Source organism: Pseudidiomarina aquimaris (assembly GCF_003987395.1).
GTDB lineage: Bacteria > Pseudomonadota > Gammaproteobacteria > Enterobacterales > Alteromonadaceae > Pseudidiomarina > Pseudidiomarina aquimaris.
The window spans coordinates 284,074-514,759 of the sequence record NZ_PIPT01000001.1 but is presented as its reverse complement, the minus strand read 5'-3'; the positions used below and the strand labels follow the sequence as shown (position 1 = coordinate 514,759).

Sequence of the window (230,686 nt, the reverse complement as noted above, 5' to 3'; positions counted from 1 at the left end):
GCGAGGTGACGGTCAGTATCGATGAGCAACCTGGTAAAGCGATGCCAGAGAAAATTCCTGGTTTACGTCCGGCTTTTGCCAAAGACGGCACCATTACTGCAGCCAACTCTAGTTCAATTTCAGATGGTGCGGCGGCACTTGTGTTGATGCGTGAAAGTGATGCTAAAGCGCGTGGCCTTCAGCCGTTAGCACGAGTACTTGGCCATGCGACCCATTCGCAAGCGCCGGCCGAGTTTACTGTGGCGCCTATCGGCGCGATGACCAAGTTGTTGGAGCGTGTCGGTTGGCAGAAAGACGATGTCGACTTGTGGGAAATCAATGAAGCCTTTGCCATGGTGACCATGCTAGCCATCCAAGAGATGCAACTTGATCACGCTAAGGTGAATGTACACGGCGGCGCTTGCGCTTTAGGGCATCCGATTGGTGCTAGTGGTGCGCGTTTGTTGGTAACTTTGCTGCATGCCCTGAAACGTCAAGGCAAACAGCGTGGTGTCACGTCATTGTGTATCGGTGGTGGTGAAGCCGTCGCCGTTGCAGTGGAGATGCTTTAAGTCGCTGGCCGACGCGAGGCGAGATAGACGGAGCCGGCTAGGATAGCGGCTCCGAGTACAAGGCGCAGCCAATTGACGTCTTGCCCCCAGAAAGCGAAGTTGACCAGTAGCCCGGCGGGGATCAGCATGTTGTTCATGGTCGCGAGTTGTGCGGTATTAACTCGTTTGGCACCAAGGTTCCAAGCAAGGTAGCCAACACCTGACGCGACCAGGCCGAGCCAGAGCAGAATTGTCCATTGCAGTGGCGTGCTGGGTTGCAAATCGAAGTTGGCGAAGCTGAGCATTGCGGCGCCGGTAACGATGGTGGCGCCGATGAAAAATAGGGCGAAAACATGCATCTGATTGCGTGCGTTGCCAAGCGGTAAGCGCTTGTAGCAGACCTGCCCAGCGGCAAAGCACAGGTTCGCTCCTTGAATAAGGAGAAAGCCAATAAGATAGTCGTCGCTTAGTGTGTTGAAGCGGATCACCGCAGCACCGAGTACGGCTAATCCGGCGGCGAGCCACCAACGTAAGGGTAAGTGTTTACGTTGAAACAGGACATCGTCGATAAGGGTTACGTACAGCGGTGTGAAAATCGTGAATAGCAACACTTCGGCGACGCTCAGATACAAGAACGCGTGGTACAGCAATAAATACATGACGCCAATTTGTACGGCACCAATAGCGGCAAGCGACGCTTGTTTGGTGACTGGCAAACGGCGTGGGCGCCACAAGGGTAGAAACAGCAATAGTGCTAAGGCCATTCGGATAAATACAGCGATATAACCGTCAACATTGCCGGCTAAAAACTCGCCGATGAGAGAAAAACTGGCGGCCCAGAGTAAAGTGACGGCCCAAAGTATCCACATGGCTAGCTGCTCCTAAGGTTGCGACTGATGAAGTTGCGAATGAGGGGAATGTGGTTGATGACTATCGCGATAGTCACTCGGGGCGACGCCCATGACTTTTTTGAATAGGCGCGAAAAGTAATACGGGTCATCGAAGCCAAGGTTTTGCGCAATAGCTCGCACGGTTGCGGTACTGGTGTCTAACTGCCGACAGGCGAGTTTGATTTTAAGTTCATTGAAGTAGCGCATCGGCGAAGTGCCTGTAACAGTTTTAAATTTTTTTGCGAAATGGTAGCGCGATAAGCCGGCGACGGCAGCAAGGTCCTGCAAATCAAGGTCGCGGTGGCTATTGTCTTGCATGAACCGTTCGAGCGCAAGTAGGTCAAAACCATGATGCTGCTGCGCTTGTTCCGCGAGTTGCGGTAACTGCGCGAGGAGTTGTTGCAGAAGGGTAGCGGCTATCACGGCATTATGTCGTTGCCAGCGTTGATGCTGTAAATTAAGCAGCGTGGTGACAATTGGCAAAAGACTTTGCCAGGCCTGCAACGTAAGTACAAAACGGGGGGCTTCGGTGCTCGCCGAAAGACCAAGGAAGTCCATGCTGCTTGCCGCTGAACTGCCGCTGTAGTGCGCCCAATAAATGCTCCAAGGATCGGTAGCACTGGCCTGATAACTATGCGGAAAACCGGCGGGTAAGAGTAATAATTGACCCGCTTCAAGCGTGCCTGTAACAGGACCTTGAGGCGTCAAAATGCGGTAATGTCCGCGCCCTTGATGGCAAAAAATCAGCAAATGATCGGTATGGTGCTGGCGCTCGACTTGATGCCCCTGGGCAGCAAGATAATGGCCATAAGCGAGCGGGTAAAGATGCCGAGTAAGCGGGTGTTGCGCTAGCAACTCGATGAGTTCAAGGGGCATGACCACCCGCGAACTTCCCGAGGGTAAAGGCCACGCTGAAGGTTGGCTCATAAGCTTTAGGCCCACGATTAGGTTAAAAACACGACAAATAACAATTTTGTCCATTATAGGGGCAAAATCGTCAATGTTAAAGCGACCCGTTCAGTGCTTAAATACGGGTCATTAAAAACAGAACATGAGGTTATTTCCATGACGCAACAGGTCCCCCTTTATATCGATGGCGAATTCGTGCAATCGAAAACTGACAAATGGATTGATGTCACTAATCCAGCAACCCAAGAAGTTATTGCTAAAGCACCTTGTGCAACGACCGAAGAAATGGCGGCTGCGGTTGCGAGTGCGAAGAAGGCTTTCCTGACTTGGAAAGAGACGCCGGTGTCCGAGCGTGCGCGCGTGATGATGCGCTATCAAGCTTTGCTGAAAGAGCATCACGACGAGATCGCTGAAATCCTCGCCAGTGAAACCGGCAAGACTTTTGACGACGCCAAGGGCGATGTTTGGCGTGGTATCGAGGTGGTTGAGCACGCGGCGAACATTCCGTCGTTGGTGATGGGCGAAACCGTTGAAAACGTTGCTCGCGGTATCGATACCTACAGCTACACGCAGCCGCTTGGTGTGTGTGCAGGTATCACCCCGTTTAACTTCCCAGCGATGATTCCACTATGGATGTTCCCACTTGCGATTGCTTGCGGTAACACCTTCATCTTGAAGCCATCTGAGCAAGATCCGCTGACGCCGACCCGTTTGGTTGAGTTGTTCGAACAAGCAGGCGCACCAAAAGGCGTCTTGCAGGTGATTCATGGCGCTAAAGATCAGGTTGATTTTATTCTTGATGAGCCAGCGATTCGGGCGATTTCATTTGTTGGATCAGTGCCAGTAGGTCAGTATATCTATCGCCGTGGTACGGAAAACATGAAGCGCGTACAAGCCTTTGCTGGCGCGAAAAACCACTGTGTCATCATGCCTGATGCCAACAAGAGCCAAGTGATTAGCAATTTGGTCGGCGCTTCTGTCGGTGCAGCCGGTCAGCGTTGTATGGCGATTTCAGTTGCCGTATTCGTTGGTGCTGCAAAAGACTGGATCCCTGAAGTAGCGGAAGAACTCAAGAAAGTGCGCCCAGGCGCGTGGAATGATAAAGAGGCCGCATACGGTCCGTTGATCAGCCCACAAGCGAAGCAGCGCGTCGAAAACTATATCAAGCAAGGTCAAGCTGAAGGCGCGAGCCTGCTCGTTGATGGTCGTGATTGTCAGGTTGATGGTTTCCCGAACGGCAACTGGGTCGGCCCAACCATGTTCAGTGACGTCACCACCGACATGGAAATCTATAAAAATGAGATCTTTGGGCCGGTGTTGTGCGCGACCAGCACAGATACGCTTGAAGAGGCTATTGAGTTGGTCAATGCCAACCCATACGGCAACGGTACCTCAATTTTTACTGCTAGTGGCGCAGCTGGACGTAAATATCAGCACGAAGTCGAAGTGGGCCAAGTTGGTATCAACATTCCAATTCCGGTGCCACTACCATTCTTCTCATTCACTGGTTGGAAAGGCTCGTTCTTCGGCGACCTGCATGCCTATGGTAAACAAGCAGTGCGCTTCTACAGCGAAACTAAAACCATTACAGCACGTTGGTTCGAGAGCGATATCGCCGATGCCAGCGGCCCTAATATGACCATCCACTTGAAGTAAGAGGTGAGGCATGGATTTTAATTTAACTGACGACCAACAAGCGTTTGTCGATACCGCCAAGGCATTTGCGGAAAAAGAATTAGCTCCTTTCGCAGCTGAGTGGGATGAAACCTCACATTTCCCGCTAGAAGTGTTCAAAAAAGCGGGTGAAATGGGCTTTATGGGCATGTATACCCCAGAAGAAGCGGGCGGTTTTGGTATGAGCCGTCTTGATTCCGCGCTTATTTTTGAACAGTTAGCGATGGGCTGTACCGCCACCACGGCAATGATGACCATTCACAACATGGTGAGCTGGATGATCGGCTCGTTTGCTAAGCCAGAAGTCATTGAACAGTGGGTTCCGGAACTGGTCACTGGCGAAAAACTTGGTTCGTACTGCTTAACTGAGCCTGGTTCAGGTTCAGATGCGGCCAGTTTGCGCACCACGGCGAAAAAAGACGGTGATGAGTACGTTTTGAACGGCTCAAAAATGTTTATTTCAGGTGCCGGTAGCACTGATGTCTTAGTGGTTATGGCACGCACCGGCGAAGCTGGACCGAAAGGTATTTCTGCCTTTGTTGTCCCAGCTGACGCAGCGGGCATTAGCTACGGTAAGAAAGAAGCGAAGATGGGTTGGAACGCACAACCGACGCGCTTGGTTACCTTTGAAGATGTTCGTATTCCAGCGGCAAACCTACTTGGTGAAGAAGGCGAAGGCTTTAAATTCGCCATGATGGGCCTCGACGGCGGACGTATTAATATTGCTGTCTGTTCAGTCGGTACCGCGCAGGCGGCACTGGAGACTGCGCGTAACTACATGTTAGAGCGTACTCAATTTGGCAAGGCCATCGGTCAATTCCAAGCGTTGGAGTTTAAGCTTGCCGATATGGCCACCGAACTCGTTGCGGCGCGCCAAATGGTTCGTTTAGCAGCCTTTAAAGTCGATAACAACGACGCGGATAAAACCACCTACTGTGCGATGGCGAAGCGTTTTGCCACCGACGTTGGTTTCCAAGTGTGTAACGAAGCACTGCAAATTCATGGCGGTTACGGTTATATCAAAGAGTACCCGCTCGAGCGTCATGTGCGTGATGTACGTGTGCATCAGATTTTGGAAGGCACCAACGAAATTATGCGGGTTATCATTGGTCGTCGCTTATTAGCTGACATCGACCGCGCCATTTTATAAGCAAGTCAACTAGCGAAGGAGTACGCATGAGCGTAGTGCAATTTGAAGAACGTGCAACCGATTGCGGAAAACGCATCGGTATCGCCCGACTGAACTCAGAGAAGTCACTGAACGCCTTGAGTCTCGATATGATCCAACTGCTGCAACCGCAGTTGGACGCTTGGGCGGGGGATGACGATATCGCTTGCGTTTGGCTCGAAGGTGCTGGCGAAAAAGCTTTTTGTGCCGGTGGCGATATCGTTGCCATGTACAAAGCAATGAAGGAACAGCCAGGTGAGTTGGTTGACGAAGTCGCTGACTTTTTCGGTCAGGAATACCGTCTCGATTACACTATTCATAGTTTCCCAAAGCCTTTCATCGTATGGGCAGACGGTATTGTAATGGGCGGTGGCATGGGGCTCATGAACGGTGCGAGCCACCGGGTTGTGACGGAAACCTCATTGCTGGCGATGCCAGAAATTACGATCGGTTTGTATCCTGATGTTGGCGCGACGCACTTTCTGAATACCATGCCCGAAGGCTGTGGTTTGTTCCTTGGCTTAACCGGCGCGCATATGAATGCCAGCGATGCTTTGTTTTTGAAGTTAGCCGATCATTTTGTTGGTCGGGAGCATAAAGACCAAGTGTTAGATGCTCTTGCGGCGATTCAGTGGGGCGAAACGCAAAGTTTGAATCAGCAAAAGGTCACTGATGTACTTAGCCAAGTGGGTGAACAGGACAGTAAATTACGTCCGGCAGCACAGGTTGAACCGCATCACGATTTAATCAAGAAGTTGACCTCTGGTGCTGATATTGAAGCGGTCGTCGATGCGATTACCACTATTGAAAACGATGACAAATGGTTGAGCCGTGCGGCGAAAACCCTTGCTCATGGCTGCCCGATGACAGCACACATTGTTTGGAACCAGTTGCATTTTGGCAAAGACCTGCAATTGGCCGATTGCTTCCGTCTCGAACTGACCTTATCAGTGAAGTGTGCCACGCGTGGTGACTTTGCCGAGGGAATTCGGGCATTGTTAATCGACAAAGACAAGCAGCCGCAATGGCAACATGCCAATGTCGGCGAGGTTGGCGCAGAAGAGGTGGATGCTTTCTTCACATCGCCTTGGGAACAACAAGAACACCCATTAGCTGACCTTGGTAGCTAAAGCAAAAGGGGAATCATAATGGCAAAAGTAGGTTTTATTGGTCTTGGCAATATGGGCGGTCCGATGGCCGCTAATTTGGTCAAGGCAGGTCATGATGTCACGGTTTTTGACTTATCTGACGCGGCATTAGCGCAAGCACGTGAAGCAGGTTGTGCAACCGCCAGCGCGTTGGTTGAAGTTACCGAAGGCGCAGACTTTGTCGTCTCGATGTTGCCAGCAGATCATCATGTCGAAGGTGTGTACTTAGGTGAGCAAGGGTTGCAGCACAAGCTAAGCAAAGACACCTTAGTGATTGACTGCAGTACCATTAGTGCCGAAACAGCGCGGAAGCTAAGCGCTGAGCTTGCTGGCCACGGTATTCGTTTCATTGATGCGCCGGTTTCCGGCGGTGTTGGTGGTGCGAAAGCCGGTACCTTAACTTTCATCTGTGGCGGCGACGAAAGTGCGGTTGATAAAGCTCGTGACGTCTTGAACGCCATGGGTAAAAATGTCTTCCGTGCCGGCGATGCAGGCGCTGGGCAAGTAGCCAAGATATGCAACAATATGCTGCTGTCTGTGTTGATGGCTGGCACTTCAGAAGCACTTCAATTGGGTATTGCCCATGGCCTTGATCCAAAAGTCCTGTCAGAAATTATGCTGCAAAGTTCAGGCCGCAACTGGACCTTAGAAGTCTATAATCCGTGTCCGGACGTTATGGAAGGTGTGCCATCGAGCAATAATTATCAAGGCGGTTTCTTAGTCGACCTGATGGCGAAAGACTTAGGTTTGGCCCAACAGGCAGCGCTGCGTTGTGGCGCAAGCACGCCGATGGGGTCGCTGACACTGAACTTGTATCGCAGTTGGTCGCAACTGGGTCATGGTCGAGAAGACTTCTCGAGCATTTTCAAGTATGTTACGCCACAAACCAAGAAGTAGGAGCAGGCAATGGAAGTAGCAAATAGCACAATCGTCATTACGGGTGGCGCGCAAGGCTTAGGCCGCGCAATGGCTGAACACTTTGCCGCTGCGGGCGCAGCGTTGGCCTTGATCGATATGAATCAAGAAACTTTGAGCGAAGCCGAGCAAGTTTGTCAGGCGAAAGGTGCCAAGCAAGTGAAAGGCTATGTTGCCAATGTCACCGATGAAGCTGCTGTTGAAGCAGTTTTTAATAGCATTGCCGACGATTTCGGTGCCATCAACGTGTTGATCAACAATGCCGGTATCTTGCGCGATGGTATGTTGATCAAATGCAAAGATGGCGAAATCACACATAAAATGCCGTTGCAGCAGTTCCAATCAGTATTGGATGTGAACCTGACCGGCAGCTTCTTGTGTGGTCGCGAAGCGTCGGCACATATGGCCAAAGCCGGTAACGGCGGCGTTATTATTAATATTTCGAGCGTGGCGCGCGCAGGTAACATTGGTCAAACTAACTACGCAGCGACCAAAGCTGGCGTGGTTGCGATGACGGTGACGTGGGCCCGCGAGCTGGGTCGTTTTGGTATTCGTTGCGGCGCGATTGCGCCTGGCTTTATCGAAACGCCGATGACTGCAGCTATGAAACCTGAAGCGATCGAGCGTGCCTTGAGTATGGTGCCGTTGCGTCGTTGGGGGCAACCTGATGAGATTGCTCACAGTGCGCGTTACATCATTGAAAATGACTTTTTCAGTGGTCGTGTGATAGAAATAGACGGAGGCGTCCGACTCTAACCGGAAAATAATGAGAAAATTACCCCCACTGAATGCACTTAAGGCCTTTGAAGCTGCGGCGCGGCATCTGAGTTTTACCCGCGCTGCAGATGAACTTTTTGTCACGCAAGCAGCAGTGAGCCATCAGGTGAAGGCGCTTGAGGAGTTTTTGGGGGTAAAACTTTTTATCCGGCGGAATCGTTCGCTACTGCTGACCCCCGAAGGTCAGACCTACTACCTCGAATTGAAAGAGATTTTTGACCACTTGGTACAAGCGACCGAGCGTCTGAAAAGCGCCTCAGAGCGCGGCTCTCTTACTATCAGTTTACCCCCAAGCTTTGCCATTTTATGGTTCGTACCAAGGCTCAGCCGTTTCCGCGAAGCCTATCCGGAAATCGATGTGCGCATCCGCGCAGTAGATGAAGTTGATGGTTCATTAACGGACGACGTGGATGTTGCAATCTACTATGGCGCAGGCAAATGGCCCGGGCTCAAGGCTTACAAACTGCATAATGAATATCTATTACCGGTTTGCTCGCCCTTGCTACTCAATGGTACAAAGCCATTGCGGGAGCCCAAAGATCTGCTGAACCACACGTTGTTGCACGATGAAACGCGTAACGCGTGGAAGGACTGGTTCAAACTCGTGGGAATTGATAAAAATAAAGGCGATAACGGTCCGGTTTTCAGTCATTCTAACTTGGCACTCAAAGCCGCAGTGCACGGGCAGGGCATTGCCTTGGCTAATAACGTACTGGTGAAACCCGAAATCGATGCCGGGCATTTGATTCAACTTTTCCCTGAAGTGTTGCCTCGAGAAAAATCTTTTTATCTGGTTTGTCGTGACTCTCAGTCAGAAATCGGTAAAATCGCCACCTTTCGCAACTGGCTGTTGCAAGTCGTCGAAGAGGAAGAGGACGCCTATGAGTGATGCACAACGGGTGGCGGTTCATCGCGATAACCCCGATGGACACGTGCGGATCTTGTTTGCCCATGGCGCGGGCGCGGGCTTACAGAGTGACTTCATGCAATATTTTGCCTTGGGCTTGGCTTTGCATGACATTGACGTTGTACGCTTTAATTTTCCTTATTGGCAAAAGTTTATGGACACTGGCGTAAGGCGTCCGCCGAATCCAATGGCGCAGTTAGAACACTGCATGCAGACGGTAGCAGCCCAATTTGATGATAGTAAGCCGCTGTTTGTCATGGGGAAGTCCATGGGCGCGCGGGTGGCCTTCCGGATCGCTGATCAGGTGCAAGCGCAGGCTGCCATTGGTTTAGGCTACCCGTTTCACCCGTTAGGTAAGCCCGACAAATTGCGCGTGGATGACTTAGCAAACCAATGTACGCATAATCTTATTTTACAAGGCGAGCGTGATGGCTTCGGTAAGCCTGCTGAAGTCGCGACGTACAGTTTGCCGAAAAATGTTGAAGTACAGTGGTTGGCTCATGGTGATCACAGCTTTGAGCCGACCAAGCGCAGCGGCTTGGAACGCCGTGAAGTTTGGCAAACAGCGATTGACCGGGTCTGTACTTTTATCGAAAAAGTGAATGCAAAAACGCGTGCGTAGAGCAGCTAAATAGCAAGCAAAGGACGAACAACTTGATGACTGGAATTATTGCTTATTGCCGTCCTGGCTTTGAAAGTGACTGTGCGGCGGAAATCCAAGATAAAGCCGCCCACCTAGGAAGCTATGGTTATTGTCAGACCAAGCAGCAGCAAGGTTATGTGGTCTACCGCTGTGCGGCCGAAGAAGCAGAGCATTTAGCCAAAAAATTACTCCTGCAGGAGCTGATTTTTACCCGCCAATTTATTGCCATTCTAGCGGAAGTTAAAGACTTGCCAAGTCAAGATCGCGTGTCCGCGTTGCAACTTGGGTTGTTGGATTTAGCGATAGAAGAAAACTTTGCTGGCATTAAACCGGCCGGCTCCTTACGCGTCGAAACCCCAGATACGAATGTCGGTAAGGAACTTTCCAAATTCTGTCGTAAGTTCACGGTACCGTTGCGTCAAGGCTTGCGACAAATTGGCTGGATGACCGCAAAAGAAAGCGATCGCCGTCCCACCTTGCACGCCTTTTTTATAAGCAATAGTGAAGTGGTGATTGGCTTTTCTTACAGTTTTAACCAGTCGCCGTGGCTGATGGGGATTCCGCGTTTGCGTATGCCAAGTGATGCGCCAAGTCGCTCGACCCTAAAACTGGATGAAGCCTTCCAAGTGTTTGTGCCAGCGCATGAGCGCGAAGAACGGATCTCATCCGGCATGAACGCAGTTGATCTCGGTGCTGCGCCCGGCGGTTGGACCTACCAACTTGTCCGCCGTGGCATGATGGTACAGGCCGTCGATAATGGCCCAATGGCGGAAGCTTTAATGGACACCGGTCAGGTGAAGCACATAAAAGAGGACGGTTTTAAATATCGGCCGAAGAAGAAAAATGTGACGTGGTTGGTCTGTGACATGGTCGAAAAGCCTGCGCGTGTCGGCGAGCTAATGACTGACTGGCTGTTACAAGAAGACTGTAAAGAAGCGATTTTTAATCTGAAGTTGCCAATGAAACGTCGCTACGCTGCCGTGGCAGAGTATTTACAGCACATCAAAGAAACCTTGCAAGAGCATGGCCGCGGTAAGTTTGAGTTACAGGCCAAACAGCTTTATCACGATCGTGAAGAAATCACCGTGCATATTCGCTGGCTTTAACTCTAGAGCCTAAGCTATTAAAAGTCTTGATAGTCCTCGTACGCATCCGCACCCCAAGCGATGAGTGAGCCGTTTTTGAATAACAGCGGTGTACATTCGTCGCGGGTGGTGATGCCGTCAGACTTAACGTGGTGCGTGCGATAGAACAAGATCAGCAGTTCTTCACCACTGTTGATGGCTTTGGCTTCGCTGATGTCGGGTGAGCCGAGTAAGCGAATGACTTCTTCTTTTGGAATACCAAGGTCAAGGCGGCCAATCTGTTTTAAATTGAAAGTCTCACGTTCCTGCCAACTCATGTTGTCAGGATCCGCTTGGTAAACAGCGAGAATAAGCGCAGTTATTCCAAGGTAAATAACAAACCCGATTAAAATGATTTTCATCATTTTTGACATAACTGCGCCTCGCTTACTTTTAGTCGGTAATCACTCGATAACAAGGATGATAGACCGAACCAGGCAGTTTCATCCGCCCTTGTTCGACGAATGCCTGCAACAATACGTCGAGCTTCCGCATCATCTCTTTTTCACCATGAATTTCAAATACACCTTTGGCGCGAATGGCGCGGATACCTTCGTCTTTTACGTTACCCGCAACAATCGCTGAGAACGCACGACGTAGGTCGGCGGCAAGCAACTGCGGTTCTTGTTCGCGATGTAAATTCAACGCTGCAACATTGTCATGGGTCGGCGCAAACGGACGTTGGAACGGCTCATCGATGTGCAAGGTCCAGTTGAAGCAGTAGGAGTCACCGGTTTCACGGCGATATTCCTTCACTTCATGGGTGCCTTTACACATGTGGCGAGCGACCGCTACCGGATCATCAATAATGATGGTGTAGAGCTCACGGGCTTCTTCACCTAAGGTCGCTACGATGAAGTCGTCAATCGCTTCAAAATAGCCTTTACTGCTCGCTGGGCCAGTTAGTACCAACGGGTACACTTGTTTTTCATTGGCTGGGTGCATCAGGATGCCGAGAATATAAAGCAACTCTTCGGCAGTACCTGCACCACCTGGGAAAATCACAATACCGTGCGCACAACGTACGAAGGCCTCGAGACGTTTCTCGATATCCGGCATGATGACCAGTTCGTTAACGATAGGGTTCGGCGGCTCGGCAGCGATGATACCCGGCTCGGTAAAGCCTAAATAACGACCGTCGGCAATACGTTGCTTTGCGTGGCCGATGGTAGCGCCTTTCATGGGACCTTTCATGGCACCAGGACCGCAACCGGTACAAATATTTAAAGCACGTAAACCTAGGTGATAGCCGACTTCTTTGGTGTATTTATACTCAATTTCGTTAATCGAGTGGCCGCCCCAACAGACAATCATGTTCGGCTCTAAATTCGGCTGCACCACCTGCGCGTTACGCAAAATATCGAAGACCACGTGGGTGAGGGTGTGCGTATCCGCACTATCAAGCGTTTGTGCGTTGTAGCGTTCGCCGGTGAACAAAATGTCACGTAGTACAGCTTCAACCAGCTCTTGCATACCGGCAATCAGTTTGCCGTCGACAAAGGCTTCCTCTGGAGGATTGACAAGCTCGAGTTGTACCCCTCGTTCGCACTTAATGACGTTAACGTCGAAATCTTCGTATTTATTAAATATCTCTTCACTACTGTCAGTGTTACTGCCGGCGTTTAATACCGCTAAGCAGCAATTGCGGAAAAGTCGATACAGTTGTTCGTCGCTTGATTGTTGGAGTCGGTCAATTTCTAATTGTGACAGCAGACTCATGCTGCCCCGTGGAGAAATAGTAATTCTCATTCGTTTATCGTTCCTTCTTTTTCTTATCTTGCTTACTGACGACTCAATCTATTCATGTTCGGAGCCGCCTCAAAGTTTGAGCGGAAAGGATTAATGTCCAATCCGCCCCGGCGCGTATAGCGCGCGTAGACGCTAAGCTTTTCCAAAGCGAAGCGTTGGCTTAGATCCATGAAAATACGTTCAACGCACTGTTCATGGAACTCATTATGGTTGCGAAACGAAACAATATAGCGCAGCAAACTGGCGTGGTCGATGGCTTGTCCCTGATAATGGACAAAAAGCGATCCCCAATCCGGTTGATTGGTGATCAAACAGTTTGATTTCAGGAGGTCAGTGTAAAGTGTCTCTGTGACGGTTTCATGACCTGCTGCTTGGAGAAGCTCTGGGTTGTAATCATAACTGTCGATAGCGACTGAAGCGTCGTCTATTGAGGTGGCTTGCCAGTCTGCAATTTGATGCTGCGGTGCTCGCAGCGGCATCAATTTCACTTGTACCGGTGCGCCGGCACAGCGTGATAAATCGCGCGCGATAGCTTGCTCGACGTCTGTCCAGCTCGGCCAATGACTGGCATTGAAGCTATTCAGATAGAGCTTGAAAGATTTCGACTCAATCAAATGCGGACTGTCTGCTGGCACCTCAAAATAGCCAATCGCAACTTGTGGTAGGCCATTCTCTTGTAACCACGAGAGCTCGTATCCAGTCCAATAATCCGTGCCGTGAAACGGCAGTTCCTGGCCCTCATCGATACCGATCGGAGTGCGATTAAGTTGCCGCGGTACTGGCTGTAAAAGACCGGCGTTGTACTGCTCTGGATAAGTGGTGGCTTGACCCAAATTAAGATGGGCAAGAGGGTGTTCAGCAGAACTGTGCTTCATTGCTATCGTATACCTTGTTAAACTGCGTGTTTCGTTTCCGACTTAAACTTAAGCCAGTCGGCCATTGTACCGCCAGCACACAACAGATGCTAGTTTGTGTGCTGACTCTTTACGTGAGAGCTATTCATGACGATCACCGCAGCTTTAGATGACCTCATCCAGCGCTATCAACAAGCTTATCAAGATGCCAACACCGCCCTTATTACCGAAGCCAATGACGAATGGCAGGCGCCGATATACTTGGGTGCTGTACGCAGCGACGACACCGTACGTTGGCAACCGGTGCGCCAAGCAGAAGCAGTGGACTTCACTGACTTGATGAATGCCCTCGAAGAGCCGTTTCATGAGGACTTTAAAGCTTATTTTTCGCGCTGGTATAGCGCCGATCTCGCGGTGTTATGGCAGCAACATCCGCTGTGGTTATTGCACATGCATTGCCATGAAGATGCCGAGCGTATGCTGGCCAATCAGGCCGGTCATGTGCTCATGAAGCGCCGTCTGAAACAGCCGATTACACTGTTCTTGGGCTTAGCTGAAGAGTCGGAAGACCTACTTATTACCCTTGATAACGCAACCGGTGCGGTGGGCTTGGAATTTGTGGGCAAGCCGCAACACGAAACCTTGGCAGCAAGTTTGGCAGAGTTTTTAGCAGAATCTACGCCAAGAGTGGTAGAAAACCCAGCAGCAATAGGCTAATTTGTAAGCACACTATATTGAATACGACTTGGATTTAGGGTGCAAACAATGACAACAACAACGGCTACCGACGTAAAACTCCAAGGTGAACTGCGCTACCTCGTTGCAGAAGACCTCAAATATGCCGCATCGCTATTGTTTCAAGCTTATCACGATGACGCATTGCTGATGTCGCTGTTTCAGGCGGACAAAACCGACTATGAGAAGCGTTTGCGGGCGGCGATTAGGGAAGAATTACATGCCTTTTGGGAGGCTGAACAACCGATGATCGGCCTGTTCGATGGTGACAGTCTGCTCGGTGTGGTTTGCTTAACCGAGCCAGGCAAGAGTTTTGGTCCGGGGCGTTATTGGCACTGGCGGTTAAAAATGTTGCTGACCGCAGGCTATGTAAGCACCAAACAGTTGGTCGAAAAGGAAGAAATCATTCAAGCGGCTATCAGTAAAGAGTTAGGTCTGGGCAATTACCATATGCTGGCCTTTATTGCCGTGAATCCGCGTTATCAACAGCAAGGCTGGGGCGATATGTTAGTCCGTGCTGCGCAACAAGCGTTGGAAGATGCCCCGCAGTCGGAGGGAATTGCAGTACTGATCACGCAGCCGCAGCATAAGAGCCTTTTTGCCACCCACGGTTTTCGCTCGGTGACACACTTACAAATCGGTGACATCGGCGGCGAGTTGTTTTTTGCGCCGGCATCCGCGGCGGAGGTGGTCAATGGCTAAGCGTTTCAATTCGTTCCGCGAATTTTATCCGTACTATTTGGCCGAGCACAGCGATCCGCGCTGTCGTGCCACACACTATGTCGGCAGCACTCTAGTGCTGCTGATCATTGCGGCTGCAGTGGTTTTCCAGCAATGGCTCTGGCTCTTATGGGTTCCGGTTGCGGGTTATGGTTTTGCTTGGATCGGTCACTTTTTCTTTGAGCATAATAAACCTGCGACCTTTAAGCATCCTTGGTATTCATTACTCGGTGATTGGGTCATGTACGGTGAATTTTGGGCGCGTGTCGTTGGCGCCGGTAAATCTCAATCCTCCGGCAAACGATAAACCGGCGTATCAACCTTTTGCAAACGCAAATTGAGCATCGTTATTTCGCCCTCGTAACGATGCTCACGATCACTGCTAAAAGCGAATTGATAGCGACTTAACCAACCAAAATGGCGTCCTGCTTTACTTAACTTTCCGCCTTGCCAAGCAATATCGAGAAACTGCAACTGATACTGCTGACAGTAGCGCTGTGCATGCACGCGCGCCAATTCAGCTTGCCGCCGCCCTTGCCAAAAGAGCAGGCCAATGAAAGCGACGGCGATAAGTAAAAGGGCATCACTTAGCATGCGCGGCTCCACTGACGAACGTTTGCCAAGCTTGGCGGATCGGCTGAGGGAGATCGTCGCGTTGCAAGGTGACCAAAATATGCGGCCGTAACATCGGCATTCGCAACACGTCGGTGATTAACGCCGCAAAAATCTTGGGATCTTGCTGAGCAATTGCGAGCAAGAGCTGCTCAAGTTGCACGTGGGGTGTACACAGAGGATCGAATACTTGCCAAAGACGGGCGCAACAAATCACACACTCATCTACGCTTGGCTCTTTCAGCACATATCGCACCGCTGTGGCGACCGCTTCGCTCGTAACGCTACCGGCAAGGCTACGCAGCAGATCGGCCCTTACTTCACCGGCATTTAGCTGGAGGATCTGGGCCGCTAGGGCATCACTGAGCTGGGTGGGCAATGACTGATGCTCGAGTGCGATGGCGGTCGCTTGACGCAGGGGGGCAGGGTAGTCGGCAAGTTGCTCTGCTAACACCTGTTGGGTCTCCGGCAAGTCATCCAAACGCGCCGCAACATCGTGTAAACCTTGGACACCCACATGTTGCCAATGCTCAGGTTTGGCGAGGGCGGTTTGCGCAAATTCAAAATGAACTGACGGCTGCCGTTGCCAAAGAAGGCCCAATTGCGCATGCAATGCAGCACGCTTTTCCTCGGCGGGGGTAAACAGGTACGGGCTCTGTTGCAGTTGTTGCTCCTGCTCTTCGCTTAACGCATGCGTTACCTGTTGACCGAGCAGGGTGATCACTGAGGTTAGGAATTCTTGCACGGCCGCTTGTTCCAATAAGCCCCGTTCATCTAACGGGAACTTAAGAAACCACAAAAAGGGTTCCCGTTCGCTGCGACTCAGTTGTGGCCAAAATACCATAGCAAAACAGGCATGCCCTTGAACCGGATAGGGGTAGGGTGCTTGTTGTTGCTCTATGGCGTTGAATTCTGTGGTATTGATAGCTTGCACACGGCGGCCAAGGTCATAACATAGGTAGTCGCTTTGGCTTTCGCGCAACAATTGCGAGAGGATAGAAATGCTCATTAGACTTGCATCACAGGACATTTTGCTGAAAGATGTGCGCCATTATAACGATTAAATGGTCGTGGAGGTAGTGATGGACCAACGACAACGTGCCGCGCGTTTACTTGAGCGCCTTGAAGCAGAGTTGAATTGTTTAGGCTTATGGCAGGCAGATTGCCCAGCTGCGCACGAATTACAAAGTAGCGAGCCGTTTGCGGTAGATAAACTCGACTTTCATCAGTGGTTACAGTTTATTATGTTGCCGCGTATGTGGGATATGATTGATGGCGAACATCCACTGCCACAAAATATTGCAGTGAGCCCAATGGCGGCCCATGTGTACCGCCATGAGCTGGAAAATCATGAAGGACTGATCAGTATTTTACGTGAATTTGATGTCTTGTTGAGTGGTGCGGACCCTCTCGCGGAAGATGTCTGATCTCACTATCGTCTATGAAGACGATTGTCTAATAGCCATAGATAAGCCGAGTGGCTTATTGGTACATCGCAGTTGGTTGGCCAAAGATGCGCATGAATTTGCCCTGCAGAAATTGCGCGATCAAATTGGTCAGCATGTGTTCCCTGCACATCGACTCGATCGTCCTACCTCAGGCTTACTGCTGTTCGCCAAAGACGCCGACACTGCTCGCGCGCTAACCACAGAATTTACTGAACGTCGTGTGGCTAAACGTTATCATGCGGTGGTGCGTGGTTATCTCGGTGATGGTGTGTTGGATTATCCGTTACGCGAAGAACTCGACAAAATCGCTGACAAATTTGCCGATCAAGACAAAGCGCCACAGCCGGCGGTGACCGGCTACCGCTGTTTGCAGCAAGTCGAGCTGCCTTATGCGGTGAGTAAGAAGCACGCCACGACGCGCTATACCTTGTTGGAACTGTCACCACAGACCGGGCGCAAACATCAATTGCGTCGCCACATGGCGCATCTACGCCATCCTATTGTCGGTGATACGCACCACGGCGATGGGCGCCACAACGCTTTCTTTCGCGCGCAATTTGACTGTCACCGTTTATTGTTAGCAGCAACTGGATTGCGTTTTCAGCATCCGCATACAAAACAGGCAGTCGCCTTGCAACTGCCTGTGCCTGAGATATTCCTTGCAGCGTTTAATAGCGCGGAAGCCTTAGAGAGACGTTTAGTCAGCGGCGCGTAACAAGGCATTAATACCGACTTTTGCGCGCGTTTTTTCATCCACTTTTTTCACGATGATTGCCGCATAAAGGCTGTATTTACCATCTTCACTTGGTAGTGAGCCAGGCACGACAACCGCACCCGCAGGCACGCGGCCATAATGAATCTCGCCGGTTTCACGATCATAGATACGAGTGCTTTGTCCGATATAAACACCCATTGAAATAACGGCACCGCGTTCAACGATAACGCCTTCGACGATTTCTGAGCGGGCGCCGATAAAGCAGTTATCTTCGATAATCGTTGGGTTTGCCTGCAGAGGCTCGAGTACGCCACCAATCCCAACACCACCCGACAAATGCACGTTCTTACCAATCTGTGCGCAGGAGCCTACCGTTGCCCACGTATCCACCATGGTCCCCTCGTCGACGAAAGCGCCGATATTGACATACGACGGCATGAGCACGACATTGCGGCCGATGAACGCACCTTTACGTACCATCGCCGGGGGCACAACGCGCATGCCTTCGGCGCGGAAACGTGCGTCGTCATAACCAATGAATTTACTGTCGACCTTGTCAAAAAAGCGCGTCTCGCCACCGTTCATTAGGTGGTTATCGTTGATGCGAAATGATAAGAGTACTGCTTTCTTGACCCATTCATTGACCACCCACTGGCCGTCTTTGGGTTCAGCGACACGCAGTTCACCGCGGTCAATCCCCTCAATCACCAACTCTAAGTCTTTGCGTAGTTGAGCCGGTACTTGCTTCGGTGAAAGTTCATTGCGATTCTCAAAGGCGCTTTCGATACGGGCCTTTACTTCATTCATGCGAATTCCTCAATATTGATCTAGGGTGGCAATAATTTGTTCACGCAGCTCTGCGCGTTGCTGCTCATCCAGCGCTGTGTTGCTCTCGGTAGCGACAATGAATAAATCCTCAGCTTGTTCACCAACTGTGGTTATTTTCGCCGCCAAAATGTTGAGGTCGAGCGCTTGCAGAACCTTTGCGACTTGTGCAACCAAGCCGGGACGATCCAATGCGGTGAGCTCGAAGGCGGTACGCCGGGAGTTTTTAGCAGGCACAAAATCCACTTTCGTTTGCACGTGGAAACTGCGCAAACGACGAGGTAAGCGCCGTTGCGTATTAGGTGCCGGTGTACGACCCCGTAGCACGTCATGCAGTTCTTGCTTCAACGCCTCGATACGCCGCGCATCGGTCAATGGCTCGCCGTCTTCTTGCAAAACCACAAAGGTATCCATAACGAAACCATCGCGAGTCGCCAAGATTTGCGCATCGTGAATACTTAAATTCTGATGATCCAGCACCGCTGCCACTTCGGCAAATAAGTGCTCGTGCTCAAGGTGGTAGATAAACAGCTCAGTGGTCCCTTGGCGGTTTTCATCGCCAACCAAGATAAGCGGTAACAGATCATCGTCGGTGACATTAATAATATATTGCGAATGCCAAGCGATTTGTTCGGGTTGGTGGCGCAAAAAATAATCGGCGGTAAAACGCGACCATAGCTCTTGGATTGCTTGTACTTCGAAGCCCGCGCTTAATAATAACGCCATTGCGTGCTGTTGATGCTGATGAATGCGTTGGCGCATCTCACGTTGAGGTGAGGGTTGTTGCTGTTCTAAGTAGCGTTGTGTGGCTAAATACAGGTTCTCTAGCAGCGTCGCCTTCCAGTTGTTCCATAAACTGCTATTGGTGGCGCGAATGTCAGCAACGGTCAAACAGTAAAGGTAGTCTAGACGTTGTTGCGTCCCCATTTGCGTGGCAAATTCTTCAATCACCTCGGGGTCGTGAATATCGCGTTTTTGGGCGGTGACCGACATGTAAAGGTGCTTGCGCACGAGCCAAGCAACGAGGTCGGTATCGTCGTCGTCCAAACCATGTTGCAAACCAAAGTTACGCGCATCATGTTCACCCAGTTCGGAATGATCTCCGCCGCGGCCTTTGGCGATGTCATGGAAGATACCCGCGAGATACAACAGTTCAGGTTTGTCCATGTCGCCGATAATTTTGGCGCAGAGCGGGAACTCTTCTTCTGCTTCCGGGCTGTTATAGCGATACAAGTTACGGACCAAGCGATAGGTATGCTCGTCGACCGTGTAGGCATGGAATAAGTCAAACTGCATTTGCCCGACAATTTGGGCCCATTGGGGGAGATAGTGCGCCAGTATTTTATGCTTGTGCATGAGTTTGAAAGCGAGTCCACATCCGCGCGGATGACGCAGTAACTGCATAAACAACTCACGACATTCAGGAATATCGTTTAACGGATGCGTCAAATCGCGGCGAGCATTCCGCAGCAGCCGAATGGTGTGTGCGCGAACGTAGCGGATTTCTGGGTGCTCGGCGATCGCCAAGAAAAAGTCGAGTAGGGCGCGTGGCTCGTGAAACACTTCATCGTGCTGGGCAGCGATGCTCTCGCCAAGGACTTTGAACTGATCGTTAATCGGGTAACGCTTTAAGTCTTTGGCATCACTCAAAATCGTCTGCGCAAAAAATTGCAGCAGCATATCGTTTAGCTCGCTGACACCGACCATGGCGTTGAAGAAATCCTTCATCATGGCTTCGACGGCGGCTTTACCGACTTCACGATAACCTAACCGCGCAGCCACAGCCGGCTGGTAATCAAATAGCAAGCGATCTTCTTTCTTGTCGGCTTCGAGATGCAAAGCAAAGCGAATACGCCACAGAAATTCTTGGTGCTCACGTAATTCGAGCAGTTCTGCGGCACTGATGAAATTGTACTGGACTAAGCTTTCATCGCTTTGCGTATGGAAGTGGCGCTTGGCGATCCAGCCAATGGTTTGAATGTCACGCAGGCCACCTGGGCTGCTTTTAATGTTGGGCTCAAGGTTGTAGCCGGTGCCATGATAGTGTTGATGACGTTCGTTTTGCTCGGCTAATTTGGCTTGATAAAACTGATCACTGCTCCACGGGAATTCAGTATGTAAGAACTGTCGTAATAACTGCTCTTGGTCGGCGTCACCGACAATAAAACGCTGTTCTAAGAGGCTTGTGGCAACGCTGGCATCTGCTTTCGCTTCACGCGCGCAGTCACTGATGGTGCGTACACTGTGCCCCACATCTAGGCGGAGATCCCAGAGGAGCTGGATATATTGGCGAATGCGGTCTTCAGTGTCTGGCTTCAGGGTGTCGGCAAAAAGAAACAGTAGGTCAATATCGGAGTGCGGATGCAAGGTACCGCGACCATAGCCACCCACAGCTATTAGCGCCATCCCATGTTGCGGTAACTCAAGCTGTTGCCAAAGTTGTCGCAGTAGGTCATCGATAAAGGCTGCGCGGTCGGTCAGTAAGCTTTCAATATCAGCAGTGACAAAAGCTTCCGCCGACCATTCTTGATAACGCGCGAGGCAGTCGCGCCCAGCGGCGATGGTAATCGGGCTGGGCCATGTAATCTCAGCGACTGAGCCGGTCATTAAGCGCCTGGGGCGTGTTCAATGACACGCGGCAAGTCTTCGTCGCTGCGCAGAGTCAGCACTTCGACGCCGGTCTCGGTCACCAGAAGGGTGTGCTCCCATTGCGCGCTGAGGCTGCGATCTTTGGTCAAAACAGTCCAGCCGTCACGCAATAGTTTGGTGTGACGTTTGCCTGCGTTCACCATGGGCTCAATGGTAAAACACATGCCTGCTTCAAGCACATCACCGGTACCAGGCGTACCATAATGCAATATTTGCGGCTCTTCGTGGAAAACCGCACCAATGCCATGCCCACAATATTCACGGACGATGGAGTAGCCATGCTGTTCGGCGTGTTGTTGGATGACCGCAGCAAAGTCACCGGTACGCAAACCAGGGCGCACCATTTTAATCGCTTTGTAGAGCGACTCTTGCGTGACCCGAATCAGACGCTCGGCAAGGATGCTTGGTTTACCGACCACGAACATCTTTGAGGTATCACCGTGATAGCCATCTAATTTGACCGTGACATCAAGGTTAAGAATATCGCCATCTTTAAGCGGCTTCTCATTTGGAATTCCGTGGCAAACCACGTGGTTGAGCGAAGTACACACAGACTTCGGAAAGCCATGATAGTTAAGCGGCGCTGGATAAGCATTGTGCGCAATGATGTAATCGTGGCAAATTTTATCAATTTCTTCGGTCGTGACACCGGCCTTGATATGCGGCTCGATCATTTCTAATACGCTGGCAGCTAATTTGCCGGCCGCACGCATTTTTTCGATTTCATCAGGCGTTTTAATGCTGATACTCATGCCTCTTCCTATTTTGACTTTGGTTTGAACTCTGAGAACCCAAGGTTCGTGGTCATTGAATGGCGCAAAGGATAGCATTTAGGCGCGCTGCGGGGAAGTCAAAAACCACCGTAAAAACTTGCGTGCGCGGCGCTTTTCGTGGTATAAAGCGCCCGCAATTTCGATTGTATTCGTTCCTAGAACGTTTTAATTAACTAAACCACACACATACATCGACACATAGGTCGGGGTGCTCGAAGCCAAAGGCTAAGGGTCGAACTATGGGATGTATGGAGGCATAACCCCTTAAAAAGGAAAGAGAATCATGGCAAACGTATCAATGCGTGATATGCTGAAAGCTGGTGTGCACTTCGGCCACCAAACCCGCTTCTGGAACCCGAAAATGAAGCCTTTTATTTTCGGCGCTCGTAACAAAATCCACATCATCAACTTGGAAAAAACCGTGCCAATGTTCAACGACGCGTTGAACTACTTACAGCACGTTGCTTCGAACAAAGGTAAAATCTTGTTTGTTGGTACCAAGCGTGCCGCTGCAGAATCAGTAAAAGAAGCTGCAGTAAGCTGTAACCAGTTTTATGTAAACCATCGTTGGTTGGGTGGTATGTTGACTAACTGGAAGACCGTTCGTCAGTCAATCAAGCGTTTGAAAGAGCTTGAGACGATGAGCCAAGACGGTACTTTCGAGAAGTTGACCAAGAAAGAAGCTCTGGTAAACACTCGCGAAATGGAAAAGCTCGAGAAGAGCCTTGGCGGTATCAAAGATATGGCTGGCTTGCCAGACGTTCTGTTTGTTATCGATGCTGACCACGAGCACATCGCGATTAAAGAAGCAAACAACCTTGGCATCCCTGTGATTTCAGTCGTTGATACTAACTCGAACCCTGATGGCGTTGACTATGTTATCCCTGGTAACGACGACGCAATCCGTGCGGTACAGTTGTATTTGAATGCCGCTGCAGCAGCAGTGAACGACGCACGTGGCGCAGTACCTGCTGAAGGTAACGCTGACGACTTCGTTGCAGCAGACGAAACTGAATAAGATACTCAAATAGAGGATACTGACACATGGCTATTACAGCAGCTCTGGTAAAAGAACTGCGCGAGCGCACTGGCGCTGGCATGATGGATTGCAAAAAAGCTTTGGAAGAAACCAACGGTGATATCGAAGCGGCAATCGAGAACATGCGTAAGAGCGGTCAAGCGAAAGCAGCTAAGAAAGCTGGTCGTGTAGCTGCCGAAGGCGTGATTTTGACGAAAACTGAAGGCAACGTAGGTACTTTGGTTGAGTTGAACTGTGAAACTGACTTCGTTGCACGTGACGAGAACTTCTTGTCATTCGGCGACAAAGTTATCAACGCAGCGTTCGCCAACAAAGAAACCGACGTTGAGAAGTTGAAAGCAACTGCTATCGACGGTGGAACTGTTGAAGAAGTACGTGAAACTTTGGTTGCTAAAATCGGTGAAAACATGAACGTGCGTCGTGTGATCACTGTTGAAGGCGGCGACTTGGTTGAAGCATACGTGCACGGCGGTCGTATCGGCGTTTTGGTTGCCATCACTGGTGGTGACGAAGAATTGGCGAAAGACTTGGCAATGCATGTTGCGGCAAGCGCTCCTCAGTTCGTTAAGCCTGAAGACGTTGACGCGGAAGTTGTTGACCGTGAGCGTCAAATCCAGCTTGATATCGCGATGCAAAGTGGTAAGCCACAAGAAATCGCTGAGAAGATGGTTGAAGGTCGTATGCGTAAATTCACTGGCGAGATCAGCTTAACTGGTCAAGCGTTCGTGAAAGACCCTTCAATCACAGTTGGTGATTTGCTGAAGCAGAAAAGTGCTGATGTACTGACTTTCGTACGTTTCGAAGTTGGTGAAGGTATCGAGAAGAAATCTGAAGATTTCGCTGCTGAAGTACAAGCACAAATGGCTGCTGCGAAAAAGGCTTAATGCCAATGTCGCGAACGACGACGTACAGTCAGAATTAAAAAACCGCATCCCACTCGGTTGGGATGCGGTTTTTTTTCGCGTAAAGTGAAACAAGTTAATTTTACCCTTCATGCTGCACATGATGCTAACAAAGGAGCACCCACAATGACCGCAATGACCAAGCCAGCCTATCGGCGCATTTTATTGAAATTAAGTGGTGAAGCATTAATGGGCGATGAGCCGTTTGGTATTGATGCCAAAGTGCTCGATCGCATGGCTCATGAAATTAAAGAATTGGTCGAATTGGGCGTGCAAGTTGGCCTCGTGATTGGTGGTGGCAACCTATTTCGTGGTGAAGGCCTTGCTAAAGCGGGTATGAATCGTGTCGTTGGCGATCATATGGGCATGCTGGCCACCGTGATGAATGGTCTCGCCATGCGCGATGCGTTACATCGTGCCTTCGTCAATGCACGTTTGATGTCGGCGATTGAGCTCAACGGCGTGTGTGACAGCTATAATTGGGCCGATGCGATCAGCTTGCTGAAATCGGGACGTGTTGTCATTTTCTGTGCCGGTACAGGTAATCCATTCTTTACCACAGATTCAGCCGCTTGCTTGCGTGGTATCGAGATTGAAGCAGAGCTCGTACTCAAGGGCACCAAAGTTGATGGCGTCTATTCAGCAGATCCAAACAAAGATCCAAATGCACAACTCTACTCGCAAATAAGTTATAATGACGTTCTGCAACAGCAACTCAAAGTGATGGACTTAGCCGCATTCACGCTGGCACGCGACCACAAATTACCAATTCGTGTGTTTAATATGAACAAGCCAGGCGCTTTGCGTTCGGTGATTATGGGCACTGAAGAAGGTACCTTAATTGCTAGCGAAGAAATGCTTGAGAAGCTTTAATTAAAGAATTTGATAAAGGGAAAGCACTGTGATCAACGAAATCAAACAAGATGCCAAGCAACGTATGGAAAAGTCAGTCGACGCGTTGCGCTCACAAATTTCTAAAGTACGCACAGGTCGTGCGCACCCAAGTCTGCTCGACAGTGTCATGGTCAATTATTACGGTGTCGACACGCCGCTAAAACAACTTGCCAATATTACCACTGAAGACTCACGCACCTTAGCGTTAACGGTGTTTGATAAATCTGCAAGCCAAGCGGTCGAAAAAGCGATTATGACTTCTGATTTGGGCTTGAATCCAGCCGCAGCAGGTACCGTCATTCGTATTCCATTGCCACCACTGACGGAAGAACGTCGTCGCGATCTGGTCAAGATTGTACGTGCGGAAGCCGAGCAGGGGCGTGTAGCGGTGCGGAATATTCGTCGTGACGCGAATAGCGATCTGAAAGAGCTATTGAAAGAAAAAGAAATCACTGAAGACGAAGAACGTCGCGCAGCTGAAGAAATCCAAAAGCTGACGGATACTTACGTTGCTAAGATTGACGAAGCCTTGGCTGAAAAAGAAAAAGACTTGATGGAAGTTTAAGCGGTTACGCTTGAGGTCATTGGTTCTAAGCGCCGTGTTCGGTTACACTCGCACGGCGTTTTTCATTTTACGGCAGCGTTCATGGATAGTATTTCGGTTGAACAATTAAAATTACCCAAACATGTCGCCATTATTATGGATGGTAATGGGCGTTGGGCACAGCTACGTGGCAAGCATCGCACCTTCGGTCACAAAGCTGGGGCCGAATCGGTGCGTCGTGCCGTGGCTTTCGCGCGCAAAAAAGGAATTCAATCGCTCACCTTGTTTGCCTTCAGTAGTGAAAATTGGAAACGTCCTGAAGAGGAGGTTTCGGTACTTATGGAACTTTTCTTCACGGTACTGAAGCGTGAAGTAAAAAAGCTCCATAAACATAATGTGAAATTAAAAATTATCGGTGACACTGAAGGCTTCTCGGCAAAGCTGCAGCAGCGCATTAAAGAAGCTGAAGCATTGACCGTGAACAACACTTCATTGACACTCAATATCGCGGCAAATTATGGCGGACGCTGGGATATTGCCCAAGCGGCGCAACAGTTGGCGAAAAGCGTTCAAGAAGGTAAGCTTAACCCTTCTGATATTAACGAGGAAAAGCTTGCTGCGCACTTAAACTTAGCTGATCAGCCGGTACCTGACCTATTGATCCGAACCGGTGGCGAGCATCGAATTAGCAACTTTTTGTTGTGGCAACTGGCTTACGCAGAGTTTTATTTTGCCGATGTTCTGTGGCCAGACTTTGATGATCAAGCTTTTGCTCAAGCGATTGCTGATTTTAGTTGCCGTGAGCGCCGCTATGGGCTCACCAGTGAACAAGTGCAACAAGCGATCCTCGATACTGACGTAACTTCTGGGGAGTAACGTGTTAAAACAACGTCTAATAACAGCACTTATTTTACTGCCCTTGGCGCTTTATTGCGTCTTTGCTTTGGCGCTGGAGTGGTTCGCCGCCGTGATCACTGTGGTCATGTTGGGTGCGGCCTGGGAATGGTCGCCTATAATGGGCTTACGTCGCGGTATTAGCCGGGCACTGTACACCGCCTCTGTAGGTGTGCTTCTTATTGGCTTGCAGTGGTACATTCCGGTGAGCGACATCTGGCAGCAGAAAGAGCTTCATCCTGTCTACTTTTGGCTACTACTCGCGGGGGCCGTCTGGTGGGTACTGGCCACACTTTTAGTCCTGAACTACCCGAATAGTCGGCGGCTATGGTCACGAACGCGCTCAATTGTTGGCGTCTTTGGCTATCTAACCTTGGTGCCAGCAGCAGCGGGAATGTTTGCGGTACGGTCACTCAATTATGCAACAGACCCGCTATTTGGTGGTTTTGTTTTGCTCTTTATCCTGCTTTTAGTTTGGGCTGCTGACGTTGGCGCATATTTTGCCGGCGTACGTTATGGCCGCAATAAGCTAATGCCGGCCGTGAGTCCAGGTAAGACCATGGAAGGCCTGATGGGCGGAATCGCCTTGGCGTTTGTGGTGATGATGGTCGTTGCGCAATGGGTACAAGTGCCTGCCGCGCAATACAGCGGCTTTTATTTTACCGGTTTATTGACGGTTGTGGTGTCGGTATTTGGCGACCTCACCGAGAGTATGTTTAAACGCTGTGCTGGCGTGAAAGATAGTGGTGCATTGTTGCCCGGGCATGGCGGTTTACTCGATCGCATTGATAGCTTAACCGCGGCACTCCCAGTCTTCACCTTAGCCTATGTGTGGTTGTTGCTATGACTCAGCAGCGCCTTTGTATTCTCGGTGCCACCGGTTCGATTGGATTAAACACTCTGGCGGTGGTGAGAGAACATCCACAACGCTTTTGTATTGACGTCCTAACTGCGTCTACCAACGTCGAGCAGATGTTGGCGCTTTGTACTGAGTTTCAACCGCGACAAGCGATCATGGTTGACGCTGCTGCAGCGCAGGCGCTACAGCAGCAGCTTAGCAAGCATAAGGCCGGCGCTGCGATTGAAGTACGAAGTGGCATGGCAGCGCTCAGTGATGCCGCCGGTAGCGCCAACAACACCACCGTAATGGCTGCGATTGTCGGCGGTGCAGGCCTGGCACCAACACTCGCAGCGGTCGAGGCGGGCAAACGCGTGCTGTTAGCTAATAAAGAAGCACTGGTCATGTCTGGGCAACTGTTTATGGATGCCGCGCAGGCAAGTGGGGCGCAGATTTTACCGGTCGACAGTGAACATAACGCCATTTTTCAATGCTTGCCCCATGAAGCTCAGCAGCTTGGTCGTTGTGACTTAGCTGCCGCCGGAATCAATAAAATTATTTTGACCGGATCGGGCGGGCCGTTTCGCGAGCTACCGCTTGCTGAATTGGCAGCGCAAACGCCAGCGGCGGCTTGTGCCCATCCGAACTGGGACATGGGACAAAAGATTTCTGTCGACTCGGCAACGATGATGAATAAAGGCCTCGAGTATATCGAGGCGCGTTGGTTATTTAACTGTAGTGCCGAGCAAATTGAAGTGGTCTTGCACCCGCAGAGCGTGATTCATTCGATGGTGAGTTATGCTGACGGTTCCGTCCTCGCGCAAATGGGGCGGCCGGATATGCGTACACCGATTGCCCATTGTTTGAGCTTTCCTGAGCGCATCGATAGTGGTGTAGCGCCGCTCGATTTTATGGCCTTGCAAAACCTCACTTTTGCTGCTGCTGAAGCTGAGCGCTACCCATGCCTTGAACTTGCCATCAAAGCGTGTTGGCAAGGCCAGTGGGCAACCACTGCGCTGAATGCGGCGAATGAAGTTGCGGTTGCGCATTTTCTCGATGGACGCATTGCATTCACAGCGATTGCGGAGGTGTGTGCAGCAGTGCTGAAACAGCTCGAAACAACTTATGCAACGCAAGATGTGAACTCTCTAGCTGCCGTTTTGTCTGTTGATGAGCAAGCGCGCGCAAGTGCATCAGAATTTATTGAGAAGAATTATTCATGCTAGACATTTTATGGTCCTTAGGCGCTTTTATCGTCACTTTGGGAGTGCTGGTTACCTTTCACGAGTTTGGCCATTTCTGGGTCGCTCGTAAATGTGGGGTAAAGGTCTTAACTTTCTCTGTCGGCTTCGGTAAGGCGATTTGGCAACGCCAAGGTAAAGATGGCACGTGCTATCAGGTCAGCCGAATCCCGCTAGGTGGCTACGTACGCATGCTCGATGAACGGGTCGACGAGGTAGCGCCAAACGAACGCCACTTGAGTTTCAATAGTAAGTCAGTCTGGCAGCGCTCGGCTATTGTCGCAGCTGGGCCAGTGGCAAACTTTCTGTTAGCGATTGTGGTGCTGTGGGGAATGTTCCTTATTGGTGTGCCGTCGGTAAAACCGGTGGTAGGGGCGGTCACGCCTAATTCAGTTGCAGCTCAGGTTGAACTGCCCACGCCCAGTGAAATTATCAGCGTCAACGGTCGCCGTACTGAGGACTGGCAACAGGTTAACCTGGGTTTTGCCGCCGCATTAGGTGATGACACGGCAACGCTTACGGTCCGAGATGAGCGCCAACGCGAGCGTACCTTCGAACTCGATATCAGCAACTGGCGTCTGGGCGATGAACAAATCCCAACTTTTAGTGCGCTCGGCTTCCAACCTTTTCAGCCAGCAATTTATACCGAATTGGCGTATGTGCAGGAAGATTCACCCGCAGCGCAGGCAGGTTTACAAGTCGGCGACAAAATTTTGGCGCTCGATGGAACTCTCTATGAAGAATGGTCTCAAATACGAGACGCTATCATGGCCGCGCCGGCCGAGCAGGTTTCTTTAACCATTTTGCGCAATGGCGCAGAGCTCGAGTTACCGGTGACCATGGGAGAGCGAGAGTTTGAGGGTAAGACTTATGGGTATCTCGGCGTAGAACCGGCACGAGATAGCTACCCAGAGGCCTATCGATTCGTCCAGCAATACGGTATAGTCGATAGCCTCGTTAAAGGTACAGAACGTACGTGGAACCTAATGGTTTTGAGCGTACAAATGATAGGTAAGCTGCTCACCGGCACGGTTTCGGTGACCAACCTTAGTGGGCCTGTAGCAATAGCTGAGGGCGCTGGGGTTTCAGCAAGCTATGGATTGGTTTACTTTTTAGGGTTTCTCGCGCTCATCAGTGTTAATCTCGGCATCATTAATCTGTTACCATTGCCCATGTTAGATGGTGGGCATTTGCTCTTTCTCAGTATCGAGGGAGTGCGCAAAAAAGCGGTATCAGAGCGTGTACAGGAGATTAGCTACCGGATAGGTGGAGCACTGATATTCGCACTGATGGCAATCGCAATTAGCAACGATCTATTGCGGCTGTTCAAGTGAGATTAAATTTACAATAAACAAATAAGTAGCACAGAATGACGTTGAAAAAGCTATTTTTAAGTGCCCTCATGGCGAGTGCAGCACTACCAGCCTACAGCGCTGAGACAGGTGCCGATGGTGCCGAAGAGTTTGTCGTTGAAGATATTCGCGTACGTGGCCTACAAAGGGTTGCACTGGGTGCCGCATTAACCTACATCCCGATCCGCGTAGGCGACTCGGTCGATAGCGAAAATATTCAAACTTCAATTCGCTCGCTGTACTCCTCTACGCACTTCAATAATATTGTCGTGCGCCGCGTTGGCGACACACTTATATTCGAAGTCACTGAACGGCCTACCATTAGTGAGATCGAGTTTGAAGGCAACAACGACATCAAAGATGAACAGTTGACGCAAAGCCTGACCGATCAAGGAATTATCGAGGGCGAACCACTCGATTTAACGACCATCTCAAGTATCGAAACTGGGCTTGAAGACTTCTATCACTCTATCGGTAAATATAACGCCGAAGTAGCGGTCAATATTATCCGCTTGCCACGTAATCGTGTGCGTCTCGAAATCGATTTCGAAGAGGGTGATTCAGCCGAAATCCAGCAAATTAATATTGTAGGCAACTCGGTATTCAGCGACGCTGAACTACTAGCTAACTTCGAACTGAAAGACAAGTTGCCGTGGTGGAACTTCCTTGGTGCGCGCACGTATCAGAAGCAGCAATTAAGCGGTGACTTAGAGACCTTAGAGTCATTCTATAAAGATCGTGGTTATTTAACTTTCGCAATTGAGTCAGTGCAGGTGAGTATGACACCTGACCGCTCTGGCGTTTACATTTCGATTCACATCAATGAAGGTGAAATCTTTACCGTAAACGAGACTCGCGTCATCGGTGACCTGCGTGGTCAACGTGAGGTGGTAGAGCGTTTGACCCGTATTGATGCTGGCAGACAGTACAGCGCTGCACAGGTTACCTATATTGAAGAGCTCGTTGCGAAGCTATACGGACGCTACGGCTACGCATATCCAGAAGTCCGCGCGATTCCAGAAATTGATGAAGAAAACAACCAAGTTGATTTGGTGTTCTCTATCAATCCGGGCAAGCGTGTTTATGTGAACCGCATTAAATTCCGTGGTAACACGGTCACTGAAGACGAAGTTTTACGCCGTGAAATGCGCCAATTTGAAGGCGCGCCGCTTAACGATGAATCGGTTGAGCAAGGTAAAATTCGTTTGGAACGACTTGGCTTCTTTGAAACCGTTGAGAACTCGACAACACGGGTCAACGGTCGCAACGATTTGGTCGATATTGAGTATTTGGTCAAAGAACAACCGTCTGGCTCATTCAACTTTATGTTGGGTTACGGCGACTACTCTAAGCTTCAGATCGGGGTGGGGGTATCGCAAGACAACTTCCTCGGTACGGGTAACCGTGCGGCGATTAATATCAATACCAACCGTTTCAATCGTACTTTGAGCTTGTCTTACATGGATCGCTACTTTACTACGGATGGCGTAAACCTTTCCGGACAAGTATTCCTCAGCGAGTTCGATGCTGGTCAGCAAGAAAACTTAATCCGCTACAACACTAAGCGTGTTGGCGTGGGCTCGAGCATCAGCTTCCCGATTAGTGAAGTGAGTAGCTTTAACTTCGGTGCAATGTTACGACGCGAAGAGGTGACCAATGTTGAAGGCTATGAGCAGGTGAAACGCTTTTATCAGCCTTACATTGACAGCCAAGATCCGAACTCAGGGGTCGCCTTCGATATGCTATCTCTGGAAGCCGGTTGGACACGGGTAACCCTTAACCGTGGTACCTTCCCTACAGCGGGTACCATGAATCGTGTCAATGCAGAAATCACGGTTCCGGGAAGTGATGTTCGTTACTTCCGGGTCAACTATGACTTTAAACATTACTGGCCAATTACCGACGACCATAGCTTCGTGCTCTTGACCCGCTTAAATGTAGGTTATGGTAACGGTTATGGTAACGACGACAACGGCAACGACTATATCTTCCCGTTCTACGAGAACTTCCGTATCGGCGGGAATGATGACCTGCGTGGTTTTGAACCGAATACCATTGGTCCACGTGCGGTGTATCGCTATCCTGATAGCATCCTCGGTCCTCCGGGCTTTGGTGGCGTACCAACGGACTTACCGGTTGGGCCAGGTGCTGATACGGTTGCTGTAAGCCAGTACTCCGTCGGTGGTAACGCCATGTATGCCGCTGGTATCGAGTTGATCGTACCGACGCCACTAATCAAAGAAGAAAACAAAAACACAGTTCGTACCAGCATTTACTTAGATATAGGTAGTGTATGGGATACTGAGTTCCAGTATGACGAATACCGTCAACTGCAGCAGGTGGGCAACCTAAACTATCGTTTGGAAGACTTCAGTTCACCTGACCTTTACCGCGCCTCGGCGGGTATCGCAGTGCAGTGGCTATCGCCTATGGGACCTCTGACATTTGCCTTTGGTCGTCCGATCAAGGATTATGAGGGTGATAGAGCGAAAACCTTTAGTTTCAACTTTGGTACGACATTCTAAAATCAATAGTCGTGCCCGAATTTATGAATAACAGGAGTAGTTACGTGAAAGCATTAATGAAAACCACAGTAGCAGCGGCAGTGCTTGCTACCTCAATGTTTGCGAATGCAGCTGAAGCTCAACAGAAAGTTGGTTTTGTGGACATGCAAACTGTCTTGCAACAGTTGCCACAGGTACAGGAACTTTCTAACCGTTTGCAAGAAGAGTTTTCTGGCCGCATCAGCGAATTAGAGAAAATGCGTAGCGATATGCAAGCGTTAAGCGAGAAAGCTGAGCGTGATGCGCAAATCATGTCTCCATCAGAGCGTCGTGATTTACAACGTGAAATGGAAATGTTGGAAACCCAATACCAGATGAAAGCGCGTGCCTTCCAAGAAGACAACGAGCGTCGTGGTAATGAAGAACGCAACAAACTAATGCGTGAAGTTTTCCAAATCGCACAACAAGTTGCGCAAGCTGAAGGCTTTGATCTCGTACTTAACAGCCAGTCAGTATTGTATGCAGGTGAAAGCCTGAACTTGACTGACGAAGTGGTTGCAAAAATGACAGGTGGAAACTAAGTCGAATGCAAACCATGACATTGCAACAACTGGCGTCAGTCATTGACGCCGAAGTTGTCGGTGATGGGCAACAACCTATTACTGGCGTTGCAACGCTTGCCTCGGCTCAGTCGGGGCAAATTGCGTTTTTAGCCAACGAAAAATATCGCGCCCAGTTGGATAGCACCCAAGCGAGTGCAGTGATTGTCGCGCCCAATGTGGAATTACCAGAAGGCTTGGCGGCGTTGGTTACGCCGAACCCGTATGCCGGTTTCGCTAAAGTTGCGCAGCAACTCGACACCACACCCGCAGCGGCAACTGAAATTGATGCATCAGCGAAAGTAGCATCGTCGGCACAGCTCGGCGAGAATGTCGCAATTGGTCCTTTGGCCGTAATAAGCGAAAATGTCGAGCTAGGTGATAACGTGCAAATTGGTGCAGGTTGTTACATTGGACCTGGCGTCCGCATTGGTGCAAATACGAAGGTATGGCAGCAGGTCGTGATCTATCATGACTGCGTTATTGGCGCGGATTGCTTGCTGCACAGCGGTGCGGTCATTGGCGCTGATGGCTTTGGTTGGGCCAATGAACAAGGCAAGTGGATTAAAATTCCACAATTAGGTCGTGTGGTCATACATGACCGGGTCGAGATCGGCGCCAATACGACCGTTGATCGAGGTGCCTTAGATGACACCGTCATTTCCAGTGGTTGTATCATCGATAATCAGTGTCAAATCGCACATAATGTTTTCATTGATGAAGATACTGCCATTGCCGGTTGTACTGTACTTGCGGGCAGTTGCCGTATCGGTAAACGCTGCCTCATCGGCGGCGCAACGGCCATTAACGGTCACATTGAAATCTGCGATGATGTGCAGATCAGTGGTTTCTCGATGGTGATTAAAGCGATCAGTGAGCCGGGCGTTTATGCGTCAGGGATTCCAGCGGCACCGCATCGAGAGTGGCGACGTAATGGAGCCCGTTACCGCCAGCTTGACGATCTCTTCCAACGAGTGAAGAAAATCGAGAAAAAACTTAGCGATTAAGCTTCTCAGCGGTCGTATTTGGCGACCGCATCAGCTACGGAGATGAAATTTTGTCAGCATCTGACTCCGCCTTTAACATTCATGAAATTATGCGTTTATTGCCCCATCGTTACCCGTTCTTATTGGTCGACAAAGTGGTGAGTTGTGACGCTGAAAAACACATTCATGCTGTTAAGAACATCAGTGTGAACGAAGACCTATTCAATGGGCACTTTCCAGGCAACCCAATTTTTCCAGGTGTTTTAATTCTTGAAGCGCTCGCTCAGGCTGCGGGTTTGCTAGGTTTTAAAATCACTGAAAGCAAGCCAGGCAGCAATGACCTATACTTGTTCGCAGGCATTGATAATGCGCGCTTTAAGCGGCAAGTTATACCAGGCGATCAACTTGACTTGCATGTTAGCTTTGAAAAAGAACGCCGCGGTATTTGGGTGTTTAAAGGGCGTGCTGAAGTCGCGGGTGAACTCGCCTGCAGTGCCGATATCATTTGCGCAAGAAGAGAAACTTAAGTGATTCATCCTACAGCGATCATTGATGATAAAGCAGTTATCGGTAACAACGTCGAGATTGGCCCCTACAGTATTGTAGGGCCTGATGTAGTGATTGGCGATGACTGTTGGATTGGCCCACATGTGGTACTTAAAGGCCCAACGGTCTTAGGCAAAGGCAATAAAATTTACCAATTCGCTTCGGTGGGTGAGGATTGCCAAGATAAGAAATACAATGGCGAGCCCACGCGGCTGGAGATTGGTGATAACAATATCATCCGTGAATGCGTGACGATTCATCGAGGCACTGTGCAAGATCAGGGGCTGACCAAGCTTGGCAGCAATAACCTGTTGATGGCCTACGTGCACGTGGCGCATGACTGCATGGTCGGCGATAACATCATTCTGGCGAACAATACCACTTTGGCTGGCCATGTGTATGTTGGCGACTGGGCCATTCTTGGTGGCTTTACCGGCGTGCATCAATTTTGTCATATTGGTGCCCACGCGTTCACCGCAGTGAATTCTGTGGTGGTGCAAGACATTCCTCCCTATATTATGGCGCAAGGGCATAACGCGGTGCCACGTACGATTAATAGTGAAGGTTTGAAGCGTCGCGGATTCAGTAAAGAAGCCATCATGCATATCAAACGCGCTTTCAAAACTCTGTACCGTAAAGGTTTGACCATAGATGAAGCTGTGGCGGAGATGGAAAGCTGGCAGGCGCCTGAGCTTAACGAACTGATCCACTTTGTGCAGAACAGCTCGCGCGGCATCATTCGCTAACTCCTGACTAAATAACGACGCACCGACTATGCATGCATCAAAGCCTTTGACTGTTGCTTTATTGGCAGGTGAACACTCCGGTGATCTGCTAGGCTCTGGTTTGATGCGTGCCTTGCGTGAGCAACACGGCGAGGTCGAGTTTATTGGCGTGGGCGGACCGCTGATGGCTGCTGAGGGGCTAACCAGTCTAGTGCCGATGGAAGATCTTGCGGTCATGGGTATTGCAGAAGTAGTAGGGCGCTTACCAACCTTACTGCGTCATCGAAAGCATATCATTACAACCCTTCTTGCCAAGCGTCCGGCGGTATTTATCGGGATTGACGCACCGGATTTCAATTTGCCGATTGCTAAGCGTCTCAAGGCTCAGGGTATTCCGACCATGCACTATGTCAGTCCTAGTGTGTGGGCGTGGCGTCAAGGACGAATTAAGGGCATCAAAGCCAGTGTCGATCACGTGCTCTGTTTGCTGCCTTTTGAGAAAAGTTTTTATGACCAGCACGGTTTGCCTGCAACGTTTGTCGGTCATCCACTTGCCGACACCATCCCGATGCAATGGCCTAAAGCCGACGCGCGCGCTGAGCTTGGGCTAGCGGACGACTTTACGGTGGCCCTACTGCCGGGGAGTCGCAGTGGCGAAATAGCAAGGCTTGGCCCGGTGTTCCTGGCTGCGGCGCAAGAATTTCATCAACGTCATCCGCAGGCAAAGTTTATCAGCCCGATGATTTCCACGGCACGGGCCGAGCAATTTCGTGCGTTACAGCGTGAGCTTGCACCAGAACTCCCCTTAACCTTGATAGACGGCAAGTCGCGTAGCGCAATGGCTGCGGCAGATGCATTATTATTAACTTCGGGGACTGTGACACTTGAAGCGATGTTAATCAAACGGCCGATGGTGGTCGCCTATCGCTTTAACTGGTTAAGTTACCAACTGATTAAGCGCATGTTTAAGGCGAAGTTTTTCAGTCTACCGAATTTACTCGCTGATACCGAACTGGTGCCGGAACTGGTGCAGCATGAAGTGACGCCAGAGGCTTTAGCAAATGCCTTGGAAAAGCAACTTGCTGCCGCCGATGATGGCCACTTAATTGAACGTTTTCGTAGCTTACATCATCGCCTTCAGCGGGATGCCGATGCCGTAAGCGCGAAGGTCGCGCTTGAGTTGGCGACGCGCTAACCATTCTAAAATATCGAAAAATAACTCCGTAAAAAAGCACTAATCATCCGATTTGATAACTCCTATACTTCACTCATCATTCACAATTTAGAGGTGAACATGGGTTTATTAGTTGATGGCAAGTGGCAGGACAAATGGTACGACACCGAGAAACATGGCGGGCGCTTTGAGCGCAGTGCTGCGCAGTTCCGCAATTGGTTAAGCAACGCGGCAGACGCCGAATTTCCCGCCGAGAGTGGGCGCTATCACTTGTATGTGTCCTATGCTTGCCCGTGGGCGCATCGGACGCTTATTTTTCGTAAACTGAAAGGGCTTGAGGAGCATATTAGCGTCTCTGCGGTTGAGCCGTTGATGTTGGAGAACGGCTGGGAATTTGCGGCGGATAAACAGCATGCGTTGCATGACCCGCTTTACGGCTTTGACTTTCTGTATCAGCTTTATTTAAAAGCAGATCCAAACTACAGTGGCCGCGTGACAGTGCCGGTGCTTTGGGACAAACAAAAACAGACGATTGTCAGCAATGAGTCAGCCGATATCATTCGGATGCTCAATAGCGCTTTCAATGATCTCACGGGAAATCACTTGGATTTTTATCCGAGCGACCTTCATGAAGTTATTGATAGCGTGAATGACGAAGTCTATGACAACGTCAACAATGGCGTTTATAAGTGCGGTTTTGCAACGCAACAAGACGCTTATGAAGAAGCCTTTACTGCGTTGTTTGGGACGCTCGATAAGCTTGAGGAGCGGCTGCAACAGCAACGTTTTCTTGCCGGCGACCGAGTAACAGAGGCGGACTGGCGTTTGTTCACCACCTTGGTGCGATTTGATGCGGTCTACCATAGCCACTTTAAAACGAATCAGCGCCGTATCGTTGATTACCCAGCTTTGTGGGACTACGTACGGGCTTTATATCAAGTGCCTGGCGTCGCAGATACCGTGGTAATGGATCATATTAAAAAGCACTATTATGGCAGCCACACCATGATTAATCCGACCCAGATTGTGCCAAAAGGACCGGCGCTTGACTTCACTGCGCCCCATCAGCGAGGAGAAGTGTTATGAAAGCTATTTTAACGCGACATCGTGGCATGCCGGCGCAAGACGGCGCTGGGGTAAAACTAACGCGGATTATTAATCAACCGAGCTTACGTTACCAAGATCCGTTTTTAATGTTGGATGAGTTTCGTTCTGACGATCCGAATGACTATATCGCGGGTTTTCCGCCGCATCCGCATCGTGGCTTTGTGACGTTAACTTATATGCTCGCGGGACGTATGGAACACAAGGATTCAGTGGGCAACACCGGCGTGGTGGAAAGTGGCGGCGCGCAATGGATGAAGGCTGCACGTGGCATTATTCACGCGGAAATGCCCAAACAAGAAGAAGGCCTCATGTGGGGCTTCCAATTGTGGTTGAATCTGCCCGCAAAAGATAAGATGAGCCCGGCAGAATGGGCCGATTATCCTGCTGATAAGATCCCTGAAGTTGCACTGGACGGCCTCACGCTACGGGTGGTTGCGGGGAGCTATCAAGGCCAACAAGGGCCGATTCAACAGCAAGAGCAACAGTTCGAAATGTACGATCTGCGTTTTAGCGAAGCCGCGGCATGGCAACAAGGTAAAGTTTCGCAACAAACGCGCTTGGCCTATGTTTATCAAGGTGAAGTTGAGCTCAATGATAGCTTATTACAGCGCGGTGAACTGGTGCGTCTGGCGCCCGCTGCAGAACTGACGTTGCGCTCGAAGGGTGAGGCTGGCATGCTGCTCTTGGCGGCCGAACCGATTGGCGAACCCATTGCCCAATATGGGCCCTTCGTGATGAATACTCAGGCCGAGATTGAACAGGCGATTAACGATTATCAACGTGGACGCCTGACGACGACAACTTAAGTGAGGTAAAAGACCAAGTATGAGTAAACGCACCGCAATAGGTTTCCGTGCCGCAGATGGACAGCCACAGCAAGTGAGCTTTGAATATGCAGTACCTGAGGCTGATGAGGTGGTGATTGCAATTTCGCACAGTGGTTTGAATCGTGCGGATCTTATGCAATTAGCAGGTCATTACCCGCCACCTCCGGGCGCATCTGAGATCCTAGGTTTGGAAGCGAGCGGGACGGTGATCGCGACAGGACCCGCAGTGAGTCGTTTGCAACCCGGTGACGAGGTGTGCGCGTTACTTGCCGCTGGCGGTTATGCGGATCATGTGGTGGTCAGTGAGCAGCAAGTGGCCAAGCTCCCGAGAGGTCTGTCACTCGCGCAAGGGGCGGCCATTTGCGAAGCCTTTGCCACGGCTTGGTTTAACCTCTATGAAGTCGCCGCCCTACAGCCGCACGAGCGTTTATTACTGCATGCTGGGGCCAGTAGCGTTGCCTTGGCAGCCTTGCAGTTGGCCAAGCACAATCAAAATCCGGTTTTTGTAACCGCCGGTAGTGATGACAAAATCGTCTTTTGTCAGAGACTCGGTGCTGAACGCGGGTGGAATCGACAGCACGGTAGTTTTGTCAACGCGGTCAAAGAGTGGGGCGGTGCGGACGTTATTATCGACCCTGTCGCCGGTGATTATCTGCCCCAAGATCAACAGGTCTTGAACCTCGATGGGCGCATTGTAGTGTTAGGCTTAATGGGCGGAAGAGAGGCAACCATTGACGCTGGGCGCCTGCTCATGAAGCGTCAGCGCATCCAAGGAAGTACCTTACGCAACCAGCCGTTGCCAGTGAAAGCACGGATCATGCGTGCGCTTGAACAACATCTGTGGCCATTATTGAGCAGTGGCAGTTGTCAGGTGATGGTCGAAAAGGTTTATCCGATCGCTGAAATGGACCAAGCATTGGCGCAAATGCGTCGTAATGAGACACGTGGAAAACTGGTGTTGGAGTGGTAATTTGCAGAAGAAAAATGGTGGAGGGGGCAGGATTCGAACCTGCGAAGGCTGAGCCGTCAGATTTACAGTCTGATCCCTTTGGCCACTCGGGAACCCCTCCACGAAGGCAGGCATAGTAGCAGATTGAGGCAGCCTGTAAACCCCGCTATGATAAAAGCTGTAGTTATTTCCGACCCTTTTGAACAGGTTGTCTATTTTGTCGACAAAGCATGCTGAAATTATCGCCACATTCCTCGATCGCTTGTGGCTAAAGCAAGGTGTAAGCCCGCATACCAGTGCTGCTTACGCCACGGATTTGAAAAAGTTCCTGCAGTTTTTGCTCGCACATCGCGGTGAGGGGGCTGAATTATTGGCTGCGCGCAGCACTGATATCGAGGACTACATGCTATGGCGCCGGCAGCAAGGACTATCGCCGCGCAGTACAGCACGAGCATTGAGTGCCCTGAAAAAGTTTTATACTTATGCGGTGCAAGAACGTCTATGCATGGACGATCCGACCGCGCGCTTACGGCAGCCGAAACAACCGCAAGCATTACCGCACAGCCTAGCGGAGAGCGAGGTCGAAGCTCTGTTAAATGCGCCGCAAGAAGACGACCCAGTCCAATTACGTGATCGCGCCATGCTCGAGGTCCTCTATGCCACGGGATTACGCGTCACCGAGTTGACACAACTTACCTATAGCCAAGTGTCACTGCAACAAGAGTTGGTGCGTGTGGTAGGTAAGGGTAACAAGGAACGATTGGTACCGCTTGGTGAAACGGCACTAGAATATTTACAGCGTTATAGTAAAGAGGCACGGCCGCAGCTCAGCAAAGTGCCAAGTGATTATGTTTTCATTACCCGCCGCGGCGGACCTCTTACCCGCCAAGCTTTTTGGCACCGGATCAAGTTCTATGCACAGCAAGCGGATATCCGCTCGCATTTATCGCCACATACCTTACGCCATGCGTTCGCTACGCATTTGTTGAACCATGGTGCCGACTTACGTGTCCTACAAATGTTGCTTGGCCATAGCGACCTCTCGACCACGCAAATCTATACCCATGTGGCGCGTGAACGCTTGCAACAGCTGCACGCAACGCATCATCCTCGAGCCTAGTAAAATGGCTGCGTTAACGGGCGATTAAGGGTACACTGGACAACATTACGCGCTAAACATTATTAACAACAACGAAGTATAAGAGAATTCTATGAAACAGTTACTTTTGGCCGCGAGTATTCTGGGCCTTTTAGCATGTTCGCCACAGCAAGAAGCGCAGGCAAACGCTAATACGACTCCCGAAAGTGGTGCAAGCTTTAATCAAAGCTACTTGCAACAAATGGGCTTCACCGTTGAATCAGCCCAAGAATCAAGTATCCCTGGGGTGTTTGAAGTGATCACCGATCAAGGTTTGATCTATGTTGCAGACGACGGCAAGAAGCTGATTGGTGGCCGTATTTACGACATCACGGGTGGAGAACCGGTGAATCTGAGTGAAAACGTGATCCGCAAGATGCGTCAAGATGACATTGCCGCGGTTGCCGACGAAACCATTACTTATAAAGCTGACAATGAGAAATACGTCGTAACAGTTTTTACAGACCCAACTTGTGGCTATTGCCGCCAGTTACATAACAACCTTGAAAGCTACCTTGAGCGAGGCATCACTATTCGCTATCTCGCATGGCCACGTAGTGGTTTGCAAGGCAGTGCCTACCAGCAACTGAAAACAATTTGGTGTTCTGCGGATCAAAAAGCGGCGCTGGATGCGGCGAAAAATGATAAGCGCCTACCTGCCGCAAGTTGTGATGATCCCATCGATGAGCACTTCGCTTTAGGTAATAAATTTGGCGTGCGTGGTACGCCGTCAATGATCCTGCCATCGGGTGAGATGATCCCTGGTTTAGTTGACGCACGACGCTTAGCCGCTCAACTCGAACAGGATTAAGCGATGACGGATGCGCTGACGCTGCAGCGCCGGCCCGAAGTTGATGTAAGTGATCTACCGGCAGAAATGCCGTGGATCTTGCGTCAACTCCTGGCGCGTCGCGGGATAACCACAGCTGAACAACTTGATCTGCGTCTACAACGTTTACCGCACTTCGCGCAATTACATGACGCTGAGCGTGCCGCAAAACGCCTATGGTTAGCCATTGAACGTCAGGAACATATTTGTATTTGTGGTGACTTTGATGCCGACGGTGCAACCTCTACGGCGTTGATGGTTTCTGTACTGCGCGCCATGGGAGCGCAGCAGGTAAGCTATTGCGTGCCCAATCGCTTTACCGATGGTTACGGTTTGTCACCCAATGTTGTGAGCTACGCGCAACAGCAGGGCGCGCAATTGCTGCTGACTGTTGATAGCGGTATTTCCTGTCATGCAGGAGTCGATGCCGCAAACGCCGCGGGCCTCGATGTGATCATTACTGACCATCACCTCGCTGGAGCAGAATTACCCAAGGCTTATGCCATCGTTAACCCCAATCAACCGGCTTGTGGCTTTCCGAGTAAGTCGATCGCTGGGGTCGGCGTCGCTTTCTATGTGTTGCTTGCCTTGCGCGCCCAAGCTCGCGAAAGGCAACACCATGCGGCGCAATTAAACCTTGCTGAATGGCTTGACCTCGTTGCGCTTGGGACCGTTGCCGATGTGGTGAAGTTAGATGGGACCAATCGGGTACTGGTACAACAGGGCCTGCAGCGTATTCGTGCCGGCCATTGTCGACCGGGGATTCAGGCTTTATTGCAAGTAACGCAGCGTGAACCCGAGCGTTTACAGGCGACTGATCTAGGTTTTGCTCTAGCGCCACGCATTAACGCGGCAGGGCGTTTAGATGATATGGCGATTGGCATTGAATGCCTGCTAAGCGAAGATATTAACACTGCAACTGAACTCGCAGCGCAGCTCAATGACCTTAACGCCGAGCGACGCTCGATTGAAAGTGAAATGCGCGAAAGTGCGGCGAGTTATGTGGCCGATCTGCAACTTACCGAAGCTCAGTTACCGCCTTTGTTAGTGCTCCATGAAGCGGGATGGCATCAAGGCGTTGTCGGAATCGTCGCAGGGCGGGTAAAAGAACAGTTTCACCGCCCGACCATCACTTTTGCGGCAGGTGATGACGGTCTGCTTAAAGGCTCCGCACGATCGATTCCAGGACTGCACATGCGTGATTTACTTGAACGTGTGCATACCTTGCAGCCAAACCTCATTGAGCGTTTTGGTGGGCACGCTATGGCGGCCGGTTTATCGCTTGCTCCAGAAAACCTAGAAGCTTTCAAGCAAGCGGCAGTGGCGGTGGCTGAAGAGTGGCTTGAAGCAGAGGCCCTCGAGCGTACGATTGTCACTGATGGCAGCCTGGATGCCTCCTGTTTTACCCAAGGTTTTGTCGAACAATTGCAACGGCTTGGCCCATGGGGACAGGGGTTTCCGGAGCCACTTTTTGATGACACCTTTGAGCTGGTACAGCAAAGAATCGTCGGCAAAAACCACTTAAAAATGGTGGTACGCAGCAGCGATGGCATCATTCTTGATGCTATTGCATTTAATGTCGATACCAATGTGTGGCCTGATCTAGCGCTGCGCGAAGCACAGCTGGTTTACAAATTGCAGTTGAATCATTTTCGTGGACGAACGAATGTGCAACTGCTGGTGGAGCATTTGCTGCCTTTACGGTAAAATGCCGTCCCTTTTGAAATCAACCTTGGATGAAAGCACGTTTTATGTTCGAGACCAATGCCACCTACGTAGCTATAAAAGAAATGCGCGAGCGCAGCGAAGCGCTTCGGGGGTATCTTTGACTATGCTCAAAAAGTTGAGCGTTTAGAAGAAGTTACACGCGAACTTGAAGATCCAACTGTATGGGATGATCAAGAGCGCGCACAAGCATTGGGAAAAGAGCGAGCGAGTCTCGAACAAGTAGTGGAAACGCTGCAAACGCTAGCACAAGGCCTTGAAGACGTTGAAGGTTTGGTCGACTTAGCTGTCGAAGCAGAAGACGAAGACACCTACAACGAAGCCGTTGCTGAGCTCGATGAGCTAGAACAGCAGCTCGCAACATTAGAATTCCGTCGGATGTTCTCAGGACCACAAGATGGTTCTGATTGCTACTTGGATATTCAAGCTGGCTCTGGTGGCACTGAGGCGCAAGATTGGTCGAATATGTTATTGCGCATGTATTTGCGTTGGGCGGAAAGCCACGACTTTAAGGCTGAAATTACTGAATTGTCTGAGGGTGAAGTCGCGGGCATTAAGTCGGCGACGGTGCGCATTCAAGGCGAGTATGCTTACGGTTGGTTACGCACCGAGACCGGGGTGCACCGTTTAGTACGAAAGTCGCCGTTTGACTCTGGAAATCGTCGACATACATCGTTTGCGTCGGTGTTTGTCTACCCAGAAATTGATGATTCAATTGAAATTGAGATCAATCCGGCGGATCTTCGCGTTGATACCTACCGTGCCTCAGGTGCCGGTGGTCAGCACGTTAACCGTACTGACTCAGCGATTCGTATCACCCACGAGCCAAGCGGTATCGTGGTGCAGTGTCAAAGTGACCGTTCGCAGCATAAAAACCGTGACGCAGCGATGAAACAGTTACGCGCCAAGCTCTACGAAATGGAATTGCAGAAGCAATTAGCAGAAAAACAAGCACTGGAAGACAGCAAGTCGGATATTGGTTGGGGCAGCCAAATTCGTTCTTATGTGCTTGATGATGCCCGCATTAAAGATTTACGCACCGGCGTCGAGAACCGTAATACCCAAGCGGTGCTGGACGGCGCGTTAGACCCGTTTATTGAAGCAAGTTTGAAATCTGGACTGTAAATAGGAACCAACCATGGCAGAAAACACGCAAAACACCGAAGTCGTTGATGTAAATGAACAAATTGCACAACGAAAGGCGAAATTAAAGGCCTTGCGTGAGCGCGGTGTGGCGTTCCCAAATGACTTTCGTCGGGAAGATTTAGCGGCTGACTTGCATGCTGAGTATGACGACGTTGAAAAAGAAGCATTGGCTGAAAAGGGCATTCGTGTCTCAGTAGCGGGGCGTATGATGACGCGCCGCATTATGGGTAAAGCAAGCTTTGCGACGATTAAAGACATGAGCGGAAGCATCCAGCTTTATGTCGCCCGGGATAATTTGCCAGAAGGTTTCTACAACCAAGAGTTCAAGAAATGGGATCTAGGTGACATCGTTGGTGCTACCGGTACGTTGTTTATTACCGGCACAGGCGAATTGAGCGTCCAGGTGGACGATGTGCGCTTGTTGACCAAAGCATTGCGTCCGTTACCGGATAAATTTCATGGTTTGGCTGATCAGGAGACTCGCTACCGTCAGCGTTATCTCGACCTGATTACCAACGATGACTCACGTCGTACCTTTATCGTTCGCTCTAAAGTCGTCGACTATATTCGTCGCTACCTTGCCGCGAAGCAATTCCTTGAAGTCGAGACGCCGATGATGCAAACCATTCCAGGCGGTGCTGCGGCGCGTCCGTTTGTCACCCATCACAATGCACTGGATATGGAATTGTACCTACGAATCGCTCCAGAGCTTTACCTCAAGCGTCTTGTTGTCGGCGGCTTTGAGAAAGTATTCGAGATTAACCGTAACTTCCGTAACGAAGGTCTTTCCACCCGGCACAATCCAGAGTTCACTATGCTTGAGTTCTATTGGGCCTATGCGGATTACCGTGACTTGATGGATTTGACCGAAGACATGTTGCGCGGTATGACTGAAGAAATTCTGGGCTCTAGCACTTTCGTAAGCGAAGGCGTTGATTACGACTTTAGCCAGCCGTTTGCGCGTATGACCGTAAATGAAGCGATTTTGCAGCACCTTCCTGACGCTACTGAAGAACAGTTGAGTACCCTTGAAGCAGCAACCAAATTGGCAGAAAGTATTGGCATTCAAGTCAAACCAAATTGGGGTTTAGGCAAGGTACAAATCGAAATTTTTGAAGAAGTTGCTGAGCATAAACTTATTCAGCCAACCTTTATTACTGCTTATCCGGCAGAAGTATCACCGTTGGCGCGTCGCAACGACGAAGATCCGCACGTTACCGATCGCTTTGAATTTTTCGTCGGCGGCCGTGAACTCGCCAATGGCTTCTCTGAGTTAAATGATGCCGAAGACCAAGCGGAACGTTTCCAACATCAAGTACAGCAAAAAGAAGCTGGCGATGACGAAGCAATGTTCTTTGACGAAGATTACATCACCGCACTCGAGCATGGCTTGCCACCAACAGCTGGTGAAGGTATAGGTATCGACCGTCTGGTAATGTTACTGACCGACTCGCCATCGATTCGTGATGTACTGCTGTTCCCGCACATGCGTCCTCGGAAGGACTAAATCGCGCATTAAAAAAAGCCCTGCAACTATACGGTTGCGGGGCTTTTTTATGAGCTAGCTCGCGATTACGGCAATGCTCGTAAAAAGTCGTCGAGTAACTCTTGCTGGTCTTCAATTCCGCACGACATCCGTAATAAATCGTCAGGGCAAGGCGTGCCTTCACCTTCAATGCTCGCTCGATGTTCAATTAAGCTTTCGACGCCCCCGAGCGAAGTCGCGCGTTTCCACAGTTTGGTATGAGCAGCAACATGGATCGCTGCTGCTGCGCCGCCCTTGAGGCGTACCGAAAGCATACCGCCAAAACCACCCGTCATTTGTCGCTTAGCGATTTCATGACCAGCAAAACTTGGCAGGCCAGGGTAGAGCACTTCGGCGACTGCCGGATGTTGTTCAAGCTGCTCAGCAATAAACTGCGCGTTACGGCATGCTTCGCGCACGCGCAAATGCATGGTGCGCATGCCACGTAACAGCTGCGCAGCGTCGTGTGGACTTGGCACTGCGCCATTCTGCGCCCGCACAGCACGAATGCGTTGCCAATAGGTATCGTCACGGGCGCCAATCAAAGCGCCGGCAATGACATCGGAGTGACCATTAAGGTATTTGGTTGCTGAGTGCATCACAATGTCGGCGCCCAATTGCAAAGGCTGGGTCAAAAGCGGAGTAGCGCAGGTAGAATCTACTGCCACTTGCGCACCCGCCGCGTGCGCGTGTCGAGTAATGGCAGCGATGTCAGAGATATTCCATAAGGGATTCCCTGGCGTCTCTAGCCACACCAGTTTGGTCTTACCCGGCTGCAGCTGTTTTGCCACCTGCTCGACGTCTGTCATATCGATAAACTCGATCACCAGCCCCCAGTCTGTGGCAAAATTGAGCAGCCAATTGCGCAGGGCCCAATACATGACGCGTGGCGCGAGTACGTGATCGCCAGGGCGTAGGCCTTGAAACACCGCAGTCGCAGCGGCCATTCCAGAGCCAAAAAGAAGGGCTTCATGACCAGCTTCTAACTGACATAACAGCGCTTCTACTGGCTTATAGGTAGGATTATCGGCGCGCGAATAAACATTGCCGGTTGGGTAACTATTGTCCTTGCCACGCAAGTAAGTGGTGGCGACGTGAATAGGCGGCACGACCGCTTGGGTTTCCTGATCAATGGCACCGAGCGATTGCGCCAGTGCGGTGGCAGATGAGTAGGGGTAAGGATTGTTCGGTTTGGACATAACCAGCTGGTTCTCTCGCGGCAATTTTATCGGCCTAGAGTAAAGCTTTCGCGGCTATTTGCAAAGCATAAAAAAACGCACCCGAAGGTGCGCTTTTGCTACTTCAAAGCAAGTTCACAAGCACGACTTATTCGTGGTTGTGATTGCCATCAGCGTGCACGTGGCCGTGGTCCAATTCGCTTGGATCCGCGTCACGAACTTCAACAACTTCAACGTCAAAGTTAAGTGCAACACCCGCAAGTGGGTGGTTGCCATCAACTGTTACTTGGTCATCGTTGACTTCAACGATAACCACTGACTGTTCACCGTGGTCAGTGCTGGCACGAAATTGCATGCCTGGCTCAACTGGGTTGTCACCAAACAAGTTGCGTGGCACGCTCTGAATAAGACCGTCGTGGCGTTCGCCATAGGCATTTTCTGGGTCGATGTCGGCAGTAAACTTGTCGCCTTCTGCTTTACCAGATAACGCGTCTTCAAGGCCTTTGATTAACATGCCGCGACCAAAGATAAACTGCAAAGGCTGACCTTCTTTTGATTGGTCGAGCACTTGGCCTTCGGCGGTTTTCACAGTGTAGTGAATACCGACAACTTTGTCTTGGCTAATGGTTTGAGTCATGATTCATCCAATTTATAGGGCAGTGGGTAAATTTCCAAGAGACTCGCGTCATCATCTTTGATGCGCAGTTTGGTGTCACTATCGAGATCACTCGGTAACACCGCTAACACGTCAAGATGCTGGTCGGCACGGCTCACTGCATTAATTACCGTACCTGCACGCCGCCAATTTTCACCAAGCTGCTGCTCAACAGTTGCACCTGCTGAGACTGGCTTTCCGTGACCACTTAAGCGGAAAAGTGCACGCTTTTGTTTACCCAAATATTTCATTCGGGCGACCGTCTCTTGGCCGATATAACACCCCTTACTAAAGCTGATGCCATCTAAGGCTTGTAGGTTCAGCATTTGGGGTACGAACTCTTGTATTGTACCTGAAAATAGGGTCGGTCGGCCACGCTCGATTTCCAACGCTTGCCAGTAGGCTGGCTCAGAGTTGGTGGGGAGGGCCTCACCGCGTTGCAAGCACAAGTATTGATCGGGTTGCGTGCCAAGGCTTAGGACCAAGGCATGCTCGGTACGACTGACCGCCGGCATGTCAGCGCTTGCCAGCGAAGCATCGAGCAACTCTGCTAAACGCGCTGGAGCGGCCGTGCCAAACACACCATACAACTGAAAGTCGTCGCTAGCATCGCGGATTTCAACCTTATTAAAGACGCCAAACTTCTGTAATTGCGCCATGGTTGCTTCCATGGCAGGTTTTGACGTAATTAACAGTACGCCATCGCCTTCGCGCACAAGGAAGAAATTACTCAGGGTTTTACCTTTATTGTCGCAATGGGCTCCATAGATCCAGCGTTCGCTGTCGAGTTGCTTGAGGTCACAGGTAAACTGGCCTTGCAGGAAACTCTCAGTATCTGAGCCGGAAACTTGTAATACGCCATGATCAGTCAGGGAAACTGTTACGTATTCCGGTGGAGCTTTGGTAAACTCTGTTGTTAGCACAATCAACCTCGTTATCTTTCGTTGATGTCAAAACGTCTATGACAGATAGGTGGGGACAGTTTTTTATTATACAAGGGGCGAAGTCGGAACCTATGGAAAAATTACAACAGAACGCTGATTCATTACGTGACAAAAACCGTCTGCGTTGGGCATGCCGTCGGGGGATGCTTGAGCTTGATGTGCTGTTTATGCCGTTCGTTGAAGAAGCTTATGACGACTTGAATGCTGAGCAGCAAGAGGCGTTTCGGCGGCTATTGACATGTGATGACCCAGATCTTTTTGCTTGGTTTATGGGGCATCAGCAATGCGAAGATGCTGAGCTCAAAGGTATGGTCGACTACATCTTGAGTCGGGTAAAAGTCTGAGTGTGGCTCTGCTGTCAACAGCCGTGGCGCTGGTTGCGAATGCCCGCGCAGGTATGGGCAGTAGATGAGCGCACTAAAACTGTAAATTCACTTGGCCGGCATCGGTTGCTAACGTTATCTGAGCCGCGCTGGGTCTTTGTCACACCTTGGCTGGTCGCTTTTTATTTCACGCGTGTGCAGTTAGGGGAGCAACGTTTAGCCTCGCGTTGGTGGTTGTGCTGCGGCAGCTGGACGGATGCTGCCGCGTTTGCCCGGTGTCGGCGTTTAGCTTTGTTTTGGCGAGAGCACCGTTGGTGACGGTTCGCTGAGCAAATCGGGATAGTCGAGGGTGTAATGGAGGCCACGACTTTCTTTACGCTGCATCGCACAATGTACAATCAACTCAGCAACTTGTACCAAGTTACGTAGTTCCAGCAAGTTATTACTGACGCGGAAATTACTGTAGTACTCATGAATTTCTTGCTGCAGTAACTCGATACGTCGCAGCGCTCGTTCGAGGCGCTTGGTGGTACGCACAATGCCAACGTAGTCCCACATAAATAGCCTTAGTTCATGCCAGTTATGCTGGATAATCACTTCTTCGTCTGAGTTCGTAACTTTGCTCTCGTCCCAACGCGGTAATTCAGTTTGTAACTCGACCGCATCGAGATGCTGCAAAATATCGGCGGCAGCGGCTTGGGCAAACACCAGACATTCAAGTAACGAGTTACTGGCCATGCGATTTGCACCATGCAGCCCGGTATAGGCGACTTCGCCAATGGCATACAGGTGGGGGATGTCGGTTTGCGCTTGCAGATTGGTCATCACACCGCCACAAGTATAGTGAGCAGCGGGCACCACTGGCATCGCCTGCTTGGTAATATCGATGCCTAAAGTGAGGCATTTTTCATAAATCGTTGGAAAGTGTTCCTTTATGAATTCCGCAGGTTGATGCGAAATATCTAAGTACATGCAGTCAGCGCCGAGACGTTTCATTTCGTAATCGATGGCACGCGCCACAACATCACGCGGCGCCAATTCAGCATCATCGTGAAAATCAGGCATAAAGCGTGTACCATCAGGGCGCTTCAAAACGGCACCTTCGCCGCGCAATGCTTCAGTGAGCAAAAAGGAATGGGCGTTGGGATGGAACAAGCACGTTGGGTGGAATTGATTAAATTCCATATTGGCGACACGGCAGCCCGCACGCCACGCCATGGCGATCCCATCGCCACTGGCGACATCTGGGTTCGAGGTGTATTGGTAGACTTTACTTGCTCCACCGGTCGCAAGAGCAACGAATCGCGCAGCCACTGTCTCTACGCGTTCTGCGGCGCGGTTCCAGATATAGGCACCGTACACGCGCTGTTTTGTTTGCGCTTGAGCCTTGGTTGCGTGCTTAGCGGTGATGAGATCAACTGCATTGTAGCGTTCGAGAACCTGAATGTTAGGGTGCTCTTTGACTTGCTGCACGAGCGTGGTTTGCACCGCGCGCCCGGTGGCATCGGCGGCATGCAAGATGCGTCGATGACTGTGCCCACCTTCTTGATTGAGGTGAAACTTGCTTTCACCGTCAGCGCTGTCAACGCGATCAAAACCCACGCCCAGTTCAATAAGCCACTGCAAACTTTTCTTGGCGTTTTGCGTGGTGAAAGCCACCGCATCAGGGTCACAAAGGCCAGCGCCGGCAATTAACGTATCCTGAATGTGGCTTTCGATGCTATCATTCTCGTCAAACACTGCGGCGATACCGCCTTGGGCGTAATAGGTTGAACCTTCGGTTAGCGGTCCTTTCGAGAGCACGAGCACCTTGGCGTGGTCAGCAAGGTGTAAAGCAAGGGTTAAACCCGCAGCGCCGCTGCCGATAATCAGCACGTCGCATTGATAATCGATGACTTGTTCCATAGAGTAGGGATTTTGTAGAGCGCAATGCGCTTTATTGCCAACGGAATAGCAGCGATTTTACTCGTTTAGAAAATTTTTGCGAACTTTTTGGGAATAGCCCTGTCAGAACCACCAGCACGCATATATAGAGGTAGTTGGGCCTGGTTCGCAGTACAAAGATGTGGGTTAAGGAGAACAGGCTCAAATGAGCGAACAAGAAACTGATAAGGCGCTGGTGCTAAGAGTGCAGCAGGGCGACCAACAAGCGTTTAATTTGTTGGTGCAAAAATATCAGCACAAGGTAATGAGCCTGATTTCGCGTTATGTAAAACAGGCAGCCGATGTGCCTGATGTCGCACAAGAGGCTTTTGTTAAAGCCTACCGTGCCATAGGAAGTTTTCGCGGCGATAGCGCCTTTTATACTTGGCTTTATCGCATAGCAGTGAATACGGCAAAGAATTACTTGGTATCACAAGGGCGTAAGCCACCGGCAACGGATGTTGATGCCGAAGAAGCCGACTATTTAGAAAGCGCAGGGGCTCTGCGCGATGGTGCATCACCAGAGAGCTTGTTGTTGACGGACGAGATCCGCAACGTGGTGATGACAACCATAGAAAGTTTACCGGAGGACCTTCGCCGGGCAATCACATTGCGAGAAATTGAAGGGTTAGGGTACGAAGAAATTGCAATTGAGATGGACTGTCCTATCGGAACCGTAAGGTCACGAATTTTCCGAGCTCGAGAAGCAATCGATGCGCAGCTAAGACCCTTATTAGAGCGCTAACTAAGTTTTTGAGGAAAGCACATGACAGACCGTAGCTATGAACAACTATCAGCATTGCTTGACGATGCAGTGTTAGACGCTCGTGAGCGTGAACAGCACCTTGATAGTCTGTTGAGCGACACTGAAGCACAGCAAGCTTGGGGGCGCTATGCGTTGATGGGACGTATTATGAAAAATGATGCGACGACGTCGACGCCTATCGACATTAGTGCCTCGGTCGCAGCGCAAATTGCGCAGGAGCCGCAGCCGAGCAATGTGGTTCAAGGTCGCTTCGGTAAAGGCCGCGAAATGGTTCAACGTTGGTTACGTCCTGCTGGTAGCGTGGCGATTGCCGCGAGTGTAGCGCTAGTGGCTGTGCTAACCGTGCAACAAACGCAACCGGTGATGCCAGAAGAAAGTGTTGAGCCAGCGTTTGTCACCAACCCGCTTGGCGGTCGTAGCCCAGTTAGCTACAATACAGTTTTACAGAGCAATGAACCGACCCAAGCAGAAATTGCGCAACAGCGTCGCTTGTTACAGTTTTATCTGCTCGACCACAATAGCCAACGTCAGCTTTCTTTGCAGGCCCAGCAACTGAATGAACAAGCGCAACAACAAGCAACAGATTCCGAAACTGAAGCAACACAGGAACAGCGTCTGTCGAATGACAACTAATTTTTGGAGCAGCAGTCTGGTTGGACTGCTGCTTACTTTCGCAGCCCCACTTTACGCCCAACAACAAAGCCCTGCTAATCTTCCCGCAGCACCGACAAGCGTCTCGGCTGCAGAACAGCGTTTTAATGAAATGTCACAAGCTCTGCGTGAGCTGAATTTTGAAGCGACGTTAGTACGTGTTTCGGGTGATCGTTTAGAGCCGATGCAATGGTTACACGGTACCTTCGCCGATGGTTTGGAAGCAGAACTCATCGTCATGTTGAATGGGCCTGACCGCCGTATTGTGCGGTTGGGACAGGAAACCTCTTATTATTCGCAGTTAGTTGAGCAGTCTTACTCGCTTACCACGGATGTGACTTACGGCTTGTTGCCTGCAGCATTTTATCAAGACTTTGCGGCTCTTAAGCCGCACTACCAAGTCAGTGCGGCCGATCGCGGTGTGCGCGTAGTGGGGCGTGAAACCAAGTTTGTACGAGTGCTAAGTCGCGACAACGATCGCTATCACTATGGCCTTTGGATCGATAACGACTCGGGCATGCTGCTGAAAATGCAGATGACCACGCCGCAAGGCGAAATCCTTGAGCAACTGCAAGTGACGCATTTTTACGAAACCGAAACCGTACCTATTAGCTTAAGTGACGTGCGTGGTGTACAACGACCGCCACGACTCCTCGACAGTCGCAATCGCCAAGCGCCGCAATTTGGTGCTCAGCCGCAGTGGTTACCCGATGGCTTTACTTTGCAACGCTCCAACCATCGCTTGTTGGCGCAAACACGGCTCGCCACCGATCACTTTCTCTACAGTGACGGTTTGACTGAGTTTTCCTTATACGTGGCAGAAGGCGACGTACAATCGTTGCCTAACCTCGGTGTGCAAGGGCCTGAGTCGATTTATAATGTGCAATTGCAGGGGTTAGCTATCACTGCAGTGGGTAAGTTGCCGTTAAGCACCCTCCAGCGTATTGCTGATAGTGTTGTGTTGAGCACTGAATAACAGCGCTGAGTCGTAGGAGCGAAGATGATTCGGGAAGTCGCAGTAATCCAAGCTATCGAAGCGGACCATTTAGAAGTCTCGACCGACTTGAAAACCGGTTGTGGCGGCTGTGCGCAACAATCAACTTGCGGTGCAGGAATTATCTCTAAGGCGTTTTCTGATCGCCGTGCGACATTTCGTGTCGCACGACCCAAGGGTTCCTTTGCCGTGGGTGAAACAGTCGAGCTATTGATGCCGGAACAGGCGTTAACTCAAGCCTCACTGCTGATTTATGGCATCCCTTTAATCGCGCTATTGAGTGTGGCGATTATCGCCCAAACGCTGTTTGGTTTGAGTGAAGGGGTAAGCATTGTGGCGGCGCTGATTGGCTTTGCGGCGAGCTTCGTGGCACTTAAGCGTTGGTACCAGATGCGTGACTTACAGGTGACACAGTTACTTGAAGTCCGTCAATTGCACTGAAATCCTCCGAAAATCCTTTGTTCTGAGTCGTATTATCAGTATGATCAGCGGTTATTCACGTATTTCTTTTAGCAGTTGCGGGGGCATGAATGCCAGATAAGGCGTTTAAGCAAGCGAATATTCGAAACTTCTCGATTATCGCGCACATAGATCACGGTAAATCGACACTTTCAGACCGACTCATTCAGCATTGCGGCGGCTTGACCGATCGTGAGATGGCTGAGCAAGTTCTTGATTCAATGGATCTCGAGCGTGAGCGTGGCATCACCATCAAGGCACAGAGCGTCACACTGCATTACACCGCAGAAGACGGTGAAACCTACCAATTAAACTTCATCGATACACCAGGTCACGTCGATTTCTCTTATGAGGTATCGCGCAGCTTGGCAGGTTGCGAGGGGGCATTGCTGGTGGTTGACGCAGCACAAGGTGTTGAAGCGCAAACGCTGGCAAACTGTTACACCGCCATCGAAATGGACCTCGAAGTGGTACCAGTGCTTAACAAAATTGATTTGCCACAAGCAGATCCAATGCGTGTTGCCGAAGAAATCGAAGATATTGTCGGCATTGAAGCTATCGATGCCGTGCAATGTTCGGCGAAAACCGGCATTGGTATTGGTGAAGTGTTAGAGCGCATCGTTAAACAAATTCCAGCGCCACAAGGTGACCCAGAGGAACCTTTGCAGGCACTCATTATCGACTCGTGGTTCGATAACTACCAAGGTGTGGTGTCGTTGGTGCGAGTCAAAAACGGTACCTTGCGTGCTGGCGACAAGATGAAGGTTATGTCGACTGGGCAGACCCATCAAATCGATAAAGTTGGCTTCTTTTCTCCAAAACCAACTGAGACAGGAATTTTGCGCTGTGGCGAAGTAGGCTTTGTCATTGCCGGTATCAAAGATATTCTTGGGGCCCCAGTGGGCGATACGCTGACCTTAGCGAAAACACCGGCGGAGAAGCCTTTACCAGGCTTCAAGAAGGTGAAGCCGCAGGTTTATGCCGGTATGTTCCCGATTTCCTCAGACGATTATGAAAATTTCCGTGATGCGCTGGGCAAGTTATCGTTAAACGATGCTTCGTTATTCTATGAGCCTGAAAACTCAGCAGCGCTGGGATTCGGGTTCCGTTGTGGTTTCTTGGGCATGCTGCACATGGAAATCATTCAGGAGCGACTCGAGCGCGAATATGATATCGACCTAATTACTACAGCGCCGACGGTCGTTTATAAAGTCGTGAAGACCGACGGCACCGAAGTAAGTGTCGATAACCCATCTAACTTGCCGCCTATCAACGATATCGAGGAAATCTATGAACCGATCGTTGAGGCTAATATTTTGGTGCCGCAGGACTATCTAGGCAACGTCATTACGTTATGTGTCGACAAGCGTGGCGTGCAAACCAAGATGGCGTATCATGGTAAACAAGTTGCGGTTACTTACGAACTGCCGATGGCCGAAGTGGTGATGGACTTCTTTGACCGTTTGAAATCGACGTCACGTGGCTATGCCTCACTTGATTATTCATTCAAGCGTTTCCAAGAAGCTGACATGGTGCGTGTTGATGTCCTGATCAACGGCGATCGCGTCGACGCGTTAGCGATGATTACCCACCGCGATCACGCGCAGGGTCGAGGTCGTGAATTGGTTGACAAGATGCGTGAGCTGATCCCACGGCAAATGTTTGATATTGCAATACAAGCCACCATTGGCAACCATGTTATTGCGCGTTCGACGGTGAAGCAATTACGTAAAAACGTAACCGCCAAGTGTTATGGTGGTGACGTAAGCCGGAAGAAGAAACTGTTACAGAAGCAGAAAGAAGGTAAGAAGCGGATGAAGCAGTTGGGTAATGTTGAGGTACCGCAAGAGGCTTTCCTCGCGGTGCTCAAAGTAGGGAAATAACAACAAGGTAAACCATGGCAAACTTTTACTCAGTGCTGCTAACCGCAATTACCATTGTGGCGGGATTGATTTGGTTGTACGACGCAAAGGTACAAAAACCTAAACGTCGTGCCCGGGTCGAAGCGGAGGAAAAACGCTTACAACAAACGCTTTCCGATGAAGCGAAAGAACGTCTCGCACCGCAAGGCAGCATTGCTGAGTTTGCTCAGTCTGTCTTTCCGATCTTGTTCGTTATCCTGATACTGCGCTCCTTTGTTTACGAGCCTTTTCGGATACCTTCAGCATCGATGATGCCAACCCTATTGGAAGGTGACTTCATTTTGGTTGAGAAGTTTAGTTACAGCCTACGTGATCCTATTTGGCGCAAGAAGCTCGTCGAAATCGACACGCCAGAGCGCGGCGATGTTGCTGTATTTAAGTTTCCACCAGAACCCAGTCTCGACTTTATTAAACGCATTGTCGGCTTGCCCGGCGATCGGATTATCTATCGCAACAAGACCCTTTACATTCAGCCAGCGTGTGCCGAAAGCATGACGCAGTGCCCTGAGCTAGAGGTCATTGAGCGCAATTTAGAGCGTACCGATGGTATTTTCTTCAATGGGGCGACACCACTGCAGCAATTTCGTGAGCAGTTGGGCGCTGTGTCCCATGCGACCTTGGTTGACCCGAGCGTTGGCAATCGTTCGAAGTATTACTTCCAGCAAGCTGGAACTGCGCGCGATGAGTGGATTGTCCCAGAAGGGGCGTATTTCGCCATGGGTGATAACCGTGATAATTCGGAAGATAGCCGTTACTGGGGCTTTGTTCCTGAAGAAAACTTGGTTGGCCGTGCAGTCTTTATTTGGATGAGTTTCGAAATGGATCGTCAAGCATCAAGCGCCTTGCCACAGTGGATTCCGACTGGCATCCGTTGGCAACGTCTTGGAGGAGTGGAGTAATCGTGAGCTTACCAAAGCCACCCTTACGTGAACTAGAAAAAGTATTTGGTTATACCTTTCGCGATAGTGAGCGCGCAGAACAAGCGCTCACGCATCGTAGTGCCGCCGCGCAGCATAATGAGCGTCTGGAGTTCTTAGGCGATTCGGTACTCGGCATTATCGTCAGCGAAGCGTTATTTGAAAAATTTCCGCAAATCGATGAGGGCGATCTGAGTCGAATGCGTGCAACACTCGTGTGTGGGCGTAATTTGGCGAAGATAGCGCAGCGTTTTGAAGTTGGAAAATTTCTGGTCTTGGGGCCCGGTGAGATGAAAAGTGGCGGCCACCGCCGCGAGTCTATTCTTGCTGATGCGATGGAAGCCCTGCTCGGTGCAATGTATTTAGAAAGTGACCTCGATACTTGCCGCAAGGTGGTACTGAATTGGTTCGCAGAACAACTCAAAACCATACAGCCCGGCGCCGGACATAAAGATCCCAAGACCCGTTTGCAGGAATATCTGCAAGCACAGCAATTACAGTTACCCGTTTATGATGTGGTGACCATCCAAGGCCAAGCACACAATCAACGCTTCACCGTGAGCTGTACCGTCGAGCCGTTGCCTGAAGCCGTGTTAGGGTCGGGTACGAGTCGGCGTAAAGCGGAACAGCAAGCGGCAACGCAAACTTTAGCAATGTTGCAAGCGCAACAGGAGACGAAGAATGTCTGACAGGTTGCCAGAGCAGAATGAAGACATGACCTCGGCGTCGGCGTTTGTCGCCATTGTCGGCCGACCGAACGTTGGTAAATCGACGTTAATGAACCGAATTCTCGGACAGAAAATCAGTATCACTTCGAGTAAGCCACAAACCACTCGGCACCGCATTCTGGGAATTGAAACAGAGGGCGAGCGGCAAATCGTTTATGTGGACACGCCTGGGCTACACAAAGACGAAAAGAAAGCCATTAACCGCATGATGAATCGGGCAGCAACAAGCTCAATGAGCGGCGTTGAAGTGGTGTTATTTGTGGTCGAGGCTGAGCGTTGGACGCAGGAAGACGAGATGGTGTTAGCGAAACTGAAAAAGTCGCAACGTCCGGTCATTTTAGTGGTCAACAAAGTCGATCAAATCAAAGATAAGGCAGCATTGTTGCCACTGTTACAAGACTTCTCAGCGCGCCACGATTTTGCCGAAATCATCCCGCTATCGGCGAAAACAGGGGCGCAGGTTGATGCCCTGCGTGCACTGGTACATGCCTACGCAAAACCAGGTGTGCATCATTATCCTGAAGACTTTGTTACCGATCGTTCCCTGCGTTTCATGACTGCAGAGATCATTCGCGAAAAACTGATGCGCTTCACCGGTGATGAGCTGCCGTATAGCACCACCGTTGAAATCGAGCGTTTCCAAACCGCACCGACCGGTACCACGCACATTAATGCCCTCATCTTAGTTGAGCGTGAAGGGCAGAAGCGCATGGTCATTGGTGCCGGCGGAAGTAAGTTAAAAACAGTTGGTAGCGAAGCGCGTCGTGATATCGAACGCCTAATCGATGGCAAGGTGCATCTTGAATTGTGGGTGAAAGTGAAAAGCGGTTGGGCGGATGACGAGCGCGCCCTGCGAAGCCTCGGATATAACGAGGATTAAGCAGCGTGGAAGCGGCCTTTGTCCTGCATCGTTGGCCTTTCCAAGATTCGAGTTTATTGGTTGAGTTATTGACCAAAGAGCACGGCCGCTACCGTGTCGTTGCGAAAGGTGCGCGGCGACCGAAAAGCCAATGGCGGGCAATTCTACAGCCATTTACACCGCTTTATGTGGTCACACAGGGCCGCCACGAATTGCAAACCTTAAAACATGCAGAGGGCAGAGAAAGTGCCTACCCGCTGCAGGGCAACGCGCTCTACAGCGGTTTTTATGTGAATGAACTCATTCAACGCTTAACCTCTAACTACCAACCGGTCGAAGGACTGTTCGACGATTATCAAAGTGCCTTGACAGAGCTCGCGGCGCGTCGACCGATTGAGCCGGTATTACGAGAATTTGAATGGCGACTGTTGTGTCATTTGGGGCACGCCTTTGATTGGCTTGCTGACAGCGAAGGTGATCCGATCGCGGCTGACCAACACTATCGCTTTATAGCTGAACAAGGCTTTATGCCAATAGGTGACGCATTACCGGGTTGTTATTCAGGCAAGACATTAAAAGCTCTCGGTCAGTTTGAGCTGAATGATCCGCAGCTGCTAAACTCTATGAAACAGATCATGCGGCACGCTCTCGCGCCTTATTTGGGCGACAAACCACTGCGTAGCCGCGAACTCTTCGCACAATTAAAAAGGAAAGACTGATGCATCATGCGCCTTTAGGAAACTCCATCTTATTGGGGGTCAACATTGATCATGTCGCGACCGTTCGCAATGCGCGCGGTGTCAGTTATCCCGATCCGGTTGCTGCCGCAGCGATTGCCGAGCAGGCCGGCGCGGACGGTATCACGATTCATTTGCGGGAAGACCGTCGGCATATCACCGATCGCGATGTTGAGCTTTTGGCTCAGACCTTACAAACCCGCATGAATCTAGAAATGGCGGTGACCGAAGAAATGCTCAGTATCGCTTGCCGGATAAAACCTGCGTACGTGTGTTTGGTGCCAGAAAAGCGTGAAGAACTCACTACAGAAGGCGGCCTCGATGTTGCCGGCCAGCAAGATAAAATCAAAGCTGCGGTCGAACGTCTCGGTGAACAGGGTATTCAGACTTCTTTATTTATTGATGCTGATGAGAAACAAATCGATGCCGCAGCCGCGACTGGCGCTTGCATCATTGAGTTACACACGGGGCATTATGCGGAGCAGACCGAAGTCAGTGAACAACAGCGTAGCTTGTTGTTATTGCATGATGCGGCCAAATACGCGCAAGCAAAGGGGTTACAGGTCAATGCTGGCCATGGTTTGCATTACCACAATACAGCCGCCGTTGCAGCGCTGCCAGAATTGGTTGAATTGAACATTGGCCACGCGATTATTGCGCGTGCTGTGCTTGTTGGTCTCGATCAAGCTGTGCGTGATATGAAGAAGATCATGATGCAAGCACGTACGGCGGGACCGAACTAGCCACATGGCGCAATTCTATTCAACACGTAAGCCTCAGCAACGCAAAGCCTCGCGCCCAGCGTCACCACTAACACAGCAGACAGTCGTCGGCTTAGACCATCAAGGTCGGGGCGTGGTTCGTGGTAAGAGCGGCGTGCGTTTCGTGCATGGAGCGTTGCCGGGTGAGGTGATTGACCTTCAGCCACAGGGTAAATACGAAGCCAACTTACTCACCTTGCATCAAGCCGCTGAAGATCGTGTGAGCCCGCCGTGTCCCTATTACGACAAGTGTGGCGGCTGCGATCTGCAACATTTAGCCTTACCCGCACAACGTCGTCACAAACAACAAGTGGTCAGTGAACTGCTAATGAAGTTTGCGGGGATTACCGCGCAACACTGGTTGGAACCCTTGGTGGCCGAGGCGTGGGCGTATCGTCGTCGCTTACGTTTAGCGACCCATTGGGATGCAAAGCGGCGCCGCTTGCGGCTTGGCTTAAGGGCTAGAGCAAGTAAAGAGATTGTGGAAATGGACACATGTGCCATTGCGCAAGCTGAACTGAACCAACTCTTGCCGGCCTTGCGTGCGTTTTTACCAACATTGGCATTGGTCAATATGCTAGGCCACGTTGAGCTACTGCAAACCAATCAAGTCATGGTTATTTTGCGTCTGAAAAGCCAACCTTCCCAGGCTGATAAGGCCGCACTGAAACAATTTGCGCAGGAGCAAAAGGTCGCGGTGTGGTTGCATTGCGGAGATATGGCAGCAACGCCTGAAGCCCTCGTCAACAATTTACCGCCGCGCTACGAAAGCGTCGGTGCCGAACTCGATTTCCAACCCGGTGACTTTTTACAAGCCCACGCTGAATTGAATCAACTGATGGTCGCACAAGCATTGTCTTGGCTTGCTCCAGCGCCCGACGAGAAGATTTTGGAACTCTATGCAGGGAGTGGCAACTTTACCATTCCGATGGCTTTACAAGGCGCGCAGGTAACGGCTATTGAGGGCGTTCCTTCAATGGTACAAAGGCTGCAACAAAATGCGGCACGTTATGGGGTAACACTCGATGCAGCGCATGCGGACTTGGAGCAAGACTGGCAGGCCTATGCTTGGGCGCATCAAGGGTTTAACAAAGTATTACTTGACCCGGCGCGTGCAGGTGCGCCGCATGCAATTCATGAAGTCGCGCGGCGCCAACCACAACGCGTCATTTATATTTCGTGCGCGCCCGACACGTTAGCGCGCGACGCAAAGGTCCTAGCGGCGGCGGATTATCAGTTACGCCAAGCACAAATCATTGACATGTTCCCGCAAACCCATCACATTGAGTGTTTGATGTGGTTTGAACGGGAGGCATAGTCGTGGTGTATGTGCGCAGTACCCATGTTGATAAACCGGAACAACACGGTGACTGGTTACAGCATGTGACAGCTGAGGCAACGAAAAAGCAGCTGCAACAACACTTCCAGCAGTTGCAGGCTCACTTGCAAGCGAAAAAGCATCCAGAGTGGGTGCTCAAAGGGCAAGAGATGGTCGAAATCTTGGCTGCTCTTAACCTCGATCCTGATTCTCTAATCGCCGCGCTCTACAGTCCAGCGTATCAAGCTCAGGCGATTTCTCGCGAAACCATCGTCGCTGAACATGGCGAAGCTCTCGCAGCGCTGCTAGATGCTGTGCAGCAAATGCAGATGATCAGTGACTTGCAGCACTTTCAGCATGGCAAGCCTAATGCCGAACAGATTGATAATGTCCGACGCATGTTGCTTTCAATGGTGGCAGACGTCCGTGCGGTATTGATCAAGTTAGCCGAGCGGATTTGCGCCTTACGCGAAATTAAAAGTGCCGATGAAGAAACTCGGGTATTGGTCGCGAAAGAGTGCCAAGACATTTATGCTCCTTTAGCCAACCGACTTGGCATTGGTCAACTCAAGTGGGAGCTTGAAGACTTGGCCTTTCGCTATCTTCATCCAACCACCTACAAAGCGATTGCGAAGCAGTTGCTTGAGCGTCGCGTCGATCGTGAAAATTACATCACCGACTTTGTCGATAAGCTTCAGCAAGGCTTGCTTGCCGAAGGTGTACAAGCCGACGTCTACGGACGCCCGAAACATATTTATTCGATTTGGCGCAAGATGCAGAAAAAGCATCTCAGCTTTGAGCAGCTCTACGATATTCGTGCGGTACGCATTATCACGCACTCATTAAAAGACTGTTATGCGGCCTTAGGTGTGGTGCACAGTCAATGGCGCCATATACAGTCGGAGTTCGATGATTACATTGCGACGCCAAAAGCCAACGGCTATCAGTCCATCCACACCGTGGTGGTAGGCCCAGAAGAAAAGCACGTCGAAATTCAAATTCGCACTGCCGATATGCATGACGATGCTGAGCTTGGCGTCGCAGCACATTGGCTCTACAAAGAAGGTGTGGCCAGCAAACAGGGTGGTTTCGAAGAAAAGATTGCTTGGTTGCGTAAGCTACTGGCGTGGCATGAGGACATGGCAGAAAACGATGACTTGGTTGCGGAAATTCGCTCGCAAGTTTTCGAAGATCGCGTCTACGTGTTTACCCCGAAAGGCGAAGTTATCGACTTACCGCAAGGCGCAACGCCGCTCGATTTTGCCTACTACATCCACTCCCAAGTAGGGCACCGCTGTGTCGGGGCGAAAGTCGATGGTCACATTGTGCCGTTCACCTACACCCTTAAAAACGGTGAACGCGTTGAAATTCTCACGCAAAAAAATACCAAGCCGCGGCGTGACTGGCTGAATCCCGCTCTGGGCTATTTGCGCACGTCGCGCGCGCGGAGCAAAGTTGTCACCTATTTTAAGAAACTTGATCGCGACAAGAATTTGAAAGCTGGGCGGGAGCTTTTAGAAACCGAATTGCAAAAGCTTGAGATTCCCCTAAGCCAAGCGAACACCATTCTCGAGCGCTTCAACTTCAATCAGTTGGATGACTTGCTGGCGGCGATTGGTGCAGGTGACGTGCGCTTGAACCAAGTTGTGAATCAGCTCAAGCCTACGCCTGATGCCACAACCGAACGATTGGAGCGTTTGCAACGCAAAAACCAACGTAAGCCGGGTAAGCATAGTGATGTCAGTGTGCAGGGCATTGGTAACTTGATGGTGCAGTTTGCCAAATGTTGTCAGCCGCTCCCGGGGGAGCCGATTATGGGGTTTGTCACGCAAGGTCGTGGCGTGAGTGTGCATCACCGCGACTGCGAACAGCTTAAGCATTTGTTAGAAGTGCACCCGGAACGCGGGCTTCAGGTCCATTGGAGCCGCCAAGAGCAGGGGCGGTATCGCGCCGATTTGCGCATTGATGCCGATGACCGCAACGGCTTGTTGCATGACATTACTGCGATTTTGGCAAATGAAAAAACCAGTGTTGCGCAGTTGGATTCACAACTTGATACGCAAACCCAGCATGCGCGTATTTCCTTGGGTGTTTTCATCGAAGGTCAGGCAAGTTTACAGCGCATTATTGATCGATTATTACAGGTAAAGGGCATACACAAGGTAGAACGTAGTGGCAGTCACTAAAGCGAATGAACTCAAGATTAACTCGACGGATTTTCCTGGCGTTGCAGCTTTGCTGGAAGTTATGCGTCGCCTACGTGACCCTGAAACGGGTTGTCCGTGGGATTTAAAGCAAACCTTGACCAGTTTGATTCCGTACACCATCGAAGAAGCCTATGAAGTTGCCGCCGCGCTGACTGAAGGCGATATGCGCGCAATCAAAGATGAACTGGGCGATTTACTCTTTCAGGTGGTGTTTTACACCCAGCTCACCAATGAAGAGGGGCTGTTCAGTTTTGACGAAGTGGCTGCGCAGACTGCCGATAAACTCATTCGTCGGCACCCCCATGTTTTTGGTGATAATACCGCGCAAAGCGATGCTGAAATAAAAGCGCAATGGGAACTGATTAAGCAGCAAGAGCGCGCAGAGAAAGGTGAGACACATTCGGTTTTTCAAGGTATTCCAGGCAATTTGCCGGCCATTTTACAGGCACAGAAACTGCAAAAACGTGCTGCAAATGTGGGGTTTGATTGGGCTACGATCGGTCCGGTACTGGATAAAATTCAAGAAGAAATCACTGAGGTGAAAGCCGAACTTGCTGCGCAAACAATAGACCAAGAGGCGCTTGAAAGTGAAATTGGCGATGTGTTGTTTGCGGTGGTCAATTTAGCGCGACATGCGCAAGTAAACCCTGAACACGCCTTACGGCGTACCAATTTAAAATTTAAACAGCGTTTTCAAGCCATTGAAAAGCGTCTCGCTGAAGCGGGCAAAAGCGCAGAAGAATTGGGTTTAGAAGAACTTGAAGCCTATTGGCAAGAAGTAAAACGGGACAGCTTAGCGTAATTTTAAATTGTCGGAATTAAGTCGTTAAGGTATACTGTTTTCCCGTCTTGAAGCAATTCCCATTTAACCTGACGACTTAGGTTTCGCATGACAACTAATTATATTTTCGTCACCGGCGGTGTTGTATCTTCGCTGGGTAAAGGTATTGCTGCAGCTTCTTTGGCGGCAATTCTTGAAGCACGTGGCTTACAGGTCACTATCCTTAAACTGGATCCGTACATTAACGTCGATCCAGGCACTATGAGTCCGATTCAACACGGTGAAGTATTTGTCACTGAAGACGGGGCTGAAACCGATCTCGATTTAGGTCATTACGAGCGTTTTATTCGCACGCGTATGACTAAAAAGAACAACTTCACTGCCGGACGCGTCTACGAAGATATTATTCGTCGTGAACGACGTGGTGAGTTCCTCGGTGCAACGATTCAAGTCATTCCGCACATTACCAATGAAATTAAACGCCGCATCGTTGAAGGTGGCGAAGGCTACGATATTGCCATCATCGAAATTGGCGGTACCGTGGGTGATATTGAGTCTCAACCGTTCCTTGAGGCGATACGCCAGTTAGCGACGGAAGTAGGGCGTGACCATACCATGTTCATGCACCTGACTTTGGTGCCTTTCCTTGGCGCTGCGGGCGAAGTGAAAACCAAACCAACCCAGCACTCGGTGAAAGAACTTCGCTCGATTGGTATCCAACCTGATATCTTAGTTTGTCGCTCTGATCGAGCCTTGCCGGCGAATGAACGTGGCAAGATCGCGCTCTTCACTAATGTCGAAGAGCGAGCTGTTATTGGCCTGAAAGACGTCGATAGCATCTATAAGATCCCAGCGATCCTGAAATCACAAGGTCTTGATGAACTGGTAGTGAATCGTTTCCGCTTAGATCGTCCAGAAGCAGACCTGTCAGAATGGGAACAAGTTCTGTATCAGGAGTCGAATCCAAGCGGTGAAGTGACCGTCGGTTTTGTTGGCAAGTACATTGAGCTTCCTGATGCCTATAAATCGGTCAACGAAGCCTTGGCACATGCAGGCTTGAAAAATCGTTTGACCGTCAACATTCGCTACATCGATGCGCAAGATGTTGAAACCAAAGGTGTTGCGAAGTTAGCTGACGTCGATGCGATTATCGTCCCAGGTGGTTTTGGTGAACGCGGAATACAAGGCAAAATCATGGCTGCACAGTATGCCCGTGAGCAAAAAATTCCTTATTTGGGTATTTGCTTAGGTATGCAGATTGCGTTGATTGAATATGCCCGTCATGTGGCCGGCATGGAAGGCGCAAACAGCACTGAATTTGACGCAGATGCCAAACACCCAGTGGTAGGTTTGATTACCGAATGGATGGACGCACAAGGGCAAAAAGAATTACGCGACCAGCATTCTGACCTTGGCGGTACCATGCGTCTAGGTGCACAACCTTGTAACTTAGTCGCGGGAACGAAAGCACGTGACCTCTATGGCGAAGACGTTATTCAAGAGCGCCATCGTCATCGTTACGAAGTCAACGGTACCTATATCGAGAAACTTGAAGCTGCGGGCTTAAAAATTTCCGGTTGGTCGCATGACAATCGCTTGGTCGAGATTATCGAAATTCCAGAACATCCTTGGTTTGTTGCAGCGCAGTTCCACCCAGAGTTCACTTCGACTCCGCGTGATGGACATCCGCTGTTCCGTGGCTTCATTGAAGCTGCTGGCAAGTATCAAAAGCAACGTCGCGGCTAATGGTCGCCGAAACAGGAGAGAAGTTTTAGCATGGCAACGATTCAATCTATTGTCGCTCGCGAAATCATGGATTCGCGCGGTAATCCAACCATCGAAGTTGACGTTCACTTGAGCGATGGCCATTGGGGCCGCGCCGCAGCACCTAGCGGTGCTTCAACCGGTTCACGCGAAGCGCTTGAATTACGCGATGGTGACAAAAGTCGCTACTTAGGTAAGGGCGTATTACAAGCGGTAGCAAATGTGAATGAGCGTATTGCGCCGCAACTCCAAGGCGTTGCAGCTGCAGACCAAAGCAAAGTCGATAACATCATGCTCGAGCTGGATGCGACTGAGAATAAAGCGAGTTTGGGTGCGAATGCGATTTTGGCGGTTTCACTGGCGAACGCCAAAGCGGCCGCAGCGAGTGCTGGCGTACCATTGTACGCACACATTGCACAGTTGAATGGTACTGCTGGTCAATTTAGCATGCCACTGCCGATGATGAACATCTTGAACGGTGGTGAGCACGCCGATAATAACGTGGATATTCAAGAGTTTATGATTCAGCCAGTCGGTGCGCCTAATTTCCGTGAAGGCTTGCGCATGGGTGCGGAAGTATTCCACGCGTTGAAGAAAGTGCTGCAGGATCGTGGCCTGAGCACCGCCGTGGGTGATGAGGGTGGTTTTGCGCCCAACTTGAGCTCAAACGAAGAAGCTTTAGCAGTGATCGTTGAAGCGGTAGAGAAAGCGGGTTACCGGATGGGCGATGACATTACGCTTGCACTCGATTGTGCGGCGTCTGAGTTCTACCGCGACGGCAAATACCACTTGGCAGGTGAGGGCAAGTCATTCACCGCCGCTGAGTTTGCTGAATACCTCGCAGGTTTGTGTGAGCGCTATCCTATCATCTCGATCGAAGATGGCCTTGATGAAAGCGACTGGGAAGGTTGGAAAGTCTTGACCGATCGCTTAGGTGATAAGGTGCAGCTGGTCGGTGATGATTTGTTCGTAACCAATACCAAGATTTTGAAGCGTGGTATTGACGAAGGCATCGGCAATTCGATTTTGATCAAGTTCAATCAAATCGGCAGCCTGAGTGAGACCTTGGCGGCGATTCGTATGGCCAATGAAGCCGGTTTTACCGCTGTCATCTCACACCGTTCAGGTGAAACTGAAGATGCGACCATTGCTGACTTGGCTGTGGGTACAGCTGCTGGTCAAATTAAGACCGGGTCGCTCTGTCGCTCAGACCGTGTTGCCAAGTACAATCAGCTGTTGCGCATTGAGCAAGAGCTAGATGGCAACGCACCGTATCGTGGTCGTGCAGAAGTGCGGGCGGCTGAGTAAGCGATTGGTGCTGACACTGTGAGCGAACAACGCGATATATTCGAGGTTGTTGAACAGCGACCGGGCTATGATCCGGTCGCGTTCCCTGAGCTCTGCACGGCACTCTATGAACGTGAACTAGCCGTTTTGGCACAAATTCAGGTGCATTCCGCAAACGGTTTGCAACGGCGGTTACGAAGTTTAAGCTATTACGTCCGTACTGCCGGCCGGGCGATGCTCAGCTGTGGTTGTCCATGCGATTTAGATGTGCAAAATGCCAGTTGGCAATCACCGCAAAAAGCTAAGTTAAAAAGTACTGCAACGCGCGGCACGAAACTCGAGAAATGGTTGCAGGATAAAAACCTCCCCTTAGGTACAACGGTACCGATCCTTAATTTGAATCCTCATCTGCAACAAGTCCGACTTGATTCAATCGACCGTATCGATCGCGAGCAAGGTCGAGTGCATTGCAACGAGTTCGGTTGGTTCTTATTTACCGGCGAGAGTTGTGAGAGCGAAGGCGACCATTTACTCCTGGCAAAGCCGGAGCTTGCTTGGCTTAAACCTGCTGTGTGTGGACATCAGTGGTCGCATAAAGGCCGTACGGATCCGCGCACCTTATCACTGCGTGAGTTGCTGTTAGCGACGGCTATTGACTGGCAACGTTTGCGATAACCATCACTCCTGCGCCAATAACGAGAATCAACGTTAAACGGCGAAATGCTCGTTCTGAAAGCTTACCACTGAGTCGATGTCCGCCATAGGCACCGAGTAAAGCTCCTAGCGTCAATACCGCTAAAGCTATGGTATCGATAGTTGCATAGCGGCCTTGCAGACCGAAAGAAATCACATTGGTAAGGCCAAGCGCCAGAAAAAACACCGCCAAGGTTGCGCGAAATTCGCTCCGCCCCAAACGGTTAGCGGTCAAAAACAGCACGACCGGCGGTCCACCGAGCGTCAAAGCTCCGTTCGCAAAGCCGGAAAGCAGACCTACTCCAGTTTGTTGGGGGGCTCGTGCGGCTAGCTTGAGTTGTACGCCAAACCAAAACAACAGTCCGGCACTGATGACAAAGACCGCCATGCCGAGTTGCAGCGTGGTCAGTGGCAAATGAGCGAGGGCGTAGTTGCCCATTAATGTGCCTATTACACCTGCAGCAAAGAGGACACTCCAGCGTTTGACGGCTAAATAGTGGCGTAGCAACCATGCTAAATACACTGCCAAAGCGACATTAATAAGTGACAGCATTGGGGTTAACATCGTAATAGGCAGCAGTAAACTTAGCAGTGGTACGGCAATCAAGCCTGAGCCAAAACCGGTAATTCCTTGTAAAAAGGCTCCCGCAAACATAATCAATGCGATAAGGTAGTAGTCCATGATAGCCTGTAAATACTTGGTTCGACGCTAAAGAAAGGTATACTTAGCACAATCATACCATGTGAGGGTGGCGATGCGTCTGTTAAAAGTCTTTCTGTTAGTGCTACTGGTCGCACTGCAATACCGACTCTGGTTTGGCAAAAATAGCCTACCGGAGTACTGGCATTTGCAAGAAGATGTGGCGCGACAAGAGCAGACCAATCAGAAGCTACGCCAGCGTAATCAAGTTCTTATCGCTGATATCGAGGACTTGCGTGAGGGCGAAGTCGCGTTGGAAGAACGCGCCCGCAATGAATTGGGGCTGATTAAGCAAGACGAAACCTTTTTCCGATTGATTCCGAATAAACAATCCACAACTTATGAGCCAGAATAATAGCGTTGCAGCGGTTGTTCCTGCTGCCGGAGTAGGGCAACGCATGCAAAGTGCGCAACCGAAGCAGTATTTAAGGTTAGCGGGTACCACAGTGCTCGAACAGACCGTGAAAGCTTTACTCCAAGACCCACGCATCGCGCACATTTTTATTGCGACCAGTGCGACTGATCCCTATTTTCCACAACTCAGTTTTAGCAGCGAGCGCCCGATCACCCGGGTCGATGGCGGCGCTACGCGAGCAGCATCGGTGCAAAGCGGCGTTGCTGCTGCGCATGCTGCCGGCTTTGAATGGGTCGCTGTGCATGATGCGGCACGACCCTGTTTAACGGCACAAGAGCTAACGACGGTGCTTGATGAAGCCTTATTGGATGAAGTCGGCGCCTTACTTGCACTGCCGGTGGCAGATACGCTAAAGCGCGAGGGGGCGAATTCAAGAGTTCAGACTTCGGTCGCACGTGATCATTTATGGCAAGCGCTAACACCGCAAGTGTTCCGCAGTGAAGCGCTGTTAAAGGGCTTCGCTCAACTTGGCGTGGACAATCCACAGCTTACCGATGAAGCTTCAGTGCTTGAAGCTCTCGGGCAACAGCCAAAACTGGTGCAGGGTAGACGCAGTAATATCAAAATCACCTTACCTGGTGATGAACAACTTGCGCAGTTGTGGCTGACCGAAAATCATAGAAAGGAGTAAGAATGCGAATTGGGCATGGCTACGATGTACATAAATTTGGTAGTACAAAACCGTTATTGCTTGGCGCTGTCGAAGTGCCGTATGAGCAGGGACTGCTTGCCCACTCAGATGGCGATGTGGTGCTACATGCTATTACCGACGCAGTGCTCGGTGCCCTAGGAAAAGGTGATATTGGTCATCACTTCCCTGATACCGACGAGCGCTACGCGGGTGCCGATAGCGCCGAGCTGTTGGCGCACGTTGTGCAGATGGCCGCGCAAGAAGGGTACCGTCTTGGCAATCTTGATGTCACGGTCATTGCGCAAGCACCTAAACTCGCACCGTACATAAGTAGTATGCGAGAGCGTATAGCAACGGTGCTACGAGCCAATGTGAATCGTGTCAATGTCAAAGCCACGACCACAGAAAAGTTAGGTTTCGTTGGCCGCAAAGAGGGGATTGCTTGTCATGCGGTGGTGCTGATGCAGGAGATGCCTCTTGATTAAGCCGGATTTGGATGCCTTGAGTTACCTCCACGGTAGCCCACAGGTATCAGGTAGTTACAAGCAGCAGCCGAGTGACTTTCAAGTCACAGAATTACTCGAGGTAGAAGCCGACGAGCAGGGTGAACATCAGTGGCTGTGGGTGTATAAAAAAGGTGCGAATACCACCTTTGTGGCACGGCAGTTGGCTGACTTTGCGGGCGTGAGCGAACGCGACGTGAGTTATTCCGGGCTTAAAGATCGGCACGCAGAAACCTGGCAGTGGTTCTCCGTGCAACTGCCGGGAAAAGAGATGCTGGCGTGGCAACAGCTGGAGCATCCCGAGTTTCGAATCGAGCGCGCGATTCGGCGGGCGAAAAAACTGAAAATGGGCCTCCATAGCGGTAATGCTTTTCGTTTGCGCATACGCAACGTCGATGATGTCGAGGCTCTGGTGGAACGCTGGCAGCAGCTGGTTGAAGGCGGCGTGCCAAATTACTTTGGTGAGCAGCGCTTTGGTCGTGAAGGACAGAATCTAACGAAAGCCAGTGCTTGGTTAAGCGGCGAAATAAGTAATAAAAAAGCCAAAAAGTGGAGCCGCCAGCAACAAGGTATGTTGTTATCGAGCGTACGCTCCTACCTATTTAATGAATTACTCAGTCGACGGATTCGTGAGCAACGCTTGCAGCCTGAATTAGGTGATTTTATGTTGCTAAGTGGTAGTCGCTCGTTTTTCCAAGTTGAGGCGCTCGATGCTACACTGCTGGAGCGTTGGCAGAGCGGTGATATCAAGTTGTCCGGACCCTTAGCTGGCGGCTATCGCGAGCCTTGGCAGGAACATTTGAGCCCGTTTGAACATGAGGTACTGCAGGACTATGCGTCATTGCTTGATGGGTTGCGACAAAAGCGTGTTGACCTTGCACGCCGTGCGCTGCTGCTCGAGCTTGAAAACCCGCAGTTGGAACGTGTCGACGCAGCGACCGTTGATGTCACCTTTAGTCTGCCGAAAGGTAGCTTTGCTACCAGTGTGTTGCGCGAATTAATGCAAGATGTAACAGAGGAACCAGCCGAATGATGAAATTATTAGTGAGCAATGACGATGGTGTACACGCACCGGGTATTGCCGCGCTCTATGATGCTTTGAATGAAATTGCGCAAGTTCGCGTGATCGCACCGGATCGTAACTGCAGCGGGGCAAGTAACTCGTTAACCCTGCACAATCCGCTGCGCGTCCAGAAGCTAGATAATGGCTTTTTCTCACTTAATGGTACGCCGACAGACTGTGTTCATTTAGGTACTAACTCGCCACTAGCAGACGATGTCGATTTGGTGGTTTCCGGTATCAATGATGGCCCCAATATGGGCGATGATGTACTTTATTCAGGGACTGTAGCGGCGGCAATGGAAGGGCGCTACATGGGCTTGCCTTCGATTGCTGTATCGATGGGTGACCGCACGCATGACTATTACGAAACGGCAGCCCGCGTGGTTGCAGATATCGTTAGTAAAATGGCTGATAAGCCGCTGCGCTTGGACACTATTCTTAATATTAATGTACCAGCGGTGCCCTACGAAGAACTAAAAGGCATTAAAATAACGCGCCTCGGTCGTCGCCATCGAGCGGAAACTATGGTGGAGTCGAGCGATCCCTTTGGTCGTAAAATTTATTGGTATGGTCCAATCGGCGGACATCAAGATGACGGCGAAGATACTGATTTTTATGCGGTACGTGAAGGTTATGTATCGATCACGCCGATAAGCCTTGATATGACTGCAAGAGTTCATCAAGATACCCTTGCAAGTTGGCTGGAAGAAACGAAAGACTCATTATAACAACAAGAACTCACAACGATGATTCAAAATTTTCAGGGAATGGCAAAGCGTCTCGTGGCTTTGCTGCGCGAGCAGGGCATCAGTAACGAGCAGGTATTGCAGGTCATTGCCGACACCCCGCGTCATCTCTTTATGCCCGAATCCCTTGCGCATAAGGCCTACGAGAACACGGCATTGCCAATCGGTAAAGGGCAGACCATTTCCCAGCCGCTGATGGTCGCGTCAATGACACAACTTTTGATGCAGCACCATTGTCATAACGTGTTAGAGATCGGAACCGGTAGTGGCTATCAAACGGCGATCTTGGCGCAGCTGGTCGATAAAGTCTTCTCCGTTGAACGCATTGCTGAATTGCAATATCAAGCAAAACGCCGGTTGAAAAAGCTCGATTTGCATAATGTCAGTATGCGCCATGGTGATGGCTGGCAGGGTTGGCAAAGTAAAGCGCCTTTTGATGGCATTATCGTGACTGCCGCCGCGAGTGATATTCCGCATGCGCTAATGGAGCAATTAGCTGACGGTGGGGTCATGATTATCCCTGTCGGTGGTATTAAACAACGGTTAGTCGTGATTCGTCGATTTGGCGATGATTATGAACATAAGCAATTGGGTGACGTGAAGTTTGTACCGCTCGTACCAGGAAGTCTTGCATGAAGTTATTTAGCAGTCTTTATGACCGCGTGCTGCAATGGTCGCAGCATCGCCGCGCCCCGGCTATCCTTGCCGGTTTGAGTTTTTCTGAGTCGGTCATTTTCCCAATCCCACCGGATGTGATGCTAGCACCGATGGCCATGACGCAACCGCAACGGGCGTGGTTTTTTGCGTTTTTAACGACGCTGGCTTCAGTGCTAGGTGGTATTGCCGGCTATTGGTTAGGCTACTTCGCATTCGAACCATGGGTGCTACCGTTGATCGAGTGGGCTGGCTATCAAGATAAGTTAGCCACGGTTACCAACTGGTTCCAAGAATACGGTTTTTGGATTATTTTCATCGCTGGCTTTTCACCCTTGCCTTACAAACTTTTTACCGTGAGTGGCGGCATGTTGCAGGTGATGTTTATTCCATTTGTGTTAGGCTCGTTGATAAGTCGTGGTCTGCGCTTTTATTTAGTGGCGTGGCTTTTAAAAACAGGAGGCCCAACCATGGCCCTGAAGCTGAGAACCTACGTGGATAGGATTGGCTGGGCGATGGTGATTATTGCCGGAATTGCCTATGTATGGACGCGCTAGCTTAGTTCTCAGTCTGTTTTGTGTGTTGCTGATTGCCGGTTGTGCGCAGCGGCAACAGCCTGCGCCGGTGGAAAAAGTCTACCAGGGGCGCAGCATTTATGATTACGAAGCCAATAGCCTAGCCGGCAGTACCTATCAGGTTCAAAAAGGGGATACCCTTTATTCAATTGCCTTCCGTGCGAACATCGATGTGCGCGCGTTGGCACGGCTGAATGACTTAGGTGAACCCTACACAATTTACCCTGGTCAGCGACTCACCTTGCGTGCAGCCGCACGACCGACGCAAAAAACACAACCTACCACTACGTCAAAGCGAATAGATTCGCCACAAAGCGTTGATAAGACTCAAAAGAAAGAGTATGTTGAAGACAAAAGTAAAGAAAAGGTTACGAATTCGCCAGCTCAACCAAGGCCAACAATAAAGCGTGAAGTCTTTCCAAGTAGTAATGACATCGCGTGGCGTTGGCCGACAGGGAACTCGGTAATTAGAGAGTTCACCGCAGCAGTAACAGGCCCTAAGGGGATCGACTTTGCCGGTAAAAAAGGTGACATCGTAAGGGCCGCTGCAGCCGGAAAAGTGGTTTATGCTGGTAATGCGCTAAAAGGATATGGAAATTTAATTATCCTGAAACATAACGATGATTATATAACTGCGTACGCCCACAATGATAAGCTTTTAATAAAAGAACAACAGTGGGTCAGCGCAGGGGATGCCATTGCCGAAATGGGTAATTCTGACGCCGAACGGGTGAAGCTGCATTTTGAAGTTCGCTACCGAGGTAAGTCAGTCAATCCACGGCATTATTTACCACGGGGGTCACAATGAGTCGACGCAATGAGGTGGAAGACATCGAAGAACAAGAAGTGATGTCGGAAATGGAAAAGTCTGCGGCCACTGATAGTAATGACGATGACAGTGAATTTGAAGAAATCATTGCCAATCGTGCAACCTATCAGAAGAAAATGGATGCTACGCAACTTTACCTTGGCGAAATTGGCTTTTCGCCATTGCTGACTGCTGAGGAAGAAGTTCATTTTTCCCGTCTCGCCCGCAAAGGCGACAAGGCCGCTCGTTGTCGCATGATTGAGAGTAACTTGCGCTTAGTAGTAAAAATTGCGCGACGTTACACGAACCGTGGCTTACCCCTGTTAGACCTCGTCGAAGAAGGTAACCTTGGTCTCATTCGCGCGGTGGAAAAGTTTGACCCTGAACGCGGTTTTCGCTTTTCGACTTATGCAACTTGGTGGATTCGGCAAACCATCGAACGCGCCATCATGAATCAAACCCGAACCATACGCCTACCCATCCATGTGGTGAAAGAGCTGAACAGCTATTTGCGTGCTTCACGTGAGCTCGCTCACAAGCTTGATCATGAACCCACCGCTGAAGATATCGCCGAACAACTCGATGTTTCAGTGGCTGATGTAAGTCGTATGCTACGCCTGAATGAACGTATCGCTTCCGTCGACACGCCACTGGGGGGTGATAACGATAAAGCCTTAGTGGATTTGCTCACCGACGAAAATGATCATGGTCCTGAAGGAGTTATGCAAGACGATGATCTGAAAGAGCATATTGTTGAATGGTTGGCGAGTTTAAACACCAAACAACGCGAAGTTTTGGCGCGGCGTTTCGGTTTAATGGGCTATGAACCTGCAACTTTGGAAGATGTCGGGCGTGAGATTGGTCTCACCCGCGAACGCGTGAGACAAATCCAAGTTGAGGCCTTACGTCGCTTGCGCGATATGCTACGCCAACAGGGGCTTAGTCTCGACGCTTTGTTCCAGTACGACTAAGTTGTTGCTGCCAACGCGCGAGCCATTGCAACGCTTCAAGCGGCGTCATACCGTTTACCTCTAAGGTTTCCAATTCTTTTACCATCGGATGCTCCACCGGCGCCGGTGGTGCTGTTTGCGTCTCTAACGACAAAACCTGTTGCTTTGACTGAGCTTGTTCAGGTGCTTGTTCGAGTTCATACAAAACTTGTTTGGCGCGTTGCAATACCGGAAGTGGAAGCCCCGCAAGCTGCGCAACTTGCACGCCGAAACTACGATTTGCTGCCCCCTCACTTACGCGATGCTCGAAAACAATGGTGTCATCATGCTCGCTGGCTTCAACATGGACATTTTTGCATCCCGGTAATTGGGCAATACTCTGAGTGAGTTCAAAATAGTGCGTTGCAAAGAGCGTTAATGCGCGATTTTGCTGCAATAACGCTTCGGCACATGCCCATGCCAATGCTAAGCCGTCATAGGTTGACGTGCCGCGGCCAATTTCATCCATCAACACCAAACTTTGCGGGCTGGCATTGTGCAGAATGGTCGCTGCTTCGGTCATCTCAACCATAAAGGTTGAACGCCCTGAAGCGAGGTCATCAGAGGCACCGATGCGAGTGAAAATGCGGTCGATGGGGCCCAACTCGGCCGCAGCGGCAGGGACAAAACTGCCGCAATAAGCTAAGACAGCAATCAAAGCTGTTTGTCGCATATAGGTCGATTTACCGCCCATATTAGGTCCAGTGATGAGCAACATGAAATGTTGTTCGTCCAGCGCAACATCATTAGCAATGAAGGGCGCTTCGAGTTGCGCTTCAATCACTGGATGACGCGCTGCTTGTAAATGGAGACCGCGTGTGGTCGTGAGGCTTGGGCGGCAATAATTTTGCCGTAAGGCTTGCTTGGCGAAGCTGTGCAAGACATCTATTTCGGCCACGGCGCGGGCGTTGACTTGCAACGCCTGTAAATGCTCTGCGGCCTCGTTAAGTAAGGCATCGTAGAGCCACTTCTCGCGCGCCAAAGCACGCGATTGAGCTTGCAGTACCTTGTCTTCGTAGGTTTTAAGCTCAGGAATAATATAGCGTTCGGCGTTCTTCAATGTTTGCCGGCGCTGGTAATCCGCTGGGATTTGTGCAGCCGCCGCGCGGCTCGCTTCAAGGTAATAGCCATGAACCTTGTTGTAACCAACTTTCAGCGTCTGAATGCCAGTGCGCTCACGTTCACGGGTCTCAATTTGTTTTAAGAAATCTGTTGCACCCGCTGCGAGGGCCCTTTGTTCATCTAACTCTTCATCAAATCCGTCGGCGAGGACGCCACCATCGCGAATAAGTTGCGGAGGCGCTTCGACGAGTGCTGCCTCGAGGGTCTGTCGGAGTTCCGGGAGTTCAGCAAGCTGCTCGCGCCATAGTGTTAACGCTGCGAGGCTGCTTAGTTCTCGTTTTAAATCAGGAATGGCCTGCAGTGCGCTACGTAACCGTGTCAGATCTCGCGGCCGCGCGCTACGTAACGCGATGCGGGACAAAATACGCTCCAGATCGCCAATTTCGCGTAGGTGTTTCCGAATTGCGTCTAAATCGTGTTCCTGCAAGGCGGCGACGGCATCATAGCGACATTCTAGGGTTTGCGTGTTGCGGATAGGGCGTTGTAACCAGCGCCGTAACAGCCGCGCACCCATTGCCGTAGCAGTGCAATTAATGGTACTGAAAAGTGAGACTGTACCGCCGCTGAGCGCCCCGACAAGTTCTAAGTTGCGTTGGGTTGCGGCATCCATCTGTACGGCATCAGAGCTTTGTTCAGCGTGAATGGCTTGGATATGCGGTAGCGCGGCTCGCTGTGTTAGCTTCACATAATTAAGGAGCGCCCCAGCTGCGCCTAAAGCTGCCTTTAAATGGCTGACACCGAAACCATCTAAGTGTTGTACGTTGAACTGGCGGCACAGGAGTGCGTTTGCGCTATCACTGGCAAACTCCCAATCTGGTCGGGCGCGACGCGCTTCACAAGGATGCCATGCGGTTTGCCACGAAACAGTATCAGGATAAAGCAATTCGGCTGGGTTTAGGCGCTGCAATTCCGCCTGCAGACTGGCTTCATGGCTGACTTCGCTGACACTAAATCGACCACTGGCGAGATCAAGACTGGCGATGCCAAAAAGGCTTTGTTCAGTTGCTTGTTGCGGATAGACCGCCACCAGTAAATTTTCGCTACTTTCATTGAGCAGTGCTTCATCGGTGACGGTACCTGGGGTCAATACCCGCACAACTTTGCGTTCGACGGGTCCTTTACTGGTTGCTGGATCACCCACTTGTTCGCAAATGGCGACCGACTCACCTAATTGTAGTAAACGTGCTAGATAATTTTCCGCAGCATGATAGGGCACACCCGCCATTGGGATGGGCTTGCCGTTACTGGCACCACGTTGCGTGAGCGAGATATCGAGCAGCTCGGCCGCTTTTTGCGCATCTTGGTAGAACAATTCGTAAAAATCGCCCATGCGATAGAATAAAAGCGTGTCAGCGTGTTCCGCTTTGATCCGCAAGTATTGTTGCATCATGGGTGTATGCGCAGAAAAATCAGTGCTAGGAGTTGTCGCTTTCGGCATGCCTGTTATTATCCGTAGTAGCGTTATTTTATGAAGGTGCCAATGGCAAAATGGTAACACAATTACATTATGATCTGGCAGTAGAAATCGGTGCTTGGTTACAACAGCGCAACTGGCGTATTGCCACAGCAGAATCCTGCACCGCCGGCGGAATCGGTTATGCTTTAAGTGCCGTGGCCGGAAGTTCAGCGTGGCTTGAGGGAGGCTTTATTACCTACAGTAACGCGTTAAAGGAACAGGTGTTAGGCGTGCCAAGTGAGGTGCTTCGAGAACACGGTGCTGTCTCGGCGGCGACCGCAGAGGCGATGGCGGTTGGCGCCCGCAAACAAGCGGGTACTGAATTAGCCATCGCAGTTACCGGGGTCGCGGGACCTAGCGGTGGCACAGCGGAAAAACCGGTCGGGCTGGTCTGGTTTGGGCTTGCTTGGCCGCATGGTCAGCTTAGCTGGAAGTGTCACTTCCCTGGCGATCGAGCGGCGGTGAGAGAGGCTACAATCAGTGAAGCATTGCGGTGCTATGAAAAAATTTCTTGATACTGTATAAAAATACAGTATACTCAATTTTAACGCATTCAATAGAACGGACATTACCATGAGCAATGATAAACAGAAAGCACTTGACGCGGCACTTAGCCAAATCGAACGTCAATTCGGTAAAGGCTCAATTATGCGCTTGGGCGACAACCAAGCGATGGATATTGAGTCAGTTCCAACCGGCTCGTTAAGTCTCGATATCGCTTTAGGTATCGGCGGTTTGCCTTTCGGTCGCGTGGTTGAGATTTACGGACCTGAATCGAGTGGTAAAACAACGCTGACACTGCAAGTTATTGCTGAAGCACAAAAGATGGGTAAAACCTGTGCGTTCGTTGATGCTGAACACGCACTTGATCCTGTCTATGCTGAGAAGCTTGGTGTGAACGTCGATGAACTCCTCGTGTCACAGCCAGATACAGGTGAACAAGCACTCGAGATCTGTGACATGTTGGTACGCTCGGCGGCGGTAGATGTGGTGATTGTCGACTCCGTTGCGGCGCTTACACCGAAAGCTGAAATTGAAGGTGAGATGGGTGATAGCCACGTTGGACTCCAAGCGCGTTTGATGTCACAAGCTTTGCGTAAGCTAACTGCAAACATCAAGAAATCGAACAGCTTGTGTATCTTCATCAACCAAATCCGAATGAAAATTGGCGTAATGTTCGGTAACCCAGAAACGACCACAGGTGGTAATGCGCTGAAATTTTACTCGTCTGTGCGCTTGGATATCCGTCGCACCGGCGCGGTGAAAGAGGGTGATGAAGTGGTTGGTAATGAAACCCGTGTTAAAGTAGTGAAGAACAAAGTTGCTCCACCATTTAAGCAAGCTGAGTTCCAAATCATGTACGGTGCTGGTATCTCCAAAGAAGGCGAGCTTATCGACCTCGGCGTGAAGCAGAAGATTGTTGATAAAGCAGGCGCCTGGTACAGCTACAACGGTGATAAGATTGGCCAAGGTAAGGCTAATGCGATGAAGTTCTTAATGGAACATAAGGCTATCGCTGAAGACATCGAGAAACGCTTACGTGAACAGCTGCTAGCGAAGCCTGTTAAAGGCGGTGAAGCAGCGAAAGGCGATAGTAAAGATGCTGAATTAGCGGACGATGATTTAGTTTAATTAAAAGGAATGTTTTTGCGATGAGTTATGTGAAAGTTGCTCTCGCACTAGGCTCTGGTGCAGCACGTGGCTGGTCCCATATAGGCGTTATCAAAGCGCTGCAAGAAATGGGCATCGAGGTCAATATGGTTGCAGGAACATCAATCGGCTCCCTTGTGGGGGCCGGTTTTGCTTCTGGACGTATCGATGAACTCGAAGAGTGGGTGCGGGATATGGGCCGTTGGCAGGTCTTTAATCTACTGGATTTTGGCTTTAGTCACGGCGGTATTATTCAGGGCGAAAAAGTTTTCAGTCATGCACGAGAGCGTTTTGGTTCAGTCAACATTGAAGACCTCGACATTGTCTATGGAGCCGTAGCAACGGACCTTTACACGGGGCGTGAAGTCTGGTTACGTGAAGGCGATATTTATCACGCTGCTCGCTCTTCGTGCGCGATGCCGGGCTTACTAGCTCCGACGGCCCAAAATGGTCGCTGGTTGGTTGATGGTGGCTTAGTGAACCCGGTTCCCGTGTCGCTTTGCCGGGCACTCGGTGCCGACTTTGTCATTGCAGTCCATCTGAACTCACAACTCAATGCTGCTGCAATTGAAGCGCGAGGTAAACACAAGCCTCCGCGTCCTGAACCACAAGCCGATATTCACGGCGTTTCCACCAAAGCGCATACGACAGCGGTGGATACCGGCCAAGCCAGCGAAAAGTCAGATTTAGCTAAACAACAGGAAAATCAGGATGAAGAAGGCTTCTTCAAAAACTTCCTGACCGCCAGCGGGCAATACTGGGACAATGTCGTCGATAAGTTCAGTGGTCCTTCCCATAAGGCGCCTGGTATGTTTGGTGTGATGGCGGGCGCTATCGATATCATGCAAGAACGGATTACTAAGGCGCGTATTGCAGGCGATCCGCCAGATATCCTAGTTCAACCTAAGTTGGGTCACATTGGCCTGTTAGAGTTTGAGCGGGGTAATGAAGCAATTGATATTGGCTACGAGACGACCATGCGGATGAAGGATTATATTCTGAGTGAGTTAGAACTCTATGCTGAGCGCCGTGGTTGATAGCTAAGTAAGTTTTGCTGAGATAAAAAAAGCCGCATTAATCGAATGCGGCTTTTTAGTTTCTCAGGAGGTCAAATCAGAGCATTAGTTTTGCTCAAGTTGACGTTCCATTTCATCAAAGGTGTCTTCGAGTTCTTTTGCAGGCTTAGCCGTTGCCAAACTCACCACGATGATGGCAAGTGTGCAAAGAATAAAGCCTGGAATGATTTCATAAACATAGGTACTGAGTGCTTCACCGTCGACCACAGGCGCGTAAATCCAGAAGAGGACGGTTGCCGCGCCGACGACCATGCCCGCAAGGGCACCGTGACGGTTCATACGTTTCCAGAACAAGCTTAGAATAATCACTGGACCAAATGCGGCACCAAAGCCTGCCCATGCATTTGCAACGAGACCTAGGATAGTGTTCTCAGGGTTCCAAGCGAGCGCGATTGCCACTAGTGAGACGATTAACACTGAAATTCGTCCCACGAGCACCAATTCTTTATCGCTTGCGTCACGGCGCAAGAAAGCTTTATAAAAGTCTTCAGTCAGTGAACTAGAGGTCACTAACAGCTGCGATGAAATGGTACTCATGATCGCTGCCAAGATTGCCGCAAGAAGGAAGCCAGCAATAAGCGGATGGAACAAGAACTGCGAGAAGATAATGAAAATTGTCTCTGCATCGTTCAGGGTCATCTTGGTTTCGGCAACATAGGCAATACCGACAAAACCAGTCACCATTGCGCCGATAATCGAAACTGTCATCCATGAGATGCCGATACGACGCGCCGCTTTGATATCTTTCACCGAGCGAATCGCCATAAAACGCACGATAATATGCGGCTGCCCGAAATAGCCTAGACCCCATGCTAGTAGCGAGATAATTCCCAAGAACGATAATTGATTCATGGTTGAATCAGCAATAGAGCCGTCGCGGAAATAATCGAGGAAGTCTGGGTTAATGGAGCGAACCTGGTCGGTCACAGAAGCCATACCGCCAAGGTCAAAAATCGCCACAATGGGGACTAACACCAGTGCGACAAACATAATACAACCTTGCACGAAGTCGGTCATACTGACTGCCAAGAACCCACCGAAGAGGGTGTACGCACAGACGACACCAGCGGTGACCCAGAGCCCTAAGCTGTAATCTAGACCAAATGCCGAGCTGGCGAAGAGCTTGCCACCTGCGACCAAGCTGGCTGATGTATAGAGGGTAAAGAAGATAATGATAACCACCGACGAAAACACACGCAGAAGACGCGCTTTGTCGTCAAAACGGTTGGCAAAATAATCAGGGATGGTAATCGAGTCGTTTGCGACCTCTGTATACATCCGTAGGCGTGGCGCTACGATGATATAGTTGAGGTAGGCACCTACGACCAAACCCACTGCGATCCAAAGCTGGGATACACCAGAAACATAAATCGCACCGGGTAAGCCCATAAGCATCCAACCGCTCATGTCTGATGCGCCCGCAGATAGGGCTGTTACACCTGGGCCTAAGCGTCGGCCACCGAGCATGTAACCTGAAACATCATCGGTCGATTTTTTATACGCGTACAGACCAATCCCCAGCATTGCTATGAAATAGAGCGCTAATGATATAAGCGTACCTGTTTCCAAAGCTTTACTCCTTCGTTGTTGAATGTAATGGCACTTTATACTTATGTTCCGAATGTAGCAGCGTCTTCGTTAACTGCTCTTCCGGATGATTTATCAGTGCCTTAGTGGTTCCAAACTCGATCATTTTACCACGATGCATTATTAAGATCTTGTCTGAAACATGTTTCACGATCTCCGCCGAATGTGAGACGAAAATGAACGAAATTCCCATATCTTCCTGAAGATCTAGAATAAGGTTAATGATTTGAGCTCTAATCGATGGGTCAAGTGCCACAAAGGCTTCGTCGGCAACAACAATTTGTGGCTCCAGAACAATCGCGCGGGCAATGCAAACACGTTGTTGCTGACCACTTGCGAGCATGTGCGGATAAAAGTGAAAATGGTCAGGTAACAAACCGACTTTTCGTAGCACTTCGTGGACCCGTTGCTTTTGCTCTTCATGGTTGAGTTGGCTATTAAAAATCAGCGGCTCGCACAGTTGTTTACCGACGGTGATCTGCGGGTTTAATGAGCGCAAACTGTCTTGAAAAATCATCCGCACATGTCGGCAGCGTTGTTGGTCGCTCATACTCGACATGGCTTGGCCATTGAGAAAAATATCGCCGCCTGAGGGACGTTCAGCACCCGCGATAAGTTTTGCGATGGTTGATTTCCCAGACCCTGTCTCGCCCATGATTGCCAGTGTTTCGCCACGGTTTAGGCTGAAGCTCAAAGGCTCAAGTGCAACGACACGTTTCCCTGGCATCCAACCATCTTTATGGACGTAATACTTACAGATGTCTTTGACTTCGAGAAGTTTACTCATTGTCATCACCATTATGCAGCGGATAGTGACACGCGAATTGCACCTGTTGTTGTTTGCTTAAGGGCGGTTGTTGGATACATGCGCGTCTTGCATAGGGACAGCGTGGTCCAAGGCGGCACCCTATAGGCATATGTTGTAACGTTGGAATCGCGCCCGAGAGGGTCGGTAAACGCGTTCTGGGTGCAATGTTTTGGCCCGAGAGACTCATGCTCAACATGGCGTCGGTATACGGATGATAGGGCGCTTGCATAACTTCTTCGGTAGGGCCTGTTTCCATTAATTGGCCACAATAGATGAGACTAATACGCTGACTTTCGGGAATCACCGCGGTGAGATCTTGGGTGATCATCAGAATCGACATACCTTGACCGGCGCTTAACTTGGCCAGCAGTCGGTAGATTTGCCCTCGGGTACTCGGCTCCATAGCGGTGGTCGGCTCATCAGCAATTAACAGCTTAGGATTGTGGGCAATTGCCATAGCAATGCTAACTTTCTGTGCTAAGCCCTCGGACAGCTCGTGCGGGTAACGTTCCATCACATCGGCGGTATCTTTGATTCCCACTCGATGAAGCAAGCGTTCGGCGCGGGTTTGACGGTCGGCTCGGCGTTTCAAATAAACGCCACTAAGTTCACCGCTTGGGATACTCTCGCGCAACTGAGCACCGACTTTATCATTAGGGTCGAGATAACTACTCGGATCCTGAAAAATCATCGCCATGTCGCGCCCGGTGACAATCCGCCGTTGCGCAGCATTCAGCGCGAGTAAATCGTAGTGGCGCCACCACAGGCGATCGGCGGTGATTTTCCAACGTGGATTAATAAAGCCCAAAATAGCCTTTGCGAGGAGGCTTTTCCCTGAGCCAGACTCACCGACGAGGGTATGAATTTCGCCTTCAGCCAGCTGCAAATTAAAGCGATCGAGGACGCGCACCGGACCGTTATCCGTTTCGATTTCAATCGATAAATTGCGCACGTCTAAGATAGCACTCATGAGTTTCTCACTCGCTCAGCGATGGCTGCACGGATGCTATCGCCGAGCACGTTAATGGATAGTATGGTCAAGAATAGCGCAAGCCCAGGTAGTACCATCATCCACGGCGAAACGTAGACCTGGTCGAGGCTGCGCGCCAGCATGGTTCCCCACTCAGGCGCCGGCGCTTGTACCCCAAGCCCGAGAAAGCCCAAGGCGGCGATGTCCAAAATGGCGGTCGACAGGGCAAAGGAGGTTTGCATTACCAAAACACTGGTAATATTCGGAAAAATAACACGTGTCAGCATATACCAGCGCGTCACGCCATTCAGCCGCGAGGCCGTAACATATTCTTTATAGCGCTCATCGTAAATGGCGTTATGGACGACGTGAATAAATTGCGGAATTAGGACCAAAGTGATGGCAAACATGACATTGACTAACGAAGGCCCGAGCATGGCAATAATCACCAAGGCTAATAGCAAAGATGGAATCGAAAGAATCACGTCAAGTAGGTGATTCAAGGTCGATGACTGCACCCCGCGTGACATCCCCGCCCAAGCACCAATGCTGATGCCAATCACTGCCGCAACAAGTACCGCGATAAGCGGGTAACCTAGGCTGTAAACAGACCCGGCAATGATGCGTGAGAGGATATCACGGCCGAGATCATCGGTGCCAAATAGATAGCGGATTTCGCCGGCGTCATCCCAACTTGGTGGTTGCAAAATCGCATCGGCAAACTGCGCATCGGGGCTGTAGGGCGTTAGCCACGGTGAGAACAGCATCACCAATAAGGCGATGGCGAGAATATAAAACGCGGCAACGGCAAAAGGGTTGCTGTTTACGTGCAACCAAAGTTGGCGTAATGGTGAAGGTTCCCGCTGTTGGAAGTAAATATTAGCGTTCGGCATAAAGTTCCTTACGCACTTGCGGGTAGCGCCAAGCATGAAAGAGCTCGACGGCCACATTGACTAGCAAAATTAGCGCTGCAATGGTGAACAAACCGCCTTGCATGACTGGGTAATCTCGCTCGTAAATACTTTTCACCAGCCAACTACCGACACCTGGCCAATTAAATATCACTTCAGTCACGATGATGTTACTCATCAGAATACTAAACATGAGGCCCAACTGTCGCACTACCGGTTGCATCGCATTCGGAAGTGCGTGGCGTAACAAGATGCGTGTCTCAGTAAGGCCACGCGCGCGTGCTGCGCGGATGAAGTTTTGTTGTAATACTTCAAGCATGCTATTGCGCGTAATACGCATCAGCATCGTGGCTGGCATAATAGCTAGCACAATGACCGGCAGCCACAAATGTTGAATAGCGTCGGCCAGCGCAGCACCTTTATAAGGCGAATCACTGACTAAAATATCGAGTAGAATTGCACCGCTTTGCACTTCGATATTAAAAAGTGGATTCACTTGGCCCGAAATGGGTGTCCAGCCAAGTTTGACGGCAAAAAAGAGAATGAATAGCTGCGCTAGCCAAAACACCGGTATCGAGTAAGCACTGAGCGAAACTCCCATAACCACGCGATCCATGCTACCGCGTTGTTGCCCGGCAGCATACAAACCCAGTGGTGCACCTATAAGCATGGCGATTATCATTGCCAATATACTTAATTCTAGTGTTGCGCCTAGCAGCGGTAAAAGCTCTTGGAACACATCGCGTTGCGTGGATAGTGATTGCCCCCAATCACCACTAATAAAATGGCCGAGAAAGGCGATATACTGCGAAAAAAGTGATGCGTCGAAACCACGTTCGCTCAGCAATCGCTGGTACATCAGGGTGTCGCTCGCACGAACGCCGGTCATGTTGGTTAAGGCGTCGCCCGGAAAAAAATAATTAAGTGCGAATAAAAAGAGTGTTAGCAGCCACAAAGTGACAAAAAGCAGGACCAAACGCCGCAGGGTATAACGAATCATCGTTGCCCCCCGGTAGCGGTCTCGTGTTGTTGGCTTTGCCGATAGGCATGGCGGAAATTCAGACCGCCATAGGCAGGAACTTCAACACCGTGGATGTCACTTCGAAAGGCTTGAAAGCGCATCGAATTAGCAATCGGTACCAGGGGAACTTCGCGATAAACCCAATTTTCTGCCTCGTGATAAAGGCTTTTCCGTTCTTCAAGGCTGTCGACGGTAATTGCCCGCAGTAAGAGGTCATCAAATTTGGGGTCGCACCAATTGGCACGATTAGTGCCAACATTGAGCGCTGCGCAACTGAGTAATGGGCGGAAAAAGTTATCCGGGTCGGCATTATCGGCAATCCAACCAATTAAAACACTCTCATGTTCGTCGCGGGCAAGGCGCCGTCGAAAGGCATTCCACTCGTAGGAAACGATATTCGCTTGCACACCGACCTGGGCAAGGTCGGCTTGGATGAGCTCCGCCATTTTTTGTGCATTGGGGTTGTAGGCGCGTTGCACTGGCATCGCCCAGATATCAAAGCTAAAACCGTCGCTATAACCCGCTTCGATGAGTAACTCACGTGCGCGCTCGGGATTGTAGCCATAAGTCAAGTCGACGGGGCTATATGCCCAGGACGTTTCTGGCAAAACACCGGTGGCAAGGCGCGCGTTACCGTTATAGATGGTTTGAATAATCGCTTGGCGGTTGATGGCATGAGCGAGGGCACGCCGGACCTTTTCATTATCGAATGGCGGACGTTCAGTATTGAAAGCCCAGAAAGCGATATTCGGGTTCACCGTGCTAGTGATTTTAATTTCGTCACCGGTATCAAGAAGTGCAAGTTCTTCGACGAGTGGGTAGGGGATCACATCGCATTCTCCGGTGAGAAGTTTCAGCATGCGTTTATTTGCACTTTGCGTAATTGAGTACACCAATTGCTTGATCGCTGCGGGTTCACGCCAGTAGTCATCATGTCGCGTGTAACGAATGATCAAGTCTTTGCGAAAATCTTCAAAGACGAAAGGCCCGGTACCGATAGGGCGTTTGTCGAGCTGTTCTGGGGTTCCACGTGCTAAAAGTTCAGCACCATATTCTGCGGAAAGAACAATCGCAAAGTCAGTAGCGAGATTGGCTAGAAACGAGCTATCGCTGCGCGCTAGCGAAAATTCGACCGTGTGAGTGTCCACCGCGCGAATATCGGTAATAAGTTTATTGAGTCCGCTTGCGGTGAAAAATGGATAGTTACCGCCGTTGACTTCGTGATAAGGGTGTTCTTCATTTAGCCAACGGCGAAAGCTGAAGACAACATCTTCGGCGTTGAGGGTGCGGCTTGGTGTAAACCAGGGCGTATCGTGAAAGGCAACGTCTTTGCGTAAGGTGAAGCGGTAGCGCCTGCCGTTATCAAGGGCTTGCCAAGCGGTCGCCAGCGCCGGAACAAAAGTTTGTTGTTCGTCGTCGTAGTCGATAAGGCGATCGTAAAGTTGCGCCGAACTTGCATCAATGGTGGTACCTGAGGTGCCTAGCTGTGGGTTGAAGCTCTCCGGATTCCCTTCTGAACAGTACACAATCCCCTCCTGCAGGGGCGCCACCTCATGCGCAGCGGGGCTGCAGCCACTGAGTAAAGCAGATACTGTTGCCAGGGGGAGCACAATTCCAAGTTTAGCGAAGCGCATTTAGCTCGTTGACCCGTCCAATAATGAGTATTTTTTTAAGTAACCACGTAATTGATGATAGGTGAGCCCCAGCATTTCCGCAGTTTTCTTTTGATTGAATTGTGCATGGCTTAGCGCCTGTTGTAAAACTTCAGTTTCAAAGTTGGCCACTGCGTCTTTAAACTCAATTGGTCCTTTGCTGAAATCAACAGTTGTTGCGGCGCTATCCGTCGCATTCTCCGCCGCATTCTCCGCCGCATTATGGGACACTTCGCTTATTGAATCTCGTCCTGTATTGGCAGTTGTTTTACTGCGGTGCGTCGCAGCTTTTGGGCGCCATGGGCTAGCGAAAGGATCAATGATGATGTGGTCGAGCGGTACGGCACCGCTTCCGAGACGATACACCGAACGTTCAACTACGTTCTTTAACTCACGGATATTCCCCGGCCAATGGTAATCTAGAAGCGCTTTTTTCGCGCGTTCGGTGAAACCACTGAAGAGCTCGAATTGTAACTCGCGCGCCATTTGAATGGCGAAATGCTCGGCGAGCACCATGATATCTTCACGACGCTCACGTAGCGGTGGTAGGGTAATGACGTCGAAGGCGAGACGGTCAAGTAAATCGGCACGAAACTCACCGCGCTCAGCAAGGCTTGGCAAATCCTCATTGGTTGCGGCAATTAAACGCACGTCAGTACAGACGGTTTTACTACCGCCGACGCGCTCAAATTCACCGTATTCGATGACGCGAAGTATCTTTTCTTGCACCAGCGCTGAGGTATTAGCCAATTCATCGAGAAAAAGTGTGCCTTGGTCGGCGCGCTCGAAACGTCCTTCATGTCGTTTTTGTGCGCCGGTAAAGGCCCCGGCTTCATGGCCGAAGAGTTCGCTTTCTAGCAAGCTTTCACTGAGTGCCGCACAATTGAGCTTCACATAGCTTTGTTCCCAACGCTCGGAAAGAAAGTGCAGACGCGCAGCGATGAGCTCTTTACCCGTACCACGTTCACCGATAATTAAAACCGGCTTGGTGAGCGGTGCAATTTGCGATACTTGTTCTAAGACCGCGAGAAAGCTATTCGCCTCGCCGATAAGGTTATCCGCTTCTCTTGAGCGACGCATGAAGAGCCCCTTTATAGTTGTTGTGTGCTGGCAACTGCGTATGGTGGTTAAATTGACTAATTATTAGTGTATTTGATAACGCTGGTGGGTCAAACAAAAATTTGCTTTGTGCTGATAAATAGCTAAAAATCAGTCAATTAATGCGATTTGAAAAAGTTGGCACGCTATCTGCATTGTTATTAGCGACCGTAAAGTAACAGTTTCGAATCACAAGATGAGGACACGAACATGGGTATCTTTTCACGTTTTACTGATATCGTAAATTCGAACATCAACGCCATTTTGGACAAAGCAGAAGATCCAGAAAAAATGGTACGTTTGATTATTCAAGAAATGGAAGACACCTTGGTGGAAGTACGTTCTACTTCAGCGCGCTTAATCGCTGAAAAGAAAGACACTGAACGCCAAATGGCGCGCTTCCAAACTGAGCAAAGCGAGTGGGAAAAGAAAGCGGAACTTGCGTTAAGCAAAGACCGTGACGACCTAGCGCGCTTGGCTCTGGTAGAAAAGCGTAAAGCAAACGACGCTGTCACGAGCTTAGAAAGTGATATCGAGCGTATCAACGAGCACTTGAACAAGCTCAACGAAGAAGTTGGCCAGTTACAAGAGAAGCTCGCCGATGCTAAAGCACGTCAAAAAACCATTATCATGCGTCAGCGCGCTGCCAGCAGCCGTTTGGAAGTGAAAAAACGCATCGATAGCGGAAAAATTGATGATGCAATGCTACGTTTCGAACGCTACGAGTCTAAAATTGATGACTTAGAGTCGCAGGTTGAAGCCTATGATATGGGTAAAAAGAGCTTACGCGACGAGTTCGCAGAGCTTGAAGGCGAAGACCAAATTTCTGACGAGTTGGAAGCAATGAAAGCTCGTGTGAAAAAAGATAAAAAAGCTGAGTAATTGATTCGCAGGCATGGCATCACCCGCATTCAGCGGGTGTACGCCAGCAGCGAAGTGACCAGAAGTGAGTATAGGGAACCCTTATTATGGCCGATGTACTTGTACCGATGATTGCAGTGCCCCTGATTTTGTTCATGATTTTCGTGGCACCGATCTGGGTCATCATGCACTACCGCAGTAAGAAGAAAATTAGCCAGGGGCTATCGCAAGAAGAAATTCATGATTTGCAGCAATTAGCCCAAAAAGCAGAACAGATGCGTGAGCGCATCAAGACCCTTGAAGCTATTCTTGATGCCGACGCTCCAACTTGGAGAGAACGCAAATGAGTTATGACAACGACAAGAAACCGCGCAAGCAATTATTGCGCGACAAAGCAAATGCCAAAGTTGCCGGCGTCTGTGCCGGTATCGCGAACTACTTCAATATTGAAGCATGGTTAGTGCGGATAATTGTCGTAACAGCGGTGATTTTTGGTCACGGTTTTGTCGTCATACTTTATATTGCAGCGTGGATGATTTTAGATGAAGTGCAAGCCCCGCAAGCCAACAATGGACATAAGCCGGTAGGGGTGAAAACCAAAGTTTACCAAGCGGGCGAACCACCGCGCGCAGCGTTTCACGATATCGATGAAGAGTATCGTGAACTTGAAGGTCGCCTACAAGCGATGGAACGCTATATCACCTCAAACGCCTACAAGGTCGATCGCGAGCTTAAAAACCTCTAAGTTGATCCGGCGCAATACGCAAGTGGAAAATTTGCGTTACACCCGCAGCGCAACTTCGTCAGTCTGACAAGTTGCGTTGCGCATGGCCAGCATGCACTCTTTGTAATGTCGACAAAGTGCTCGACGCAAGGAGGAAAAACTGCCAATGCGCAATAACCATAACGACAAACCGCAATGGCAGCCAGCGACGATGACGATTCACGGTGGTAAACAGCGTGATGAACATGGCGCCTTGGTTGCACCGCTCTATCAGACTGCGACGTTTGCTTTTTCAAACACGGCGCAGGGCTCTGCACGTTTTGCTGGCGAGGAAGCTGGCTACATCTATTCACGCTTAGGTAATCCAACCACCGACGAGTTAGAAGCGCGTATAGCGCAGCTCGAGGGCTATCCAGCGGGTGCCGCTTGTGCAACGGGCATGGGTGCAGTATCAGCAGCGATGTTGGCATTTCTAGAACAAGGTGATCATGTAGTGGTGGCGGATGCCATCTATGGCTGTAGCTTTGCCTTATTCTCACATTTGTTTGCCAAGTTTGGCATTAGCGTCGACTTTGTTGACATGACTAATGCTGACAATGTAGCTGCTGCGATGCGTAGTAATACCAAAATGGTATTTATTGAAACGCCAGCGAATCCACATCTGAAAATTATTGATATTGCTGCGGTAAGTGAAATCGCGCACCGTCAGCAAGCACGGGTGATTGTCGACAATACCTTTATGACACCCCTATTGCAGCGTCCACGCGAGCAGGGTGCCGATATCGTGATTCACAGTGCGACAAAATATTTGAATGGGCATGGTGATGTTGTCGCAGGGCTCATTTGTGGCAGCGCTGAAGACATCGAATTGATTAAGATGACAACGCTGAAAGATATGGGGGCGACGATGAGCCCGCATGATGCGTGGTTGATCTTGCGTGGTCTAAAAACGCTTGATGTGCGTATGGAACGACATTGCAACAATGCCATGCGTGTGGCCGCTTATTTACAGCAGCATCAAATGGTGCGCAGTATCTACTATCCAGGGTTGGCGGAGCATCCAGCACAGCGTCTTATGGGCACGCAAATGCATGGCCCCGGCGCCGTTATAGCGTTTGAATTGGATGGTGATATCGCAACTGCGCGACAGGTACTCGATAGTTTAGAACTTATCACCATAGCGGTGAGTCTTGGTGATGCCGAGACTTTAATTCAGCATCCGGCTTCAATGACGCATTCGCCTTATACCCCAGAAGCCCGTGCCAAAGCGGGTATTAGCGACACCTTGGTGCGTATCTCAGTAGGTTTAGAGGCGGTCGAAGATATTATCGCAGATTTGGAACAAGCATTTACTAAAGCACAACAACTAAAAACGATAGAACAAACAGAACAAACAGAACAACAAGGGGAACCTTTGACTTATGGGTAAACAAAGCCAATACGTTTCGCGCCAGCCAGACGACACGGGTATTATCGACTGGAGTGACGAAGAGAACGCGGTATGGCGCGATTTGGTTGCTCGCCAGTTAAAACATATTCCAGGTAAGGCCTGTGATGAGTATATGCATGGCCTTGAGTTACTCGATTTGCCGCAAGATCGTATTCCGCAACTTCATGAAATAAATGAAGTTCTGGAAGCGAGTACGGGGTGGCAAGTGGCCCAAGTTCCGGCACTCATTCCATTCGACGAGTTCTTTCGACTCTTGGCGAACAAGCAGTTTCCGGTAGCAACTTTTATTCGTACCCGTGAAGAATTTGATTACTTACAAGAGCCAGATATCTTCCACGAAATCTTTGGTCACTGCCCGTTGCTGACGAACCCAGCGTTTGCCCACTTCACCCATCAATATGGCAAGCTCGGTCTTAATGCAACACCGAAAGAGCGTGTCTATTTGGCCCGTTTGTATTGGTTTACCGTCGAGTTCGGCTTGCTGAACACTGCGGATGGGCTGCGCATCTACGGTGGCGGTATTCTCTCCTCGCCAGGTGAAACAGAATACGCAATTCACAGCGACAAGCCGGAGCGCAAACCTTTAGTGCCACTTGATGCGCTGCGTACACCGTACCGCATCGATATCATGCAACCTATCTACTACACTCTCGAGTCTACAGAGCAATTGTTTGATATTGCTGACCTCGACATTATGGCGCTGGTTCACGAAGCGATGGAGCTCGGTTTGTTTGAGCCGAAGTTCCCACCCAAAGACGCCGCTTGAGTAAACTCTTTTCAGTAAAGACAATTTGGAGTCAGAAATGTCTGATTTAAAACAGCAAAAATGTGAAGCATGTAATGCAGAAGCCCCAAAAGTGAGCGACGAAGAGCTTGCGGAGTTGATGCGCGAGATACCTGATTGGACGCCGGTATCGCGCGATGGCGTGATGCAGCTTGAACGTGAGTTCAAGTTCAAGAATTTCAAAAAGGCATTGGCGTTCACTAATCGTGTAGGTGAAATAGCAGAAGATGAATTTCATCACCCGACTCTAGTTACCGAGTGGGGCAAAGTGACGGTTACGTGGTGGACGCATGCTATCAATGGCCTGCACAAAAACGATTTCATTATGGCAGCGCGCACCGACGCAGTACTAGACGCAGAATAAAGTGCATTAGCCGCAAAACGCGAATTAAAGAGCCTCTACCTAGTGACGGGTAGAGGCTTTTTTGTGTATACTATTGTTTACATTTTCCGTTTCATGAAGAAGTAGCGATGCGTCTCGAGATTACTTGTGATGACCGTTTGGGCTTATGCCAAGATGTTTTGCAGATTTTACGCGACCGTGAAATTGATCTTCGCGGTATCGAAGTGGATCCGAAAGGGAAAATCTTCCTCAATTTCCCTGAGTTAGAATTCAAAGACTTTCAGCATTTAATGCCGGAAATACGTCGTATTCCGAATGTAAAAGACGTCAAAACTGTCGCTTTTATGCCGTCCGAACGCGAGCATTTCGAGTTCAGCCTGCTGCTTAATAAGCTTCCTGATCCTGTCTTGTCAGTCGATGCCAAAGGCACCATAGATATTGCCAATGATGCTGCTGTGCTGTTGCTGTCTGATACCCGTCAACATTTGCCAGGCACAGCCATAGCCCAATGGTTAAGTGGCTTTAATGTGCAACGCTGGTTAGAGCGTGAGCCGACCGAACCGCATACCACGCAAGTCACCGTTAATGGTGCGAAATATTTCGCTGAGCTGATGCCAATTTGGGTCAAAGATGAGCATGAGGCCACCAGCTTTGCTGGAGCCGTTTTGACCTGTAAACCGCAACCTTTGAGTCAGCAGTGGCAGCGCACCGGTCAGCACGATGCGTTCCATCAACTGTTGGGTGAGCATGCCAGTATGCGCAAGCTGATCAAAGAAGCGCGTCGCATGGCTGAATTGAACGTGCCGTTGCTAATTCAAGGCGAAACAGGTGTCGGTAAGGAACTCTTAGCCCGCGCCTGTCACCAAGCGAGTCCGCGCGCTGAGCAGCCGTTTCTTGCAGTGAATTGCGCAGCCTTGCCGGATAACGTCGCCGAAAGTGAATTGTTCGGTCACGGCAAAGGCAGTTTAGGCCCGCATACCGAAGCCAAAAAGGGCATTTTTGAGCAAGCTAATGGCGGTACCGTGCTGCTTGATGCAGTCGGTGAGATGTCCAATGGTTTGCAGGCAAAGCTGTTACGTTTTATTCAAGATGGCAAGTTTCGCCGCATCGGTGAAGAGGCTGAGGTTACCGTTGATGTGCGGATTATTTGTTCTGCGCGGGATGACCTTTTGGAGCGCGTCGAAGCGGGCAACTTCCGCGAAGACCTTTATTATCGCTTGAATGTGCTGACGTTACTATTGCCGCCATTACGCGAACGCAAGAGCGATATTCCCTTGTTAGCAGACCATTTCACCTTGCAGGCGTGTCAGCGCTTAGGCCGTAGCTTGGTGTTGTTGACGGCCGATTGCCGCGAGCTACTACAACGCTATCAGTGGCCGGGTAATGTGCGTCAATTAGAAAACGTGCTGTTCCGCTCGGTATCGATGCTTGAGGGTGAACGCCTGAGCGCGGATGACTTGCACCTACCTGAGGCGGGGGCGCTGCAGGAAAATGTTGCGGTCGATCTCGAAGAAGGTAGTTTGGACGAAGCGGTGAAAAAGTTTGAAGCAACGATTTTGCGACGTTTGTACCCGAGCTACCCAAGTACCCGTCAATTAGCGAAAAAACTAGGGCTATCGCACACCGCTGTGGCAAATAAATTGCGTGATTATGGTATCGGCAAGCAGCGTCGGAAAACCACCAAAACTGCCAATAAGTAAAGATATCTTGACGACAAGGGTCGGCGAATGTAACTGTTTAGCTACAGTGTATTCGTCGATCTGCTCAAGCATTCTGCAAATTGATTGATCTGTATCAAAACCTTTACAAATAACTCATCATAGGGGTGCAGGACTATCTCCATCGTGTCACTGGCACTTCTCACAGTCCCATAGTAGAACTTAGGGTATTACAAACCCATTCGCTACCGCCATGGCGAATACTGGCGTAGCAAGAACGAGGACTACAGAATGACTGACATTAACTATAACCCACTACAAACCGATGGCTTTGAGTTTGTTGAATATACAGCGCCTAATGCTGAAGGTATCGCGGCGCTCAAAGATCTGTTCGACAAGTTGGGCTTCACCGAAGTAGCCAAGCACAAAACAAAAGAAGCTTGGTTATACAAGCAAAATGACATTAATTTCATCGTCAATGCTGAAACCGGCGGTCAGGCCGAAGCGTTTGCCAAAGACCATGGCCCGAGCGTGTGTGGTATGGCGTGGCGCGTAAAAGACGCAAAACATGCTTTTGCACATGCGGTCGAAAATGGCGCAAAGCCATTTCAACGTCAGCTAGGCGCCAACGAAGCTGATTTTCCAGCCGTTTATGGTATCGGTGAAAGCGTGCTTTACTTCATCGATAACTATGAAGGCCAAGGCGTTTACGCCGATGACTTCGACTTCTACGATAACTGGGAAGAAAAAATGCGTGAGCACGCTGCCGGTTTATATGAAGTTGATCACTTAACGCACAACGTTTTCCGCGGCAATATGGATACCTGGGCAGGCTTCTACGAGCGTATCGGTAATTTCCGTGAAATTCGTTACTTCGACATTGAAGGTAAGTTGACAGGCTTGTTGAGCCGCGCAATGACCGCGCCTTGTGGCAAGATTCGTATTCCAATCAACGAATCTCATGATGACAAGTCACAAATCGAAGAGTACCTGCGCGAGTACAAAGGTGAAGGGATCCAGCATATTGCCCTGACTTCAGACAACATCTATCAGACAGTTCGTGACTTACGCAAAATCGGTATGGATTTCATGCCAACGCCTGATACTTACTACGAGAAGATCGATGAGCGCGTGGAAGGCCACGAAGAGAACGTTGATGAACTTCGCGAGCTGCAGATCCTCATCGATGGTGCACCGATGAAAGACGGTATTTTATTACAGATCTTCACCCAAACGGTGATTGGTCCAGTATTCTTTGAGATTATTCAGCGTAAAGGCAACGAAGGCTTTGGTGAAGGTAATTTCAAGGCCTTGTTTGAATCAATTGAAGAAGATCAAATCCGTCGAGGAGTGCTAAGCGATGCGTAAATGGATCAGCTTTCCGAAGCAAGTCGGTGTGACGTCGAAACAGGCGCATGCGGACTTCCCGGAGCAGGCGATCTATGAACGTGAAGTTGGGCGTAGTGGTTTTTTTGGCCCAGCTACGCACTTTCATCATCGCCATGCCCCAACGGGTTGGAGCGAGTGGGAAGGGGATCTACGCCCGCGGAACTTCGACTTTAACAAACTTGATAATGTAGCCACGGCGTCACCGTGGCAAGTGCCTATGCTGCTGCATAATACGCAGTGTAAATTCCGTATTTGGCACTGCAGCGAAAAAATGGATTTTCTCGTCCGTAATGCCGATGGTGACGAGCTGTTGTTCATTCATGAAGGTCGTACTGAGCTGTTCTGTGATTACGGGCATATCACACTTGAAAAAGGTGATTATTTTAGTATTCCGCGCTCAACTTCATGGCGCTTAGAGCCTATTGAACCGTTACAAGTTGTGATGATTGAGGCGACTAATGGCGCCTACCAACTGCCCGAAAAAGGCCTCGTTGGTAACCATGCGATCTTTGATCCGGCGTGCCTCGATACGCCTGACATTGATGAAGCCTTTAAAGCACAATACAGCGAAGAAGAATGGCAGGTTGAAGTAAAGCGTCATGGTAAGGTTTCGCGGATCACCTATCCGTTTAATCCGTTAGACGCGGTGGGCTGGCATGGTGACTTAGCGCCGGTACGTATCAATTGGCGCGACATCCGTCCATTAATGAGCCATCGTTATCATCTTCCGCCTTCGGCCCATACAACTTTTGTAGCCGATGGCTTTGTGGTCTGCACTTTTGTACCGCGCCCGATCGAATCTGACCCGGGTGCTTTGAAAGTGCCGTTCTATCATAACAACGACGATTACGATGAAGTGCTGTTCTATCACGAAGGCGACTTTTTCAGCCGTGATAACATTGATAAAGGCATGGTAACCTTCCACCCGGCAGGCTTTACCCATGGCCCGCATCCAAAAGCATTCCAAGCTGGCCTAGAGTATCGCAAAAAGTTCACCGATGAAGTTGCGGTGATGCTCGATACCCGCAACCCACTTGAAATGGGTGAGGTTTGTGCCGGAGTAGAAAATCCGGACTATGTATACAGTTGGCAAGCAAAAGACGAAAAGGCTAAATAATTTATGAAATTTGCAACCTATCGAAATGGTACACGCGATGGTCAACTCATGTTGGTCAGTCGTGATCTTACGAAAGCTGTTGCGGTTCCAGCGTTGGCTGCGACCTTACAGGAAGTTCTTGATGACTGGGAAGGCCTCGCGCCAGAATTAGAAAAGGCTTACGCCGCACTCAACAGCGGCGAGCTTAGCGATGCTGTCACATTTGATGAGAGTCTGTGTGAATCACCTTTACCGCGTGCGTATCAATGGGCTGATGGTAGTGCTTACGTGAACCACGTTGAGCTCGTGCGCCGTGCGCGGAATGCTGAAATGCCACCGAGCTTCTGGACCGATCCACTTATGTATCAAGGTGGCTCGGACGATTTTCTTGGGCCGAAGGATGATATCGAAATGGCCGACACGTCATGGGGTATCGACTTCGAAGGCGAAGTTGCGGTCATCACTGATGACGTACCCATGGGCGTTAGCGCCGACGATGCAGGGCAATACATACGGCTCTTAATGTTGGTGAACGATGTGTCATTGCGTGGCTTGATTCCGAATGAATTGGGCAAAGGGTTTGGCTTTTTCCAATCGAAGCCATCCTCAGCGTTCTCGCCAGTTGCAGTGACGCCAGACGAGCTAGGCGATGCGTGGCGTGATAACAAAGTGCATTTACCGCTGCTGAGTGTTTATAACGGCAACGACTTCGGAAAACCTAATGCCGGCGAAGACATGACGTTTGATTTCGCACAATTGGTCGCTCATGCGGCGAAAACCCGTCACTTAAGTGCCGGCGCTATTATCGGCTCAGGAACGGTATCCAACAAGCAGGGCACCGATCACGGCAGTGCAATAAGCGAAGGCGGCGTTGGCTATAGCTGTATTGCCGAAGTGCGGATGATCGAGACGATCCGTGATGGTAAGCCAGCAACAGGATTTATGCAGTTTGGCGATACCATTAAAATGGAAATGAAAGACGCCGATGGAAAGAGTATTTTTGGCAGTATTGACCAAAAGGTCGTACAGTATAAGCCTGAATAACGTTTTTTAATTGGAGTCTGCACTATGGAACTCTATGGTTACTGGCGCTCAAGCGCCAGTTATCGCACACGTATTGCACTAAACTTTAAAGAGCTCGACTACAACTATTTGCCAGTTCATTTGCTTAAAGATGGCGGACAGCAGCACCAACGTGCTTATCGGCAATTGAACCCAAATGGCCTGGTTCCAACGTTAGTTGATGGGCAGGTGATTTTGCATCAGTCGTTGGCGATCATTGAGTATCTTGAAGACAAGCATCCGGAACCTAGCCTATTACCCGGTTCACCCCGTCAACGGGGCGCTATTCGAGCGCTCGCGCTCGATTTAGCAAGTGAGTTACAGCCACTTATTAATTTGCGTGTGCAGCAATACTTAAAACAAGAGCTCGAGGTAACAGACGCCCAGAAGCAAGCTTGGCTGGATCATTGGTTTGCCGAGAGTTTTAGCGCTTTCGAGAAAAACCTGGAAGAAGTTGCTGATACCTATTGCGTTGGCGATACGTTTAGTTTGGCTGATGTGTGTTTGGTCCCACAGGTCTTCAGCGCACAACGTTTCGGTATTAAGCTTGATGACTACCCCATCTTGATGGGGGTTTATGAACGTTTAGTAGAGTTACCCTTTGTGGCTGCTGCGCACCCCAGTAAGCAGCCTGATGCAGAAGCCTGATCGCAAGAAATTAGAACTTCATCGCATGCCGACAATGCCCAGCTCGTAAGTTGCTGGGCATTTTGCTTTAATGAGTCAGAATTAACTACAGGGAATCATCGAATGAAAACAAAATTTGCCGTTTCACTGCTAGCAGCGTTTGTTACAGCGTCCTGCGCAGCTACTCAGCCGACCGCGACCAGCGCTGCCGCACAACCAGCGCCAACGACACTTGAATTGCAGGCGCCAGCGACGCAAGCAGAAGCTGCTTCAGGCGAGCTGACAATTAAGCAAATCATGGCGGATCAGGACTGGGTTGCACGTTCGCCAAGTTCTGCCTACTGGATGGCTGACAGTAGCGGTGTGCTCTATCAGCAAAAACGCGCAGGCAGCGTGGTAAGCGATTGGTATCACTTACCCTTAGGTGGTGAGGAAGCGCATAAAGTACCACTCGAGAAACTGCACAATTACGCCTACAACGATGGCGTGTACAATGCCGACCGCAGCCTTTTAGCGTATACCTTTGAGGGCAATGTTTTTGTCCGCGATTTGGCCGCTGGCGAGACGCGCCAATTGACCCGTGATGATGCGCGACAATCGCAATTAGTCTTTTTAACCGACGGTCGTTTGGCCTACCGTGAAGGAAATGATTTCTTTGCTGTGGATGTTGGCACTGGTTTAACCGTTCAGCTCGCTACATTGGCGACCCGCAGCAAGCCGGAAGCGGTCAGTGAACCGAAGGATTTTATTGCTCAGGAACAAGTTGAACTGATTCAGTTCGTGCAAAAGGAACGTCGTGATCGTCAAGATCGCGCTGACCATGATGCTGAATTAGCCGCAGCGAATGATTCTTTAGCACCGCAACCGTTCTATTTAGGCGATAACAAACAAATCGTGGCAGCGAGCTTGTCACCGGCTGGCGATAAAATGATTGTGGCGATTACCACCCCACAAAGCTGGCGTGATGACGGCGACATTATGCCTAACTATGTGGCAGAAGACGGTCGCGTGAAAGCAGAGTCAGTGCGTCGTCGGGTCGCGGATGCGAAGCCAGTCGAGCATCAAGTGTTGTTGCTTGATCTGACAAGCGGTGAGCAGACACAGGTTACGTACAATACGTTGCCCGGTTGGAACGAAGATGTGTTAGCCGAGGTAAAAGCGGAAAACTACGCAGCTGAAGGAAAGACTTACGAAAGTAAGCAAGCTCCGCGCGCGATTACCATGATGCAAGACTGGGGCTGGAGTAGTGGCGCTATCCGTTGGTCGGCACAAGGCGAAAATGCTGTTGTGATGCTCGAAGCGTGGGATAACAAAGATCGCTGGATTGCTTCGGTGGACTTTGCTGGTAAGCAACTGGTGAGTCAGCATCGCTTGCACGATGATGCGTGGATCAACTATACCCATAACGAATTTGGCTTCGTACCGGGCAGCGCCGATACCATTTGGTTCCAGAGTGAAGAAGATGGTTATGCGCACCTTTACACGAAAAAGCTTGGCGGTGCACAAAAGCAATTGACCGCGGGCAAATTTGTCACCGAGAATCCAATTGCCGATCCGGTCACGAACAGTCTGTATTTTACAGCGAACCAAGAGCACCCAGGAATTTATGAACTCTACCGCGTAGGCTTCGCTGGCGGTGAGATGGAAACACTGACCGACCTAAATGGCATGGTTGAGTCGTTCGAGCTGAGCCCCAACCGTGAGCGCGTACTCTTCAATTATTCGAGTGCATTACAGCCAAGCGAGCTGTATAGCGTTACTTTAGGCGAAAATGCTACTGCCGAGCGCCTAACAGAAACGGTCACTGATACTTTCCAGAGTTATGCTTGGACCGTACCAGAGATCGTCCCGGTACCTTCAAGCCATGTTGACGAGCCTATTTATACCCGCGTTTACTATCCTGAGGGATACGATGCCGAGCGTGCGGAACAGTACCCAGCGGTCGTCTTCATTCACGGCGCTGGTTATCTGCAGAACGCGCATGCTGGCTGGTCAGGTTATCAGCGCGAATTCATGTTCCATACCTTCTTGAATCAACAGGGGTATGTGGTATTCGATTTGGATTATCGTGGCTCTAAAGGTTATGGCCGTGACTGGCGAACCGCTGTGTATCGCCAAATGGGTACGCCTGAAGTCGAAGACTTGGTTGATGTTGTGAAGTGGGCGGGTGAGAACACCAATGTGGACACGGATCGTATGGGGACTTATGGCGGGTCCTACGGCGGTTTCTTGACCTTTATGGCATTGTTCAAAGAACCTGGCTTATTTAAGGCCGGCGCGGCGTTACGTCCAGTGTCTGATTGGGCACATTACAACACGGGTTATACCTCGAATATTCTTAACTTACCGAGCGATGACCCTATTGCCTATCGTCGTAGTTCGCCGATCTACTTTACCGAGGGCTTAGAGGACGCGTTGCTTATCAACTCACCTATGGTCGATGACAACGTATTCTTCCAAGACAGTGTGCGTTTGGTACAGCGTTTGATTGAGCACGAAAAAGAAGATTTTGAAACGGCAATCTTCCCAGTCGAGCCACATGGTTTCCGTCAGCCATCAAGTTGGTTAGACGAATACCGTCGGATCTTTAAGTTGTTTGACGAAAACTTGAAGTAAGCAAGCAGCAAGAAATAAAAAAGCCGGGCAGTGGTGACACTGTCCGGCTTTTCTGTTCCCTGGGTTAAATGCTTACGCGTTTGGCGAGCATTTGGTCACCTCTGACTGTGCAGTTGCCCGTGCTTGGCTAAAGCTTGCAACCCATGAGGCTTTATGGAAGGTTGCACGCGCACTGTCGTCAGCGATAGCGAGCGGCGCATAAGCGTCGGTTCGCGCGACTGGCGATGCTTTCGCCATTGGCGCTGTAACTACTTTGCCTTTGGCTTTCGCACGCGGTTTGCTCTCAGCTTCTACGACTGGGTCTGCAGTCTCAGCTGTCGTATCAACATCAGCTTTAGTGGCTTTCGTTTCACTAGGCTTTTGCTCCTGTTCAGACGCAGAACTCTCAGTCTCAGCAACAGGAGCGTCCGCTTCAGGGCTCTCAACCTTGTCAGCTACGACTTCCTCGGCTTCGACTTCTTTAGTCTCAGCTTCTTTAGTCTCAACTTCTTTAGTCTCAACTTCTTTAGTTTCAGCTTCTTTAGTTTCAACTTCTTTAGCTTCAGCTTCGGTGACTTCGACTTTTTCGTCGCTCACAGCGTCGGCTTTTGACGTTTCCGCTGAGCTTGGCTCAGAGAGTGAAAGTTCAGTTTGTACCGCATCAGCGTTTTCTGCTTCTGCTGCTTTCTCTTCCTTGCGGCGTTGACCTGCAGCACGCTGATGACGTGGGCTGCGACGCGAGCGGTTACGGCTTTCACGTTTTTCTGAGTCAGCAGCTTTACTCGCATTTGCGTCGGTAGCATCAGCACTTGATGACTCGTCTAAGCTAATATCTGGAACTTGCTCTTCCGTTTGTTCCTTGACTTGCACCTCAGCTTTTACTGCTTGTTCAGCTTGCGCTGCAGCCTTTGGTTCAGCTTTAGCTTTGGCTTGGGTACTTGCTTTCGCTTCCGTATTAGCTTCAGTCTTGGCCTCTGTCTTCGCTTCAGCTTTTACTTCGGCTTGCTCCGACGTATTGGCATTCGACTTCGACGTTTGCGCATCCTTGCTCATGCGCACAGACTTCTCAAGCTTACGACGCTGGCGACGCGGTTTAGGTGCCGCTTCTTTCTCTGGAGCAGCATTACTGCTGTCGCTCTTGGTATCTTGCGTGTTCGCTGTTGCCGCTTGCTCCTGTTTATTCGCATTGGCATTCTGGCGGCCACGGCCACGACCTCGTCCACCACGGCGTTGACCGCCGCGCTCTTGCTTTTGCTCAGTCGCAGCGTCTTTGCCTGATGATTTTGCGTTTTCTGCTTTGTCAGCGGTTTTCTTGTCGTCGTCACGATTGCGTTGACGATTATTACCCCGACGACGATTGTTTCCGCGCTGGTTATTACGGCCGCCACGACGGTTATTCGGGCGTTGACGCGAAGAACCTTGCTGCTTTTTCTTTTCTTGTCCGTCATCTTCACTGCTAAACAGTGAACTGAGCCATTTGCCCAATCGTTGCAACAGCGAAGGACCTGAAGCTTTTTCGGTTGCCGCTGCAGCAGGCGTTGGCGCAGGTGCAGCAGGTGCTTGTAGGCCTTTCAAAGCCGGCTCTTCAAAGCTTGGCTTATCTTTATTCAACACAACTTCAGTTGCAGTGTCTTCCGGCTTCTCGATCAAGGTAAAGCTATTCGCTTCGTCAACTTCATCGTTGCGTAAACGCTTCACGTCGAAATGCGGCGTTTCCAAATGCGGGTTCGGGATCACCAAAACCGACACCGAGTGGCGTTTTTCGACTTCGTTAATTGCACTACGTTTTTCGTTGAGCAAGTAGGTTGCCACAGTCACTGGCACTTGTGCTTGCACTTGAATGGTGTTGTCTTTCAGCGCTTCTTCTTCGATCAAACGTAGAATCGACAGTGCCAGAGACTCCGCCGAGCGAATGGTGCCGTGGCCATTACAACGCGGGCACACGTGATTCGACGACTCACCTAACGACGGGCGCAAGCGTTGACGTGACATTTCTAACAAACCAAAGCGTGAGATACGTGCCACTTGGATACGAGCACGGTCTTGCTTCAAGCTATCCCGTAGGCGGTTTTCAACTTCGCGTTGATGCTTCACTGGGGTCATATCGATGAAGTCGATGACAACGAGGCCACCCACATCACGCAAGCGCAGTTGACGGGCTATCTCTTCAGCCGCTTCCAAATTGGTTTGGAAGGCGGTTTCTTCGATGTCGCCACCTTTGGTCGCCCGTGCAGAGTTAATATCGATTGAAGTTAATGCTTCGGTTGGGTCAATGACAATTGACCCACCTGAAGGTAAGCGTACTTCGCGTTGGAAGGCTGACTCAATCTGGCTTTCCACTTGATAGTGGTTAAACAGTGGCACATCACCTTGATAGGTTTTGACACGGTTAACGAAGTCTGGGCGGATCAAGGTAACGTGGTCACGCACTTGGGCGAATACTTTCGGATTGTCGATGAGCACTTCACCGATATCGCGACGCAAGTAATCACGGATTGCCCGGAACACCACGTTACTTTCTTGGTGAATCAAAAATGGAGCAGGGCGTTCGCCTGCGGCTTTTTCGATAGCGCTCCAATGATGCACTAAGACGTTAAGGTCCCATTCAAGCTCTTCAGCTGATTTGCCTACGCCTGCGGTGCGTACGATTAACCCCATACCATCCGGCAACTGCAGGTTTTTCATCGCTTCTTTGAGCTCGGTCCGCTCGTCGCCTTCAATGCGGCGCGAGATACCACCCGCACGCGGGTTGTTTGGCATTAATACCAAGTAGCTGCCCGCCAAAGAAATGAAAGTGGTCAGTGCTGCGCCTTTTTGGCCACGTTCTTCTTTATCGATTTGCACGATAACTTCTTGGCCTTCAGAGACCACGTCCTTGATGTTTGGCCGACCTGAAAACGTGTAGCCTTTCGGGAAGTAGGTTTTGGCAATTTCTTTGAGAGGTAAGAAGCCGTGACGCTCAGCGCCATAATCAACAAATGCAGCTTCAAGACTTGGTTCGATGCGGGTGATTTTACCCTTGTAGATATTTGCTTTTTTCTGTTCGTGGCCAGGGCTTTCGATGTCTAAATCATACAGTCGTTGCCCGTCCACCAAAGCAACACGTAGCTCTTCTTGCTGTGTTGCGTTGATCAACATTCTTTTCATGGTTGTGACTCTTATTTTCGTGCCACAACAGGGTACGAGGGCGCCTTCGCCATCGCTATTTCGAGATTGTTTTGTAGACTGCCATCGCGCTATCGCAGCGTAGAATGACACCTCCCGTGGTGCTCTTTAGCTCTCACGTGAGGTACGCAATTGGTCACCAAGCCGAAATACGCTTGTGTTCGTACCGTGTTGTCGCAAATATGCGTTAACATGACGTGGCTTGGTCTCGTTTAGTTCCATGCCATCAGGATCTCAAAGCAGTGTCTTGCACTCTTTGTATCGTGAAGTGGAGGTTGTGTCGCTATGAATAGCTTGGCGCCAAGCCACAACTAATTTTTGTTTGTTCTCTCGCGTACTAGGCTGTTATCAGCTCGCGAACCGCTTACAATTTACGCTAGACTCCGGTGCGGCTTTTGCCGGAAGCGTCATTATCCCACGAAACCCAACTACAGTACAAGCTAAATTAAAGTAAGCAAAAAGAGCAGTCAGGCGAAAATCAAAATGTTAATATAGCGCCTATGAAAGAGACCTCCGATAATACAATTCAACACAAAGTGCGTTTGGTGACGATCGAAGCCGATTATGCCGAGCAGCGCATTGATAACTTTTTGCTTGCGCAGTTAAAAGGTGTGCCTAAGTCATTGGTGTATCGGATTTTGCGCAAAGGCGAGGTACGCGTAAATAAAAAGCGGGCGAAGCCTGACTATCGTTTGCGTGCCGGTGATGAGGTGCGAATCCCACCCGTGCGTGTCGCCGAGCGCAATCCGCTGCCTTCCGCGAACCTCGAACAAGTGCAAGCCTTGAATCAACAAGTTCTGTACGAAGACGATTTACTGATGGTGCTAAACAAGCCCGCTGGTCTTGCCGTGCATGGTGGTTCAGGTTTGCAGTTTGGCCTCATTGAAAGTTTGCGGGCGCTACGTCCCGACGCCAAACACCTTGAGTTAGTGCATCGGCTTGACCGTGAAACCAGTGGTTGTATTTTAGTGTCAAAACGCCGTTCGGCGCTGCGCTCTTTGCATGAACAACTGCGCTTGAAGACCATGGATAAACGCTACTTGGCATTGGTACGTGGACAATGGCAGCCGCATGTAAAACTCATCGCAGCACCACTACAGAAGAACACCTTAAAGTCGGGTGAGCGGGTGGTGCGCGTGGATGCCGCGGGGAAGGCGTCCGAGACACGTTTTCGCGTGCTGCAGTCATTTGCGCAGTGTAGTTTGGTCGAGGCGTCACCGATAACCGGACGCACGCACCAAATCCGTGTCCATGCGCTGCACGCTGGGCATCCTATTGCCTGCGATGATAAATACGGTGACCGGGTGTTTGACAGTGTTATGCAAGAGCTTGGTTTGAACCGTTTGTTCCTGCATGCTCACCAGTTGCGTTTTCAACATCCGCAGACCGGCAAGACCATCACGGTTAATGCACCGATAGACGCGGTATTGCAAAAGACGTTGCACGCACTTGGTGGCGCAGAAAAAGCCCTAAGTAAACTCGGAGCCTAACGGTGACAAAACCCTATGAATTGCTGATCTTCGATTGGGACGGCACCCTGATGGATTCCATCGGGCGCATCGTTTCATCGATGCAAGCGACGGCAACAGCGTTACATCTACCTGTGCCGCAGGCCGCTGCGGTGCGCGATATCATTGGTCTTAGTTTAGAGCCGGCGATCGGTCGTCTGTTTGGCAAGCTACCAGCGCCCCAGTATGAGCTCTTTCTCGAGACCTATCGTGCGCAATATGTAGAGCTCGATACGACGCCGACACCGTTGTTTGCAGGGGTGCGCGAAATGCTCAATAAACTGTCTGCCCAGGGTTACCAACTCGCTGTTGCTACCGGTAAAGCGCGCCGAGGGCTCGACCGCGTATTGCAAGAGAGTGAGTTAACCGACCTCTTCACCATTACTCGTTGTGCCGATGAGAGTCGTTCTAAGCCTGATCCGCATATGTTGCATGAAATTATGACCCATACGGGCGTAGCACAAAGCGCAACGCTGATGATTGGTGATTCGATGCACGATTTAAGAATGGCGCAAGCTGCGGGTGTTGACGCACTCGGAGTTGACTTTGGTGCACATTCTGCTGAGCTATTATTAACTTGTGAGCCACGGGCTGTGCTCAGTGATTGGTCACAGTTGGACTCATTTTTACAGCAAGGTATTAAGAGTAAGACGAGCAAAGGAGCAGGGTTTGAGTAAACTCGTATTGGCGTCGACGTCGCCTTATCGACGCATGCTGCTTGAAAAAGTAATTCCAGATTTCATTTGTGCGGCACCGCACACCGACGAGACGGCACAAGCGAACGAAGCTGCTCCGGCACTGGTTGAGCGGTTAGCCATCGCCAAAGCAAAGGCGTTGGCAGCAGCCTATCCGGAACATTTCCTGATTGGCTCGGATCAAGTTGCAGTGGTTGACGGGGTGATTCTGGGTAAGCCGGGCACGACGGAGAATGCCGTTAAGCAACTGCAGGCAGCGCGCGGTAAAGTGGTAACCTTCTATACCGGCCTCGCCGTATTCGATAGTGAGCAACAACGCGTACAGAGCTGCGTGGAGCCCTTTGACGTACACTTTCGCGACTTAACCGATGAAGAGATCCAAGGTTATGTGGCGCTAGAGCAGCCGCTCAACTGTGCGGGAAGTTTTAAAAGTGAGGGGCTCGGCATTAGTTTGTTTGAACGCCTGTCGGGAGATGATCCGAATACGCTTATTGGCTTACCACTGATACGACTGCTAGAAATGCTGCGAAAATGGGGCGTGAATCCCTTGATAAAAAGCTGAAAACCACTTGTTTTCGGACGCTGAATCCTTTAACATTCGCGCCCTATGCAGAAGGTTCGTATTCCTATTTCGGTCGATCCGGTCAAAAGTGCCGGTAAACAATTGAGTTACGTGGGCTTAGTCCCAGGTAAGTCGATGACACGTTTACAAGAGCTTTTGGTAGAGCCCTGTGCAGATGTTGATGCGGAACTAGAGTTCGATCAAGATGCGCAAAACATCAAGCATATGAAAGGGCACGCTACGGTCTCAGTCACGGTCGCTTGCGAGCGCTGTGGGGAGCCGATGGACGTGACACTGGTAAGTAACTTTGTTTATGCGCCGGTGACCAAGCGCCAAACGGCCACCGATATGCCGAGTGATTACGAAGCCATTGAATTAGATGAGCTTGGTGAGATCCAACTGCATCGAATTATTGAAGATGAGCTGATATTGGCGATGCCTGTAGTGGTCAAACACGACGAGCGCGAATGTCGGGTAGATAGTAATGCAATGCAATGGGGCGAAATTGATGACGCTCCGAGTGACAAGGAAAATCCTTTCGCTGTATTGCAAGAATTAAAGCGTAAATAAACTTAGGAGATAGCGTAAATGGCTGTACAACAGAATCGGAAAAGTCGTTCGAAGCGCGACATGCGTCGTTCTCACGATGCACTGAGCGGCCCTACACTGTCGGTTGACTCTACCTCTGGTGAAACGCATCGTCGTCACCACGTAACAGCTGACGGTTTCTATAAAGGCCGTAAAGTCGTAAACAAGTAAGCCAGCAACGGTAGTGAGGCATGGCCGCACTGACACTGGTACTTGATGCAATGGGGGGCGATCATGGCCCCTCTATTGTTATTGACGCATTGCACGATGCGTTAAAACTATTCCCCCAACACCATTTTATTGTGGTCGGCGACGAAGCCGAGCTCAAACCTCTCTTACAAGCAAAAAACCTTCTTGAACACCAACGCGTCAGGCTGCAACATGCCAGTCAAACGGTCACGATGTCGGATAAGCCGGGTTATTCGCTGCGTGCAAAACCTGACTCTTCGATGCGCGTTGCGCTAGAACTGATTGCCGACGAACAAGCTGCCGCCTGCATCAGTGCCGGGAACACCGGTGCGTTGATGACCAAAGCGTATTTTTCCTTAAAAACTCTGCCTGGCGTATTGCGCCCAGCATTAATGTCCGCGATCCCGCAAGCCTCGGGGAAGAGTGCATTCTTACTCGACCTAGGCGCTAACCCGGTTTGCGATTCAGATACCTTGTTTCAATTCGGCATCATGGGTGCCGTTGCCGCTCGCGAGGTTTTAGGTATTGAAAACCCGCGCGTTGCACTTTTGAACATGGGTGAAGAAGACATTAAAGGCAATGATGTGGTGAAATCCACCGCACAACTGTTTCAGCAGTCGAGTTCGATCAATTATATCGGTTTTATTGAAGGGGATGACCTGTTCGCTGACAAAGCAGATGTGATCGTTTGTGACGGTTTTGTCGGTAACATTGCACTGAAAAGCTGTGAAGGACTTGCTGAACTCCTGCTCAACAATATTCGTGCCAATATCAACGCACATTGGCTTACTCGTTGGTTTGTAAAATTATTCTATCATCGTCTGCAACGTTCGTGGGACTGGTTGAAGCCCGACCACTACAATGGTGCAAGTTTGATAGGATTGCGAGGCGTTGTCATTAAAAGTCACGGTGACGCCAATGCTAAGGCATTTTTAAGTGCCATAACGCAAGCCGTGGAAGAGACGCAGCAGGACCTCCCGACACGTATTCGTGATCAGGTGGAAAAAGTTCTCTTAGAGCAAGAATAAGGTTCTTATGTTTGCAAGAATTGCAGGGACTGGCCATTACTTACCGGCGCAGTGTCTGACCAATGCTATGCTTGAGCAACGTGTCGAAACCAGTCATGAATGGATTGTCGAACGCACGGGTATTCATCAACGTCACATTGCGAGTGCCAGTGAAAATGCTGTCACCATGGGCGTGGTTGCTGCCCGTCGGGCACTCGAAGCCGCGAATCTAGCGATTGACGCAATTGACCTCATTGTGGTGGCGACCACGTCGAATGATCGCGCTTTCCCAAGTGTTGCCTGTGAAATACAAGCCGCACTTACCGAACAAAATATTCCCGCATTTGATGTTGCTGCAGCATGCTCAGGCTTTCTATTCGCCATGAGTGTGGCTGATCAGTACATCCGTAGCGGTACCTACAAAAACGTCTTGGTTATTGGTACCGATGTGCTCTCGCGCTTGTGTCGACCGGATGATCGCAATACCATTATTCTGTTTGGGGATGGAGCTGGAGCCGCGGTGCTGCAAGCCAGTCCGCAACCAGGTATCTTATCGACACACCTTTACAGTGCAGGTGAATTTGCTGATCTATTGGGTGTGAACCATGTCCAGCGCCATAGCGATGAAAGCGCCGAAGCGCTAAGTGAAGCGTGGATGTACATGAAGGGCAACGAAGTGTTTAAAGTTGCCGTGAGTAAGTTGAGCGAATTGGTGAGCGAGACCTTGGCGGCCAATGCTATGTCGGCTGAAGACCTTGATTGGTTGGTGCCTCACCAGGCGAATTTACGCATCATCAAGGCTACGGCGAAAAAATTGAAAATGCCAATGTCGCAGGTCATTACAACGCTCGAGGACACTGGCAATACGTCGGCGGCATCGGTCCCCATTGCACTTGATGTGGCGATTCGCGACGGGCGTATTAAACGCGGACAAAACTTATTATTGGAGGCCTTCGGCGGAGGATTTGCCTGGGGGTCTGCACTTATTAATTATTAGCAAGGATCGAATTATGCGCGCATTTATTTTCCCAGGGCAAGGCTCTCAAAGCGTGGGAATGTTGGCTGATTTAGCAGCTGAATATCCGTTAATTGAAGAGACGTTTGCGCAAGCGAGCGACGCCCTAGGTTATGACTTATGGCAACTCGTGCAAGAGGGGCCAGCAGAAAAGTTAAATGAGACGCAGCGCACCCAGCCAGCCTTGCTCGCTGCCAGTGTTGCGATTTATCGAGTGCTTGAAGCGCAAGGCGTAGCCGCGCCCGAATGGATGGCGGGACACAGTTTAGGTGAGTATTCGGCACTGGTGTGCAGTGGTGCAATGGATTTTGCGGATGCAATTCAGCTGGTTGCCAAGCGTGGTGAGTTGATGCAAGAAGCAGTGCCTGCCGGTGTAGGCGCCATGGCCGCGATTATTGGTTTAGATGATGCGCGGGTGGAAGAGGCATGTGCAGCCGCCGCCGGTGACCAAGTGGTAAGCGCTGTAAACTTCAATTCACCGGGGCAGGTGGTGATTGCTGGCCACGCTGAAGCGGTGGAGCGTGCCGGTGAAGCTTGTAAAGAAGCAGGCGCTAAGCGCGCGTTGCCGTTGCCGGTGAGTGTGCCGTCGCATTGTGCACTGATGCAACCGGCAGCGGAAAAATTAGCGGTTGAACTGGGTAAAATTACCCTGCGTACGCCAAATGTGCCCGTGGTGAACAACGTCGATGTGAAGGTCGAGCGTGAAGCGGATGCCATTCGCGATGCACTGGTGCGCCAGCTATACTCGCCCGTACGTTGGACTGAAACAGTACAGCAGCTCGCCGAGCAGGGCGTAACAGAACTTTATGAAATTGGTCCAGGCAAAGTGCTCAGTGGCCTCACGAAGCGCATCGATAAAGCTTTGCAGAGCGATGCGGTCAATACAGTTGAAAGTATTCAAAAGGTGCAAGAATGACAACGACAATGCAAGGACAAGTCGCACTTGTCACGGGTGCCAGCCGTGGCATTGGTAAAGCTATCGCCGAACAACTCGCGGCTCAAGGAGTCAAAGTAATCGGCACCGCCACGAGTGATTCAGGTGCAGCTGCAATTTCTGCCTATTTAGGCGAACATGGCGAAGGTCGGCAGCTCGACGTGACCGACGCTGATAGCGTTGCCGAAACACTGAAAGCCATCGATGAAAAATACGGTCAACTTGATATCTTGGTAAACAACGCCGGTATCACCAAAGATAATCTCTTAATGCGTTTGAAAGACGACGACTGGGATGCTGTATTGGACACCAATCTTAAGTCGGTCTATCGTCTGAGTAAGGCCGTCTTACGCGGTATGATGAAGCGTCGTTTTGGCCGTATTATTAATATTTCTTCGGTGGTGGGAACTACCGGTAACCCTGGGCAGACTAACTACTGTGCAGCAAAGGCTGGTTTAGTTGGTTTTAGTAAAGCTCTCGCACAGGAAGTTGCGGGGCGCGGCATCACCGTGAATTGTGTCGCACCTGGTTTTATCGATACGGATATGACCAAAGCCTTGACCGAAGACCAAAAACAGGCAATCTTTGCTAATATTCCAGCAGCCCGACTGGGGCAGCCAGAAGAAATTGCGGCAACCGTGGTTTTCCTGGCATCAGCTGGAGCAGCCTATATCACTGGCGAAACTATCCATGTGAACGGTGGTCTCGCCATGGTGTAAGTGAAGAGCGCGGCAAGGGGTATGACCTCTAGGCATTTGGGCATTTTTTCCTTTATTAATGCCGCCGCATTCACTACACTAAGCGCAAATTTGAACTCGATACCTAAATGAAGGGACATTGTAACAATGAGTACTATTGAAGAACGCGTAAAGAAAATCATCATTGAACAGTTGGGCGTAAAAGAAGAAGAAGTAAAACCTGAAGCTTCTTTTGAAAACGACCTTGGTGCAGATTCACTTGATACTGTTGAATTGGTGATGGCGCTGGAAGAAGAATTCGAAACTGAAATTCCAGACGAAGAAGCCGAGAAAATTAAAACCGTTCAAGCGGCTATCGATTACGTGACCAATCACGCAAACGACTAAGCTAACAGGTTGCAAAGGGCGGAATGAAAATTCCGCCTTTTTTGTATCTGGCTGCGATAAAACACTCCTCCCATGTGGTGCAACGGAAATAAACTTACCTCGACGCAACTTGATCGCGGTTTGCAATTTGGCGATGGTCACTTCACCACGTTAACACGTGAACAGGGCCAATTACGCTGGTGGTCAGCCCACTGGCAGCGACTCCAAGAAGCGAGCTACCGGTTGGCAATGCAGTTGCCAAACGAAAGTGAAGTCCTCGCATGTCTCGAACAAATAGAAGCACCCAATGCGGTTATAAAAATAATTATCACCCGTGGCGATAGTGCGCGTGGTTACGGTTTTTCCGATGCTATCAAAGCGAATTGGTATGTGACCGCTGCCGAACTTCCGGAACGTAAGCAAGAGCCACTTACCTGCGCTGTTGCTGAGTTTACCCTGGCGCGTTCTCCTTTCTTTGCTGGCTTGAAAACCTTGAACCGTTTAGAGCAGGTGATGTTAAGTCGCGAGCGCCAACAGCGTGCAGTAGATGAGTTGGTGGTCTGCGATAGTGCAGGAAACCTCATCGAGGCAACTTCAAGTAATCTATTTTTGCGCATTGACGGCGCGTGGCACACGCCTGGACTTGAACACGCAGGGGTCGCAGGTGTTGTGCGTCAGCAATTATTGGCGAGTCAGGCGCTTGGCAGTACGCAGGTCTCTCATCTGCCGTTATCATGTCTTACCAATATTGACCAAGCCTTCGTAACTAATAGTGTTTTGGGCTTGCGTCCACTAGCGCAAATCGGCGACCATAGGTTACCCGAGCAACAACTTCCTAAGGCGCTAACATCTTGGTGGGAAAGCTAAAACGATTCTTACTCATCGGCAGTGTAACCATGGTTATCCTGGCCACATTATTGGTGCTTATCGGCGCCTATTGGAGTCAGCGGCTCGTTGACACACCTTTGCAGGTGACCGAGCAACCGGTGCTGTTCGAAGTGATGAGTGGGATGCATGCGAAGAGCGTACTGCAAAAACTTCAGCAACAGGGCCTTTGGCATCATTCCAGTGATGTGAGTTATCTTGCCAGCCGCGTGTGGGCTAATCCACAACATCTGCAAGCTGGAGTATACCAATTACAGCCTGGACAAACGTTAACGCAGTTTTGGCAGCAGTTAGCGGCAGGGCGGCAACATCAATTTGCGGTAACCCTAGTTGAGGGACAGACCTTATCGCAATGGCTGAGCTTGCTACAGTCCCATGATTACCTTAAGCCTATCGATTTAGCGCCTGAAAACTTAGGCGAAGCCATTGCAGGCGCTTCCGCGGTTAAGAGTTTAGAGGGGCTGCTAGCACCTGATACCTATCATTTCTTTGCCGCTACGCCCGCACTTGAAATTCTACGTAAGGCCTACGCCACGCAGCAAGAGCGTTTACAAAGCGTTTGGCAGGATCGTGCACTGGACTTGCCCTATACAGAGCCCTATGAGTTGCTTATCATGGCGTCTATTATCGAAAAAGAGACGGGGCTGAGTGGTGAGCGCGACGTGGTAAGCTCGGTCTTTGTTAATCGTTTGCGTACTGGTATGCGGCTACAGTCAGACCCAACCACCATTTACGGGATTAAAGATTTCGACGGTAATTTGACCCGTGCACATTTGCGCGAAAGTACACCGTTTAACACCTATCGTATCGATGGCTTGCCGCCGACACCCATTGCTATGCCAAGCTTGGCAAGTCTTCGAGCAGCAGCACATCCGGCAACAACAGAGTATTTTTACTTTGTTGCCGACGGGTCGGGTGGACACGTTTTCTCGCGTACGCTCGAAGAACATAATAGAGCCGTAAATCGCTATCAACGAGGGATGAATTAACCCATGCAGGGCAAGTTTATTGTAGTGGAAGGCTTAGAAGGCGCTGGTAAAAGTTCCGCGATTGCGAGCCTGGTAAGCCATTTACAGGCAAAAAGTATACCGACCCTAACGGTACGAGAGCCAGGTGGTACTCCGTTGGCAGAAGCCTTGCGTGACTTAGTTAAAAAGCAATGGCAAGAAGAGGTCACTGCAGAAACAGAGCTATTGTTGATGTATGCAAGCCGCGCGCAACTGGTACACAACGTGATTCGCCCAGCGTTAGCTGCCGGCAAATGGGTGATTGCTGATCGTCATGATTTATCTTCACGGGCTTACCAAGGGGGAGGCCGGCAGCTTGGTGACGCCAAACTGCAAGCGTTGAAGCAGCTTGTCTTGGGTGATTTTTCACCGGATCTTACTTTGTTACTTGATCTTGACCCGGAAATTGGCCTCGAACGCGCGCGAGCGCGAGGCGAGTTGGACCGTATTGAACAAGAAGCAATGGCATTTTTCCAACGCACGCGGGCGCGCTATCTCGAAATCGCTGAACAAGAACGCGGCATTAAAGTCATTGCCGCCGACCAGCCGATGGCTGATGTGCATCAAGCGCTGATCAATGCGTTAGAAGCCGAATTATTTGCCTATGGAAGGGGATAGAGCGTGAGTCTGCCGTGGTTAAGGGAGAATTGGCAACAAGTTGTGCGCGAGCAACAACAAGGCAAACTAGCGCATGCCTATTGTGTGCCGTGGCAGCTCGACCTGGGCAGCGCAGCCTTTGTCGAGGAGTGGATCAAGTTATTACTCTGCACCCAGCCACAGAAGCGTGCGTGTGGTCAGTGCAAGAGTTGCTTGTTGCATAAAGCGGGCAATCACCCAGACTTTTATGCGGTCGGCAGCAATGAAGGACGGGCGATTAGTGTTGATCAAGTTCGTGAGCTGCTAGCTAAATTGCAACACACTCCCAATCAGGCCGGGGCCAAAGTAGTATGGCTGCAAGATGCCGAAAAGCTCAGCGTAACGGCGGCCAATGCGTTATTAAAAACACTCGAAGAGCCGACCCGCGATACCTATTTTATTGTCACACCAGAGCGCATTGAACGGCTGCTACCAACCTTGCGCAGTCGTATGCAGCTATTACGGATGAATATCCCGGCGGTTGCAGAAATCGAGCAATGGCTTGCACAAAAGCTTGGCCGTGTTCTCAGTGAAGCTGAGTTACGTGCCTGTCAACGCTATCGACAACGGCCTTTAGCGCTATTAGAGTGGGCCAAAAGTGGTGACTACCCGCGCGATTATGTCGCAGAGTTGAGTACGGCAGTGCTTACTGATGCGCCTTTGCCAAGTGTCAGCAAAACCGACTTTCAGGAGTGGTTACTAGCGACTGAACAATGGCTACAAGAGCTAATTCGGGTGCAGCAAGGCCTCGCCGATCAAGATTTACTGATGCCAGAGCAACGCCCAGCGCAGCAACAATTTTTACGTAATAAGAATTATAACGTGACAGATTTAAGTTCTTGGTTACAATTATGTTATGGTATCCGACAGCAAACCAATGAACAGAGCGGTCTAAATGGCCCACTATTATTACAAGAACTCTGGATGAGGTGGCTCTAGCCATGGCTGCAAAGCGAATTCATTTAAAATCAGAAGAACAACTGCGTCGCTTGTATATGCCCTTCATCAAAGGTGGGGCCATTTTTGTGGCTACCGATGAACCCTATGCTATTGGTGACGAGATGGCGTTGTTGGTACAATTGCCAGGTGATTCAGAGGAAACTCTGGTCAAAGGCAAAGTCGTTTGGTTAGCGCCGTTACGCCCGGGTCGCGCAGACCAACGCGGGGTCGGCGTGCAATTTACTGAAGATAAATCGCACTTGCGTAACCGTATTGAAACCCTGCTTGGGCATTTAGGGGAGTCGAGCGCACCAACGGCGACCATGTAAATCCAACACACCGTTAAGGAGTCGCTGTGTTTATAGATTCACACTGTCATCTCGATAAATTAAAACTCGATGAGTTCGACGGTTCCATAGAGCAGGTTTTAAGCAACGCGAAACAGGCTGGCGTGCAGCAAATGCTCTGTATCGGTGTGACGCTCGAAGATTTTCCAAGCATGCGTGAGCTCGTCGCGCGCTTTCCTCAAGTCGCCATTTCCTGTGGTGTGCATCCTCTATATATCGCCAAACATGCTTTGATCAAAGATCAGTTAGCTGCGTATGTCCGCGAAGAAGAGGTGGTTGCGGTCGGTGAGACCGGACTTGATTATTTTTACGATCCCGATAGTAAACAGGTTCAGCAAGAGAGCTTTGCTTATCACATTGAACTCGCAAACGCAGTCGATAAACCGCTTATTATTCATACCCGCGATGCACGTGACGACACCCTCGGACTGCTGCGCGATGGCCATGCAGAGCGATGTGGTGGAGTGTTGCATTGCTTTACTGAATCGTACGAAATGGCGCGCCAAGCCATTGATGATCTTGATTTCTTTATCTCAATTTCCGGTATTGCCAGTTTTCGCAATGCCAGTGAGTTACGCGACGTGGTTAAAAAACTACCGTTGGACAAGTTGTTGATTGAGACAGATAGTCCATGGTTAGCGCCAGTACCGCATCGTGGCAAACAAAACCAGCCCGCTTATGTTGCAGATGTAGCCAAATGTGTCGCCGATATCAAAGGTCTCACGTTGGCAGAAGTGGCGGCCCAAACAACGCAGAATTTCTTCGAACTCTTCAAGCGTGTCACGCCGCAGTCGATTTAATTACAAAAAAGTGTGCAAAGATCGCAAAAAAATTTAGCAAAGTTTTTTTTGTTGTCTACACTGAATCTTACCTTCGAATTTTATCGAGTTAGCGCACGGCTCAATCCCTTGAGCCATTCCCCTAGGCTCGGGACTCTTAATTGGTCCCGAGCGTTTTTTTATCTACCATGATATTTCGTAACGGAAAGAGCAGGAGGAACGCTATGGGATCCACTTTTGATCGAACCGATCGTCCTGATTATGATGCCGAAATTCAGGCTATCGCTGACTATGTATTATATGCTCAGATCGATAGCGAGACCGCTTGGCAAACCGCACGTCATTGCTTTATGGATACCCTAGGCTGCGGCTTGCTAGCCCTCCGTTATCCAGAATGTACGAAGCATCTGGGGCCGCTCGTGACAGGGACTCAGGTGCCACATGGGGCCCGTGTGCCAGGCACTTCGCATGTGCTTGATCCAGTCAAAGCGGCTTGGGATATTGGCTGTTGCGTGCGCTGGCTTGATTACAACGACACTTGGCTTGCGGCTGAATGGGGGCATCCTTCCGATAATTTAGGCGCTATTTTAGCCCTTTGCGACTTTATCTCGCAGCAGCGTGAGGCCGTTGGTAAGCCCGCCTTGCGGATGAAAACGGTCCTTGAAGCAATGATTAAGGCCCATGAAATACAGGGAATACTTGCCCTGGAGAATAGCTTTAATCGCGTGGGCCTTGACCATGTGGTTCTGGTGAAAGTGGCTTCGACCGCCGTGGCTACCTGGCTTATGGGCGGCACTCGTGAACAACTGTTAGCAGCCATTTCCCATGCGTGGGTGGACGGGCAGGCTTTGCGTACCTACCGCCATGCACCGAATGCCGGTTCGCGAAAATCGTGGGCGGCAGGGGATGCGACCAGTCGTGCGGTGCGCCTCGCCGATATTGCCATGCGTGACGAAATGGGGATCCCTAGTGCGTTATCAGCTCAGCAATGGGGATTCTATGAGGTTTCTTTCAATAAAACCAATAAGGACCAGCAATTAAAGCCCCAGGAAAAATGGCGCTTTAGTGTGCCGCAAGACTACAGTAGTTATGTCATGGAGAACATTCTCTTTAAGCTTTCTTTCCCTGCTGAATTTCATGCCCAAACCGCCTGTGAGGCTGCAATGACGCTCCATCCTGAGGTACAAGACCGTATCGATGCGATCGATAAAATTGTGATCACTACCCATGAGTCGGCAATTCGTATTATTTCGAAACAAGGGAAGCTGGCGAATCCGGCAGATCGCGACCATTGTTTGCAATACATGGTTGCGGTGCCATTGTTGTTTGGTGAGTTAACTGCCGACCATTACGAGGATAGTTTTCATCAGGCACATCCGGAAATTGATGCGCTGCGTGAACGCATGGAGGTGGTCGAAGATAGCTCTTACAGTGAAGATTATCTAAACCGTGATAAGCGTTCGATTGCCAATGCCCTGCAAGTGTTTTTTAAAGACGGCACACAGACCGAGCAAGTTGCCGTGCACTATCCGATTGGACATCGTCAACGTCGCAAAGAGGGGATCCCAGTTTTAGAGAAGAAGTTCAGTGCGAATTTAGCGACGCGCTTTCCGGCAGCGCGAGTGGCGCAAATAGAGGAGTTATGCGGCGATCACGAACGCTTTTGTAAAACGTCCGTGACCGAACTAATGCAATTATTAGTTATTTAGCCGCGCCAAATCACCAGTAAAATCAGTACTGGGCAAACGAACTTCACGTACCATGGCCAGATTTTCCAGAACCATGACTTCTGGATGTCTGGGGCGCCTTCTTGCAAGGCTTTTAGCAAATAGTTTTGGCGTAAGACCCAAGTCAGCATAACACCAAAGGTAAGACCCAAGAGCGGCTGCATGTAGACGGTCGTCACTGTAATTACGAGACCAAACAAAGTATTAAACTTCAGAATAATCAGCGCCGAAATGGCACCAATACTGAGGCCAACAAGCCAAGCCATTTGAGAACGTGGTTGACCGGTTTCTTCGCGTAAAGCGTTGACGGGGGCTTCAAGCATCGAAATCGATGAGGTAATCGCCGCAATGACCATTAAGGCGAAAAAGGCAAAGGCAACCCAAAGGCCAGCACTTCCCATCGAGTCAAACATTGCCGGAAGCACTGCGAAGACCAGCGTATCGGATGATAGTAAAGCGCCCGCGTCATCATAAATGACAACACCTAGTTCTTGTGCGGCGAACATCGCCGGTAGAATGAGTAAGCCCGCCAAAAAGGCAACCGAGGTATCAAGACCTGCTACCCAGCCTGCGGTACGAGGCAGGTTCTCTTGTTTAGACAGATAGGCGCCATAGGTCATCATGCAAGCAGCACCAATGGAAAGCGAGAAGAAAGCTTGGCCCATGGCACGAATAATCAAATTAGGGTCAAACACCCGCGAAAAGTCCGGTGTAAGATACATTTTTAAGCCGTCGGTCGCTCCTGGAAGGGTCAGGATATAAATCACCATTGCCACCAATAGAACGAACAGTAATGGCATAAGCCGGCTCGACCAACGCTCGATACCCTCGGTCACACCGGAGCGTACTACATGAATGGTGAGTAATAAAAACAGCGCCATCATGATGAGGTTGCGCTCGACACTAAAGGCGGTTAACCACTCAGCCGCAGCAGGAAAGCCGGCTAATTCAGCAGCAGGCGCAAACATAAAGGCTAATAGCCAGCCTGAGACGATAGCGTAAAAGCTCAAAATCAGCGACAGCACGATCAATGCAACGATACCGGTAAAGGCGCCAAAAAAGCGCCAACCGCGGCGCTCGCTCAGATTCCGCAAGGCTTCAATCGGATTCTGCTGACGTAAACGCCCAATAGTAAGTTCCGCCACCAGCATGGGGTAGGCTAGGGCGAGGATCATCACTAAATAGACGAGTAAAAAGGCACCACCGCCATTGCTTGCAGCTTGCGTAGGAAAGCCCCAAATATTGCCGACGCCAACGGCTGAACCTGCCGCCGCAAGAATGAAGCCGATACGTGAAGAGAATGCTGGAGAGGTTGCAGCCATAGTTTATTCTTATCGTTGTTGTTTTAAGTGTTAAGCAGATAGCATAACTGACTTACGCGGAAAGTTCACCGCGTAGATCAGTCTGCAAGCAGCGTTCAAGCTCTGCTTGTGGTAGATTTTGCGACAGCAAATAATGTAACTTAGTCAACGCCGCTTCAATGGTCATATCGTAACCGCTAATGACGCCGATCTCAGCCAAGGCGTTGCCCGTTGCATAGCCTTCCATGTTGACCTTACCTTTAAAGCATTGGGTACAGTTGAGCACGGTAACCCCAGCGTTCACACCACGTTCCAAACTGGCCAACAGTTCACGGTTTTGCGGTGCATTGCCAACGCCGTAGCTTTGCATAATCAAGGCTTTCACCGGTTGTTGCAGCAAGTGGTCAAATAGCACCGGTGATATTCCTGGATAAAGTGTGAGTACCCCGATGGCTTGCGGTGTCACGGGTGCTACTCGCAATGGAGTCGTATCGAGTGGTTTGACCGTGCCAGCTTTGACGCTGATTTGAATACCGGCTTCGAGGAGCGGACGGAAATTGGGTGACTCGAAGGCATTAAAGCCGTTGGCATCGGCTTTCGTGGCGCGATTGCCACGATACAAACGGTTGTTAAAGAACAATCCAACTTCGTGAATGGGATAATTTGCCGCGATATAGAGGGCATTCAACAAATTGGTTTGCCCATCGGAGCGAAGTTCTGCCAGCGGGATTTGTGAACCGGTAATAATCACCGGTTTGCCGAGGTTCTCAAACATAAAGGATAGTGCTGATGCAGTGTAGGCCATGGTGTCGGTACCATGGAGAATCACGAAGCCATCATAGTCGGCGTAGTTTGCCTGAATATCATCAGCAATGCGCTGCCAGTCCTCCGGCGACATATCAGACGAATCCATAAGCGGGTGATACTCATGGATATCAAATAGCGGCATTTCGGCACGGAAGAACTCTGGCATTTTGTTTACGCAGGCGGTTAAAAAGCCCGGCGCAGGAACATAGCCCTGCGCCGATTTTTGCATACCTATGGTACCGCCAGTGTAGGCGACATAAATGCGCTTACGTTGTTGTGTCATGTCTCATTCAAACCCAATTATGGCAAGTCTAAGGCAATGGGCAGAGCTCACATAACAAGTAGACGCCTTGCGGGTCATTAAACTTGGAGACCATCTGCACTTCACTCCACACACCTTGCAGCTGTTGTTTAATCGGGTCGATGGTACGTGGAGTCGTGGTGACAGGCAAGAAAACTTCGGCCTGACCAAAGAAGTCGCGCAAGAAGCGCTCACGTGCGCTTAATTCAGGTTCAACGCTGACCACCTGATAGTCGTCAAGGTTGGCGACCTGCGCAGCGGCATCGATGGCGGCATCGAGGTCACCAAGGTTATCAACCAAACCGAGCTCTTGGGCTTTCGTTCCGGTCCAAACGCGACCCTGAGCAACCTCATGGACTTGCTCATACGTCATGCCACGACTGTCGGCTACCATACTGACAAAGTCACGATAGAATTTCTCAATCGAGCTTTGTACGACCACTTTAGCCTCTTCAGGTAGTGGGCGGGTAATATCCATCACCGGCATTTCGGTGGTGTGATAACCATCGTTATAGACGCCAATGTGAGCAAGCGAGTCTTCAATGGTAAAGAACATACCAAAAACGCCGATAGAACCAGTGATGGTGGTTGGCGTTGCCCAAATTTGGTCGGCGCTTGCAGCGATCCAGTAACCACCCGAGGCGGCAACCGATGACATCGAGGCGATGACAGGAATACCAGCAGCTTGTAATTCGAGGACTTCCTGGCGAATCACTTCAGAGGCAAAACCACTACCACCAGGACTATCGATGCGCAGCACCACTGCCTTCGTATTGTCATTTAAACGGGCGCGGCGAAGTAACTCAGCGGTCGAATCGCCACCCACACCACCAGGCTTTTGGTATCCGTCAACAATGACGCCACGGGCAACAACCACCGCGATTTCGTTGGCACTTGCTTCTTGCTCTGTAGCCAGTTCAAGTTGCATCGCTTTGGCTTCGAGATAGTTTTCATGATTGATACGGCGCCAGCTTTTCTCGTCTTCATCTAGCCCAGTTAAATTGATCATCTGGCTACGGAAGGCCTCGCGCGTCAGCAACTCATCGACGAGACCGCCGTTGAGTGCAACTTGTGCCATGTCCTCGTTATTCTCAGCTAGCATCGCTTGGAAGTCATCAATGGTGCCACTGAGCAGACGAGGATCAATCGTGCGTTGCTGTTCTATACGGCCAACAAAGGTCTGCCACAATGCGTCATACAGCTCGGCGTTCGCTTCACGCGCTTGCTCAGACATATCGTTGCGGGTGTAGGGCTCGACGGCTGATTTGTAGGCGCCAACTTTGAATACATGAGTGCTGACTTTGAGTTTCTCGAGTAGATCTTTGAAGTACAAGCGGTAGCCGCCCATGCCTTCAAACATCATCGCTCCCAATGGATTAAGGTAAATACCATCGGCATGCGCAGCGAGGTAATACTGTGATTGCGTGTAATAATCCGCGTAGCTGTAGACAGGCTTACCTGATTCACGGAAGCGCAGTAAGGCTTCGGCAACTTGCTCCATCTTATTCAAACCGCCACCAGCGAAACGACTTAAGTCCAGGTAGATACCGCTAATACGCTGATCGTTTGCGGCACGGTCGATACTTTCGACCACTGAACTAAGCAGCGTTTCCGGTGGTGTACTTGGTGAACCTAAGGCATCGTTGAAGAAACGATCCATGGGGTCAACCCAGGTTTCCTCTTCGACCAAGGTACCGTTCAATTTGACTACGAGAACGCCGTTTTCGGGCACCATAATAGGTTCATCATCAGCAACGAGAATCGCTACGACGAAGAACAGAAGAAGGAAAAAGATGACATTTAAAAGAACCTTACGGATCCCATTGATCAGTCCGAGAAGCTTCTTAAAGACGTTTGCGATACCACTCATGTGTTCAGCACCTTTACTTGCACTTAATTTAGTTAATGATGAAGAATACTGAACATTAATGAAATAAACTAGCCTGACAATGTAACAGAGCATGATCCTTTGCTAAGCTACTGGCAGATTGATGCTTTGAGGAAGTGAATCCTATTTATGCAAGCTTTAGAACTCTTAACGACTCGCTCATCTATGCCGCGTCTGATCGAGCCAGGTCCGACAGCGGAACAATTTGCCGTGATGCAAAAAGCCGCGGGGCGCGCACCTGATCATATGGCGTTGATGCCGTATCGATTCGTGGTGTTTCAAGGCGAGCAGCGCCAGCGTTTAGGCAGCATCTTTCAAGCCGCCGCGCAAGCGAAGGGGCTGAGCGAGGAGGCTTGCATCCAAGCAAGTCAGATGCCTTTGCGGGCACCCATGGTCATCGCCTGTCTACTCGACTACCAAGCGCATGAAAAGGTGCCTCGCGACGAACAATTCGCAAGTGCCGCTTGTGCGACATTACTGCTGCAACAAGCTGCTTTTGCCCAAGGGTTGGGAGCAATATGGCGGACGGGTTGGTTTGCTGAGGATGCATCGGTGCAGGCGGCATTAGATGCCAAATCGGAAGATACGATTGTCGGCTTTTTATATGTTGGTACACCGGCTGTACCAACTCCCATCAAGCCGGAGAAAGCCATCGCTGACAAATTCAGCGATGGCTAATGGCCTGTTAAAATTCGAGGTTTTTCGGCGCCCGTGGGAACGGAATCACATCGCGAATATTGGTCATGCCGGTCACATAGGTTACTAAGCGTTCGAAGCCCAAACCAAATCCAGCATGCGGCACGGTACCGTAACGACGCAGGTCGCGGTACCAACCGTAGTGTTCAACCGGCAAGCCCATTTCTTCCATGCGCGTATCAAGTTTGTCTAAGCGCTCTTCACGCGCGCTGCCGCCGATGATTTCACCGATGCCAGGGGCGAGAATATCCATCGCTGCGACGGTTTTACCGTCATCGTTTTGCCGCATATAGAAAGCTTTGATGCCTTTCGGGTAGTTCTTCAGGACAATCGGCGCACCGACGTGTTCTTCGGCAAGATAGCGCTCATGCTCTGATTGCAAGTCCGTACCCCATTCGACAGGGTATTCAAACTTCTTCCCGCAGTTTTGCAGGATCTCCACGGCATCCGTGTAGTCCATATGGACGAACTTGTTGCTAACCACGTGGTTGAGGCGTTCCAGAACGTTTTTGTCAATCCGCTGCTGGAAGAACGCCATATCGTCAGCGCGTTCGGTTAACACGGCATTGATGCAATACTTGAGCATATCTTCGGCAAGATAGGCGATGTCATTTAAGTCAGCGAAGGCCAATTCCGGTTCAACCATCCAGAACTCAGCCAAGTGGCGACTGGTGTTCGAGTTCTCAGCGCGGAAAGTAGGGCCGAAGGTATAAACTTTGGAAAGTGCACACGCATAAGTCTCGACGTTCAACTGACCGGAAACGGTAAGAAAAGATTCTTTGCCAAAGAAGTCCTTACTGTAATCGATACTGCCTTGCTCATCACGTGGCAAGTTCATCATATCCAAGGTCGAAACGCGAAACATCTCGCCCGCGCCTTCAGCGTCTGAGGCGGTAAGGATCGGTGTGGCAACCCACATATAGCCGCGCTCGTGAAAGAAGCGATGTAACGCCTGCGAGAGACAGTTGCGCACACGCATCACCGCGCCGGTAACATTGGTACGCGGACGCAGGTGAGCATACTCGCGCAAATATTCCATTGAGTGTGGTTTAGGTGACATCGGGTAGGTGTCAGGGTCTTCAACGAAGCCGTAGACTTCTACCTTGGTTGCCTGCAGTTCAAAAGCTTGGCCTTTACCGGCGGATTCGGCCACAGTACCGGTAATCGCCACGCTGGCACCAGTGGTGAGTTTTAAGACTTCACTGTCATAATTGTCGAGTTCATTAGGCACCACGGCTTGAATAGGATCAAAGCATGAACCGTCATGAATATTGATGAACGAAATACCTGCTTTTGAGTCACGGCGGGTGCGTACCCAACCGCGGACTGTGGTTTGTTCACCAACAGCGATTTTACCCGCTAATACATCGACAACTGTTGCGAAGGACATACGTCTTAAACTCCGTGTAGACACCAATTAAAAAAAGAGCGTCTATGTTACCTTGCTTTGCCCAAGACTCAAGTGAAAATCACCGTTTCGCGGCCTGCTGAGCCAGATTACTAACGGCTTGGGTTAATTTTGTCAGTTGCTCAGGTTGGATAATGAATGGCGGCATTAAATAGACGAGCTTGCCAAAGGGACGAATCCATACGCCAGCCTCGACGAATGCTTGTTGAACAACGGCCACATCAACTGGCTGCTGCATTTCTACCACGCCAATGGCACCAAAACATCTCACATCAGCAACGCTCGTTAAGTCAGCTAAGGGGCGGAGTTCGCGTTCAAGTTGGGTATGAATGGCATTGACTTGCTGTTGCCAGTTCCCTTCTTCAAGCAATGACAGGCTTGCGTTAGCAACTGCGCAAGCGAGTGGATTGCCCATAAACGTCGGGCCATGCATAAAAGTACCGCCAGCTGGTCCTGCACTGATAGCGCTGCCAACTTGGGCGCTGGCGAGCACCGCGGCTTGCGTCATATAACCACCGGTAAGCGCTTTGCCGAGGCACATAATGTCGGGCTCTATCGCGGCGTGTTCACAAGCAAACCAACGACCGGTGCGACCGAATCCGGTGGCAATTTCATCGGCAATGAGGAGAAGCTCGTATTCTTCACATAAGGCCTTGGCGCCGCGCAAGAATTCGGGGTGATAGAAACGCATGCCGCCAGCACCTTGCACAATTGGCTCAATAATAAAGCCGGCGAGCTCGTGGTGGTGCCGCTCGAACAACTCCCGTAGTGGTTGCAGCGCCTCAGGTTGCCATGTTTGCGCTGGTGTAATGGTTGGTACCGGCGCAAAGAGTTGCTCGCGTAGACTGCCACGAAAGAGCGTGTGCATGCCGTTGACCGGATCGCAAACCGACATTGCGGCAAAGGTATCGCCGTGGTAACCACCACGCACGGTCGCCATACGATTTTTTGCTGGGCGACCTTTTGCAGCCCAGTATTGCACCGCCATTTTAATAGCGACTTCAACAGCGACCGAGCCAGAGTCCGCCAAAAAGACGTGTTGTAATGAGGCTGGCGCATGGTGTAACAGGCGTCGACAGAGCTCCACTGCAGGTTGATGCGTGAGTCCGCCAAACATCACGTGGCTCATTTGCGCGACTTGTTCGTTCAGCGCGGCATTCAGGCGCGGATGATTATAACCATGGATAGCCGCCCACCAGGAAGACATGCCATCGACGAGGCGTTTGCCATCAGTTAGTTGAATCTCACAACCGGAGGCGCTCGCAACTGGATAGACAGGGAGCGGCTCATGAAGTGACGTGTACGGGTGCCAGATATGCTTGCGGTCAAATTCGAGATCGGATAATTGCATAAATAATAATCAGTCGTTAATTTATCATCGCTTAATAAGTTGACAGTCTACCTCATCAAGGTATGCTCTTCGAGCAGAATTCATTTGCCGTAAAAGCTCGACTGAACAATTGGGATAGACCGATGACAACCGCTAATTTACGCCATGACTGGCAACGGGAAGAAATTGAAGCGCTGTTTGCGCTACCAATGAATGATTTGTTATTCAAAGCGCAACAAGTCCATCGACAACATTTTGACAGTAACAAAGTACAAGTCAGTACTTTGTTGTCTATCAAGACCGGTGCTTGTCCCGAAGATTGTAAATACTGTCCGCAAAGTGCGCATTATCACACTGGCGTCGATCGTGAACGCTTAATGGCCGTCGAGAAGGTATTGCGTGAAGCGGAAGCAGCAAAAGCCCAGGGCGCCAGTCGTTTTTGTATGGGTGCGGCCTGGCGTAACCCGAAAGATCGCGATATGCCTTACGTCATCGAAATGATCAAAGGCGTGAAAGAATTAGGCCTCGAAACCTGCATGACGTTAGGCATGTTATCAGCAGAGCAGGCACAGGCGTTGCAGCAAGCGGGCCTCGACTATTACAACCATAATCTTGATACCTCACCAGAGTTTTACGGCGAGATTATTAGTACGCGAACCTACCATGACCGTCTGCAGACCTTGAGCAATGTGCGAGATGCTGGGATGAAAGTTTGCGCTGGTGGTATTGTCGGTATGGGCGAAAGCCGCGCCGATCGCGCCGGACTGTTGCAGCAGCTAGCTAACTTGCCAAAACACCCTGAAAGTGTACCGGTGAATATGCTGGTAAAAGTAAAGGGAACGCCATTTGCCGAGCTCGATGACCTCGATCCCTTTGAATTCGTCCGCACCATCGCCGTCGCGCGGATCCTAATGCCAACCTCTTTTGTCCGTCTAAGCGCGGGCCGCGAAACAATGAGCGATGAGTTGCAGGCCATGTGTTTCTTTGCTGGCGCAAATTCGATTTTTTATGGCGAACGACTGCTTACCACACCTAATCCTGAGGCTGATAAGGATCAGTTGCTGTTTCAGCGTTTAGGTATCGAGCCGTTACAGCATGATGGCTACAGTGACGATGTACACGAAGCGGTTATTGAAGATGCGCTGCAAGAACAAGCGCAGCCAGTGCGTTATTACGAAGTAAATTAGCAGCGCAAGTCGATGCCGTTAGAGTCTGTGAGAAGGGCAATGGCACAGCAGCTCGAGCAACGGGCTGCGCAGCAGCGTAAGCGCAACTTACAAGTCGTTGTACCGCTCACGAGCCGAGAGATTGCCGTAGCTGGCAACCGCTATCTAAACTTTTCAAGTAACGATTATTTAGGCCTAAGCCAGCATCCTAAGGTGCTGGGGAGTTACGCCGCGTCGCGGTCAATAGGGGCGCGCGCGTCAACTTTGGTTACCGGCTACAGCGATGCACACGCCAACCTTTGTGGAGTACTCGCTGAGGTGCTTGAACGCCCGAGCGTACTGTTATTTAGTTCGGCGTTTGCCGCCAATGTAGGCGCGTTAGGAACGCTCGGCCCGCTGTATTCGGAACTCTATCTTGATCGTTTAGCGCATGCGTCTCTATTGCAAGGAGCGTTGCAAGGCGCGCGCCAAACCGGCTACCGTTGGCGCCGTTTTCAACATAACGACCTGCGTACTGCGCAAAAGTGGACCGCGGCTCATAACGACAGTTGTTTGGTGGTAAGTGAGTCCATTTTTAGTATGGATGGCGATGTGCTGCCGCAGGACGCGCTTGCTGGGCTCTTGAGTCATGTAAAAAATGCAGACGTTATGATCGATGATGCACACGGTTTTGGTGTTTGTGGCAGTGACGGTCGTGGGGTTGCTGAACAGTTCTCGGTTGCTGAGGTGGGCTTGCTAAGTTTGGCTTTTGGCAAGGCGTGCGGCGTGGCGGGTGGTGCCATCGCCACTGATGAATGGAGCGCTGATTACCTGATCAACTTTTGCCCTGAGCTGATCTATTCAACCGCGATGCCGCCCGCGCAGGCGGCAGCAATTCAGGCAGCAGTTGAGATCATTACTTCAGCTGAAGGTCAGCATTTACGCGAGAAACTTGCCGTAAATGTCGCTTATTTCCACGAACTTTGTCGCTCCGCACAGCTCCCAGTGTCGACTTCAGAACACGCGATTCAGACCCTGCAGGTGGGTGCGGACGCTAAGGCACTGCAATTGAGTGAAACTTTGCGTAATGCTGGTATTTGGTGCAGCGCTATTCGGCCTCCGACAGTACCAGAAAACACCGCACGTTTGCGCATCACACTAACGGCAGCGCATAACGATGACGACATACGTCAATTGGTCGCAGCGCTTGCAGCAGGCTTTGAGGACGTCAACTTGTGATTGATTACGAAAAACAGCTCTACGATAAACAAAGGGTTGCCCAGTATTTCGGTCGTGCGGCTGACTCGTACGTCAACAACGATCGGCTGCAACGCGGAATTGCCGAACACTTAATACGGCGCCTTCGGCCGCTGAGTGGGGCAACGCAATGCGTGCTGGATGTGGGTTGTGGTCCCGCACATCATCACAGCGCCCTAAAGCAGTTCGCTGACTACTACGTGGGTATCGATCTAGCGCCCGCAATGTTGCAAAAAGCAAAGTCAGAAGACGTACAGCCAAAAAGCCTTATTGTTGCTGATATGGAGAATTTACCGCTGGCCGCTGCCAGCGTTGACATCTTGTTTAGCAATTTGGCGATGCAATGGGGCAACGATTTAGCAGCGTTGCTTGCTGAGTGGGACCGCGTGCTGGCGCCTGCCGGGCAAATTGCTGCGTCAACCGTACTCGCAGGCTCATTGCAGCCGCTTGGCGACTGTTTTGCAGCGCTAGATGGCCGACCTCATACCAATCAATGGCCTGATTTTGCTCGTTTCGCGGCGCAAGTACAAACGTTGCCTTGGCAGGTTCAGTGCGAGCAACATCATATTGTGCAGGAGTTTCCTTCGGTCGAGGCGATGCTGCGGGAACTGAAAGGGGTCGGGGCAAACTATACCGCACGGGCCACTGTTGGCTTGCTCAGTCGAACGCGCTATAAAAAATTGCAGGAAGCCTTAGAAGAACACCGAAATAGCAAAGGGATGCTCGAACTTAATTGGGTGATCGGCACCATTCATGGCGTTAAGCCAATAGAGGAAAGTGAAATATGACTTGCGTATTTGTCACTGGAACTGATACCGATGCAGGTAAGACGTTGGTAAGCAGTGCACTACTGGAACGGCTTGGTGAGGGCGGTTTCCGTACCCTTGCAATGAAACCGGTCGCCGCTGGCGCGGTAAAGACGGAACTCGGCATGCGCAACAATGACGCCTTACAGCTGGAGTTGGCAATGAGTTGTCGAGGCGTTAGCTATGAGCAGGTCAACCCAGTTTGTTTAGCAGCCCCAGTGGCCCCCCATTTAGCTGCGGTCGATGAAGGTATATCGCTCACGGTTACTGGGCTACATAAGGCCTATCAACAGCTGAGTGAGCATGACCAAGACTTAATGTTGGTTGAGGGGGCGGGCGGTTGGCTAGTGCCGCTCAATGATCAGGAAACCCTCGCTGACTTGGCGTCAGAACTGCAAGCCCATGTGGTGTTAGTGGTGAACATGAAGCTGGGCTGCTTAAACCACGCCTTGTTGACCGCAGCGGATATTGAGCGCCGCGGCCTTAACTTAGTCGGCTGGGTAGCTAATCAAGCGCAAGCCGAGACGATGGCGCTGGCTGAAGAGAATCAAGTGTGGTTGGAACACTATTTTTCCGCCCATCACAAGGCTCCGTTATTGGCCAGCATTCCATTTCAACAGCAAGCGGATGCGAAGCGTGTGGCAGACTATTTCGCTGAAAGCCATGCACTGATGTCCGTATTACAGGGTAACGCCGACTTCTGACCCTTTTTGAAAACACAGCCATCGCTTGCTCCGAGCAGAGTCATGGTCTCGCCATCGACTTTCAATGCGGTACCTTCACGAATAGCGAGAATCGGCGTGTTCGGCTCAATCGCCATAAATTCAGCTAAGCGTTGGTCACGGGTTTCGCCATGAAAACCCGGTGGCTGATAATCGCTGTAATGCGGATTAAGCTGAAACGGAACGAGCGCGAGTGCATCGAATGATGGCGGTTGTACAATCGGCATATCATTGGTGGTTCGAATCGTTAGTCCGGCGATATTCGAGCCAGCACTCCAACCGATGTAGGGCACACCTGTAGCGACAGCAGCGCGGATAGGCTCGATTAAATCGAGTTGTTGCAGTTGTGCCAGCAAGTGGAAAGTGTTGCCACCACCGACCAAGATCGCCGCTGCGTTCGCGATAGCCGCTTGTGGGTCGGCTTCATTATGCAAACCTTTTACTTGATAACCATGTGGAACCAGTGCCTCAGCCACTTTCGCAGTGTAATCGTCGTAACTCATGCCCACGCCCGCATACGGCACAAACATAAGCGTACAGGGGTTCGGTAGGCGTTCTTGCAAATGTGGAATTACCGGTTCGAGATAAGCACTATCGCCAGCTTTGGAACTGGAACAAAGCAGTAATTGTCGAGACATTCTAAAACCTTTTAAGCAGGAACAAAGAGGCGGCAAGAATAGCAAAAATTCACCGCCCGTGCGATTGAACTGAGTTACAATAAGCACCATATAAAAGTTGTTATCACTGCTGTCAGGGGAAACCCCTAGAGGATATAAAAATGAAACGCATCGTTTTGTTCTTAGCTACGAATTTAGCGATTTTATTGGTACTTAGCGTGGTCATGAGCATTGTGCTGCCCGCGTTTGGTGTTGATCCGTCGAGCTACGCAGGTCTATTAGTGTTTGCCGCAATATTTGGTTTCGGTGGCGCGTTCATTTCGTTAGCAATGTCCAAATGGCTCGCCAAGCGCAGCGTCGGAGCCCAGACGATCACGCGTCCGCGCAATAACAGTGAACAATGGTTGTTACAAACCGTTGCTCGGCAAGCGCAACAGGCGGGTATTCCTATGCCGGAGGTGGCGATTTATAACTCACCAGAACCCAATGCTTTTGCTACCGGTGCGAGTAAGAAAAGCTCCTTGGTGGCAGTAAGCACTGGACTGCTGCAAAACATGAATCAAGATGAAGTTGAAGCGGTGCTGGCGCACGAAGTGAGCCACATTGCCAATGGCGATATGGTGACCTTGACGCTGATTCAGGGCGTGGTAAATACCTTTGTAATTTTCTTTGCGCGGGTCATTGCAGGGATCATCGATAATGCCACTCGAAGTAACTCCTCAGACGGTCGCGGTCTTGGTGGGCTCGCTTATTTTGGTATTGTCATTGTTTTAGAGGTTGTGTTTGGAATTCTCGCAAGTATTATCGTTATGTGGTTCTCGCGTCAGCGTGAATACAGAGCCGACTTCGGTTCAGCGCAGCTGGTTGGCAAACATAAAATGATTGCCGCACTTAAGCGCCTGCAAAATGCCCACGAGTCACAACTTGATGGCAGCATGGTTGCCTTTGGTATCCAAAGTAAGCGGAGTAAGAGTGAACTCTTTATGAGTCACCCGCCGTTAGCTAAACGCATCGCTGCGCTTGAGCAACTATCGCAACGTTAATTATTAAATGAAGTAGAAAGGATCATCATGACAAACTGGAGTGCGCGTAGTTGGCGCGATAGACCGATCCAACAACAGCCGAATTACCCAGACCCCGCGCAGCTAAGCAACGTTGAACAACAATTAAAAATGTTCCCGCCGTTGGTTTTTGCCGAAGAAATTCGTGCGCTGAGACGGCAGTTAGGCCAAGTGAGTCAAGGGCAGGGATTTTTGTTGCAAGGCGGCGACTGTGCCGAGTCTTTCGCCGATTTTAATGCACCGAAAATTCGTGACACTTTTAAAGTGATTCTGCAAATGGCGATTGTTTTAACTTTCGCTGGCTCGTGTCCGGTCACTAAAGTGGCGCGTATGGCAGGGCAGTATGCAAAACCACGATCAAGTGATCTTGAGACCATCGATGGTGTGTCCTTACCTAGTTATCGTGGGGATATCATCAACGGTCCTGAATTTACTGAAGCGGCGCGCGTGCCAGACGCGCAACGGATGCTGCAAGCCTATCACCACTCGGCGGCAACGTTGAACTTGCTGCGCGCGTTCGCGCAAGGTGGCCTGGCCGATTTGCATAAAGTGCACAAGTGGAATATGAGTTTTGTCGCCGCAAACCCGCTTAAAGACAAGTATTTACAGGTGGCTGAGCAGATTCAGTCAGCGCTAAAGTTCATGGAAGTTGTGGGTATTACTGCAGATACTAACGCGACGATTCATGAAACGCAGCTATTTACCTCTCACGAGGCTTTGTTGCTACCCTACGAAGAAGCACTAACACGCACTGACACGCTAACCGGGCTACCGTACGACTGTTCGGCGCATATGGTGTGGATAGGCGAACGGACGCGCCAGTTGGATCATGCGCATATTGAGTTCATGCGTGGCATTCATAACCCAATTGGTGTTAAAATAGGTCCGACCACTAAACCTGATGACGTTATTGCGCTGTTAGATGCGTTGAACCCAGAAAACGAACCAGGTCGTATGACCTTTATTACGCGTATGGGCGCCGATAATCTAGCCGCTGCTTTGCCAGCAATTGTGCGCAAAGTAAAAAGCGAAGGTCGTCACGTGGTCTGGTCTAGCGACCCGATGCATGGCAACACGGTAAAAGCCGAAAATGGCTTGAAAACCCGTAATTTTGACGCCATACATCAGGAGTTACGCCAGTTCTTCGCAGTTCATCAAGCGGAAGGCACTTACCCAGGTGGCGTGCATTTAGAGATGACGGGCGAAGACGTAACTGAGTGTACCGGTGGTGCATATCAGATTAGTGAACAAGATTTGACGCAACGCTATCGTACGCAGTGCGATCCGCGTTTGAATGCCGACCAAGTTTTAGAACTAGCATTCTTGGTGGCAGATTCTCTCCGTGAGGCACGTCAAGGCCGCGGTTAACTGACATTTTCGAGGTTTTAGTAGTATATGTCACAACAGGTTGAGCAGTTTTTCGAGAACCTTTGGAACGATTACATCAAACTTACGCCGTCAGCAGCAAAAGTGCATGAGGTCTTAGGGCAGGGACGTGACATCATTAACGATCACGTTGCCTTTCGTACCTTTAACCAAGCGCCAGTGCGCTTAGAGACGCTCGCTAAGCACTTTGAAGCGATGGGTTACAAAGCTTGCGGTGATTATCATTTTGAAGCGAAGCGCCTCGTCGCGAAGCATTACGAGCATGAAGATCCGACGTTGCCGAAGATTTTCATCAGTGAATTGCTGGTTGAGGAGTTTTCGCCAGAGTTACAGAGCATCGTCAAAGAGTTGGTTGCCCAAATTGACCCAGCAGCCGTTGAGAAGCCAGAGTTCTTGTATTCAGGCAAGTATTGGCAGATCAGTAGTAACGACTATGAGCGTTTGCTCGAAGAAAGCGAGTATGCGGCGTGGATGGCGGCCTTTGGTTTCCGTGCCAACCACTTTACCGTGAATGTAAATCACTTGCCGGACTTCGAGTCACTCGAGCAAGTGAATGCAACGCTGAAAACAGCTGGCTTCCGTTTAAATACATCGGGTGGCGAAATCAAAGGCTCACCAGAGGTGTACCTCGAGCAGTCGTCAACGATGGCGGACCACGCTCCAGTGCGCTTTAGCGACATGGAGAAGGTGATCCCTAGCTGTTTCTATGAGTTTGCCAAACGCTACGAAATAGCGCCAAACAAACTCTATACTGGCTTTGTTGCTGCTTCGGCAGACAAAATCTTTGAAAGCACTGACGCACGCGCCAGTGCCGAACAAGATAACTAAGTTACCCACTCGTAACTTTAGTAGTGATGCCGCTCAAGATTCGTCTCAGCGAGGATCTTGGCGGCAATTTCCTCAACCGAGAAGCGTGTAGAATCCAAAAATGGAATCGCTTCACGTCGGTACATCTTTTCCACTTCTTGTAATTCAAAACGACACTGCTGCATCGATGCATAACGCGAGCCCTCACGTCGTTTACTGCGAATTTCGTGCAAACGCTGAGGTTCGAGCGTTAGACCAAAGATCTTGTGGCGATGCAGTTTTAAGGCTTTTGGCAACTGCAAGTTTTCCATATCGTCATCTTCAGTCAGTGGGTAATTTGCTGCTTTGATACCGTAATGGAGCGCCAAATAAAGACTTGTGGGTGTCTTACCCGTACGCGAAACACCCAACAGAATTATGTCGGCTTGATCATAATCGGCGATGTTACTGCCATCATCGTTGGCTAACGAATAGTTGACCGCTTCAATCCTACTGTCATAGCTATCACGAATGGAACCATTGTCTTGAATGCCGTGGGTTCGGTTGGTTTTCGGCTGGGCACTGATATTTAACTCGCGACTCAGTGGCTCGACAAAGTAATCAAGAAAATCAAAACAACTTCCCGTTGACCCAGTAATGATGCGTTTCAAATCCAAACTTACAAAAGTATGAAAGATAATAGGGCGCTCGCCGCTGGCCTCATGGGCCGCACTGATTTTGGCTACAGCTTGTTCGGCTTTTGCTTCGGAGTCGATAAAAGCGAGCGTTTTGTGTTCCACTTTGAGCGGGAACATCGACAACATCGCGCGTCCGAACGCCTCTGCAGTCAGCGCGGTACCGTCGGAAATATAGAAAATAGTTCGCATGAATGGTTTCTCAGGGTAGAAATGCTTGATGAATCTTAACCTTTTCGGCGCATGTGTGTAAAATGGTGAGCCATGCTTAAGCCCCCCCAACGACGAGGAACTTGACGTGCAACAAACGGTAACCGACTACGTACTTTGGTATGATCACTTAGGGATGAATGATGTAGGGCGCGTGGGAGGAAAAAACGCGTCGCTTGGCGAAATGATAAGTAACCTCGCTGGTGTGGGAGTTGATGTTCCCAATGGTTTTGCAACCACCGCTGAAGCCTTTAACGAATTCCTCGAGCAATCGGGCGTCAACGAGCGCATCCACAGTCTGCTCGATGATTTAGATACCGATGATGTAAAAGCCTTGGCGCAAGCGGGACAGCAAATCCGGCAATGGATCATCGACACGCCTTTTCAACCGGCCCTCGATCAGGCTATCCGTGATGCCTATGAGCAATTGAGCGGTGGTAACGACGAGATCAGTTTTGCAGTACGTAGCTCTGCAACCGCTGAAGACATGCCAGACGCTTCGTTTGCCGGCCAACAAGAAACGTTTCTTAACGTGCGCGGAATCGATGCCATTATGGAAGCGATTAAACATGTCTTCGCTTCATTATTTAATGATCGCGCCATCTCTTACCGTGTGCATCAAGGTTACGACCATCGCGGTGTCGCGTTATCGGCGGGTATTCAACGCATGGTACGCAGCGACATTGCCGCCTCTGGCGTGATGTTCACCATTGACACTGAATCAGGCTTCAACGACGTGGTATTTATCACTTCGAGCTTTGGTTTGGGCGAAATGGTCGTGCAGGGCGCAGTGAACCCAGATGAATTTTACGTCCACAAACCAACGTTGAAAGCTGACAAGCCAGCAGTGTTGCGTCGTAATCTGGGTAGCAAGAAAATCCAGATGGTGTACTCAGATAGCCCTGAGCATGGCAAGCAAACCTCAATTATCGATATTCCAGCAGCACAAGGTGCAACCTTCTCCATCACCGACGCCGAGGTCGAAGCATTGGCGCGCCAAGCGGTGATTATTGAACAACATTATGGTCGTCCGATGGATATCGAATGGGCCAAAGACGGTATCGACGGTAAGCTCTATATCGTGCAAGCCCGCCCTGAAACCGTGCAGTCGAACAAAAATAGCCAATCGGTAGAGCGTTTTAGCCTTTCGCAAAAGAGTGAACTGGTCGCCAGCGGCCGCGCCATCGGTCAGCGCATCGGTGCTGGTGTTGCCCGCGTTCTGAATGATATTTCCGAAATGGACCAAGTGCAGCCCGGTGATGTGCTGGTTACCGACATGACCGATCCTGATTGGGAACCGATCATGAAACGTGCTGCCGCGATCGTTACCAACCGCGGTGGCCGTACCTGCCACGCGGCAATCATTGCGCGTGAATTGGGAATTCCTGCGGTGGTCGGTTGTGGTGATGCCACCGACCTGATCAAAAACGGTCAAGCCGTCACAGTTTCTTGTGCTGAAGGTGATACCGGTTATATCTATGACGGCGAGTTGGCCTTTGATGTCAGCCGTTCAGATATCGGCGATATGCCGAATTTGCCATTAAAAATTATGATGAACGTCGGTAACCCAGACCGCGCCTTTGATTTTGCCGGTCTGCCGCACGCGGGTGTCGGTTTAGCGCGACTCGAGTTCATTATCAACCGCATGATCGGTGTGCATCCAAAAGCCTTGTTGAACTTCGACCAACAAAGCGATGAGTTGAAGGAGCAAATTAACGCCTTCATCGCCGGTTATGAATCGCCGCGCGAGTACTACGTCACAAAACTTACCGAAGGTATCGCGACGCTGGGTGCGGCATTCTCTCCGGAGCGCGTTATTGTGCGGATGTCCGACTTCAAATCGAATGAATATGCCAACTTGCTCGGTGGCCGTCAGTACGAGCCGCACGAAGAGAACCCGATGCTTGGCTTCCGCGGCGCGTCACGCTACATCTCTGAAGAGTTCCGTGACTGTTTTGCAATGGAATGTGAAGCCATCAAGCGTGTCCGTAACGATATGGGCTTGACCAATGTCGAGATCATGATTCCATTCGTACGTACCCTTGAAGAAGGTCGTAAAGTCATTGAATTACTGGCGGAGCAGGGGCTGGTGCAGGGCGAAAATGGTCTGCGTGTCATCATGATGTGTGAATTACCATCGAATGCACTGCTGGCAGATCAATTCTTGGACATTTTCGATGGCTTCTCAATCGGCTCTAACGATCTGACCCAGTTAACCTTGGGTCTTGATCGTGACTCTGGGGTGATCGCACACCTGTTTGACGAACGTAATGAAGCTGTCAAAGCGATGCTCGCCATGGCAATTCAAGCAGCCAAGAAGAAGGGCAAGTATGTCGGTATCTGTGGGCAAGGCCCATCGGACCACGCAGACTTCGCCCAGTGGCTCGTAGAACAAGGTATCGACTCCGTCTCGTTGAATCCAGACACCGTCGTTGACACTTGGCTCTACCTCGCAAAACAAGGCTAGGCTTGGCTCGAACAGCAAACAACGAACAACGAAAGAGGTGATTCACTTGGCAAATCCTGAAGTAGGCGAATTGACGGCACTTGATAGTTATCCGGCCACCGAGCCTCTGTACCGTCGCTACGTATTTGCTTTAGAGCAAGCAGGATTTGCCGGTGACATCGACGATAGTTACGCCGGACGTTTGATTGCGGCAACCGATAACAGTGTTTATCAGCAACTGCCGCAGGTTGTTATCTATCCGCGTAACCGCAGCGACTTGCAGCTGGCATTGCAACTTGGCCAAGAAACCGATTATCAATCCCTAAGTTTTAGCCCTCGCGGCGGTGGCACAGGGACCAACGGTCAGAGCCTTAGCAATGGCATTATTGTCGACTTAAGTCGCTACTTCACCAATATCCATGAGAGCAGTGCGGAGCAGGGCTGGGTGCGTTGCCAAACGGGCGTGGTCAAGGACGCATTGAACGACGCCGTACGCGAGTATGGTTGGTTTTTCTCGCCCGATCTTTCGACCAGTAACCGTGCCACGATCGGTGGCATGATCAACACTGACGCTTCGGGTCAGGGCTCATTGGTTTACGGTAAAACCAGCGATCATTTACTGGAGCTTGAAGCGGTATTGATCAATGGCGAAGTGATCAAAACTCAGCCCGTAACGGTAACTGAAGCAGAAAGTATTGCTGCAGGCGAAAGTCTAGAGGCCGGACTTTATCGCCAGGCGTTAGCCAGCTGTGTTGGTAAACGTGCAGCCATTGAAGCGAAATTCCCACCGTTGAATCGATTTCTGACCGGCTATGACCTCAAGCATTGTTACGATCCCGAGCAGCAAACGATCGATTTATCGCGCTTGCTCGCTGGTTCGGAAGGAACGCTTGCTTTTATTACTGAAGCCAAACTCAATCTAACGCCAATTCCGCGCTGCAAGGTGCTCGTGAATATCTCCTATCGCGATTTTGATGCAGCGTTGCGGCATGCGCCGGTATTGGTCAAGGCCCAAGCGACCTCGGTGGAAACCATCGATAGCACGGTATTGGATCTTGCACGCAACGATATTATTTGGCATCAAGTTGCGGAATTCGTTGCCGAAGGTAAAGCCGGCGAAACGATGGCTGGGATCAACATGGTCGAGTATACCGCTGTTGAGGCTGCTGAATTAGAAGATAAACTCGCCGCACTGTTGGAGACACTTGATAACGAATTAGCCGGTGGTCCTGCAACACATGGGGTTGTGGGTTATAAGGTGTGCCGCGACAGCGCGAGCATTCAAACAGTCTATGCGATGCGTAAGAAGTCAGTGGGTTTACTTGGCGCCGTAAAAGGTGAACGTAAGCCAATCGCCTTTGCCGAGGATACCGCGGTACCACCGGACTCGCTCGCTGATTTTATTGTCGAATTTAGGCAATTACTGGATGCACACGACCTCCATTACGGAATGTTTGGGCATGTCGACGCTGGCGTTCTTCACGTACGCCCAGCGCTCGACATGAAACAGCCGGAAGATGAAACCTTATTACGCAAAATCAGCGACCAAGTTGCCGCTCTGACGGCTAAATACGGGGGCTTGATGTGGGGCGAGCACGGTAAAGGCTACCGTTCGGAATACGCCCCGCAGTTTTTCGGTGACGAGCTTTACCCAGAAATTCAAAAGGTCAAAGCCGCATTCGACCCAGACAATCGTCTCAATCCGGGTAAATTAGCGACACCTTATGGTCACCCAACGGCAACATTGGTCTCCGTCGATGCCCGTAAGCGTGGCTTTTTTGATCGGCAAATTCCGCTCAATGTGCGCGATGAATATGCAGCGGCGATGAACTGTAACGGCAATGGCTTGTGTTTCAACTATGCGCCTGAATCTCCCATGTGCCCTTCGTTCAAAGCGACCGGTGATCGCCGTATGTCGCCGAAAGGCCGGGCAACCCTGATCCGCGAGTGGCTGCGCTTAAACAGTGAGCAGGGGCTTGATATCAGCCAAAAGCCAGCATCACGCTGGGAACTATTCAAAGAGAAGAAACCACGCTACTCACGCGACTTTAACCATCAGGTGAAAGCTTCTATGGACGCTTGCCTAGCTTGTAAGGCTTGTGCGAGCCAATGCCCAGTGAAAGTTGATGTACCGTCGTTTAGGTCGAAATTCCTAGCCTGGTATTATCAATTGTATCGCCGTCCACAACGTGACTATTTGGTGGCAAGCATTGAACGCACCGCACCGCTGATGGCCAAACTTCCACGACTGTTTAATAGCCTAACGCACAATTCCGTGAGTCAATGGCTCATGACGAAGACGCTTGGCTATGTGGATACACCGAAGCTATCGGTGCCTAGTCTTCAGCAGCGTTGGCGCAGCCAAAAAAATTGGTTGAAGGGCGGTAGCGAGAAGCTTCTGGGTTTACCGAGCGAGGCACGCCAAAAGACAATTGTTATCGTGCAAGATCCGTTCACGAGCTTTTACCAAGCCGAAGTCGTTGAGGCGCTCGCTGAAGTTATCGAAAAGCTTGGCTATCAACCTTATTTGCTAGACTTTATCGGTAACGGCAAGGCGCAGCATGTGAAAGGCTTTTTAGAACAGTTCAAACGCACTGCAACGCGGGTAACGCACGAACTAAATAAGTTAGCACAAGCCGATTTTCAATTGGTTGGCGTTGATGCCTCAACTGTCCTTTGTCTGCGCGATGAATACCACGATTATGCAGAAGTACCTGTCAACTTCGAAGTAGAACTACCACAGGAGTGGTTGGCGAAGGTGATGCCTAAAGCTGAGTCTGAAGCGCATGGCGAGTCAGCTGAGTTGTTTTTACACTGTACAGAGCAAACGGCTGTTCCGCAGAGTGCAAAGCTATGGCAACAGGTGTTGCAGCGCGTTGGTGTAAAAGCTCAAGCCGTTGCCACTGGCTGCTGTGGTATGGCGGGGACCTATGGTCACGAAGCTGACCAGCAAACGTCGAGTCGAAAACTATTTGAGTTGAGTTGGCGTCAACCGCTTGCCGAAAGTCAGCAACCTCTACTCACAGGGTTTTCGTGCCGTTGTCAGGCGGGGCGCTTTAATCAACAAGCGGGTGCAGATACGAAAAAGCTGCAGCAGGTGCAACACCCACTACAGCTTTTGGCCGAGCGCTTAAATTAAATTTAAGCGCTTTGTTTGGCTGCTTTTGCCTTAGCAATCACTTCACGCGCCAGCTCGTCAGCAATTTCGCCAGTAGGGCGTTGTTCAGCTGTTGAACGGGTGAAGATGGTATCCAAGGTGTTATAGATGTCACGCACACGCTTGTCGGTTTCTTCACGGCTCATTTGTGCTGCTTCACTACAAACGTGAATTACGCCACCGGCATTGATCACATAGTCAGGGGCGTAAAGAATGCCCATGTCCATGACTTTCTTGTCATGAGCAGGTGTCGCGAGCTGATTATTGGCACTACCCGCAATAATCTTCGCTTTGATTTGTTGTAAGGTAGCATCGTTGACCGTTGCACCCAGTGCACATGGCGCGTAAACATCAACGTCAAGGCCATAGATATCATCAAGACCGACCACCGTTGCGCCAAGTTCTTGTTCCGCGCGCTGGCAGGCTTCTTCATTAATATCAGTGACCCAAAGTTGCGCGCCTTCTTTGGCACAATACGCAGCAAAGTCGTAGCCGACTGCCCCTAAACCTTGTACGGCAATTTTGATCCCGTTGAGGTCGTCAGAGCCAAACTTATGCTTCGCCGCTGCTTTTAAGCCTAAATAGGTGCCGAGGGCTGTGTGGGGTGATGGATCACCCGCTTTACCTTCAGTACCCGCTACGTGAGAGGTTTCTTCAGCAACGATAGCGATATCACTGGTGCGAATATTAACGTCTTCAGCAGTGATATAACGGCCGCTTAATGATTCAACGAAACGTCCATAGGCACGGAATAACTCTGGCGATTTGATGGTCTTGGCATCGCCGATGATGACTGCTTTACCGCCACCAAGAGGGAGGCCGGCGAGGGCGCTTTTATAGGTCATACCGCGTGATAAACGTAACACATCCGTCAGCGCTTCACTTGAATTAGCGTAGTTCCATAAACGGGTACCACCTAATGACGGACCCAAGGTCGTGTCGTGAATGGCAATAATGGCCTTAAGACCGGTTTCCTTATCATGACAAAACACGACTTGCTCGTGTTGGTCGAACTCTTGATGCTCAAATAGAGACATGAGTGATGTTTCCTCGTTCATCCCAAAATTGCGCGCACATTAGCATTTTCAATTTGTCTGCGCTAGTGAATCCGAGAAAATAATACGTTTACGTCAACGTAAACCATTGCAAGCTAAGTTTACAGTAATTCGCACTTTGCCAGCCTGCACTTTCGAGTTAGTATTGAGGCACTGTAATTAAGAAAGGAAGTAGTACACCAATGGCGGAACAACAACAGCCTCAAATGACCGATGAAGAAGCATCTACGTGGGTGCGCGAGCAATTTCAAGCGGCCAATAAGTATCTTGCCGAGAACGGTATTATCACCGATCGTGTGTTAACCAAAGAGTCACGTTACTTGGTTCCTTACGTAGCGGTGTGGAAATTCACCACGCAAGACAAAAAAGAACTATGGCTCGTAAATGGTGATGTGCCGACCGATGTCGTCGGGGCGAAAGCAGCGAAAGACGCGCGTGAAGCACTGCGTCATATCGCCTTGCAATGGCAACTCAAAGCACAGTCAATTATTGATGATCCGAAAGCGCAACAAGATGACGAGCAGATCAAATACGCACAGTATCTGATCAGTCGTGCCGAAGGTATTCATGATGCCGTGCAAACCGAGAGTTTGTGGCAGCAATAACTATTATTAGCAACGAGCTGGTCGACAGCTAACCATTAAAGTTAGCTGTCATTCTCTTCCGAAATCTCGCGTACTAAATACAACACACCTTGCTGAATTAAATCGACGAGGCATTCACACGCTTGGCTATCAGCCAGTAAATCCGATTGCGTTGCTAGCAATTGTTCACCGCGCAGTTCAAGCAATTGTTTTGCTGCGTCAGCTGATAAGGCGGGCAGAGCTTCACCGTTGGCATAAAGTTCACCGTTAGGGCTGCGGACAATTCGAGCGCCGGGTGTACGGCCGATCAGCATATCCGTAGCAGCGTAACTCAACAGTTCGGTCACGCTCAGGGTGTCTTCAGCTCCAGCTAGTGGGCGCTTCGATTGCGACATTACGCGCGCGATAGCATCGGCACCTTCTGGCGTTTGCAATTGTTGCACCAGTAGGTTGCGTACTTGCTCAAGCTCGGTTTCCTGCAGTTGATACGATGGAGTCTGAGCGTTTAACTGCGGATCTTGGTAGCGTGGAAAAGGCAGTTCTGAGGCGAGAAATTGATCGGCTATCTGTGCCATCCATTCAGCGCTGTTGGGTGCCCGAAAGCCAACTGAATAATTAATACTCGGCTCGAGAGCTATGCCATGGTGCGGGCATCCAGCTGGAATGTACAGCACATCGCCAGGCTCCAGCACCGCATCAATAACCGCATCGAATTGGCTATCTTTAAGTTGTTTGAGATCAGGATGTGGGCAATACTCCGCAAGGTTTGCACTGCGTTCACCCACGCGCCAGTGACGGCGTCCACCACCTTGGATGATAAACACATCGTATTGGTCGAGATGAGCGCCTACACCACCATTTTCAGTGGCAAAACTGACCATAATGTCATCGACACGCCAGTCCGGTAGAAAGCGAAACGCACTCAACAGCTCTTGGACTTCGGGAAACCATTCATTCACCGCTTGCACTAACAAGGTCCAATCGCTCTCACCAAAGCGCTCATAGTCCTCAAACGGACCATGTTCGACATCCCATTGTTCGCCAACTTGCCGGATAATTCGGGCATCGACCGCTTCTTCCATGGCTAAGCCTGCGAGTAACTCAGGTTCGATCAAGTCGGCAAACTGAGCAAAACCGTTACGAATAAGTAACGGTTTTTTCTGCCAATGATCGGCGAGGAAAGCGCTAGAGTTGAGTTGTAATTGCATCAGCTTAAGCTAGGTCATCGACAAATTGTACAGCGCGACCAATGTACGACGCTGGGGTCAATAGCTTCAATTCAGCTTTAACCGTTTCTGGTAGTTCTAAGCTATCGATGAAGTCAGCCATCGCCGCTTGATTAACCCGCTTACCGCGAGTGAGTTCTTTCAATTTCTCGTATGGTTTTTCAATACCGTAACGGCGCATCACCGTTTGAATTGGCTCGGCGAGCAACTCCCAGTTTTGGTCGAGTTCGCGCATCAAGTTATCGGCGTTGACTTCGAGTTTGCTGATACCTTTTAAAGTCGCTTGATAAGCGATGAGGGCATAAGCAAAACCAACACCAAGGTTACGTAGCACGGTTGAATCGGTCAGATCGCGCTGCCAACGGCTAATCGGGAGTTTACTGGCCAAATGTTGCATGATGGCATTAGCAATACCGAGGTTACCTTCAGAGTTTTCGAAGTCGATCGGGTTAACTTTGTGAGGCATGGTCGATGAACCTACCTCACCTTCGATGGTGCGCTGTTTGAAGTGATTCAAAGCGATATAGCCCCAAACATCACGGTTAAAGTCGATCACGATAGTGTTAAAACGAGCGACCGCATCATAAAGCTCGGCAATGTAATCGTGCGGTTCAATCTGCGTGGTGTAAGCATTCCAAGTCAGACCTAAAGAGGTAACAAATTCTTCCGCTACTTGATGCCAGTTCACGTTAGGGTAGGCTGCCAAATGTGCATTGTAGTTACCTACGGCGCCATTGATCTTACCTAGCAAAGGTACGGCGTTGATTTGCTCTAACTGGCGTTCAAGGCGCACATAAACGTTGGCCATCTCTTTACCAAGTGTGGTTGGCGTCGCCGGCTGACCGTGGGTGCGTGCCATCATTGGCACTGCTTTGTTGGCGATAGCGAGCTGTTTAATCGCAGCGCTGAGCTGTTGCATGGTTGGCAACATTACGTCTGTTAACGCTTCCCGCAGCATTAGCGCGTGCGAGAGGTTATTAATGTCTTCAGAAGTACAGGCAAAGTGAATAAACTCGGTCACTGCGTGCAACTCTGGTACCTCAGCAACACGCTCTTTAAGGAAATATTCGACTGCTTTGACGTCGTGATTGGTGGTTGCTTCAATTGCTTTGACGCGTTCGGCGTCCGCTTCGTTGAAGTTTGCAATCAGCGCTTCTAGAAATTCATTCGCTTGCGCTGAGAAAGCCGGAACTTCGCTGATCTCATTTACTTTTGCGAGTTGTTGCAACCAACGTACTTCGACGATGACACGCTGGCGGATCAGGCCATACTCACTAAACATCGGGCGCAGGGCGGCAGCTTTAGTGCCATAACGGCCATCAACGGGAGAAAGTGCTGTCAAAGCAGATAATTGGGTCATGTCGAAGACTCCGAGTTAGGTCGATTTGGATTATCAATACGAATGAGGTCAAGTGCGGTCGCCACCATGCGCCGCCGTGAAAAAATAAAATGTCGTCGTTTACCGCCCACTTGGCGCCATAAAATGGCACTGCGAATTGCTGCTAATAGCAAGGCACGAATTTGGTTTTGTACATTCTTCTGCTGCAGTAACGCAGGCTTGCCATGAATTTGCAGAGGTCGCCCCAAAGGCGAAATAAAGTCGCTGTAGGCTCCCGCCATGCCAGTAATGATCGTTTCTTGTTCAAATTGGAATTGCTGTTGTTGCCGCTGCAATTGTTGAATGCGTTGGCCAAGGTCGGCAACGGCTCTAGTGCTGCGTTCGAAACGACGGGCGAGGGCAAGTACACCGACCATATAACGGGTAATTTCGACGTCTTTATTTCGCGTGGCGCCGATTTGCGCGAGCAATACCTTGAGCCCAAAGTTTAAATTGCCCGCATCACCATAAATTGCCGCAAAGCTCTCGGGGTCTTGTTCTAGGACACTTTGTAGCAGTGCGTCGCGCTCGAATTCTTCCGTCAGTTGACCATGCCGCGCTAGCTGCTTTACCGCCGCACAGGCTTGCGCAATTGCGGCTAAAGCGAGCACGCGCTGTTGCCAATCGTTCACAGTAAAACCTCATGATCCGCAATACGCGACTCAATAATGCCGCCACCAAGGCAAACCTCGTCAAGATAGAAAACGGCGGATTGCCCGGGCGTTACTGCAGCAACCGGCTCAGCAAATTCGACTTGGACCTTACCGTCAGCGAGCACTTTCAACTCACATGGAATATCTTGTTGGCGATAGCGTGTTTTCACCACGCAGGAAAGCTTATCTTGCGGGCCTACACGGTCGACCCAGTGCAATTGTCCGGCGATCAACCCCTTCGAGAACAGACGTGGATGATGTTTACCTTGCGCCACCACCAGTACGTTGCGCTCAACATCTTTATCTACGACATACCACGGCTCGTCGCCAGCATTAGCCAGCCCACCGATGTGCAAGCCCTTGCGTTGCCCAAGGGTGTGGTACATCAAGCCTTCATGCTCACCTAAGACGTCGCCGTCGACGTTCTCGATGGCACCTGGGCGCGCGGGTAAGTAGGTTTGTAAAAAGTCTTTAAACTTGCGCTCGCCAATAAAACAAATCCCTGTAGAGTCCTTTTTATCTGCGGTGACGAGGCCTTGCTCTTCAGCGATTCTGCGCACTTCAGGCTTCTCTAGTTCGCCCACAGGGAAGAGTGTTTGTGCCACGTGCTCATGAGACAAAGTATAAAGAAAGTAGCTTTGGTCTTTATTGTTATCGAGACCGCGCAAGAGTTGGAACTTGCCGTTGTGTTCGCGGCGACGCACATAATGGCCGGTGGCAATATAGTCTGCACCTAAGGCCTCGGCTGCGAACTCAAGAAAGGCTTTAAATTTAATTTCTTTGTTGCACATGATATCGGGATTTGGCGTTCGCCCCGCCCGATATTCCTCAAGGAAGTACTCGAACACATTGTCCCAATACTCGGCGGCAAAGTTAACGGTATGTAGTTCGATACCTAATTTCTCGCACACAGCCTCGGCATCGGCAAGGTCAGTCGCAGCGGCGCAGTATTCGTCAGTATCGTCTTCTTCCCAGTTCTTCATGAACAGGCCTTCAACTTGGTAACCTTGCTGTAGCAATAGGTAGGCTGATACCGAAGAATCAACACCACCCGACATACCGACAATAACTTTTTTATCTGCGTTCGCCATAACTACCTTTACTCCAAAAAATTCGCGCGAATTCTACCACACTGGCGGTACTTCGCGCCACTGACCAGGCCGTAAACCTGCCAAGCGCCACGGGCCTATTGCCGCGCGAATTAAGCGCAAGGTAGGATGACCAATTGCTGCCGTCATTCGCCGAACTTGGCGGTTACGCCCTTCGCGAATGGTGAGGCATAACCATTGATCTGGTACGGATTTACGTTCCCGAATCGGCGGGTTACGTGGCCACAGGTTAGCGGGCTCATCCATGCGTATCACTTCGGCCGGCAAGGTCATACCATCGTTCAACTCAACACCATCGGCGAGTTGCTGCAGAACTTCATCGCTGGGGATACCTTCGACTTGCACCCAATAGGTTTTCGGAAGTTTATGTTTTGGATGACTAATTTTGTGCTGCAACGAACCATCATTGGTCAACAACAGCAGGCCCTCACTGTCTTTATCGAGTCTTCCTGCTGGGTAGACATCGTTAAATGGAATGTAAGGTTTTAATGTGGCTTCATCGTCCGACCCCGAAAATTGCGTCAAAACCCCGTAGGGTTTGTTGAACAAAACTAATTTAGGGTTCGCTGGCCGTGCCTGTCCTGACTGCACTGTGGCAGTACTACGGCGGCTTTTTCGACGAAAGGGGCGTGCCCCGGGAGTGCTTTTCTTTGGCATAGACTTATCAGTGTCGCTTAGAATAATGGTAGAATACGAATTAGGTCGCAAATGATAAGTATAAAGGAAAAAGTGCGCATGCAGGACTCTAAACCGAACGAACCGCAAAAACAGTCAACGCAAACCGACAATTTTGCTGCCGCATTACGCGGAGAAGTTCCTTTGGCTGTTGGTGATGTGATACAGCGTAGCTGGGATATAACTTTACGAGCGCTACCCATGATGCTGCTTGGCGTTGCGGTGTTGATCATCGTAAGTGGCGTTGTTTCCGGCATTGCCGAGTCCTTTTTTCCGGTGGATGCAGAGCAGCCTGACCCGCGCAACTTAATGTTACAGCAATTCTTGAGTGTCATCTTCGTGGCACCCTTTACCGCGATCGTAACGCTGATGGGTTTAAAGAACGCGCGCGATACCAAACCCGGACTGGAGTGCTTTGCGGAAGCTCTGCGCCATTTACCCCAAGTACTAGCCATCACATTTATTATGAGCTTCGCGGTCATGTTGTTGGCTGAACTGTTCTTTTTGATTTTTGGCGAGGGCGCTGTAGCCTCGGCATTGGTTTTGGTTACTGCGATTTATTTTCAGTTTGCTTTCTTACTGGCCATTCCATTGGTCCTAGAGCGTGGACTAAAAGTAACGCGGGCAATCCTAGCCTCGTTCTTGGTCATGAATAAGAAAATGTTCACCGTGCTAGGCATCTATGTGGTGCTTTTTGTGATTATCTTTATCAGTGCACTGCCACTCTTTTTAGGTTTGATTTTTACCTTTCCAATGAGCTTTAACGTGGTAGGGGTCATCTATAATCGTCTTATCGGCGTACCTAATGGCAGCATCGAAATTGAGAAACAGCCCGACGAGGCTCAGCTTTAGGAGACTAAATGTTACGCTTTGGATTATTTATGCTTGCATTATTAGCTGTTGCCGCAGCAGTTGTGGCACCGACAGCACTGCACCTTGCCAATCCGTATCGCCTGTATGACAACGTGGTTCCGGCGCGAGATATTGCGGTGGAAGCTCCGCGTATCACCGCATTGCCGGATTTTTCGCAGTATCAACAAACCGCAGACAAAAAGCAGGCTTTTTTTGGCTTTTTAGCGCCGTTAGTAACAGCGGAAAATGCCCGTATTGAAGAACAACGAAAAGGTTTACAAGCATTACATACAAAGTGGCGTTTTAATCCGAATTCACTGACCCGCGAGCAACACAGCTGGCTTGAATATCTTGCTAAGCAGTACCGTGTGGATTTCAGCTTAGCAAACGTAAAAGAAGCACAAGAGACCTTTGCGTTACTCAAGCGCCGCGTCGATGTGGTGCCCGAAACGCTCGTTTTGGTACAGGCCGCTAATGAGTCTGCATGGGGAACCTCGCGGTTTGCGCTGGATGCCTTAAATTTATTTGGCCAATGGTGCTTCACTGAAGGCTGTGGTCTAGTACCCGAAGCGCGGGGCGCTGAGGCCTCCCATGAAGTACGGAAATTCGCTTCGGTGAATGAGTCGATTGCAAGCTACATGCGGAACTTGAATACCCATCCTGCTTATTTTGAGTTACGTAGTTTGCGTAGTGAGCAGCGGCGGCAGGGGCGTGATATTCGCGCACTTGACCTCACCCCTGGCTTGCTAAGCTACTCGGAGCGCGGCGAGGCTTATGTGGAAGAGTTGAATGCGATGATTCGCGTCAATCGTCCGTTGATCTTAACCGCCCTTGCTGATCCGATGAATGAAGAGGGGCCCGTTGCCGAGCCCGGCTTTAGTGGTGACAGCGAAGAGCAAGCTACGCGTTCAAATTCCGCACCTGAATAACACCGAGGCGGTCGTTCTGTGCCGCTTCGTCGTCCTCTTCGTCACGGTAATTTAGAAAATCACTCGGTACACTGTGGTCAAAAGCAGTGTCGCCGAGTTCATTGGTGACGCCATCAGCGGCAATGGTTTTGAAGTCAAACAATTGATTGTCAGCAAGGTGCGAGGGCACAACGTTTTGCATTGCGGTGAACATGCTCTCAATGCGCCCCGGATATTGTCGATCCCATTGACGCAACATCTCTTTAATGACTTTACGTTGTAAGTTTTCTTGCGAACCACAAAGGTTACACGGAATGATAGGGAATTGTTGGTACTCTGCGTAACGCTCGATATCCTTCTCACGCACATAGGCGAGCGGTCGAATGACGACGTGCTCGCCATTATCGCTTACCAGCTTGGCTGGCATCGATTTCATTTTGCCCCCGTAGAACATATTCAGCATCAAGGTCTCAACCATATCGTCACGATGATGTCCTAAGGCGATTTTAGTTGCACCAAGTTCTTTCGCCACACGATAAAGAATACCGCGGCGCAAACGCGAACAGAGCGAGCAGGTGGTTTTACCTGCAGGGATCTTTTCTTTGACGATACTATAGGTGTCTTCTTCAATGATGCGGTAGTCGACACCTTCTTGCTCGAGGTAAGCTGGAAGAATATGTTCTGGGAAGCCGGGCTGCTTCTGGTCAAGATTCACCGCCACGATAGAAAATTGAATTGGGGCAATTTTCTGCAGGAAACGCAAAATCGCGAGCAGGGTATAGCTATCTTTGCCGCCAGATAAGCACACCATGACTTTGTCACCATCTTCAATCATGTTGAAGTCTTCGATTGCCCGCCCGACATGGCGGCGCAAGCGTTTTTCAAGCTTGTTGAAGTTGTAACGTTGTTTTTTGTCGCTGTCGCTTAAAGCTGCAGAACTCATAAACCTTCCCACTTAATCGAACAAATAATGCGCGATGCGCGCTAAAAAGTGGGCGGATTATACCTTAACTGGCGTCTCAAATCCCGCAGGTTTTACTGCTAATAGATCACAGTTTATCTGTTCAATGACGTGTTCGGCGGTGTTGCCTAACAGCGCCGCGCTGAAGCCAGTCCGGCCAATGGTGCCGAGCACCACTAGTTCCGCGTCAAGCTCTTCGGCAAGTTCGGGTATCACTTGTTCGGGCAGGCCCTCACGCACATGTTGTTGAGTCGCTTCAATATCGAATTTCTTGGCGTGTTCGGCAAGCGCATGTTGATGGTTCTCAGCAATGACTTCGCGGTAATTTGCCGTATCGAACTCGGGAATTTCTGCGGCAATGGTCACGGGGGCGCCTGGGTAGGCGTTCACGAGGTGAACTTCGCTATGCAAGCATTTCGCAAAGCCTTTGGCAGCTTCGGTGATACGCACATTCAAGCTGTCGTGATGCTCACTTTCCCCAGTTGTGTGGATAGCAGCGAGTACCTTGCCATGTTCGGGCCATTCATGTTCTTTGACCAGCAACACAAGACTCGGGGCCTTACGTAAAAGGTGCCAGTCCGTTGGGGTAAAGATAATGTGAGCCAAGCCCTCGTGAGGATGCGTCGCTTTGACGATAATATCGTGCTCACCCTTTATTGCGGTTTCGATAATGGCTTCGTAAGGCCGATTGTGCCAGAGCACTTTGATATCAATTTGCAAGTCACGGGTGTTGTAGTCTTCCAGCAGATCGGTGATCCAAACTTTACGATCATTGATGAGGCTGTCGCGCATGGTGTTGCGCTCTTCGGCCGCCAGCATGGTGGTCATTTCATACGAGAAGTCATAGATCGAAAGCATCAAGGTAACGCGAGCCTGACTGATACGGGCCAAGTGCAAGGCGCGGTTGAGCGCTTTTTGTTGCTGCTTGTCGGGGTCGAGCACGACGAGAATATTTTTGACGCAAGACATATCACACCTCAATTAAATCACACTGATAATGTCAGTTTAGTCAGAAAATCGAGGGTAAGCCAACTAGTTGAATACTAAGGTTTGACGCAACGCAATAACCGCTACCCACAAGCCATAAACAATCATTAGAACGCCCATCGCTTGGCGAAAGCCTTGAGCTTTTAGAATACTTTGTAGGGCGCCACTGAACCAGCCCATCGCCAGCATTGCCGGTAACGTGCCGAGGCCGAACGCCAGCATATAGAGCGCGCCAGTGGCAGGGGAGCCACTGAGGGCAGCCCAGCTCAGCGCACTGTAAACTAAACCACATGGCAACCAACCCCATAGCGTACCGGCCAAGTAACGGGTAAGCAGTCCGTTGCCTTGGCGTAATTTCGCTGCGCTTGGGGCAAGACGTTGCCATAGGGGCCGGCCGAGGCGTTCAAGTTTCTGCAAGCCAAACCACCAGCCTCCGAAATAGCAGCCCAGGGCAATAAGGAAAAAGGCTGCAACAAAGCGCAGAATAAGAAGCCCCGGGCCAATACCACTGAGTATTGCTTGGCTTAGTAGGCCTACTAAAGTGCCGGCGAGGGCATAAGAACTTATCCGGCCCGCGTTGTAACTCACTAATGCGGCAATACTGGGTGCCGTGTCGCCGGGTCGATTGAGCGCACCGGCGAGGCCGCCGCACATCATCAAACAATGCCCAGCACCGGCAAGCCCCATAAGTAATGCTGCTAGCAGATCAAGCGTCATTTTTTTGCTGCTGCTCGGCTTGTGGTTTTTTGTCAGCTTTTGGATCGTCGTCGTCAAGCAACACATTCATGCCTTGACGCTCAAGATCTTCAAATTGATCACTGCGTACCGCCCAGAAGAAAATGACCACGGCAATAATGACAAAGAGGATGGCGATAGGAATTAAGATATAAAGGCTTTCCAAAATTACCTCGCGTCTTTTGGCGCTCGATACAGTCTTAGTGAGTTAGCTAAAACCAATAACGAACTGATCGACATACCGATAGCGGCGATATAGGGGGTAACCAAGCCCAAGACCGCAATCGGGATAATGCCTAGATTATACACTAATGCCCAGCTGATATTTTGTCGCAAAATACGCCGACTTTGCGCAGTGTGTGTGATGAGTTGAGCAACGGCGGCAAACTCATTACGCATCGCTACGACATCTGCGGCTTGGCGGGCAAGATCAGCAGCTTGGCCAAAGGTCATGGACACATCAGCCTGGGCCAAGACGGGACCGTCGTTAATACCGTCGCCGATCATTAACACAGGTCCGTCTTTTTGTTGGCCCTGAACATAAGCCAGCTTGTCTGCCGGCAGGCATTCTGCCTTGAAAGTAGAAATGTTTAACTGGTCGGCAACGCGTTTAGCGTTAGCGTATTTATCGCCGGTTAGCATGATCAATTCAAAGCCTTGTTCACGCAGCTGGTTGAGGGTGCTAAGGGCATCATCACGAATGTGATCTTCGACTTTGTAAAAGGCGAACACTTCGGACTCAGTGGCCAACACCACGTTCGCTTCCGATTGTTCAGTCACTTCTGGATGCCATTCGCCGATAAATCGTGGTGCTCCGATACGCACTTTAACGGGATCTGCCGATGGCGAAGCATACCAAGTCGCGCTGATTCCGGCCCCTAAATGCACCTCAACATCATCCAGTTGAAGCTTAGCGGAATCGAGGTCGAGTGCCTTAAACGGCTCTGCTAGCGGGTGCTCAGAATAGCTTTCAAGTGCCTTAGCAAGGCTATCAGCGCGTTCTGCGTTTCCGTTCGGGTACTGGCGTTCAGACAGCGCAAATTGCCCCGAGGTTAAGGTTCCCGTCTTGTCGAGTACGACGGTTTTTACCTCGCGGAGGGTTTCGATGACATCGGTATTGCGCAGGATAATGCCATAACGATTGAGGCGATGGATGACGCCGGTGACAGCCGTCGGTGCCGCCAAAGCTAAGGCGCAAGGGCAGGTTGCAACGAGCACCGCAAGGGTAACCCAAAACGCTTCAGCTGGATCAATAAAACTCCAAACCAAAAAGGTTAATGCCGCAAGTATTAAAAGTTGTTTAACGAATTGGTTCGCTAAACGTTCGGCACGTTCCGCAAGTCGTGGCTTATTGGCGAGTGCCTGATCCTGCAGTGCTGCAATTTTTGCCATCACGGTGCTTTGTTGCGTGGCGAATACCCGTACTCGAATGGGCTGGGTTTGGTTTAAGGTGCCTGCCAACACTTGGCTGCCTTGTTGATGCAGTACAGGAACACTCTCACCGGTGAGCATGCTCTCGTTAATTTCTGTTTCGTGACTCAGTAGTTCACCGTCAGCGGGCAAGGTTTGCCCGGCCAGTACCTGCACTACGTCACCCACATTGAGCTTACTTACTGCCACCGATTCAAATTGCCCTGGGGCAACTTCGCGCTGTGCTGTTGCCGGCAGTAGCTTGACTAAGTTTGCGGCAGTCGCGATGGCGCGTTGCTTGGCAAGTAACTCGAGGTAACGACCGACCAATAGCAGAAAGGTAAACATGCTGACCGACTCAAAATAAACTTCGCCAGCATTGATGACAGTCGCGTAGGCACTCGCCCCATAAGCACTTAGCAACGCGAGGCTGACAGGAACGTCCATATTGAGCTGTCTGGCTTGAATACTGCGCAGTGCGGAAAGATAAAAAGGCTGTGCGCTATAAAGCAGTACAGGCGTGGCAAAAAGCAGACTGATCCACCAAAAGAACTGACGCAAATTGTCGTCAAGTTCATCAACCATGCCGAAGTAGAGCGCCACGGCAATCATCATAACTTGCATCGTGGCTAAACCGGCGATGCCGATACGTCGCACAAAGTAACGGCGACGGCGTTTAAAATCTTGTTCCTGAGTGGCTGCTTGAAACGGTAAGGCGCGATAGCCAAGACCTGCGATTTCTTGCAATAAGCTGCTTAATTTGACTTGCTGCTCGTCCCAACGAATGCTGACCCGTTCGGTGGTCGCATTCACCTGCGCGTTATGCACGCCGTTTAGCCGCATTAATTGCTGTTCAATGAGCCAAGCACATGCGGCACAAGTCATACCCTCAACTGAAAGGGTGGTGGAGCGCATGCCGGCATCATCAACTTGGGTAAACTGCTCTTGCAGGTCCTTTTGATCGTAGGCCTCGAGTTGCTGTAATTCTTCAGGCAAGAGTGGTACTTGCAGGGGATTGCTGGTGTCGCGAAATTGGTAAAAGTGTAGTAAGCCTTGTTCTTCTATCGTTTGCGCAACCGCTTGGCAGCCGTAACAGCACACCGCTTGGGATTGACCGGCAACGGTCACCTTGTAGCCGCCATCCTTAGGCAATGGCTGTAAACAATGGAAACAGTGTCCCTCAGGAGGCTGGGGCAACGCTTTAGTCATGAATTAAACGCCGTACGTCAGAGGCTCTAAGGTGAGCTCGCGATAGGCGGGTAATTGTAATTGTTGGCTCAAACGCCAACTGCCGTCGAACGGGGTGATGGTTACTGTCCATTTGCCTTTGTGCTCGACCACATCGGCTGGCAACTCACCACGGAAAACACCTTGTGCGTCAGCGGTAAGTACAAGCGAAAAGTCTTTATCCGCAAGGGTGGTGTGATAAAAACGAACATTCAAGGCAGTGAGTTCAGCAGGTGCGCCGGTTTGATAGGCGAGTGCTAATTTTTGCCCATCTTGTTGAAAGCTGAAGGTAATACCACGGCGTTGAGCTTCTTGTACTTTCTCAACCTGTGCATTGATACCACGGCCTTTCTTGTAGTAATCGTCAACCACCATCGGATTATCGCCGTAACTTGAGGCGACAGATAGTGTGATAACCATTGCGATAACCACGGAAAACGGAATACACATCAAAAACCAAGGCCAAAACTGCTTATACCACGGCTTTTCCATTACGCATTACCTCAAATTGTATAGCTGTTAGAAAAAACCCCGCGTTTGCGGGGTTTTCACTTTAGTCGTTTGAAAGCCCGTAAACGTAGGCGCTGATAACGTGTATCTTGTCTTCGCCTAGAATATCAATCCAAGCTGGCATGACACCGTTACGGCCATTGTGTAGGGTTTCTTCAATCGCAGCTTGTGAACCACCGTATAGCCACGTATTGTCGGTTAGGTTAGGGGCACCCAGTTGCTGATTGCCTTTACCATCCATACCGTGACAGGCTGCGCAGACTGCGAAGTTTTGCTTACCTGCGCTGGCAAGCTCAGGATCAACCTTGCGACCACTCAAACTCAAGACATAAGTCGCGAGCTCGGTAATTTGTTGATCATTGAACTGTCCGTCGAATGCTGGCATTTGACCTTGACGACCTTGAATCAAAGAAGTCTTGATTGCTTCCGGTGAACCACCGTAAAGCCAATCGTCATCAGTCAAGTTAGGGAAGCCTTTGCCACCCATCGCATTTGAACCATGGCACTGCGCACAGTTCTGTAAGAAGAGACGTTGACCGATTTCCACAGCGTCTTCATCTTTCGCCAACTCAGGAATTGGACGTTCAGACAAAGCCGCAAAAATCGGGCCAAATTCTTCTTCAGCAGCTTGCACTTCACGGTCATATTGAACGATAAGGCCGGCTTCGCGATGAGCTTCAGTGGCTGCTCGCGACTCTTCGAGAGAACGAACTTCTTGGTTTGAACTACTCCAACCAAGCAGGCCTTTGAAGTTACCTAGGCCCGGGAAAAGAGCAAGGTAAATGAAGCCCCAAACGATAGTGACCCAAAATAGAATCATCCACCAACGCGGCAGGGGGTTGTTAATTTCAACGATACCGTCGAACTCATGATCCATGAGTTCACCTTCTTTAATTCCGGTATAGTTGGTCATGTTCCAGCGCAATAGCCAAATGATAAAGACTAAAAACGCTAGGGTCAGGACGATAATCCATGCACTCCAGAAGCTACTCATTGTTCTTCGACTCCTGTTTAGTATTGTTTTGCTTGCTGTTGTCTAACTCGTCTTCTTCAAAAATGGAGTTAGCTGCCTCATCAAAGTCCTTTTTGCGGCCTTTGCTGTAGGCCCACAGCCCGATGCCAATAAACAATACGAAAACGATAACTGTGTAAATACTACGCCAGGTGATGTATTCCATCTTAATTGGCCTGTTGTTGTAACCCGGTACCTAACGCTTGCAGGTAAGCAATTAACGCTTCCATTTCGGTTTTACCGACAACGGCGGCTTGTGCACCTGCGATGTCTTCGTCAGTGTACGGGACACCATATTGACGATAGACTTCCATCTTCTTCGCAGTGTACTCGCCGTCGAGTTTGTTCTCGGCTAACCATGGAAAACCAGGCATGTTGGATTCAGGCACAACGTCACGTGGATCCATGAGGTGGACGTAATGCCACTCATCACTATAACGTCCACCCACACGCGCTAGGTCAGGACCGGTACGCTTGGAGCCCCATAAGAACGGGCGCTCCCAGACGTGCTCACCGGCAAGTGAGTAGTGGCCATAACGCTCAGTTTCCGCGCGGAATGGGCGAATCATTTGGCTGTGACAGTTATTACAACCTTCGCGAATATAGATATCACGACCTTCCAGCTCTAACGCTGTATACGGTTCTAAGCCAACCACAGGTTCATTGGTTTGCTTTTGGAACAATAACGGTGTGATTTCGACTAAACCACCGATCGAAATGGTGAGGGTGGCAAAAATGGCCAACCAGCCCACGCGTTTTTCGACGAAATCGTGCTTAATGTTTTTCATTCCTACGACTCCTTAAGCTGATTGCGCGGCCGCTTCACGAGGAGCAGCATCGATGGTTTCGACAGTCGGTTTACCTGCTTTGATAGTGCGGTAACAGTTAACTGCCATCAGGATCATACCGGCGACGATGAACAAGCCACCAACAAAGCGGATGAACCAGAACGGATAAGACGCCTCTACACTTTCTACAAAGCTGTAGGTGAGGGTACCGTCTTCGGCATTCACAGCTCGCCACATCAGACCTTGCATAACCCCTGAGATCCACAGTGCAACGATGTAAAGCACAACGCCAATGGTGTGTAACCAGAAGTGGATGTTGATCCAACGGACGCTATGCATTTGCGTTTGGCCCCAAAGGCGCGGAATCAGGTAATAAAGTGAGCCGATGGTAATCATCGCAACCCAACCTAGCGCACCTGAGTGTACGTGGCCGATGGTCCAGTCAGTGTAGTGCGAGAGCGCGTTTACTGACTTGATAGACATCATTGGGCCTTCGAACGTTGACATGCCGTAGAACGACAATGAAACGATCAAGAAGCGTAAAATTGGGTCGGTTTTTAGCTTATGCCATGCGCCTGATAGGGTCATGATACCGTTGATCATACCACCCCATGATGGGACGAATAGGATCACTGACATCACCATACCAAGTGATTGAGTCCAGTCTGGCAAAGCGGTGTAGTGCAAGTGGTGCGGGCCGGCCCAGATGTAGAGGCCAATCAACGCCCAAAAGTGCACAACTGAAAGACGATACGAGTACACTGGACGCTCCGCTTGCTTGGGTACGAAGTAATACATCATACCGAGGAAGCCGGCCGTGAGCAGGAAGCCTACCGCATTGTGACCGTACCACCACTGAACCATGGCATCGACAGCGCCTGCGTAGACACTGTATGACTTGGTAAAGGACACTGGCATCGCCATACTGTTAACAATATGCAGAACTGCGATGGTTACGATAAAGCCACCGTAGAACCAGTTTGCAACATAGATGTGCGAGGTACGACGTTTTACCAAGGTGCCGAAGAATACGATAACGTAGGCAATCCAAGATAAGGCGATCAATACGTCAATCGGCCACTCTAGTTCGGCATACTCTTTTGATGTCGTATAGCCAAGCGGTAGGGTAATGACCGCAAGTACAATGACGGTCTGCCAGGACCAAAAGACAAAGGATGCTAATTTGTTCGAAAACAGCGCTGTACGGCACGTCTTTTGAACAATATAGAACGAGGTTCCCATCAGCGCCGAGGTACCAAAAGCGAAGATAACCGCATTGGTATGTAACGGACGCAAGCGAGAATAGGTTAGCCATGGAGTATCAAAATTGAGCTCCGGCCAAATTAGCTGGGCTGCAATCCAAACACCCAAAGCCATACCGATGATTCCCCAAATAACGGTCATAATCGCGAATTGGCGCACGACCTTGAGGTTGTATTCGATCTGTTGTGGACTTGTTTGACTCATTTTTATTTTCCGCGTTGATTCTCTGACTTCAGAACAGAGTAACGTGACAATGATGATCGCTTGTCGGATACTTTGACAAACACCTCCTCATTTTATGACGGATAGCCATAAAAATACAGGAAGAATCTATGAAAAATCCAAGCGCAACGCCAACTTGAGGAAATTTTGGGCAAGTCATGAATATAACTAATCAGTCTTTACCTTATTTCTCTTATTTCCGCACTAAAAGTAGGGTCTTTGTGCTACTTTTGTTGGCGTTGAGTAGTATCTCTTGTAGCTTTGATGTAACGCAACAGTTACCGACGACAAAACTTGATCTGTATCAAGAAAAAATAATTTTATTAATGCCACGCCAGCCGGTACCTGTTGAACAAGGTTTGCAACTGCGTTTGCAGCTTCCTGACGGAGTCGTGCCGCAGCTCTCACGGGTCGAGGGCGAGTCGATGCCGATGGGGCAAATACCTCTGCAATGGCAACAGCTTGATGCCAACGAGTGGCAAGCGATTTTATACCTCGGTGCATGTACAGAGGAACAAATGGTGTGGCGGATGACGATCCCGTTGGAACACCAACAGGTTGCACTGCCGCAAAGCGTTACCTTTACTTTTATCAGTCAGCGCTAGAGGATAGAGCGGGTAAATTCGAAGCAACTTGAAACAAATTGCCGTGCCACTTTCGGATTACCTCATGCTATAGTCCACGAAACATATTTTTAACGCCATTTTTTAACGTCACATTGGGTGCGTTGCTTTAGCTGTTAAGGAGCTGCCATGTCCGTTGCTTTAATTTGGATCATCATTGGCATTGTATTAATACTTTCAGAACTGCTGTTAACCAGCGTCATTGCGGTATTCTTAGGAATAGGCGCAATTGTTACCGGGCTACTGTTGCACTGGAACATAATTGAGCAAAGCGCAAGTCAGTTTGCGGTTTTTGGAGCTGTAAGCTTAGTGCTTTTGGTGGTTGCTCGCGGTCATTTTAAACGTTGGTTTATGGGCTACACCGCAGATGAAGATGAGGCAAAGCCAAATTTTCAACGAGACATCGGTGCGCGTGTAAAAGTGATTCGCGATTTTAACCACGGTGCCGGACGTGTGGTCTTAAATGGTGTGCAATGGGATGCATTTTCGGATGATGAGTTAAAAGCAGGCGATACCGCTTGGGTTATCGCCAATGAAGGTATTCAACTGACTGTCGCCAAACAAAAACCAAGTGTGGCAACAAAGGCTTAAAAAGAATAACAACGAGGAGTAGTTGCAATGTTTCCATTAGACGTGGGCACGGTGCTCGCAATAGGCTTTGCCGTTGCAGTCATTATCGTCATTTTAAAAACAGCTCGTATCGTTCCGCAACGAACGAACTATGTAGTAGAGCGCCTTGGGCGTTATAACCGCACGCTGGATTCAGGCTTTCATTTATTGATCCCCTTTATCGATAAAGTCGCTTATCAACACACTTTAAAAGAAGAGGTGATTGATGTTGAACGCCAGGCCTGTGTGACGCGTGACAACATCCAAGTAGGCATTAATGGGGTGCTCTATATCCAAGTGGTTGATGCGCACAAGGCAAGTTATGGTATTAACGATTATCGCTATGCAGCATCACAATTGGCACAAACGACCATGCGTTCGGTGATCGGTCAAACGGACCTTGATAAAACCTTCGAAGAACGTGCACGAATCAACGAGATTGTGGTGCAGGCGCTGGATGAAGCTGCAGCACCTTGGGGTATTAAAGTACTGCGCTATGAAATTTCAGATATTGAACTGCCGATGAGCATTAAGGATGCCCTGGAACAACAAATGCGCGCTGAACGTGAACGTCGTGCCGCGATTGCCAAGTCTGAGGGCGAGCGCCAGTCGATGATTAACGTTTCGGAAGGTCACAAACAAGAAGTTATCAATTTGTCTGAAGCTGAAAAGCAAAAGCAAATTAACGAAGCTGAAGGGCGTGCGCGTGAAATCGAGCTGATTGCCGAAGCAACCGCAGAAGGCTTACGCAAAATTGCGGCATCGATTCAGCAACCAGGCGGCCAAGATGCTGTGAGTTTGCGAGTCGCTGAGCAATACGTTAAAGAGTTTGGTAACTTGGCGAAAGAAACCAATACCCTGATTTTACCCGCGCAATTGGCTGATATCGGTGGTGCGGTGGCAGGCCTTACTGAAGTGTTGAAAGCAAAGCCGCAGCAGTAAATTTAAACTGGCGTATCTAAAAGGCCGTTCATCGAGGATGAACGGCCTTTTTTGATCATATTTGTTCAAATATGACTATATACACGCGGTATCAAAGTTTTTTAAAAGGATTCTACTTAATGAAGTTGTCTCAGGGCATGAGCGCATTCGCTACAGTTTCGGTGTTGTTGTTGGCTAATTTATTGATGGGGTCAGCGGCTGCACAACAATGGGGTAATCGCGAGCAAGCAGCACTTGTTGTTACGCAGCCTTTAGGCTTTGAGCGTAAGCAAGAACAAGTTGAAGCCGTTGCCTATGCGGAAGCATTACGTTCGGTAGACATTTATGCTGCGGTGGGTGACGAAGTGACTGAGGTCAACTTTGAACCAGGTGATAACGTTGCCGCCGGCGATGTGTTGGTGCAGCTTGATGATCGGCGCCAACAGATTGCTTTACAACGCGCAAAACTGCAATTAGCCGATGCGGAACGAACAGTAGAAAGGTTACGCACCAGTCGCGCAAGCGGTGCAATACCGCAGAGTCAGCTGGATGAAGCGATTATCGCTAGAGATCTCTTAGAAGTTGCCGTTGCTGAAGCTCAAACGGAAGTAGATGATCGCCGCGTTACGGCGCCTTTCGCTGGTGTGGTTGGGATTACCGATGTTGAAGTGGGCGACCGCATCACTGCGCAAACATTAATAACTACGTTAGATAAACGCAGCCAATTGTACCTTGATTTCCAAGCACCAGAACAAGCTGCTGACATGCTTAACGAGGGGGCGACGCTGGAAGTTTATTCGTGGTTGCGTGCCGAAAACCGCATTGAAGCGGAAATTGCCGAAATTGGCTCGCGCATTGACGCCACCAATCGTACCTTGCGCATCCGCGCACTTCTCGACAACTCAGAAGACCGTTACCGCCCAGGTATGAGTTTTCGTGTCGCGCTTACATTGCAGGGCGATAGCTATCCGTCTGTTCCCGAAGCAGGATTGATGTGGGGGCCGGAGGGCGCTTATGTTTGGGTTGTAAAAGATGGCAAAGCGACACGCGTTGATGTGTCCATTGCGCAACGTTTACCTGGGCGAGTCTTGGTTGACGGCAATTTGCAGTTGGGCGACGAACTGATCGTCGAGGGCGTGCAGACCTTGCGTCGCGGTCAGGCGATCGAGCGATTGGCTGATAACGGAGACCTGAACTAATGAAGTGGGCCCCCCAATTAAATGATTTGCCATCGATGTCGATTCGTCGACCGGTACTTATCGTTGTCCTAAATCTATTGATTATCATAGCCGGTATTGCAGCGATTCAGGGCGTCGAAGTACGGGAGTTGCCGGACGTCGATCGGCCGGTGATCTCGGTGACCGCAAGTTATCCTGGAGCTGCGCCCGAAACCGTTGATACCGAAGTAACCAGTCGCCTCGAAGGGGCGGCGGCACGCGTGAGTGGTGTGAAGTCCATTCGCGCCTCAAGTGAAGAGGGTAGCTCACGGATCGTTATCGAATTTCGTCCCGGTATTGATTTAGATAACGCGGCGAACGAAACCCGAGAGTCGGTGAGTCGGGTACAACGCGGCTTACCCGAGCAAGTTGAAAATGTTTCTATTATTAAAGCCGATAATGACGCTGAATCCGTTGTCGCCTTAGCTATTTCAAGCGATGCGTTGGATTTACCCGCCTTAACTGAACGCGTTGAAACCGATTTAGCGCCAAACTTTTTGAACATTCCTGGTGTGGCCGATGTGCGCCTGACGGGTGATCGGCGCCGGGTCATGCGCGTTGTCATTGAGCCATTGCGGTTGTCCAGTTACAACCTTACTGTCACACAAGTTGCTGCGGCATTGCGGCAAGCGCCCTTTGATGTTCCTGCTGGTAGCTTAAAGTCGACTGATCAACAGCTGATCGTGCGTGCCGACGCGAGCTCGGTATCACCGGAAGATGTAGAGAACATCGTTATCTCGGGCACGACACGTGTGGGTGACGTAGCAACCGTTTATTTTGGGCCTGCCGACGCCAGCAGCATCACGCGCTTGGATGGTAAACAAGTATTGGGCTTGGGCATTATTCGTCAAGCGCGCTCAAATACCATCGAGATCTCGGATGAAGTTCTCCGTCTTGTCGAAGACCTGCGTAAGCAGTATCCAGATCTAACCATTCAAGTCACTGATGATGACGCTGAATTCATTCGCAGCTCAGTAGAAGAAGTGATCACCTCGCTTGGCTTGACTATTTTATTGGTGATCGCAACTTTGTGGCTGTTTATCGGCTCAGGGCGCGCTACCATCATTCCTGCAGCATCTATACCTGTCGCGCTTATTGGTGCGGTCGCGGTCATTTGGCTGCTTGGCTTTTCGATTAACATTCTGACCTTATTGGCCTTGGTCTTAGCGACCGGCTTAATTGTCGATGATGCAATCGTGGTGTCTGAGAACATTCAGCGCCGCCGCACCATGGGGCTGGGTGCGCGGGCAGCTGCTGTTATTGGTACACGCGAGGTCTTCTTTGCGGTGGTTGCGACCACAGCGGTTTTGGTTGCGGTGTTCGTTCCTATTGCGTTTTTGCCTTCAACAGCGGGGCGTCTATTCCGTGAATTTGGCGGTGTACTCGCGGCAGCCGTCATTATTTCTTCGTTCGTCGCGTTGTCGTTAGTTCCGGCGCTGACCGCACGCCTACCGTTAAAAGAACACAAGGAAACGGTGCTTTCACGCATCGGTACGCGATTCTCTAATATCTACAGTAAAACGCTGCACTGGGTACTCGATCACGCGTTGTTAGTTTTTGTTGGCTGTACTTTGGTCGCCGGGAGTGCGGTGTGGTTTTATTTGCAGGTCGACAATGAGTTGATGCCGCAAGAGGATCGCGGTCAGATCCGAATCTTTGCTCGCGGTCCAGATGGTGTTGGCTTGAACTTTATGGATCGGCAAGCGCAACGCATGGAAGAAATACTGCTGCCCTATGTGAATGGTGGTGCGGTTCAAAGTATAAACACGCGAGTAGGGCAATGGGACCCGAATCTAGTATTTATTACGGTGCGATTAACCGACTGGGAAGAACGCGACCGCTCGCAACAAGAAATCATCGACGAGATCAGCGAGCCATTGAGTCGTATTCCTGGCGCTCCTGCACGCGCCTTTGGTTCGAATAGTTTGAACCTGCGGGGCCAGGGTGGCGGCTTAGAAGTTGCCCTAACTGGCGATGAATACCTCGACATCTACAATGCTGCGCTAGCGTTTGGTGAAGCGGTACAGTCCGAAATGCCCGAGGTTGGCTTCCCGCGAGTGGGTTACCAGCCGACTCAGCCGCAACTGCGCGTCAATATCGATCGCCGTCGTGCCGCGGACTTAGGCGTGTCATTAAGTGATATATCGACCACCTTGCGTGTTGCGATTAATGGCGATGACTTAGTCGACCTCAATATTGGCGACCAAGCCGTACCTATCATGTTACAAGCGAACCGTAACTTGATTAAGTCGCCGACCGATCTGGCAAACCTTTATGTCGGCACCGCAGATGGCCAAGTCGTGCCTTTATCAGCGGTTGCCAGCATCAGCGAAGAGGGCGTTGCTGCTGAATTAGAACGACGAGCACAACGCCGTGCTATTGAAGTTGACATGCAAATGCCGACCTCAATTCCGATCGAACAAGTAGTCGAAAATCTCCGTCGCATCGCTAATGACACCTTACCTGAGAACATTGGTATGGTGCTGCTAGGTGAGGCTGAAGCCTACGAAGAAACCGAACGAGAAGTGATGATGACCTATATCTTGGCATTTATCATCGTATTGCTCGTACTTGCCGCGCAGTTTGAGAGTGTCAATAGTGCTGTAGTGGTCATGGCTACCGTACCCTTTGGCATCGCCGCAGCCTTCTTTGCGTTGTTTATAACGGGCACTTCTATCAACGTATTCTCTCAAATAGGCTTGGTAATGCTGATTGGGTTGATTGCTAAAAACTCAATCTTACTTGTTGAATTTGCAGACCAACTTCGCGACAAGGGCCAGTCTGTAAGGGATGCGGTAGAACATGCTGCAAGTATTCGCCTGCGCCCGATCATGATGACGTTGGTTTCAACCTTGCTTGGGGCGTTACCGCTTATCCTTTCTGTTGGGGCAGGTGCTGAAGCACGCAACTCCATCGGCTGGGTGGTATTTGGCGGCCTTGCATTTGCGGTACTCTTTACGCTTTACTTAACGCCAGTGATTTATTTAGCGCTTGCGCGGTTTACCAAGCCTCGTGCTGATGAAACCCAACGTCTTGAGCGTGAAATGGAGCAGGCGGAGCAACAATGAGCATGAAAATAGCCCGTATTTCTTCTTTAGCGACGGTAATAGCGTGTTTGCTATTACCGACAGCTACCAGTAAAGCAGAAACTTTAGATAGTTCCGCTACAGGCTTCACTTTTGCCTTTTCGCTTCCTGTGGACGGGCATTTAAAGCATGTGTTTGAAGGACTTACCGAAGATATCGGCGCATGGTGGCTGGCTGACCATACTTGGTACGGTAAAAGTGAAAATATGACGTTACAGCTTAGACCGGGTGGCTGCCTGTGCGAAATTGACAGTGAATTGCGATTTACCGAACACTTACGCGTCGTTAAAGTTGAACCTTATAGCTTGATTCGATTTACCGGTGGCCTCGGACCATTACAAGGCGAAGGTGTGACGGGTGTGATGGATTGGAGTCTTAAGAATAGCGCCGACGAGCAAACCACGACTTTAACTGTTCGTTATCGCGTATCAGGGTATTCGCCAAATGATTTGTCAGCGTGGGCTGTAGCAGTCGAGAATGTTCTGCTGCAGCAAATGACATCCTTCCAAACCTACATGAACCAGTAATTCTGGATTTATCTGCAAAATCTGACCTAGGCGCGCAGGATTTTTACAATCGTGCGCTACGCGTTTACTTTTTAAAAAGCAGGGGTGTTATCCCCAAAATTTCACGTAGGGACGCATAAATGTGAATGCCTACTTATTCTTATAAGACTTATTAATATGTGATTTAACATAATATACATTATGCGTAATGGGGATATTTGAGGGCATTGGAGGAGTACGGTTTGACCCCTTAACCGATTCAATGCACGGCGAGTAACGGCCTCTGGAAATCCAGTTTCAGGCATAAAAAAACCCCGCAGACTCTGCGAAAGTCTCGGGGCGTGGTCACCTTGAACAGATTGTTCTAATGCATTCACTACACGCAGGTGACGGTTCTAATGTACTACAAAACCCGACCTGCTCCAATTTTTGGAGCTGAAAATGAATACCTCAACTTTGCCGCACGGAGGTGCGCCGCAAAGCGGTGCGCCTCTTCCTTGTCTAAATATAAACAATTCAATCGAAACGCTTCCCAATGCAGTGAGAAAAGCCATGTTTGTACTGCGTGAAAACGTCGATTTTTTAATACAAACTCACGGCATTAATTACGTTGGTTTTCTTACCCTTACCTTTCCTGACCAAGTGATTAACGGCAAGGAAGCCTCCAAGCGTTTTAACTCACTTGCGTCAAACTACCTAAAGCGTAAATTCAAGCATTGGGTTCGAGTCTATGAACGCCACAAAAATCGTAGGCTTCATTTGCATCTTTTGGTAATAACTGATTGTGACATTCGCACTGGATTCGATTTCGAGGCCGTAAGGTCTCGAAACTACAGCAGTGTTCCCCCTTCACTTCGTGCTTACTGGAAAGACCTTCGAGAAAATCTCCCCAAATACTCTTTTGGCCGTCATCAGCTAGAGCCTGTGCGTTCTTCGGGCTCGGTTATGGCTAAATATTTAAGCAAGTATCTCGGGAAAGATATGGGGCAACGTTCACCGCTTGATAAAGGTGTTCGTCTCGTTGGTTACTCAAAAGGTATTAGAGTGGCTAATTCTCGCTTCTCTTGGGCGTCTGACGGGGCTAGAGAATGGCGTAAAAAAGTTTCGTTGTTCGTTGCCCTAGTTTCCAGCAAATACGGCGTGGAGGCTTCATTTGATGGCGTTCGCTCAATAATGGGCTCGCGTTGGTGTCATGAACATAGGGACTATATTGCGTCTTTAGATTTGGGGGAACATTCCAATGCTGCGTAATAGTGATTATTGCACCCTGTTTGCCTCTGTATTCGGTTTTAACTGGCGAAAGGCGGCAGAATACTTTGGAGTCTGTGAACGCACTATACACCGCTGGTATGACGCTAATAAAGCCCCTGTCGTGATCGTTAAGTATTTGCTTATCATGGAACGTGGTTATCTCCCTCTCGAGGGCTGCTTTGCTCATTGGCGTATTGAGGGTGATAAGATTAGAACCCCTTACGGTGTCGTTTTGGCCGCTGATATCGAGTTTATTTACCAGTACAAATGGGCAGCACGCCAGTATCAGCGCTTACTTCGTGAACGTCCAGGGCAATTACATGATGCAGAATGTAAGTTGCGAAACGCTTTGTCACAGGCGCAGCGAATGCTTGATGAGTTGGGTTTTGGTGCCGACATAACCGGTACGGGTTAGGCATTCTGTCACGTTTCCGTGTTGCTTCATTATAGATAATCATCAATATAAGTGTTTATCTATATTCCGTGTTGCAGTGAGGGGTTAGCGCACGTTGCAATTAGCGCAGCGAGGGGCAAAGTGCAAAGAGCGCTAACCCTATCTTTCTATACTTACGCTTCCTTCCCAATTTATCGTTGTTCCAAATGTCCAAATGCTGGCATTTTGTCGATCTATTAAACATTATTAATACTTATTAAAGCTTGTAAAAGCATTCATCGTACTTATGATGCCGTCTATTTTTAGAATATTAGGAGTCACTAATAGTTAGCTTGGGGTAAATAGGGGGCTTGCCCCCTATTGCTAGACATAATGCGGTGTTCGCATAGTAAACAGATTGTTTACGGCCTCTCGATTTGTCCAAGTTTGATGATGTAAATCGCCCTCCTGCTAGACAAAGAAATCGTTGCTGTGTAACCTCAAATTGACCACGTGTTACGTACTAGATATACATTATGCGCAATGAGTGAAATGGTTAAATCAGCCCGTCTCCGGCCTGGGCTCGTACCGCTCGCTTTGCGCTCCGGTTGATGATTTGTGACATTTTGTTAGTAGCATTTTGTCAGTACTATCGCTACGCTTTCGGTGAACACCATTATTCAAAAAAGGAAACGGAACGATGCGTAGTAAATTTTCAGGTTTAGCAATGGCAACATCATTGGCACTAGGTTTGTCGGTGAGCTCTGCAAATGCAGCACTGCTCTATAAAATCACTGGCAAAGATATGGCCGAACCGTCGTATTTGTACGGCACCATTCATTTGATTTGTGAGGCTGACTTTAATGTTGCTGAAGCAACTCAGAAGGCCTTTGACGAAGCAGATAAACTCATCATGGAATTGGACATGGATGACCCCAACATGATGCAAAGTATGCAAGCGAAGATTTTTCAGCCTGAAGGTTTAAAGATTTCGAGTGGCTTATCTGAAGCACAAGCAGAAAAATTAGATGCGTTCTTTAAAGCAAATATGGGCGTTGGTTTATCGGCTTTTGATGGAATGCGCCCTTTTGTTGTCAGCGGCATGCTGATGTCTGCGCAACTTGATTGTGGCCAGCCAGCTTCTTTTGAAGGCTATTTCACGCAGCAAGCAATGATGCAACAGAAACCAGTTGAAGGTTTGGAAACTGTCGACTTCCAATTTGGCGTATTTGAACAGATCCCGCATGCGGAGCAAGTACAATGGCTAGCCGATGCATTGGAAGACGAAGCTGGAGCGAAAGCTGAATTACAGCGTATGATCGACCTCTACCAAGCTGAAGATATCGACGGCATGTACGGCATGTTTATCGAGATGGATGAATACGCCGAATATAAAGAAGTTCTTCTCGACCAACGTAACTTTGCATGGCAAGAGTCCCTAGATAAAGAACTGCAAGCTGAAGGCAGCGAATTTATTGCTGTGGGTGCAGGTCATTTGGGCGGAAAAGCTGGTATGATCAACCTTTTACGGGAACGTGGCTACACGGTGGAGCCGGTTTCGAACTAAGGTATTGAAGGTAACCCCATGCGCGTTGCAGCAGAACAATTACAACCTCCTATCTACGCATGGGCGCAACAGCGCCCTGCTTCTCCCTCAGTGAATCCATTAATTGGGCAAAATCGCGCCTTAGCGGCGATTGAGCAAACCATGCGCATTGGTGGCAGATATGCCCATGGCTTTATGGTAACAACGCCGGGTTTACGCGTAGTCGATGTGTTAAAAGAGCTGCAACAGCGCTACCAGTGGATGCATTTCGAACGCCACGACTGGCTTTACTTGGCAAATCCAGACTCTGCCAGTGAACCATTGTGTGTCAATGTACCCGCCGGTACCGCACGCGAAGTATTAGCTGGCCTGATGAAGCTCTTTGAGCTGCCGGTGAACGAACGTGAGCAACTTTTAGACGAGTTGCGTACAGGCTATCCTAGCGAGCGTTTTAGCGCCTATCTACAGCGTGTAAATGACAAAACATTCGATGACTTGCCAGGGAATGAACTGGCAACCATCATTGTTGAGTCTGACCAACACACGGATGATTTCGTGCTCTGTGACCGTGTGACCGATACCAGCCTGTTTGGCAGTATTCGTTTGCAGTCAGTGGCGGGTACGATTAGTTCAGAGTTACATCTCATTCAGCCAGGCGCTTTATTGAAAGCGAATGGCGGTGTGCTTGCCATCGATGCCGAAGAGTTGCTTACGCAACCCGGCTTATGGCGCAAACTAAAATATATTTTGCGGACGAGTTTATTTCATTGGCCGCAGCCGGGTGAAGCTAACATTGCCGCCTACTATCAGCCAGAACCCGTACCGATTCACCTTAAGGTTTTATTGTTGGGTGACCGTTCGATTTATGGCCAGTTACGCGAGCTAGACCGTGATTTCGACAATTTATTTCCTTATTTAGCCGATTTTTCAGCGCACTATTCCTTGAGTCATGACGAATTAGTGCCCTACTTTGATTATCTCGCTTATGTTGAACGCGAGTCAGCCACTTTTCCAATTGCCACTGAAGCACTGCCATTAGTGCTTAAGGAAGCGTCAAGGTTGAGTGATTATCAAACTGAACTTTCCTTAGACACCATCGCGTTAATGCAACTTCTGCGAGAAGCTGGAGCGGTTGCCAAAGCAAAGCAACAAGACACCATCGATCACGAAGCTGTGTTGCAAGTACTAAGACAACGCCAACAACGCGAAGGTTATATCGCTGAATTAAGCCGCCGCCAAATCCTCGAGGGCCAAGTGTTTATCGCCACTGAGGGCGATGTGGTTGGCCAGGTCAATGGCCTGACCGTAGTGACCATCGGCGGTAGTGAATTCGGCGAACCATCACGGATAACGGCGACCGTGCATTATGGTGATGGTGACATTATCGATATTGATCGCAAGTCTGAACTTAGCGGCAGTATTCATACGAAAGGTGTGATGATTCTTTCGGCTTATATCGCTAATGTTTTTGCGAAAAGCGAAGAAATGCGGCTCTCAGCGACCATCGTTTTTGAACAGTCCTACTATGAGGTCGATGGTGATAGTGCTTCGCTCGCCGAATTGTGTTGTCTGTTATCAGCTCTTGCCGAAGCACCTATTGCGCAAGGTATTGCAATTACCGGAGCTGTAGATCAATTCGGTGCAGTGCAAGCCATTGGCTCGGTCAACGAGAAAATAACTGGGCATTTCGCAGTTTGCCAAGCGCGCGGTTTAAATGGCAAGCAAGGCGTGATCATTCCCCAAGCGAATATGAGTCAGCTTAATCTTGAGCCGGATATCATCGCCGCCGTTGAAGCCAACAACTACCACATTTATGCCATCGAGGATGTTGCGGATGCCCTTGCCCTCTTGACCGGTGAAAATCAGAAACAGCTGTACGCTCGTATCGAAAAGCGGTTAGACGAACTGCAACACTGCGAACCTGAGCAACCGTGGTACAAGCGTCTTTGGTAAAATAACTAATCGGACTTGTTAAGCGTACAAGTGTTCGCTAAGCTAGCGAGCACTTGAATCAAAGGCAAGGTAGTTATGACCCAATCTAGTTTTACACGCGAAGATCTTCTCGCCTGCGCTGAAGGCGAAATGTTTGGCCCTGGTAATAGCCAACTCCCCGCTCCTAATATGTTAATGATGGATCGCATCGTTACCATCAGCGATGAAGGCGGCGAATACGGTAAAGGCTATATCCACGCTGAGCTCGATATCCGTCCTGATTTGTGGTTCTTTGACTGCCACTTTAAAGGCGATCCGGTTATGCCAGGTTGTTTAGGTTTGGATGCCATGTGGCAGCTAACTGGTTTCTTTTTAGCGTGGGCTGGTGGTCCAGGTCGTGGCCGCGCGCTCGGTGTTGGCGAAGTTAAATTCACTGGACAGATTTTGCCTACAGCCAAAAAGGTGAGCTATTTCATTGACATGAAACGTGTCATTAAGCGTAAACTGTTTATGGGAATGGCCGATGGACGCGTGGAAGTTGATGGCAAGACTATCTACACTGCGAAAGATCTTAAGGTTGGATTGTTTACCGACACATCTAACTTTTAAGCTTATCCGTAGCTAATTGAGCACAAAGAAAAAGCCCACCGAGTCATGTACTTGGTGGGCTTACTTACTTTCAAGAGAAGATTTTTAAATTTTTAGTGTGCTGGACAGATTACTTTAACGATATAACCCTACACTCCGCGCCTCTTGCGCGTCGCGCCAACCGCCTAACCACTGGGAACGAATTTCCTGATTCTGATACGGACATAGTTCTTTTGAACGACCCGCTACACCAGCTTTGAAACCTTGTGCATGTGCCCGTTCTAGGCGATCGCGTTTCTGTCTTTTCATCATTCACTTCCTCGTCCAGTTGTTCTTTTACAATTTTTCTAAGAGCGAAATTTATTTCACTCTTGTAATAATAGATAGCAACTGTGTGAGGGAGTTCAATAGCAAAAAAAAGCGCCTTTTCGGTTTTAGCTATAAGCTACTGAAAAGGCGCTAGATCTGAAGAAGATTTTTTTTAGAACAAGTTTTGCCGTTAGCGACTAAACTTGCGGCGAACTGTAATAAGACCACCAATCAATAACATAGAGATGAAGCCAAAAAGACCGGTGCTTGCGCCCTGGCGTTCGATTCTATTTTCTTCTTGTGAGCAATTGTTTAATTCACCTGATGTCGGATCTAGAATCAGTGTCTTCGCAAATTGCTCAGTAACGGTTTCGCCATCACCGTCCACAACTTCTTGCGGGAGGATGCCCGTAGCAACAATCTCACCATTGTTATTGATACCATCGGCGCTTACCAGATAATAACCCGAATCACAGGCTACGGCGTCATTGAGGTTGATGAAACGAGCGCCTTCAAGGTTACTTTCATAGCTAAAGGCAACGCGGCGACGTTGGGCCGACAAGTCTGCGTCTATTTCAGCAGTACCCACGATCAAACCTTCGTTATTAATTGCAGTAGGAATGGTGCTTGAGCCATTGAAGAAAGACGGCAATTCAGTGAATGTTTCCGACTGAATATCATAAATAAAGCCGATATAGCGGTTGATCCCCTGTACCCGGCGGATCACGAAGCCAATCACTTGATCTTCATCGTTAATATCAGTGGCTGAGCCCCAAAGGTAATCGGTGTTTTCCGTGACCGGTTTGACTTCACCGTCGATAAAAATAGCCGGCATTTTGATGCGGCGATTGGTCTCTTCGATACCATCGAAGTATGTCCAACTCTGACCGACAGCGATGCCATTGTTGTTCACCGCGATAGCATAGCTCGAAAAATCACCTTCATCGCCTTCAGCGCGATCCAGCAAGGTACCTAGTTGCTCGGTTGAGATGACGTTACCATCGGCATCGAGTTGCCAAAGCATAGCGTTCATATCATAAATTGACTGATTCGAGTTGATCGTCGCGCGGCTGTAAAAACTCTGCAAGTTACTTGCTGTGGCATTGCTTAAGTTAATCCAACGTTGCCACAGACAGGTATAAAGCGAGCGTGTTGCTGTGCCATCATCCAAACGTGCTTGGCAATCGTCAGCAAATGCTTGTGATGCAGGTGACACGGCCACACTAGCGTAACCTACTGCCAGGTTGTGGTCGTTGATATCCATCATCACCGACTCGCCGCCAAGATAAGCCTGCTCAGGCGCTGGATAGGTTTTTGTTACCGATCCATTTGACCAGATCGCTTGGCGAGTAAACGCACGAGAAGTGTAGGTAGCTGTAACTTCCTGTTCATCATCCCCTTCGCCAGTGGTATAGGTAAACTCATTGAAGCGGTATGGAGCACTCCCCCAACCTACACGGATATCATTATTGTTCAAGCCGTTGTAAATGTGGTCCGTTGAGTTTTCTTGTTCCGGAGTCGCATCGTCAGTGTCTTCAAAAAACTCATTAAAAGTGACGGATTGGCCGTTAAAGAAACCAGCATCGTAAAAAGAAACACGTGGGTTGCTGATAACAGTATTGGCGCTATCGCGTAGGCTTCGTACGAGCCTTTCGTATTGGAATACAGATAATTCGTAGGTCTCAAGGTCGTCCACTTCAGGATCGATACCAATACTGGCCAAAGTAGTTTCGGATAACTCAGTGAGGTCAAATTCAATGTCTTGTGGGAGTTGCCCTAACACAACACTATGACGGTTGTCGTTTATCGCAATAGGAAAAAGGTCACGAACTTTTTCTGGTGTCTCAACTTGCTGAATAGTGTAAGTGTCGGCCTGCGCTACAGACATGAGCGATGCGGCAACGGCGACGCTAAGGGCCCCTAAAGTAAACTTTTTCATAGGTAATCTAACTACTCTCTTTTTGTAAGTTTTCAAGCTCATCCCAGCGCTCAAGTGCTAGCAAAAGCTCTTCTTCTAGTGCTGCAAGGCGCTCTAGCACCGGTCCGGTTTCAACATGCGGACGGGTATAGAAACTTGGGTCGTTGGCCTGCGCCTGCAGTTCCTGTTGTTCGTTTTCTATTGCTTCAATGCGTTCCGGTAGCATATCAAGTTCACGCTGAAGCTTATAGGATAACTTTTTCTTGGGCTGCGCTGAACCCTTATCTTTCGCGTTTTCTGACTGCTTGTCTGGCACTTTAGTTCCCGTATCTTTTGCGGAAATTTGTGCAGCGTTAGCCTGTTGCTTGAGATAGTGCTCGACGTCCTGAAAATCACCGACAATCTCGGTTACTTTGCCGGCCCCTTCGAAGAGTAAAATGCTGGTCGCCGTGTTGTTAACAAATTCACGGTCGTGACTCACTAAAATGACCGTGCCTTGATAATCGGCGATGATCTGCTCAAGGAGCTCAAGGGTATCGATATCCAGATCGTTGGTTGGCTCATCGAGCACTAGCAGGTTACTTGGTTGGAGAAATAACTTGGCCAGTAAGGCGCGGTTGCGCTCGCCTCCGGACAACGCATGTACCGGGGTACGAGCTTGTTGTGGAGCAAACAAAAAGTCCTGCAGGTAACTTAGAATATGACGCGTGCGACCATTAAAGGTTATATCTTGCTTGCCATCACCCACGTTTTCCGCAACTGACTTTTCTGGATCCAGTTTGGCGCGGTGTTGGTCAAAATAAGCGACTTCAAGATTGGTGCCTAACTTTAATCGGCCGGCATCGACGCTCTGCTCGCCCAAAATTAAACGAATCAGGGTGCTTTTCCCGCAACCATTCGGGCCCACTAACGCAATCTTATCGCCGCGTTGCAGGGTTAAACTAAAGTCTCGCAAAATAGGTTTATCACCGAATGCCAGCTCAAGGTGCTCGCCCTCAAAGACCAATTTGCCTGATCGTTGTGACTCTTGCACTGCTAAGCGTGCGGACCCCTGCTGCTCGCGCCGTTGTTGTCGCTCTTTACGAAGCGCTTGCAAAGCACGCACGCGGCCTTCGTTACGCGTGCGACGGGCTTTGATCCCTTGGCGGATCCACACTTCTTCTTGGGCCAATTTTTTGTCAAACTCGGCATTTTGGTTAGCTTCAATTTCGAGTAGTTCTTGTTTTTTCTCGAGATAAGAATCGTAGTTTCCTGCAAATGAGCTCAATTGGCCGCGGTCAAGATCGATAATGCGCGTGGCAAGGCGACGGATAAACATACGGTCGTGACTTATAAATAGCACCGCGCCGCGGAAATCGAGTAGCACGGATTCAAGCCACTGCACCATTTCGATATCGAGATGGTTGGTCGGTTCGTCGAGTAAGAGTAGATCGGGCGCTACGACGAGTGCCCGTGCGAGCGCAACCCGCCGAAGCCAACCACCTGAAAGCGCCGCCATCGACATATTTTCATCGAGCCCCAGACGCGTGAGTGTTTGCTCGATACGGGTCTGTAATTGCCAACCATTGGCGGCTTCAAGTTGGGTTTGCAACTGGGCCAAGGTGCGCATGAGACTTGCGTCTTCAGGCTGTTGGGTCAGTTGTTGTGATACCTCGTGATAGCGTTTGAGCACAGCACCTACTTCAGCAAGCGCTTCAGCGACATAGTCATAGACACTCTGCTCTGAGTTGGCGGGTGGATCTTGGGGTAGACGAGCAACCACGGTATCGCCAACTTTCTGAATCACTCCGTCATCGAGTTGAATATCACCCGCGATGGCTTTCAATAAGGTAGATTTGCCGGCGCCATTGCGCCCGACGAGACAAAGTCGTTCGCCCTCTTCGATGACCAAGTCGACATGGTCGAGAATGGGCTCACGACCAAAAGCCAATTGCGCTTGTTGAATACGTAATACAGTCATGCCGTTATAAATTCCATCAAATCACCGTTAAAGGGCCAACGCAGTTCCGCGTCATCTTTTCCACGCACAAGTACTGGTACCAGAAGCGCGTATTCGTCTTGGAGCTCTTCCTGTTGCGTGATATCGACCCAATGCAAGCGAATCGGCTGCTCAAGTTCTAAGCTATGCAATTGCGCAAGCGCTTTATCACAAAGTGGGCAATTCGGCTTGGTAAGCAGGTAGAACTCACTCATGACGATGCACAACCTTAAAGAGGTGATGAATTCCCTTGTGACGCGCAAAATCCTGACTGATGGAACGCTGCGTCCAATCCTCGGCGGCTAAAAAGGCTTCTTTTAATCCTTCTTCATCAAGTTTGAATTTGCGCTTGTTATTGGAGAAGAGAATCACGCCGTCATCTTTTAACAAACGCGCCGCGAGCTTAAGTAACATGACGTGATCACGTTGCACATCCAGCACATCTTGCATGCGTTTCGAGTTCGAGAAGGTGGGCGGATCTAAAAAGATCACATCAAACCTTTGCTGCGGCGGTTGGCGCTGCAACCACTGTAAGCAATCGTCTTGGAAAAACTTATGTTGACGCACCGATAGCCCGTTCAAACGGAAGTTATCTTCGCCCCAAGCTAAGTAGGTTTTCGAGAGATCGACCGAGGTCACTTCACGGGCACCGCCCAAGGCGGCTTGCACCGACGCCGTACAGGTATAGGCAAACAAGTTTAGTACGCTTTTACCTTGACTCAAACGCCCCAATTCACGTCGTGCCCAGCGATGATCAAGAAAGAGTCCGGTATCGAGGTAATCACTTAAGTTGACTTCGAATTGAGCACCATATTCATGCACCGTAGTGACAATATGACGCAGTTGCTGGCGCTGGTATTGCTGCTTACCACTTTGTTTCTGACGAACCTTTAAGTGCATGTTGGCGGCTGCAAATGGCAGCACTTCTGCTAATGTATCGAGCAGATACCATAAACGCTCCTTGGCAACAGCGGGTGGAATGTCTTTAGGCGCCGCATACTCTTGGATGACCAAATGCTCGTTATAAACGTCGACAGCAGCGTTGTATTCAGGCAGGTCAGCATCATACAGACGCCAAGCACTAAGGCCCTCTTTTGCCGCCCATTTTTCTAGTTTCTGGTAATTTTTCTTAAGTCGATTTGCAAGGTCGCTTGATTGCTCTTGAGTAAACTCAGTTTGCTCTTTTTGCATATCATAGAGGGCTAGAATCACCTCTAAAGCACCGTTAAAAAGCTTATATTTCTTATGGCTACGCAATTTTAAGCGCTTTAATAAGCTTTCATCACCGGCAAGAATAGCGACTTGCCAGCCACTAAACTGTTGCCGCAATTGTTGTCCAAGACGGCGATACAGCAGCAATGTTTCTACTTCCTCACCCAGCCGCTCACCATACGGAGGGTTACACAGCATGATGCTTTGCCCTTCAGTGCTGGCGGGAGCCTGAACTTTTGTGGCATCTATGGCCTGCCACTCACAACGCGAGGCGATACCTAAGCGTGTTGCGTTTTGATCGGCAATGCCAAGCATGCGAGGGTCGTTATCTGAGCCATAGATGCGCAACTGCGATTGGCTTTGAGCCTGTGCAAAACGTTGCTCAGCCTCATTAATCAGTTGTTGCCAGATCTGTGGTTGGAATTGTCGCCACCGTTGCAGCCCCCATGCCGTGCGGCGCAGCCCTGGAGCATGGTCAAGCACAAGCATTGCGGCTTCTAAGAGTAACGTACCTGAACCACAGAATGGGTCGGCTAAAACTTCAGTGCTGGTAGTGACTCCAGCTCGCAGCGCAATTGCAGCAGCTAGCGTCTCACGTACCGGTGCTGCGCCCTGCTCTAAGCGGTAGCCACGGCGATGCAACGGCTCGCCGACGAGATCTAAATACCAAGTGAGTTGATCTTTATGCAGATGTGCATGAACGCGGATATCAGGGGCCTCGCGATCGACATTTGGTCGGCCCAGCCCTTGTTCGCGAAAATGATCAACAATACCATCTTTGACCATTTGCGCGCCAAATTGGGTGTGGCGCACTTGTTGGTTTTGACCTGTGAAGCTAACAACAAAACTCTGCTCCACGTTAAAATGTTCGTGCCACAACGTTTCACTAATCGCCCGTGTGACGCGATCGAGGTCGCGCCCCACCTCACAATTACCGAGTTTCAATAACACGCGACTGGCAAGTCGGCTCCATAGACATGCGCGATAGGCACCTTCTATATCACTTTCAAAGCGGCACCCTGCGACCGTTTGTTGAACCTCAGTGAGCCCAAGCTGTTGCAGCTCATCAAAGAGCAACGGCTCGAGTCCTTTGGCACAGGTGGCAAAATAGTGAGAGGTTGCAGTCATATCTTTGGCATGTCCTTAGCTAAATGTGGCGTCATTATACGGCATGCGAGAAGCGCTGTATTGTCGGAATTGTAGGAAAAAGCAGCAATCAAACGAAATGTGCTGAAATAAACAGCAGTTGGTGCAATGCGTGCTTGCGTTCTACGAAAAGCTTGGTAACATGCGCAGCATCGGACGCGGGGTGGAGCAGTCTGGTAGCTCGTCGGGCTCATAACCCGAAGGTCGTAGGTTCAAATCCTGCCCCCGCAACCAATTACTTGCCAGTGATTTTCAAGTTCTTCTGTGTACTGCCCTTGCGGCAAATTCCCAATATATTTTAGCAAAACATCCGCGAGCATATCTGCGCCACGAATGACTGTATTCGTACCATCTAGGTGTGGGAAATCGCCACCACCATTGGCACGATAATTATTGGTTGCGACATAAAAAAGTTGGCTAGCAGCTACTTGTTTTCCGGCGAAGCGCAGATCCTTAATGCGGTGACCTACCGCCGCAGTACTATCAATGGTGTAGTCCAAGCCCAACAACATATCAAAATTATAGTGCGGAAATTCTTGATTGAGTGCCTGCCAGCAATCTTGCGGGTCGGCATTCTCTTGAACTTGACTAAAGGCGGTCGCGCTCATCTCTAGCCAGTCTTTGATTTGTGCACCGTTTAGTTGGACGATATCGAGCGTGTTCGGATAGCGATAAAGATCGCCAATGGCACCGCGAGTAAGCGGGCCGGCAGCTATCTCCGTAGCTGTTTCATCTGCGCTAAAAGCTGCATCGAATGGCGCTGCGGCGCTTAAGATGGGGAGTTGCTCCAGTTGACTCGCAGCGATAAGTTGTCGCGCTTGCCAAAGCTGAGCGCGCTGCACAAACTGGACTGCTGAACTGGGTTGCCAACGGGCTGTTTTATAACTCAGCGGCTGTTCGGTTGTGCCTATGGGTTGCTGCATAAAACGAAGCGTCGCTGCATGGGCCGACTGTAAATGCTTTGCTAGTTGGGTATCCACCGGCGTTGCCGCCGTGACCGCACGCGTCGAACTGGAAGTGCCGACGACCTGCCAACCGCTGGTTGCGGAATAAGCGAGTTCGAGGTCAATAATGCCTAAATGACTTCCATAAATGCCCGGCTGCACCGTGGCGACACCACGCACCACCCCAGCAGTGCTGTCGACGTCAGGTAACTGGTCATAAACATTGGAGCCTGGGAAGACCTCATGCTGATGGCCAAGCAACATGGCATCAATACCTGCAATACCCGCTAACAGCCAACCCGTTTGTTCGCTATCCTCAGGGTCGCTCGTCTGCTTAGGCATTCCCGTGTGGGCCGCTAATATCACAACGTCAGCGCCCTGCTCGCGTGCTCTCTGTACGCGCTTTTGAGTACTGCTTACCATCGGTAAAACGTCCGCTTTACCTTTCAAGTGATGCTGGTCCCATTGCATAATTTGTGGCGGCGCAACGCCTATCACTGCAATCTTTAATGGTATCGATTGCGTTGTCTGTGGCAGCTTTACCTGGCGTTCGATCCAAGCGATATCCAGCCACTCAGACTTGAGTGCAGCGGCTGTTGCAGCAGATAACTCAAGATTGCTGGCAAGTACCGGAAAAGCAGCATCGCGGTAAGTTGCTGCCAAATAGTCGAGACCAAAGTTAAACTCGTGATTGCCAAGGTTCGCGACATCATAGTTGAGGTGGTTCAATGCTTGGATGATTGGGTGTGTTTTCGTAGCTACTGGAAACTCCGCAACTGCGTAATCGGCGAGCGCTGAACCTTGAATCAAATCTCCGTTTTCTACCAAAATAGCCAGCGGCTGTTCTGCTCGAGCTTGGGCAATGAGCGTAGCTGTCTTAACTAAGCCCTGTTGCGCAACTTCCTCACCGCTAAAATAATCGTAATTAAGCATTTGTCCATGAACATCGCTGGTGCTCATGACACGCAATGTGGTGCGGTAATTTTCAACTTTGGACATAGAGTGAGCTACGTTAGTGATAGAAAGAAAAAGTACAAATGTACTGGCAAGCAGTCGATAAGAAAAACGTGGCGGCATAACGGCCTCTAATCAGGCGTGGCGTAAGTGCTCGTCATCAAGGTGAAGTTGCAGATAGTGACTGGGTTGCAGTCGATTTCGTAACACTTTAACCGAATCAAACTGCTGCATTTCTTTTACCTCAGAGAGCGTCATTGAACTTGCTAAACACATGCATTCAGCGAATTCATCATCAATGTCAATAATGGCGAATAATGCGTTTTCAATCCCTGAATTCAACTCTACCAGCGCACCGACATCGAGGTCATAGTTAGGGGCTGTAGTGCAGCTTTGGAAATACCAACTTTGCGGCATTTGTGGACGGCCAAAACGTTCAAGAATGGTACGATTCAATGCAGCTTGCGTCAGCAACATTGGATCCCATAATTCGTAGGCACTTAGGACGTCATAAAATTCTTGGAAGCACTCCGCATCTTCCATAGTGAAAGCTGCATGTAGTGGGTTCATTGGGATAAGACGAGAGGTTTTGTAGGGACATTTATGCACCAGCCCGTGATCGAGCTCTACCGATAGCTGTTGCGTCTCAGGATCAAAGATCCAGCGCCAATGCTGCGATGCGTGCACAAATTGCCCCTTCTGTTAACGCTTATTGGTATTTTTATAATGCTTAACTGCGAATTAACATAGCGAAAAACTTCGTGGATTACAAGTTATTCACGATGTTCCGGATCAGTTTGGGTCCATGGTAAATAAAGCCAGTATAAACTTGTACTAAGCTCGCTCCGGCCGCCAGTTTTGCCCGAGCTGCGGCATAGGAATCAATCCCACCGACGGCAATAATCGGCAATTTATTCTGCAATAAACCAGAGAGTTCTCTTACCACCCGCGTACTGTCTTCAAATAGTACCGCCCCGCTCAACCCGCCGGCTTCATCAGCGTTTGGTAGCCCTTCGACAGCCTCACGTTTGAGTGTGGTGTTGGTAGCAATAACGGCGTCAATCTCATGCTTGAGGAATGCCTGTGCCATCGCAGCTAACTCTTCCGAGCTAACATCGGGCGCTATCTTTACTGCGAGCGGCACGTACTTTTCGTGCTTCGTGGTCAACGCTGCCTGCTCTTTTTTCAGCGCAGACAATAAAGAGTTTAATGCTTCACCGTGCTGAAAAGCGCGTAAGCCCGGCGTATTTGGCGATGAGATATTAACGGTGATATAGCTGGCATACGGATAAACTTTACGCATGCAAGCAATATAATCGTTCGCCGCCTGCTCTTCTGGCGTGTCCTTGTTTTTGCCAATATTGATACCCAGCACACCGCGAAAACGTGCTTTCTTGACTTGCTCTACGAGATAATCCACACCGTGATTATTGAAGCCCATGCGGTTAATGATGGCTTCTTTTTCCGGCAGGCGAAACAGTCTTGGTTTGGAATTGCCCGGCTGAGGACGCGGGGTAACCGTACCGACTTCAATAAATCCGAAGCCCATTTGCGCAAAGGCGTCGATACATTCCGCATTTTTGTCTAAACCCGCAGCTAAGCCGACTGGGTTGGGAAAATCGATACCCATGACTTTTACCGGCTTCGTTGCAACCTTTTGACGCCAGAATGCCGCCAAAGGGGTATGCGCATACTTGTGCAGTATGCGCATTGAATGATCATGTGCTTGTTCCGCATCTAAACGGAACAAACACCATCTTGCTGCACTGTACAGACTCACACGCTTACCGCCGTACAGTTGTGGTTTAACAACATCAACTCACGCAGTGCCACTGAGAACTTCGCAAACTCATGTGTCTTGGTCGTGCGGAAATCCGACAACATGTGCAACCAGCGATCAACATAGACACGGTTCTCTTCCAACCAAGCAGCCAGTACTTCCAAGCCATCGGTCTTCGGATCGCCGCCCATCAGCATACTCAAGGTGAGTGAACGTTGTTGCCAGTCAAGCTCTTCGCGGAAAGCCGCGCGTGCCAACGCCTGCCAATGGTTATCCACCGGTTGCGAATTGATCTGTTCAAGGAACCAATGCAAGGAGACTTCTGCCCCTAGGTGGAAATAGGCATTCGCCACACTGCCAACTTTGCGCTTGGTTTCGTGGACAATATCCGCGACATCTAGCGCCGAGAACAAGGTTGATAGAATCGCGATTTGTTCCGCCAATTTAGCCGGTACACCGGTATTGGTTAAACGCTCGATTTCTTTTTCGATTCCCGCGCGCTCATCGTCAACCAAGTAACTCAGAACGTTCTTACGCAGATCGTTAAAGGCACCTTGATAGAAATCCAATTGATCTTGAATTGTCTCTAACTCAGGGCGACGATGACGCAAGAACCAACGAGTCGAACGACGGACCACCCGACGCAGCTGGAACAACATTTGATTTTGCACATCCGCAGGGATCTTGTTGTTGCCAGCTTCGATTTGCTCCATCAAACCACGTAAATTAAAGCATTCACGGGCCACAACGTAGGCTGAAGCAACTTCAGCGGCGGTCGCACCGGTCGCGTCCATCTTACGGAAGACGAAGTTCGGCCCCATGTCGTTAACGATGTTATTTGCCAAGCGAGTGGCAATGATTTGCGCCCGCAGCGGGTGCGCTTGCATCGCATCGGCATAAGGTTCTTGTAATGGTTTTGGAAACGCGTTGATAAGCGAACGTGCATGGAACGGGTCGGCCATGACCGCGTCGTCCAGCAGATCTTCTTTCAAGACCATCTTACCGTAGGCAGTGATCACCGCCAGTTCCGGCCGCGTAAAGCCCTTACCGCTTGCTTGACGCTCTGCTAGCTCGTCATCGTCCGGCAAGAACTCCAAGGCGCGATTAAGTTGTCCTTCACGCTCAAGATGATGAATAAAGCGTTGCAGCTCTTTGACCTGATCCGCACCACGCAAAGCCGTCACCGAAATAGATTGTGACTGACGATGACAGTCTTTGAGTACGATTTGTGCGACTTCGTCGGTCATATCGTAAAGCAACTGGTCGCGTTGCTTACGGGTAAGCTCGCCCTGAGCTACCAAGCCATTAAGCAGGATCTTAATATTGACTTCGTTGTCCGAACAGTCAACGCCGCCGACGTTATCAATCGCATCAGTGTTGATACGTCCACCGTTACGCGCATATTCGATACGGCCCAGTTGGGTCAGACCCAAGTTACCGCCCTCGCCGACAATTTTCGCACGCAATTCTTTACCGTTAACACGGAGCGCATCGTTAGCACGGTCACCTACATCACTGTCGCTTTCTTTGGCTGACTTAACATAAGTACCGATACCACCGTTCCAAAGAAGATCCACTGGCAGCATTAAAATGGCCCGGATCATATCGGTTGGCGTCATCGATTTCTTCTGAGTACCAAACAGCTTCTTCATCTCTGGCGTTAATTCGATAGCTTTCGAGCTACGCGAGAAAATGCCACCGCCAGTCGAAATCAATGAGCTATCGTAGTCCTCCCACGAGGAGCGCGGTAGTTTGAACAGGCGCTCACGCTCGGCATAGCTCTTCTTCGCATCGGGTTCTGGGTCAATGAAAATGTGCATGTGGTTGAACGCCGCAACAAGGCGTGTGTGCTTCGATAGCAACATGCCATTGCCGAATACGTCGCCGGCCATGTCGCCGATACCTACTGCGGTGAATTCGGTGTTTTGGCAGTCAATGCCAATTTCGCGGAAGTGACGCTTGACCGACTCCCAGGCACCACGTGCGGTAATACCCATTTTCTTATGGTCATAGCCCACGGAACCGCCCGAAGCAAAGGCGTCACCCAACCAGAAATTGTAATCTTGTGAGATACCATTGGCGATATCAGAGAAAGTGGCAGTGCCTTTATCGGCGGCAACCACAAGGTAAGTGTCGTCTTCGTCGTGACGCACAACATCCACCGGCGGCACCACTTCGCCTTCAATGATGTTATCGGTAATATCCAACAACGCACGAATGAAGGTGCGATAACATTCTTTACCCTCTTCGAAAAACGCTTCGCGCTCTTCCGGTAGTTGTTTACAGAAAAAACCACCTTTGGCGCCGACCGGCACGATAACGGTGTTTTTAACTTGTTGCGCTTTAACCAAGCCCAAGACTTCGGTACGGAAGTCTTCGCGACGGTCTGACCAACGCAAACCACCACGCGCTACTTTACCGCCACGTAAGTGCACGCCTTCGACGCGCGGCGAGTAAACGAAAATTTCGTACTTCGGTAATGGCAATGGCATTTCCGGTACTTTTTCCGGCATAAATTTCACCGAAATGTACGGCTTGTCTTCACCGGCAGAATCTTTTTGGAAGAAGTTCGTGCGCAGTGCCGCCAAGATTAATTCAACATAACGGCGTATGATCCGATCGTCATCCAGGTTGGCAACGTTGTCGAGCTCGCTGGTAATACGTGTTTCCAACGCTTCGATTTTCTTATTGCGACTCTTCGTGCCTGGCTCGAACTTACTGAAGAAGAGCTTCACAATAAGGGTCGCGATAACAGGATACTTGCTAAAGGTGCTTTCAATATAACTCTGGCTGAACGTGGTGCCAATTTGGCGCATGTATTTAGCGAACATACGCAAGATGATCACTTGGCGACCGGTTAAACCAGCGCTTAGAACAAGACGGTTGAAACCGTCATCTTCATAGTGTCCTGACCATACTTTCGCAAATGCGTCTTGGAACAAGTCACGACTTGCTTCAAGGTCGAGCGTTGCGTTGCTATGCAGCATCTGGAAGTCGAGTACCCAGAAAATATCGCCGTTGGTCGCTTTGATTTGATACGGGCTTTCACCAATGATGCGCAAACCAAAGTTTTCTAACATGGGTAGTACATCGGACAAATGGATCGGCTCGTCTTTATGGAAGAGCTTCAAGCGAATACGTTTACTCTGCTCATTCTCTTCACGCGAGCGATAAAAGAGCATACCCAACTTATGGTCTTTATCGAGTGCCTCGAGCTGTTGAATGTCAGCAATGGCTACTGACGGCAAGACTTCTTCTTTGTACGCACGCGGGAAGGCATTGGCATACTTTTTATTTAACGCATTGGCTTTTGATTCGCCAAAGGTGCTGCGCAAAATACGCTCAAAATTATCTTCCCAAGTGCGGGCCGCTTCAACTAAATTCTGTTCGAGTTCTTTCACGTCGATGTCCTGTACATTCTCGCCAAGGCGCACGGTGTAGTGCGTGCGGGCGAGTGACGATTCCGAAAAGTAAGTGGTAAATTCAACATCGTACTTACTGTTAAGAGTAGTAGCTAAAATGCTTTGTGTTTTTTGGCGCAATAAAGTGTTGTAACGCTCTTTCGGCACATAAACCATGCAAGATGCAAAACGACCGAAAATATCGCGGCGCACAAATAAGCGGGTCATATCCCGTTCTTGCATCTGTAAGACACCCACGCCGACATCAAGTAAGTCGCTCTCGCTCGCTTGCACGACTTCATCACGCGGATAGGTTTCTAGAATATTCAGCAACGCTTTGGCAGCGTGTGAGTTTGCCGCAAAGCCAGAGGCATCCATCACGCGCTTGATTTTCTCACCGACTAACGGCACGTCACGCGCACTGTTGTTGTAGAAGCTGCTTGAATACAAACCAATAAAGCGATCTTCACCGATGACTTTGCCGTTTTTATCGAAGCGTTTCACCCCGATATAGTCGCTATAGGCTGGACGGTGTACGCGTGATTTCGAGTTAGTTTTGGTAACCAACAACAGTCGGTTGTCAAAGGTAAGTTCACGGGCAACTTCTGGGAGTGAAGATACCAAGCGTTCTTTATTGGTTGCAGATTTACGCATAAGGCCGAGACTTGAATCGGCCTGTTGGCGGATCACATAATCGCCTTCCACCGCTTTCAGATCGTAGCGGCGGTAGCCCATCAAGGTAAAGTTGTCTTTCGCTAACCACTTCAAGAATCGTTGCGCTTCTTTCAATTCTTTTGCGTCGCCTGGATAGTTAATTGAACTCAGTTCTTCAGCGACTTGCTCCATGCGCTCGCGCATGGCCTGCCAATCGGTTACAGAATAAGTAACATCATCCATGACCGAGGCGAGCTCGCGTTTCAGCTGGGCAATCGCATCTTTACTTGTCTGCCGATCGATTTCGATCAAGAAGACCGTGTCCACCTCGTTGTCGCCACGCGTGCCTGGCTTGAGTAATTTCGAGATGCGCTGTTCGCTATCACGCTCATGGCTCAGTGGTAGGTGCAACAGCAGATGCGAATTAATTCCCATGCGTGAGAGTGCCATGCGAATCGAGTCCACCATGAAAGGCATGTCGCTTTGGATAATCTCAATAATCGTATGAGCAGATTCCCAGCCATGGCGCGCGACTTCTGGGTTATAAACTTTAATCAGCGCTTTTTCGCCTGGACGGTAGTCATTGAAACTGTGCCACAGCCCCATAATGGCACCATAAAGATCACTATCATTGCGTTGCGCGAGTTCGTCAGATGCGACGTTGCGGAACATTCGAAGGGCAAAATCTTGGATGATATCAGCGCGGTCGGTCGCGCGTTGCTTAATGAGCGCGGCCACTTTCTGCAGAATTACGGGGGTCTGGCTGTCGCCAACGGAGTTCATGCTAAGTATCCTTGTAACCTATTGAGGTAGAACAATACTGTGAATGAGTTAGAACAATACTGTGATCTGTCACAGATTTTTCCGATAGCCTTTATTGTCGGACATTTAGCCGCGCTATTCAATGATAATAAACAGGAAAAATCAGTGTTCAGACCACGGTTTACGCGGCCTGAACATGAATATGACAGCTTTGTGCATGAATATTGAGGTTCGTCGACTTATTGAGCTAACGCACTCTCAACTTTTTCGGCAAGATCGCTCGCTAAGTTATCTATCCCCTGTAGCTCGATAAGGCAGTCTTTAAGCATTTGTTGCCGTTTGCTATCGAAACGTCGCCATTGTAAAAACGGCGTGATAAGACGTGATGCTACTTGTGGATTCAGGGTGTTCAATTGCTTAATTATTCCAAGCACGAATTGATAGCCCTGCCCGTCGGCACGGTGAAAACTAATGCTATTACGACAGAAGGTCGCAACCAAAGCGTAAACGCGATTAGGGTTACGTAAGGTGAACTTAGGGTGATCGAGCAGTTCTGTCACTCTTTCAACCGTTTCTGCATGCGGTGCGCTGGCCTGAGCTGCAAACCACTTATCCATAACTAACGGCGTTGCTTGCCATTGTGAGGCAAACTCTGCCAAAGCCCGCTGATAATCTGGCAACTGCAAGTGCACGGCAAACTCCAAAGCCGCCTGTTGCAGCGTCATACTTTGTCCTTGAGCTGCTTGCGTGAGGACCTTAGCCGCGTAATCTTCAGGTTTGGCTTTGGCTAAATAATATAAGCAACGATTTTGCATCGCCCGTGCCGCCATCGCCGCAGCACTTAAGTCATGCTCATCGGCCGACAGCCCGCTATAGATTTCAGCAAAGTCAGCGCTTAACGCTAGCGCAATTTGACCTCGTAGGTCTTCAACTGCAGTAGCAATGGCTGCTAACGGGACATTTTCGCTAAAATACTCGATGAGCTCTTCGGCGCTCGGTGGCGTGAAAATAAGCGCTTTCAAGGCATCATCTAACGGTGCATGCAGAACTTTTCTTAAACTATCAGCAAGCTGCGTTGGCAAGACAAGTTGGGTTTGCTCACGTACAGCCCCCAGCAACACATGCAGATACATCTGTTGTGCTGCTTCCCAGCGCGTGACTTCTTGTTCGGCGTGAGCTAACAAGGTCGTATAGACTTCTAAATCAACATCGCGTTCGAGTTTCACGGGAGCACTGAAATTTTCCAACCAGGCAATGACCGGCTTTTGCTCGATATTGGTAAGCTCGAGTGTTGCTGATGCTTCAGTACAAACCCACAGTTCACTGCCCGACTCGTGCCGTTGCAATTGTTCATGCTCGACGGTTAAACGCTCCCCCTGCGGCGAGTAAAGGCTTAGCAGCAGTGGGATAACAACGGGCTGCTTATCTTTTTGGCCGGCTGTGGCAGGTGTTTGCTGCTCAACCGTCAACTTGAGCACATGTTGTTCGGAATCGTAATCTTCACGAATACTGACGAGCGGAGTACCTGCTTGACTATACCACCTGCGGAACTGCGTCAGGTCGGTCGCATTTGCCGCTTCCATTGCTGCGACAAAATCTTCACAGGTTACCGCTTGGCCGTCATGGCGTTGACGATAAAGTTGCATCCCCTCTTGGAATCCGCCTTCACCTAACAAAGTATGCAGCATGCGAATGACCTCAGCACCTTTGTTATAAACCGTGACGGTGTAAAAGTTATTCATTTCGACAACTTTATCGGGCCGTATCGGGTGTGCCATTGGACTGGCATCTTCATTAAACTGATGACTCCGCATGACACGAATCGCATCGATGCGATGAACTGCCCGTGAACCAAGATCGGAACTAAATTCTTGATCACGGAAAACGGTGAGCCCCTCTTTCAAACTCAATTGAAACCAATCGCGGCAGGTAATTCGATTGCCGGTCCAATTGTGAAAGTACTCATGGCCGATAACGGATTCGACATGAATAAAGTCCCAGTCGGTTGCCGTAGCGTTGTCGGCTAAGACGTATTTTGAGTTAAAAATATTGAGGCCTTTATTTTCCATCGCCCCCATATTGAAAAAGTCGACGGCGACAATCATGTAGCGTTCGAGATCATATGCCAAACCGAAGCGCTCTTCGTCCCACTTCATCGCTTTTTTGAGCGACTGCATGGCGTAATCGGCGCGGTGCAGGTTTCCTTTATCAACAAAGAGCTCCAATAAGACCTCGCGACCTTCCATGGTCACGTAATGATCAGTCAAACGGTCGAAATCACCCGCAACCAAGGCAAACAGATAAGCCGGTTTGGGATGAGGATCATGCCAAGTTGCATAATGTTCACCGTTCTCGGTTTTACCTTTGCTCTGTAAATTCCCGTTACTCAATAAGTACGGATAAGCGTCTGCGTCTGCTCGCACGGTGGTCGTGAAAACAGCCAGTACATCCGGACGGTCAAGATAGTAGGTAATGCGGCGGAAGCCCTCTGCTTCGCACTGGGTACAATAAGCACCACCGGATTTATACAAACCTTCCAGAGCACTATTTTCGCTTGGGTTTACTTCGGTTTCGATGGTGAGTTCGAAATTGTCCGGTACTTGGGCAATACGAAGCTGGGTTGCACTGACTTCATAGTCAGTACTTGCCAAGGGTTGTCCGTCGATAGCGACGCGCTTTAATTGCAAATGCTCCCCATCTAATTCAAGCGCACCGGCACTAAGGCGTCGTACCTGCATCACGGCAACCACACGCGTGGCAGTGTCGTGCAAATGGAAATCGAGATGAATGCTATCGATAGTAAATACCGGAGTGCGATAATCACTCCGGTATTTAGCGGTTTTCTGAGTTGTTACTGCGGTCATAAAGCCCCTACTTCTTGATGACTTTAGTTGCTGTGTGCGGGTTCCGAAACAGTGCTGCGCTCGCGGCGCAAGATACGAATGCCGGTATAACCGTAGAACATCGCAATGAGCGGAGTGAGCCAGTTGAAGAATGCGAACGGCGCATATTCGAGTGGACTAATAGCTAAGGTACCCATCATAAAGGCACCACAGGTGTTCCACGGAATGAGCGCAGAGGTCAACGTACCACTATCCTCCAGGGTACGCGATAACACCCGAGCGTCGAGTCCACGTTGTTCATATTCCTCGCGGAACATACGCCCAGGGATAACAATGGCCATGTATTGGTCGGCGGTCAGCAAGTTCGCGCCGAAACAGGTGAACAATGTTGCAGTAATCAGGTTACCGGTTGACTTTGCAAAGCCAAGTACGCCAGAGATAAGGCGTTGCAGCAAGCCTATTTTTTCAACAACGGCACCAAACGCCATGGCGCTTAAGATGAGCCAAACGGTATTGAGCATGCTCGACATACCACCGCCACTGAGCAGTGAGTCCAGTTCTGTGTTGCCAGTCTCAACGGTGATACCATCCGTCAGCGCCATCCAAACCATTTTTAAGCTCGCCACAGCAGAATCTTCACCGGCGAGACGGGTAATAACATCGCCTTGGAATAAAACTGCCCAAAGACCACCGAGTAAGGCACCGAAGAACACGGTTGGCAAAGCAGGCTTGCGGGTGGCTGCTAACGCTAGTAGGACAACTAGCGGCACTAACATTTCCCAGCCAATGTTGTAGGCATTTGAGATTTCGAGTTGCATCCGCTCTAATTGCGCGACACTTGCATTCACATCCGTGTTCAAACCAAGAATAGCAAATAGAAGCAAGGCAATAAGATAAGCCGGACCTGCTGTGTAAAACATATAGCGGATATGCGCGAACAACTCAGTACCGGCCACGGCAGGTGCTAGGTTAGTCGTGTCAGAAAGTGGTGACATTTTGTCGCCAAAGTAGGCGCCAGAAACCACTGCGCCCGCGGTAATTGCCGGAGATAAGCCCATCCCCGTAGCAACGCCCATGAGCGCGACACCGATGGTGGCAGCGGTGGTCCATGAACTGCCTATAGCGAGGGCAATAATACCGCAAATAAGTGCGCTGGCGGCGTAAAACCAGCTCGGATTCAGAAGTTCCAAGCCAAAATAAATCATCGTTGGTACGGTACCTGACAGTAACCAAGTACCGATCAGTGAACCGACCGCGAGGATGATAAGTAACGCACCTAACGCAACTGATATCCCTTCTTTGATACCCTCTTCGATGTCTTCCCAGCGATAGTTATTTACAAAACCGATGATCACGGCAACGCCGCCCGCAACCCATAAGGCAATTTGGTTCGGGCCGTAAGACGAATCTTCGCCGAATAAGTAGACCGAGCTGGCTAGTGCAATGATCAACACTACCAACGGTAGCGCTGCCTGCAGCAGGCTCGGTTCTTTGAAGGCTGAATAAGATTGGTTTCGCATAGTTAGTTTCTCAAATTAAATCAGCAAATTAATTCCGTGAAATAGTTCGCGTCGAAGTGTCTTAGAACACGCCGATAAGTTGCAAAAAGATAATTACGATAACCACTGGCGCAAACCAGCGGACCATCCAGCGCCAAAGCTTGAAGACGACTGGGTGCGTATCGAGTTCGTCTTGGCTGGCGGGACGCGTCATAACCCAGCCACTGAAAATGGCGAGTAATAAGCCACCCAATGGCAACAGTAGTGAACCTGTTGCATAATCGATCACGTCAAACCATGACGCCAGCGTCTTGCCCGGAACACTCCAGTCCAACTGTGTCCAACTGGCTCCAGCAAAGGAGTAAATCGTGAGCTGGCCAAGCAACCAAAGCGTCAAAACGGCGGTGATAGTAGCACGCCAACGTCCCCAATCGAACTTTTCCTGCAAAAATGCGACCGCCGACTCAATCATTGCGATAGCTGAGGTAAAAGCGGCAATCACCAACATGACAAAGAATAGCGTCCCAACAAAAACGCCACCCGGCATGCTGCTAAAGGCGACTGGCAAGGTTTGGAAAATAAGTCCAGGCCCCGCTTCGGGGGTGAGTTGACTGCCGAACACAATAGGAAAAATCGCAAAGCCAGCCAGTAAGGCAACAACCGTATCCGCCATCGCTACCCAGAGCGTCGTCTGCACCACTGAAGTTTCGCGTGGCAGATAAGCGCCATACATAATAACAACACCGGAAGCCAAGCCGAGCGAGAAGAACGCATGCCCCAAGGCTAACAACACACCGTTTAAAGTTAAGTCGGCAAAATTAGGTGCAAACATGAAGCTTAGCGCGGCGGCAAAATCGCCAATCATTGCGGCATAAACAGCAATTGCAATGAGTAAGGCAACCATAATTGGCAACATCCAGCGTACGGTGCGCTCAAGGCCGTCCTTCAAGCCCTTGCCTACGACGAGAGCTACCCCGAGTAACACGGCAGCATGCCAGAACGTAAGCCGCTGCGGTGAGCTGACCAATTCCCCGAACATGCCTTTAATGGCAGCGACATCTTGCCCGACAAAATGACCACTCGCGGCTTCGTAAACATAGGCAGCGGCCCAACCGGCAATCACAGCATAGAAACTTAGGACTAAGAAGCCAGTTGCCATACCGACCCAACCGGTAATTTGCCATGCTGAACTACGACCTGACTCTTTCGCCACCTCGCGTGCGGCAATACCTGGACTATGGCGGCCTCGCCGGCCAATGATGATTTCCGCCATCATGATGGGGATGCCAATCGCTGCAATACAGAGCAAATAGACGAGGACAAAGGCGCCACCGCCATTCTCACCCGTGATATAAGGGAACTTCCAAATATTGCCGAGACCGACTGCCGCTGCAGTGGATGCCAAGATAAACGCCATGCGGCTTGACCAGCGGCTGGCAATAGCTTTTTGAACTGTCATAACCAAGTGTTCCGTAGATTATTATTATTGTTGCTTGGGTTTTTCTAACGTCATATAGGATGCCACAAAAAAGCCGCCATGGGCGGCTTTTTGGGCTAAGCGCTGCATTTTACTGCATGGCTATCTTCATGGAATCGATAAGCTCGAAACTCAGCACTAGGGTTTCGTTTAGGTACGGATCCGGTGCCTCATAGTCCTCTGGCACATCCTCAAGTTTTTCTACCGGCTCAAACCCTGCCCGCAATAAACGTTCATTCATGCGAGCTAAACGCTTCGCTTCGTCGGCTTTTTGCTCGGCTTCACGTTCTGCGAGCACGAGGCTAACCCAGGTTTTCGCTTTTTCGCGCTGGTATTCAGCAGCATCTTCCATAACGTAATTAAACTCAGGATTAGCCGCAATATTTTGCTGACTTAGCTGGCGTAACTGTTGCAGTTTCTCTTCGGCAAGAAGGTTAACCGTTTCATAAGTCGCCGTGTCTAACTTGTCCCAAGGCAAGGCATTTTCCAAACTGCTCTCACCAAACTCTTCAACATCAGTTACCGTTGGGAAAGTGATATCTGGTGCAACACCTTTTAACTGCGTGCTACCGCCATTGATGCGATAAAATTTGGCAATGGTGTACTGGACGCTACCTAAAGGTTCGTCGAAGAAGTCAAAACGACGTTGTAAGCCGCGATGTTGCTGTACAGTACCTTTACCATAGGTGTTTTCACCCACGATCAGCGCCCGCTCATAGTCTTGCATCGCGGCAGCAAAAATCTCTGATGCCGATGCGCTGTAGCGGTCAATCATGACCACTAACGGCCCGTTATAGTAGGTCATGTCGTCACGGTCACCGTTAACTTCACGGCGGCCACTGCCGTCTGCTACTTGGACAACCGGGCCAGAATCAATAAACAATCCGGTGAGGCGAATCGCTTCTTGCAGGCTACCGCCACCATTAGTCCGTAGATCCATAATAACGCCTTCGGCGCCGGCCTCTTCGGATTCAGCGATCAGTCGTTTCACGTCCTCGCTGACATTATGGTAGAAGCTAGGGACTGTAATCACCCCCAAGGTGCGGCCTTTATAAGGCCCCTCTTCCATGGTTTTGATGTCGACTTTCGCCGCACGGTCTTCGAGTTTAACTTCATCACGAACAATCTTAACCACTTTCGGTGTGGCGCTTGCAGATTGGTCCGCTTTCAATACCTGAAGTTGCACGGTCGAGCCTTTGGGCCCCTTGATAAGCTCAACCACTTCGTCGAGTCGCCAGCCGATAATATCAACGAATTCAGCATCTTCTTCGTCACCCTGTGCGACGCCGACAACGCGGTCATCCGGAGCAATATTGCCGTTTTTATCTGCTGGACCGCCAGGGACTAAGCTGCGGATTACGGTGTAATCATAGTCTGACTGCAAGACGGCGCCGATGCCCTCCAACGAGAGGTTCATATTCTGCTCGAAGCGTTCAGAGTTGGCCGGCGAAAGGTAACTGGTGTGCGCTTCAACGCTACGCGCAAACGCATTCATGACGGTCTGGAACACGTCCTCGCTATTGGTTTGCGTGAGGCGTTTCAGCGCATTGTTGTAACGTTTTTCAAGTGTTTCAACGACATCAGGCCACTCTTTACCCGTCATGGTAAGGTTTAGCGCATCGTATTTCACCCGCTGCCGCCACAGTTCATCAAGTTCAGCTTTAGAACTGGCCCAGTCAGCGTCTTCGCGGTCATAATGATAACGGTCATCAGCAACCGTAAAATCAAAAGGTTGCTCTTTATCGAGTAGGCTTAATGCATATTCGTAGCGTTGATAGTTACGCTGAAGCGCCTTATCAAAAAGCGCATAAGCTGGGCTCAACTTGCCCGAGTGAATCATGTCATCAAACAAGTGCTTGTACTCAGCTGCTTGTTCAACATCTTCACGCAACAAGATCATCTTGTTGTAGTCAAGCATTTCCAAATAGCGATCAAGAATGCGCTCTGACAGTTCGTTGTCGAGTTCCATATTTTTGAAATGGTAGCGCGTAAAGTAAGTTGTTACGCGTTGACTCACGACACTGTGCTGATCTTCCTGTTTAAGCTCTGGCAGTTCATCTATTTCGTGCGCCGGTGGTACCGCGATAGCAGTCCCAGTCAAGCTTAAACCGAGGGTGATTGAAAGGGCTAACTTCTTGAGCGCTAATTGTGCCATATGACTACTCCTGCTGTGCAACAAAGATGGCGTCCGTTGCAACTTTGACCGTCAAACCATTGTGAAGTTGCACCACCACATCATTTCGGTCGCGCTCGATAATCTCACCTGCAACAGGTTGTTTGCCAGCTTTCACCTGAACCTTTTGCCCCACTTTGAGATCATCGCTTTGCGCTGCTTGTAACTTAGGCTGTGGTGCCTGTTTAGGTTTACGTTTGCTGGTGACTTTTGGTTTAGACGTGAGCTTTTGTTTCGGAGCTTTGTTGCGCTTGGGTGCTGTCGCACGTTGCTCGGCTTGAGCTTTTTTCTTACGTTCAGCCGCCGCAGCCTGTGATTCGGCAAGCGCTTCTGCTGCGTGCGTCTGGTGTTCTTCTTCAACGGGCCCAACAGCTTTACCATCAAGATCAATGCGTTCGCCACCCGCTTTCATCGCACGTAGATAGCGCCATGAATTGGTGTAATGTCGTAACGCAGTGCGTAGACGTGTTTTACTTACACTCTCATCATCTTCTAAGCGTTGCGCAAGTTCCTCGAAAATACCAATTTTTAACGGTTTTGCGTCGCCTTCAAGCGAAAAGCAGGCCGGGAATTTGGCTGCAAGATACGCTAGAACTTCTTTATTATTCGTTAATTTCTTTACTTCAGTCATCATCATCGCTTTCCTGCTGACGGGCGTCAGCTAATTGCTCCGTTATGTACGCTTGCATTTCATCGCTGTCGAGGCCTAAGAGGTCAGGGTTTTCGATCCAATCAAATAGGGTACGGCGTACTACTTCTTCTAACTTGTCGAGGGTATCACTTTCTTCGCTGTATGCGTGAATATAATGCAACATCTCGTTCATTTGATCGACGGCTTCATCGGCGTCGTCTTCGAAAAAAGCCATATCGCTATGACTTACAAGATAAGCATAAATATCGAAATCACTGTACATCAGAAAGCGACGCCCAATTTAAGGTTTCTATAAATCGTCCCAGCTCGGTTAACCCCGCAGCGTCCTCTTCGGTGAAGCGGCCAACGTTCGGGCTATCGAGATCAAACACGCCAACGACCTTGTCGTTAACGATAAGTGGCACCACTACCTCGGAGTTTGATGCGCTATCGCACGCGATATGTCCGGGAAATGCGTGAACATCATGCACACGCTGTGTTTCACGGCTACTCGCCGCAGCGCCACAAACGCCTTTACCAAAGTCTATACGTAAACATGCGACTTTGCCTTGAAAGGGACCCAAAACAAGTGTTTCAGGGGCGCGGGTAAGATAAAACCCAACCCAGTTGACGTTTTCGAGCGTGTCGAAAACCAAAGCTGATAGATTACTTAGGTTGGCGATAAGGTCTTCTTCGCCAGCAGTAATTGCCTGCGCTTGCGCAAGCAGTAGAGAATAGTCGGTACGACTCATGATTTAAGACTCTTCATTATGCAGTGGAAACGATGCAATGGTTTCTTCGTTTGGCTTTAAAGACGCTTTCATTTCACGCTTACTGCGTGTCACGAGTAAGCCGTCCGCACCTACACGGAATGGTTCGTCCGATGGGCAATATTTGGCTTGATAGGCCATTACCAATTGAATGGTATTTTCTTTCTGTGCTTCAGTAAGTGCTACACCGTCAGGCCAACGTCCTGTTTCCACTGCGGTGACAAGACGCGCAAAAGTTTCTGGTGTAATACTGGCCAGCAGATCTTCAAACTGCATTAACGCTCTCGCTTGTTCATTAATAGGCGGACACGATTCACTAAGAACCACAACAAACCGAGGAACAGCAAGCTATAGCTGATTTTTGCGTACCAAGAATCTTCATGCGGTTGTTCGAGAAAGATATAGGCAAACGCAGCAATAGCAATTAACAAAGCCAGCATCGATTGGCTCAATAGCTTTTCCTTTTTCCGCTGCTGTGCGCGTTCTTTTTCGCGACTCAGTTCTTCTTTGCTGCGGCCAGCGAGAACATAATCGCAATGCGAACATTGTTTGGCTTTATCGGAAGTGCGTTTGTTACAGGAGGGGCAACGAATCAGCGCCATCAGGTCCTCTCTCTTTTTACATCAGACTAAGCAATATAAGGGTTTCAGCGTCAAATTCAAGCGTTCCGACGGCGGATGGCAAAAAAAGAGCCCGCAAATTGCGGGCTCCTAGATAAGTTGCTGATTTTGACTCTTCAGCGTTTATTCTTGTTCTTTCTTTTTCGCTTGTTCAGCATCAAAATCTTGCCAGTATGCCTTCACAGTGTCCTTCATCTCGCGGCGTAATAACATAATCCCCAGCAAGTTGGGTAAGGTCATTAAGACTATCGCCACATAGGACAAGGTCCACACCAGCGTGGTGTCAGCAAACGAAGCTACGAAGAAACCGGCCACATAGATGATGCGATACGGCATCACGCCTTTTTGGCCGAACAAGTAAACGACTGCTCGGTCACCATAATACGACCAAGCGATGGCGGTCGAGAATGCGAAGAGCATTAAGCTTATCGGTACGATGTACTCCCCTGCACTGCCAAGGAAACCATTGCTAAAGGCAATTGAGGTAAGCGCTGCGGAATGTACCAGACTCTCGCCAACAATCACGATGTCTTCTTTCATCAAGCGCCCATTATCGATCCGCAGCGTACCCGTGTACGGATCCTCACCAGCAACGATAAAGCGTACATTTTCCGCAACCGAACGTGCGTGCAATAGCGTGTAACCGTTTGATACTGCTGCGCCGTCCCGGACTTGAATCGTACCAGTAAACTTCTCGATGGTATTCTCATCGGTGCCGTTGAGGTAGTGATAGAGGGCCGTACGGTCAGCGTCAACGCTATCGTTGTAATTACCCGCTACGATCTCTAAGTCGGTACGCGAGAAGGTGTTTTCATGCTTCTGATTCCATACACCTGAAGACAAGATAACCAAACCGGTAAGTGTACAAACGATGATGGTGTCAATGAAGGGTTCAAGAATGGAAACCAAACCTTCAGAAACTGGCTCGTCAGCACGTGCAGACGCGTGCGCGATCGGTGCCGAACCTTGACCTGCTTCATTCGAAAATAGACCACGGTTAACGCCGCGGTTGAAGGCGTAGGCAAACGTCGCACCCAAGAAACCGCCGGTGGCTGCTGAGCCCGTAAAGGCATCGGTAAAGATGGCAGCGAACGATGGGCCAATTTGGTCAACGTTATAGAAAATAACGCTCAATGCACCGATGACATACAACACACCCATAATCGGGACGATTTTCGAAGTAACGGCAGCAATACGTTTGATGCCACCGATAATGACCATGGCAAGAAGAATAGCTAAAACACCACCGGTAAGCATTGGGTCAAAGCCAAAGCTCATTTCCATACTTTGCGCGATGTTGTTAATTTGCGGCATGTTACCGGTACCGAAGGAACTGATAATGGTTGCGATCGCAAAGATCACTGCCAGCCATTTCATGTTTAAGCGTCGGTCCATATAGTACATCGGGCCGCCAGCCATCGTGCCGTCTTCGGTTTTTACGCGGTACTTGTGCGAAAGTGTGACCTCAACAAACTTAGTGGTCATACCCAAGAATGCAGTCACCCACATCCAAAACAGTGCAGCAGGACCCCCTAAAAAGATAGCTAACGCTACACCACCGATATTACCAGTACCTACGGTTCCCGAAAGAGCCGTAGAGAGGGCTTGGAAGTGACTGGTGTCGCCTTGTGCGCCCTTTTTGTCAAATTTACCCGTGACAACTTTCCAAGCGTGTCCAAAGAAGCGGATCTGTGGAAAACCGAGGTAGAGAGTAAAGAAAATACCTACACCCAAAAGGATGTAGGGAAAGTAAGCTGCCGAGCCAAGATAGCTATCGAGCAGCAAGAGAAAGTTGTTAATCGCTTCCAAGGTGTCCCCCTTGCGAATTGTTATCGTTATTTATTGTGATTATGGTTATTTAAAACTAACTTGCGCGCATTAATCGCGCAAGTTATTTGCTACCGCATAAACCGCACTTAGAACATCTGCTCCTAATTGAGCGCTGCGATTCGCCGACCAGCCAAAATCTTCGTCCGGCAAGTTGGCATTATCTTTAAATGGCATTTCTAAGGTAAAGGCCAAACAGTCGAAACGCTCAGAAACTGCGTTGCTTGCTACGGTGAGGTTGGCTTCGCCTGGCTTATCAACTTCATAGCCAAATTCAGTTTGGAACTCTGGCGTAATCGCTAACAAGGTATCTTTGAATTGCTGTGCTAGTTTGTCATGGCGCTCGTTATAGCAAGGCACGCCTTCACAACCGGCGAGGAAGTTATACGGTAAGTTCTCGTCGCCATGGATATCCAAGTAAAGGTCAACACCCGTCTCATCCATCGCCTTAAGTACGTAGTAAACTTCCGGACTCTTCTCTAAGGTCGGCTCAGCCCATTCGCGGTTAAGGTTGGTGCCCACCGCATTGGTACGCAGGTGACCGCGTACGCTGCCATCTGGGTTCATGTTCGGAACAACATAAAACACGTTATTTTGTAGTAGCTTGCGCGCTGCCCCGTCTTCGTCATCGAGTAAGCGTCCCAACATGCCCTCGATAAACCACTCAGCCATACTTTCACCAGGGTGTTGGCGTGCAGTTACCCAAATCTTGCGTTTGCTGTCGTCCGGTTCACCGATGACCAAAAGGTTCATGTCGCGACCGTCAAGTGTTGGACCTAGAAAGACATGTTCCACTAAGCTTGACTGTTGCGCCCACTGGATCAAATCCTGATGACGTTCATACGAATAAGGAACGAAGTAAGCAAAGTAAACACTTTCTTGTTCTGGTGTATAGGCAATGGTTAATGTCTTGCCATCGAACTGAGTGGGTACACGAAACCAAGTTTCACGGTCATAAGAGGCAAGCGCTGAATACTCTTTCCAACCGTCAGGATAAGCTGATTCGCCTGCGTTTGTGATACGCATCACATGTTCGGTTCCCACTTCGCCGTAGAGTTTAAAGTGGAACCATTGGTAAAAATCAGATTGGTTGTCACGGCGAATTTGCAATTCAATATCAGTTGCGTCTTCAGCACGAATGACGTCAATGTTGCCGCTATCAAAATTAGCTGTAATGAACATTGTGTTTCCCTATTTTTTTCGAGTTGGCAAAACAAAAGCGCCGGTTGGCGCTTTTGTTATTGTCTTAGATTACTTCGGTAGATTCATAAGTTGCTGACCCGCCATTTGTTCGGCGACACGAATGACCTGGCAGCTATAGCCAAATTCGTTGTCATACCAAACGTACAGCACGGCACGATCACCATCAACGATGGTGGCTTGCGAATCAACAACACCGGCGTAACGCGAGCCAACTAAATCGGTTGAAACGATTTCAGTTGAGGCAGTGTAGTCGATTTGCGCTTGCAGGTCTGAGTGCAAGGCTTGGTCACGCAAGAAGGCATTGAGCTCATCTTTGCTGGTTTCTTGCCCAAGATTGAGGTTCATGATCGCCATTGAAACATTCGGCGTAGGTACGCGAATGGCGTTACCGGTCAATTTACCAGCTAACTCAGGGAGTGCTTTAGCGACAGCTTTGGCTGCTCCGGTTGAGGTTAGAACCATGTTCAAAGGTGCAGAACGACCACGACGCTCAGCTTTGTGGTAGTTATCGATCAAGTTTTGGTCATTGGTGTATGAATGCACCGTTTCAACATGGCCATTACGGATCGTGTAATGATCGTGAACAGCTTTGAGTACCGGCGTAATCGCGTTGGTAGTACAGCTTGCTGCGCTGACAATAAGGTCTTCTGGTTGCACCATGTCGTGGTTGACACCGTAAACGATGTTTTTGATGTCACCTTTTGAAGGTGCGGTCAAAAGAACTTTTTTGACGCCTTTTGACTTCAGGTGCAGTCCTAAGCCTGCTTCATCCTTCCAAATACCGGTGTTATCGATAACGATTGCATTGTCGATACCGTATTGGGTGTAATCGACTTGATCTGGGCCATCAGAATAAATCACTTTGATGCTGGTACCGTTGGCGCGAATCGCACAGTTTTCATGGTCAACGGTGATAGAACCGTTAAATGGACCATGCACTGAGTCACGACGCAACAGACTTGCACGTTTTTCAAGATCACCGTCACGTCCACCACGCACTACGATAGCGCGCAAACGCATTTTGTTGTTGCTGCCGTTACGCTCAATCAACAAGCGTGCAAGCAAGCGACCAATACGACCGAAACCATAGAGAACTACGTCTTGTGCAGGGATCTCGTCGGCTTTGTCCACGATATCGGCAAGTTCAGTATGCAAATAGTCTTCAACCGAAGCACCCTTACCCGCATCTTTATGCAAGTAATTGAAAGCTAGTTTGCCAAGGTCGACGCGCGCTGGCGCCAGACGCATTTTGCTAAGGGCTTCGATAAATGGGAAGCTTTCACGTAGGCGTAATTTGATACCTTCATGACGACGGATCAAACGGTGTGCTTTGATAATGTTGATAGTGTCAACATTTAACAGAGAACGGCCATAGACCAAAATTTCCACGCCGTAGTTACGATACAAACGGCCAATTAGTGGTTGCATCATTTCGGCGTATTCCTGGCGCTCCTGCCAGCTTTGTAAGGTCATATCCTGCTGTTGGTCACTCATGCGATTACCCTTGCGTTACGGTGAAAAAGAAACGAAACAGAAAAAAGTGCGCGCTATTGTACTTAAAACCACCCTTAAGTGCCAGAAGGTCTGTTTCCGTTTGCTGCCCATGCTATAATTCCGAGCCGAATGAACAACAAGAACTTTCGCCATTACGCAAATGTCTGCAGCAAGGAGTCTTACATGTTACGCCGTACCAAAATTGTGACCACACTTGGGCCCGCAACCGATAACCGCAGTACCTTAGAAGCGCTTATCAAGGCCGGTGCTAACGTGGTTCGACTGAATTTTTCCCACGGTACTGCAGATGATCACAAGCAGCGCGCGCAAATGGTGCGTGACATTTGTGCTGAGGTTGGTACCCACGTTGCGATTCTTGGCGACTTACAAGGCCCTAAAATACGTATCGCTAAGTTTGTCCACGATGCGGTGACGCTCGATGAAGGCGATACCTTTGTGCTTGATGGCGACTTGGCGCGAGACGCAGGCACTGGCCAAGCGGTCGGTATTGATTATAAAGAGTTACCCCAAGACGTAGAGCCCGGCGACATTCTATTGTTAGATGATGGCCGTTTACGTTTGCGAGTGGATAAAGTCGAGGGTGCAAAAGTCATCACCACGGTTTTGGTTGGTGGCAAGCTTTCTAACAATAAAGGCATCAACCGCTTAGGTGGTGGTCTTTCTGCTGCGGCGCTTACCGAGAAAGATCTTGAGGATATTAAGTTAGCCGCAGAGATTGGCGTTGATTACCTTGCAGTATCATTCCCGCGATCAGGCGCTGACATGAACGAAGCCCGCCGTCTATTGCGAGCAGCAAATGGTACCGGCATGCTTTGCGCCAAAATTGAACGCGCTGAAGCGGTCGCCAACGATGCTGCGCTCGACGATATTATTCGCGCCTCCGAGGCGGTGATGGTCGCGCGTGGTGACTTGGGTGTGGAAATTGGTGATGCGCAGTTGGTCGGTAAACAGAAACGTATTATCGAACGCGCTCGCCAACTCAATAAGGTGGTGATCACGGCAACGCAAATGATGGAGTCGATGATTGAAAACTCCATGCCTACCCGCGCCGAGGTTATGGACGTTGCCAATGCGGTGCTTGATGGCACCGACGCAGTGATGCTCTCGGCCGAGACAGCTGCAGGCAAACACCCTATCGCGACGGTGAAAGCCATGGCAGAGATTTGTCTAGGCGCTGAGGAGCATCCTTCGGCTCGACTCGACCGCAAAGACTTGGAAGAAACCTTTACCAATACCCAAGAAGCGACCGCAATTACGGCAATGTATGCGGCCACCCACTTGGCTGGCGTAAAAGCTATTATTGCCTTAACGGAATCCGGCTCAACCGCCAAATTGATGTCGCGGATCCACACCATACTGCCTATTTTCTCGCTTTCGCGTCATACCGCGAGCCGTAATCGTTGTGCACTCTACCGAGGTGTCTACCCGATTGCGTTTGATTCCACCCAAAGCAAGCCGGAAAATTTAGTGCAAGACGCCATCGCCGAAGTTAAAGCACTCGGTCACGTGGTGGCTGGAGACATTGTGGTTTTGACCTACGGTGATGTAATGGAAACCGTTGGCTCCACCAATACTTGTAAAATCATCGAAGTGAAATAGGTTAATCCGCAGGAACCGCGTAGGCGTCAATCAGATCGGTTAACGTCGCGCGGTACTCACGCAGCGTATTCTTCAGGTGTTGCTCTTGTTGCGGGCTGAGACTTTGGTAAATAACCAACATCACCGCGACAGCGAGTTCCCTATTTGCTTGGCTTTGCGCTTGCAACTCCGCTGAGCGAAATTGCTCAGGATTAGTGAACAAAGCGTCAATTTGCGTGGCAAAATCGGCTGCTTCCGGCTCAGCTAAAACTTCCGCGAAACGCGCAAGCCAAACCTCCTGATATTCCAGCCATAACGCATCGCTATCATCTCGTTCTTGCAGCCAGCGGCGAATCATGCGGCGCTGTTCTTGATGTACCCTGCCAAGCCAATCATTCGCCCGTTCAATTGCGCGATCGAAACTTCGCTCAAACCGCTCTTCGGCACTCATTGCGCGCGCTTCTTCGCGTTCTTCATCCAGCCGTTCGCGCAAATTCGCGATAAGCTGAGTGCGTTGCTGTAAGGAAAGCCGCGGCAAGTACTCTTTTGCATAAGGCGTTACCTGCAGACGAATATCTTGCCACAAGCCGTATAGGTTATCGGTGTAATCAAATAGCCGTTGTGCGTCAATCGCACCATGATCTAAATCGTCTAAAAGCTGATCAAGAAGGTCACGGTAGCGCGGGAGTTCCGAGCGCGCGTGCCACATATGGAGTTCATCGATCGAGGCATCGACATCGGTTTCGAGTTGGCCGGAAATATCGACATATTTGCCAAGTTGCCACTCGAGATAAGTATCGGCAAAACGGTAACCAAATTGTGTAGAGCAGCCCGTTAACAGAGCGCTTAGGGTGAGCACAATAATGATGAAGCGTTGTTGAGTCGTCACTATTTTGTGCTCCTTTTGGGGGTTAGGTACTTAAAATAAGCTTTTTGATCCGTTCTTTGTAACTGCGACTGACTTTAAGTTCTTTACCATTCTTTAAGACGATATGATATTCACCGTTTTGGCGGCTACATAACTTTTCAATCTGGTCTAAGTTAACAATTGCTGAGCGGTGGATGCGCTGAAACCGATTCGGGTTCAACTCTTCTTCCAACTCTTTCATGGTACGGCGCAAAATATGCGTTTCATTCGCCGCATGAATACACATGTAATCACCCGCCGCATCGACCCATTCGATCGAGTTAATGGCGACCCGAGTTATTTCACCACTTTCTTTTATCGCAATATGCTCAGGGTACCGCGAGGCGCCGACCGTTTCATTTTCAGCCAACTTGCGCAGTATGGCTTCACAGTCTTCACCCGTGGCATCCGCAAGTAAATTTAACATACGCTCTTGTTGCGCATTTCGTTCACGTTGCACAAGATTCTTACTGACTCGGTCTAATGCGAGGGCTAGACGTTCGTGATCAACCGGCTTGAGCAAATAATCGATGGCGCGAACTTCAAAAGCTTTAATCGCATATTGGTCATAAGCGGTCACGAAAACGACGATGGGCAGCGTAATGCCCTTCGCTTTCACTTCGCGCAACAACTCAAAGCCATTCATGCCCGGCATTTGGATGTCTAAGAAAATCAGATCAGGCTGCAGTTCGACAATCTTTTCCAGCGCTTGTCGAGCACTTTGGCATTCATCCAATAGTTCAACCTGCGGAAAATCTTGCAAACGCACGATAAGACCGCGACGAGCAAGTGACTCATCATCAACAACTAAAGTGCGAATTTTGCTTGTCATGAAACCTCAACCTGTTCGAAGGGGATGCGTATTTCGACACGCATGCCTGAAGGACCATTAGAGGATAATGTAAATGAGTAGCTCTTTCCATACAAGGCCTGTAAACGATCGCGTGTATTCGCAAGGCCGACGCCGCCACTGCGAATAAGGTCTTGTGAAGGTTTTTCGATACCTGGGCCATTGTCCGCAACCACGACGACGAGCTCGTCAGCCAGCCGCTCTGCCTGAATACTAATTTCACCGCCCTCTTCGAGTTTGGCAATAGCATATTTTATTGAGTTCTCAATTAACGGCTGCAAGATCAAACTTGGGACTAATGCGTGTTGCGCTTCATCACTAATGTTGATGTCGACATTAAGGCGTTCGTCGAAACGAACCTTTTCGATATCAAGGTAGAGCATCAAGGCTTCAATTTCGCGTGCTAAAGGTATTTTCTTAATCGGCTCGTTATCAAGTGAGAAGCGCAAGAACGAGCTCAATTTACTCATCATTTTGTTAGCTAAGTCATTCTCTTTAATCAGAATAAGCGTTGAAATAGCATTCAAGGTATTAAACAAAAAGTGAGGGTTTAATTGATAACGCAGCATTTTTAACTGTGCTTGGTGAGCCATCGAAGTAGCCATCAATGCCTTTTGCTTTTCGTCTTGCAGCATTTGGTAATATTTAATACCGAAATAAAGACCGCTCCAGCTCAACATAATGTAGAACTTGGCTAGGGTATTTTTGAAATAGAACCAATTGTTTTCGGGGCGAAAGCCAAATTTATATATTTCCCAATAGGTCGCGTTATCGATAACTGCCCAAATACTCGCTGAAAAATAGGCGGCGGCAAGCACAATAAGGACCAATAGCCACGGTGGGCTATCCCAAATCCGACGATACAGATAGCGCAAAGGTACCGTCAACAAAAAGCCAGCATAGGCGCCTAGTAAGATAATAAGAATGTAGACATCACGCATCTCGTGCATCAATGAACCGATGTATTGCACGAGCGCATAGCCCAACCATCCAGCTGCTTGCAGCACCCAGAAAAATCGGTTGCGATCGTCTAATAATGCTTTCCAACGTCCTATGACCGGCATTTCTCACCTGATTTAACGACTTAGTGACATCGATTATACCCTTTCATGGTCTTGCTGTCGGTCCATTTATCGCATGCAAAATACTACATAGCGAAATCGCCGCATGCTAACATGACGGCATTGACTCGCTGGAATTTTCAACGACAAGGTTGCAACGATGCATTTTCATATTTCTCCCCTCGATCCACATGGCCATCAATTTGCGGTGCGTTTAGAGCTTGACGTCAGCAACGCTACACATATTGACCTGAAACTCCCCGCGTGGATTCCTGGAAGCTATATGATCCGTGATTTCGCGCGTAATATTCTTGATTTGCGTGCCGAAGCTAACGGCAAGGTACTTGATATTACGGCACGCGATAAACAGACGTGGCGAATTGAGTGCCCTGAAGCACAAGAAATAACCGTGCACTATCAAGTCTATGCGTTCGATTTATCGGTGCGTAGTGCCTATCTCGACCAGCTCTGGGGCTTTTTCAATAACAGCAGCTTGTGTCTCGCTGTCGCGGGGCGAACCAACGAGGCCATCGAGTTAACACTCGAACTGCATGACAGCTGTCAGCATTGGCGTGTCGCAACAGGCATGCCGCGCGTGTCAGGTGAAAGCTTCGGTGCCGGTAGGTTCCGAGCGCAGAGCTATGAAGAGTTGATTGACTACCCTTTCCTCTTGGGCGATCTCGGTATTCATGAGTTCATCGCCGGCGGTATCAAACACTCCTTTGTCACCGCTGGGCGAAACTTTGCCGATGTTGAGCGTATCTGTGGCGACCTCGCGCGTATCTGTGAACAACAGATCTCCATGTTTGAAAAGCAAGTGCCATTTAAAGAGTATTTGTTTCTAACTATGGTGGTGGGTAAAGGTTTTGGCGGCCTTGAACATCGAAATTCAACAGCACTGATGTGTTCTCGTAAAGATCTCGTGAGTCCAGGTACACGCACTGCCATTGATAGCGACTACCGCACGTTTTTAAGCCTGTGTAGTCACGAGTATTTTCACAGTTGGAACATTAAAACCCTGAAGCCAAAGGATTTCATACCTTACGAGCTCGACGCGGAGCAATACACGCGGCAGTTGTGGTTTTATGAAGGCATCACCTCCTATTTTGATGATTTCATCCTACACGAAGCTGGGTTAATTGATGCCCCGACCTACTTGAGCTTGCTGGGCGATACCCTAGCTCGCGTGCATCGTGGCGTCGGCGTTGACCGTCATACGGTTGGTGATTCAAGTTTGCAGGCGTGGAACCGTTTTTATAAACAAGACGAGAATGCGCCGAATGCGATTGTCAGCTATTACGCCAAAGGCGCCTTAATAGCACTCTGTCTCGATTTGCTGATTCGCTCTGAAAGCCACGGTGATCTCACCCTCGGTCAAAGTATGGCGAAGTTTTGGCGGCGCTATGGTGCCGAACAAATTGGCACGTCGGATAATTCTTTCGCTGAGTTTATGCAAGAAGAGTTCGGTCTTCACCTCCACGCATTCATCGACCGTGCGGTAAATACCACTGAACCGTTACCGGTAATTGAGCTGCTGGAGCAATTTGGCGTCAATGCAGAACGCAAAGCGGCGCAGGATGACAATGGTTTTGGCGGTCGCCCAGCGGCAGCGCCGTTGCCGGTAGCGTTGGGAGCTAAATTTAAGGCCTCCAGCCAAGGCTTGGAGTTGCAAGTTGTGTTTGCCGATGAAGCCGCACAGATGGCAGGGTTGAGCGCCCAAGACCGCGTCATTGCAATTGACCGATTGCAAGTCACTGACAGCAACATGCGCGAAATTTTTGAGCGTTATCAACCTGGAGATGTGGTGCAAGTACATGCGTTTCGCCGCGATGAGCTTTTACAGATGGAGCTTATCTGGCAGGAACCTAAGCGCAATAACTATCTTCTCAAGGTTGTTGAACCAATGCAGGCAAAACGGTGGCTGCGGCTCTAAACGTAAATTTAGAAGATCGGTTGGTCGAAGTGCTCTAATACTAGCGCCGGATCGAGCCGAACATTACCCCAGTTCACTCGCCAGTCGAGATGTGGACCTGTCGCACGACCGGTGGCGCCAATTGCACCAATGACCTCGCCTTGTTTCAATTGCTGGCCGACTTCGACATCGACCGCACTTAAATGGATGTATGTGGTTGTCACCCCCAAGCCGTGATTGACGATGATGGTGCCGCCCGAATAGAACAAATCAGGATCGGCAAAAACAACTTCTCCCGGCCAAACAACTTTCACCGGAGTCCCCTTTGGCGCTGCGACATCCAAGCCAAAGTGCGGATTGCGCGGCTCACCATTAAAGATGCGTTGGCTACCATAAACACCACTAATGCGGCCTTTCGCTGGAGCTACCACAGGTGTTAAAAAATGCAGATCGTCGGTTTGTGTCTGGCGTGCTTGCCAAACCGCAGCCGCCTCTTTCCGTGCGCGCGCAACCTGCTCAGGATCTGGCGTGACGGTGCGTTGCGGAACGCCCTCAACCCGATCGATTTTGTATTCGCGCGGTGCGAGTTCTATCAACTGCTCATGCTGCGTCCCATCAGCCAGTTGAATGGTTAACTTCTGCACACCTTGAGCGTCACGTTCGAAGCCAAAAACCACAACGCCTTCTGGCGAAACCTTAAGGGTTTGCTCGTTAAGTTTCACTTGGTTCGACGGTGCAGTTTTACCAATAAGCAAACCACCCGCGGTTTTTGCTCCATGCAGCTCAATGATGGTGTCTGTCACGGCGGTGGCGCTCGCCATATTAAGCGCGAAACCCAACAGCAGTGCTGTTTTAATGACTTTACGCATAACCTATCGCCCCTTTACCGACACCTTCGTAAGCCATGACTTTCACACGACCTGCAGCCTGCTCTTCGCGGGCAATCGTTTGTGCTAGATAATCAGCGATGCATTCAACCGTCGAATCGCTCGCAATAAGATCATTTTCGCTGTGCGGTACCGCCAACTCAAACAGTCCCTGATCGGCAATGTAACGATAGCTTTGGTGGCTCGCATCATTAATTGCTAGCGCAGCATCTGAACGGCTCAAGTCTTCGACGCTGCAAGTATCTTCCTGCGAGCCTAAGTAGATGTCTTGCCAGCGTTTGGCCCAGCGTTGTTCAACCTGCGTTGCCCGCTCGCTATCAATAAACACTTGCAACTGCGAGCGATGGCCATGCGCAATGCGCTGACAATTACCGTCATGCTTTTTTAAACCGTGCGTGTAGTGGTAGTACGCGCCTGGGATCGCCTCTTCGCGCAGAATAACTTCAAGCCCCGCTACGTTGCCGGGCAATTCGCGTTTTATTACTGCACGCAGGTAGGCATTGACACTTTCCATCGAAACGCTTTCGGCATCGATAAAGGCAAACGCATCGGCTGGACAGAAAAGATGGATCGAGCGACCTTCTGGACGTAAAAAGTCTACCCAGTAGCTGCTGTCATCGTCGGTGTGGGTAACACGCGTATAGGCATGGTCGGCTGGGACTGCTAACTTATGATCAACGGCATCATCAATAATACGCTTAATTTGCTTTTTGACTTTACCAAAATCGAGCACCATCGACTGCTCGTTCAAGCTACCGTCTAGAATGATATCGACGATCCAACTTTCACCGACAATGCCGCGTTCTGCGCACAAATACGAAAAATCAATGACCGTTAGATCGTTTACAAATAACTGCATAAGTGTCTCTTTACCCACTCCAAATTCACCTTCGGGATCATAGCATTATTCGCCGCTGACGAGAACTTGAATTACCTGCCACCAATCGATGACAAGCTTGCCACAGAGTAACAGCAAAATGGCGCCCATCAGTCGATCGAGCCAGTGGCCGAAGCGCCAAATGCGTTCGTATATCGGCCCCACCGTGAGTGCAGTGGCCAATAACATAAACCATGCCGCGGTTGCGATGGCCATGTACAGCCCATAACTGCTTTTAACCCAAGTCGGTGTGGACGGATCGATAACCGCGGTGAACAGCGCCATAAAAAATAAGGTCGCTTTAACGTTGAGACCGTTGGTGATAAAGCCGACTCGAAAGGCTTTGCCGCGACTCAGCTGACCCGCAGCTGCCGCGGCTGCGGGCGCCTGCTGTGCGGGTTTCGCTTGAATGGCCTGCCAGCCAACCCAGCCTAAGTAGAGCGCGCCGAGCAATAACAATGCCGCGTAGACCCACTGATAACGGTGAATAATCAAGGTAACCCCGAGCAGCGAATAGGCCACGTGAATGAGGATGCCTGTACCAATACCTAAGGCAACGTAACGGCCTATACGGCGCCCGTAGGCAAGGCTATAGCGCGCGGTCACAGCAAAGTCTGGGCCTGGCGAGGCAACCGCTAAAAAGTGCAAAATCGCGATTTCGATAAATTCACGTAAATACATTGCTATTGGTTCTCGTTCGTCGATAATCTATTCTTATTTGCGCAAACCAAGTTTACGTTTACGCAACCCCCAAATTGCTGAGGTCTGTTATTGTGTTATTAAAAAATTACTCACTCAATGCCTTACGTGTGTTCGCTGTGGCAGCTAATACCAACTCATTCAAGCACGCCGCACAGCAACTAGGCCTGTCGCAGTCTGCAGTCACTCGGCATATTCAGACCCTCGAAGAGCAACTGGGAACGCAACTTTTTCATCGCGACAATCGTGTCCATGCCCTCACCCCAGCTGGCGAACTCTTGGGCGGCCAGTTACTGGCCCTATTTCAGCAACTCGAGCAAAGCGTTGAACGGGCTCGGGTCAGTGGCGATGAAGCGCTAACGACCTTGCGAATTTACGTGCCGAATAGCTTTCTACGTTGGTGGTTAGCCAGTCGACTCGCGGATTTTACCGCAATTTATCCGCACATTCGCCTGCAACTCGATACTTATGATGAAGCACTTGCGGAGCAGCAACAAGCAGCGATTGCGCAAGGTGTGCAGCAAGGCGCTTTTGATTTAGCGCTAGTGCACGGACGCATTAAAGATCGCAACCTGAAACAACAAAGTTTGTATACGCCACGCTACGCACCCGTGCAGGCAAGTTCTAGCGAAAACGCCAGTGGTAACTGGTGGGTACAACCGCAGAGCGCGATTTGGCAAGCGTTTCGGAGTGCTTACCCAGACCAAGCGCAACGCCTACCGGTTCAAGCGGTCGCAAAACCCAGTATTGGTCTCGAACTGGTGAGTAATGGTACCGGTGCGACGCTGGTCGACACGCTTTATTTGCAACATGCCAGCTTACAAAATCTGCAAGCCAATGAGGCAACGAGCATTGTCAGCAAGCAGGATGTGTTTTACGTTACCAAGCAAGCGGCACGTCACCCAGTGGCGGTGGTCGCCTTCAGCAAGTGGCTACAAAATCGCGTGCAGCAGTCGTTATGACTGTCGCGGCGCCTGCGGTGGATAACGCTCCGCAAGACTGACACTATCGCCGGTATGCGTGACCACCCGTGCGTGCCGGCGGTTCAATTGACGTGGATCGGAAACGCCACAAGAGTGGGCGATGATATTAACGCCATATTCAAGATACTTGTGATAGTCCGCGACACGCACCGACTTATCTGCGGGATCAAGACCTTTCTGTAGGTCTTTATCGTGGGTAGTGACCCCTGTTGGGCAGGTGTTTTTGTTACATTGCATCGCTTGAATACAGCCCAGCGAAAACATGAAGCCGCGGGCCGAAACGATAAAGTCTGCGCCCATAGCCAGCGCCCAAGCCACATCTGCTGGGGAAATCATTTTCCCTGAAGCAATCACCCGTACGCGATCCTTCAGCCCAGCGGCAATTAGTTTATCAACCAAAATCGGCAGGCTTTCCGAAAGCTTTAGACCCACGTAATCCATCAACGGTTGCGGGGCCGAACCGGTGCCGCCATCGGCACTGTCTAAGGTGATAAAGTCCGGTGCGGACTCAATTCCGCGCCGTAAAATCGTATCGATGAGTTGATCGATCCAGCCAGGGTCCCCCATCACAAACTTAATGCCCACCGGCTTGTTGGTAATGGTGCGAATTTTGCCAATAAAATCGAGCAGCTCGTCATCGTTTTTGATTTCTGGATGGCGGTTTGGGCTAATCGAATCCTCGCCTTCCGGAATACCGCGAATTTCAGCAATCTCTTTGTTCACTTTAATACCTGGCAATATGCCGCCTTTGCCTGGCTTCGCCCCCTGACTCAGTTTGAGCTCAAACATCTTAATCAGCTTGTGCTCGCCAAGTTCTTTTAAGCGCAGTTCATTCAAGCTGCCGTCTTTATTTCGCACACCATACTTGGCGGTACCGATTTGGAAGACCACATCACATTCACCTTCGAGATGATAAGGACTCAAACCGCCCTCGCCGGTATTCATCCAGCAACCCGCCAATTTCGCGCCTTTTGACAAAGCGCGCACGGCGACAGGTGATAAGGCGCCATAACTCATGCCGGAAATATGAAAATAGGAAACGGGCTTGTAAGGATTGTCGCAATAAGGACCGATTTCTACCGCCTCTGGCTGGGTTTTTTCTTCGGTTTGTCGCGGATAAGGTGCGTTGGCGAATATAATGGTGCCGTTTTTGGTTAGGTCGCGAGTCGAACCAAAGGCCAGCGTACGGTCGGCGTTTTTAGCTGCACGGTAGACCCAACTGCGTTGCGCACGATTGAAAGGCATTTCTTCGCGGTCCATGGCAAAGAAATACTGGCGGAAAAACTCACCTAGGTTTTCAAAAACGTAGCGAAATCTACCAATGACTGGGAAATTTCGACGGATGGTGTGTTTGGTTTGTGTCTTATCGACAATGTACATGACGATAATACTGATCAATCCCACGATCAGCAGTAACACAAACAGGCCGAGCAACCACTGTGCAACGACTAATAGGGTTTCACTGTTCATCCACGCATTCTCGACCATAGCACGCCCCTTAGAAATTCAAGCTGACTCTAATGTAGCGTGCCATGGTCATAGCGACAAGCCTAACTCTCGGTAATTTCTGGATGTTTTAGTGCGGTAAACACTTCTGCAAAGGTTGTTGCACGCGGATACAGACGCACCGACTCACCGGTTAACTCGAGTATTCGTAGACTTGCGATAAAGCCGAGCAAGCGCCCTTCTTCTTCAACTAACACAAAGTCTTTACCTGCAGCCTGCATCGTCGCAGCGATATCACCGATCCGTGCATGCTCGAGTTGTTGGCGTTCGATAACTGGCAACTGCGTGATGGGCACCATCACATGGCGAACTTCAATCTGGCTCCAGGGTAACTGCAAGGCACTGCTCAAGGCGCCGGTATGGCGACTGTGAAGTTCACGCGCAAGCAACAAGCCACTAAGATTGCGCTGTGCATCGAGAATACAGACATAGCGGTTACCGGTCTGGTCAATGCGAACTTCGGCATCGGGCAAACGGGTCGACTCACTGAGTACTAAGGTTTGTTGCTGAAAATGTTCCATTACCGCTGTTGCCGCATGATGCCAGCTTAAGCGCTGTAACGGTTTTAAAGGGTCTTCGGGCAAACGCACACCGGCTTGTGCACGATGCCAATCTAATGCATGAAAAGTAGCCATAAGGGCCTCTCTCTTGTATGGAAAATAATGAATTCGACGAACTATTTTCTAAACAAGAGAAGGTGGTGCGCGCGCCTGCGGAGTGAGTGCAGAATAGCGGGCAGTTTGTGGCGCTGTCGCCGCGACTGCGCTGCTCCGCCGCAAAGACAGATCTTTTAGCTGCGTTGGCAGTGCATCATGGTCAAAATCATCGTGTTCGGTATTTTCGCTACAGGATACTTCTGCAGCCAATACCTGGCTTACCACAGTATCGGTCTGTTTAACCCACGCTGGAGCACTGTTTGAATGGCACTCAGTACCACCCAAACCGAACACGAGCAATGTTAATAACAGACGAAATGACACGGTAAGTACAACCTAGTTTTGATGCATATCAATTACTATGGTGTGCCGGACCGAGGTTCTCAAGGTAATTAGCCGTAATTTTTTGCAACTTGGGCGGAAATCACTCGTCTTGCCTTGCAAGCAAAAATGCAGAGGCGTAGCTTGAAAGCGACGTAAAACAAAACAAGAAGGAAGCGCCAATGAAAACGATAACAAAACTTTTCGTCTCAAGTGCTCTCGCTTTGGGCGTTAGTCAGGCGGTTTATGCTGAATCTATTGCACTGGTGGGTGGTCGACTGATCGATGGCACTGCCGAGCAGCCCATTGCCGATAGTGTGATCCTCATTAAAGACGGTGTCATTGAAAAAGTCGGCAGTGTCGGTACGCTTGAAGTTCCAAACGGCTACCGAGTTATTTCGACTGAGGGCCACGACGTACTGCCAGGCCTGTGGGAAAACCATGCGCATATTCAATTGACCGGCCATGCCGACTATCCGCATTGGCAAGCAGAGTATGCCGACCGCTTCGTTGACGAGGTGATGCCTGCGGCACTCGTTCAGTTGTTGCTGTCCGGTGTTACCTCGGTCCGCGATCTCGGTGCCCCGTTAAGTGATACGGTTGAAATCAAAGAAGCCGTGGCTGCGGGCGAAATCCCAAGCCCTAACCTCTACACTTCAGGCCCATTTTTGCAGTGGGAAACCGACGAGTGGCAAAGCCATTACCGTTGGCCCATCAAAACACCTGCGCAAGCCATTGAGAAAGTCAATCAACTCGCCGATGCAGGCATGGAAATCGTGAAGCTTATTGACCAAGACGACATGCCGCGTGAGGTGATGGAAACCATCGTACAGCAAGCCCACAAGCGCGGTATGAAAGTGGTTGCCCATGCCCACAAACCTGATGAAATTCGCTTAGGCGTTGAAGTTGGCGTTGATAACTTTGAGCACACCGGCCTAACCACCGCGCCAGGCTATCCAGATGACGTACTTGATGCACTCAAAGAGCGCACCGCCACCGGGATTTTTGATGGACTCGTGTTCTGGACACCGACCGTTGAAGGTTTGTATAACTACGAAACCACCGTGCAGAATCATGAGCATTTCGACAACAGCTGTTGGCATCGTGGCTTGAAAGAAGACACCATTGCCGACATTAAACAGTCTATCGAAAAGCCAGGCCATTTAAGTTATTCGCAACTCGTGCCATTGCGTAAACCAACCCTCAAAAACAAAATTGCGCAATTGAAAGAGACCGGCGTCGTCATGCTGGTGGGCACCGACGTTGGTATTCCTATGAAATTCCATTGCCAAACCACATGGCGCGAAATGGCGACCTGGGTTTACGAAATGGACTTTTCACCCATGGAAACCATCCGTGCCGCCACTTATTGGCCAGCCGTCATGATGGGTGTACAAGACCAATATGGTTCGGTCACACCAGGTAAAGTTGCTGACATCATTGCGGTAAACGGTGACGTACTAAAATACATCAACTTGCTGCAAGACGTTGATTTTGTCATGCGCAAAGGTGTGGTGTATAAGCAAGATGGCCAGGTGAACGAAGAACTATTACCTGAAAGCTTGCGGATGGAGTAACCCTGTTATGGAGCGCGGTCACCCTCTTTTGGGTCCGCGCTCGGTTCATGCCATTGCAGTTGATACGGGTCAAACGTTTCGTGCAGGTTCGGTTTAATGATGGCGAAATACGGCGAAATATCAAAATCACCGGGCACGTATTGGCTGTGATGACGCCTGATAAGCTTTTCTTCCATCGCGTGCGGTAGTATCGGGTAATGAATCGATTGGAAGGCCTGCGCAATCAACGATGAGCAAATGGCTTTGGTAGGGTCGCCGCTACCGAAAGTGAGTAAGCTGCGTCGCCATTCCACTGGCACCGGTGGCGTGCTGATAAGATAGCGAGCTAAATCTAAGATATGCCCTGTATCGTACTGATGACCGAGCCGACTCTTGGCGTATTCGACGGCCTTGCTCATGTCTTCGAGGCGAATCCCAACGGGACGACAAATCCGCGTGTGCGACGACTGATAGAAGGACAGCGGCACCAACCGCACTCCTGCAACGACGTCAGCCTCCAACAACATGACCCCTTCTGTGGCGTCTTTTGCCACACAAAACGCAGCGTGCGACCAAGTCGACTGTGTTAGATATTTAATCGCTGTGGCGATACGGCTATTACCGTCGACCAGCAGTACGTCCCCCACTTCTATCGCTTGCTCTAGTGCTGCAAATGACGACGTCGGCGGGGTGGGACTGGCATTTCCAGGCTTTTGTAAATAACCTGCGACTTTCTCGCCAAGCCATGCTCTTATTCCCATTATTCAGCGCCCTAACTTACCCAAGTCGATTAATAGTAGCGATTCTATTAGCGCAAGTACATGAGTGATCTATTCTCTAAGCTAGCCCGTCTACAAAGTACAGAGCTAATAAAAGGAGGTTAGGTATGAGCTATAAACTTGAGATTCAATCTATTGAAGACGTGACCCATGACGTCAAACGAATCCGTTTAGCGAAACCAGATGGCTATCAATTTACGCCGGGGCAAGCCACCGAAGTTGCACTCGACCGGGAAGGTTGGCGTGATGAAAAGCGCCCTTTCACCTTTACTTCGCTCAACAGCGACCCGTGGCTCGAGTTCACAATTAAAGTATACCCAGAGCACGATGGTGTGACGCTGCTTGGCGATAAATTTATTAACGTCGTGACGCGCGAGAAACCTGCGGGAGACAGCCTCTTTTTAGATGGCCATATTGATGAAAACTTTCTGGCGAGCCATATCAGTGGTAAAGGTGATGCTTTCTATGTTTGTGGACCAGAGGCGTTCAATGATGACATCATTGATGCACTTAAAGCGCTCGGTATAGAAGCAGATTCGCTGGTATTTGAAGAATAGCTGACTTGCATTGAGGAATGGTGCCCGGGGCCGGACTTGAACCGGCACGCTGTTACCAGCGAGGGATTTTAAATCCCTTGTGTCTACCAATTTCACCACCCGGGCACATCATAGATGTAGTACCTGAGACTCCGATGGAGGCGGGACCCGGAGTCGAACCGAGATCCACGGATTTGCAATCCGCTGCATAGCCATTCTGCCATCCCGCCATCGGAATTTGGAGCGGGAAACGAGATTCGAACTCGCGACCCCAACCTTGGCAAGGTTGTGCTCTACCAGCTGAGCTATTCCCGCATCCAGTGCCGACGCATTCTACTGTCTATTTCGGCAAGGTCAACGATTTTTTGCCGTGAACCTGTTTGTTTGCTTATTTTTAATCCACTTGGCTTAAATCTGACCAAGCGGCGCGCAAATATTCCCACATCGACCACAGCGTCAGCACGAATGCGACATAGAGTAAAATGGTGGCCGTCACGATAACGAAGGTATTCGCCTCCCAAATGAGGCCCCCTATCGCGACCATTTGTGCGGTGGTTTTGATTTTGCCAAGATTTGAAACTTGTACCTTGGCTTGTGAGCCAATTTGAGCCATCCACTCGCGTAACGCTGATACTACCAGTTCGCGGCTTACGATAGCGAGTGCTGGCACGCTAATCCACCATACTGCATAGTTCTCAACGACGACAATCAAAGACGCGGCAACCATGACTTTATCCGCCACTGGGTCTAAAAACGCGCCGAACTTGGTAAATTGATTAAAACGTCGTGCGACATAACCGTCTAAACCATCAGTAATCGCGGCTAAGGCAAACACAAATGCAGCCCAGAAGTGCGCATCACTGTCCGGAACATAGTAAATCCCTAGAAATACGGGAATTAACAGAATACGAAAGCTGGTCAGCAGGTTGGGAATATTCCACATGCGACAAAGAGTCCCTTGTTATTCGTCACGAAACGCGTGATAGATGGTTTCAGCTAATTCATGGCTGACGCCAGGTACCGCTGCGAGTTGCTCAATACTAGCCTGTTTTACCTGTTGTAATCCACCTAGATTTTGCAATAAACGCTGCCGACGCTTAGCACCGATGCCCGGAATGTCCTCTAATCTTGACGTGCGTCGTACTTTGGCACGACGCTGACGGTGACCGGTAATGGCAAAGCGATGTGATTCATCGCGAATATGCTGGACCAGGTGCAATGCCGGCGCATCAGCCGCGAGAGGAATCGTCGCGTGACTACCCGCTAGAATAAGCGTCTCTAACCCGGGTTTACGTGACTCGCCTTTCGCCACGCCAACGAGCAACGGCGCGGCTTTTGCAGACTCAGTTGGCCAGTAAGCAAAATAACTCTCAGCTTGGCTCAGTTGGCCTTTACCACCGTCGATAAATAGAATATCAGGCATGGGCGCAGCGTCGTCTTTGCCGAATTTTAGTGGGTCGAAACGACGTTGCAAGGCTTGCGCCATAGCCGCGTAATCGTCGCCTGGCGTGATCCCTTTGATGTTGTAACGGCGATAGTCGCTTTTTTTCGGCCCCTGTTGGTCGAATACCACACACGAAGCGACTGTTTCTTGGCCCATCGTATGGCTGATATCGAAGCATTCCATACGGGTGATCGGGCGGCCAAAATCAAGCTCCTGCTCGAGTGCCCTCACCCGCATCATCATGGTGCTGGCTTGGTTCGCCTTACTATCGAGCGCATTCATCGCGTTCTTCTGCGCAAGTACTTGGTATTGCTTGCGCTCGCCGCGGACGTTGTGCGTCATACGAATTTTTTGTGCTAAGGCTTGCTCGAGTGTTTGCAATTCTTGCTCAGGATCCAGCACATTGGCAGCATTTTGCTCCGGCAAAATAATCTCGCGAGGTAAACGCCGTTCCACTTGGTCATTCAAATAAAATTGCAGTAAAAACGCTAACAACACTTCAGCGTCTTCGGTGTTCGCCGGGACCTTAGGGAAATAACTGCGACTGCCCTGCACTGCGCCGTCGCGCACAAACAGCAAATGCACCGCGGCAATTCCGCCTTGCCGAGCGTAACCGATCACGTCGAGCGACTGCTGATTGCCAGTCACCGCATTGCGTTCCTGGACTTGGCGCAAAGCAGCAATTTGGTCACGAAAGCGCGCGGCACGCTCGAAATCGAGTGCTTCGCTGGCCGCTTCCATTTTGCTCACGAGTTGGTCAATGACTTCTTGATTCTTGCCCTCAAGGAAACGTTTCGCCAAGTCGACCTGTTCAGTGTATTCGTCGTCGCTACAATAACCTTTTACGCAGGGCGCAAGGCAGCGCTTCAATTGATATTGCAAGCAGGGTCGGCTCCGCGCCCGATAATACGAGTCCTCGCATTGGCGAATCGGAAATAATTTTTGTAATAGACGCAAGCTATTGCGTACGGCAACACCATTCGGGAACGGGCCAAAATAGCGGCCTTTTTCGCGACGGGTGCCGCGATGAAAGGCTAAACGGGGGTGCTGATGGTCACTCACTAGGATATACGGATACGACTTATCATCGCGTAATAATACGTTGTAGCGTGGACGATACTTTTTGATGAAATTGTTTTCGAGGATCAGAGCTTCTGCTTCGGTATTGGTGACCGTCACTTCAATATTGCAGATCTGTTTGACGAGGGTTTGGGTTTTCGGGCTATCGACCTGACTGCGAAAGTAGCTACTGACGCGCTTGCGCAAGTCTTTCGCTTTACCAACGTAAATAATGTCGCCTGACGCATCATACATCCGATACACACCGGGTTGATGCGTCAGACTTTTTAGGAATTGCTTAGCGTCGAACGCCTCCTTCTCTGCTTTCGTCATCGTCTTGTACTACTACCTCTTCTTCAAGATCTACTAGTTTCATTTGTAACGCTAAATGCGTCAGTTCGACATCGCCACTAATTCCGAGTTTATCAAAAATTCGATAGCGAAAGGTATTTACGGTTTTACTACTGATATTAAGTAGCCGTGCGATCACCGCTGAGCGCCTTCCTTGCGCGATCATCTGGGCCACTTGGATTTCCCGTTTACTTAATTTAGCCAGTAACTCGCCTTGTCGTTGGCGCGCTGGATTCTTTGCTAAATATTCTGCGACACTCGCAGCCACGTACATCCGCCCTTTGCTTAGCATATGGCACGCACTAAGCAGTTCCTCCTTATGGGCATTCGCAAGTAAGTAGCCTTCAACCCGTTCTAAGTTGCATTGAAAGTCGAGAACGTCCTGAAACTTTGCAGCCCAGAGTAACATATGTACATCTGGCTGACGGCGTTGAATCCTGCGCCAGATTTCTATGGTGCCGTCGTTACAAAATTGACTACCTAAGATTACTGTGGCGAATGGATAGCGGGCTATGGCGTCGCGTAACTGCTGCTGGTTATTCACGCTAGCCACTACGGAAAAGTTGGGTTGTTGGTTTATGAGTGTTTCCATACCTAGCCCCACAAGTTGTGAGGGTACAGCTATGATGAACTCCGTCATCTTCGCTTCCTTTTGAAGATACCGAAAAATTTCGGTGTAAGCACACCAACCCCATGTCGGTGTGTTCCAAGATATGCACCAGTAAAGTTAAGAGCGCAAGCAAAAATTCAACAATAATGACATAAGTCAGTATTTTCTTATGCTAGGGTATTCAAAAAAGACCTTTCTAGTTTCATAATCAACTACTTGGCATCATTCAGACTAAGCAAACACGGTTACGGTCTGTCGGCTTATCGCCACAAGTTGGCCATGCTTATCCCAAATGTGCGCGTGTGTGTGGCCATAGCCTTCTGCGGCATAATCAATGGTCGCGACATAGTGCCACCACTCATTGGTGAGCTGTTGCGGTAACTCACAGGGAAACTCAATGGTCCAGGTCAGCGAACTTGCCGGCGCCAATTCGGTCAGATGCGGAAGCAATGCTGGCGGCCAAGCATCAACTAAGCCTAAAAAGGTACCGATAGAAACTGGTTGAGCTAAATCACGAAAGCGCATAAAGCCACCAAATTCACGACTCTTATTGCCGCTGAAAGGCAAGCCGCCGACGGTGACGCTGTATTCAAACGCGCGGGCAAATTCAGGTAGCAGCTTCACCGGTGGAAAAGGTGTGCCAGCTTCAGGTGCAACGCTACGCGGTTCTGGAGTATCAGTTACGCTGACTTGCGAGGTGCGAGCCGAGCCATAGGTGAGTAATGCGGCAAGCACCACTTCGCTCTCTTGCAAAATGTCGACCGCGATCTGGGTAACGTTTTTTCCTTGTCGTAGTATGCGACGCTGCAATGTGGCTTGCCCGGCAAGCACTGGCGCGACAAAGGAAACGGTCATAGCGCGAAGTTGCTGCCCTGCTGCGGCACCAGCTTGGCCATGTTGCCAGGCTATCGCGGCGGTTAGCCCGCCAAAGAGAGCACGCCCTTGCCCCCAGCCCTCAGGCAGTTCAAGTTGTTGTTCGGCTGCTGGGGTAATACGTTGGAGTACCTGATCGAAAGCTTCCATACCATCCTCGTTAATTAAACCTACCTAGCGTTTTTTACGTACAAGCAAGATGAATCAAAAACTTAGTATAAACAGGTACGACCAGATGATAAAGCCGCATTTTTTGAAATGCGCAAACAAAAAAGCCCGCTAGCGAACTAGCGGGCTTTCCGGAATTTGGCGGAGAGAGAGGGATTCGAACCCCCGGTGGGTGTGAACCCACGCCTGATTTCAAGTCAGGTGCATTCAACCGGACTCTGCCATCTCTCCGTTGTCTTTGGCTATGTGCCTCAAGACGAAGCGAATGATAAAGAGCCTGAATCGGCTTGTAAAGCAAAAATTTGAATCATTTGGTTCGTTTGCTGTCATTTTATACAATTAGCAACAAAATTAGCTTGAAAGCATTGCTTGTTACCCCCACTTTTGGGATACACTGCTTGCAGTTTGTTAATCAACGGAGAAGTCCATGAACAATCAAGTTCACGTTTCGTCTACTCAACGTGGCGAATCAGTTCTACAGACCAACAAAGTTTTACGCAACACTTATATGTTGCTTGGTTTAACGTTGGCCTTTAGTGCCTTTACCGCATTTATTGCCGCAAGTATGAATCTGCCGCATCCTGGCTTGATCATTACTTTGGTTGGTTTCTATGGCCTGCTATTCTTGGTTCATAAAACCGCCAATAGTGCTATGGGCTTACTTTCGGTATTCGCCTTGACCGGCTTCATGGGCTACACCTTGGGTCCAATCCTCGGCATGATTAATGCGATTGGCCCGCAAGGTGCCGAAATCATCATGACCGCATTAGGTGGTACCGCATTGATTTTCTTTGCCCTGTCCGCCTACGTCCTAACCACTAAGAAAGACATGTCGTTCTTGGGTGGTATGATGGTAGCTGGTTTCTTTGTTCTAATCGCGTTGTTTATTGCCAACTTGTTCTTGAATATGCCTGCAATCGGCCTTGCCTTGTCGGGTCTGTTCATCTTGTTCTCGGCCGGCGCGATCTTGATGCAAACCAGTGCGATCATCCATGGTGGTGAACGCAACTATGTACTTGCAACCGTGACCTTGTACGTTTCGATCTACAACATTTTCGTTAGCTTGTTGAATCTCCTAATGGCATTCGGCGGCGACGAATAATACTGTGACTGATATAGTTCTATCGGTGCACAGTGCACCTGACGAACCCCGCAGCCTGTTAGCGTTCCATTACGCGCAGGCTGCGCTTGCTTTAGGGCATCGTATACAGCAAGTTTTCTTTTACGAGGCTGGCGTTTTGCACGGCCGCTTGGCCGGCCAACAGCTTGCGCCGATTGCCGCGGAATGGCAGAAACTCGCCAAGCAACATGATCTTTCATTGGTCCTCTGCGCGACGGTCGTTGAGCAAGATTATCAGCTGAGTGAAAGCGAACTACACCAAGACTTCGCCTTAGGCGGTCTGACTGAGTTTAGTATGGCGGCCGCGCAAGCAGAACGAGTAATGCAGTTCTAATGACTATCTATGTAATCCAAACGCAAGCCGCAGACAGCCCCACAAGTTGGCATGGGCAAGCAATGTATTTAGCTCTTGCGACCATGGAGCTGAACCCGCAGCTCGTGCTCATGGGAGACGGCCTGACGCATTTACAGCAAGGTCATGATGCGCTGCACAATGATCGATCACTGCAAAAGCGCTATGCCCTGCTCGATTTGTATGAGTGTCCAACGCCGCTCGTGGTCACTGAAGCTCATGAGACTACCCCCAGCGATTGGGTACAGCCCGTTGCACAGTTAAATCATTCTGAGCTTGCCGCACGCCTCGCTTGTGCCGGCAAAGTCCTGCGTTTTTAAGAGTAACTTATGAGCGATACTGAGACCTTATTGACAGAGTCAAGCCCAGCCACGCGAGCGCTGTACTATGTGCGCAGTTGGCCACTGCAAGCCAGTGACCAGGCCTGCTTGGTGAGTTCAGCACAGACGCATGACTTAACAACGATCTTTACTGAAGAAGCTTTAGCTAAGCTGCTGGAAGAGCCTCGTTTACTCGATGACTTCCCCTATCCTGCCTATGTCTTGCAAACGGAGCTTGCTTTGCATGGTGAACAAGCTGAACAGTTGCCAGCTTTTGTATTACAGTTGAACGATGCCAGTTGGGTAACCATGACACTCGATGCACAACCGGTCACCTTTCTAGGTTGAAGCAATTATGTTTGAATTAAATGGCCGTACTTACGCTACTGACAAACACGAATATCTCGCCAACTTTGCGGAGTGGAGCCCGGAGCTAGCCGCTTACATAGCTGAGTTGGAGGGAATTGAGTTGACGGATGCACACTGGGAAGTGGTTCATTTTGTCCGCGATTTCTATCAGGAGTTCGACACCAGCCCCGCAATGCGCGTTCTAGTCAAAGCCATTGGGCAACGCCTCGGCCCAGATAAAGCCAATAGCCGTTATTTGTATCGTTTGTTTCCGAAAGGACCGGCTAAGCAAGCCACGCGTATTGCAGGCTTGCCTAAACCGGCGAAATGTATCTAAGCTGAGACGGTTGTTTACGGTTGAATAACCGTTTTTCCGCCCATGTACGGCTGCAGCACGGTTGGGATCTTCACCGAACCGTCCGCTTGCTGATAGTTCTCGAGAATTGCGACTAACGCTCGACCCACGGCTAAACCTGAACCGTTGAGAGTGTGCATCAATTCTGGTTTCTTGGCACCTTTACGACGGAAACGCGCTTGCATACGACGGGCTTGGAAATCCCCCATATTTGAACAAGAGCTGATCTCGCGGTAAGTGTCTTGTGTTGGCAACCAGACTTCCAAGTCGTAGGTCTTGCAAGCACCAAAGCCCATGTCGCCAGTACATAGCAGTACTTTACGGTACGGTAACTCGAGTAGTTGCAACACGCGTTCAGCATGCTCAGTTAGACGCTCAAGTGTTGCCATTGATTCTTCAGGTTTCACCAACCAAACCAACTCGACTTTATCGAACTGATGCTGACGAATCAGGCCGCGCGTGTCACGTCCGTGGGAACCTGCTTCACTACGGAAGCACGGTGTGTGTGCCGCGTACTGCAACGGTAGTTGTTCTTCGTCGGCAATTTCGTCCCGCCACAGGTTAGTCAGCGGTACTTCAGCCGTTGGAATTAACGACAATGGTACCTGCTTTTCGGTAGCGCCTTGCACGTGGAAAAGGTCTTCACCAAATTTCGGCAACTGCCCCGTACCAAACAGCGTATCGTGGTTAACCAGATAAGGAACATAAGCCTCGGTATAGCCATGTTCATTTACGTGTAAGTTCAACATGAACTGGGCCAAAGCGCGGTGTAACTGCGCAATCGCACCTTGCAACACAACGAAACGTGCACCGGCAAGCTTGGCGCCTTTTTCAAAGTCCATTCCCTGCGCTAATTGTGCGGCGACATCGACATGGTCTTTCGCTTCAAAGTCAAAGCTGTGGGGTTCACCCCAACGACTGATCTCTTGGTTATCATCTTCATCTGCACCCAACGGCACTTCGTCCGCCGGCAAATTCGGGACTCCCGCGATGATGTCTTGTAGCTCTGTCTGAATGTCGTGTAGTTCGTGTTTGGCTTTATCTAGCTCTTCACCAAGGCTGTCCACGGCTGCCAGCAGTGGCTGAATATCTTCACCTTGGGCTTTGGCCTTACCGATGGCTTTGGAACTAGAGTTTCGCTCAGCTTGTAATGATTCAGTACGAACTTGCAATTCTTTGCGGCGTTGCTCAAGCGACTCAAGCTTGGCCACGTCAAGTTGATAACCACGCGTTTCTAGCAGGCGGGCCGCTGTTTCAGTGAGTTCATTACGAAATAACTTAGCGTCTAACATGTTAATTCCACATCGATAAAAAATAAGTTTTAAGCCCCAGTGCCAATGCCACTGCAGCGATACAACAGATAAAGTTTAAACCGGCATAGAGAGCTGCTTTCAGCATTTCACCATTTTGGAACAGCAGCACTGTCTCGAGCGAAAATGTTGAAAAGGTCGTAAATGCACCAAGAACACCGACGCCGACAAACAGCCAAGTATTTTCCTGCACCACACCCTGTTGTTGCCCAAGGAACAAAATAGCCAGTAAAAATGAGCCCACTATGTTAACGATTAGTGTGCCGAAAGGGAATGATTTACCAAATATTCCTAGCGCTAAAAGTGCCGTGCCATAACGCGCCAACGCGCCTAGTGCCCCGCCTAGTGCCACCCAAAGCAAATTAATCATGGTCATCGCCTCGTTGCCAGTTACTTTGCTGGTCATGTTGCTGTAGCCAATCCAACTTTGCTTTGAGCTGCTTTTCAAGCCCCCGATCGCTCGGTTGATAGAGATTCACCTCGCCTACCACCGAGGGTAAATAACGCTCCCCAGCAACAATGGCATTGGGGAAATCATGGGCGTAGCGATAATCATCGCCAAAGCCCTCTTGTTTATGAACCTTGGTAGGTGCGTTCCGAAGGTGGTGTGGTACGGGCGCATCAGGGTAGTCAGCAGCGAGTTTTTTCGCCGCACTGAAAGCCCGATAAACGGCATTGCTTTTTGCTGCTAGAGCACAATAAACCAAGGCTTGAGCGATGGCACGCTCACCTTCGGCAGGGCCTACACGATGAAAGGTATCCCAAGCGTTTAACGCCAGCTGTATGGCCCTCGGGTCAGCATTGCCAATGTCTTCAGAGGCAATCGCCAGCAACCTTCGTGCGACAATTAACGGGTCGCCGCCACCTTGCAAAATACGGGCATACCAATAAAGCGCGCCATCCGCCGACGAGCCTCGCACAGATTTATGTAAGGCTGAAAGAAGATCGTAGTAAACATCACCCTGTTTATCGAAGCCCGTTTGGCGACCGCCTATCGCTTCTACAACCATGGCGCGTTCGAGGGGTTCGCCGTCGGCGACAGTATCAGCGCTAATTTCTAAGTAATTGAGTGCACGTCGTGCGTCGCCACCGGCCGCATGAACAAGATAATCCAATGCTTCAGCGGTCAACTGCAGTGCACGTTCACCGAGGCCTCGTTCGCTATCCGTTAGCGCCAACTCTAATAATTGCCGAATCGCTGCGTCATCGAGAGCTTTGAGTCGATAGACGCGGGCGCGAGAAAGCAAGGCGCCATTGAGCTCAAACGCTGGATTTTCGGTCGTTGCGCCAATAAAAACCACGGTCCCGTCTTCAATATGCGGCAAAAAAGCATCTTGTTGGCTTTTATTAAAACGATGCACCTCATCAACAAACAGTAAAGTACGGCGGCCCTGTTGCTGGTTCTCCTTAGCTTTGGCGATAGCTGCTCGAATTTCTTTCACACCAGAGGTAACCGCGCTGACGCGTTCGATAGCAGCGGCCCCTGATTGGGCAATAATCTCGGCGAGAGTGGTTTTGCCGGTGCCCGGTGGGCCCCAAAGAATCATTGAGTGTAATTGGCCACGCTCAATCGCGTCGCGCAGCGGTTTGCCGGGACCTAGCAATTGCTCTTGCCCCACGTAGTCGTCGAGCGTCAGCGGCCGCATGCGTGCGGCTAAAGGGCGAAAGTCGGGAGCGAAATCGAAACTTTGGTTGGCCACACGCCCCTCTTACTGTGTTGGACGTTGATCATCGACCACTGCGTTTTCCGGGATCTGAAAACTAAAAGTGGTATAGGGTAAGGCGACGTTGGTTTTGACATCACGTAGTTGAATACGGGTGATTTGCCCTTGCCCGTCGTCTAACACCAACTCATTGAGCTGCGCCGGCGTGTCTTCATGAGCGACAAAATTAACTTGCAGGCTTTGCTGTTGCTGTGCACTGGCAAGCGGTTCGAGTTGGAAGCTAAGCCCCTCGTTGCTGACCTCATAGTCAGCCCACGCACTGGCTTCAGCATCGAGCAATAGTAAAAACGGGCTTTGATTCGCCGCTTCACTTTGTGCACTGACGGTCACCTGCTCCACGAATGGGTCAAAGTAGTAAACGGCTTGGCCATCGGCGACAAGAACTAATTCATCAGGTGCATCGCTGTGCCAATAAAATTTGTTCGGCCGCGCGAGAGCGAGCTCTCCTTGCAGCTCCTGCACCAGTTCGCCGTCAGCATCCAACACATGTTGCTGAAACTCCGCTTTTAATGTGCTGATGGGCGCCAATAACTCCTGCAAATCGCTTTTTGCATCGAGGGCGAATACACTGCCACTAGCGGCAAATAAGGCAATGGCGATAGCTGTACGTGGTAACTGCATAGGTAAACCTTCTTCCTTAATTAATCGCGTGGCGGACGCGGTGCTAAGACATCGCGTTGGCCGTTACTAGCTGCACTACTAACGACACCGCTGTGTTCCATTTGTTCAACAATACGCGCCGCGCGATTGTAACCAATTCTGAATTTGCGCTGTACACTTGAGACGGAAACACGCTGGGTTTCTGTGACAAAAGCGACTGCTTCGTCATAGAGCGGATCACTCTCGCCATCGTCGTCATCGAGGCTTTCACCAGGTAACAGCGCATCTTCGGACGGGTCACCGTTGAGAATTTCCTCGAGGTAATTCGGCTTACCGCGCTTCTTCCAGTCTGCCACTACAGCGTGGACCTCATGGTCGTCAACAAAAGCCCCATGCACACGGGTTGGTACACCACTACCAGGCGGTAAGTAGAGCATATCGCCCTGCCCCAAAAGTTGGTCCGCACCGGGTTGGTCTAAGATGGTGCGTGAGTCAATCTTGGACTGCACTTGGAAGGCAATCCGCGTGGGAATGTTGGCCTTGATAAGACCGGTGATAACATCCACCGATGGCCGCTGTGTGGCAAGAACTAAGTGAATTCCTGCCGCACGGGCTTTTTGCGCGATACGAGCGATTAATTCTTCGACTTTCTTACCGACTATCATCATCATATCGGCAAATTCGTCGATGACCACCACGATGCTCGGTAAGGTATCTAAATACGGCGGTAATTCATCCATCGAATCACCCGGCTTCCAAAGCGGATCGCGCAACGGCTCACCACGGTCACGCGCCTCAGCAACCTTGGCGTTATAGCCTTTCAGATTCCGCACGCCAAGCGCAGACATCAATTTATAACGACGTTCCATTTCGCCGACGCACCAACGCAAGGCATTGGCTGCATCTTTCATGTCGGTAACCACCTCGGTCAGAAGGTGCGGAATGCCCTCGTAAACGGAGAGCTCGAGCATCTTCGGATCGATCATAATCAGGCGTACTTCTTCTGGCGTGCTCTTATAGAGCAAACTCAGAATCATGACGTTCACCCCTACCGACTTACCAGATCCCGTTGTACCTGCGACGAGCAAGTGTGGCATTTTGGCGAGATCGACAATCACGGGTTGGCCGGAAATACCTTTACCAAGCACCATCGTCAGCGGTGATTGGCTTTGTTGGAAGGCATCACAGGCGATAACGTCGCTGAAGAACACAGTCTCGCGACTCTTATTTGGCAACTCTAGGCCAACATAGGATTTGCCGGGAATCACCTCAACCACGCGGACCGAGATCGCGGACAGTGAACGGGCGATATCCTTATCTAAATTAGAAATCTTAGATACTTTGACACCCGGCGCTAAATCCAATTCAAAACGCGTGATTACCGGGCCAGGTTGTACGTTGGCGACTTTCACTTCAACGCCAAAGTCTTGCAGTACGGCTTCTACCGTCTGGCTAATTTGGTCGAGCTCGGCAGGTGTCAATGGATTGCCGGTTTGCGCCGGTTTATCGAGTAAGGCAATTGATGGCAACGGATCAATCGGCGTTCTCACTACTTCGGCATCGTCCTCGTCGTCGTCATCGTTCGTGACAGGCGCTGGCCGAGCGGGCTCCTTGGCTGCTGATGCTGACGGTTTAGGGGCCGGCGATTTATTTTCGACCTCTGCAAAGATTCCTAAATCAGGCTCTGGCTCCTCGTCGGTAGTGATCGTCAAATCAAGATCTAAATCGGGCTCCTGACGCTCAAAGTTCTCGGTCGCGGCAAATGCTTTGAGCTTCTTACGCTCTTTACGACGTTCTTTACGGCTTTCTTTGCGACTTTCGATGGCCGCCGCAGGTTCATCCGAGGTGCTAACACTAGGGTCACGCTCGCGCCACTGAGCAACTTGCTCCCGCACCTTGCTATACAGCCATGAGGTTCCTTGAATGGTCCATTCACCTAGTTTATCGGCCAACCATACCCACGAAATGCCAGTTACCAAGGTCAAACCGGTACACAAAAATGTTAGCAACAGAAGCGTGGTGCCAATGAGATTAAAATACGGTAGCAAGGAGCTGCTGATCACATCACCTACGACACCGCCCGCCGAGAATGAATATAGTGCTGTAAAATTTAACGACGCTAATGCAGAGGCTCCAACTAACGTCAGAATCAGGCCAATTAAGCGCAGACCTAGCGCAAGGTAATCGAGTTCAAGTAAGCGATGCGGCTGGCGGAACATGACATAACCGAGCCCCGCTAGGCCAAAGGGTATGACGTAGGCGACAAAGCCAAAAGCGAATAACAGTGCGTCGGCAAACCAGGCCCCTATTGCACCCGCGGCGTTTTCGATGGTGCCTTGATATCCCGTTTGCGACCAGCTTGGATCGGCAGGATTAAAACTGACTAAAGCCAAGAACAAGAAAATGGCGAACGCCCCACAAAGGATGAGGCCGACTTCTAAAACGCGTTGCGCACCGCTCATAAGTCACCCTGCGCTTGCGTGATGTAACCACGTGTCTTGTGCATGTCATTTCCCTGTTAGCGTCGTTCTTATTCTTGTATCGTTATTCTAATGCTTACTAGTGTAGCGTGTCAGCGCATGATATTCAGCTGTTTTACCCTGCCTTTGCTAACCTTTTATCAGAACTTTATTGTCGTTCTTCACTTCTTCCATGACCACGTAGGTCCGTGATTCATTCACCCCTGGCATGGTCAACAAGGTTTCACCCAACAGCTTGCGATAGGACGGCATATCGGGGACCCGAGCTTTGATTAGAAAATCAAAGTCCCCTGCGACTAAGTGACACTCGAGTATTTCTGGCGTTTTACGCACCGCATCACTGAATTCCGCGAACGAATCAGAAGACGTTCGTGTGAGCGTGATCTCGACGAAAACCATCAAGTTAGCACCGAGTTTACTCGGGTTGATGCGCGCATGATAGCTTTCGATAACCCCTTCTTGCTCTAGCTTACGCACGCGCTCGTTACACGCCGATGCACTCAACCCGACTCGCTGCGCTAATGCGACGTTCGACAAGCGTCCGTCGTCCTGCAATAGTCGTAGTATTTTACGGTCAATTCTGTCAATAGTGATTCGTACGGGTTCTTCGGCGTTAAACATCACATTTCACGTTTTTATCTGTATTTCACCGTAGTATATACGGTAATAAACTATAAAAAAAGTACGAAACACGGCTAGGGTTTCGCCTATAATGCTCGCCGTAAATCCTTATGTGAAACCGCCAACCTTAACGGGAATGAAAGCATGCTAATTGGTGTACCTAAAGAAATTAAAAACCACGAATATCGTATCGGTCTTACCCCTGCTGCAGTGCGTGAATACGTTGCGCATGGTCACGATGTTTTAGTGGAAAACAACGGTGGTGCGGCCATCGGTTTTACCAACGAAGATTACGAGCTTGCCGGTGCAACCATCGTTGATGATCCAGCTGAAATTTTTGCGAAAGCAGAAATGATCATCAAGGTTAAAGAACCGCAGCCAAATGAGTGTGTGCAATTACGTGAAGGTCAAATCCTTTATACCTACCTTCACCTTGCCCCAGACCCGACGCAAACAGACCTGTTGGGCAAAGCAGGCGTTACAGCCATTGCTTATGAAACCGTAACGGACCGTAACGGTGGTTTGCCACTGTTGGCTCCAATGAGTGAAGTTGCCGGTCGTATGTCGATTCAAGCCGGTGCGCATAACCTTGAGAAAGCAAACGGCGGTAGCGGCGTATTACTCGGTGGCGTACCAGGCGTAGAGCCAGGCAAAGTATTGGTGATCGGTGGCGGCGTGGTCGGTACCCAAGCAGCTAAAATGGCGGTTGGCATGGGCGCTGACGTAACTATTTTGGATCGTTCATTACCGCGTTTACGTCAACTTGACGATATCTTTGGTGGTCGCGTGAAAACGATTTATTCAACTGTTGATGCGGTTGATAAGTTCTCGCGTGAAGCTGACCTTGTTGTAGGTGCCGTTCTTATCCCTGGCGCAGCAGCTCCGAAACTATTAACCCGTGAACACCTGAAAAACATGAAGCCTGGTTCTGTAGTCGTTGACGTTGCCATCGACCAAGGCGGTTGTTTTGAAACTTCAAAAGCGACCACCCACCAAGAACCGACTTATGTCGTAGATGATATCGTGCATTATTGTGTTGCCAACATGCCAGGCGGCGTAGCCCGTACGTCAACTATTGCTTTGAACAACGCTACCTTGCCGTTCGGCTTAGCGCTGGCCAACCACGGTCTGAAAGCAATGGAAACCAATGAGCACTTGCGCAATGGCTTAAACATGCACAAAGGTAAAATCACCTATAAAGCAGTACACGATGATTTAGGTGAAAAACTTGGCTTGGATTATCAAGATCCGCTCGAAGCGATTCGCAGCTAAGTTTACAGTTACCCCCCGTTTTGAGACCCGCACATTTGTTGCGGGTCTCTTGTTTGTGGCCGTTGTAATCCATACAATCAATCCCAATGTAATGAATCAATCAACGAATTTAATAGTTAAGAATGGAGTACAGGAACAATGGCTGAAGCCAAACATTGCCGACTTTTGATCTTAGGTTCAGGTCCTGCGGGTTACACTGCAGCGGTTTACGCAGCACGCGCAAATTTGAATCCAGTTTTGGTTACCGGTATGCAGCAAGGCGGTCAATTGACCACCACCACCGATGTTGAAAACTGGCCTGGCGACGCTGAAGGCCTCACCGGTCCTGATCTGATGGTACGTATGCAGCAGCACGCCGAAAAATTCGATACCGAAATCGTCTTCGATCACATCAATAAAGTTGACTTCAGCCAACGCCCTTTCCGTCTGTTCGGTGATAGCCAAGAGTTTACCGCTGATGCGGTCATTATCTCAACGGGTGCGTCGGCGAAATACCTTGGTCTTGATTCAGAAGAAGCTTTCATGGGTAAAGGTGTTTCAGCATGTGCCACCTGCGATGGTTTCTTCTATCGTAACCAGAAGGTTTGCGTCGTCGGTGGTGGTAACACTGCGGTTGAAGAAGCGCTCTACCTCGCCAATATCGCCAGTGAAGTACACGTGATTCACCGCCGCGAGCAGTTCCGTGCAGAAAAGATCCTCGTTGACCGCTTAATGGATAAAGCTGAAAACGGCAACGTGACCTTGCACTTAAATAAAACCTTAGATGAGGTGCTAGGTGACGACATGGGCGTTAACGCTGTACGCATCAAAGATACCAACGACGGTAGCTTGTCAGAACTTGAAGTAATGGGCTGCTTTATCGCTATCGGTCACCAACCCAACACGGGCATTTTCGATGGTGAGCTCGATATGCAAGATGGCTATATTATTGTGCAGTCGGGCCTACAAGGAAATGCTACGGCAACCAGCGTTCCTGGTGTTTTTGCCGCTGGCGACGTCATGGATCACACCTATCGTCAAGCTATTACCTCGGCCGGTACCGGCTGTATGGCTGCGCTCGATGCCGAGCGTTATCTTGACGCGTTGACCAAGGCCTGATGGTCTATCGACTTGCAACGCAAGGAGTCAGCTTCCCGCGGCCCGAACTTGCGTTGCAAGAGCCGAACGGTCTCCTTGCCGTTGGCGGTGACTTAAGCGTTGAGCGCCTGCTCAACGCTTACCGTAACGGTATTTTTCCTTGGTTTACTGAAGATGACCCACCTTTGTGGTGGAGTCCTGATCCGCGGGCTGTGATTACGCCTGAGACGCTTCACGAAAGTCGTTCAATGCGCCGCTTTCGCCGCCGAACCTCGCTTCGGGTCACCCTTAATCACGCCTTTACCGAGGTTATCGCGCACTGTGCCGCAACTCACTCCAGCCGCGAAGGCACCTGGATCACTGCGGAAATGCAAGCAGCGTATAACGAGCTCCACCATTTGGGTCATGCCCATTCCATTGAAGTGTGGGACCAGCAGCAGCTTGTCGGAGGTATGTATGGCGTCG

General features: G+C 50.0%; 219 protein-coding genes and 6 tRNA genes (2 of these 225 running past the window's edge). 132 read left to right on the top strand and 93 right to left on the bottom strand.

What is annotated here, in order from left to right:
* On the top strand, positions 1–551 hold the 3' end of the coding sequence (locus CWE21_RS02530; protein ID WP_126832833.1) for an acetyl-CoA C-acyltransferase. The gene continues 628 nt to the left of window position 1, outside the view; only the last 551 of its 1,179 coding nucleotides appear in the window; the start codon falls outside the window, past its left edge; it ends in the stop codon at positions 549–551.
* Here CWE21_RS02530 and CWE21_RS02525 read toward each other — a convergent pair.
* Entirely contained in the window at positions 548–1,399 is an 852-nt protein-coding gene (locus CWE21_RS02525; protein WP_126832831.1) for an EamA family transporter, read from the bottom strand. The genes CWE21_RS02530 and CWE21_RS02525 overlap by 4 nt on opposite strands.
* 12 nt (positions 1,400–1,411) lie before the next feature.
* Positions 1,412–2,347: a helix-turn-helix transcriptional regulator gene (locus tag CWE21_RS02520; RefSeq protein ID WP_126832829.1), complete on the bottom strand. Its 936-nt coding sequence runs from the start codon at positions 2,345–2,347 to the stop codon at positions 1,412–1,414.
* A 138-nt stretch (positions 2,348–2,485) separates the two neighbouring features.
* Between CWE21_RS02520 and CWE21_RS02515 the strand changes: the two genes are divergently transcribed.
* From CWE21_RS02515 to rlmM, 8 genes are read left to right on the top strand one after another with little or no spacing between them, the layout of a single operon-like run.
* Positions 2,486–3,985, top strand: a complete 1,500-nt coding sequence (locus tag CWE21_RS02515) for a CoA-acylating methylmalonate-semialdehyde dehydrogenase (protein WP_126832827.1) — start codon at positions 2,486–2,488, stop codon at positions 3,983–3,985.
* A 10-nt stretch (positions 3,986–3,995) separates the two neighbouring features.
* Positions 3,996–5,153 (top strand): acyl-CoA dehydrogenase family protein, encoded by a 1,158-nt coding sequence (locus CWE21_RS02510; RefSeq protein WP_126832826.1) that lies wholly within the window; start codon positions 3,996–3,998, stop codon positions 5,151–5,153.
* Between the two features lie 26 nt (positions 5,154–5,179).
* Positions 5,180–6,301 (top strand): enoyl-CoA hydratase/isomerase family protein, encoded by a 1,122-nt coding sequence (locus CWE21_RS02505; RefSeq protein WP_126832824.1) that lies wholly within the window; start codon positions 5,180–5,182, stop codon positions 6,299–6,301.
* Positions 6,302–6,319: 18 nt separating this feature from the next.
* Positions 6,320–7,216: a 3-hydroxyisobutyrate dehydrogenase gene (gene mmsB, locus CWE21_RS02500; protein ID WP_126832822.1), complete on the top strand. Its 897-nt coding sequence runs from the start codon at positions 6,320–6,322 to the stop codon at positions 7,214–7,216.
* Positions 7,217–7,225: 9 nt separating this feature from the next.
* A complete protein-coding gene (locus tag CWE21_RS02495; protein ID WP_126832820.1) occupies positions 7,226–7,990 on the top strand; it encodes an SDR family oxidoreductase in 765 nt (254 codons plus the stop codon).
* Positions 7,991–7,997: 7 nt separating this feature from the next.
* Positions 7,998–8,900, top strand: coding sequence for a transcriptional regulator GcvA (locus CWE21_RS02490; RefSeq protein ID WP_198675049.1), 903 nt, complete (start codon positions 7,998–8,000; stop codon positions 8,898–8,900).
* Entirely contained in the window at positions 8,893–9,540 is a 648-nt protein-coding gene (locus CWE21_RS02485) for an alpha/beta family hydrolase (protein WP_126832816.1), read from the top strand. Before CWE21_RS02490 ends, CWE21_RS02485 begins: the two co-directional genes overlap by 8 nt.
* Before the next feature lie 35 nt (positions 9,541–9,575).
* Entirely contained in the window at positions 9,576–10,667 is a 1,092-nt protein-coding gene (gene rlmM / locus CWE21_RS02480) for a 23S rRNA (cytidine(2498)-2'-O)-methyltransferase RlmM (RefSeq protein ID WP_126832814.1), read from the top strand.
* A 17-nt stretch (positions 10,668–10,684) separates the two neighbouring features.
* On the opposite strand, the gene CWE21_RS02475 is transcribed toward rlmM, so the two are convergent.
* The 3 genes from CWE21_RS02475 to queF are packed head-to-tail and all read right to left on the bottom strand — an operon-like array spanning position 10,685 to position 13,309.
* Positions 10,685–11,059 carry a DUF3192 domain-containing protein gene (locus CWE21_RS02475; protein WP_126832812.1) on the bottom strand — a complete coding sequence of 125 codons (375 nt, stop codon included), beginning with the start codon at positions 11,057–11,059 and terminating at the stop codon, positions 10,685–10,687.
* A 19-nt stretch (positions 11,060–11,078) separates the two neighbouring features.
* A complete protein-coding gene (ppnN, locus tag CWE21_RS02470) occupies positions 11,079–12,434 on the bottom strand; it encodes a nucleotide 5'-monophosphate nucleosidase PpnN (protein ID WP_126832811.1) in 1,356 nt (451 codons plus the stop codon).
* Between the two features lie 32 nt (positions 12,435–12,466).
* Positions 12,467–13,309, bottom strand: coding sequence for an NADPH-dependent 7-cyano-7-deazaguanine reductase QueF (queF, locus tag CWE21_RS02465; protein WP_126832809.1), 843 nt, complete (start codon positions 13,307–13,309; stop codon positions 12,467–12,469).
* 126 nt (positions 13,310–13,435) lie between these two features.
* On the opposite strand from queF, the gene syd reads away from it, so the two are divergent.
* Genes syd through CWE21_RS02450 form a run of 3 tightly spaced genes read left to right on the top strand, consistent with a single transcriptional unit; the run spans position 13,436 to position 15,050 of the window.
* Positions 13,436–14,005 (top strand): SecY-interacting protein, encoded by a 570-nt coding sequence (gene syd / locus CWE21_RS02460; protein ID WP_126832807.1) that lies wholly within the window; start codon positions 13,436–13,438, stop codon positions 14,003–14,005.
* Positions 14,006–14,053: 48 nt separating this feature from the next.
* The gene (locus CWE21_RS02455) at positions 14,054–14,725 is read left to right on the top strand and encodes a GNAT family N-acetyltransferase (RefSeq protein ID WP_126832805.1); all 672 of its coding nucleotides are present in this window, start codon (positions 14,054–14,056) and stop codon (positions 14,723–14,725) included.
* Positions 14,718–15,050 carry an Mpo1-like protein gene (locus CWE21_RS02450; protein ID WP_126832803.1) on the top strand — a complete coding sequence of 111 codons (333 nt, stop codon included), beginning with the start codon at positions 14,718–14,720 and terminating at the stop codon, positions 15,048–15,050. The genes CWE21_RS02455 and CWE21_RS02450 overlap by 8 nt, the downstream gene beginning before the upstream one ends.
* On the opposite strand, the gene CWE21_RS02445 is transcribed toward CWE21_RS02450, so the two are convergent.
* The gene (locus CWE21_RS02445) at positions 15,029–15,337 is read right to left on the bottom strand and encodes a DUF3301 domain-containing protein (RefSeq protein ID WP_126832801.1); all 309 of its coding nucleotides are present in this window, start codon (positions 15,335–15,337) and stop codon (positions 15,029–15,031) included. The genes CWE21_RS02450 and CWE21_RS02445 overlap by 22 nt on opposite strands.
* Positions 15,327–16,364, bottom strand: coding sequence for a DUF3549 family protein (locus CWE21_RS02440; protein ID WP_157982720.1), 1,038 nt, complete (start codon positions 16,362–16,364; stop codon positions 15,327–15,329). The genes CWE21_RS02445 and CWE21_RS02440 overlap by 11 nt, the downstream gene beginning before the upstream one ends.
* Before the next feature lie 73 nt (positions 16,365–16,437).
* Here CWE21_RS02440 and CWE21_RS02435 point away from each other — a divergent pair, with 73 nt between their 5' ends.
* Positions 16,438–16,782 carry a YqcC family protein gene (locus CWE21_RS02435; protein WP_126832797.1) on the top strand — a complete coding sequence of 115 codons (345 nt, stop codon included), beginning with the start codon at positions 16,438–16,440 and terminating at the stop codon, positions 16,780–16,782.
* On the top strand, positions 16,775–17,518 hold the full coding sequence (truC, locus tag CWE21_RS02430; RefSeq protein ID WP_126832795.1) for a tRNA pseudouridine(65) synthase TruC: 744 nt from the start codon (positions 16,775–16,777) through the stop codon (positions 17,516–17,518). Before CWE21_RS02435 ends, truC begins: the two co-directional genes overlap by 8 nt.
* On the opposite strand, the gene dapD is transcribed toward truC, so the two are convergent.
* From dapD to map, 3 genes are read right to left on the bottom strand one after another with little or no spacing between them, the layout of a single operon-like run.
* Complete coding sequence (dapD, locus tag CWE21_RS02425; protein ID WP_126832793.1) at positions 17,501–18,325, bottom strand: 2,3,4,5-tetrahydropyridine-2,6-dicarboxylate N-succinyltransferase; 825 nt, start codon at positions 18,323–18,325, stop codon at positions 17,501–17,503. The two genes, truC and dapD, sit on opposite strands and share 18 nt — an antisense overlap.
* Positions 18,326–18,334: 9 nt before the next feature.
* The gene (gene glnD, locus CWE21_RS02420) at positions 18,335–20,950 is read right to left on the bottom strand and encodes a [protein-PII] uridylyltransferase (RefSeq protein WP_126832791.1); all 2,616 of its coding nucleotides are present in this window, start codon (positions 20,948–20,950) and stop codon (positions 18,335–18,337) included.
* Complete coding sequence (gene map / locus CWE21_RS02415) at positions 20,950–21,744, bottom strand: type I methionyl aminopeptidase (protein WP_126832789.1); 795 nt, start codon at positions 21,742–21,744, stop codon at positions 20,950–20,952. Before map ends, glnD begins: the two co-directional genes overlap by 1 nt.
* A gap of 304 nt (positions 21,745–22,048) precedes the next feature.
* Here map and rpsB point away from each other — a divergent pair, with 304 nt between their 5' ends.
* The 17 genes from rpsB to CWE21_RS02330 all read left to right on the top strand — a co-directional run bounded on the left by rpsB (position 22,049) and on the right by CWE21_RS02330 (position 38,907).
* Positions 22,049–22,783, top strand: coding sequence for a 30S ribosomal protein S2 (gene rpsB, locus CWE21_RS02410; protein WP_126770581.1), 735 nt, complete (start codon positions 22,049–22,051; stop codon positions 22,781–22,783).
* Between the two features lie 26 nt (positions 22,784–22,809).
* The gene (tsf, locus tag CWE21_RS02405) at positions 22,810–23,688 is read left to right on the top strand and encodes a translation elongation factor Ts (RefSeq protein ID WP_126832787.1); all 879 of its coding nucleotides are present in this window, start codon (positions 22,810–22,812) and stop codon (positions 23,686–23,688) included.
* 144 nt (positions 23,689–23,832) lie between these two features.
* The gene (gene pyrH, locus CWE21_RS02400; RefSeq protein ID WP_126832785.1) at positions 23,833–24,579 is read left to right on the top strand and encodes a UMP kinase; all 747 of its coding nucleotides are present in this window, start codon (positions 23,833–23,835) and stop codon (positions 24,577–24,579) included.
* A 64-nt stretch (positions 24,580–24,643) separates the two neighbouring features.
* Complete coding sequence (gene frr, locus CWE21_RS02395; protein ID WP_417682750.1) at positions 24,644–25,165, top strand: ribosome recycling factor; 522 nt, start codon at positions 24,644–24,646, stop codon at positions 25,163–25,165.
* Between the two features lie 81 nt (positions 25,166–25,246).
* Entirely contained in the window at positions 25,247–26,020 is a 774-nt protein-coding gene (gene uppS, locus CWE21_RS02390) for a polyprenyl diphosphate synthase (protein WP_126832781.1), read from the top strand.
* 1 nt (position 26,021) lies between these two features.
* A complete protein-coding gene (locus tag CWE21_RS02385) occupies positions 26,022–26,885 on the top strand; it encodes a phosphatidate cytidylyltransferase (RefSeq protein WP_126832779.1) in 864 nt (287 codons plus the stop codon).
* Entirely contained in the window at positions 26,882–28,102 is a 1,221-nt protein-coding gene (gene ispC, locus CWE21_RS02380) for a 1-deoxy-D-xylulose-5-phosphate reductoisomerase (protein ID WP_126832777.1), read from the top strand. The genes CWE21_RS02385 and ispC overlap by 4 nt, the downstream gene beginning before the upstream one ends.
* Entirely contained in the window at positions 28,096–29,451 is a 1,356-nt protein-coding gene (gene rseP, locus CWE21_RS02375; RefSeq protein ID WP_126832775.1) for a sigma E protease regulator RseP, read from the top strand. Before ispC ends, rseP begins: the two co-directional genes overlap by 7 nt.
* 35 nt (positions 29,452–29,486) lie before the next feature.
* The gene (gene bamA, locus CWE21_RS02370) at positions 29,487–31,994 is read left to right on the top strand and encodes an outer membrane protein assembly factor BamA (protein ID WP_126832774.1); all 2,508 of its coding nucleotides are present in this window, start codon (positions 29,487–29,489) and stop codon (positions 31,992–31,994) included.
* Between the two features lie 44 nt (positions 31,995–32,038).
* On the top strand, positions 32,039–32,554 hold the full coding sequence (locus tag CWE21_RS02365; protein ID WP_157982719.1) for an OmpH/Skp family outer membrane protein: 516 nt from the start codon (positions 32,039–32,041) through the stop codon (positions 32,552–32,554).
* A 5-nt stretch (positions 32,555–32,559) separates the two neighbouring features.
* On the top strand, positions 32,560–33,579 hold the full coding sequence (gene lpxD, locus CWE21_RS02360) for a UDP-3-O-(3-hydroxymyristoyl)glucosamine N-acyltransferase (RefSeq protein ID WP_126832770.1): 1,020 nt from the start codon (positions 32,560–32,562) through the stop codon (positions 33,577–33,579).
* A 50-nt stretch (positions 33,580–33,629) separates the two neighbouring features.
* Complete coding sequence (gene fabZ, locus CWE21_RS02355) at positions 33,630–34,085, top strand: 3-hydroxyacyl-ACP dehydratase FabZ (RefSeq protein ID WP_126832768.1); 456 nt, start codon at positions 33,630–33,632, stop codon at positions 34,083–34,085.
* Positions 34,086–34,850 (top strand): acyl-ACP--UDP-N-acetylglucosamine O-acyltransferase, encoded by a 765-nt coding sequence (lpxA, locus tag CWE21_RS02350; RefSeq protein ID WP_126832766.1) that lies wholly within the window; start codon positions 34,086–34,088, stop codon positions 34,848–34,850. It begins immediately after the preceding gene.
* A 28-nt stretch (positions 34,851–34,878) separates the two neighbouring features.
* Positions 34,879–36,024 (top strand): lipid-A-disaccharide synthase, encoded by a 1,146-nt coding sequence (lpxB, locus tag CWE21_RS02345; RefSeq protein ID WP_126832764.1) that lies wholly within the window; start codon positions 34,879–34,881, stop codon positions 36,022–36,024.
* A gap of 99 nt (positions 36,025–36,123) precedes the next feature.
* Positions 36,124–37,089, top strand: a complete 966-nt coding sequence (locus CWE21_RS02340) for a glutathione S-transferase family protein (RefSeq protein ID WP_126832762.1) — start codon at positions 36,124–36,126, stop codon at positions 37,087–37,089.
* Positions 37,086–37,916, top strand: coding sequence for a pirin family protein (locus tag CWE21_RS02335; protein WP_126832761.1), 831 nt, complete (start codon positions 37,086–37,088; stop codon positions 37,914–37,916). Before CWE21_RS02340 ends, CWE21_RS02335 begins: the two co-directional genes overlap by 4 nt.
* A gap of 19 nt (positions 37,917–37,935) precedes the next feature.
* Positions 37,936–38,907, top strand: a complete 972-nt coding sequence (locus CWE21_RS02330) for an NAD(P)H-quinone oxidoreductase (protein WP_126832759.1) — start codon at positions 37,936–37,938, stop codon at positions 38,905–38,907.
* Positions 38,908–38,922: 15 nt separating this feature from the next.
* Here the strand turns inward: CWE21_RS02330 and CWE21_RS02325 are convergent.
* Positions 38,923–39,007 (bottom strand) — tRNA-Tyr (locus tag CWE21_RS02325).
* A gap of 87 nt (positions 39,008–39,094) precedes the next feature.
* Here CWE21_RS02325 and xerD point away from each other — a divergent pair.
* The 5 genes from xerD to lysS all read left to right on the top strand — a co-directional run bounded on the left by xerD (position 39,095) and on the right by lysS (position 45,231).
* Positions 39,095–40,006, top strand: coding sequence for a site-specific tyrosine recombinase XerD (gene xerD / locus CWE21_RS02320; RefSeq protein WP_420821118.1), 912 nt, complete (start codon positions 39,095–39,097; stop codon positions 40,004–40,006).
* A 91-nt stretch (positions 40,007–40,097) separates the two neighbouring features.
* Positions 40,098–40,835, top strand: coding sequence for a bifunctional protein-disulfide isomerase/oxidoreductase DsbC (dsbC, locus tag CWE21_RS02315; RefSeq protein WP_126832755.1), 738 nt, complete (start codon positions 40,098–40,100; stop codon positions 40,833–40,835).
* Positions 40,836–40,838: 3 nt separating this feature from the next.
* Entirely contained in the window at positions 40,839–42,560 is a 1,722-nt protein-coding gene (gene recJ, locus CWE21_RS02310; protein ID WP_126832753.1) for a single-stranded-DNA-specific exonuclease RecJ, read from the top strand.
* A gap of 44 nt (positions 42,561–42,604) precedes the next feature.
* A protein-coding gene (gene prfB, locus CWE21_RS02305) for a peptide chain release factor 2 (RefSeq protein WP_126832751.1) occupies positions 42,605–43,703 on the top strand; the annotation gives its coding sequence in 2 pieces (ribosomal slippage) (positions 42,605–42,679 and positions 42,681–43,703; 1,098 coding nt in all).
* Positions 43,704–43,716: 13 nt separating this feature from the next.
* A complete protein-coding gene (gene lysS, locus CWE21_RS02300) occupies positions 43,717–45,231 on the top strand; it encodes a lysine--tRNA ligase (protein ID WP_126832749.1) in 1,515 nt (504 codons plus the stop codon).
* Positions 45,232–45,296: 65 nt separating this feature from the next.
* Here lysS and CWE21_RS02295 read toward each other — a convergent pair whose 3' ends face one another.
* The 3 genes from CWE21_RS02295 to ygfZ all read right to left on the bottom strand — a co-directional run bounded on the left by CWE21_RS02295 (position 45,297) and on the right by ygfZ (position 48,005).
* Positions 45,297–46,448, bottom strand: coding sequence for a trans-sulfuration enzyme family protein (locus CWE21_RS02295; RefSeq protein ID WP_126832747.1), 1,152 nt, complete (start codon positions 46,446–46,448; stop codon positions 45,297–45,299).
* Positions 46,449–46,575: 127 nt separating this feature from the next.
* Positions 46,576–47,064: an FKBP-type peptidyl-prolyl cis-trans isomerase gene (locus tag CWE21_RS02290; RefSeq protein WP_126832746.1), complete on the bottom strand. Its 489-nt coding sequence runs from the start codon at positions 47,062–47,064 to the stop codon at positions 46,576–46,578.
* Positions 47,061–48,005, bottom strand: a complete 945-nt coding sequence (ygfZ, locus tag CWE21_RS02285) for a tRNA-modifying protein YgfZ (protein ID WP_241970196.1) — start codon at positions 48,003–48,005, stop codon at positions 47,061–47,063. The genes CWE21_RS02290 and ygfZ overlap by 4 nt, the downstream gene beginning before the upstream one ends.
* A 92-nt stretch (positions 48,006–48,097) precedes the next feature.
* Here ygfZ and CWE21_RS02280 point away from each other — a divergent pair, with 92 nt between their 5' ends.
* Entirely contained in the window at positions 48,098–48,370 is a 273-nt protein-coding gene (locus CWE21_RS02280; RefSeq protein ID WP_126832742.1) for an FAD assembly factor SdhE, read from the top strand.
* Between the two features lie 264 nt (positions 48,371–48,634).
* Here CWE21_RS02280 and nadB read toward each other — a convergent pair whose 3' ends face one another.
* Entirely contained in the window at positions 48,635–50,254 is a 1,620-nt protein-coding gene (nadB, locus tag CWE21_RS02275; RefSeq protein ID WP_126832740.1) for an L-aspartate oxidase, read from the bottom strand.
* Between the two features lie 184 nt (positions 50,255–50,438).
* Between nadB and rpoE the strand changes: the two genes are divergently transcribed.
* The 16 genes from rpoE to CWE21_RS02195 all read left to right on the top strand — a co-directional run bounded on the left by rpoE (position 50,439) and on the right by CWE21_RS02195 (position 67,098).
* Complete coding sequence (gene rpoE, locus CWE21_RS02270) at positions 50,439–51,017, top strand: RNA polymerase sigma factor RpoE (RefSeq protein WP_126832738.1); 579 nt, start codon at positions 50,439–50,441, stop codon at positions 51,015–51,017.
* A gap of 21 nt (positions 51,018–51,038) precedes the next feature.
* A complete protein-coding gene (locus CWE21_RS02265) occupies positions 51,039–51,671 on the top strand; it encodes a sigma-E factor negative regulatory protein (RefSeq protein WP_126832736.1) in 633 nt (210 codons plus the stop codon).
* Entirely contained in the window at positions 51,661–52,665 is a 1,005-nt protein-coding gene (locus tag CWE21_RS02260) for a MucB/RseB C-terminal domain-containing protein (RefSeq protein ID WP_198675041.1), read from the top strand. Before CWE21_RS02265 ends, CWE21_RS02260 begins: the two co-directional genes overlap by 11 nt.
* 24 nt (positions 52,666–52,689) lie before the next feature.
* On the top strand, positions 52,690–53,124 hold the full coding sequence (locus tag CWE21_RS02255) for a SoxR reducing system RseC family protein (protein WP_126832732.1): 435 nt from the start codon (positions 52,690–52,692) through the stop codon (positions 53,122–53,124).
* A gap of 89 nt (positions 53,125–53,213) precedes the next feature.
* Positions 53,214–55,025, top strand: a complete 1,812-nt coding sequence (gene lepA / locus CWE21_RS02250; protein ID WP_126832730.1) for a translation elongation factor 4 — start codon at positions 53,214–53,216, stop codon at positions 55,023–55,025.
* A gap of 14 nt (positions 55,026–55,039) precedes the next feature.
* The gene (lepB, locus tag CWE21_RS02245) at positions 55,040–55,963 is read left to right on the top strand and encodes a signal peptidase I (RefSeq protein ID WP_126832728.1); all 924 of its coding nucleotides are present in this window, start codon (positions 55,040–55,042) and stop codon (positions 55,961–55,963) included.
* Positions 55,964–55,965: 2 nt separating this feature from the next.
* Positions 55,966–56,670 carry a ribonuclease III gene (rnc, locus tag CWE21_RS02240; RefSeq protein ID WP_126832726.1) on the top strand — a complete coding sequence of 235 codons (705 nt, stop codon included), beginning with the start codon at positions 55,966–55,968 and terminating at the stop codon, positions 56,668–56,670.
* Positions 56,663–57,589: a GTPase Era gene (era, locus tag CWE21_RS02235; protein WP_126832725.1), complete on the top strand. Its 927-nt coding sequence runs from the start codon at positions 56,663–56,665 to the stop codon at positions 57,587–57,589. Before rnc ends, era begins: the two co-directional genes overlap by 8 nt.
* A 5-nt stretch (positions 57,590–57,594) precedes the next feature.
* Complete coding sequence (recO, locus tag CWE21_RS02230) at positions 57,595–58,287, top strand: DNA repair protein RecO (protein ID WP_126832723.1); 693 nt, start codon at positions 57,595–57,597, stop codon at positions 58,285–58,287.
* Positions 58,287–59,048, top strand: a complete 762-nt coding sequence (gene pdxJ / locus CWE21_RS02225; RefSeq protein ID WP_126832721.1) for a pyridoxine 5'-phosphate synthase — start codon at positions 58,287–58,289, stop codon at positions 59,046–59,048. The genes recO and pdxJ overlap by 1 nt, the downstream gene beginning before the upstream one ends.
* Positions 59,049–59,052: 4 nt before the next feature.
* On the top strand, positions 59,053–60,384 hold the full coding sequence (rlmD, locus tag CWE21_RS02220) for a 23S rRNA (uracil(1939)-C(5))-methyltransferase RlmD (RefSeq protein ID WP_126832719.1): 1,332 nt from the start codon (positions 59,053–59,055) through the stop codon (positions 60,382–60,384).
* 2 nt (positions 60,385–60,386) lie between these two features.
* Positions 60,387–62,570: a GTP diphosphokinase gene (gene relA, locus CWE21_RS02215; RefSeq protein ID WP_126832717.1), complete on the top strand. Its 2,184-nt coding sequence runs from the start codon at positions 60,387–60,389 to the stop codon at positions 62,568–62,570.
* Positions 62,557–63,393, top strand: a complete 837-nt coding sequence (gene mazG, locus CWE21_RS02210) for a nucleoside triphosphate pyrophosphohydrolase (RefSeq protein ID WP_276567297.1) — start codon at positions 62,557–62,559, stop codon at positions 63,391–63,393. The genes relA and mazG overlap by 14 nt, the downstream gene beginning before the upstream one ends.
* A gap of 87 nt (positions 63,394–63,480) precedes the next feature.
* Entirely contained in the window at positions 63,481–65,118 is a 1,638-nt protein-coding gene (locus CWE21_RS02205; protein ID WP_126832715.1) for a CTP synthase, read from the top strand.
* A 30-nt stretch (positions 65,119–65,148) separates the two neighbouring features.
* Positions 65,149–66,444 carry a phosphopyruvate hydratase gene (eno, locus tag CWE21_RS02200; RefSeq protein ID WP_126832713.1) on the top strand — a complete coding sequence of 432 codons (1,296 nt, stop codon included), beginning with the start codon at positions 65,149–65,151 and terminating at the stop codon, positions 66,442–66,444.
* 18 nt (positions 66,445–66,462) lie between these two features.
* The gene (locus CWE21_RS02195; protein WP_126832711.1) at positions 66,463–67,098 is read left to right on the top strand and encodes a hypothetical protein; all 636 of its coding nucleotides are present in this window, start codon (positions 66,463–66,465) and stop codon (positions 67,096–67,098) included.
* Here the strand turns inward: CWE21_RS02195 and CWE21_RS02190 are convergent.
* Positions 67,073–67,798, bottom strand: a complete 726-nt coding sequence (locus CWE21_RS02190) for a sulfite exporter TauE/SafE family protein (RefSeq protein ID WP_126832709.1) — start codon at positions 67,796–67,798, stop codon at positions 67,073–67,075. The two genes, CWE21_RS02195 and CWE21_RS02190, sit on opposite strands and share 26 nt — an antisense overlap.
* 73 nt (positions 67,799–67,871) lie before the next feature.
* Here CWE21_RS02190 and ftsB point away from each other — a divergent pair, with 73 nt between their 5' ends.
* From ftsB to rpoS, 9 genes are read left to right on the top strand one after another with little or no spacing between them, the layout of a single operon-like run.
* Positions 67,872–68,171 (top strand): cell division protein FtsB, encoded by a 300-nt coding sequence (gene ftsB / locus CWE21_RS02185; protein WP_126832707.1) that lies wholly within the window; start codon positions 67,872–67,874, stop codon positions 68,169–68,171.
* Positions 68,158–68,862: a 2-C-methyl-D-erythritol 4-phosphate cytidylyltransferase gene (ispD, locus tag CWE21_RS02180; RefSeq protein WP_126832705.1), complete on the top strand. Its 705-nt coding sequence runs from the start codon at positions 68,158–68,160 to the stop codon at positions 68,860–68,862. The genes ftsB and ispD overlap by 14 nt, the downstream gene beginning before the upstream one ends.
* 2 nt (positions 68,863–68,864) lie before the next feature.
* Positions 68,865–69,347, top strand: coding sequence for a 2-C-methyl-D-erythritol 2,4-cyclodiphosphate synthase (gene ispF, locus CWE21_RS02175; RefSeq protein WP_126832703.1), 483 nt, complete (start codon positions 68,865–68,867; stop codon positions 69,345–69,347).
* Complete coding sequence (gene truD, locus CWE21_RS02170; protein WP_126832701.1) at positions 69,340–70,398, top strand: tRNA pseudouridine(13) synthase TruD; 1,059 nt, start codon at positions 69,340–69,342, stop codon at positions 70,396–70,398. The genes ispF and truD overlap by 8 nt, the downstream gene beginning before the upstream one ends.
* Complete coding sequence (gene surE / locus CWE21_RS02165; protein ID WP_126832699.1) at positions 70,395–71,156, top strand: 5'/3'-nucleotidase SurE; 762 nt, start codon at positions 70,395–70,397, stop codon at positions 71,154–71,156. The genes truD and surE overlap by 4 nt, the downstream gene beginning before the upstream one ends.
* Positions 71,157–71,174: 18 nt before the next feature.
* Complete coding sequence (locus CWE21_RS02160) at positions 71,175–71,810, top strand: protein-L-isoaspartate(D-aspartate) O-methyltransferase (protein WP_126832697.1); 636 nt, start codon at positions 71,175–71,177, stop codon at positions 71,808–71,810.
* Positions 71,807–72,385, top strand: coding sequence for a YqaA family protein (locus CWE21_RS02155; RefSeq protein ID WP_126832695.1), 579 nt, complete (start codon positions 71,807–71,809; stop codon positions 72,383–72,385). The genes CWE21_RS02160 and CWE21_RS02155 overlap by 4 nt, the downstream gene beginning before the upstream one ends.
* Positions 72,369–73,211 (top strand): peptidoglycan DD-metalloendopeptidase family protein, encoded by an 843-nt coding sequence (locus tag CWE21_RS02150; RefSeq protein WP_126832693.1) that lies wholly within the window; start codon positions 72,369–72,371, stop codon positions 73,209–73,211. The genes CWE21_RS02155 and CWE21_RS02150 overlap by 17 nt, the downstream gene beginning before the upstream one ends.
* A gap of 41 nt (positions 73,212–73,252) precedes the next feature.
* Positions 73,253–74,182, top strand: a complete 930-nt coding sequence (rpoS, locus tag CWE21_RS02145; protein WP_471869422.1) for an RNA polymerase sigma factor RpoS — start codon at positions 73,253–73,255, stop codon at positions 74,180–74,182.
* Here the strand turns inward: rpoS and mutS are convergent.
* Positions 74,151–76,760, bottom strand: a complete 2,610-nt coding sequence (gene mutS / locus CWE21_RS02140) for a DNA mismatch repair protein MutS (protein ID WP_126832689.1) — start codon at positions 76,758–76,760, stop codon at positions 74,151–74,153. The two genes, rpoS and mutS, sit on opposite strands and share 32 nt — an antisense overlap.
* A gap of 50 nt (positions 76,761–76,810) precedes the next feature.
* On the opposite strand from mutS, the gene CWE21_RS02135 reads away from it, so the two are divergent.
* Genes CWE21_RS02135 through CWE21_RS02125 form a run of 3 tightly spaced genes read left to right on the top strand, consistent with a single transcriptional unit; the run spans position 76,811 to position 79,465 of the window.
* Positions 76,811–77,293: a CinA family protein gene (locus tag CWE21_RS02135; RefSeq protein WP_126832687.1), complete on the top strand. Its 483-nt coding sequence runs from the start codon at positions 76,811–76,813 to the stop codon at positions 77,291–77,293.
* Positions 77,294–77,351: 58 nt separating this feature from the next.
* Positions 77,352–78,410: a recombinase RecA gene (recA, locus tag CWE21_RS02130; protein ID WP_126832685.1), complete on the top strand. Its 1,059-nt coding sequence runs from the start codon at positions 77,352–77,354 to the stop codon at positions 78,408–78,410.
* A 20-nt stretch (positions 78,411–78,430) separates the two neighbouring features.
* Positions 78,431–79,465 (top strand): patatin-like phospholipase family protein, encoded by a 1,035-nt coding sequence (locus tag CWE21_RS02125; protein ID WP_126832683.1) that lies wholly within the window; start codon positions 78,431–78,433, stop codon positions 79,463–79,465.
* Between the two features lie 84 nt (positions 79,466–79,549).
* On the opposite strand, the gene putP is transcribed toward CWE21_RS02125, so the two are convergent.
* From putP to pspF, 7 genes are read right to left on the bottom strand one after another with little or no spacing between them, the layout of a single operon-like run.
* On the bottom strand, positions 79,550–81,073 hold the full coding sequence (gene putP / locus CWE21_RS02120; protein ID WP_126832681.1) for a sodium/proline symporter PutP: 1,524 nt from the start codon (positions 81,071–81,073) through the stop codon (positions 79,550–79,552).
* Positions 81,074–81,077: 4 nt separating this feature from the next.
* Positions 81,078–81,878, bottom strand: a complete 801-nt coding sequence (locus CWE21_RS02115; protein WP_126832679.1) for an ATP-binding cassette domain-containing protein — start codon at positions 81,876–81,878, stop codon at positions 81,078–81,080.
* Positions 81,871–82,869, bottom strand: coding sequence for an oligopeptide/dipeptide ABC transporter ATP-binding protein (locus CWE21_RS02110; protein WP_126832677.1), 999 nt, complete (start codon positions 82,867–82,869; stop codon positions 81,871–81,873). Before CWE21_RS02110 ends, CWE21_RS02115 begins: the two co-directional genes overlap by 8 nt.
* Positions 82,866–83,762, bottom strand: a complete 897-nt coding sequence (locus tag CWE21_RS02105; protein WP_126832675.1) for an ABC transporter permease subunit — start codon at positions 83,760–83,762, stop codon at positions 82,866–82,868. Before CWE21_RS02105 ends, CWE21_RS02110 begins: the two co-directional genes overlap by 4 nt.
* Entirely contained in the window at positions 83,749–84,780 is a 1,032-nt protein-coding gene (locus tag CWE21_RS02100; RefSeq protein ID WP_126832673.1) for an ABC transporter permease, read from the bottom strand. Before CWE21_RS02100 ends, CWE21_RS02105 begins: the two co-directional genes overlap by 14 nt.
* Positions 84,777–86,435, bottom strand: coding sequence for an ABC transporter substrate-binding protein SapA (gene sapA / locus CWE21_RS02095; RefSeq protein ID WP_126832671.1), 1,659 nt, complete (start codon positions 86,433–86,435; stop codon positions 84,777–84,779). Before sapA ends, CWE21_RS02100 begins: the two co-directional genes overlap by 4 nt.
* Positions 86,436–87,533, bottom strand: a complete 1,098-nt coding sequence (gene pspF / locus CWE21_RS02090; protein WP_126832669.1) for a phage shock protein operon transcriptional activator — start codon at positions 87,531–87,533, stop codon at positions 86,436–86,438.
* Between the two features lie 228 nt (positions 87,534–87,761).
* On the opposite strand from pspF, the gene pspA reads away from it, so the two are divergent.
* The 12 genes from pspA (at position 87,762) to CWE21_RS02030 (ending at position 100,161) form a co-directional block, all read left to right on the top strand.
* On the top strand, positions 87,762–88,433 hold the full coding sequence (gene pspA, locus CWE21_RS02085) for a phage shock protein PspA (protein WP_126832667.1): 672 nt from the start codon (positions 87,762–87,764) through the stop codon (positions 88,431–88,433).
* An 86-nt stretch (positions 88,434–88,519) separates the two neighbouring features.
* Positions 88,520–88,759: an envelope stress response membrane protein PspB gene (gene pspB, locus CWE21_RS02080; protein WP_126832665.1), complete on the top strand. Its 240-nt coding sequence runs from the start codon at positions 88,520–88,522 to the stop codon at positions 88,757–88,759.
* Positions 88,756–89,157: an envelope stress response membrane protein PspC gene (gene pspC, locus CWE21_RS02075; RefSeq protein WP_126832663.1), complete on the top strand. Its 402-nt coding sequence runs from the start codon at positions 88,756–88,758 to the stop codon at positions 89,155–89,157. Before pspB ends, pspC begins: the two co-directional genes overlap by 4 nt.
* Before the next feature lie 145 nt (positions 89,158–89,302).
* A complete protein-coding gene (megL, locus tag CWE21_RS02070) occupies positions 89,303–90,565 on the top strand; it encodes a methionine gamma-lyase (RefSeq protein ID WP_126832661.1) in 1,263 nt (420 codons plus the stop codon).
* On the top strand, positions 90,558–91,352 hold the full coding sequence (gene phhA / locus CWE21_RS02065; protein WP_126832659.1) for a phenylalanine 4-monooxygenase: 795 nt from the start codon (positions 90,558–90,560) through the stop codon (positions 91,350–91,352). The genes megL and phhA overlap by 8 nt, the downstream gene beginning before the upstream one ends.
* Positions 91,353–91,389: 37 nt before the next feature.
* A complete protein-coding gene (locus tag CWE21_RS02060; protein WP_126832657.1) occupies positions 91,390–91,734 on the top strand; it encodes a 4a-hydroxytetrahydrobiopterin dehydratase in 345 nt (114 codons plus the stop codon).
* Positions 91,735–91,841: 107 nt separating this feature from the next.
* Positions 91,842–93,413, top strand: coding sequence for a transcriptional regulator TyrR (gene tyrR / locus CWE21_RS02055; RefSeq protein WP_126832655.1), 1,572 nt, complete (start codon positions 91,842–91,844; stop codon positions 93,411–93,413).
* Between the two features lie 249 nt (positions 93,414–93,662).
* Complete coding sequence (hppD, locus tag CWE21_RS02050) at positions 93,663–94,739, top strand: 4-hydroxyphenylpyruvate dioxygenase (protein WP_126832653.1); 1,077 nt, start codon at positions 93,663–93,665, stop codon at positions 94,737–94,739.
* On the top strand, positions 94,732–95,877 hold the full coding sequence (locus CWE21_RS02045) for a homogentisate 1,2-dioxygenase (protein WP_126832651.1): 1,146 nt from the start codon (positions 94,732–94,734) through the stop codon (positions 95,875–95,877). The genes hppD and CWE21_RS02045 overlap by 8 nt, the downstream gene beginning before the upstream one ends.
* A 3-nt stretch (positions 95,878–95,880) precedes the next feature.
* Positions 95,881–96,900, top strand: coding sequence for a fumarylacetoacetate hydrolase family protein (locus CWE21_RS02040; protein ID WP_126832649.1), 1,020 nt, complete (start codon positions 95,881–95,883; stop codon positions 96,898–96,900).
* Between the two features lie 24 nt (positions 96,901–96,924).
* The gene (gene maiA / locus CWE21_RS02035; protein WP_126832647.1) at positions 96,925–97,566 is read left to right on the top strand and encodes a maleylacetoacetate isomerase; all 642 of its coding nucleotides are present in this window, start codon (positions 96,925–96,927) and stop codon (positions 97,564–97,566) included.
* Between the two features lie 102 nt (positions 97,567–97,668).
* Positions 97,669–100,161 (top strand): S9 family peptidase, encoded by a 2,493-nt coding sequence (locus CWE21_RS02030; protein WP_126832645.1) that lies wholly within the window; start codon positions 97,669–97,671, stop codon positions 100,159–100,161.
* Between the two features lie 72 nt (positions 100,162–100,233).
* Here the strand turns inward: CWE21_RS02030 and rne are convergent, their stop codons facing one another.
* Positions 100,234–103,287 carry a ribonuclease E gene (rne, locus tag CWE21_RS02025; RefSeq protein WP_126832643.1) on the bottom strand — a complete coding sequence of 1,018 codons (3,054 nt, stop codon included), beginning with the start codon at positions 103,285–103,287 and terminating at the stop codon, positions 100,234–100,236.
* Between the two features lie 518 nt (positions 103,288–103,805).
* Here rne and rluC point away from each other — a divergent pair.
* The 17 genes from rluC to CWE21_RS01940 all read left to right on the top strand — a co-directional run bounded on the left by rluC (position 103,806) and on the right by CWE21_RS01940 (position 117,169).
* Positions 103,806–104,795: a 23S rRNA pseudouridine(955/2504/2580) synthase RluC gene (gene rluC, locus CWE21_RS02020; RefSeq protein ID WP_126832641.1), complete on the top strand. Its 990-nt coding sequence runs from the start codon at positions 103,806–103,808 to the stop codon at positions 104,793–104,795.
* Between the two features lie 2 nt (positions 104,796–104,797).
* The gene (locus tag CWE21_RS02015; protein WP_241970195.1) at positions 104,798–105,490 is read left to right on the top strand and encodes an HAD-IA family hydrolase; all 693 of its coding nucleotides are present in this window, start codon (positions 104,798–104,800) and stop codon (positions 105,488–105,490) included.
* Positions 105,483–106,070, top strand: coding sequence for a Maf family protein (locus CWE21_RS02010; protein ID WP_126832639.1), 588 nt, complete (start codon positions 105,483–105,485; stop codon positions 106,068–106,070). The genes CWE21_RS02015 and CWE21_RS02010 overlap by 8 nt, the downstream gene beginning before the upstream one ends.
* A gap of 45 nt (positions 106,071–106,115) precedes the next feature.
* Positions 106,116–106,640: a 23S rRNA accumulation protein YceD gene (yceD, locus tag CWE21_RS02005; protein WP_126832637.1), complete on the top strand. Its 525-nt coding sequence runs from the start codon at positions 106,116–106,118 to the stop codon at positions 106,638–106,640.
* Between the two features lie 18 nt (positions 106,641–106,658).
* Complete coding sequence (rpmF, locus tag CWE21_RS02000) at positions 106,659–106,829, top strand: 50S ribosomal protein L32 (protein ID WP_034729259.1); 171 nt, start codon at positions 106,659–106,661, stop codon at positions 106,827–106,829.
* Positions 106,830–106,849: 20 nt separating this feature from the next.
* Entirely contained in the window at positions 106,850–107,875 is a 1,026-nt protein-coding gene (plsX, locus tag CWE21_RS01995; RefSeq protein WP_126832635.1) for a phosphate acyltransferase PlsX, read from the top strand.
* 7 nt (positions 107,876–107,882) lie between these two features.
* Positions 107,883–108,851, top strand: coding sequence for a beta-ketoacyl-ACP synthase III (locus tag CWE21_RS01990; protein ID WP_126832633.1), 969 nt, complete (start codon positions 107,883–107,885; stop codon positions 108,849–108,851).
* A 13-nt stretch (positions 108,852–108,864) separates the two neighbouring features.
* Positions 108,865–109,785: an ACP S-malonyltransferase gene (fabD, locus tag CWE21_RS01985; RefSeq protein ID WP_126832632.1), complete on the top strand. Its 921-nt coding sequence runs from the start codon at positions 108,865–108,867 to the stop codon at positions 109,783–109,785.
* Complete coding sequence (gene fabG, locus CWE21_RS01980) at positions 109,782–110,522, top strand: 3-oxoacyl-ACP reductase FabG (RefSeq protein ID WP_126832630.1); 741 nt, start codon at positions 109,782–109,784, stop codon at positions 110,520–110,522. The genes fabD and fabG overlap by 4 nt, the downstream gene beginning before the upstream one ends.
* A gap of 126 nt (positions 110,523–110,648) precedes the next feature.
* The gene (acpP, locus tag CWE21_RS01975) at positions 110,649–110,888 is read left to right on the top strand and encodes an acyl carrier protein (RefSeq protein WP_026862150.1); all 240 of its coding nucleotides are present in this window, start codon (positions 110,649–110,651) and stop codon (positions 110,886–110,888) included.
* A gap of 72 nt (positions 110,889–110,960) precedes the next feature.
* A complete protein-coding gene (pabC, locus tag CWE21_RS01970; RefSeq protein WP_126832628.1) occupies positions 110,961–111,734 on the top strand; it encodes an aminodeoxychorismate lyase in 774 nt (257 codons plus the stop codon).
* A complete protein-coding gene (mltG, locus tag CWE21_RS01965; protein ID WP_126832626.1) occupies positions 111,722–112,741 on the top strand; it encodes an endolytic transglycosylase MltG in 1,020 nt (339 codons plus the stop codon). The genes pabC and mltG overlap by 13 nt, the downstream gene beginning before the upstream one ends.
* Before the next feature lie 3 nt (positions 112,742–112,744).
* Entirely contained in the window at positions 112,745–113,377 is a 633-nt protein-coding gene (gene tmk / locus CWE21_RS01960; RefSeq protein ID WP_126832625.1) for a dTMP kinase, read from the top strand.
* Between the two features lie 3 nt (positions 113,378–113,380).
* Positions 113,381–114,334, top strand: coding sequence for a hypothetical protein (locus tag CWE21_RS01955; protein WP_126832623.1), 954 nt, complete (start codon positions 113,381–113,383; stop codon positions 114,332–114,334).
* Positions 114,335–114,336: 2 nt separating this feature from the next.
* Positions 114,337–114,663 (top strand): PilZ domain-containing protein, encoded by a 327-nt coding sequence (locus CWE21_RS01950; RefSeq protein ID WP_126832621.1) that lies wholly within the window; start codon positions 114,337–114,339, stop codon positions 114,661–114,663.
* 26 nt (positions 114,664–114,689) lie between these two features.
* Positions 114,690–115,481: a TatD family hydrolase gene (locus tag CWE21_RS01945; RefSeq protein WP_126832619.1), complete on the top strand. Its 792-nt coding sequence runs from the start codon at positions 114,690–114,692 to the stop codon at positions 115,479–115,481.
* Positions 115,482–115,684: 203 nt separating this feature from the next.
* A complete protein-coding gene (locus CWE21_RS01940; RefSeq protein ID WP_126832617.1) occupies positions 115,685–117,169 on the top strand; it encodes a bifunctional 2-methylcitrate dehydratase/aconitate hydratase in 1,485 nt (494 codons plus the stop codon).
* On the opposite strand, the gene CWE21_RS01935 is transcribed toward CWE21_RS01940, so the two are convergent.
* The 3 genes from CWE21_RS01935 to sppA are packed head-to-tail and all read right to left on the bottom strand — an operon-like array spanning position 117,166 to position 121,466.
* Positions 117,166–118,509: a sodium-dependent transporter gene (locus CWE21_RS01935; protein ID WP_126832615.1), complete on the bottom strand. Its 1,344-nt coding sequence runs from the start codon at positions 118,507–118,509 to the stop codon at positions 117,166–117,168. The genes CWE21_RS01940 and CWE21_RS01935 overlap by 4 nt on opposite strands.
* A 52-nt stretch (positions 118,510–118,561) precedes the next feature.
* Positions 118,562–119,578: an asparaginase gene (gene ansA / locus CWE21_RS01930; protein WP_126832613.1), complete on the bottom strand. Its 1,017-nt coding sequence runs from the start codon at positions 119,576–119,578 to the stop codon at positions 118,562–118,564.
* Between the two features lie 28 nt (positions 119,579–119,606).
* A complete protein-coding gene (sppA, locus tag CWE21_RS01925) occupies positions 119,607–121,466 on the bottom strand; it encodes a signal peptide peptidase SppA (RefSeq protein WP_198675040.1) in 1,860 nt (619 codons plus the stop codon).
* Between the two features lie 147 nt (positions 121,467–121,613).
* Between sppA and CWE21_RS01920 the strand changes: the two genes are divergently transcribed.
* Positions 121,614–122,162, top strand: coding sequence for a nitroreductase family protein (locus tag CWE21_RS01920; protein WP_126832611.1), 549 nt, complete (start codon positions 121,614–121,616; stop codon positions 122,160–122,162).
* A 7-nt stretch (positions 122,163–122,169) separates the two neighbouring features.
* Here the strand turns inward: CWE21_RS01920 and asnS are convergent, their stop codons facing one another.
* Together asnS and bioA are read right to left on the bottom strand one after the other, a co-directional pair.
* A complete protein-coding gene (gene asnS, locus CWE21_RS01915; protein WP_126832609.1) occupies positions 122,170–123,570 on the bottom strand; it encodes an asparagine--tRNA ligase in 1,401 nt (466 codons plus the stop codon).
* A 79-nt stretch (positions 123,571–123,649) separates the two neighbouring features.
* Positions 123,650–124,939, bottom strand: coding sequence for an adenosylmethionine--8-amino-7-oxononanoate transaminase (bioA, locus tag CWE21_RS01910; protein WP_126832607.1), 1,290 nt, complete (start codon positions 124,937–124,939; stop codon positions 123,650–123,652).
* Positions 124,940–125,061: 122 nt separating this feature from the next.
* Between bioA and bioB the strand changes: the two genes are divergently transcribed.
* Genes bioB through bioD form a run of 4 tightly spaced genes read left to right on the top strand, consistent with a single transcriptional unit; the run spans position 125,062 to position 128,830 of the window.
* Positions 125,062–126,105, top strand: coding sequence for a biotin synthase BioB (bioB, locus tag CWE21_RS01905; RefSeq protein ID WP_126832605.1), 1,044 nt, complete (start codon positions 125,062–125,064; stop codon positions 126,103–126,105).
* A gap of 39 nt (positions 126,106–126,144) precedes the next feature.
* A complete protein-coding gene (locus tag CWE21_RS01900; protein ID WP_157982718.1) occupies positions 126,145–127,302 on the top strand; it encodes an aminotransferase class I/II-fold pyridoxal phosphate-dependent enzyme in 1,158 nt (385 codons plus the stop codon).
* Positions 127,299–128,108, top strand: a complete 810-nt coding sequence (locus CWE21_RS01895; protein ID WP_126832601.1) for a methyltransferase domain-containing protein — start codon at positions 127,299–127,301, stop codon at positions 128,106–128,108. The genes CWE21_RS01900 and CWE21_RS01895 overlap by 4 nt, the downstream gene beginning before the upstream one ends.
* Positions 128,105–128,830 (top strand): dethiobiotin synthase, encoded by a 726-nt coding sequence (bioD, locus tag CWE21_RS01890; protein WP_126832599.1) that lies wholly within the window; start codon positions 128,105–128,107, stop codon positions 128,828–128,830. The genes CWE21_RS01895 and bioD overlap by 4 nt, the downstream gene beginning before the upstream one ends.
* On the opposite strand, the gene pepE is transcribed toward bioD, so the two are convergent.
* Positions 128,773–129,486 (bottom strand): dipeptidase PepE, encoded by a 714-nt coding sequence (gene pepE, locus CWE21_RS01885; RefSeq protein ID WP_126832598.1) that lies wholly within the window; start codon positions 129,484–129,486, stop codon positions 128,773–128,775. The two genes, bioD and pepE, sit on opposite strands and share 58 nt — an antisense overlap.
* Positions 129,487–129,626: 140 nt before the next feature.
* Here pepE and htpX point away from each other — a divergent pair, with 140 nt between their 5' ends.
* Genes htpX through CWE21_RS01870 form a run of 3 tightly spaced genes read left to right on the top strand, consistent with a single transcriptional unit; the run spans position 129,627 to position 132,740 of the window.
* The gene (htpX, locus tag CWE21_RS01880) at positions 129,627–130,508 is read left to right on the top strand and encodes a protease HtpX (protein ID WP_126832596.1); all 882 of its coding nucleotides are present in this window, start codon (positions 129,627–129,629) and stop codon (positions 130,506–130,508) included.
* Between the two features lie 27 nt (positions 130,509–130,535).
* Positions 130,536–131,894: a class II 3-deoxy-7-phosphoheptulonate synthase gene (locus CWE21_RS01875; RefSeq protein WP_126832594.1), complete on the top strand. Its 1,359-nt coding sequence runs from the start codon at positions 130,536–130,538 to the stop codon at positions 131,892–131,894.
* 27 nt (positions 131,895–131,921) lie between these two features.
* Positions 131,922–132,740 carry a DUF1338 domain-containing protein gene (locus CWE21_RS01870; protein ID WP_126832592.1) on the top strand — a complete coding sequence of 273 codons (819 nt, stop codon included), beginning with the start codon at positions 131,922–131,924 and terminating at the stop codon, positions 132,738–132,740.
* 17 nt (positions 132,741–132,757) lie between these two features.
* On the opposite strand, the gene ppsR is transcribed toward CWE21_RS01870, so the two are convergent.
* Positions 132,758–133,585 (bottom strand): posphoenolpyruvate synthetase regulatory kinase/phosphorylase PpsR, encoded by an 828-nt coding sequence (gene ppsR / locus CWE21_RS01865; RefSeq protein ID WP_126832590.1) that lies wholly within the window; start codon positions 133,583–133,585, stop codon positions 132,758–132,760.
* Positions 133,586–133,691: 106 nt separating this feature from the next.
* Here ppsR and ppsA point away from each other — a divergent pair, with 106 nt between their 5' ends.
* Complete coding sequence (ppsA, locus tag CWE21_RS01860) at positions 133,692–136,070, top strand: phosphoenolpyruvate synthase (protein WP_276567296.1); 2,379 nt, start codon at positions 133,692–133,694, stop codon at positions 136,068–136,070.
* A 37-nt stretch (positions 136,071–136,107) separates the two neighbouring features.
* The gene (gene ydiJ / locus CWE21_RS01855; protein WP_420821117.1) at positions 136,108–139,188 is read left to right on the top strand and encodes a D-2-hydroxyglutarate dehydrogenase YdiJ; all 3,081 of its coding nucleotides are present in this window, start codon (positions 136,108–136,110) and stop codon (positions 139,186–139,188) included.
* A 2-nt stretch (positions 139,189–139,190) separates the two neighbouring features.
* Here ydiJ and CWE21_RS01850 read toward each other — a convergent pair whose 3' ends face one another.
* The gene (locus CWE21_RS01850; RefSeq protein ID WP_126832588.1) at positions 139,191–140,243 is read right to left on the bottom strand and encodes a Glu/Leu/Phe/Val dehydrogenase dimerization domain-containing protein; all 1,053 of its coding nucleotides are present in this window, start codon (positions 140,241–140,243) and stop codon (positions 139,191–139,193) included.
* Between the two features lie 200 nt (positions 140,244–140,443).
* On the opposite strand from CWE21_RS01850, the gene CWE21_RS01845 reads away from it, so the two are divergent.
* Positions 140,444–140,866, top strand: a complete 423-nt coding sequence (locus CWE21_RS01845) for a DUF4826 family protein (protein WP_126832586.1) — start codon at positions 140,444–140,446, stop codon at positions 140,864–140,866.
* Positions 140,867–140,907: 41 nt separating this feature from the next.
* On the opposite strand, the gene CWE21_RS01840 is transcribed toward CWE21_RS01845, so the two are convergent.
* From CWE21_RS01840 to CWE21_RS01820, 5 genes are read right to left on the bottom strand one after another with little or no spacing between them, the layout of a single operon-like run.
* On the bottom strand, positions 140,908–142,053 hold the full coding sequence (locus CWE21_RS01840) for a cupin domain-containing protein (RefSeq protein WP_126832584.1): 1,146 nt from the start codon (positions 142,051–142,053) through the stop codon (positions 140,908–140,910).
* 4 nt (positions 142,054–142,057) lie between these two features.
* Positions 142,058–143,431 carry an adenylosuccinate lyase gene (purB, locus tag CWE21_RS01835; RefSeq protein ID WP_126832582.1) on the bottom strand — a complete coding sequence of 458 codons (1,374 nt, stop codon included), beginning with the start codon at positions 143,429–143,431 and terminating at the stop codon, positions 142,058–142,060.
* The gene (gene hflD, locus CWE21_RS01830) at positions 143,428–144,081 is read right to left on the bottom strand and encodes a high frequency lysogenization protein HflD (protein WP_126832580.1); all 654 of its coding nucleotides are present in this window, start codon (positions 144,079–144,081) and stop codon (positions 143,428–143,430) included. The genes purB and hflD overlap by 4 nt, the downstream gene beginning before the upstream one ends.
* Positions 144,078–145,193, bottom strand: a complete 1,116-nt coding sequence (gene mnmA / locus CWE21_RS01825; protein ID WP_126832578.1) for a tRNA 2-thiouridine(34) synthase MnmA — start codon at positions 145,191–145,193, stop codon at positions 144,078–144,080. Before mnmA ends, hflD begins: the two co-directional genes overlap by 4 nt.
* A gap of 33 nt (positions 145,194–145,226) precedes the next feature.
* The gene (locus CWE21_RS01820; protein WP_126832577.1) at positions 145,227–145,868 is read right to left on the bottom strand and encodes a pseudouridine synthase; all 642 of its coding nucleotides are present in this window, start codon (positions 145,866–145,868) and stop codon (positions 145,227–145,229) included.
* 78 nt (positions 145,869–145,946) lie between these two features.
* Here CWE21_RS01820 and CWE21_RS01815 point away from each other — a divergent pair, with 78 nt between their 5' ends.
* Complete coding sequence (locus tag CWE21_RS01815; RefSeq protein ID WP_126832575.1) at positions 145,947–146,738, top strand: DUF2189 domain-containing protein; 792 nt, start codon at positions 145,947–145,949, stop codon at positions 146,736–146,738.
* 8 nt (positions 146,739–146,746) lie between these two features.
* The gene (locus CWE21_RS01810) at positions 146,747–147,667 is read left to right on the top strand and encodes a glucosaminidase domain-containing protein (RefSeq protein WP_126832573.1); all 921 of its coding nucleotides are present in this window, start codon (positions 146,747–146,749) and stop codon (positions 147,665–147,667) included.
* Here the strand turns inward: CWE21_RS01810 and ttcA are convergent.
* From ttcA to ccoN, 10 genes are all read right to left on the bottom strand, one after another.
* The gene (gene ttcA / locus CWE21_RS01805; protein WP_126832571.1) at positions 147,639–148,589 is read right to left on the bottom strand and encodes a tRNA 2-thiocytidine(32) synthetase TtcA; all 951 of its coding nucleotides are present in this window, start codon (positions 148,587–148,589) and stop codon (positions 147,639–147,641) included. The genes CWE21_RS01810 and ttcA overlap by 29 nt on opposite strands.
* 57 nt (positions 148,590–148,646) lie before the next feature.
* Positions 148,647–149,576, bottom strand: a complete 930-nt coding sequence (gene uspE / locus CWE21_RS01800; protein ID WP_126832569.1) for a universal stress protein UspE — start codon at positions 149,574–149,576, stop codon at positions 148,647–148,649.
* Between the two features lie 63 nt (positions 149,577–149,639).
* Complete coding sequence (locus CWE21_RS01795; RefSeq protein ID WP_241970193.1) at positions 149,640–150,311, bottom strand: sulfite exporter TauE/SafE family protein; 672 nt, start codon at positions 150,309–150,311, stop codon at positions 149,640–149,642.
* Positions 150,301–150,495: a cbb3-type cytochrome oxidase assembly protein CcoS gene (ccoS, locus tag CWE21_RS01790; RefSeq protein ID WP_126832567.1), complete on the bottom strand. Its 195-nt coding sequence runs from the start codon at positions 150,493–150,495 to the stop codon at positions 150,301–150,303. Before ccoS ends, CWE21_RS01795 begins: the two co-directional genes overlap by 11 nt.
* 2 nt (positions 150,496–150,497) lie before the next feature.
* Complete coding sequence (locus CWE21_RS01785) at positions 150,498–152,948, bottom strand: heavy metal translocating P-type ATPase (RefSeq protein ID WP_126832565.1); 2,451 nt, start codon at positions 152,946–152,948, stop codon at positions 150,498–150,500.
* Between the two features lie 3 nt (positions 152,949–152,951).
* On the bottom strand, positions 152,952–153,458 hold the full coding sequence (locus tag CWE21_RS01780; protein ID WP_126832563.1) for a FixH family protein: 507 nt from the start codon (positions 153,456–153,458) through the stop codon (positions 152,952–152,954).
* Between the two features lie 61 nt (positions 153,459–153,519).
* Positions 153,520–154,470: a cytochrome-c oxidase, cbb3-type subunit III gene (gene ccoP / locus CWE21_RS01775; RefSeq protein ID WP_126832561.1), complete on the bottom strand. Its 951-nt coding sequence runs from the start codon at positions 154,468–154,470 to the stop codon at positions 153,520–153,522.
* Positions 154,463–154,654 carry a cbb3-type cytochrome oxidase subunit 3 gene (locus CWE21_RS01770; protein WP_126832559.1) on the bottom strand — a complete coding sequence of 64 codons (192 nt, stop codon included), beginning with the start codon at positions 154,652–154,654 and terminating at the stop codon, positions 154,463–154,465. Before CWE21_RS01770 ends, ccoP begins: the two co-directional genes overlap by 8 nt.
* Position 154,655: 1 nt before the next feature.
* On the bottom strand, positions 154,656–155,276 hold the full coding sequence (ccoO, locus tag CWE21_RS01765; protein ID WP_126832557.1) for a cytochrome-c oxidase, cbb3-type subunit II: 621 nt from the start codon (positions 155,274–155,276) through the stop codon (positions 154,656–154,658).
* Positions 155,277–155,288: 12 nt separating this feature from the next.
* Positions 155,289–156,743, bottom strand: coding sequence for a cytochrome-c oxidase, cbb3-type subunit I (ccoN, locus tag CWE21_RS01760; RefSeq protein ID WP_126832555.1), 1,455 nt, complete (start codon positions 156,741–156,743; stop codon positions 155,289–155,291).
* A 239-nt stretch (positions 156,744–156,982) separates the two neighbouring features.
* On the opposite strand from ccoN, the gene CWE21_RS01755 reads away from it, so the two are divergent.
* The 11 genes from CWE21_RS01755 (at position 156,983) to fabA (ending at position 169,434) form a co-directional block, all read left to right on the top strand.
* Positions 156,983–157,366 carry a hypothetical protein gene (locus CWE21_RS01755; RefSeq protein WP_126832553.1) on the top strand — a complete coding sequence of 128 codons (384 nt, stop codon included), beginning with the start codon at positions 156,983–156,985 and terminating at the stop codon, positions 157,364–157,366.
* A 147-nt stretch (positions 157,367–157,513) separates the two neighbouring features.
* Positions 157,514–157,975, top strand: coding sequence for an NfeD family protein (locus CWE21_RS01750; RefSeq protein ID WP_126832551.1), 462 nt, complete (start codon positions 157,514–157,516; stop codon positions 157,973–157,975).
* A 27-nt stretch (positions 157,976–158,002) separates the two neighbouring features.
* Positions 158,003–158,935, top strand: a complete 933-nt coding sequence (locus CWE21_RS01745; protein ID WP_126832549.1) for an SPFH domain-containing protein — start codon at positions 158,003–158,005, stop codon at positions 158,933–158,935.
* A 119-nt stretch (positions 158,936–159,054) separates the two neighbouring features.
* Positions 159,055–160,113 carry an efflux RND transporter periplasmic adaptor subunit gene (locus CWE21_RS01740; RefSeq protein WP_126832547.1) on the top strand — a complete coding sequence of 353 codons (1,059 nt, stop codon included), beginning with the start codon at positions 159,055–159,057 and terminating at the stop codon, positions 160,111–160,113.
* On the top strand, positions 160,113–163,199 hold the full coding sequence (locus tag CWE21_RS01735; RefSeq protein WP_126832545.1) for an efflux RND transporter permease subunit: 3,087 nt from the start codon (positions 160,113–160,115) through the stop codon (positions 163,197–163,199). Before CWE21_RS01740 ends, CWE21_RS01735 begins: the two co-directional genes overlap by 1 nt.
* The gene (locus tag CWE21_RS01730) at positions 163,196–163,744 is read left to right on the top strand and encodes an SRPBCC family protein (protein ID WP_126832543.1); all 549 of its coding nucleotides are present in this window, start codon (positions 163,196–163,198) and stop codon (positions 163,742–163,744) included. The genes CWE21_RS01735 and CWE21_RS01730 overlap by 4 nt, the downstream gene beginning before the upstream one ends.
* Before the next feature lie 420 nt (positions 163,745–164,164).
* On the top strand, positions 164,165–164,974 hold the full coding sequence (locus CWE21_RS01725; protein WP_126832542.1) for a rolling circle replication-associated protein: 810 nt from the start codon (positions 164,165–164,167) through the stop codon (positions 164,972–164,974).
* Positions 164,964–165,389 carry a hypothetical protein gene (locus CWE21_RS01720; RefSeq protein WP_126832540.1) on the top strand — a complete coding sequence of 142 codons (426 nt, stop codon included), beginning with the start codon at positions 164,964–164,966 and terminating at the stop codon, positions 165,387–165,389. The genes CWE21_RS01725 and CWE21_RS01720 overlap by 11 nt, the downstream gene beginning before the upstream one ends.
* Before the next feature lie 658 nt (positions 165,390–166,047).
* Entirely contained in the window at positions 166,048–166,914 is an 867-nt protein-coding gene (locus CWE21_RS01715; protein WP_126832538.1) for a TraB/GumN family protein, read from the top strand.
* An 18-nt stretch (positions 166,915–166,932) separates the two neighbouring features.
* Positions 166,933–168,846 (top strand): AAA family ATPase, encoded by a 1,914-nt coding sequence (locus tag CWE21_RS01710; protein ID WP_126832536.1) that lies wholly within the window; start codon positions 166,933–166,935, stop codon positions 168,844–168,846.
* Between the two features lie 75 nt (positions 168,847–168,921).
* Complete coding sequence (fabA, locus tag CWE21_RS01705; RefSeq protein ID WP_126832534.1) at positions 168,922–169,434, top strand: 3-hydroxyacyl-[acyl-carrier-protein] dehydratase FabA; 513 nt, start codon at positions 168,922–168,924, stop codon at positions 169,432–169,434.
* 114 nt (positions 169,435–169,548) lie between these two features.
* On the opposite strand, the gene rmf is transcribed toward fabA, so the two are convergent.
* The 5 genes from rmf to rlmKL form a co-directional block, all read right to left on the bottom strand.
* A complete protein-coding gene (rmf, locus tag CWE21_RS01700) occupies positions 169,549–169,722 on the bottom strand; it encodes a ribosome modulation factor (RefSeq protein WP_034729406.1) in 174 nt (57 codons plus the stop codon).
* A 190-nt stretch (positions 169,723–169,912) separates the two neighbouring features.
* Entirely contained in the window at positions 169,913–171,661 is a 1,749-nt protein-coding gene (locus CWE21_RS01695) for a DUF3466 family protein (protein WP_157982717.1), read from the bottom strand.
* Positions 171,662–171,668: 7 nt separating this feature from the next.
* Entirely contained in the window at positions 171,669–173,600 is a 1,932-nt protein-coding gene (gene uup / locus CWE21_RS01690) for an ATP-binding cassette ATPase Uup (RefSeq protein ID WP_126832530.1), read from the bottom strand.
* Positions 173,597–173,833: a glutaredoxin family protein gene (locus tag CWE21_RS01685; RefSeq protein WP_126832528.1), complete on the bottom strand. Its 237-nt coding sequence runs from the start codon at positions 173,831–173,833 to the stop codon at positions 173,597–173,599. The genes uup and CWE21_RS01685 overlap by 4 nt, the downstream gene beginning before the upstream one ends.
* Positions 173,826–175,958, bottom strand: coding sequence for a bifunctional 23S rRNA (guanine(2069)-N(7))-methyltransferase RlmK/23S rRNA (guanine(2445)-N(2))-methyltransferase RlmL (gene rlmKL / locus CWE21_RS01680; protein ID WP_126832526.1), 2,133 nt, complete (start codon positions 175,956–175,958; stop codon positions 173,826–173,828). The genes CWE21_RS01685 and rlmKL overlap by 8 nt, the downstream gene beginning before the upstream one ends.
* 175 nt (positions 175,959–176,133) lie before the next feature.
* Between rlmKL and CWE21_RS01675 the strand changes: the two genes are divergently transcribed.
* Positions 176,134–176,210: transfer RNA gene (locus tag CWE21_RS01675), tRNA-Met, on the top strand.
* Here the strand turns inward: CWE21_RS01675 and CWE21_RS01670 are convergent.
* From CWE21_RS01670 to CWE21_RS01595, 16 genes are all read right to left on the bottom strand, one after another.
* Positions 176,189–177,997, bottom strand: a complete 1,809-nt coding sequence (locus CWE21_RS01670) for a bifunctional 2',3'-cyclic-nucleotide 2'-phosphodiesterase/3'-nucleotidase (RefSeq protein WP_126832524.1) — start codon at positions 177,995–177,997, stop codon at positions 176,189–176,191. The genes CWE21_RS01675 and CWE21_RS01670 overlap by 22 nt on opposite strands.
* A gap of 12 nt (positions 177,998–178,009) precedes the next feature.
* Complete coding sequence (locus tag CWE21_RS01665) at positions 178,010–178,561, bottom strand: cell division protein ZapC domain-containing protein (RefSeq protein WP_126832522.1); 552 nt, start codon at positions 178,559–178,561, stop codon at positions 178,010–178,012.
* Between the two features lie 79 nt (positions 178,562–178,640).
* Positions 178,641–179,648 (bottom strand): quinone-dependent dihydroorotate dehydrogenase, encoded by a 1,008-nt coding sequence (pyrD, locus tag CWE21_RS01660; RefSeq protein ID WP_126832980.1) that lies wholly within the window; start codon positions 179,646–179,648, stop codon positions 178,641–178,643.
* A gap of 2 nt (positions 179,649–179,650) precedes the next feature.
* Positions 179,651–184,492 (bottom strand): NAD-glutamate dehydrogenase, encoded by a 4,842-nt coding sequence (locus tag CWE21_RS01655; RefSeq protein WP_126832520.1) that lies wholly within the window; start codon positions 184,490–184,492, stop codon positions 179,651–179,653.
* Between the two features lie 218 nt (positions 184,493–184,710).
* Positions 184,711–187,335 (bottom strand): aminopeptidase N, encoded by a 2,625-nt coding sequence (pepN, locus tag CWE21_RS01650; protein WP_126832518.1) that lies wholly within the window; start codon positions 187,333–187,335, stop codon positions 184,711–184,713.
* 23 nt (positions 187,336–187,358) lie between these two features.
* Entirely contained in the window at positions 187,359–188,834 is a 1,476-nt protein-coding gene (nhaC, locus tag CWE21_RS01645; protein ID WP_126832516.1) for a Na+/H+ antiporter NhaC, read from the bottom strand.
* 61 nt (positions 188,835–188,895) lie between these two features.
* On the bottom strand, positions 188,896–190,272 hold the full coding sequence (locus tag CWE21_RS01640; RefSeq protein WP_126832514.1) for a sodium-dependent transporter: 1,377 nt from the start codon (positions 190,270–190,272) through the stop codon (positions 188,896–188,898).
* Between the two features lie 109 nt (positions 190,273–190,381).
* Positions 190,382–192,445 (bottom strand): carboxy terminal-processing peptidase, encoded by a 2,064-nt coding sequence (prc, locus tag CWE21_RS01635; RefSeq protein ID WP_126832512.1) that lies wholly within the window; start codon positions 192,443–192,445, stop codon positions 190,382–190,384.
* Positions 192,446–192,449: 4 nt separating this feature from the next.
* Positions 192,450–193,094 carry an RNA chaperone ProQ gene (gene proQ, locus CWE21_RS01630; RefSeq protein ID WP_126832979.1) on the bottom strand — a complete coding sequence of 215 codons (645 nt, stop codon included), beginning with the start codon at positions 193,092–193,094 and terminating at the stop codon, positions 192,450–192,452.
* Positions 193,087–193,329, bottom strand: a complete 243-nt coding sequence (locus CWE21_RS01625) for a hypothetical protein (RefSeq protein ID WP_241970192.1) — start codon at positions 193,327–193,329, stop codon at positions 193,087–193,089. Before CWE21_RS01625 ends, proQ begins: the two co-directional genes overlap by 8 nt.
* A 37-nt stretch (positions 193,330–193,366) precedes the next feature.
* The gene (locus tag CWE21_RS01620; RefSeq protein WP_126832508.1) at positions 193,367–193,846 is read right to left on the bottom strand and encodes a GAF domain-containing protein; all 480 of its coding nucleotides are present in this window, start codon (positions 193,844–193,846) and stop codon (positions 193,367–193,369) included.
* Between the two features lie 3 nt (positions 193,847–193,849).
* The gene (locus CWE21_RS01615; protein WP_126832506.1) at positions 193,850–194,140 is read right to left on the bottom strand and encodes a YeaC family protein; all 291 of its coding nucleotides are present in this window, start codon (positions 194,138–194,140) and stop codon (positions 193,850–193,852) included.
* Positions 194,140–194,466, bottom strand: coding sequence for a hypothetical protein (locus CWE21_RS01610; protein ID WP_126832504.1), 327 nt, complete (start codon positions 194,464–194,466; stop codon positions 194,140–194,142). Before CWE21_RS01610 ends, CWE21_RS01615 begins: the two co-directional genes overlap by 1 nt.
* 141 nt (positions 194,467–194,607) lie before the next feature.
* Positions 194,608–196,293 carry an alanine/glycine:cation symporter family protein gene (locus tag CWE21_RS01605; RefSeq protein WP_126832502.1) on the bottom strand — a complete coding sequence of 562 codons (1,686 nt, stop codon included), beginning with the start codon at positions 196,291–196,293 and terminating at the stop codon, positions 194,608–194,610.
* Between the two features lie 69 nt (positions 196,294–196,362).
* Positions 196,363–197,493, bottom strand: a complete 1,131-nt coding sequence (locus CWE21_RS01600) for a M14 family metallopeptidase (protein WP_126832500.1) — start codon at positions 197,491–197,493, stop codon at positions 196,363–196,365.
* Between the two features lie 69 nt (positions 197,494–197,562).
* Positions 197,563–199,008, bottom strand: a complete 1,446-nt coding sequence (locus CWE21_RS01595) for a glyceraldehyde-3-phosphate dehydrogenase (protein WP_126832498.1) — start codon at positions 199,006–199,008, stop codon at positions 197,563–197,565.
* A 183-nt stretch (positions 199,009–199,191) separates the two neighbouring features.
* Here CWE21_RS01595 and pyk point away from each other — a divergent pair, with 183 nt between their 5' ends.
* Complete coding sequence (pyk, locus tag CWE21_RS01590; protein WP_126832497.1) at positions 199,192–200,628, top strand: pyruvate kinase; 1,437 nt, start codon at positions 199,192–199,194, stop codon at positions 200,626–200,628.
* A gap of 1 nt (position 200,629) precedes the next feature.
* On the opposite strand, the gene CWE21_RS01585 is transcribed toward pyk, so the two are convergent.
* Genes CWE21_RS01585 through CWE21_RS01575 form a run of 3 tightly spaced genes read right to left on the bottom strand, consistent with a single transcriptional unit; the run spans position 200,630 to position 203,428 of the window.
* Complete coding sequence (locus tag CWE21_RS01585) at positions 200,630–201,496, bottom strand: DUF6279 family lipoprotein (RefSeq protein ID WP_126832495.1); 867 nt, start codon at positions 201,494–201,496, stop codon at positions 200,630–200,632.
* A 22-nt stretch (positions 201,497–201,518) separates the two neighbouring features.
* Positions 201,519–202,346 carry a LytR/AlgR family response regulator transcription factor gene (locus tag CWE21_RS01580; RefSeq protein ID WP_126832493.1) on the bottom strand — a complete coding sequence of 276 codons (828 nt, stop codon included), beginning with the start codon at positions 202,344–202,346 and terminating at the stop codon, positions 201,519–201,521.
* A complete protein-coding gene (locus CWE21_RS01575) occupies positions 202,343–203,428 on the bottom strand; it encodes a sensor histidine kinase (RefSeq protein ID WP_126832491.1) in 1,086 nt (361 codons plus the stop codon). Before CWE21_RS01575 ends, CWE21_RS01580 begins: the two co-directional genes overlap by 4 nt.
* A gap of 157 nt (positions 203,429–203,585) precedes the next feature.
* Between CWE21_RS01575 and CWE21_RS01570 the strand changes: the two genes are divergently transcribed.
* The gene (locus CWE21_RS01570) at positions 203,586–205,358 is read left to right on the top strand and encodes a M61 family metallopeptidase (RefSeq protein ID WP_126832489.1); all 1,773 of its coding nucleotides are present in this window, start codon (positions 203,586–203,588) and stop codon (positions 205,356–205,358) included.
* An 8-nt stretch (positions 205,359–205,366) separates the two neighbouring features.
* On the opposite strand, the gene CWE21_RS01565 is transcribed toward CWE21_RS01570, so the two are convergent.
* From CWE21_RS01565 to CWE21_RS01555, 3 genes are read right to left on the bottom strand one after another with little or no spacing between them, the layout of a single operon-like run.
* The gene (locus tag CWE21_RS01565) at positions 205,367–206,206 is read right to left on the bottom strand and encodes a M23 family metallopeptidase (protein ID WP_126832487.1); all 840 of its coding nucleotides are present in this window, start codon (positions 206,204–206,206) and stop codon (positions 205,367–205,369) included.
* Complete coding sequence (locus tag CWE21_RS01560) at positions 206,199–207,083, bottom strand: 6-carboxytetrahydropterin synthase (RefSeq protein ID WP_126832485.1); 885 nt, start codon at positions 207,081–207,083, stop codon at positions 206,199–206,201. Before CWE21_RS01560 ends, CWE21_RS01565 begins: the two co-directional genes overlap by 8 nt.
* Before the next feature lie 45 nt (positions 207,084–207,128).
* Positions 207,129–207,782 carry a LysE family translocator gene (locus CWE21_RS01555; RefSeq protein ID WP_126832483.1) on the bottom strand — a complete coding sequence of 218 codons (654 nt, stop codon included), beginning with the start codon at positions 207,780–207,782 and terminating at the stop codon, positions 207,129–207,131.
* A gap of 92 nt (positions 207,783–207,874) precedes the next feature.
* Between CWE21_RS01555 and CWE21_RS01550 the strand changes: the two genes are divergently transcribed.
* Positions 207,875–208,762 (top strand): LysR family transcriptional regulator, encoded by an 888-nt coding sequence (locus CWE21_RS01550; protein ID WP_126832481.1) that lies wholly within the window; start codon positions 207,875–207,877, stop codon positions 208,760–208,762.
* Here CWE21_RS01550 and CWE21_RS01545 read toward each other — a convergent pair.
* From CWE21_RS01545 to CWE21_RS01535, 3 genes are all read right to left on the bottom strand, one after another.
* A complete protein-coding gene (locus CWE21_RS01545) occupies positions 208,757–210,253 on the bottom strand; it encodes an FMN-binding glutamate synthase family protein (RefSeq protein WP_241970205.1) in 1,497 nt (498 codons plus the stop codon). The two genes, CWE21_RS01550 and CWE21_RS01545, sit on opposite strands and share 6 nt — an antisense overlap.
* Positions 210,254–210,333: 80 nt before the next feature.
* Positions 210,334–210,924, bottom strand: a complete 591-nt coding sequence (locus CWE21_RS01540; protein WP_126832477.1) for a CBS domain-containing protein — start codon at positions 210,922–210,924, stop codon at positions 210,334–210,336.
* A gap of 48 nt (positions 210,925–210,972) precedes the next feature.
* Positions 210,973–211,269, bottom strand: coding sequence for a hypothetical protein (locus CWE21_RS01535; protein ID WP_126832475.1), 297 nt, complete (start codon positions 211,267–211,269; stop codon positions 210,973–210,975).
* A gap of 179 nt (positions 211,270–211,448) precedes the next feature.
* Between CWE21_RS01535 and CWE21_RS01530 the strand changes: the two genes are divergently transcribed.
* Complete coding sequence (locus CWE21_RS01530; RefSeq protein ID WP_126832473.1) at positions 211,449–212,843, top strand: amidohydrolase family protein; 1,395 nt, start codon at positions 211,449–211,451, stop codon at positions 212,841–212,843.
* 5 nt (positions 212,844–212,848) lie between these two features.
* Here CWE21_RS01530 and CWE21_RS01525 read toward each other — a convergent pair whose 3' ends face one another.
* The gene (locus tag CWE21_RS01525) at positions 212,849–213,583 is read right to left on the bottom strand and encodes a YiiX/YebB-like N1pC/P60 family cysteine hydrolase (protein ID WP_126832471.1); all 735 of its coding nucleotides are present in this window, start codon (positions 213,581–213,583) and stop codon (positions 212,849–212,851) included.
* Between the two features lie 125 nt (positions 213,584–213,708).
* Between CWE21_RS01525 and CWE21_RS01520 the strand changes: the two genes are divergently transcribed.
* Positions 213,709–214,158: a ferredoxin reductase domain-containing protein gene (locus CWE21_RS01520; RefSeq protein WP_126832469.1), complete on the top strand. Its 450-nt coding sequence runs from the start codon at positions 213,709–213,711 to the stop codon at positions 214,156–214,158.
* Between the two features lie 18 nt (positions 214,159–214,176).
* Here the strand turns inward: CWE21_RS01520 and CWE21_RS01515 are convergent.
* The 8 genes from CWE21_RS01515 to CWE21_RS01480 form a co-directional block, all read right to left on the bottom strand.
* Positions 214,177–214,263, bottom strand: a tRNA-Leu gene (locus CWE21_RS01515).
* 30 nt (positions 214,264–214,293) lie between these two features.
* Positions 214,294–214,367, bottom strand: a tRNA-Cys gene (locus CWE21_RS01510).
* A gap of 9 nt (positions 214,368–214,376) precedes the next feature.
* Positions 214,377–214,452 (bottom strand) — tRNA-Gly (locus tag CWE21_RS01505).
* 79 nt (positions 214,453–214,531) lie between these two features.
* On the bottom strand, positions 214,532–215,080 hold the full coding sequence (gene pgsA / locus CWE21_RS01500) for a CDP-diacylglycerol--glycerol-3-phosphate 3-phosphatidyltransferase (protein ID WP_126832467.1): 549 nt from the start codon (positions 215,078–215,080) through the stop codon (positions 214,532–214,534).
* 18 nt (positions 215,081–215,098) lie between these two features.
* The gene (uvrC, locus tag CWE21_RS01495; RefSeq protein ID WP_126832465.1) at positions 215,099–216,973 is read right to left on the bottom strand and encodes an excinuclease ABC subunit UvrC; all 1,875 of its coding nucleotides are present in this window, start codon (positions 216,971–216,973) and stop codon (positions 215,099–215,101) included.
* A complete protein-coding gene (locus CWE21_RS01490; RefSeq protein ID WP_126832463.1) occupies positions 216,939–217,631 on the bottom strand; it encodes a LuxR C-terminal-related transcriptional regulator in 693 nt (230 codons plus the stop codon). Before CWE21_RS01490 ends, uvrC begins: the two co-directional genes overlap by 35 nt.
* Before the next feature lie 201 nt (positions 217,632–217,832).
* A complete protein-coding gene (locus tag CWE21_RS01485; RefSeq protein WP_126832461.1) occupies positions 217,833–218,624 on the bottom strand; it encodes a thioesterase family protein in 792 nt (263 codons plus the stop codon).
* Between the two features lie 157 nt (positions 218,625–218,781).
* Positions 218,782–218,873, bottom strand: a tRNA-Ser gene (locus tag CWE21_RS01480).
* Between the two features lie 196 nt (positions 218,874–219,069).
* Between CWE21_RS01480 and CWE21_RS01475 the strand changes: the two genes are divergently transcribed.
* Genes CWE21_RS01475 through CWE21_RS01455 form a run of 5 tightly spaced genes read left to right on the top strand, consistent with a single transcriptional unit; the run spans position 219,070 to position 221,119 of the window.
* On the top strand, positions 219,070–219,744 hold the full coding sequence (locus CWE21_RS01475) for a Bax inhibitor-1/YccA family protein (protein WP_126832459.1): 675 nt from the start codon (positions 219,070–219,072) through the stop codon (positions 219,742–219,744).
* 4 nt (positions 219,745–219,748) lie between these two features.
* Positions 219,749–220,096: a DsrE family protein gene (locus CWE21_RS01470; protein ID WP_126832457.1), complete on the top strand. Its 348-nt coding sequence runs from the start codon at positions 219,749–219,751 to the stop codon at positions 220,094–220,096.
* Entirely contained in the window at positions 220,096–220,434 is a 339-nt protein-coding gene (locus CWE21_RS01465; RefSeq protein WP_126832455.1) for a DsrE family protein, read from the top strand. Before CWE21_RS01470 ends, CWE21_RS01465 begins: the two co-directional genes overlap by 1 nt.
* Positions 220,435–220,443: 9 nt before the next feature.
* Positions 220,444–220,782 carry a hypothetical protein gene (locus tag CWE21_RS01460; protein WP_126832453.1) on the top strand — a complete coding sequence of 113 codons (339 nt, stop codon included), beginning with the start codon at positions 220,444–220,446 and terminating at the stop codon, positions 220,780–220,782.
* Positions 220,783–220,789: 7 nt separating this feature from the next.
* Positions 220,790–221,119 (top strand): TusE/DsrC/DsvC family sulfur relay protein, encoded by a 330-nt coding sequence (locus tag CWE21_RS01455; protein ID WP_126832451.1) that lies wholly within the window; start codon positions 220,790–220,792, stop codon positions 221,117–221,119.
* Between the two features lie 14 nt (positions 221,120–221,133).
* Here the strand turns inward: CWE21_RS01455 and serS are convergent, their stop codons facing one another.
* The 6 genes from serS to CWE21_RS01425 form a co-directional block, all read right to left on the bottom strand.
* Positions 221,134–222,429: a serine--tRNA ligase gene (gene serS, locus CWE21_RS01450; RefSeq protein ID WP_126832450.1), complete on the bottom strand. Its 1,296-nt coding sequence runs from the start codon at positions 222,427–222,429 to the stop codon at positions 221,134–221,136.
* A 1-nt stretch (position 222,430) separates the two neighbouring features.
* Entirely contained in the window at positions 222,431–222,817 is a 387-nt protein-coding gene (gene crcB, locus CWE21_RS01445; protein ID WP_126832448.1) for a fluoride efflux transporter CrcB, read from the bottom strand.
* The gene (locus CWE21_RS01440) at positions 222,810–224,147 is read right to left on the bottom strand and encodes a replication-associated recombination protein A (RefSeq protein ID WP_126832446.1); all 1,338 of its coding nucleotides are present in this window, start codon (positions 224,145–224,147) and stop codon (positions 222,810–222,812) included. The genes crcB and CWE21_RS01440 overlap by 8 nt, the downstream gene beginning before the upstream one ends.
* A 9-nt stretch (positions 224,148–224,156) precedes the next feature.
* A complete protein-coding gene (lolA, locus tag CWE21_RS01435) occupies positions 224,157–224,792 on the bottom strand; it encodes an outer membrane lipoprotein periplasmic chaperone LolA (protein ID WP_126832444.1) in 636 nt (211 codons plus the stop codon).
* A 20-nt stretch (positions 224,793–224,812) separates the two neighbouring features.
* Positions 224,813–227,233, bottom strand: coding sequence for a DNA translocase FtsK (locus tag CWE21_RS01430; RefSeq protein ID WP_126832442.1), 2,421 nt, complete (start codon positions 227,231–227,233; stop codon positions 224,813–224,815).
* A gap of 147 nt (positions 227,234–227,380) precedes the next feature.
* The gene (locus CWE21_RS01425) at positions 227,381–227,872 is read right to left on the bottom strand and encodes an Lrp/AsnC ligand binding domain-containing protein (RefSeq protein ID WP_126832440.1); all 492 of its coding nucleotides are present in this window, start codon (positions 227,870–227,872) and stop codon (positions 227,381–227,383) included.
* Positions 227,873–228,016: 144 nt separating this feature from the next.
* Between CWE21_RS01425 and ald the strand changes: the two genes are divergently transcribed.
* The 3 genes from ald to aat form a co-directional block, all read left to right on the top strand.
* Entirely contained in the window at positions 228,017–229,144 is a 1,128-nt protein-coding gene (gene ald, locus CWE21_RS01420; protein ID WP_126832438.1) for an alanine dehydrogenase, read from the top strand.
* A gap of 138 nt (positions 229,145–229,282) precedes the next feature.
* Positions 229,283–230,242: a thioredoxin-disulfide reductase gene (gene trxB / locus CWE21_RS01415; protein WP_126832436.1), complete on the top strand. Its 960-nt coding sequence runs from the start codon at positions 229,283–229,285 to the stop codon at positions 230,240–230,242.
* Positions 230,242–230,686, top strand: partial view of a leucyl/phenylalanyl-tRNA--protein transferase gene (gene aat, locus CWE21_RS01410; protein WP_198675039.1) — the 5' portion only. It continues 281 nt past the right edge of the window; 445 of the gene's 726 nt are visible here — the first part of the coding sequence; the start codon lies at positions 230,242–230,244; the stop codon falls past the right edge of the window. The genes trxB and aat overlap by 1 nt, the downstream gene beginning before the upstream one ends.

Coding starts and splice junctions, on each gene's coding strand:
- CWE21_RS01875 (WP_126832594.1), top strand. CDS start 130,536: ATGACAAACTGGAGTGCGCGTAGTTGGCGCGATAGACCGATCCAACAA.
- lpxD (WP_126832770.1), top strand. CDS start 32,560: ATGCAAACCATGACATTGCAACAACTGGCGTCAGTCATTGACGCCGAA.
- proQ (WP_126832979.1), bottom strand. CDS start 193,094: ATGACTGAAGTAAAGAAATTAACGAATAATAAAGAAGTTCTAGCGTAT.
- CWE21_RS01900 (WP_157982718.1), top strand. CDS start 126,145: ATGGCACAGCAGCTCGAGCAACGGGCTGCGCAGCAGCGTAAGCGCAAC.
- CWE21_RS02030 (WP_126832645.1), top strand. CDS start 97,669: ATGAAAACAAAATTTGCCGTTTCACTGCTAGCAGCGTTTGTTACAGCG.
- rlmD (WP_126832719.1), top strand. CDS start 59,053: ATGGCGCAATTCTATTCAACACGTAAGCCTCAGCAACGCAAAGCCTCG.
- recJ (WP_126832753.1), top strand. CDS start 40,839: ATGACGGATGCGCTGACGCTGCAGCGCCGGCCCGAAGTTGATGTAAGT.
- pepE (WP_126832598.1), bottom strand. CDS start 129,486: ATGTCTCGACAATTACTGCTTTGTTCCAGTTCCAAAGCTGGCGATAGT.
- queF (WP_126832809.1), bottom strand. CDS start 13,309: ATGAAGCACAGTTCTGCTGAACACCCTCTTGCCCATCTTAATTTGGGT.
- recA (WP_126832685.1), top strand. CDS start 77,352: ATGAGCAATGATAAACAGAAAGCACTTGACGCGGCACTTAGCCAAATC.
- CWE21_RS01530 (WP_126832473.1), top strand. CDS start 211,449: ATGAAAACGATAACAAAACTTTTCGTCTCAAGTGCTCTCGCTTTGGGC.
- CWE21_RS02495 (WP_126832820.1), top strand. CDS start 7,226: ATGGAAGTAGCAAATAGCACAATCGTCATTACGGGTGGCGCGCAAGGC.
- pspC (WP_126832663.1), top strand. CDS start 88,756: ATGAGTTATGACAACGACAAGAAACCGCGCAAGCAATTATTGCGCGAC.
- CWE21_RS01425 (WP_126832440.1), bottom strand. CDS start 227,872: ATGTTTAACGCCGAAGAACCCGTACGAATCACTATTGACAGAATTGAC.
- fabA (WP_126832534.1), top strand. CDS start 168,922: ATGACCCAATCTAGTTTTACACGCGAAGATCTTCTCGCCTGCGCTGAA.
- CWE21_RS01870 (WP_126832592.1), top strand. CDS start 131,922: ATGTCACAACAGGTTGAGCAGTTTTTCGAGAACCTTTGGAACGATTAC.
- rne (WP_126832643.1), bottom strand. CDS start 103,287: ATGAAAAGAATGTTGATCAACGCAACACAGCAAGAAGAGCTACGTGTT.
- CWE21_RS01565 (WP_126832487.1), bottom strand. CDS start 206,206: ATGCGTAAAGTCATTAAAACAGCACTGCTGTTGGGTTTCGCGCTTAAT.
- rlmKL (WP_126832526.1), bottom strand. CDS start 175,958: ATGACTGCAACCTCTCACTATTTTGCCACCTGTGCCAAAGGACTCGAG.
- uup (WP_126832530.1), bottom strand. CDS start 173,600: ATGACTGTATTACGTATTCAACAAGCGCAATTGGCTTTTGGTCGTGAG.
- syd (WP_126832807.1), top strand. CDS start 13,436: ATGACGATCACCGCAGCTTTAGATGACCTCATCCAGCGCTATCAACAA.
- mutS (WP_126832689.1), bottom strand. CDS start 76,760: ATGCCGAAAGCGACAACTCCTAGCACTGATTTTTCTGCGCATACACCC.
- ispD (WP_126832705.1), top strand. CDS start 68,158: ATGAGCCAGAATAATAGCGTTGCAGCGGTTGTTCCTGCTGCCGGAGTA.
- pepN (WP_126832518.1), bottom strand. CDS start 187,335: ATGACCGCAGTAACAACTCAGAAAACCGCTAAATACCGGAGTGATTAT.
- CWE21_RS01735 (WP_126832545.1), top strand. CDS start 160,113: ATGAAGTGGGCCCCCCAATTAAATGATTTGCCATCGATGTCGATTCGT.
- ccoN (WP_126832555.1), bottom strand. CDS start 156,743: ATGAGTCAAACAAGTCCACAACAGATCGAATACAACCTCAAGGTCGTG.
- hppD (WP_126832653.1), top strand. CDS start 93,663: ATGACTGACATTAACTATAACCCACTACAAACCGATGGCTTTGAGTTT.
- CWE21_RS01540 (WP_126832477.1), bottom strand. CDS start 210,924: ATGGCTACTTTTCATGCATTAGATTGGCATCGTGCACAAGCCGGTGTG.
- CWE21_RS02115 (WP_126832679.1), bottom strand. CDS start 81,878: ATGAGTAAACTTCTCGAAGTCAAAGACATCTGTAAGTATTACGTCCAT.
- rseP (WP_126832775.1), top strand. CDS start 28,096: ATGCTAGACATTTTATGGTCCTTAGGCGCTTTTATCGTCACTTTGGGA.
- frr (WP_417682750.1), top strand. CDS start 24,644: ATGGAAAAGTCAGTCGACGCGTTGCGCTCACAAATTTCTAAAGTACGC.
- CWE21_RS02485 (WP_126832816.1), top strand. CDS start 8,893: ATGAGTGATGCACAACGGGTGGCGGTTCATCGCGATAACCCCGATGGA.
- CWE21_RS01820 (WP_126832577.1), bottom strand. CDS start 145,868: ATGCCAAAGAAAAGCACTCCCGGGGCACGCCCCTTTCGTCGAAAAAGC.
- CWE21_RS02520 (WP_126832829.1), bottom strand. CDS start 2,347: ATGAGCCAACCTTCAGCGTGGCCTTTACCCTCGGGAAGTTCGCGGGTG.
- CWE21_RS01840 (WP_126832584.1), bottom strand. CDS start 142,053: ATGCAATTACAACTCAACTCTAGCGCTTTCCTCGCCGATCATTGGCAG.
- CWE21_RS02450 (WP_126832803.1), top strand. CDS start 14,718: ATGGCTAAGCGTTTCAATTCGTTCCGCGAATTTTATCCGTACTATTTG.
- CWE21_RS01990 (WP_126832633.1), top strand. CDS start 107,883: ATGTTTGCAAGAATTGCAGGGACTGGCCATTACTTACCGGCGCAGTGT.
- CWE21_RS01610 (WP_126832504.1), bottom strand. CDS start 194,466: ATGGCGCTGATTCGTTGCCCCTCCTGTAACAAACGCACTTCCGATAAA.
- nadB (WP_126832740.1), bottom strand. CDS start 50,254: ATGGAACAAGTCATCGATTATCAATGCGACGTGCTGATTATCGGCAGC.
- sapA (WP_126832671.1), bottom strand. CDS start 86,435: ATGCGCTTCGCTAAACTTGGAATTGTGCTCCCCCTGGCAACAGTATCT.
- CWE21_RS01745 (WP_126832549.1), top strand. CDS start 158,003: ATGTTTCCATTAGACGTGGGCACGGTGCTCGCAATAGGCTTTGCCGTT.
- rpmF (WP_034729259.1), top strand. CDS start 106,659: ATGGCTGTACAACAGAATCGGAAAAGTCGTTCGAAGCGCGACATGCGT.
- CWE21_RS02110 (WP_126832677.1), bottom strand. CDS start 82,869: ATGAGTGCTATCTTAGACGTGCGCAATTTATCGATTGAAATCGAAACG.
- CWE21_RS02125 (WP_126832683.1), top strand. CDS start 78,431: ATGAGTTATGTGAAAGTTGCTCTCGCACTAGGCTCTGGTGCAGCACGT.
- CWE21_RS01740 (WP_126832547.1), top strand. CDS start 159,055: ATGAAGTTGTCTCAGGGCATGAGCGCATTCGCTACAGTTTCGGTGTTG.
- CWE21_RS02440 (WP_157982720.1), bottom strand. CDS start 16,364: ATGAGCATTTCTATCCTCTCGCAATTGTTGCGCGAAAGCCAAAGCGAC.
- glnD (WP_126832791.1), bottom strand. CDS start 20,950: ATGACCGGCTCAGTCGCTGAGATTACATGGCCCAGCCCGATTACCATC.
- CWE21_RS01620 (WP_126832508.1), bottom strand. CDS start 193,846: ATGAGTCGTACCGACTATTCTCTACTGCTTGCGCAAGCGCAGGCAATT.
- CWE21_RS02255 (WP_126832732.1), top strand. CDS start 52,690: ATGATTCGGGAAGTCGCAGTAATCCAAGCTATCGAAGCGGACCATTTA.
- fabD (WP_126832632.1), top strand. CDS start 108,865: ATGCGCGCATTTATTTTCCCAGGGCAAGGCTCTCAAAGCGTGGGAATG.
- pdxJ (WP_126832721.1), top strand. CDS start 58,287: ATGCATCATGCGCCTTTAGGAAACTCCATCTTATTGGGGGTCAACATT.
- megL (WP_126832661.1), top strand. CDS start 89,303: ATGCGCAATAACCATAACGACAAACCGCAATGGCAGCCAGCGACGATG.
- rpoS (WP_471869422.1), top strand. CDS start 73,253: ATGTCGGAAATGGAAAAGTCTGCGGCCACTGATAGTAATGACGATGAC.
- CWE21_RS01615 (WP_126832506.1), bottom strand. CDS start 194,140: ATGCAGTTTGAAGATCTGCTGGCCAGTATTACACCAGAAACTTTTGCG.
- CWE21_RS01725 (WP_126832542.1), top strand. CDS start 164,165: ATGAATACCTCAACTTTGCCGCACGGAGGTGCGCCGCAAAGCGGTGCG.
- bioA (WP_126832607.1), bottom strand. CDS start 124,939: ATGCAATTATCCGATCTCGAATTTGACCGCAAGCATATCTGGCACCCG.
- CWE21_RS02105 (WP_126832675.1), bottom strand. CDS start 83,762: ATGCCGAACGCTAATATTTACTTCCAACAGCGGGAACCTTCACCATTA.
- CWE21_RS02505 (WP_126832824.1), top strand. CDS start 5,180: ATGAGCGTAGTGCAATTTGAAGAACGTGCAACCGATTGCGGAAAACGC.
- CWE21_RS01950 (WP_126832621.1), top strand. CDS start 114,337: ATGGCTGCAAAGCGAATTCATTTAAAATCAGAAGAACAACTGCGTCGC.
- sppA (WP_198675040.1), bottom strand. CDS start 121,466: ATGAGTGGTATCGCAAACGTCTTTAAGAAGCTTCTCGGACTGATCAAT.
- prc (WP_126832512.1), bottom strand. CDS start 192,445: ATGGCACAATTAGCGCTCAAGAAGTTAGCCCTTTCAATCACCCTCGGT.
- tsf (WP_126832787.1), top strand. CDS start 22,810: ATGGCTATTACAGCAGCTCTGGTAAAAGAACTGCGCGAGCGCACTGGC.
- pabC (WP_126832628.1), top strand. CDS start 110,961: ATGTGGTGCAACGGAAATAAACTTACCTCGACGCAACTTGATCGCGGT.
- CWE21_RS02150 (WP_126832693.1), top strand. CDS start 72,369: ATGTATGGACGCGCTAGCTTAGTTCTCAGTCTGTTTTGTGTGTTGCTG.
- CWE21_RS02330 (WP_126832759.1), top strand. CDS start 37,936: ATGAGTAAACGCACCGCAATAGGTTTCCGTGCCGCAGATGGACAGCCA.
- CWE21_RS02040 (WP_126832649.1), top strand. CDS start 95,881: ATGAAATTTGCAACCTATCGAAATGGTACACGCGATGGTCAACTCATG.
- era (WP_126832725.1), top strand. CDS start 56,663: ATGTCTGACAGGTTGCCAGAGCAGAATGAAGACATGACCTCGGCGTCG.
- trxB (WP_126832436.1), top strand. CDS start 229,283: ATGGCTGAAGCCAAACATTGCCGACTTTTGATCTTAGGTTCAGGTCCT.
- CWE21_RS02160 (WP_126832697.1), top strand. CDS start 71,175: ATGATTCAAAATTTTCAGGGAATGGCAAAGCGTCTCGTGGCTTTGCTG.
- CWE21_RS01525 (WP_126832471.1), bottom strand. CDS start 213,583: ATGGGAATAAGAGCATGGCTTGGCGAGAAAGTCGCAGGTTATTTACAA.
- mmsB (WP_126832822.1), top strand. CDS start 6,320: ATGGCAAAAGTAGGTTTTATTGGTCTTGGCAATATGGGCGGTCCGATG.
- purB (WP_126832582.1), bottom strand. CDS start 143,431: ATGACCCAATTATCTGCTTTGACAGCACTTTCTCCCGTTGATGGCCGT.
- lpxB (WP_126832764.1), top strand. CDS start 34,879: ATGCATGCATCAAAGCCTTTGACTGTTGCTTTATTGGCAGGTGAACAC.
- CWE21_RS01475 (WP_126832459.1), top strand. CDS start 219,070: ATGAACAATCAAGTTCACGTTTCGTCTACTCAACGTGGCGAATCAGTT.
- pspF (WP_126832669.1), bottom strand. CDS start 87,533: ATGCGTCGCTCAAGAGAAGCGGATAACCTTATCGGCGAGGCGAATAGC.
- uspE (WP_126832569.1), bottom strand. CDS start 149,576: ATGTCTTGCGTCAAAAATATTCTCGTCGTGCTCGACCCCGACAAGCAG.
- tmk (WP_126832625.1), top strand. CDS start 112,745: ATGCAGGGCAAGTTTATTGTAGTGGAAGGCTTAGAAGGCGCTGGTAAA.
- CWE21_RS02265 (WP_126832736.1), top strand. CDS start 51,039: ATGACAGACCGTAGCTATGAACAACTATCAGCATTGCTTGACGATGCA.
- pyrH (WP_126832785.1), top strand. CDS start 23,833: ATGACCGCAATGACCAAGCCAGCCTATCGGCGCATTTTATTGAAATTA.
- CWE21_RS02290 (WP_126832746.1), bottom strand. CDS start 47,064: ATGACTCAAACCATTAGCCAAGACAAAGTTGTCGGTATTCACTACACT.
- CWE21_RS01710 (WP_126832536.1), top strand. CDS start 166,933: ATGCGCGTTGCAGCAGAACAATTACAACCTCCTATCTACGCATGGGCG.
- CWE21_RS02100 (WP_126832673.1), bottom strand. CDS start 84,780: ATGATTCGTTATACCCTGCGGCGTTTGGTCCTGCTTTTTGTCACTTTG.
- bamA (WP_126832774.1), top strand. CDS start 29,487: ATGACGTTGAAAAAGCTATTTTTAAGTGCCCTCATGGCGAGTGCAGCA.
- CWE21_RS02510 (WP_126832826.1), top strand. CDS start 3,996: ATGGATTTTAATTTAACTGACGACCAACAAGCGTTTGTCGATACCGCC.
- tyrR (WP_126832655.1), top strand. CDS start 91,842: ATGCGTCTCGAGATTACTTGTGATGACCGTTTGGGCTTATGCCAAGAT.
- pspB (WP_126832665.1), top strand. CDS start 88,520: ATGGCCGATGTACTTGTACCGATGATTGCAGTGCCCCTGATTTTGTTC.
- bioD (WP_126832599.1), top strand. CDS start 128,105: ATGACTTGCGTATTTGTCACTGGAACTGATACCGATGCAGGTAAGACG.
- CWE21_RS02340 (WP_126832762.1), top strand. CDS start 36,124: ATGGGTTTATTAGTTGATGGCAAGTGGCAGGACAAATGGTACGACACC.
- CWE21_RS01850 (WP_126832588.1), bottom strand. CDS start 140,243: ATGTCTCTATTTGAGCATCAAGAGTTCGACCAACACGAGCAAGTCGTG.
- CWE21_RS01545 (WP_241970205.1), bottom strand. CDS start 210,253: ATGAACAGTGAAACCCTATTAGTCGTTGCACAGTGGTTGCTCGGCCTG.
- CWE21_RS02295 (WP_126832747.1), bottom strand. CDS start 46,448: ATGTCCAAACCGAACAATCCTTACCCCTACTCATCTGCCACCGCACTG.
- CWE21_RS02155 (WP_126832695.1), top strand. CDS start 71,807: ATGAAGTTATTTAGCAGTCTTTATGACCGCGTGCTGCAATGGTCGCAG.
- plsX (WP_126832635.1), top strand. CDS start 106,850: ATGGCCGCACTGACACTGGTACTTGATGCAATGGGGGGCGATCATGGC.
- CWE21_RS01430 (WP_126832442.1), bottom strand. CDS start 227,233: ATGAGCGGTGCGCAACGCGTTTTAGAAGTCGGCCTCATCCTTTGTGGG.
- ppnN (WP_126832811.1), bottom strand. CDS start 12,434: ATGAGAATTACTATTTCTCCACGGGGCAGCATGAGTCTGCTGTCACAA.
- eno (WP_126832713.1), top strand. CDS start 65,149: ATGGCAACGATTCAATCTATTGTCGCTCGCGAAATCATGGATTCGCGC.
- lysS (WP_126832749.1), top strand. CDS start 43,717: ATGGCAGAAAACACGCAAAACACCGAAGTCGTTGATGTAAATGAACAA.
- rlmM (WP_126832814.1), top strand. CDS start 9,576: ATGACTGGAATTATTGCTTATTGCCGTCCTGGCTTTGAAAGTGACTGT.
- lolA (WP_126832444.1), bottom strand. CDS start 224,792: ATGCAGTTACCACGTACAGCTATCGCCATTGCCTTATTTGCCGCTAGT.
- CWE21_RS01670 (WP_126832524.1), bottom strand. CDS start 177,997: ATGCCGCCACGTTTTTCTTATCGACTGCTTGCCAGTACATTTGTACTT.
- CWE21_RS02455 (WP_126832805.1), top strand. CDS start 14,054: ATGACAACAACAACGGCTACCGACGTAAAACTCCAAGGTGAACTGCGC.
- nhaC (WP_126832516.1), bottom strand. CDS start 188,834: ATGCGAAACCAATCTTATTCAGCCTTCAAAGAACCGAGCCTGCTGCAG.
- CWE21_RS01655 (WP_126832520.1), bottom strand. CDS start 184,492: ATGAACTCCGTTGGCGACAGCCAGACCCCCGTAATTCTGCAGAAAGTG.
- CWE21_RS02190 (WP_126832709.1), bottom strand. CDS start 67,798: ATGGACTACTACCTTATCGCATTGATTATGTTTGCGGGAGCCTTTTTA.
- CWE21_RS01935 (WP_126832615.1), bottom strand. CDS start 118,509: ATGGCTGCAACCTCTCCAGCATTCTCTTCACGTATCGGCTTCATTCTT.
- pgsA (WP_126832467.1), bottom strand. CDS start 215,080: ATGTGGAATATTCCCAACCTGCTGACCAGCTTTCGTATTCTGTTAATT.
- CWE21_RS02205 (WP_126832715.1), top strand. CDS start 63,481: ATGACAACTAATTATATTTTCGTCACCGGCGGTGTTGTATCTTCGCTG.
- CWE21_RS01785 (WP_126832565.1), bottom strand. CDS start 152,948: ATGACTAAAGCGTTGCCCCAGCCTCCTGAGGGACACTGTTTCCATTGT.
- ald (WP_126832438.1), top strand. CDS start 228,017: ATGCTAATTGGTGTACCTAAAGAAATTAAAAACCACGAATATCGTATC.
- CWE21_RS01780 (WP_126832563.1), bottom strand. CDS start 153,458: ATGGAAAAGCCGTGGTATAAGCAGTTTTGGCCTTGGTTTTTGATGTGT.
- pyk (WP_126832497.1), top strand. CDS start 199,192: ATGTTACGCCGTACCAAAATTGTGACCACACTTGGGCCCGCAACCGAT.
- serS (WP_126832450.1), bottom strand. CDS start 222,429: ATGTTAGACGCTAAGTTATTTCGTAATGAACTCACTGAAACAGCGGCC.
- CWE21_RS01720 (WP_126832540.1), top strand. CDS start 164,964: ATGCTGCGTAATAGTGATTATTGCACCCTGTTTGCCTCTGTATTCGGT.
- CWE21_RS02475 (WP_126832812.1), bottom strand. CDS start 11,059: ATGTCAAAAATGATGAAAATCATTTTAATCGGGTTTGTTATTTACCTT.
- ispF (WP_126832703.1), top strand. CDS start 68,865: ATGCGAATTGGGCATGGCTACGATGTACATAAATTTGGTAGTACAAAA.
- CWE21_RS01750 (WP_126832551.1), top strand. CDS start 157,514: ATGTCCGTTGCTTTAATTTGGATCATCATTGGCATTGTATTAATACTT.
- uppS (WP_126832781.1), top strand. CDS start 25,247: ATGGATAGTATTTCGGTTGAACAATTAAAATTACCCAAACATGTCGCC.
- rluC (WP_126832641.1), top strand. CDS start 103,806: ATGAAAGAGACCTCCGATAATACAATTCAACACAAAGTGCGTTTGGTG.
- CWE21_RS02260 (WP_198675041.1), top strand. CDS start 51,661: ATGACAACTAATTTTTGGAGCAGCAGTCTGGTTGGACTGCTGCTTACT.
- dapD (WP_126832793.1), bottom strand. CDS start 18,325: ATGAATGAAGTAAAGGCCCGTATCGAAAGCGCCTTTGAGAATCGCAAT.
- lepA (WP_126832730.1), top strand. CDS start 53,214: ATGCCAGATAAGGCGTTTAAGCAAGCGAATATTCGAAACTTCTCGATT.
- lepB (WP_126832728.1), top strand. CDS start 55,040: ATGGCAAACTTTTACTCAGTGCTGCTAACCGCAATTACCATTGTGGCG.
- CWE21_RS01920 (WP_126832611.1), top strand. CDS start 121,614: ATGCAAGCTTTAGAACTCTTAACGACTCGCTCATCTATGCCGCGTCTG.
- CWE21_RS01815 (WP_126832575.1), top strand. CDS start 145,947: ATGCAGGACTCTAAACCGAACGAACCGCAAAAACAGTCAACGCAAACC.
- acpP (WP_026862150.1), top strand. CDS start 110,649: ATGAGTACTATTGAAGAACGCGTAAAGAAAATCATCATTGAACAGTTG.
- CWE21_RS01460 (WP_126832453.1), top strand. CDS start 220,444: ATGAGCGATACTGAGACCTTATTGACAGAGTCAAGCCCAGCCACGCGA.
- CWE21_RS02335 (WP_126832761.1), top strand. CDS start 37,086: ATGAAAGCTATTTTAACGCGACATCGTGGCATGCCGGCGCAAGACGGC.
- CWE21_RS02280 (WP_126832742.1), top strand. CDS start 48,098: ATGGAAAAATTACAACAGAACGCTGATTCATTACGTGACAAAAACCGT.
- CWE21_RS01560 (WP_126832485.1), bottom strand. CDS start 207,083: ATGCAGTTATTTGTAAACGATCTAACGGTCATTGATTTTTCGTATTTG.
- CWE21_RS02445 (WP_126832801.1), bottom strand. CDS start 15,337: ATGCTAAGTGATGCCCTTTTACTTATCGCCGTCGCTTTCATTGGCCTG.
- pspA (WP_126832667.1), top strand. CDS start 87,762: ATGGGTATCTTTTCACGTTTTACTGATATCGTAAATTCGAACATCAAC.
- CWE21_RS01715 (WP_126832538.1), top strand. CDS start 166,048: ATGCGTAGTAAATTTTCAGGTTTAGCAATGGCAACATCATTGGCACTA.
- htpX (WP_126832596.1), top strand. CDS start 129,627: ATGAAACGCATCGTTTTGTTCTTAGCTACGAATTTAGCGATTTTATTG.
- CWE21_RS01455 (WP_126832451.1), top strand. CDS start 220,790: ATGTTTGAATTAAATGGCCGTACTTACGCTACTGACAAACACGAATAT.
- surE (WP_126832699.1), top strand. CDS start 70,395: ATGATGAAATTATTAGTGAGCAATGACGATGGTGTACACGCACCGGGT.
- bioB (WP_126832605.1), top strand. CDS start 125,062: ATGACAACCGCTAATTTACGCCATGACTGGCAACGGGAAGAAATTGAA.
- CWE21_RS01520 (WP_126832469.1), top strand. CDS start 213,709: ATGAGCTATAAACTTGAGATTCAATCTATTGAAGACGTGACCCATGAC.
- CWE21_RS01770 (WP_126832559.1), bottom strand. CDS start 154,654: ATGGAATACATCACCTGGCGTAGTATTTACACAGTTATCGTTTTCGTA.
- CWE21_RS02525 (WP_126832831.1), bottom strand. CDS start 1,399: ATGTGGATACTTTGGGCCGTCACTTTACTCTGGGCCGCCAGTTTTTCT.
- mnmA (WP_126832578.1), bottom strand. CDS start 145,193: ATGGCGAACGCAGATAAAAAAGTTATTGTCGGTATGTCGGGTGGTGTT.
- CWE21_RS02515 (WP_126832827.1), top strand. CDS start 2,486: ATGACGCAACAGGTCCCCCTTTATATCGATGGCGAATTCGTGCAATCG.
- rmf (WP_034729406.1), bottom strand. CDS start 169,722: ATGAAAAGACAGAAACGCGATCGCCTAGAACGGGCACATGCACAAGGT.
- CWE21_RS01600 (WP_126832500.1), bottom strand. CDS start 197,493: ATGTTCATTACAGCTAATTTTGATAGCGGCAACATTGACGTCATTCGT.
- CWE21_RS01575 (WP_126832491.1), bottom strand. CDS start 203,428: ATGCCGGTCATAGGACGTTGGAAAGCATTATTAGACGATCGCAACCGA.
- CWE21_RS02045 (WP_126832651.1), top strand. CDS start 94,732: ATGCGTAAATGGATCAGCTTTCCGAAGCAAGTCGGTGTGACGTCGAAA.
- CWE21_RS01555 (WP_126832483.1), bottom strand. CDS start 207,782: ATGTATTTACGTGAATTTATCGAAATCGCGATTTTGCACTTTTTAGCG.
- CWE21_RS01730 (WP_126832543.1), top strand. CDS start 163,196: ATGAGCATGAAAATAGCCCGTATTTCTTCTTTAGCGACGGTAATAGCG.
- CWE21_RS01640 (WP_126832514.1), bottom strand. CDS start 190,272: ATGACAGTTCAAAAAGCTATTGCCAGCCGCTGGTCAAGCCGCATGGCG.
- map (WP_126832789.1), bottom strand. CDS start 21,744: ATGAGTATCAGCATTAAAACGCCTGATGAAATCGAAAAAATGCGTGCG.
- CWE21_RS02435 (WP_126832797.1), top strand. CDS start 16,438: ATGGACCAACGACAACGTGCCGCGCGTTTACTTGAGCGCCTTGAAGCA.
- truC (WP_126832795.1), top strand. CDS start 16,775: ATGTCTGATCTCACTATCGTCTATGAAGACGATTGTCTAATAGCCATA.
- maiA (WP_126832647.1), top strand. CDS start 96,925: ATGGAACTCTATGGTTACTGGCGCTCAAGCGCCAGTTATCGCACACGT.
- ftsB (WP_126832707.1), top strand. CDS start 67,872: ATGCGTCTGTTAAAAGTCTTTCTGTTAGTGCTACTGGTCGCACTGCAA.
- phhA (WP_126832659.1), top strand. CDS start 90,558: ATGGGTAAACAAAGCCAATACGTTTCGCGCCAGCCAGACGACACGGGT.
- yceD (WP_126832637.1), top strand. CDS start 106,116: ATGCAGAAGGTTCGTATTCCTATTTCGGTCGATCCGGTCAAAAGTGCC.
- ispC (WP_126832777.1), top strand. CDS start 26,882: ATGACTCAGCAGCGCCTTTGTATTCTCGGTGCCACCGGTTCGATTGGA.
- fabG (WP_126832630.1), top strand. CDS start 109,782: ATGACAACGACAATGCAAGGACAAGTCGCACTTGTCACGGGTGCCAGC.
- CWE21_RS01795 (WP_241970193.1), bottom strand. CDS start 150,311: ATGACGCTTGATCTGCTAGCAGCATTACTTATGGGGCTTGCCGGTGCT.
- dsbC (WP_126832755.1), top strand. CDS start 40,098: ATGAAACAGTTACTTTTGGCCGCGAGTATTCTGGGCCTTTTAGCATGT.
- CWE21_RS01625 (WP_241970192.1), bottom strand. CDS start 193,329: ATGGCTTTTTTCGAAGACGACGCCGATGAAGCCGTCGATCAAATGAAC.
- CWE21_RS01595 (WP_126832498.1), bottom strand. CDS start 199,008: ATGAGTGACCAACAGCAGGATATGACCTTACAAAGCTGGCAGGAGCGC.
- CWE21_RS01810 (WP_126832573.1), top strand. CDS start 146,747: ATGTTACGCTTTGGATTATTTATGCTTGCATTATTAGCTGTTGCCGCA.
- ppsR (WP_126832590.1), bottom strand. CDS start 133,585: ATGCGAACTATTTTCTATATTTCCGACGGTACCGCGCTGACTGCAGAG.
- CWE21_RS02135 (WP_126832687.1), top strand. CDS start 76,811: ATGGTAACACAATTACATTATGATCTGGCAGTAGAAATCGGTGCTTGG.
- CWE21_RS01685 (WP_126832528.1), bottom strand. CDS start 173,833: ATGAGTGAGTTCTACCTGCTTACCAAGCCGAATTGCCCACTTTGTGAT.
- rpoE (WP_126832738.1), top strand. CDS start 50,439: ATGAGCGAACAAGAAACTGATAAGGCGCTGGTGCTAAGAGTGCAGCAG.
- CWE21_RS02060 (WP_126832657.1), top strand. CDS start 91,390: ATGTCTGATTTAAAACAGCAAAAATGTGAAGCATGTAATGCAGAAGCC.
- CWE21_RS01485 (WP_126832461.1), bottom strand. CDS start 218,624: ATGGAAGCTTTCGATCAGGTACTCCAACGTATTACCCCAGCAGCCGAA.
- crcB (WP_126832448.1), bottom strand. CDS start 222,817: ATGATTAATTTGCTTTGGGTGGCACTAGGCGGGGCACTAGGCGCGTTG.
- CWE21_RS01695 (WP_157982717.1), bottom strand. CDS start 171,661: ATGAAAAAGTTTACTTTAGGGGCCCTTAGCGTCGCCGTTGCCGCATCG.
- asnS (WP_126832609.1), bottom strand. CDS start 123,570: ATGTCCTTCGCAACAGTTGTCGATGTATTAGCGGGTAAAATCGCTGTT.
- CWE21_RS01465 (WP_126832455.1), top strand. CDS start 220,096: ATGACTATCTATGTAATCCAAACGCAAGCCGCAGACAGCCCCACAAGT.
- ccoP (WP_126832561.1), bottom strand. CDS start 154,470: ATGAGTAGCTTCTGGAGTGCATGGATTATCGTCCTGACCCTAGCGTTT.
- CWE21_RS01580 (WP_126832493.1), bottom strand. CDS start 202,346: ATGACAAGCAAAATTCGCACTTTAGTTGTTGATGATGAGTCACTTGCT.
- CWE21_RS01845 (WP_126832586.1), top strand. CDS start 140,444: ATGGCGGAACAACAACAGCCTCAAATGACCGATGAAGAAGCATCTACG.
- rpsB (WP_126770581.1), top strand. CDS start 22,049: ATGGCAAACGTATCAATGCGTGATATGCTGAAAGCTGGTGTGCACTTC.
- ansA (WP_126832613.1), bottom strand. CDS start 119,578: ATGACACAACAACGTAAGCGCATTTATGTCGCCTACACTGGCGGTACC.
- CWE21_RS01940 (WP_126832617.1), top strand. CDS start 115,685: ATGGGATCCACTTTTGATCGAACCGATCGTCCTGATTATGATGCCGAA.
- ccoO (WP_126832557.1), bottom strand. CDS start 155,276: ATGAAAAACATTAAGCACGATTTCGTCGAAAAACGCGTGGGCTGGTTG.
- uvrC (WP_126832465.1), bottom strand. CDS start 216,973: ATGACGAAAGCAGAGAAGGAGGCGTTCGACGCTAAGCAATTCCTAAAA.
- CWE21_RS01570 (WP_126832489.1), top strand. CDS start 203,586: ATGCATTTTCATATTTCTCCCCTCGATCCACATGGCCATCAATTTGCG.
- CWE21_RS01490 (WP_126832463.1), bottom strand. CDS start 217,631: ATGACGGAGTTCATCATAGCTGTACCCTCACAACTTGTGGGGCTAGGT.
- ttcA (WP_126832571.1), bottom strand. CDS start 148,589: ATGAGTTCTGCAGCTTTAAGCGACAGCGACAAAAAACAACGTTACAAC.